The 230,686-nt window shown below is 41.4% G+C and carries 188 protein-coding genes, 2 tRNA genes, 5 pseudogenes, 1 CRISPR repeat array and 2 riboswitches (1 of these 198 cut by a window edge); of the genes and pseudogenes, 98 read left to right on the top strand and 97 right to left on the bottom strand.

What is annotated here, in order from left to right:
* The 14 genes from V7K62_RS16110 to rfbD form a co-directional block, all read left to right on the top strand.
* Positions 1-359, top strand: the final stretch of a protein-coding gene (locus tag V7K62_RS16110) for an acyltransferase family protein (protein ID WP_334865587.1). 850 nt of this gene lie to the left of the window's left edge; only the last 359 of its 1,209 coding nucleotides appear in the window; its start codon lies off the left edge, out of view; it ends in the stop codon at positions 357-359.
* A gap of 137 nt (positions 360-496) precedes the next feature.
* The gene (locus tag V7K62_RS16105; RefSeq protein WP_334865585.1) at positions 497-925 is read left to right on the top strand and encodes a sugar 3,4-ketoisomerase; all 429 of its coding nucleotides are present in this window, start codon (positions 497-499) and stop codon (positions 923-925) included.
* 153 nt (positions 926-1,078) lie between these two features.
* Positions 1,079-5,629 (top strand): glycosyltransferase, encoded by a 4,551-nt coding sequence (locus V7K62_RS16100; RefSeq protein ID WP_334865584.1) that lies wholly within the window; start codon positions 1,079-1,081, stop codon positions 5,627-5,629.
* Positions 5,630-5,636: 7 nt separating this feature from the next.
* The gene (locus V7K62_RS16095) at positions 5,637-5,819 is read left to right on the top strand and encodes a hypothetical protein (protein ID WP_334865582.1); all 183 of its coding nucleotides are present in this window, start codon (positions 5,637-5,639) and stop codon (positions 5,817-5,819) included.
* A gap of 550 nt (positions 5,820-6,369) precedes the next feature.
* Positions 6,370-7,395 (top strand): acyltransferase family protein, encoded by a 1,026-nt coding sequence (locus V7K62_RS16090; protein ID WP_334865580.1) that lies wholly within the window; start codon positions 6,370-6,372, stop codon positions 7,393-7,395.
* A gap of 242 nt (positions 7,396-7,637) precedes the next feature.
* Entirely contained in the window at positions 7,638-8,381 is a 744-nt protein-coding gene (locus tag V7K62_RS16085; RefSeq protein WP_334865578.1) for a hypothetical protein, read from the top strand.
* Positions 8,356-10,203, top strand: a complete 1,848-nt coding sequence (gene asnB / locus V7K62_RS16080; protein WP_334865576.1) for an asparagine synthase (glutamine-hydrolyzing) — start codon at positions 8,356-8,358, stop codon at positions 10,201-10,203. The genes V7K62_RS16085 and asnB overlap by 26 nt, the downstream gene beginning before the upstream one ends.
* Positions 10,204-10,389: 186 nt before the next feature.
* Positions 10,390-10,563 (top strand): glycosyltransferase, encoded by a 174-nt coding sequence (locus V7K62_RS31580; protein ID WP_442937301.1) that lies wholly within the window; start codon positions 10,390-10,392, stop codon positions 10,561-10,563.
* 145 nt (positions 10,564-10,708) lie between these two features.
* A complete protein-coding gene (locus tag V7K62_RS16075) occupies positions 10,709-11,737 on the top strand; it encodes a glycosyltransferase family 2 protein (protein ID WP_334865574.1) in 1,029 nt (342 codons plus the stop codon).
* Positions 11,734-12,651: a glycosyltransferase family 2 protein gene (locus V7K62_RS16070; protein WP_334865572.1), complete on the top strand. Its 918-nt coding sequence runs from the start codon at positions 11,734-11,736 to the stop codon at positions 12,649-12,651. The genes V7K62_RS16075 and V7K62_RS16070 overlap by 4 nt, the downstream gene beginning before the upstream one ends.
* Positions 12,652-12,669: 18 nt before the next feature.
* Entirely contained in the window at positions 12,670-13,740 is a 1,071-nt protein-coding gene (locus V7K62_RS16065) for a glycosyltransferase family 4 protein (RefSeq protein ID WP_334865570.1), read from the top strand.
* Positions 13,741-13,839: 99 nt separating this feature from the next.
* A complete protein-coding gene (locus V7K62_RS16060; RefSeq protein ID WP_334865568.1) occupies positions 13,840-14,916 on the top strand; it encodes a glucose-1-phosphate thymidylyltransferase in 1,077 nt (358 codons plus the stop codon).
* A gap of 118 nt (positions 14,917-15,034) precedes the next feature.
* Complete coding sequence (gene rfbC / locus V7K62_RS16055; protein WP_334865566.1) at positions 15,035-15,580, top strand: dTDP-4-dehydrorhamnose 3,5-epimerase; 546 nt, start codon at positions 15,035-15,037, stop codon at positions 15,578-15,580.
* A gap of 36 nt (positions 15,581-15,616) precedes the next feature.
* Positions 15,617-16,507 carry a dTDP-4-dehydrorhamnose reductase gene (gene rfbD, locus V7K62_RS16050; protein ID WP_334865564.1) on the top strand — a complete coding sequence of 297 codons (891 nt, stop codon included), beginning with the start codon at positions 15,617-15,619 and terminating at the stop codon, positions 16,505-16,507.
* Between the two features lie 95 nt (positions 16,508-16,602).
* Here the strand turns inward: rfbD and V7K62_RS16045 are convergent, their stop codons facing one another.
* Positions 16,603-17,343, bottom strand: a complete 741-nt coding sequence (locus V7K62_RS16045; protein ID WP_334865562.1) for a 2-phosphosulfolactate phosphatase family protein — start codon at positions 17,341-17,343, stop codon at positions 16,603-16,605.
* Positions 17,344-17,853: 510 nt separating this feature from the next.
* Here V7K62_RS16045 and V7K62_RS16040 point away from each other — a divergent pair.
* The 3 genes from V7K62_RS16040 (at position 17,854) to V7K62_RS16030 (ending at position 19,770) form a co-directional block, all read left to right on the top strand.
* On the top strand, positions 17,854-18,273 hold the full coding sequence (locus V7K62_RS16040) for a BlaI/MecI/CopY family transcriptional regulator (RefSeq protein ID WP_099102645.1): 420 nt from the start codon (positions 17,854-17,856) through the stop codon (positions 18,271-18,273).
* The gene (locus V7K62_RS16035) at positions 18,273-19,112 is read left to right on the top strand and encodes a M56 family metallopeptidase (RefSeq protein WP_334866021.1); all 840 of its coding nucleotides are present in this window, start codon (positions 18,273-18,275) and stop codon (positions 19,110-19,112) included. The genes V7K62_RS16040 and V7K62_RS16035 overlap by 1 nt, the downstream gene beginning before the upstream one ends.
* A 499-nt stretch (positions 19,113-19,611) precedes the next feature.
* The gene (locus V7K62_RS16030) at positions 19,612-19,770 is read left to right on the top strand and encodes a hypothetical protein (RefSeq protein WP_334865560.1); all 159 of its coding nucleotides are present in this window, start codon (positions 19,612-19,614) and stop codon (positions 19,768-19,770) included.
* 98 nt (positions 19,771-19,868) lie between these two features.
* Here the strand turns inward: V7K62_RS16030 and V7K62_RS16025 are convergent, their stop codons facing one another.
* From V7K62_RS16025 to V7K62_RS15990, 8 genes are all read right to left on the bottom strand, one after another.
* Complete coding sequence (locus V7K62_RS16025) at positions 19,869-20,903, bottom strand: methyltransferase (RefSeq protein ID WP_334865558.1); 1,035 nt, start codon at positions 20,901-20,903, stop codon at positions 19,869-19,871.
* Positions 20,904-21,109: 206 nt separating this feature from the next.
* Positions 21,110-21,577: an AAA family ATPase gene (locus V7K62_RS16020; RefSeq protein ID WP_334865556.1), complete on the bottom strand. Its 468-nt coding sequence runs from the start codon at positions 21,575-21,577 to the stop codon at positions 21,110-21,112.
* Complete coding sequence (locus V7K62_RS16015; RefSeq protein ID WP_334865554.1) at positions 21,531-21,668, bottom strand: hypothetical protein; 138 nt, start codon at positions 21,666-21,668, stop codon at positions 21,531-21,533. The genes V7K62_RS16020 and V7K62_RS16015 overlap by 47 nt, the downstream gene beginning before the upstream one ends.
* A 256-nt stretch (positions 21,669-21,924) precedes the next feature.
* Positions 21,925-22,089, bottom strand: coding sequence for a hypothetical protein (locus tag V7K62_RS16010; protein WP_334865553.1), 165 nt, complete (start codon positions 22,087-22,089; stop codon positions 21,925-21,927).
* A gap of 24 nt (positions 22,090-22,113) precedes the next feature.
* A tRNA-Asn gene (locus tag V7K62_RS16005) sits at positions 22,114-22,185 on the bottom strand.
* Between the two features lie 144 nt (positions 22,186-22,329).
* Positions 22,330-22,881 (bottom strand): NYN domain-containing protein, encoded by a 552-nt coding sequence (locus tag V7K62_RS16000; protein ID WP_334865551.1) that lies wholly within the window; start codon positions 22,879-22,881, stop codon positions 22,330-22,332.
* A 266-nt stretch (positions 22,882-23,147) separates the two neighbouring features.
* The gene (locus V7K62_RS15995; protein WP_334865549.1) at positions 23,148-23,825 is read right to left on the bottom strand and encodes an ABC transporter ATP-binding protein; all 678 of its coding nucleotides are present in this window, start codon (positions 23,823-23,825) and stop codon (positions 23,148-23,150) included.
* A 13-nt stretch (positions 23,826-23,838) separates the two neighbouring features.
* A complete protein-coding gene (locus V7K62_RS15990; RefSeq protein ID WP_292769630.1) occupies positions 23,839-24,111 on the bottom strand; it encodes a hypothetical protein in 273 nt (90 codons plus the stop codon).
* Positions 24,112-24,466: 355 nt separating this feature from the next.
* Here V7K62_RS15990 and psbD point away from each other — a divergent pair, with 355 nt between their 5' ends.
* The 7 genes from psbD (at position 24,467) to V7K62_RS15955 (ending at position 32,788) form a co-directional block, all read left to right on the top strand.
* On the top strand, positions 24,467-25,522 hold the full coding sequence (gene psbD, locus V7K62_RS15985; RefSeq protein WP_012409998.1) for a photosystem II D2 protein (photosystem q(a) protein): 1,056 nt from the start codon (positions 24,467-24,469) through the stop codon (positions 25,520-25,522).
* Between the two features lie 857 nt (positions 25,523-26,379).
* The gene (locus V7K62_RS15980) at positions 26,380-26,661 is read left to right on the top strand and encodes a 4a-hydroxytetrahydrobiopterin dehydratase (protein ID WP_334865547.1); all 282 of its coding nucleotides are present in this window, start codon (positions 26,380-26,382) and stop codon (positions 26,659-26,661) included.
* A gap of 766 nt (positions 26,662-27,427) precedes the next feature.
* Positions 27,428-29,146, top strand: a complete 1,719-nt coding sequence (locus V7K62_RS15975) for an iron uptake porin (RefSeq protein WP_334865545.1) — start codon at positions 27,428-27,430, stop codon at positions 29,144-29,146.
* Between the two features lie 411 nt (positions 29,147-29,557).
* The gene (locus V7K62_RS15970; protein ID WP_334865543.1) at positions 29,558-29,995 is read left to right on the top strand and encodes an Rrf2 family transcriptional regulator; all 438 of its coding nucleotides are present in this window, start codon (positions 29,558-29,560) and stop codon (positions 29,993-29,995) included.
* A gap of 98 nt (positions 29,996-30,093) precedes the next feature.
* The gene (cysK, locus tag V7K62_RS15965) at positions 30,094-31,056 is read left to right on the top strand and encodes a cysteine synthase A (protein WP_334865541.1); all 963 of its coding nucleotides are present in this window, start codon (positions 30,094-30,096) and stop codon (positions 31,054-31,056) included.
* Between the two features lie 15 nt (positions 31,057-31,071).
* On the top strand, positions 31,072-31,773 hold the full coding sequence (locus V7K62_RS15960) for a J domain-containing protein (RefSeq protein ID WP_334865539.1): 702 nt from the start codon (positions 31,072-31,074) through the stop codon (positions 31,771-31,773).
* Positions 31,774-31,915: 142 nt separating this feature from the next.
* The gene (locus V7K62_RS15955) at positions 31,916-32,788 is read left to right on the top strand and encodes a 6-carboxytetrahydropterin synthase (protein WP_334865537.1); all 873 of its coding nucleotides are present in this window, start codon (positions 31,916-31,918) and stop codon (positions 32,786-32,788) included.
* 72 nt (positions 32,789-32,860) lie between these two features.
* Here the strand turns inward: V7K62_RS15955 and V7K62_RS15950 are convergent, their stop codons facing one another.
* From V7K62_RS15950 to V7K62_RS15935, 4 genes are all read right to left on the bottom strand, one after another.
* Entirely contained in the window at positions 32,861-33,829 is a 969-nt protein-coding gene (locus V7K62_RS15950) for a PrsW family intramembrane metalloprotease (protein WP_334865535.1), read from the bottom strand.
* Positions 33,822-34,742: a class I SAM-dependent methyltransferase gene (locus V7K62_RS15945; RefSeq protein ID WP_334865534.1), complete on the bottom strand. Its 921-nt coding sequence runs from the start codon at positions 34,740-34,742 to the stop codon at positions 33,822-33,824. Before V7K62_RS15945 ends, V7K62_RS15950 begins: the two co-directional genes overlap by 8 nt.
* A 137-nt stretch (positions 34,743-34,879) precedes the next feature.
* The gene (locus tag V7K62_RS15940; protein ID WP_334865531.1) at positions 34,880-36,559 is read right to left on the bottom strand and encodes a DUF3352 domain-containing protein; all 1,680 of its coding nucleotides are present in this window, start codon (positions 36,557-36,559) and stop codon (positions 34,880-34,882) included.
* Positions 36,560-37,252: 693 nt separating this feature from the next.
* On the bottom strand, positions 37,253-37,354 hold the full coding sequence (locus V7K62_RS15935; RefSeq protein ID WP_334866019.1) for a transposase: 102 nt from the start codon (positions 37,352-37,354) through the stop codon (positions 37,253-37,255).
* Positions 37,355-38,224: 870 nt separating this feature from the next.
* Here V7K62_RS15935 and V7K62_RS15930 point away from each other — a divergent pair.
* From V7K62_RS15930 to V7K62_RS15915, 4 genes are all read left to right on the top strand, one after another.
* The gene (locus V7K62_RS15930) at positions 38,225-40,912 is read left to right on the top strand and encodes a M1 family metallopeptidase (RefSeq protein ID WP_334865529.1); all 2,688 of its coding nucleotides are present in this window, start codon (positions 38,225-38,227) and stop codon (positions 40,910-40,912) included.
* Positions 40,913-41,581: 669 nt separating this feature from the next.
* Entirely contained in the window at positions 41,582-43,306 is a 1,725-nt protein-coding gene (locus tag V7K62_RS15925; protein WP_334865527.1) for an ABC1 kinase family protein, read from the top strand.
* A gap of 28 nt (positions 43,307-43,334) precedes the next feature.
* Complete coding sequence (locus V7K62_RS15920; protein ID WP_292822832.1) at positions 43,335-43,709, top strand: hypothetical protein; 375 nt, start codon at positions 43,335-43,337, stop codon at positions 43,707-43,709.
* A gap of 255 nt (positions 43,710-43,964) precedes the next feature.
* Positions 43,965-44,846: a hypothetical protein gene (locus tag V7K62_RS15915; RefSeq protein ID WP_334865523.1), complete on the top strand. Its 882-nt coding sequence runs from the start codon at positions 43,965-43,967 to the stop codon at positions 44,844-44,846.
* 55 nt (positions 44,847-44,901) lie between these two features.
* On the opposite strand, the gene V7K62_RS15910 is transcribed toward V7K62_RS15915, so the two are convergent.
* Genes V7K62_RS15910 through V7K62_RS15885 form a run of 6 tightly spaced genes read right to left on the bottom strand, consistent with a single transcriptional unit; the run spans position 44,902 to position 52,298 of the window.
* A complete protein-coding gene (locus V7K62_RS15910) occupies positions 44,902-45,936 on the bottom strand; it encodes an Npun_R2821/Npun_R2822 family protein (RefSeq protein WP_334865521.1) in 1,035 nt (344 codons plus the stop codon).
* A gap of 16 nt (positions 45,937-45,952) precedes the next feature.
* Positions 45,953-46,843, bottom strand: a complete 891-nt coding sequence (locus V7K62_RS15905; protein ID WP_334865519.1) for an Npun_R2821/Npun_R2822 family protein — start codon at positions 46,841-46,843, stop codon at positions 45,953-45,955.
* A gap of 3 nt (positions 46,844-46,846) precedes the next feature.
* Positions 46,847-47,827 (bottom strand): Npun_R2821/Npun_R2822 family protein, encoded by a 981-nt coding sequence (locus V7K62_RS15900; protein ID WP_334865517.1) that lies wholly within the window; start codon positions 47,825-47,827, stop codon positions 46,847-46,849.
* A gap of 3 nt (positions 47,828-47,830) precedes the next feature.
* A complete protein-coding gene (locus tag V7K62_RS15895) occupies positions 47,831-48,790 on the bottom strand; it encodes a glycosyltransferase family 10 domain-containing protein (RefSeq protein ID WP_334865515.1) in 960 nt (319 codons plus the stop codon).
* A 42-nt stretch (positions 48,791-48,832) separates the two neighbouring features.
* The gene (locus V7K62_RS15890; RefSeq protein ID WP_334865513.1) at positions 48,833-50,044 is read right to left on the bottom strand and encodes a glycosyltransferase; all 1,212 of its coding nucleotides are present in this window, start codon (positions 50,042-50,044) and stop codon (positions 48,833-48,835) included.
* Between the two features lie 4 nt (positions 50,045-50,048).
* The gene (locus tag V7K62_RS15885; protein WP_334865511.1) at positions 50,049-52,298 is read right to left on the bottom strand and encodes an ABC transporter ATP-binding protein; all 2,250 of its coding nucleotides are present in this window, start codon (positions 52,296-52,298) and stop codon (positions 50,049-50,051) included.
* Positions 52,299-52,391: 93 nt separating this feature from the next.
* On the opposite strand from V7K62_RS15885, the gene V7K62_RS15880 reads away from it, so the two are divergent.
* Entirely contained in the window at positions 52,392-52,619 is a 228-nt protein-coding gene (locus V7K62_RS15880) for a hypothetical protein (protein ID WP_334865509.1), read from the top strand.
* A gap of 15 nt (positions 52,620-52,634) precedes the next feature.
* On the opposite strand, the gene V7K62_RS15875 is transcribed toward V7K62_RS15880, so the two are convergent.
* Positions 52,635-53,798 carry a glycosyltransferase family 4 protein gene (locus V7K62_RS15875; protein ID WP_334865507.1) on the bottom strand — a complete coding sequence of 388 codons (1,164 nt, stop codon included), beginning with the start codon at positions 53,796-53,798 and terminating at the stop codon, positions 52,635-52,637.
* 17 nt (positions 53,799-53,815) lie between these two features.
* Positions 53,816-54,658: a putative nucleotide-diphospho-sugar transferase gene (locus tag V7K62_RS15870; RefSeq protein WP_334865505.1), complete on the bottom strand. Its 843-nt coding sequence runs from the start codon at positions 54,656-54,658 to the stop codon at positions 53,816-53,818.
* Positions 54,659-55,069: 411 nt separating this feature from the next.
* Between V7K62_RS15870 and gloB the strand changes: the two genes are divergently transcribed.
* The 4 genes from gloB to V7K62_RS15850 all read left to right on the top strand — a co-directional run bounded on the left by gloB (position 55,070) and on the right by V7K62_RS15850 (position 60,064).
* A complete protein-coding gene (gloB, locus tag V7K62_RS15865; RefSeq protein ID WP_334865503.1) occupies positions 55,070-55,843 on the top strand; it encodes a hydroxyacylglutathione hydrolase in 774 nt (257 codons plus the stop codon).
* A gap of 229 nt (positions 55,844-56,072) precedes the next feature.
* Positions 56,073-56,531: a 50S ribosomal protein L9 gene (rplI, locus tag V7K62_RS15860; RefSeq protein ID WP_334866017.1), complete on the top strand. Its 459-nt coding sequence runs from the start codon at positions 56,073-56,075 to the stop codon at positions 56,529-56,531.
* Positions 56,532-56,671: 140 nt separating this feature from the next.
* The gene (gene dnaB, locus V7K62_RS15855; protein ID WP_334865501.1) at positions 56,672-59,521 is read left to right on the top strand and encodes a replicative DNA helicase; all 2,850 of its coding nucleotides are present in this window, start codon (positions 56,672-56,674) and stop codon (positions 59,519-59,521) included.
* A gap of 24 nt (positions 59,522-59,545) precedes the next feature.
* Positions 59,546-60,064: an alpha-ketoglutarate-dependent dioxygenase AlkB gene (locus V7K62_RS15850; RefSeq protein ID WP_334865499.1), complete on the top strand. Its 519-nt coding sequence runs from the start codon at positions 59,546-59,548 to the stop codon at positions 60,062-60,064.
* 178 nt (positions 60,065-60,242) lie between these two features.
* Here V7K62_RS15850 and V7K62_RS15845 read toward each other — a convergent pair whose 3' ends face one another.
* From V7K62_RS15845 to V7K62_RS15835, 3 genes are all read right to left on the bottom strand, one after another.
* Positions 60,243-60,764, bottom strand: a complete 522-nt coding sequence (locus tag V7K62_RS15845; protein WP_334865497.1) for an FKBP-type peptidyl-prolyl cis-trans isomerase — start codon at positions 60,762-60,764, stop codon at positions 60,243-60,245.
* Between the two features lie 78 nt (positions 60,765-60,842).
* On the bottom strand, positions 60,843-61,169 hold the full coding sequence (locus tag V7K62_RS15840; protein ID WP_190941652.1) for a phasin family protein: 327 nt from the start codon (positions 61,167-61,169) through the stop codon (positions 60,843-60,845).
* A gap of 335 nt (positions 61,170-61,504) precedes the next feature.
* Positions 61,505-61,915, bottom strand: a complete 411-nt coding sequence (locus V7K62_RS15835) for a 2TM domain-containing protein (RefSeq protein WP_334865494.1) — start codon at positions 61,913-61,915, stop codon at positions 61,505-61,507.
* Between the two features lie 532 nt (positions 61,916-62,447).
* Here V7K62_RS15835 and V7K62_RS15830 point away from each other — a divergent pair.
* Together V7K62_RS15830 and V7K62_RS15825 are read left to right on the top strand one after the other, a co-directional pair.
* Entirely contained in the window at positions 62,448-63,332 is an 885-nt protein-coding gene (locus tag V7K62_RS15830) for a ParA family protein (RefSeq protein WP_334865492.1), read from the top strand.
* 595 nt (positions 63,333-63,927) lie between these two features.
* Positions 63,928-67,311: an amino acid permease gene (locus tag V7K62_RS15825; protein ID WP_334865490.1), complete on the top strand. Its 3,384-nt coding sequence runs from the start codon at positions 63,928-63,930 to the stop codon at positions 67,309-67,311.
* 78 nt (positions 67,312-67,389) lie between these two features.
* Here V7K62_RS15825 and V7K62_RS15820 read toward each other — a convergent pair whose 3' ends face one another.
* The 4 genes from V7K62_RS15820 to V7K62_RS15805 all read right to left on the bottom strand — a co-directional run bounded on the left by V7K62_RS15820 (position 67,390) and on the right by V7K62_RS15805 (position 73,232).
* Positions 67,390-68,541 (bottom strand): histidine decarboxylase, encoded by a 1,152-nt coding sequence (locus tag V7K62_RS15820; RefSeq protein ID WP_334865488.1) that lies wholly within the window; start codon positions 68,539-68,541, stop codon positions 67,390-67,392.
* Between the two features lie 366 nt (positions 68,542-68,907).
* Positions 68,908-71,847 (bottom strand): isoleucine--tRNA ligase, encoded by a 2,940-nt coding sequence (gene ileS, locus V7K62_RS15815; protein WP_334866015.1) that lies wholly within the window; start codon positions 71,845-71,847, stop codon positions 68,908-68,910.
* Positions 71,848-72,379: 532 nt separating this feature from the next.
* On the bottom strand, positions 72,380-72,817 hold the full coding sequence (locus V7K62_RS15810; RefSeq protein ID WP_334865486.1) for a hypothetical protein: 438 nt from the start codon (positions 72,815-72,817) through the stop codon (positions 72,380-72,382).
* A gap of 130 nt (positions 72,818-72,947) precedes the next feature.
* Entirely contained in the window at positions 72,948-73,232 is a 285-nt protein-coding gene (locus V7K62_RS15805) for a hypothetical protein (RefSeq protein WP_334865484.1), read from the bottom strand.
* Positions 73,233-74,334: 1,102 nt separating this feature from the next.
* Between V7K62_RS15805 and V7K62_RS15800 the strand changes: the two genes are divergently transcribed.
* The 6 genes from V7K62_RS15800 (at position 74,335) to V7K62_RS15775 (ending at position 77,820) form a co-directional block, all read left to right on the top strand.
* Complete coding sequence (locus tag V7K62_RS15800) at positions 74,335-74,703, top strand: Crp/Fnr family transcriptional regulator (protein ID WP_334865482.1); 369 nt, start codon at positions 74,335-74,337, stop codon at positions 74,701-74,703.
* A gap of 116 nt (positions 74,704-74,819) precedes the next feature.
* Positions 74,820-75,185 (top strand): Lin0512 family protein, encoded by a 366-nt coding sequence (locus V7K62_RS15795; protein WP_334865480.1) that lies wholly within the window; start codon positions 74,820-74,822, stop codon positions 75,183-75,185.
* Between the two features lie 92 nt (positions 75,186-75,277).
* Positions 75,278-75,616 (top strand): hypothetical protein, encoded by a 339-nt coding sequence (locus V7K62_RS15790; protein WP_334865478.1) that lies wholly within the window; start codon positions 75,278-75,280, stop codon positions 75,614-75,616.
* 296 nt (positions 75,617-75,912) lie between these two features.
* Entirely contained in the window at positions 75,913-76,122 is a 210-nt protein-coding gene (locus tag V7K62_RS15785) for a hypothetical protein (RefSeq protein ID WP_334866047.1), read from the top strand.
* Positions 76,123-76,673: 551 nt separating this feature from the next.
* Entirely contained in the window at positions 76,674-77,606 is a 933-nt protein-coding gene (locus tag V7K62_RS15780; RefSeq protein ID WP_334865476.1) for a polysaccharide deacetylase family protein, read from the top strand.
* Position 77,607: 1 nt separating this feature from the next.
* Positions 77,608-77,820: a hypothetical protein gene (locus V7K62_RS15775; protein WP_334865474.1), complete on the top strand. Its 213-nt coding sequence runs from the start codon at positions 77,608-77,610 to the stop codon at positions 77,818-77,820.
* Positions 77,821-78,343: 523 nt separating this feature from the next.
* Here the strand turns inward: V7K62_RS15775 and V7K62_RS15770 are convergent.
* The 3 genes from V7K62_RS15770 to V7K62_RS15760 all read right to left on the bottom strand — a co-directional run bounded on the left by V7K62_RS15770 (position 78,344) and on the right by V7K62_RS15760 (position 84,645).
* A complete protein-coding gene (locus tag V7K62_RS15770; RefSeq protein WP_334865472.1) occupies positions 78,344-83,722 on the bottom strand; it encodes a translocation/assembly module TamB domain-containing protein in 5,379 nt (1,792 codons plus the stop codon).
* Positions 83,723-84,229: 507 nt separating this feature from the next.
* Positions 84,230-84,427 (bottom strand): hypothetical protein, encoded by a 198-nt coding sequence (locus tag V7K62_RS15765; protein ID WP_334865470.1) that lies wholly within the window; start codon positions 84,425-84,427, stop codon positions 84,230-84,232.
* A 74-nt stretch (positions 84,428-84,501) separates the two neighbouring features.
* Positions 84,502-84,645, bottom strand: coding sequence for a hypothetical protein (locus V7K62_RS15760; RefSeq protein ID WP_334865468.1), 144 nt, complete (start codon positions 84,643-84,645; stop codon positions 84,502-84,504).
* Positions 84,646-85,028: 383 nt separating this feature from the next.
* On the opposite strand from V7K62_RS15760, the gene V7K62_RS15755 reads away from it, so the two are divergent.
* The gene (locus V7K62_RS15755) at positions 85,029-86,288 is read left to right on the top strand and encodes a DUF4912 domain-containing protein (RefSeq protein ID WP_334865466.1); all 1,260 of its coding nucleotides are present in this window, start codon (positions 85,029-85,031) and stop codon (positions 86,286-86,288) included.
* An 85-nt stretch (positions 86,289-86,373) separates the two neighbouring features.
* On the top strand, positions 86,374-87,300 hold the full coding sequence (locus tag V7K62_RS15750) for a phosphodiester glycosidase family protein (RefSeq protein ID WP_334865464.1): 927 nt from the start codon (positions 86,374-86,376) through the stop codon (positions 87,298-87,300).
* 351 nt (positions 87,301-87,651) lie between these two features.
* On the opposite strand, the gene V7K62_RS15745 is transcribed toward V7K62_RS15750, so the two are convergent.
* Positions 87,652-87,966 (bottom strand): hypothetical protein, encoded by a 315-nt coding sequence (locus tag V7K62_RS15745; protein ID WP_334865462.1) that lies wholly within the window; start codon positions 87,964-87,966, stop codon positions 87,652-87,654.
* Between the two features lie 404 nt (positions 87,967-88,370).
* Positions 88,371-89,243, bottom strand: a complete 873-nt coding sequence (gene aroF, locus V7K62_RS15740) for a 3-deoxy-7-phosphoheptulonate synthase (protein ID WP_334865460.1) — start codon at positions 89,241-89,243, stop codon at positions 88,371-88,373.
* Positions 89,244-90,011: 768 nt separating this feature from the next.
* Here aroF (V7K62_RS15740) and V7K62_RS15735 point away from each other — a divergent pair.
* From V7K62_RS15735 to nifH, 4 genes are all read left to right on the top strand, one after another.
* On the top strand, positions 90,012-90,506 hold the full coding sequence (locus V7K62_RS15735; RefSeq protein WP_334865458.1) for a hypothetical protein: 495 nt from the start codon (positions 90,012-90,014) through the stop codon (positions 90,504-90,506).
* 198 nt (positions 90,507-90,704) lie between these two features.
* A complete protein-coding gene (locus V7K62_RS15730) occupies positions 90,705-91,352 on the top strand; it encodes a pentapeptide repeat-containing protein (protein WP_292761573.1) in 648 nt (215 codons plus the stop codon).
* A gap of 424 nt (positions 91,353-91,776) precedes the next feature.
* Positions 91,777-92,217, top strand: a complete 441-nt coding sequence (locus V7K62_RS15720) for a hypothetical protein (protein ID WP_334865455.1) — start codon at positions 91,777-91,779, stop codon at positions 92,215-92,217.
* Between the two features lie 1,592 nt (positions 92,218-93,809).
* Positions 93,810-94,700: a nitrogenase iron protein gene (gene nifH, locus V7K62_RS15715; protein WP_334865453.1), complete on the top strand. Its 891-nt coding sequence runs from the start codon at positions 93,810-93,812 to the stop codon at positions 94,698-94,700.
* Positions 94,701-94,921: 221 nt separating this feature from the next.
* Positions 94,922-97,277: direct repeats of the CRISPR family, unit length 37 nt; unit sequence GTTTCAATCCCTAATAGGGATTTTGAGTAATTGCAAT.
* A gap of 268 nt (positions 97,278-97,545) precedes the next feature.
* Here the strand turns inward: nifH and cas2 are convergent.
* The 11 genes from cas2 to cas3 all read right to left on the bottom strand — a co-directional run bounded on the left by cas2 (position 97,546) and on the right by cas3 (position 109,391).
* Positions 97,546-97,833, bottom strand: coding sequence for a CRISPR-associated endonuclease Cas2 (cas2, locus tag V7K62_RS15710; RefSeq protein WP_322713634.1), 288 nt, complete (start codon positions 97,831-97,833; stop codon positions 97,546-97,548).
* 24 nt (positions 97,834-97,857) lie between these two features.
* The gene (cas1d, locus tag V7K62_RS15705) at positions 97,858-98,862 is read right to left on the bottom strand and encodes a type I-D CRISPR-associated endonuclease Cas1d (RefSeq protein ID WP_334865450.1); all 1,005 of its coding nucleotides are present in this window, start codon (positions 98,860-98,862) and stop codon (positions 97,858-97,860) included.
* 149 nt (positions 98,863-99,011) lie between these two features.
* On the bottom strand, positions 99,012-99,605 hold the full coding sequence (gene cas4 / locus V7K62_RS15700; RefSeq protein ID WP_334865448.1) for a CRISPR-associated protein Cas4: 594 nt from the start codon (positions 99,603-99,605) through the stop codon (positions 99,012-99,014).
* 31 nt (positions 99,606-99,636) lie between these two features.
* Positions 99,637-100,482 carry a CRISPR-associated endoribonuclease Cas6 gene (gene cas6 / locus V7K62_RS15695; RefSeq protein WP_334865447.1) on the bottom strand — a complete coding sequence of 282 codons (846 nt, stop codon included), beginning with the start codon at positions 100,480-100,482 and terminating at the stop codon, positions 99,637-99,639.
* Entirely contained in the window at positions 100,472-101,092 is a 621-nt protein-coding gene (locus V7K62_RS15690; protein WP_334865445.1) for a 2OG-Fe(II) oxygenase, read from the bottom strand. The genes cas6 and V7K62_RS15690 overlap by 11 nt, the downstream gene beginning before the upstream one ends.
* 113 nt (positions 101,093-101,205) lie before the next feature.
* Positions 101,206-101,913, bottom strand: coding sequence for a type I-D CRISPR-associated protein Cas5/Csc1 (gene cas5d / locus V7K62_RS15685; protein WP_334865443.1), 708 nt, complete (start codon positions 101,911-101,913; stop codon positions 101,206-101,208).
* 5 nt (positions 101,914-101,918) lie between these two features.
* Complete coding sequence (cas7d, locus tag V7K62_RS15680) at positions 101,919-102,953, bottom strand: type I-D CRISPR-associated protein Cas7/Csc2 (RefSeq protein ID WP_334865441.1); 1,035 nt, start codon at positions 102,951-102,953, stop codon at positions 101,919-101,921.
* A gap of 44 nt (positions 102,954-102,997) precedes the next feature.
* Entirely contained in the window at positions 102,998-106,318 is a 3,321-nt protein-coding gene (cas10d, locus tag V7K62_RS15675) for a type I-D CRISPR-associated protein Cas10d/Csc3 (protein ID WP_334865439.1), read from the bottom strand.
* A complete protein-coding gene (locus tag V7K62_RS15670; RefSeq protein ID WP_334865437.1) occupies positions 106,318-106,701 on the bottom strand; it encodes a DUF5615 family PIN-like protein in 384 nt (127 codons plus the stop codon). Before V7K62_RS15670 ends, cas10d begins: the two co-directional genes overlap by 1 nt.
* Positions 106,698-106,958, bottom strand: a complete 261-nt coding sequence (locus tag V7K62_RS15665; protein ID WP_334865434.1) for a DUF433 domain-containing protein — start codon at positions 106,956-106,958, stop codon at positions 106,698-106,700. The genes V7K62_RS15670 and V7K62_RS15665 overlap by 4 nt, the downstream gene beginning before the upstream one ends.
* Before the next feature lie 318 nt (positions 106,959-107,276).
* Positions 107,277-109,391: a type I-D CRISPR-associated helicase Cas3' gene (gene cas3, locus V7K62_RS15660; protein WP_334865432.1), complete on the bottom strand. Its 2,115-nt coding sequence runs from the start codon at positions 109,389-109,391 to the stop codon at positions 107,277-107,279.
* An 87-nt stretch (positions 109,392-109,478) separates the two neighbouring features.
* Here cas3 and V7K62_RS15655 point away from each other — a divergent pair, with 87 nt between their 5' ends.
* Complete coding sequence (locus tag V7K62_RS15655; protein ID WP_334865430.1) at positions 109,479-110,342, top strand: transcriptional regulator; 864 nt, start codon at positions 109,479-109,481, stop codon at positions 110,340-110,342.
* A 133-nt stretch (positions 110,343-110,475) separates the two neighbouring features.
* Here the strand turns inward: V7K62_RS15655 and V7K62_RS15650 are convergent, their stop codons facing one another.
* The 7 genes from V7K62_RS15650 to V7K62_RS15620 form a co-directional block, all read right to left on the bottom strand.
* Complete coding sequence (locus tag V7K62_RS15650) at positions 110,476-111,114, bottom strand: histidine phosphatase family protein (protein WP_334865428.1); 639 nt, start codon at positions 111,112-111,114, stop codon at positions 110,476-110,478.
* A gap of 434 nt (positions 111,115-111,548) precedes the next feature.
* Positions 111,549-112,430: a fructosamine kinase family protein gene (locus tag V7K62_RS15645; RefSeq protein ID WP_334865426.1), complete on the bottom strand. Its 882-nt coding sequence runs from the start codon at positions 112,428-112,430 to the stop codon at positions 111,549-111,551.
* Between the two features lie 87 nt (positions 112,431-112,517).
* Positions 112,518-113,798 (bottom strand): M16 family metallopeptidase, encoded by a 1,281-nt coding sequence (locus tag V7K62_RS15640; protein WP_334865424.1) that lies wholly within the window; start codon positions 113,796-113,798, stop codon positions 112,518-112,520.
* A gap of 154 nt (positions 113,799-113,952) precedes the next feature.
* The gene (aspS, locus tag V7K62_RS15635) at positions 113,953-115,740 is read right to left on the bottom strand and encodes an aspartate--tRNA ligase (RefSeq protein WP_334865422.1); all 1,788 of its coding nucleotides are present in this window, start codon (positions 115,738-115,740) and stop codon (positions 113,953-113,955) included.
* Positions 115,741-116,119: 379 nt separating this feature from the next.
* Complete coding sequence (locus V7K62_RS15630; RefSeq protein ID WP_334865420.1) at positions 116,120-116,890, bottom strand: hypothetical protein; 771 nt, start codon at positions 116,888-116,890, stop codon at positions 116,120-116,122.
* Between the two features lie 209 nt (positions 116,891-117,099).
* Positions 117,100-117,366 carry a hypothetical protein gene (locus V7K62_RS15625; protein WP_334865418.1) on the bottom strand — a complete coding sequence of 89 codons (267 nt, stop codon included), beginning with the start codon at positions 117,364-117,366 and terminating at the stop codon, positions 117,100-117,102.
* 257 nt (positions 117,367-117,623) lie between these two features.
* The gene (locus V7K62_RS15620) at positions 117,624-117,752 is read right to left on the bottom strand and encodes a hypothetical protein (protein ID WP_334865416.1); all 129 of its coding nucleotides are present in this window, start codon (positions 117,750-117,752) and stop codon (positions 117,624-117,626) included.
* Between the two features lie 93 nt (positions 117,753-117,845).
* Here V7K62_RS15620 and V7K62_RS15615 point away from each other — a divergent pair.
* The 3 genes and pseudogenes from V7K62_RS15615 to V7K62_RS15605 all read left to right on the top strand — a co-directional run bounded on the left by V7K62_RS15615 (position 117,846) and on the right by V7K62_RS15605 (position 121,337).
* Positions 117,846-119,105: pseudogene (locus tag V7K62_RS15615) on the top strand (RNA-guided endonuclease InsQ/TnpB family protein).
* A 40-nt stretch (positions 119,106-119,145) separates the two neighbouring features.
* Positions 119,146-119,829 (top strand): response regulator transcription factor, encoded by a 684-nt coding sequence (locus V7K62_RS15610; RefSeq protein ID WP_334866013.1) that lies wholly within the window; start codon positions 119,146-119,148, stop codon positions 119,827-119,829.
* Positions 119,826-121,337 carry an ATP-binding protein gene (locus V7K62_RS15605; protein WP_334865414.1) on the top strand — a complete coding sequence of 504 codons (1,512 nt, stop codon included), beginning with the start codon at positions 119,826-119,828 and terminating at the stop codon, positions 121,335-121,337. Before V7K62_RS15610 ends, V7K62_RS15605 begins: the two co-directional genes overlap by 4 nt.
* Before the next feature lie 20 nt (positions 121,338-121,357).
* Here V7K62_RS15605 and V7K62_RS15600 read toward each other — a convergent pair whose 3' ends face one another.
* The 3 genes from V7K62_RS15600 to priA form a co-directional block, all read right to left on the bottom strand.
* Positions 121,358-123,676: an Ig-like domain-containing protein gene (locus V7K62_RS15600; RefSeq protein ID WP_334865412.1), complete on the bottom strand. Its 2,319-nt coding sequence runs from the start codon at positions 123,674-123,676 to the stop codon at positions 121,358-121,360.
* A gap of 1,222 nt (positions 123,677-124,898) precedes the next feature.
* On the bottom strand, positions 124,899-125,219 hold the full coding sequence (locus V7K62_RS15595) for a hypothetical protein (protein ID WP_334865410.1): 321 nt from the start codon (positions 125,217-125,219) through the stop codon (positions 124,899-124,901).
* Between the two features lie 1,086 nt (positions 125,220-126,305).
* On the bottom strand, positions 126,306-128,897 hold the full coding sequence (gene priA, locus V7K62_RS15590) for a primosomal protein N' (protein WP_334865408.1): 2,592 nt from the start codon (positions 128,895-128,897) through the stop codon (positions 126,306-126,308).
* Between the two features lie 805 nt (positions 128,898-129,702).
* Between priA and V7K62_RS15585 the strand changes: the two genes are divergently transcribed.
* From V7K62_RS15585 to V7K62_RS15570, 4 genes are all read left to right on the top strand, one after another.
* Positions 129,703-130,875 carry an RpoD/SigA family RNA polymerase sigma factor gene (locus tag V7K62_RS15585; protein ID WP_334865406.1) on the top strand — a complete coding sequence of 391 codons (1,173 nt, stop codon included), beginning with the start codon at positions 129,703-129,705 and terminating at the stop codon, positions 130,873-130,875.
* 163 nt (positions 130,876-131,038) lie between these two features.
* Positions 131,039-131,533: a GNAT family N-acetyltransferase gene (locus tag V7K62_RS15580; RefSeq protein ID WP_334866011.1), complete on the top strand. Its 495-nt coding sequence runs from the start codon at positions 131,039-131,041 to the stop codon at positions 131,531-131,533.
* A 362-nt stretch (positions 131,534-131,895) separates the two neighbouring features.
* On the top strand, positions 131,896-132,231 hold the full coding sequence (petJ, locus tag V7K62_RS15575) for a cytochrome c6 PetJ (protein ID WP_334866009.1): 336 nt from the start codon (positions 131,896-131,898) through the stop codon (positions 132,229-132,231).
* 168 nt (positions 132,232-132,399) lie between these two features.
* Positions 132,400-132,630 (top strand): tetratricopeptide repeat protein, encoded by a 231-nt coding sequence (locus tag V7K62_RS15570; protein ID WP_334865404.1) that lies wholly within the window; start codon positions 132,400-132,402, stop codon positions 132,628-132,630.
* 335 nt (positions 132,631-132,965) lie between these two features.
* Here the strand turns inward: V7K62_RS15570 and glgX are convergent, their stop codons facing one another.
* Together glgX and V7K62_RS15560 are read right to left on the bottom strand one after the other, a co-directional pair.
* The gene (glgX, locus tag V7K62_RS15565; RefSeq protein ID WP_334865402.1) at positions 132,966-135,092 is read right to left on the bottom strand and encodes a glycogen debranching protein GlgX; all 2,127 of its coding nucleotides are present in this window, start codon (positions 135,090-135,092) and stop codon (positions 132,966-132,968) included.
* A gap of 269 nt (positions 135,093-135,361) precedes the next feature.
* Positions 135,362-135,541, bottom strand: a complete 180-nt coding sequence (locus V7K62_RS15560; protein ID WP_334865400.1) for a hypothetical protein — start codon at positions 135,539-135,541, stop codon at positions 135,362-135,364.
* A 62-nt stretch (positions 135,542-135,603) separates the two neighbouring features.
* Here V7K62_RS15560 and V7K62_RS15555 point away from each other — a divergent pair, with 62 nt between their 5' ends.
* The 4 genes and pseudogenes from V7K62_RS15555 (at position 135,604) to V7K62_RS15540 (ending at position 137,982) form a co-directional block, all read left to right on the top strand.
* On the top strand, positions 135,604-135,876 hold the full coding sequence (locus V7K62_RS15555; RefSeq protein WP_334865398.1) for a hypothetical protein: 273 nt from the start codon (positions 135,604-135,606) through the stop codon (positions 135,874-135,876).
* Between the two features lie 7 nt (positions 135,877-135,883).
* Positions 135,884-136,066 (top strand): annotated as a pseudogene (locus V7K62_RS15550) (hypothetical protein); the annotation flags it as partial.
* Between the two features lie 563 nt (positions 136,067-136,629).
* Positions 136,630-136,926, top strand: a complete 297-nt coding sequence (locus V7K62_RS15545; protein ID WP_334865396.1) for a hypothetical protein — start codon at positions 136,630-136,632, stop codon at positions 136,924-136,926.
* Positions 136,927-137,016: 90 nt separating this feature from the next.
* Entirely contained in the window at positions 137,017-137,982 is a 966-nt protein-coding gene (locus V7K62_RS15540) for an acetamidase/formamidase family protein (RefSeq protein ID WP_334865394.1), read from the top strand.
* Positions 137,983-138,179: 197 nt separating this feature from the next.
* Here V7K62_RS15540 and V7K62_RS15535 read toward each other — a convergent pair whose 3' ends face one another.
* The gene (locus V7K62_RS15535; RefSeq protein ID WP_334865392.1) at positions 138,180-138,758 is read right to left on the bottom strand and encodes an NADPH-dependent FMN reductase; all 579 of its coding nucleotides are present in this window, start codon (positions 138,756-138,758) and stop codon (positions 138,180-138,182) included.
* Between the two features lie 105 nt (positions 138,759-138,863).
* Between V7K62_RS15535 and V7K62_RS15530 the strand changes: the two genes are divergently transcribed.
* The gene (locus tag V7K62_RS15530; RefSeq protein ID WP_334865390.1) at positions 138,864-139,352 is read left to right on the top strand and encodes an NUDIX hydrolase; all 489 of its coding nucleotides are present in this window, start codon (positions 138,864-138,866) and stop codon (positions 139,350-139,352) included.
* A gap of 156 nt (positions 139,353-139,508) precedes the next feature.
* On the opposite strand, the gene V7K62_RS15525 is transcribed toward V7K62_RS15530, so the two are convergent.
* From V7K62_RS15525 to V7K62_RS15490, 8 genes are all read right to left on the bottom strand, one after another.
* On the bottom strand, positions 139,509-140,489 hold the full coding sequence (locus V7K62_RS15525; protein WP_334865388.1) for a 2-dehydropantoate 2-reductase: 981 nt from the start codon (positions 140,487-140,489) through the stop codon (positions 139,509-139,511).
* Positions 140,490-140,620: 131 nt separating this feature from the next.
* The gene (locus tag V7K62_RS15520) at positions 140,621-141,499 is read right to left on the bottom strand and encodes an inositol monophosphatase family protein (RefSeq protein ID WP_334865386.1); all 879 of its coding nucleotides are present in this window, start codon (positions 141,497-141,499) and stop codon (positions 140,621-140,623) included.
* A gap of 328 nt (positions 141,500-141,827) precedes the next feature.
* Positions 141,828-142,433, bottom strand: a complete 606-nt coding sequence (locus V7K62_RS15515) for a PEP-CTERM sorting domain-containing protein (RefSeq protein WP_334865384.1) — start codon at positions 142,431-142,433, stop codon at positions 141,828-141,830.
* A 222-nt stretch (positions 142,434-142,655) separates the two neighbouring features.
* The gene (locus V7K62_RS15510; protein ID WP_334866007.1) at positions 142,656-143,393 is read right to left on the bottom strand and encodes a cobalt-precorrin-6A reductase; all 738 of its coding nucleotides are present in this window, start codon (positions 143,391-143,393) and stop codon (positions 142,656-142,658) included.
* Positions 143,393-143,812: a DUF1636 domain-containing protein gene (locus tag V7K62_RS15505; RefSeq protein ID WP_334865382.1), complete on the bottom strand. Its 420-nt coding sequence runs from the start codon at positions 143,810-143,812 to the stop codon at positions 143,393-143,395. The genes V7K62_RS15510 and V7K62_RS15505 overlap by 1 nt, the downstream gene beginning before the upstream one ends.
* 22 nt (positions 143,813-143,834) lie before the next feature.
* Positions 143,835-144,009: riboswitch (cobalamin riboswitch) on the bottom strand.
* Positions 144,010-144,182: 173 nt separating this feature from the next.
* The gene (gene cobA, locus V7K62_RS15500) at positions 144,183-144,962 is read right to left on the bottom strand and encodes a uroporphyrinogen-III C-methyltransferase (protein ID WP_334865380.1); all 780 of its coding nucleotides are present in this window, start codon (positions 144,960-144,962) and stop codon (positions 144,183-144,185) included.
* Positions 144,959-145,705, bottom strand: a complete 747-nt coding sequence (locus V7K62_RS15495) for a sirohydrochlorin chelatase (protein WP_334865378.1) — start codon at positions 145,703-145,705, stop codon at positions 144,959-144,961. The genes cobA and V7K62_RS15495 overlap by 4 nt, the downstream gene beginning before the upstream one ends.
* 264 nt (positions 145,706-145,969) lie before the next feature.
* Entirely contained in the window at positions 145,970-146,362 is a 393-nt protein-coding gene (locus V7K62_RS15490; RefSeq protein WP_334865376.1) for a DUF4359 domain-containing protein, read from the bottom strand.
* A gap of 124 nt (positions 146,363-146,486) precedes the next feature.
* Here V7K62_RS15490 and V7K62_RS15485 point away from each other — a divergent pair.
* The 4 genes from V7K62_RS15485 to V7K62_RS15470 all read left to right on the top strand — a co-directional run bounded on the left by V7K62_RS15485 (position 146,487) and on the right by V7K62_RS15470 (position 152,784).
* Positions 146,487-146,559: transfer RNA gene (locus V7K62_RS15485), tRNA-His, on the top strand.
* 1,653 nt (positions 146,560-148,212) lie between these two features.
* Positions 148,213-150,633 (top strand): sucrose synthase, encoded by a 2,421-nt coding sequence (locus tag V7K62_RS15480; RefSeq protein WP_334865374.1) that lies wholly within the window; start codon positions 148,213-148,215, stop codon positions 150,631-150,633.
* 403 nt (positions 150,634-151,036) lie between these two features.
* Positions 151,037-152,131, top strand: coding sequence for an AAA family ATPase (locus V7K62_RS15475; RefSeq protein ID WP_334865373.1), 1,095 nt, complete (start codon positions 151,037-151,039; stop codon positions 152,129-152,131).
* Positions 152,128-152,784, top strand: a complete 657-nt coding sequence (locus tag V7K62_RS15470; RefSeq protein ID WP_334865371.1) for a DUF4276 family protein — start codon at positions 152,128-152,130, stop codon at positions 152,782-152,784. Before V7K62_RS15475 ends, V7K62_RS15470 begins: the two co-directional genes overlap by 4 nt.
* A gap of 166 nt (positions 152,785-152,950) precedes the next feature.
* Here the strand turns inward: V7K62_RS15470 and V7K62_RS15465 are convergent, their stop codons facing one another.
* Together V7K62_RS15465 and V7K62_RS15460 are read right to left on the bottom strand one after the other, a co-directional pair.
* On the bottom strand, positions 152,951-153,505 hold the full coding sequence (locus tag V7K62_RS15465) for a peptidoglycan-binding domain-containing protein (protein ID WP_334865369.1): 555 nt from the start codon (positions 153,503-153,505) through the stop codon (positions 152,951-152,953).
* An 856-nt stretch (positions 153,506-154,361) separates the two neighbouring features.
* Positions 154,362-155,078 carry an ROK family protein gene (locus V7K62_RS15460; RefSeq protein ID WP_334865367.1) on the bottom strand — a complete coding sequence of 239 codons (717 nt, stop codon included), beginning with the start codon at positions 155,076-155,078 and terminating at the stop codon, positions 154,362-154,364.
* Positions 155,079-155,381: 303 nt separating this feature from the next.
* Between V7K62_RS15460 and V7K62_RS15455 the strand changes: the two genes are divergently transcribed.
* Positions 155,382-155,885, top strand: coding sequence for a 2TM domain-containing protein (locus V7K62_RS15455; RefSeq protein ID WP_334865366.1), 504 nt, complete (start codon positions 155,382-155,384; stop codon positions 155,883-155,885).
* 371 nt (positions 155,886-156,256) lie between these two features.
* Here the strand turns inward: V7K62_RS15455 and V7K62_RS15450 are convergent, their stop codons facing one another.
* Both V7K62_RS15450 and V7K62_RS15445 read right to left on the bottom strand, forming a co-directional pair.
* Positions 156,257-156,823 (bottom strand): phycobiliprotein lyase, encoded by a 567-nt coding sequence (locus V7K62_RS15450; protein WP_334865365.1) that lies wholly within the window; start codon positions 156,821-156,823, stop codon positions 156,257-156,259.
* Positions 156,824-156,898: 75 nt separating this feature from the next.
* Entirely contained in the window at positions 156,899-157,579 is a 681-nt protein-coding gene (locus V7K62_RS15445) for a HEAT repeat domain-containing protein (RefSeq protein ID WP_334865364.1), read from the bottom strand.
* Between the two features lie 819 nt (positions 157,580-158,398).
* On the opposite strand from V7K62_RS15445, the gene V7K62_RS15440 reads away from it, so the two are divergent.
* The 18 genes from V7K62_RS15440 (at position 158,399) to V7K62_RS15355 (ending at position 184,553) form a co-directional block, all read left to right on the top strand.
* Positions 158,399-159,223 carry a DUF3102 domain-containing protein gene (locus V7K62_RS15440; RefSeq protein WP_334865362.1) on the top strand — a complete coding sequence of 275 codons (825 nt, stop codon included), beginning with the start codon at positions 158,399-158,401 and terminating at the stop codon, positions 159,221-159,223.
* 1,337 nt (positions 159,224-160,560) lie between these two features.
* Positions 160,561-161,655, top strand: coding sequence for a 3-deoxy-7-phosphoheptulonate synthase (aroF, locus tag V7K62_RS15435; protein ID WP_334865360.1), 1,095 nt, complete (start codon positions 160,561-160,563; stop codon positions 161,653-161,655).
* A 190-nt stretch (positions 161,656-161,845) separates the two neighbouring features.
* Complete coding sequence (locus V7K62_RS15430; RefSeq protein WP_334865358.1) at positions 161,846-163,552, top strand: HAL/PAL/TAL family ammonia-lyase; 1,707 nt, start codon at positions 161,846-161,848, stop codon at positions 163,550-163,552.
* Between the two features lie 58 nt (positions 163,553-163,610).
* Complete coding sequence (locus tag V7K62_RS15425; RefSeq protein ID WP_334865356.1) at positions 163,611-165,077, top strand: cytochrome P450; 1,467 nt, start codon at positions 163,611-163,613, stop codon at positions 165,075-165,077.
* Positions 165,078-165,140: 63 nt separating this feature from the next.
* Positions 165,141-166,661, top strand: a complete 1,521-nt coding sequence (locus tag V7K62_RS15420) for a class I adenylate-forming enzyme family protein (protein ID WP_334865354.1) — start codon at positions 165,141-165,143, stop codon at positions 166,659-166,661.
* A 67-nt stretch (positions 166,662-166,728) separates the two neighbouring features.
* Positions 166,729-168,582 carry a ScyA-related TPP-binding enzyme gene (locus V7K62_RS15415; protein WP_334865352.1) on the top strand — a complete coding sequence of 618 codons (1,854 nt, stop codon included), beginning with the start codon at positions 166,729-166,731 and terminating at the stop codon, positions 168,580-168,582.
* Positions 168,583-168,788: 206 nt separating this feature from the next.
* Positions 168,789-169,934 (top strand): 3-oxoacyl-ACP synthase III family protein, encoded by a 1,146-nt coding sequence (locus tag V7K62_RS15410; protein WP_334865350.1) that lies wholly within the window; start codon positions 168,789-168,791, stop codon positions 169,932-169,934.
* A 144-nt stretch (positions 169,935-170,078) separates the two neighbouring features.
* Positions 170,079-170,828, top strand: a complete 750-nt coding sequence (locus V7K62_RS15405; RefSeq protein WP_334865348.1) for a Coq4 family protein — start codon at positions 170,079-170,081, stop codon at positions 170,826-170,828.
* Positions 170,829-170,849: 21 nt separating this feature from the next.
* Positions 170,850-171,491, top strand: coding sequence for a PEP-CTERM sorting domain-containing protein (locus V7K62_RS15400; RefSeq protein ID WP_334865346.1), 642 nt, complete (start codon positions 170,850-170,852; stop codon positions 171,489-171,491).
* 398 nt (positions 171,492-171,889) lie between these two features.
* Positions 171,890-173,386, top strand: coding sequence for a DHA2 family efflux MFS transporter permease subunit (locus V7K62_RS15395; protein ID WP_334865344.1), 1,497 nt, complete (start codon positions 171,890-171,892; stop codon positions 173,384-173,386).
* 70 nt (positions 173,387-173,456) lie between these two features.
* A complete protein-coding gene (aroH, locus tag V7K62_RS15390; protein ID WP_334865342.1) occupies positions 173,457-173,894 on the top strand; it encodes a chorismate mutase in 438 nt (145 codons plus the stop codon).
* A 75-nt stretch (positions 173,895-173,969) separates the two neighbouring features.
* Entirely contained in the window at positions 173,970-175,145 is a 1,176-nt protein-coding gene (gene tyrA, locus V7K62_RS15385) for a bifunctional chorismate mutase/prephenate dehydrogenase (protein ID WP_334865340.1), read from the top strand.
* Positions 175,146-175,686: 541 nt separating this feature from the next.
* On the top strand, positions 175,687-177,420 hold the full coding sequence (locus tag V7K62_RS15380; RefSeq protein WP_334865339.1) for a multicopper oxidase family protein: 1,734 nt from the start codon (positions 175,687-175,689) through the stop codon (positions 177,418-177,420).
* 447 nt (positions 177,421-177,867) lie between these two features.
* Positions 177,868-178,446, top strand: coding sequence for a hypothetical protein (locus V7K62_RS15375; protein ID WP_334865337.1), 579 nt, complete (start codon positions 177,868-177,870; stop codon positions 178,444-178,446).
* A 478-nt stretch (positions 178,447-178,924) separates the two neighbouring features.
* Complete coding sequence (locus V7K62_RS15370; protein WP_334865335.1) at positions 178,925-179,938, top strand: zinc-dependent alcohol dehydrogenase family protein; 1,014 nt, start codon at positions 178,925-178,927, stop codon at positions 179,936-179,938.
* Complete coding sequence (locus tag V7K62_RS15365) at positions 179,931-182,189, top strand: pentapeptide repeat-containing protein (protein WP_334865333.1); 2,259 nt, start codon at positions 179,931-179,933, stop codon at positions 182,187-182,189. Before V7K62_RS15370 ends, V7K62_RS15365 begins: the two co-directional genes overlap by 8 nt.
* Before the next feature lie 157 nt (positions 182,190-182,346).
* Entirely contained in the window at positions 182,347-183,702 is a 1,356-nt protein-coding gene (locus V7K62_RS15360) for an AAA family ATPase (RefSeq protein WP_334865331.1), read from the top strand.
* Positions 183,703-183,779: 77 nt separating this feature from the next.
* On the top strand, positions 183,780-184,553 hold the full coding sequence (locus V7K62_RS15355; protein ID WP_334865329.1) for a DUF4435 domain-containing protein: 774 nt from the start codon (positions 183,780-183,782) through the stop codon (positions 184,551-184,553).
* 170 nt (positions 184,554-184,723) lie between these two features.
* Here the strand turns inward: V7K62_RS15355 and V7K62_RS15350 are convergent, their stop codons facing one another.
* The 6 genes from V7K62_RS15350 to V7K62_RS15325 form a co-directional block, all read right to left on the bottom strand.
* The gene (locus V7K62_RS15350; RefSeq protein WP_334865327.1) at positions 184,724-186,589 is read right to left on the bottom strand and encodes an ABC transporter ATP-binding protein; all 1,866 of its coding nucleotides are present in this window, start codon (positions 186,587-186,589) and stop codon (positions 184,724-184,726) included.
* Between the two features lie 361 nt (positions 186,590-186,950).
* Complete coding sequence (locus V7K62_RS15345; RefSeq protein ID WP_334865325.1) at positions 186,951-187,949, bottom strand: aldo/keto reductase; 999 nt, start codon at positions 187,947-187,949, stop codon at positions 186,951-186,953.
* Positions 187,950-188,080: 131 nt separating this feature from the next.
* Positions 188,081-188,338 (bottom strand): GDSL-type esterase/lipase family protein, encoded by a 258-nt coding sequence (locus V7K62_RS15340; RefSeq protein ID WP_334865323.1) that lies wholly within the window; start codon positions 188,336-188,338, stop codon positions 188,081-188,083.
* Positions 188,339-188,406: 68 nt separating this feature from the next.
* Positions 188,407-189,945, bottom strand: coding sequence for an amidohydrolase family protein (locus V7K62_RS15335; RefSeq protein WP_334865321.1), 1,539 nt, complete (start codon positions 189,943-189,945; stop codon positions 188,407-188,409).
* A 246-nt stretch (positions 189,946-190,191) separates the two neighbouring features.
* A complete protein-coding gene (locus V7K62_RS15330; RefSeq protein WP_334865319.1) occupies positions 190,192-191,556 on the bottom strand; it encodes an LLM class flavin-dependent oxidoreductase in 1,365 nt (454 codons plus the stop codon).
* Positions 191,557-192,507: 951 nt separating this feature from the next.
* A complete protein-coding gene (locus tag V7K62_RS15325; RefSeq protein WP_334865317.1) occupies positions 192,508-194,109 on the bottom strand; it encodes a B12-binding domain-containing radical SAM protein in 1,602 nt (533 codons plus the stop codon).
* Positions 194,110-194,786: 677 nt separating this feature from the next.
* Between V7K62_RS15325 and V7K62_RS15320 the strand changes: the two are divergent.
* Positions 194,787-194,975: pseudogene (locus V7K62_RS15320) on the top strand (hypothetical protein); the annotation flags it as partial.
* Positions 194,976-195,004: 29 nt separating this feature from the next.
* On the opposite strand, the gene V7K62_RS15315 reads toward V7K62_RS15320, so the two are convergent.
* Positions 195,005-195,988: a CHAD domain-containing protein gene (locus V7K62_RS15315; RefSeq protein ID WP_334865315.1), complete on the bottom strand. Its 984-nt coding sequence runs from the start codon at positions 195,986-195,988 to the stop codon at positions 195,005-195,007.
* Between the two features lie 281 nt (positions 195,989-196,269).
* Here V7K62_RS15315 and V7K62_RS15310 point away from each other — a divergent pair, with 281 nt between their 5' ends.
* Positions 196,270-197,337 (top strand): DUF3616 domain-containing protein, encoded by a 1,068-nt coding sequence (locus V7K62_RS15310; protein WP_334865313.1) that lies wholly within the window; start codon positions 196,270-196,272, stop codon positions 197,335-197,337.
* A gap of 41 nt (positions 197,338-197,378) precedes the next feature.
* On the opposite strand, the gene V7K62_RS15305 is transcribed toward V7K62_RS15310, so the two are convergent.
* The gene (locus V7K62_RS15305; RefSeq protein WP_104905189.1) at positions 197,379-197,783 is read right to left on the bottom strand and encodes an NIL domain-containing protein; all 405 of its coding nucleotides are present in this window, start codon (positions 197,781-197,783) and stop codon (positions 197,379-197,381) included.
* Between the two features lie 232 nt (positions 197,784-198,015).
* On the opposite strand from V7K62_RS15305, the pseudogene V7K62_RS15300 reads away from it, so the two are divergent.
* The 3 genes and pseudogenes from V7K62_RS15300 to V7K62_RS15295 form a co-directional block, all read left to right on the top strand.
* Positions 198,016-198,231 (top strand): annotated as a pseudogene (locus tag V7K62_RS15300) (hypothetical protein); the annotation flags it as partial.
* Positions 198,171-198,449: an FkbM family methyltransferase gene (locus tag V7K62_RS31575; RefSeq protein ID WP_442937300.1), complete on the top strand. Its 279-nt coding sequence runs from the start codon at positions 198,171-198,173 to the stop codon at positions 198,447-198,449. The pseudogene V7K62_RS15300 and the gene V7K62_RS31575, both read left to right, overlap by 61 nt.
* Positions 198,450-198,979: 530 nt before the next feature.
* On the top strand, positions 198,980-199,588 hold the full coding sequence (locus tag V7K62_RS15295) for a sterol desaturase family protein (protein WP_442937288.1): 609 nt from the start codon (positions 198,980-198,982) through the stop codon (positions 199,586-199,588).
* Between the two features lie 190 nt (positions 199,589-199,778).
* On the opposite strand, the gene crtR is transcribed toward V7K62_RS15295, so the two are convergent.
* Positions 199,779-200,840 (bottom strand): beta-carotene hydroxylase, encoded by a 1,062-nt coding sequence (gene crtR, locus V7K62_RS15290; protein WP_334865309.1) that lies wholly within the window; start codon positions 200,838-200,840, stop codon positions 199,779-199,781.
* Between the two features lie 612 nt (positions 200,841-201,452).
* Between crtR and V7K62_RS15285 the strand changes: the two genes are divergently transcribed.
* Both V7K62_RS15285 and V7K62_RS15280 read left to right on the top strand, forming a co-directional pair.
* The gene (locus tag V7K62_RS15285; protein ID WP_334865307.1) at positions 201,453-201,575 is read left to right on the top strand and encodes a hypothetical protein; all 123 of its coding nucleotides are present in this window, start codon (positions 201,453-201,455) and stop codon (positions 201,573-201,575) included.
* 127 nt (positions 201,576-201,702) lie between these two features.
* Positions 201,703-202,125, top strand: coding sequence for a lysozyme inhibitor LprI family protein (locus V7K62_RS15280; RefSeq protein WP_334865305.1), 423 nt, complete (start codon positions 201,703-201,705; stop codon positions 202,123-202,125).
* A 324-nt stretch (positions 202,126-202,449) separates the two neighbouring features.
* Here V7K62_RS15280 and V7K62_RS15275 read toward each other — a convergent pair whose 3' ends face one another.
* From V7K62_RS15275 to V7K62_RS15240, 8 genes are all read right to left on the bottom strand, one after another.
* Entirely contained in the window at positions 202,450-203,157 is a 708-nt protein-coding gene (locus tag V7K62_RS15275) for an actin-binding WH2 domain-containing protein (protein WP_334865303.1), read from the bottom strand.
* A 42-nt stretch (positions 203,158-203,199) separates the two neighbouring features.
* Entirely contained in the window at positions 203,200-203,904 is a 705-nt protein-coding gene (locus V7K62_RS15270; RefSeq protein ID WP_334866005.1) for an actin-binding WH2 domain-containing protein, read from the bottom strand.
* Positions 203,905-203,937: 33 nt separating this feature from the next.
* Complete coding sequence (locus V7K62_RS15265) at positions 203,938-205,479, bottom strand: FAD-binding oxidoreductase (protein WP_334865302.1); 1,542 nt, start codon at positions 205,477-205,479, stop codon at positions 203,938-203,940.
* Between the two features lie 291 nt (positions 205,480-205,770).
* The gene (locus V7K62_RS15260) at positions 205,771-207,819 is read right to left on the bottom strand and encodes a pentapeptide repeat-containing protein (RefSeq protein WP_334865300.1); all 2,049 of its coding nucleotides are present in this window, start codon (positions 207,817-207,819) and stop codon (positions 205,771-205,773) included.
* Positions 207,820-208,148: 329 nt separating this feature from the next.
* Positions 208,149-208,607, bottom strand: a complete 459-nt coding sequence (locus V7K62_RS15255; RefSeq protein WP_334865298.1) for an HNH endonuclease — start codon at positions 208,605-208,607, stop codon at positions 208,149-208,151.
* A complete protein-coding gene (locus tag V7K62_RS15250) occupies positions 208,604-208,843 on the bottom strand; it encodes a hypothetical protein (protein ID WP_094347747.1) in 240 nt (79 codons plus the stop codon). The genes V7K62_RS15255 and V7K62_RS15250 overlap by 4 nt, the downstream gene beginning before the upstream one ends.
* Before the next feature lie 98 nt (positions 208,844-208,941).
* Positions 208,942-209,148, bottom strand: coding sequence for a hypothetical protein (locus tag V7K62_RS15245; protein WP_334865297.1), 207 nt, complete (start codon positions 209,146-209,148; stop codon positions 208,942-208,944).
* A 35-nt stretch (positions 209,149-209,183) separates the two neighbouring features.
* Positions 209,184-209,399 carry a hypothetical protein gene (locus tag V7K62_RS15240; protein ID WP_334865295.1) on the bottom strand — a complete coding sequence of 72 codons (216 nt, stop codon included), beginning with the start codon at positions 209,397-209,399 and terminating at the stop codon, positions 209,184-209,186.
* 137 nt (positions 209,400-209,536) lie between these two features.
* Between V7K62_RS15240 and V7K62_RS15235 the strand changes: the two genes are divergently transcribed.
* From V7K62_RS15235 to V7K62_RS15215, 5 genes are all read left to right on the top strand, one after another.
* Complete coding sequence (locus V7K62_RS15235; RefSeq protein ID WP_334865294.1) at positions 209,537-209,722, top strand: hypothetical protein; 186 nt, start codon at positions 209,537-209,539, stop codon at positions 209,720-209,722.
* A 350-nt stretch (positions 209,723-210,072) separates the two neighbouring features.
* Positions 210,073-211,950, top strand: a complete 1,878-nt coding sequence (locus V7K62_RS15230) for an NAD(P)H-quinone oxidoreductase subunit F (RefSeq protein WP_334865292.1) — start codon at positions 210,073-210,075, stop codon at positions 211,948-211,950.
* A 51-nt stretch (positions 211,951-212,001) separates the two neighbouring features.
* Positions 212,002-212,715 (top strand): carbonic anhydrase, encoded by a 714-nt coding sequence (locus V7K62_RS15225; protein ID WP_334865290.1) that lies wholly within the window; start codon positions 212,002-212,004, stop codon positions 212,713-212,715.
* A 143-nt stretch (positions 212,716-212,858) separates the two neighbouring features.
* Positions 212,859-214,355 (top strand): NADH-quinone oxidoreductase subunit M, encoded by a 1,497-nt coding sequence (locus V7K62_RS15220; protein ID WP_334865289.1) that lies wholly within the window; start codon positions 212,859-212,861, stop codon positions 214,353-214,355.
* 44 nt (positions 214,356-214,399) lie between these two features.
* Positions 214,400-215,707: a CO2 hydration protein gene (locus V7K62_RS15215; RefSeq protein ID WP_334865287.1), complete on the top strand. Its 1,308-nt coding sequence runs from the start codon at positions 214,400-214,402 to the stop codon at positions 215,705-215,707.
* Positions 215,708-216,011: 304 nt separating this feature from the next.
* Here V7K62_RS15215 and chrA read toward each other — a convergent pair whose 3' ends face one another.
* From chrA to V7K62_RS15195, 4 genes are all read right to left on the bottom strand, one after another.
* Positions 216,012-217,223 (bottom strand): chromate efflux transporter, encoded by a 1,212-nt coding sequence (chrA, locus tag V7K62_RS15210; protein ID WP_334865285.1) that lies wholly within the window; start codon positions 217,221-217,223, stop codon positions 216,012-216,014.
* A 131-nt stretch (positions 217,224-217,354) separates the two neighbouring features.
* On the bottom strand, positions 217,355-217,495 hold the full coding sequence (locus V7K62_RS31570; RefSeq protein ID WP_442937287.1) for a GTP-binding protein: 141 nt from the start codon (positions 217,493-217,495) through the stop codon (positions 217,355-217,357).
* A gap of 149 nt (positions 217,496-217,644) precedes the next feature.
* The gene (locus tag V7K62_RS15200) at positions 217,645-218,646 is read right to left on the bottom strand and encodes a methyltransferase domain-containing protein (RefSeq protein ID WP_334865283.1); all 1,002 of its coding nucleotides are present in this window, start codon (positions 218,644-218,646) and stop codon (positions 217,645-217,647) included.
* A gap of 22 nt (positions 218,647-218,668) precedes the next feature.
* Positions 218,669-218,923, bottom strand: coding sequence for a hypothetical protein (locus V7K62_RS15195; RefSeq protein ID WP_334865281.1), 255 nt, complete (start codon positions 218,921-218,923; stop codon positions 218,669-218,671).
* 85 nt (positions 218,924-219,008) lie between these two features.
* Between V7K62_RS15195 and V7K62_RS15190 the strand changes: the two genes are divergently transcribed.
* The 3 genes and pseudogenes from V7K62_RS15190 to dnaN all read left to right on the top strand — a co-directional run bounded on the left by V7K62_RS15190 (position 219,009) and on the right by dnaN (position 220,919).
* Positions 219,009-219,170: a hypothetical protein gene (locus tag V7K62_RS15190; protein ID WP_334865280.1), complete on the top strand. Its 162-nt coding sequence runs from the start codon at positions 219,009-219,011 to the stop codon at positions 219,168-219,170.
* Between the two features lie 126 nt (positions 219,171-219,296).
* Positions 219,297-219,439, bottom strand: a riboswitch (cobalamin riboswitch).
* A gap of 160 nt (positions 219,440-219,599) precedes the next feature.
* A pseudogene (locus V7K62_RS31565) lies at positions 219,600-219,686 on the top strand (VapC toxin family PIN domain ribonuclease); the annotation flags it as partial.
* A 69-nt stretch (positions 219,687-219,755) separates the two neighbouring features.
* Positions 219,756-220,919 carry a DNA polymerase III subunit beta gene (dnaN, locus tag V7K62_RS15185; RefSeq protein WP_334865278.1) on the top strand — a complete coding sequence of 388 codons (1,164 nt, stop codon included), beginning with the start codon at positions 219,756-219,758 and terminating at the stop codon, positions 220,917-220,919.
* 440 nt (positions 220,920-221,359) lie between these two features.
* Here the strand turns inward: dnaN and V7K62_RS15180 are convergent, their stop codons facing one another.
* The 7 genes from V7K62_RS15180 to V7K62_RS15150 form a co-directional block, all read right to left on the bottom strand.
* Positions 221,360-224,671, bottom strand: coding sequence for a GAF domain-containing protein (locus V7K62_RS15180; RefSeq protein ID WP_334865276.1), 3,312 nt, complete (start codon positions 224,669-224,671; stop codon positions 221,360-221,362).
* Positions 224,672-224,926: 255 nt separating this feature from the next.
* Complete coding sequence (locus V7K62_RS15175; protein WP_334865274.1) at positions 224,927-226,114, bottom strand: TRC40/GET3/ArsA family transport-energizing ATPase; 1,188 nt, start codon at positions 226,112-226,114, stop codon at positions 224,927-224,929.
* Between the two features lie 104 nt (positions 226,115-226,218).
* Positions 226,219-226,500, bottom strand: coding sequence for a hypothetical protein (locus V7K62_RS15170; protein WP_334865272.1), 282 nt, complete (start codon positions 226,498-226,500; stop codon positions 226,219-226,221).
* A 687-nt stretch (positions 226,501-227,187) separates the two neighbouring features.
* Complete coding sequence (locus V7K62_RS15165) at positions 227,188-227,565, bottom strand: DUF2358 domain-containing protein (protein WP_334865270.1); 378 nt, start codon at positions 227,563-227,565, stop codon at positions 227,188-227,190.
* 53 nt (positions 227,566-227,618) lie between these two features.
* On the bottom strand, positions 227,619-228,182 hold the full coding sequence (locus V7K62_RS15160) for a hypothetical protein (RefSeq protein ID WP_334865268.1): 564 nt from the start codon (positions 228,180-228,182) through the stop codon (positions 227,619-227,621).
* A gap of 156 nt (positions 228,183-228,338) precedes the next feature.
* Complete coding sequence (locus V7K62_RS15155; protein ID WP_334865266.1) at positions 228,339-229,034, bottom strand: HupE/UreJ family protein; 696 nt, start codon at positions 229,032-229,034, stop codon at positions 228,339-228,341.
* A 229-nt stretch (positions 229,035-229,263) separates the two neighbouring features.
* Positions 229,264-229,998 carry an SGNH/GDSL hydrolase family protein gene (locus V7K62_RS15150; protein WP_334866003.1) on the bottom strand — a complete coding sequence of 245 codons (735 nt, stop codon included), beginning with the start codon at positions 229,996-229,998 and terminating at the stop codon, positions 229,264-229,266.
* Between the last annotated feature and the right edge of the window lie 688 nt (positions 229,999-230,686).

Here is a 230,686-nt window from a genome sequence, read left to right as displayed (position 1 = left end):
CATTTACAAGCTTTTTTATTTGGCAACCAATAACTGCATTAATCACATCTTTTTTCATATTTGTATTTGAATTTGACATTTATCAACCTTCAATAAAAAATGAAACTTTATCATTTAGCGCTATCTTAAGAAATCCATTAAGAGTTATGGAGTTGTTTGGAAATCTATCATATGGTGTATATATATGGCATCTACCAATTGTCACAAAAATTAGTACTATATTTACATCACAAATCCCTATTGAGGCATTTTATAGAAGGTTAATTGCTACTCTCATTTTATCAACTTTGTTAGCATCTATTACATACTTTATAATAGAAGTTGCATCTAGTAGGTGGAAGACATACCAAAAGATTTAAATTATCAAATATTAGTCAATATCTATAGGGCGAAAGGTAGTAGAAATTAGTAAATTATATTTAGTTGAAATTGATAAAATATTTAAAATTCTTGGATAAAATTATTACGACTTATTTTTTAATCAGAAAAACTATTTATGATTGTTAACTGTAAAATTATTGATTTTCCTAAAATCACCGACCCACGAGGAAACTTAACTTTCATTGAAAGTAAAAGGCACATTCCATTTGAGATTCAGCGAGTTTACTACTTATATGATGTTCCTGGAGGTGCTGAACGAGGCGGACATGCCCATAAAGAGTTACAGCAATTGATTATTGCTATGTCTGGAAGCTTTGATGTAATTTTAGATGATGGTTATGAGCAAAAACGCTACCACCTGAATCGCTCCTATTATGGACTCTACATCTGTCCTATGATCTGGAGAGAAATTGACAACTTTTCCTCTGGTTCTGTCTGTATGGTTTTAGCTTCTACTTTTTATGACGAAGCTGACTATTACAGAGATTACCAGGAATTTATAGCAAATGTACGAGTGGAGAGTAATGAAACTGCTATTTCTTGATTTCAAAACTTGTTATCTCGAACTTAAAAAGGAAGATTAAGATTTACCCAATTAAAATTCGTTATCTAAAACATCAATTCATTCAAGCATTAATAACAACTCTAGGATGAGGATTTATAAATGGGACTAAATTCGCCTTTAATAAGTGTCGTTATGACTACTTATAACCATGAAAAATATATTGCTGAGGCTATTCAAAGTGTTCTAGAGCAGACTTTTACAGATTTTGAGTTGATTGTTGTCAATGATGGCTCCACCGATAGAAATGATGAAGTTATTAGAAGTTTTCAAGATAGTCGGATTGTTTATATTAATCAAGAAAATCAAGGTACGAGTACTGGTCTAAATCAAGGTATTATAGCAGCTAGAGGCAAGTATATTGCTTTAATGTCTGGGGATGACGTCTGTTATCCACAACGGTTAGAAAAACAATATCAATATTTATATACAAAGATTAATCAAGTAATTTTTTCTTCTGTTGATTTCATAGATGATGACAGTCATCCAGTCACAGGAAAGCATTTCGCTAGAAATTATTTTAATAATAGCAACAAAACTAGTGCAGAAATTCTCAACTACTTCTTCATGCAAGGTAACTATTTATGTGCTGTTACCGCTTTTTTAGAAAAAAAGATGTTATTGGAAGCTGGTTTATTCAACTTGGCATCCATTCAGCTACAAGATTTTGATATGTGGATAAAACTGGTTAAAAAATATGATATCTTCATCATGGAAGATAAGTTAGTCAAGTACCGAATCCGCCAAAATGAAGATAACTTAAGTCACCCAAATAACTCGGTTCGTTCTCTATTTGAACAATATCAAATATATCGAAATATTTTTGATGACGTTAATATTGAATTATTCAAAAAAGCTTTTGAAAAGAATATAAGAAAAAGTAATTTCCAAGAAGGTGCAGAGTATGAATTAGAAAAAGCATTTTTATACTTAAGTCATAGTTTGTCTTTAATCCAAAGTATTGGATATGAAAAGCTCTCTTGTCTTTTCCAAAATAAAAATATCTTATCGATAGCGAAGAATGAGTACAGTTTTACCTTACCGGATCTGTATAAAATGACAAATTCTTTCGATATATCAAACAGTAGAAAGATACAACAAATTCAGGCGGAACTAGAGCGATCGCAATCGGAATTGCAACAAACTCAGGCAGAATTGGAGCAGTTGCAATCGGAATTGGAACAAACTCAGACAGAACTGGAGCGGGAACAATCGGAATTGCAACAAACTCAGGCAGAATTCGAGCAGTTACAGATGAAAAAATTAGGTTTATTTATCAAGGCTGCATTCGATAGTCCTGTAGAATGGAAGCAAGAAAACAGTAATATTTGTTTTTCTGGGTGGTGCTTCCATCCCAAGTTGAAGGTTACTAAATTAACACTATCCTGTGGTAAAAGGGTCGTCGATTGTACCTACGGTTCTTCTCGTAAAGACGTAGGGCAAGTTTATTCAGAATCGCCCAACAGCATCAATAGTGGATTTATTGTCAACATTGATGTGCCGCCTGGAAGCTGGAAAATTACTTTAAATGGTTACTTAGAGTCAGGTGAAATAGTAAACTTTCCGGCGTCTGAGGTATTAGTTGTTTACCGTTTTAAGTTTTTGCACAGATGGAAACTTAGATTTCAGGAATCAATCAAATTTGCCAAGTCGATCGGTAAGCGAATATTAGAAAGACGCCAACGACTCGGCCGCTTCCCCACATTGGGAGAGTTACCTTTATTAGCAAGGCGGGCGATCGACCTTTACAGACAACAAAAAAATTTAGATCCAGATTTAACAGCACTTCCTCCTGGTTTCCTGATTCCTCAACCCCTTGATGTTTATGACGCGTGGTTAGAAGTGAATGAGTTAAATGAGCGATCGCTCTCTCATCTAACTTACCGTTTAAAGGCAGCCAAAACCAGCCTCCCGAAGATTTCGGTGGTGATGCCTGTTTTCAATCCCCAAATTCCATTTCTGGAATCAGCTATTGCCAGCGTCATTAATCAGGTTTATGAAAACTGGGAACTTTGTATTGCTGACGATCGCAGCACCGATCCAGTAGTACGTTTAACTTTAAAGCGATGGGCTGCCAGTGATGAACGTATCCGGGTAGTTTTTCGAGAAGAAAACGGCAACATTAGCGCTGCAACCAACAGCGCTGCTAGTTTAGCTGATGCTGATTATTTAGTGTTTTTGGATCATGATGACGAGCTAACCTCTGATGCTCTTGGGGAAGTGGCTTTATATTTAGTAGAGCATCCAGAAACCGACTTTCTTTACTCAGATGACGACAAGATAAATACTAACGGCTGTCGCTTTGCCCCACAATTTAAACCGGATTGGTCGCCAGAGTTGCTATTGTCCTACATGTACCTCAGTCATTTATGCGTAGTTAAACGCAGTATTTTCCAGGAAATTAGGGGATTACGGGTTGGGTTTGAAGGGTCGCAAGACTACGATTTTGCCTTGAGAGCTACGGAAATTTCTCATCACGTTGGGCATCTGCCCTTAGTGTTGTATCACTGGCGAGCAGTTCCAGGCTCAACAGCAACATCGGGTTCTGCCAAACCAGCTAGCTTTACATCTGGACAAAAAGCTCTGCAAGAAGCACTAGAACGTCGAGGCATTTCGGGAACTGTCTATCATCCAGATTGGGCTGCAAAAGCAGGGTGTGGAATATTTGAATACCAATTTCCCGATCGAGGACCAAGCGTAACAATTATTATTCCGACAAAAAATCAGTTGACTTTACTGCAAGCATGTTTAAATTCTTTGAAAAAGACGACATACAAGAATTATCAAATTGTCGTGATTGATAATGAAAGCGACGATCCGAAAACACTGGCTTATCTAGACCAAATTCCTCATCAAGTTTTGCAGATTGGAAATGGCGGTGCTGGGTTTAATTTTGCTGCTATTAATAACCGTGCGGCCGAGCAAGTAGATAGCGATTATCTGCTATTTTTGAATAATGATACTGAGGTGATATCTCCCCATTGGCTAAGTCAAATGATGGGCTTGGCTTTATTTCAAGGGGTAGGAGCTGTAGGCGCTCGCTTGCTTTATCCCAATCAAACCATTCAACATGCTGGGATCATTCATGGTTTATATCACGGCTTGGCAGGGCCAGCTTTTAAAAATGTGCCTAGCTGGGATTCTGGTTATCTTTCATATGCAAAAGTTAACCGGAATTATTCGGCTGTTACGGCTGCGTGTCTGTTCACTTCTCGCCAGTTGTTTTTGGAATTAGGCGGGTTTGATGAGAAGCAGTTTGCGGTCGCTTATAACGATGTGGACTATTGTTATAGGTTACTAGAAAAGGGATACCGTTCGGTCTATTGCCCTACTGCCGAACTGCTTCATAAAGAAGGCGCGTCTAGAGGTTTTAGGGATGATCCCAGAGAACCAGCTGCCTTCAAACGTAAATACAATGACAAAATTGATCCTTGGTATAGCCCTCACTTGTCTTTAAATGACGAGCAGTTCAAAATCCAGCCCCGCAGAGTTGTACTTGGCTCAGTAAAGCCAATTAAGACTCTCGTATTTACTCATAATTTGAATTGGGAAGGTGCCCCTTACAGTCAGTATGAAGTAACTGTCAAACTTAAAGAAATGGGTGCGATCGACCCCATAATTTATTCGCCTCAAGATGGCCCTTTGAAGACAGATTATGAGAGCCAAGGAATTCCTGTATACGTGAAAGAACATCCACTTCAGGATGTAGTCACAAATAATGATTATAACCAAGCAATCTCTGTATTAGCAGTATTCATTGAAGAACTGAAAGTAGAGATAATTTATGGTAATACATTACAGACTTTTTACGCGATCGCCGCGGCCAAAAATTTAGGCATCCCCTCAATTTGGAATGTGCGAGAAAGTGAACCTTGGCAAACTTACTTCAATAATTTTGGGCAGGAAATTGCGGCTCGTGCTTTAGAATGCTTTCGCTTTCCTTACCGGGTAGTTTTTGTAGCTGATGCCACCAAACAAAGATACTTAGCTTTGAATAGCCATCACAATTTTACTGTTATTCACAATGGTCTAAATTTAGAAAGGCTAGAGGAAAAAAGCAAAACTTGGACAAAGGACAAAGCCAGAAAATTGCTGAATGTTAGTGAAGATGAAGTTATCTTACTCTTGCTGGGAACTGTTTGTGAACGCAAGGGACAACACGATCTAGCATTAGCGTTAGCACAACTCCCTCAGGAATGGCATGGTAAAGTCAGAGTTTTTATTGTAGGCGATCGCCCCAGTAGTTACAGTACTGAGTTAAAAAATCTTGTCACCCAACTCCCAGAGGCGATCAGGCGAAAAGTCAGCATCATCCCAGAAACACCTGATATTGCCCAATATTACCAAGCCGCAGATATTTTTATCCTGACCTCTCGGATTGAAAGCTTTCCACGAGTCATTTTAGAAGCAATGGCTTATGGACTACCGATTATCACCACACCTGTATTTGGAGTTCAAGAGCAGGTACAACCAGGAAATAATGCTATTTTTTATGACCCTAGTAACTTAGAACAGTTAGCTGAAGCCATTTTACGTTTATTACAAGATGAAAAGATGCGATCGCGCTTCGCAGATAATTCTCGTCATGTATTAGGCTGTTTAAATAACTTTGAGGATATGGTGCGGAATTATGCCCATATTTTTCGGGAAGCATATTTTAGTTCATGTTCTCCAACTAAAAAGTAAATTTTCTATGCCATTGTTTAATCTGGATACCCAAAATCAGGGAAAACTAAGCTATTTAACTAGATTTTCTGGTTGGTATATACCTCAAAAACCTCAAGATGTACAGTTAAGCTTGTATCTTAATCAAAAGCCTTATGCATCTCTATTTTATGGTAGTCATCGTCCAGATGTAGAAGCTGCTCAAAAGTAAAATTTATGAGCAATTATCAAATATACTACCAATTATTTACATTTTTTTAAAATGACTAAATCTTGATGCCCTAGAAAACTTTGTGTATATTGGTACAATGAAAAGTATTTTGTCCAGTTCTCCATTACATAATCTATAGTGTGAAATGCGGTTCCATAATAGCTTTGATCGTCTATAATTTCCCCAATTTTGTGCTCAGAACAAAAGAAAACAAAACCTTTCTCAAGAATATCTAGACAAAGCGGAGATTGCACTCTCAACAAAGCTTAATAGTAAAATACTTAATATAGGACTAATATTTGATTTCTGAAAAGATACGTAGGGTGTTTTATCGCCGAGATTACTGCACCAAATCCTTACGAATGGTGCGTTACGGAAGCCCTAACACACCCTACGTATATTTAGTGCAGATTCCAAATATTTTGATTTGCTTCCTGTGCCTCTGAATATACTAATTTAGATCGCACAATAATATTTGACAATGGTACACTACATATAGAATTAAAATTTGCTCACTTTCCTACTAAATTTATTAATTAAATAAAATTATATGTATTTTAAATCTCTACAGATACTGAGAGCTATTGCTGCACTATCTGTAATTTTCTATCATATTCATATATATTCAGTTTTGATAGGAAATAATTACGAAAACTGGTTTAAAATTTTTAAGGAAAATTTTGCTTATGGCGCATTATTTTTCTTCGTATTATCCGGTTTTCTTATGGCTTATTTAATAGATATTGATTATAAAGATTTTCTCAGACTTAGGATATTAAGAATATATCCTACATACATAATAGCAGTTATTTTAGTTATTTTTTTTAAAGTTATGATATTCGGCTCTATAGAAAATGAAAAGTTATACTTAGCTATTACTCTTCTACCTTTCGGAGAACTACAGTATCCACTTGGCATAGAATGGACGTTGATTTATGAAGTATTTTTCTACTTGATTTGTTCATTGTTTACCACTCGTATTTTGAAGAGATTATATTTATTTTTCTTAATTACATGGTTTAATATAATTATTGTTGGGGATTTTATATTTCATACACAAACTCTGTTTAAACCATATATTAGTAATATCTTATTTTCTTCATTTAATTTATTATTCATTTGTGGTAGTATTGCATATTTAATTGCTAAAAAAATAGAAAAACCGAATAAAAGTTATGATTATCTTGGCATAATGATTGCATTTTCTTTAGTATTTTTATCCAATATCAGTACAGCTACTTTAGTTAAAAACTTGATGCTGGGTACTGGATTTTCCATGATTATTATGATTGCATATTTAAGAGATAAGTATCCAAACAAAAACAAAAAAATCTTATTCATCGAAACAATTACTTCTTTTGCAGAGACATTTGGTGATTATTCCTATGGTATATACCTGGTTCATGTACCGATAATTACAGTTATTTTTAGTGTTAGCAAAAATATGTTTAATTTTCCAATTAACTCTGAAATTTGCTTGATTAGTTTAGTAATTTCTTTATTTGTAGGATGGCACTATGGAAGGATGGAATTAAATATTTACAAAAAGCTAAAGATGTTAGTAAAATATAAATAATGCTTCTATCATTTTCTTATCTTTGCCTTTGTTAAAAACAAACCTATATATACAGTTAGCTGAAACCATTGTATGCTTATTTAAAAATGAAAAGATGCGATCGCACTTCGCAAATAATTCTCGTCATGTATTAGGATATTTAAATAACTTTGAGGATATGGTGCAGAATTATGCCCATATTTTCCGGGAAGCAGATTTTGGAAATTAGTGTTAACTAATGAATTTATCTAGGATTAATCGAGATGAGCATCATACCAGAGCATATGCTACAAGCAAGGCGAAAAATTAGCAATAAATACCTTATTGGTCAAGGTTTAGAAGTTGGCGCACTTCATTACCCTTTATGGATAGGTGAAAAAGCTAATGTTCGCTATGTAGATAGGTTAAGTGTGGAAGAACTTCGTCTGCAATATCCAGAACTGAATCAGTATAAATTAGTAAATGTTGATATTATCGATAATGGCGAAAAACTTGAAAGAATCACAAATAACTCAGTAGATTTTATTATTGGGAATCATCTGCTTGAACATTGTGAGAACCCTTTGGCAACCATTAGGAATCATTTATCTAAACTACGTAATAGTGGGATACTCTACTATGCAATACCAGATAAAAGACATAGTTTTGACTTAGATAGACCCCTGACAAGCTTTGAACATCTTGTAAGAGACGATCGAGAAGGTAGCGAAGTTTCCCGAATAGAACATTTCCATGAGTGGGTAGTACTTGTAAATAAAGTAAAAGATGATGAGATAGATGCTTCCCTACAGAAACTACTTGAAATCAACTATAGTATCCATTTTCATGTGTGGAATGATTCGACATTTCCAGAATTTTTGCTCAGGGCACAAAAATATTTAAATCATTCTTTTGAAATCGTGCATGTTGAGCAGAACGATACTGAAATTATAGCAATTTTGAGAAAAACAAATCATGGACTGCTGGCAAAGCTAAAATCCTATGTGCGGAATAGTTGGATTAATTGACACCAAATTAAAGCAAATTCCTAATGCTTTGATTCAAAGTATGCAAGATGTGATGCTTGCTCGTGGCCCTGATGGATCTGGAAACTTTATTGAAGGTTCTGTGGCGATGGCAATGCGTCGCCTTTCTATTATTGATTTAGAGCAAGGCTGGCAACCCCTCACCAGTGAAGATGGACAAATTATTGCTTTTCAAAATGGTGAAATTTATAACTACCAAAAGCTAAAAAAAGAACTAGAACAGCAAGGTTTTGTCTTTAAAACTAACAGCGATACAGAAGTTTTGGCTCATGGTTTTGCCCAATGGGGAATTGAAGGACTGCTAGAAAAAATCGACGGGATGTATGCGATCGCCATTCTCGATCGTAGAAGTCGCGAGCTGCATCTTGCTAGAGATCGCTTTGGAGAAAAGCCACTTTTTTACTGCTACGCCCAAGGGCGTTTTGCTTATAGCTCAAATATGTTAGCTTTGGCAGCATTGCCGTGGGTTAATAACGAGATAGATCCTGTGAGTTTAGATCGCTATCTAGCGCTACATTTTGTCCCTGGCGATCGCACGATTCTCAAAGATATTAAGCGAGTATTACCAGGTGAAAGGCTTTGCATTTCGGTAGACAACCCTGTACCACAAAGATTTCGCTACTATCAAATTCCCATTGATAAACAACGCCGCGTATCTGATGAAGAATTAGCTAAACAGCTAGAAAATGCTGTTGTGTCAAGATTAATCGCTGATGTACCTGTTGGTGTTTTTCTCTCAGGAGGACTCGACAGTTCAATTGTGGCAGCGATCGCCGCTCGGCACAATCCCCAAATAGATACCTTTTCTATGGGATTTTGCTCAAAAGACCATGATGAAAGTATTTATGCTCAGCAAGTATCTCAAGCCATTGGCAGTAATCATCATCATTTCATGTTTGATGACAACAGCTTTGCCCAATTGCTCCCACAGGTAGCTGCTGCTTTGGATGAGCCAATTGGCGATCAAGCGATGCTACCGCTTTACTGGCTGTGCAAAGAAGCAAAGCAACACGTCACTGTGGTGCTATCTGGAGAAGGTGCAGATGAAATATTTGCCGGATACAGTTACTATAATCGTTTTGCCTCCAAAAAAAGTTGGAAAAACAGCCTTAAGGCATTACTGGTGCGATCGCCTGACACATCGGAATCATATCAAAGTTTAGTGCATAATCCTTTGCCAATCACACCTTCTGGGTTTCCGTTGTTGTCAGATGCAGCACAGCGCGAACAACTTATGGGGCGATCGCGTTCCGAAATGGATGACTGGGAACGTGACTTGCTATCTTGGCTAGACTCTGCTGCAAACCCTTTGCAAAAAGCCAGTAGTGCAGACATGGCAACTTGGCTACCTGATGATTTGCTGGTGAAATATGACAGAATGGCAATGGCTCATAGTTTAGAAGGACGTGCCCCATTTTTGCAGCCACAACTAGTTGAAATTGGACTAAATCTACCAGAACATGAGAGAATGTCGAACGAAATAAGCAAAATCGCTCTGCGTCGCGTGGCTGGGCGTTGGTTATCTAAGGAAATCATGCAGCGCCGTAAACAAGGGTTTGTACTACCTATGGCAAATTGGCTAAAACAGTGGTTTGAGACTTATGGTGGAGTCGATAATTATTTTGCTGGAATACACTTTCCAGGATTAGATATTAACCAAATATGTCAAATGGTAAAGGTTGATCTTCAGCAAGGTATTATTCGAGAACGCTTTATTTTTGCTTTGATACTTCTAATTGAATGGCAAAGAAAATTTGAGTTAAAATTATCAGTGTTGCGTGATAATTACATGATAAACTCTTAATAAAATAGTCATTAATCAATAATTAATTTAATCTCAATACTCCTTTTCATTACGCTCAATTTGCTCTCAGGAGGCAACCGGGATAGAATGTTAAAATAAATCAAATATTCAGTTGTAATTACCATATTTAATGAAGAAGAAGTTATATAAGAACTATGGCAGCGACTGCACAAAGTTCTCAGATAAATTGATGGTAACAGTGAAGTTATTTTTATCAACGATGGTAGTTATGATGCCTCTCTTGAAATTTTAATAAAATTAAGACTTTCACATCCAGAAATTAAAATTATCAGTTTATCTAGAAATTTTGGACATCGGTACATTTCAGATGTGTTTAGTTCTCACTATCCAACATGGTAATGCAAGTATAATCTTCGACAGATACTAGAGGAGATTTATTATGCTCAACATCTATAAAACAAACTAATCTAAAACTAACTAAATAATCCTTCCAAAATACTAGTTTAGTCAAAATTTTTGTGTCAAACTTATAAATTTAACTCAAATGCAGGATAAAGAAAAAATTGGCATTGTTTTAGCAACCTATAATCCTCAACTTGAATATTTTTATAAACAGATTAAGTCAATTCAAAACCAAACTTGGCAAAACTGGATTTGTCATATTGTTGATGACTGCTCTAAGCCGGAATATCAAACTGAAATCCAGAAAATTATTGAAAATGATTCACGATTTATCTATCATTTTCACAGCCATAATCTTAAACATTATTATAATTTTGAACGGGGTTTGCAATACTGTGTTCAAGACCCTAGCATTACAGCGATCGCCTTTTCAGATCAAGATGATATTTGGCAAACAGAAAAGCTAGAAATATTGATAACAAAACTACGCTCAGAACAAATGCTTCTAGTCCATTCTGACCTGGAACTTATCAACAGTTATGATGAAATAATCCATCCTTCTACCTGGAATTTTGAAGGACGTAATCCTGAAAAAGCTACGATGGAGTTATTACTGCTTCGCAATGTGGTAACGGGATGCTCGTTGTTGTTTTGTACTTCTCTACTCACTTATATTCTACCCTTTCCACAAGGAAATGAGGTTGGTTTGCATCACGATTGGTGGGTAGCATTGGTTGCAATTCAAAAAGGTAAAATTGGCCATATTCGGCAACCTTTAGTCCGCTATAGGCTCCATAGTTCCAATGCAGTAGGAGCAATGCAAAATGCGGGCAATTTTTACACTGAACTTATGCTGTGGTTCAGGAAAAAATATCGAATTACAGGTAAAAGCTATTTAATTCATTGTAACTTGAGTAAAGCATTTCAGGCTAGATTTTACCAACAATTAGACTCAAGCTGGTCTAATCCTTTTGATGATCGGCGATTAGATTTTGGTTGGGCTGTTTTTAAGCTGTGTTACCAAAGTTTAAAAGTAGGATATCGTTCTGAAGGCATAGCACTACGAATTTTAATTTTTAAAATTTTATTCGATATTCAACGAGTTCAAAATTATATCTTCAAGGTGTTGCCCATATTTCAAGCGACCAAGAGCAATATCCAAAACAAATGAACCAGCAGCAACCTATCTCAGTATCCGTTATTTTAGTTAACTATAATGGAGCAGAAATTCTACCAGATTGTTTAAAATCTATACAAAAATTTATTGATGTACCTACCTATGAAATCATTCTTGTGGACAATGCTTCTAGCGATGGTAGTGTTGAATTAGTTGCAGAAAATTACCCCCAAATTCGCCTAGTTAAACAGAAAGAAAATCGCGGCTTTGGAGCAGGAAATAATGCAGGTGCAAAATTTGCTAGTGGAGAATTCTTATTTTTATTAAATACTGATACGGTACTTACTAGTAATATTTTACCGCATCTAATTAAGTTGATGGAAGCAGACCCACAGGTAGGAATTATTGGCCCAAAATTGTTGAATTCAGATGGTAGTTTACAAATTTCTATTTCACCAGCATTAGGAATTCAAGGTGAATATCAAGCTCGTCAGATACACCAAGCTTATCAAAATATCTCTCAGCAAAATTTGATTGAGCAGAAATTCCAAGAAATTCAAGAGGTCGATATTGTTGTAGGGGCTGCTTTTTTTATTCGTTCAAGTTTATTTGATGAATTAGGTGGATTTGATGAAAACTTTTTCATGTATTTTGAAGAGTCAGATTTATGCCAAAGAGCGCATAATCAAGGATATAAAATTATCTACACGCCTCATGTATCTTTGATTCATTTGAAAGGATACTCGATTCAAAAGGCTGCAAATACAATGGCTATAGAATATAGACGTAGCCAGATTTATTATTATCAAAAACATCGCCCTTGCTGGGAACAATTACTATTACGTATATATCTTTTCTATAAATTTTTTTGGGAATTTATAACTACAGCTAATCCTAATAGTCTGAAAGTTATCATCTTGTTATTTACAACTAAAAAATCTGCTATCAAAGCACCTGTATCTAATTAATAATGTAGTAATTTTATTATGCCTATATTAGTCAATTTATCTTTTGCCCCAGCACAGCCTACTGGTTGGTTAAGCTATAGTTTTAATTTATTAAAAGAGCTAAAAAACTTAGACATTAATGTATTAAGTCCAATTGGAATTTCTGGTATTAAATCTCATCATTCGCCACCAGATATGACGACGGATTTTGGGATGAAAGGCCATTTAAAGCGTCTGCTATGGACGCAATTTAAACTGCCAAATTTATATCGACAGATGAAGTCTACATTACTATTTTGTCCTATCCCAGAGGCTCCTTTATTTTCTTCCTGTTCTTATGTCGTTACTGTTCATGATTTAATTCCTTTAAGATTTCCACAATGGTTTTCTATAACGCAGCGACTTTATTGCAGCTATTATATTCGTGCTGTAATAAGACAATCAAAGCACGTTATTTGTGATTCAATGGCAACTGCTGAAGATTTAAGGAAATTTTTGGGAGTTACCGAAGACAAAATAACTGCGATTCCACTAGCATACGACAGCGAAAAGTTTCGTTTTTTGGATTTACCAACGCAAAATTATTTTCTCTATTTAGGACGGCATAATCCTCACAAAAATCCTGAACGCTTAATTACGGCCTTTGCCGCACTGCCTAACCGTCAAGACTATGAACTTTGGTTAGCAGGACCAAGCGATCGCCGTTATACTCCAGTTTTAAAAGCGCAAGTAGAGAAACTAGGTATAACTAATCAGGTAAAGTTCCTTGACTATGTACCGTATGGCGAATTACCAAAAATAATCAATGAAGCGATCGCTCTGGTTTTCCCCAGTCTCTGGGAAGGCTTTGGTTTACCTGTCCTCGAAGCAATGGCTTGTGGTACTCCCGTCATTACCTCCAATCTCTCCTCCTTACCAGAAGTGGCTGGCGATGCAGCGATTCTAATCAATCCCTACAACACCGGAGAAATTACAGAGGCGATGCAGGTTATTGCAACTGATTTGGAATTGCGATCGCGCCTTTCTAGCCAAGGTATCACTCACTCTCAACAATTCAGTTGGGAAAAAACAGGAAAAGCAACCGTCGAAGTTTTATCCCGTTACATATAAAAGATAATCTAACGCCAGAATGTTAGATGCCAGGATTTGGGATTTTGTCCAGATTTCAGATTATCTTGACTAATGACTTGTAATTAATCCTCAATCCTTATGAAAGCACTAATTCTCTCTGGCGGAAAAGGTACACGCCTACGTCCCCTCACCTATAGCGGAGCAAAACAACTCGTCCCAGTTGCGAATAAACCTGTTTTATGGTATGGCATTGAAGAAATGGTCGCTGCTGGTATTACTGATATTGGCATCATCATCAGCCCGGAAACTGGGGCAGAAGTCCAAGCGAAAACTGGAAATGGAGAATACTTTGGAGCGAACATCACCTACATCATACAAGACCAGCCACTTGGACTTGCTCATGCCGTTCAAATCGCCCGTCCGTTTTTAGGAGATTCTCCTTTTGTCATGTACTTGGGCGATAACCTGATTCAATTAGGTGAGTTACGTTACTTTCTGCAACAATTTAGCCAACAACAGCCAGATGCTTTGATTCTCTTACGTTCGGTTGCCAATCCTAGCGCCTTTGGTGTGGCTCAGGTAGATGATACAGGACGGGTATTACAGTTAATTGAAAAACCCAAAGTTCCGCCTTCAAATTTGGCACTGGTAGGGGTTTATTTCTTTTCTCACCTCATCTATGATGCGATCGCAAATATTCAACCTTCCACCAGAGGCGAACTGGAAATCACTGATGCCATTCAATACCTCATTAATCAAGAAAAGCAAGTTTTAGCCTATAATCTCAAAGGTTGGTGGCTAGATACTGGTAAAAAAGATGACTTACTAGAAGCTAATAGATTAATTCTCGATACCTATCTGACAGCATCAGTTGTGGGCGAAATTGATGCCCAAAGTCAGATTATTGGGCGAGTCCAAATCGGTGCAAAATCTAAAGTAATTAACTGCACAATTCGGGGGCCAGTAGTCATTGGTAGCAATTGTCATTTAGAAAACTGCTTTATTGGCCCTTATAGTAGCATTGCTAACAATGTCACACTCATTGATACCGATTTAGAACACAGTGTTATTTTAGAAGGTGCTAAAATCGCCGGAATTCATCAGCGCATTATCGATAGTGTGATTGGGCAAAGGGCACAATTGATTCTTGCACCCCGTCGCCCCAAAGCCTTGCGATTTCTGATTGGCGATGACTGTCAAATTGAACTAACGTGATTTACTTCTTAAAAAGAGGACAAACCATCGTCAAAGTTGGAACACAGTGCCTGTAAAATATAAATGCGAAATTCATTTAACAATCAGAACACTGCGGCACATCCTATAAATAATATTAATGAGCATTGTACATACCAAAATTCCCGAAGTTCTAAAACTTGACCCCCAAGTATTTGCAGACGATCGCGGTTTCTTTTTTGAAGCCTACAACCACCAAAAATTCGCTCAAGAGATAGGGATTGTTACAAACTTCGTCCAAGATAACCACTCTTGCTCTAAACAAAACGTCCTGCGTGGGCTGCACTATCAAATCCAACAACCCCAAGGTAAACTCATTCGTGCGATTGTTGGCAGTATTTTTGACGTAGCCCTAGATATTAGAAAAAGTTCACCCACGTTTGGTAAATGGGTAGGTTATGAACTAAGTGCTAAAAACAAACGCCTACTGTGGATACCACCAGGCTTTGCTCATGGTTTTCTGGCGCTTTCAGAAATAGCCGAAGTTCTCTACAAAGCTACAGATTACTACGCACCTCAAAGCGATCGCACAATTCTATGGAACGATCCGGATTTAGCTATAGATTGGCCTCTGAGTGCGCCACCCATTTTATCAGCTAAAGACCAAGCCGGGAAACCTTTGAAAACTGCTGAAGTATTTGATTAAGCTTAATGATTGCGTTAGGTTCGAGAACTAATTAGGATGAGTAAATCAATTTTGCTGATTGGTAGCAACGGTCAAGTGGGTAAGGAACTGCAACAAATACTCCCATCCTATGGCGATATTATCTCAGTGGCACGCCCAACAATAGACCTTGCCCAGCCTGATACTCTGTGCAGCATTATCAGATCCAACCAACCGCAAATCATCATTAACGCTGCTGCTTACACTGCTGTAGACAAAGCCGAAAGCGAAGCCGAACTTGCTACTGCTATTAATGCTACTGCACCCCTAATTATTGCCCAAGAAAGCCAAAAATTAGGAGCTTTTCTAATTCATATTTCGACCGATTATGTTTTTGATGGTAATGGGTATCGCCCTTACCAGGAAACCGATGCAACTAATCCCTTGAGTGTCTATGGTAAAACGAAACTTGCTGGAGAAGAAGCAATTCGGGCAACTTGCGCCCACCACCTCATCCTCCGTACTGCTTGGGTTTATGGAACCTTTGGCAAAAGTAACTTTGTCAAAACCATGCTGCGACTAGGTGCAGAACGCCAAGAACTTCGTGTTGTCGCCGATCAAATTGGTAGCCCGACTTGGGCGCAAGATATAGCCACAGTCATAGCCCAGATGATTCCTCAGTTAACCCCAAAAATTAGCGGCACTTATCACTACACTAATAGCGGCGTTGCTAGCTGGTATGACTTTGCTGTTGCCATTTTTGAAGAAGCCCAACAGCTGGGCTTCCCTTTAAAAGTTGAACGTATTGTCCCGATTACAACTGCTGAATATCCGACGCCAGCCCGTCGCCCTGCCTATTCCGTCCTTGCTTGTGGAAAAATTTCAGCCATTCTAGGGACTTATCCTCCCCATTGGCGACAAAGACTCCGACAAATGCTCACAGATTTCAAGAGTGGGCATAGGGCATAGGGCAATTCAATTTTGGATTTTGGATTTTAAATTTTGGATTAAATTTCAATCTAAAATCCAAAATCTAAAATTCTTCCTCCCCCAGTCCTCACTCCCTATTTCCTTTGACTTTTTAAAACTCCCGTCTCATGTTGTATTGGCAAGACATCTAAAATATCAGTTTGAGAACAATATTTTAAATCTTCTTGACAGTCAAGACGCAACAATCGTTGACCGTGACTAGCTTGGTGAAGTAATCCCAATAAGTTATCTTGCCACTGAGAGTAAAGAGCGATCGCATTAATTACTTCATCATTACCAGCGAGTTCTTCTGGTGACAACTGGGTTTGCTGCACAAGACTATGAGCGATCGCACCTGCACAAACTGTATCCTCTAAAGAAAAACTGCCTTCCCAACCAGAACCGACAATCCATACTGTCTCTGGTTGCAACTCTCGGAGAAATTGCACCACCGCCGCCCGGTTAATCAAGGCTGCTGCTAATACATTTGGGGAGTCTTGCACCCGTTGTAAAGCACGGGTGCCATTTGTGGTACTGATAAACAAACGCCTCCCCTGCACTAATTCAGGTGTGCAGTCGAGGGGAGAGTTACCCAACTCAAAGCCAGCTACTTTCGCACCGCCGCGTTCTCCAGCCCGCAGACGTTTTTCAAGAGGCCATTTTTCGCTAACTTCAATTAACTGATCTAAATCGCTGAATACTTGTACAGCTTCGCCTCCAGCTGCCAAAACTGTCGCAATTGTGCTAGTGGCTCGCAAGACATCGACTGCGATCGCACATTCTGGCGCTTCATCCGTTGGAGTCAATTCAGGAGTGTGGTATACGAATAGCTTCACGCGCTGGATACACCTGCTTTAATACTACTGCCGCAAATAACATTCTACCTAGTTGATGTCACTAACTATAGTCACAATTGCTCCAGGAAAATTTTTTATCATCAAAATACAAAATGTATCTTATCCAATACATAGATGGGGTGGGTCTGGAGAGCAGCACTTCGGCTCCTTTCGACTTGGCTACCTCAGCTCCGCTCGGCACAAGTCAAGGCAAGTCGCTCAGTGACCGAAGAAGTTGCAGTAAGTTTTTCCCTCTGCCCTCTGCTCCTTTGCACCTCTGCCTCTTTTCAATCCCTAATAAATACTCAAAAAGCGCATTTTATGCTGTTAGACTTTCAGACTTGCTGCACTATCTTGTAATCTAAAACAAGAACAGACTTTCTAAATGGGGAAAAAGTTACAGTTATAAGGCTACAGCCCAAAGGGACAAATATTTACTCATTCCCTACTCCCCAGTACAGAGGCAATTAATCGTGTCTCTCCCACTCCCCACTCCCCATTGAAATTGCTATGGCACCTTTACCCGACTACCGCCCTAAACAACTATCTTTAGGCCCGTTGGAAGCGGAAATTTTAAATATCATCTGGGAACTTGGTTCAGCTACAGTCAAGGATGTACACGATCGCATCCTCGCTGATCCCAACCGCGAATTAGCGTATACTTCTGTAACCACCGTCTTACGTCGCCTCACTGATAAAGGTTGGCTGGCTTGCGACAAGAAAGAGCGGGCATTCTATTGGCGGCCAATGCTGAGTAAGCAACAATCAGATGTCATCAAAGCTCACGAACAGTTACAGCGATTTTTAGCGGTGGGAAACCCCGATGTTGTTGCTGCCTTTGCTGATAGTCTGGATGAAGCAGCTAGTGAGCAAATAGCAGCGATCGCCAAACGTATTCAATCTGCACGCCAAGCCAGGGAGGAACAATGATGCATCTGATGATGATTTTAAATGCTTTGGCAGTCGCCTGGTGGTTAAGATCCGCTTGGAATCAACCCCAAGGAAGTTGGAGTCTGCGGTGGCGGCGATCGCTATTTTTGTTTCTCTTCCCCCCCTTGCTAATTTTCATGACTGCGATCGCTGTGCTGTTCATGGGGCCTCAAGGACAAATGGGCGGGATGTATACAGGCTCAATTAGCTATTTACTAGCATTAATTTATTTAGCATTTTTTGCCATTTCATGCATTAAACTTGCCTTCCAGGGTTGGCAGTCTGTAGAATCTGCCCGTAACTGTCCTTTAGTGAATGTTGGCGATAGACGAGCCAGACTGCTGCAAACGGGCGCGTTATTTGCAGGTCAAATTGGTTTTTGGCAACCAGAACTAGTGGTTAGCCAAGGATTAGTGCAAACTCTCTCACCCGCTCATTTAGAAAGCGTCTTAGCCCATGAGCAAGGGCATCACCATTATAGGGATACGTTCTGGTTTTTCTGGCTGGGTTGGGTACGTTCTTGCACTGCATGGTTGCCGAATACAGAGCCTTTGTGGGAAGAACTGTTAGGTCTGCGCGAACTCCGTGCCGACGGTTATGCAGCATTGCAGGTAGACCCTCTGGTGTTAGCGGAATCACTTTTATTAGTAGTTAGTAGCGGCCCCGTCTTATCAGAAATTTGCTGTGCTGCATTAGGTTCCTCTGGTGCAGATCGTTTAGAACAAAGAGTAGAAGCTTTATTAGCACCACCGCAAGCAACCCCAGAAGCTCAATTGCAATCCTGGCATGGCTTTTTGCTGGCGTTCCTGCCTTTACTGAGTGTGATATTTCATAGTTAAGGTGAATTCCATTAATGAATTTACCCCAGCCGTTGGTTTCGACTACTTCAACTGCGCTCAGTACAAGTTTGCTCAACCAACTTCATAGTCGAGAGTTGAGCGGAGTCGAAACTCGTCAGCATTGGTATTTTCTTCGCTAGAAATCACCTAAGTTGAATTTAAAAAGCTACTACAGTACAAAGTTGTGACGGTAGCAACATACCTCTCAATACGGTTCGGTTAAGGTGCATAGTCCTTAAAGATCCCCCTTAGTCCCCCTTAAAAAGGGGGAAATAGAGCTATTCTTAGCCCCCCCTTTTTAAGGGGGGTTGGGGGGATCAAGTCTTATCCGAACCGTATTGACATACCTCTTCCCTATAGCAACTTCTGCCTTCCCTGTAGCAGCTTCTGCCTTCCCTGTAGCAGTATCGGTTATGTTTGTAGCGATGTTGATCGCGACGATAACGATGAAAACTTTGTTCTTGACTATACCCCAATACGGGTCGGTTAAGGTTTTTTGATGGAAATTCTAGATCGTAAAGATGCGATAAATCATCACAAAGACGCGATAAATTACTGTCAAAACGAAAAACTGATTATTGTAGAGACGGCGATTCATCGCGTCTCTTGCCTTAACCGAACAGTATTGCCCTACACCCATGTTTTTGAAAGTGGGTAAACTCTTTGCTTAGGGAATCTGGATTAGGTAAGTATACTTTGCGGGGTAATCGCCGTGCAGCTTCGATAATTTGTTGAGCTAAATTTTCAGCCAATCCTTTAAATTTTTAGCGCCTCAATAACGCTAATTGGTGACAGGGTTGGAATAACTTGGGTAAGTTGGAAGCCAGCATGAAGCAGTAGCACTTGATATTCCTCCTCTGTGCGTTCGCGTCCACCAGTCATAACTAGCATATTGAGGTCAAACAACTTACTAAAAGAAGATGCATTCCCAGGAGGAACTATTGTCTCAAACAGTAGGAGTGTAGCATCCTGTGACATTGCCTGATGACAGTTTTTGAGAATAGCGATCGCTTTTTCCTCATCCCAGTCATGAATGATGTGCTTGAGAAGGTAAGCATCACCACCTGCTGTTACTGACTCAAAGAAGTCCCCCGACACTACCGTGCAGCGATCTGCAAAACCTTGTGCTTGCAGGTGAGATTTTGCTTCTTCTATCACCGTTGGTATATCAAAGACAATGCCTTTAACAGTCGGATAAGCTTTAAGGATGCTAGTCACCAAACTACCCTGACCTCCTCCGACATCAACAACAGTGTTGAATGCTGAGAAGTCATAACTGCAAATAATTGCTTCCAAAACAAAAGCTGTTAGACTTGTCATGGCGCAGTTAAACAACTTGCCAGCTTCGGAGTTTTTAAGGTAATGATCCCAAACACTCATTCCAGCGATGTGGTCAAACGCAATCTCACCAGTTTTGATGCTATGCAGCAGGTTATCCCAGCCTAAGTAGTGCGCTTGTCCCAGTTCAGAAATGGCAAAAAAACGCATTGAACCAGGAACATCCGTTTGTAACGTCGCAGCCAAGGGTGTTAAGCCAAATCGATGATGGTCATCTTCAGCAAATATACCCACACTAGCAAGCGCACGCAGTAATCTGTACAAAGATGGCATGTGAGTATCAGTGATTGCAGCTAGTTCCTCTACTGTCTTTGGCTGTTCCTTAAGGTAGTCAGCAATACCAAGTTTAGCAGCAGCGTGGATTGCCCGTGACACCCAAAAGCCAGAAATCATCTGGAGCATAACATCAGATGCAGGGACTTCAGTACTTATGCTTGGTTCGAGTGAATTCATATTTCTGCAAATTCTTTTTAAAGTTCTGGATTTGTGGGTGTACACAACTACAACTCAATCATATCCGACCACGGGGACGATAAGCCTCTGGCTTGATGGTGTGCGGATCGCAGACGAAAACACAATACATCTCAATGGATGAAGAAACCACTAATATCAGATGTGTATATACGTACCTAAAAATTAGAAGTTAAATTCAAAACATATTATATTGCACAGAAAGCCACCACTAGCGTCAAGGCGTTGCTATCCATCAGCGATCGCAAATTGTCATAAAATCCATTATCGAATTTATCAGGATATTTCAAAAGGCTTTCAAAATCATCCAGACAGAGAACAGGTAGCTTTCCTTGCTGTTTCCATTCCTTCACCGCATCTGAAAATGCTTGACGATTCAGCAGTTTACTCTTCCAAGGATTTTGTAGTTGTAGTTGCCATCCTGGAACGTGATTCAGTAAACCTTCGGCTACAGCCTCATAGAAACCCGTTTCAGTTTGGCAATCTACACCCCGTAACGGTAAGTAAACAACCACATAACGATTGGTGTTTTGTAATACTCGCTGCTCCCAAGTCCGAAGGAAATAATACAGCAACGAAGATTTACCAATGTGCTTGTCACCAACTATATTAATACTTGTAGGCTGATCGCCCTTCATTCCGAGATGCGATCGCATTTAGTTCATCCTTACGACCGACAAACAGCCTGGGATCTTCAATCATCCCCGCAGCCACAAAAGGATTGGCAGGCAGCGCTCCAGAAGTCATGTAAAGCGTTATCCTAGTTTCAGCAATTTAAGTGCAATCACTTAAAACAATACCACTAGTCCCATAATGTCTTTACAGATCGCAAAGACGCGATAAATCGCCGTACCGATTTGTAGAGACGGCGATTTATCGCGTCTCTTGCCTTAGGCGATTTACCGCGTCTCTTGCCTTAAACGTGGTATTTGAGAAAATATCTATTTGGCAAATGGGCCAATGTTGACTGCTACAAGTGCAAAACAGACCGTTGATGCGATGTCTAACGACAAGCCGCTTCTCTACGAGACGCTTTGCGAATGCGTCTACGCAATCCTTGTTGAAATTCCAGCACTTGTTTCGGACAAGCACCAAAAGACCAATGATTCAGAAAAGTCACAGTCGAGTCAAGCGACCATAAATCTCTGACGGATAATCTAGAATCCAAAATTTAAAATCCAAAATTGATAAACTCCCCAGGCTGGATTCGAACCAGCGACCAATCGATTAACAGTCGATCGCTCTACCACTGAGCTACTGAGGACCACTCACGATTTATAATCTTAGGGCTAAAAATAGTATTTGGCAAGTACTTTCGCCAATATTTTTTTTAGATAGTTAATTTAGAGAATTTTTGCAGCCAAAATCTATTCAGGAACTTAAGCAGAGACTGTTAAATACTAAATATCTACTGTAATCCCATTCGTAATTCAGCTAAACGCTGTCGCGCCTTAGCATCAATGGCATTAGCTAAAAACCTACTCTTCGATTGTTTGCGCGTATGATACTTTTGTCGCATTCGGCAAACGGTGGTTTCCACTTCCATACAGAGTTGTGGTGCCGACAACCATTCAGCCCCATACCCTTGGATCATCAACTGCTGTGCCCGATCTGATGTAGCAACAATCACACGAGAAATCAAAGATTGGGCTATTTGCTGGCGAAAAGAAGCGCAGGATTTTTCAATATAAGTATCTGCTGTTTGCCCAAAATCAGTGTAATAAACAGATAAAAGCTCAGTAATCATTTCTTTATTACTAGAGGTGTTCTGATATTGGGCATCAAAAACTATCTGAGTTGTGTAACCTTGAAACGCACTATAACCAGTCATCGCTTCCACAAGTTCGCCCCGTGCTGCCTCTAATCCAACGCTATCACGCGTTTTTTTAAGGCAAGGCCAAGCGCCTATGATATTGTAGCCGTCCACTAACAAAACGGCTTGGAGTAAGGAACGGGGCATGGTTTTTAATCACAATTTTCTAGAGTTAACAAAATTCATTCATAAGTTTTATAATAATTGATGCATAGTCTGTAACACTATGCTACACAGAATAAAAAATACGGCAGCCTCACAAAACTCCAACCTCAGACAGACGCACCAACTTAAAACGCGCCTTTGTTTAAAAGGCGCGTTGCAGTTCTTTTTTAGTAGTGTTCAGGAGTGCTGTTAGCGGATACGTAGGGTTTAGCCCGTGCAATGAATTTTACTCAGCACTCAGCACTCAATTAGGAGGCTTCGCTGTTTACCTCCATCAGACGCTGTTTGAGGCGTTGGGCTTCACCCCTATCTACCAGAGAGCCTTTTTCTAGCAAGAAAGCGCCGTCACAGTAATTTAACTCATCTAATCGATGTGTCACCCACAGGGCTGTAATACCTCGACTTTTGACAAGGCGACGGACACCAGCAACTAAATCCAACTGACTATCTGGATCTAGTAAGGCAGTGGGTTCATCTAATAATAAGACTTCACAGCGACGGGCGATCGCACCAGCGATCGCGACTCGCTGTTTCTGTCCCCCAGAGAGTGCATAGATAGGCCGTCGTTGGAGGGTAAGCAAATTCACCGCCCCTAGCGCCTCCTCAACTCTTGCTCTGGTAGCAGCAGGTGGTAACTTTTCTTCCACCAATCCAAAAGCCACATCAGCACCAACCGTTGGCATCACCAGTTGATGATCCGGATTTTGGAAGACAAAGCCAACGGGGTGCAAAACCCGAATTTCGCCCGATTCAGGAGCTAATAACCCCGCCAGCAGCCTAAGTAACGTTGATTTCCCACTCCCATTTGTACCCAAGAGCATCCAAAACTCACCCTTGGGTACTTCTAAAGAGCAAGATTCGATAACTTTCTCTCCATTAGGCCAACTGAAATTTAAATCCTTGACCTCAATGCCCACTTGAGCCATTTGTCAACCTTGGTTACTCAGCAGCTACAGCGAAAAAGCCAGGTGGTCTGGCACCGCCAGGGGTTGTACCATCTTTCTGAAAAATCTGCACCCCAGAAATTTCACTAGCGCGGACAGCAATTTTTTTCTCTGTCTTGCCCTCGCACTTGAGTTCTACAATGTCAGGGTTCCCAGAACGGATTGCTGCCAAAATTAGCTGATAGACAGCCTCAGCATCCTCTGCTGACTTACGTTGTACTGAGATCGGGAAAGCAGTGTTTCTGATGCTTAAATCGATGGTAAACATTTAGCAATAATCAAATTTAACTGTAGGACTCATTTTAGCGTCAGCTGACTGATTCTAGGGAAATGGGCATTGGAAGAGGCAGAGGGGCAGGGAGCAGGGGGCAAGGGGGAGAATTAAAATTACCTCTTTCCCCTCTGCTCCCCCTGTCTTATCTACCTCTTCTGGATCAAAAATTAATTTTTATGACAAATCCCCTAGAAAAATTAGCGATTTACACCTAATATTATTAAAGGTGTGTAAAAAATTGTAAACTTGGTTAACAACCCGGTTAACTTTCTGCTTATGGAGGGCTTTTATATAGCCATCTATAATACAGATACAACCTGTACTTATAAACATTTGGAGATTTGCTCTAATGACCATCGCAGTTGGACGTGCCCCCAGTAGAGGGTGGTTTGACGTTCTAGACGACTGGCTCAAGCGCGATCGCTTCGTATTCGTAGGTTGGTCAGGGATACTATTATTTCCCTGCGCCTTCCTAGCACTAGGCGGTTGGCTGACCGGCACAACCTTCGTCACCTCTTGGTACACCCACGGATTAGCCTCCTCCTACCTAGAAGGTGCTAACTTCCTGACAGTGGCAGTATCCACCCCCGCCGACAGCATGGGACATTCCCTATTGCTGTTGTGGGGCCCAGAAGCCCAAGGCGACCTCACCCGTTGGTTCCAATTGGGTGGCTTGTGGCCATTTGTGGCCCTACACGGAGCCTTCGGTTTGATTGGCTTCATGTTGCGGCAATTTGAAATTGCGCGTCTAGTAGGTATCCGTCCTTACAACGCCCTCGCCTTCTCTGCCCCGATTGCAGTATTCGTCAGCGTATTCCTGATGTACCCCTTGGGACAATCAAGCTGGTTCTTTGCACCCAGCTTTGGCGTAGCGGCAATTTTCCGATTCCTGCTATTCCTGCAAGGCTTCCACAACTGGACACTCAACCCCTTCCACATGATGGGTGTTGCGGGTGTATTGGGTGGTGCTTTATTGTGCGCCATTCATGGAGCGACAGTCGAAAATACCTTGTTTGAAGACGGTGATGGTGCTAACACCTTCCGCGCCTTCAATCCCACCCAGTCGGAAGAAACCTACTCAATGGTGACGGCAAACCGTTTCTGGTCACAGATTTTCGGGATTGCTTTCTCTAACAAGCGCTGGTTGCACTTCTTCATGTTGTTCGTGCCAGTCACAGGTTTGTGGATGAGCGCCGTCGGCATCGTCGGTTTAGCACTCAACCTGCGGGCTTATGATTTCGTCTCCCAAGAATTACGGGCGGCGGAAGACCCAGAGTTTGAAACCTTCTATACCAAAAACATTTTGCTGAACGAGGGTATCCGCGCTTGGATGGCTCCTCAAGATCAACCCCACGAACAATTTGTATTCCCTGAGGAAGTTCTACCTCGCGGTAACGCTCTCTAAGAATTAAAAACCGAGCATACCCTGAATTAGGGGTGTGATTGCCGAAAATTTGACACCATCCGGATTAAATAATCTCCTTGTGAGAATCCAATAAAGTGTCTATATTCCCCATTCTCTAGCGATCTCTCACCAAAAGGTGGGAGATTTTTTCTGTATATCGTTAATATCTCTAAATTATGTGTTATCTTAGGTAAAGGTTATTAACCCAGAGTAAATCCTCTGCCCTTTTGAAACTAAGACCGCTTAGGCAATAAGGAGGTGATGCCCATGATAGAAAGTAGTACATCCATGGGTCATCAGGTTGCAGTTAGCCGGCTGTGTGCCGGGGCTGTTCTCTAAAAGTTAGCCTTAGTCATCTTTGAGATACTAAGTTAGCTCAAGTAGCTAGGCAAGCTCGGAGTTCCTTCCGGCAGTCTGGTTGCAACCTGAAGACCCGCTAGACCGCTCTGATTTAGATCATCTGATCTAAATCAGAGCGGATAGTTTTTTAGGGGTGATTTTTATTAGTTACTTTTGAAAATTTAGATGGCGATGGCTGCGGTGGTAACTGAGCTTTGTCGTACTACTTCCCTACGGCACGCTACGCGAACGTGGAAGCAAGCTACGCGCAGCGTCTCGTAGAGAAGTGCGGGCAAAGCCAATGCATTTAAGTTTTTTAAAAAGAAAAATATCTTCCATTAAACCTTGGAGTTTGACTAGATGTGAGCAATAGCGTCTATCTACCAAGTCTCATTTTAAATATACACACACGCATTATGCCTTAGTCTATGCTCCCATACTTTCTCTCTGGAGAACAAAAGGGGTTTGCCTTTGTTAGATGCAAAATGTAACAAATATATAAGTAGGAATTTTTTGATATGGCACAACTACTAACCGAAGCGGAAATTCAAGAGCAGGCAAAGGTTCTGTCAGATTGGACTGTTGAAGACTCCAAGTTGCACATTACCCGCACATTCAAAGATTTTATTCAAGCAATTGAGTTTGTCAATAAGCTGGTGGAGCCGGCTGAATCAGCAGGACATCATCCAGATATAGAGATTTCCTATAACAAAGTGAAGATTATACTTACAACACATGATGCAGGCGGGTTGACGCAGCCAGACTTTGATGTAGCACGGGCGATTTCCGAAATCAACTAAGTAATTTTTTCTAACATCTTGCACCAGACGACTGGAAGTCACCGCGATACGGACTAAGGAGGTAAGCGTGAATTATATTAAAGGATTGTAGTAAGCGGCGCCAGGCTTATTCTCAGGACTGGAGCCGCTTACTACGATCCAATTTAATGAAATTTATATGGCATAACATGGTTTGATTGATTTTTGGTTATACCAATTTGAACAATGATTACGACAGATGGAACACTCAAAGCGATTACCAATAAGTCTTTCGGTACGAGACGTACTCGCGTTCCCAATCCAAAATCCCAAATATGGTATTACTTACCCTGCGGAAAGGCTTTGCCTACGCTTTGTATAGCCGAGCCAGTGTGTTCTAATTGGCGTGAGATTTATACTAGGGCTAAGTGCAAGAAGTGATTTTTTATGACAAACTGCTAAGTGTCTAAAGGTTGTAGCAATTTAGCCAATTAGGGAGCGAATGACCTAAACCATACTCCCTGCTTAGATATTTAGATAAGTATGTGTGACAGTTATTAAGGCGATCGCTTCAATCTTGCCATCTAGATCAGATGTTTTATAATGTTATGATATAAAGATATGTTTTTGCATAAGTTAATCACATAAGTTTTTAACCCCAAGTTAATCGTTTATTAGCTTTGCAAAAACTAAAATTGTAGTAGTGGCTACTATGCTTCATCCAAAGGTTTCAATGAGATGTCGCATTTTTGAGAATTAGGTGCAACGAAGCCAATTATCTAAACAAGGTGTGAGGAGTAAAGGAAAGATGTCTAATCTCTTATGGAAATCCTTAGTGGTTAGCCCAGCAGTTTTGGGAGCAACATTGTTAGTTTCGACAACAGCAATGGCGGCTCCAAGCACAACTACAGTATCACCAGCTAAACAAGCAGGTGTAACTGAAGTTGCCCAACAGCCAGAAATATTGGCTCAAACAACGATAGATCAAGTTAATCGCTACAGCAACGAAGGCAACCAAAATAACTCTCAGTCTCAAGTAACATCGGTTTCTCAGTTTTCCGATGTACAACCCACCGACTGGGCATTCCAAGCATTGCAGTCCTTGGTTGAGCGCTATGGTTGTATTGCAGGTTATCCGAATGCCACTTATCGCGGTAATCGTGCTTTGACCCGTTATGAATTTGCTGCCGGCTTGAATGCCTGTTTGGATCGGGTTAACGAATTGATTGCCACAGCAACAGCTGACTTGGTGACTAAACAAGATTTAGCTACCTTGCAACGGTTGCAAGAAGAATTTTCCGCAGAATTGGCAACCCTACGCGGTCGCGTAGATTCCCTAGAAGCGCGGACTGCTGAATTGGAAGCTAATCAGTTCTCCACTACTACAAAACTAGTCGGTGAAGCCATTTTTGGTGTTACTGATGTGTTTGGCGGTAATACTGGTGATGCTAACAATACCGTCTTCCAAGATCGGGTACGTTTGGACTTGCAAACCAGCTTCACTGGTAGAGACGTTTTGCACACACGTCTTGCTGCTGGTAATGCACAAGCCTTTTCACTAGTGGATAATGGTGGTGCTGCTATCAATACTGCTGAAGGCACACAAACGTTTGAAGTCGGTAGCACTGGTAACAACAGTGTCAAGATAGATCGTTTGACTTATGAAGCTCCTATAGGCCCAGCCCAAGTTTACCTCGCAGCTAGTGGCGGACGACACAGCCATTATGCTGCTGTCAATAACCCCTACTTTTTCGATAACACTGACGGCGGTAACGGCGCTTTATCTACCTTTGCTTCTGAAAGTCCCATCTATCGGATTGGTGGCGGTGCTGGTATAGCACTCAATCTACCCCTTGGTAAAGGTGGCGGTATCCTGGGAAATAGCTCAATCACTGCGGGTTACTTGGCATCGGAAGCCAATAATCCTGCTCTTAGTTCAGGTCTGACCAACGGCGACTATGCTGCTCTCGGACAGTTGAACTTTAGTGTTGGCGATCGCTTGGCTTTAGCTGCTACCTATGTCCACGGATATAGTGCCGCAGGTGGTTTATTATTCAACTCAGGTTCCACGTCAGATAACAGTTTTGGAGAGGTTTTAGTAGGTACTGGACAAGCTAACGCTTTAAGTACCACAAATGCATCTTCAAGTAATTCCTATGGTGTGTCGGCTGCGTTTAGACCTAGCGACAAGCTGTCAGTTAGTGGCTTCGTCTCTTATCACGATGTCACCGGCTTCGGTGCAGGTGATGATTATGAAGCTTGGAGCTATGGTGTTGGGGTAGCCTTACCTGATTTCGGTAAAAAGGGTAACGTTTTAGGTGTATTTGCTGGTGCAGAACCCTATGCCTTTAACCGCCCAGGTTTTGCTGGTAATGATATACCTTATCACTTTGAAGGCTTCTACAAGTATCGTGTGTCAGATAACATCTCTGTTACCCCTGGCGTAATTTGGTTGACCTCTCCTGGTCAAAACAGCAATAACGATGATGCGATTATCGGTACGCTCAGAACAACTTTCACCTTCTAGAGTGTTGACTATCCACTGACAATTTTGAACTCTATTTCTCCCCGCCATCAGGCGGGGCTTTTTGTTTTTAGTAACAGTAATGGATAAACCCCAGTATTTCACCGGAGTATACTAGAAAAGTTAGGAGTTATGAGTTATGGGGGGTTTTATATAAATAGATCAGAGTAGGGTGGTCATTGTAATGCCCACTTTAAAACTGACTTACGCCGTGAGCAACTTTTTCTGAGCGAGCTTTTCTAATAACGGTTGGCTGGATAAAGTTACATATTGCGTAATATTTTAACTCTGCCAATAATTTTAGACTTTCCAAGACGAATTTGGGATTTTAGATTGAAGGAAAAATCTCAAATTCAAATTGAATGACTCTCAACTCCTAACTCCTAATTCCTAATCCCTAACTTATTGCAGCTTGTGGAACTATCCTGTAAATCGGAATACGCAATTCTGGCCTTATTAGAGATGGCCGCTCATTACGAAAGTGGCGAACCGCTGCAAATTCGACAAATTGCAGCCCAACAAAACATACCCGATCGCTATCTGGAACAGCTACTAGCAACCTTGAGGCGTGGCGGTATAGTCAAAAGTCAGCGTGGTTCAAAAGGTGGCTATCTGTTAACGCGAGAACCCCGGAAAATCATCCTTTTTGAGATTTTGGAATGTTTAGAAGGGTTAGAGGCGAGGGCTGGTGAAGAAAACGTTCATTCCAAAACGGTAGACAGTTCAGTTATAGAAGAAATTTGGCAAGAAGCAAGTCGCGCGGCAAATTCAGTGTTACAAAAATATACGCTCCAGGATCTTTGTGAAAAACGAGATTCGCGGCGGCAATTGGATATCATGTACTACATTTAGTCAAGAGTCATTTGTCATTAGTCATTTGTCATTGGTCATTTGTTGATGACTAATGACAAATGACTAATAACTAACAATTAATAACTAAGGACTAAATTATGCGAATAGCTCGTAACATTACAGAACTGGTTGGTCGTACACCCCTAGTGCGGTTGAACCGCATTCCTCAAGCAGAAGGATGTGTTGCGGAAATTGTAGTGAAACTGGAAAGTATGAACCCATCGGCATCAGTTAAAGACCGAATTGGGGTGAGTATGATTAACGCCGCAGAGGAGGAGGGGCTGATTACTCCTCTTAAGACAGTATTGGTAGAACCCACCTCTGGAAACACAGGAATTGCCTTAGCAATGGCAGCAGCAGCTAAGGGTTATCGATTAATTTTGACAATGCCAGAGACGATGAGTGGAGAGCGTCGGGCAATGTTGCGGGCTTATGGGGCAGAACTGGAACTAACACCAGGAATGGAAGGCATGAGTGGGGCAATTGGGCGAGCGCAGCAGATTGTCAATACTACACCAAATACCTATATGTTGCAACAGTTCCGCAATCCAGCCAATGCAAAAGTGCATCGGGAAACTACTGCACTTGAAATCTGGGAAGATACTGATGGACAAGTAGATATAATTGTGGCAGGAGTCGGTACAGGTGGTACGATCACTGGTGTAGCAGAAGTGATTAAAGCACGCAAGCCTAATTCCAAGGCGATCGCTGTTGAACCAGCCAATAGCCCAGTTTTATCTGGAGGACGACCAGGCCCCCACAAAATCCAGGGGATTGGTGCTGGGTTTATTCCCCAAGTATTAAAGATAAAATTAATTGATGAAGTGATTACCGTCACCGATGAAGAAGCGATCGCCTACAGTCGCCGTTTGGCAAAAGAAGAAGGGCTACTATCTGGCATTTCCAGTGGTGCCGCTTTATGTGCAGCAATTCGCGTAGGCCAACGTCAAGAAAACAAAGGACGTTTAATTGTGATGATTCAGCCGAGTTTTGGTGAGAGGTATTTGAGTACACCGTTGTTCCAAGACCTAGAGGCAAGGTTAACCGCTAGCGTTAGTTAACGATACATTGAATTAATGGTCAATTATAACCACGTTTCTAACCATTACGAAACTCTCAAAGTTAGTCCAAGTGCCAGCCTTGCGGAGATTAAGGAAGCTTATCGCCGCTTGGTTAAGTTGTTTCATCCTGACACTAATCAGGAAACAGCCGATCGCGAGCAGATTATCCGCATCAATGCAGCTTATGAGGTCTTAGGCGACAACCAAAATCGCCGCAATTATGACCAAGAACTGCAAGATGACTCCCAAAAATTAAATAGCGATCGCCAACAGCGTACAGCATCAACCCAACAGCATTACCAGAGAAGACGAAAAACCGGACGCGATGTTGACGAGCAAGTTGAAGAATGGCTGCGCCAAGTTTACCAACCAGTTAATCGCTTGCTTTGTACTATTCTTTATTCGTTAGAAGAACAAATGGATCAATTAGCGGCTGATCCCTTTGATGATCAGTTGTTAGATGAATTTCAGGAATACTTACAAACCTGTCGAGATGACCTCAAGCAGGCACAAATTACTTTTCGTTCCCTGCCGAATCCGCCTAGCCTAGCAAGAACAGCCGCTCACCTTTACTACAGCCTCGATCAAGTAGCAGATGGACTCGAAGAGTTGGCTTATTTTCCTTTGAGCTACGATGAGCGTTATTTGCACACAGGTCAAGAACTATTCCGCATAGCTACGGGATTACACTGTGAGGCACAAGCGTCTGTTACATAGTCATTGGGCATTGGGTATGGGGTATGGGTCAATTTTTATGGATGACTAATGACTAAGGACGAATGACACATAACTTAGGAATTAGTTTATGCTGGAAACAGAAAAAGATTAAGAAATTTTAAATTCTGCTCCCAGTGTACTCATGCAATGTATTGTTAATCGCCGCGCCCAGTTTTCAGCAAGTCATCGTTATTGGTTGCCAGAACTGAGTGAAGCCGAGAATATTGAAAAATTTGGTGCTGGATTTAGATTTCCGGGACACGGGCATAACTATGTCTTATTTATCTCCCTAGCCGGGGAATTGGATGAATATGGCATGGTGCTGAACTTGTCTGATGTGAAACACGTAATTAAACGGGAAGTTACCAGTCAATTGGACTTCTCTTATCTCAACGATGTGTGGGCAGAATTTCAACAAACTCTGCCCACCACTGAGAATATTGCACGGATTATCTGGCAGCGGTTAGCACCCCATTTGCCTCTAGCCCGTGTGCAGTTATTTGAACATCCTGAACTTTGGGCAGATTATATGGGAAACGCAATGGAAGCCTACCTCACCATCAGTACTCACTTTAGCGCCGCCCATCGGCTAGCTCATCCTAACCTCAGTAACGAAGAAAACACTGAGATTTATGGTAAATGCGCTCGTCCCAACGGTCACGGACACAATTATCATCTAGAAGTCACTGTCAAAGGTAAAATTGATCCGCGTACTGGCATGATTATTGATTTAGGTGCGCTGAATCAAGTGGTAGAAGATTATGTGGTAGAGCCATTCGATCACACCTTTTTAAACAAAGATATTCCCTACTTTGCCGAAGTTGTTCCCACTGCTGAGAATATCGCACTTTACATTAGTAATTTAGTGCGATCGCCTATTCAGGAATTGGGAGCTAAACTTTACAAAGTGAAGCTGATTGAAAGTCCTAATAACTCCTGTGAAATCTACTGTACTGAGTCAGAATCAAATTCAGCCAGTGCATCTGTGAATCAGCCACTACTAGCACGAGTTTAGCTAATTTAAAATTTCGGCATAGGACATAGGGAATTTATATCATCCCAATGCCCTGTTCACAGGGCGTTTTAGTTAAAAATACCGACGACGGGCGGAATGTCGCAAATAGCGATAAATGCCCCAAGCTAAAACTCCAAAAAAGAGATTTAGTAAAAAGCGACTAAATATAAACCACAAAATATAAGTGTCAAAAAGCTTTGACGGACTCAAAGGACTAACAGTCCTGACTAAGAGAAACAGACCAAAAATAGCATTTCCACCCAGCACGAGGGCAAACAGCACTAAACTCCTCTGCCAGTAACGGCGCTGGGGTTTACGGTCCCAAATCAGGGTAATTACAGGTTTACCTTGCACTTTTCGCAGTAATTGTTCCAGTCGCCAAAACATCCACAACAAAAATGGAAATAAACCATAACTCAGGAAACGTAGGGGTAATGAGTAGCCCCAAGCACTAGATAGGACATTCACTAGGGCATGACAGATTACAGAATTTAGCCAAGCCCTAAAAATAAACTTCTTGTCTTGATTTAAACGATTTTTAGAGGAAATATAGATTCCTAAAGCATATCCCCAAGGCGCAGAGAACATAGCATGGACAGGCGTGCCGATAGTACGTTCAAAAATTGATCCGGTATCGTGGAAAAGGTAAATCCAGTTTTCTTCGGCAGTGAATCCAAGGGCAACGGCTATGGTGAAGAGGAAAACCGTAGAGTGAAGTAATCGATATTTGCGTTGCAGATAGTAGGTTGGGATAAAAACCGCAGCCAACTTGCAGCCTTCTTCAATTGTGCCTACCTCCACAAGCTGCCGCAAGGCTATACCAGGAAGCCAACGTTTGATCTGTTGCCAGTCTACAAAAGAGTTCGCTACAGTTTCAAAAACCCATTCGAGGCTAAGGGCTAAGATCCCAGATATTGCCCCGATGATAAAGAACATCAGTAACTTTAACAGAGGTGGGGCAAATGGCACCCGACAGTAGTAGTAGCCTAGCAGCAGCAAGGGTGGTATTACTGCCCACAACAACAGAGATAAATCAACCACTCACCTGAGCGATTGCTGTACGGTGACGGTGGGTGTTGTTGGTGATAGTGGGAGTTTGGAAACCCGCTTCAACAATAGCTTGCTCAATGTCCAAAGCAAAATATTCATCTAAATACGGTTCAGTACTTTTGAGCAAAGTCAAAATGTAGGCTGGCATTTTCTTGTAAACTTCAGATTTAGGATTCATATCCATGATTGCCAAATAGCCACCTGGACGCAGCACGCGCCGCATTTCAGCTAAAATCTGTCGGGTTGCCGACTGGGGTAATTCGTGGCACATCAGGAAAATGGAAACTAAATCAAAAGAGGCATCGGGTAGCCCGGTAGATTCCGCTTGAGCATGAAGCCAATTAATTTTAGCTTGGCGTTGTTGGGCGCGGTAATTGGCAACGGCTAAGAAGTAGGGAGATAAGTCCAAGCCTGTAATTTTGGCATGGGGATAAATTTCTTGCATGGTAAATGTACTCAAACCCACACCGCAGGCCAAATCTAGGATGTCTTGGGGTTGATTGGGGATTTGCACTTTGAGGATATCGTGGTAACTTTGGCGCAGTTTAGCATCTCCTTGTGCTCCAGCATCCTGCCAAATTCCGGCATGGACAGTACGAGCAGCAACTTCTAGCTCCCAAGCGGCTTTCCAACTGAGGTCTCCACCTTCGTAGGCATGGAATGGCCGCAAATAGTATTCTGGGTAAGAAAGCTGAGGATTTTCTACTTGAGCTAGATCAGCCTTCCAATCACGCGCTTGTAATGTTTCCACTTCTTGCATCCAAGGCACACCAATTCTCTCGGCGCGTTTAATCATCATTTGTCTAGCTTGATGCTTGGCTAGGTTAGCTAAAGGCTGGATTGCCAGTATGCCATTTACCAAACGGGAAGCTAAACCAGGATTAGTTTTTACAGCAGCGGTCATAAATCAGTTTGCATTTAATAGCCTTTTCTACTTATGACATAGTTGCTGGAGGCCAGTCTAGATGCAAATTGAAAAACATTCTGGGGAATGGGGAGTGGGGAGCAGGGGAGAATAACCAATGCCCGATGCCCAATGTCCTACTTTGTAGTCGGCTTGAGAGCTAACAACATCTCTAATTCACTGGTGGATTTATTGGGGCTAGTGGCGGTAAAACCAATACCACGAATGGAATTCAGGATGGTGATGGTATCGGCGTTAGATGATACAAAACTATTGATCAGGGGCACAGTTTTAGTTTTATCCATATCCAGGTATAAATAGCCACCGTTGGGCTTTTGCAAAGAACCAGTCACGGCTTTGAAAGCGTCGCTAGTGTCAAGAGATGGATTCTTGCCATTGCTGATTGCCTCAGCAACTGGGCCACCAACAGCGACAAATAGAGTATCTTGATCTAGCCAACCATGTGCCAATAAAGCTCCTTGTCGGGGAATTTGCCATTCAGTTACGTCTTTACCACCGATATTTCTGTTGGCGACGTTGATGTGTTGAGTTTTGGCAAGGGTGTCCAATTTTGTTAAGGTGGCTTCGGCGGTTTTGCGATCGCTAGTATCAAATACTAAAGCACCTCCAAAACCAACACTCGCTAATATCCCTTGATTTGATGGAATCGCACCAAAGGCGAATTCCCCATTCATCCAGCCAAAAATATCCTTATCTAGGTCTATATTGACAAATTTCAGTTGTCCTCGCGCTTGTTCCAGAGCTTGCTTCATTTCTGGATAATCTTTTGACTGTTCTACTAGTACTTCCCAACCACGGCTGATGCCATTTCCGCTAATCAGAGCAAAGGTATCAGCAGGAAATTGCCCGACTATATTTCCAGGACTTGATTGATACTGAAATTTATTTAATTGCGGATCTAAGTTAGCGATCGCTTTTACCCGCACTCCCGCATCATCAACACCAACACCCGCTACCACAGATTTTATCTGCTTCAGTTGCGTCAGGGTTTGTGGGGGTAACTGCTTTGCCTGCGGACTTCCGGCTGTTAATTGCTGTACCATCCCGGCATAATCTGGTACATAAATTTGGGCGAGGCTGTTTTTGACATCCACTCCTTTCAGAATGCTGCTGGCACCTTCTTTACTGGCAAAAGAAGACTGTCCTTTAAATGTGTCAATTGCTTTTTCTACAGCTTGTTTTTCGGGGGCTAATACCAACTGACTATTATTTAAAACTACGCTATACGTCGGCTTGCCATTTTGTGTAGTTTCGATAATTTTTTGACCTTGATAGTCAGATTCCTGTAATTTCACCCCTTTTTGTGACTTCAATTTGTTAGCAAAATTCAAGGCACTGAGTTTGTCTTTGATTCCCACCACTATCAGTATATTCGGTTTCTGCTGTAAATTTGTTGGTATATTAGGTGCCCCAGAGGGCACGTTTAACTGTGCCTGTTTCACCGGATTTGGTGGCAGTACAGCAATCATGACACCGCCAGCCCAAGGCTTTATGTCTTTTTCATAAGAAACGTTACTGTCACTAAACATTTGCTTATTGAAATCTTCCAGACCTTTTGCCACTAACTTTTGTGCTTCTGGAGTGCCAAACTGCTGTAACTTTGCCCAAGCTTCAGAATCAGTAGTAATATAAGTTGCCATCAATGCTGTTGAAGGTACTACTTTAGCACTGCCTAGAGCATCTGAACTACCTCCTGATGGGCCTTTAAAATACGTATAAGCCGCTATACTTCCTACTACAACAACTACAGCAGCACCAACAGCAGGAATGAGAAATTTTGATTTACTTTCAGGCATTTTGTTATCCTCTTTTGCTCAGATTGTCACCGAGATTTATACAAGTGTCACTGTAGAGTTTTCGGATTTAATTATAATTTCCGCTAATCTATCGCCACTGGATTTTAGACTAACCCATGACAAATGGATTCAGCAGCACGCTCGTTGACAAGCCATACACTTAAAAATATGAAAAAAGGGGGAAGAGGAAAGGAAACATTAGACCTCTTGCAAAAGTCCATAACACCCCACCCCCAACCCCTCCCCGCTCTTCGGGAGGGGAGCGTTTGCTTTACTCAAATGCGGGGTGGGGTTCTTTATTTTTGATTTATGCAAGAGGTCTAATGGTGAGATGTTAAGGCTATAGAGCTTTTGCTAATAAGTAATAGTACTTAAGATTATGCTGAGAGTCGGGCTAATCAACAGAATTTTTGTAAATATTACTTAACTGTCTTAACATCCCTCACTGATAGCGCAGCGGTAGCGAGTCCGTGAGCGTCTTGATTCTGACTTCTGAATTCTTCTTCAATACCAAATCTATCTCCTGCTTGCTGAAAATTGTTGCTTAAGACATGCATCATTTAACGCCGACGCGAAAGTCCCCACCGTCAATGTACTCATCGGGTGGGGATGAATAGTGGGAAATTGCGAAAACCTCTCAACAGATTCTGAACTGTGTTCAGACAGGACAGAGAAGATTTGAGCAATTTCCAATTATTTTATTCGCGCTTCTTGGGATTGAATATACTGTTTCACTTTTTCAATCGGTGCGCCACCAGTTGAGGCAACATAGTAAGAGCTAGACCAGACACAAATATTCTCAGCTAAATGTCATATCCCAATCAGCAAATATCCAACTTAAAGGTGATTGTTCACCAAAAATGGTGTTTGTATAAATGAAAGATATAGCAATCCTATCTGATTTGTGAAAATCACAAGGCTTAGATCCCGGACTTATCTTAAGAAGTAGGGGATATGATTGTTTACAAATGATTTAGGATTGCGATCGCAGTTGGATCTCGCAGTCCATCTATGCAGCAACCAAGCTAGCGATCGCCGATTTGTTAAAGGAGTTAAGAAGATTTAGCAAGTGCAACGTTAATCTACAAGCCTTCCCTCTATCGACCTTTACGGGGACTTGCCAGTACGAGAGTTTTTACGGAGACAGAACCCGGTTATTCTACTCTTAGACAACTGGTATCTTGTATTTAGTCTCAACTTCAGTTGGTATTTACTGATAAAATTAGTAATCCGACAAATTAACGGTCTAAAATTACTCTCAAAAGTACTTCAACCAGATGAGGAGCGAATCTGCAAATGATATTCTGTTCATCTTAAACGAAATAGCGTGTTCAACAGCAGCAAGCTATCCTAAGTTATAAAAATAATTAGGAGTATTTGTACTTAATGAGAATTCATCGAGGTACAAGAGACTCTTGACTTAATGACAAAAAAGTGCAAAACATCAGTAAAAGTAAGTACGGGAGGAATATGGAAAAAAATCCCAGGATCGGCTGCCGACCTTCGGAAGTTCGAGTGAGATTAATTTCAATCCCTCAATCCCAAAGGGGAGTTCTCACCTCCATAATCCCCTGTTGATTTGGGAAATACATCAGATACCGCTATTTTTCTTAACTACATCCAGCCAAGCCAGACTTTTCAGGATTACAAGGTCAGTAAGCATCAATGTTGCAGTCTTATTTTGATACAGATAATAACGGACACAAACCTTTTGAGTTACCGGGAGCAAGACCACACTACAACCCCGATCGCCCCGGACAGGTAGAGCATATTTTTCTCGATCTCAGCTTGGATATTCCCAAGCAAAGCTATCAGGGCAGTTGTAGCATTCGCCTCTTGCCAATCCGTAATGGTATTGCTCGTTTGACTTTGGATGCTATGAACCTAAATATCGAGTCTGTGCAGGTGGACGAAGTGCCACAAAATTTTGACTATGACGGTGAACAGCTTTCCATCCAACTTTCTGAGGTAACTCAGATTGGTAAACGCTTGCTGATTGCGATCGCTTACTCAGTGGCAAAACCGCAACGCGGTATTTACTTTATTCAACCAGATAAGCACTACCCAAACAAGCCTACTCAAGTTTGGACTCAGGGCGAAGATGAAGACTCTCGCTTTTGGTTCCCCTGCTTTGACTATCCAGGACAACTCTCTACTTCGGAAATTCGTGTCCGTGTTTCCAACCCTCTCGTGGCGATTTCCAACGGCGAATTAATTGACACTACAGAAGATGGTGATTATAAAATCTATCATTGGTCACAGCAACAAGTTCATCCTACCTACTTGATGACTTTAGCAGTAGGTGATTTTGCTGAAATTCGGGATGATTGGAGGGGTAAACAAGTCACCTACTATGTAGAAAAGGGACGGGAGAAAGATGCTAAACGCAGCATGGAAAAAACTCCCCGGATGATCGAATTTTTGAGCCAAAAGTATGGTTATCCATACCCTTTTCCGAAATACGCCCAAGTTTGCGTCGATGACTTCATCTTTGGCGGCATGGAAAACACATCCACAACACTGCTAACAGATAGATGTTTGCTGGATGAACGCGCCGCCTTAGATAACCGCAACACCGAAGCTTTAGTCGTTCACGAACTCGCGCACCAGTGGTTTGGTGATTTGGTGGTGATTAAGCATTGGTCTCATGCTTGGATTAAAGAAGGGATGGCTTCTTACTCTGAGGTGATGTGGACAGAACAAGAATATAGTCTCCAAGAAGCAGCTTACTATCGTTTATTGGAAGCTCGTCGTTACTTAAGTGAAGATAGCAGCCGTTATCGCCGGCCGATGGTAACGCACATTTACCGAGAAGCTATTGAACTTTACGATCGCCACATCTACGAAAAAGGATCTTGTGTCTATCACATGATTCGGGGCCAATTGGGAGATGAATTATTTTGGCAAGCTATCCAAACATTTGTCCAAGATAATGCCCATAAAACTGTCGAAACAATAGACTTACTCAGGGCGATTGAAAAAGCTACCGGACGTAATCTTTTGTTCCTGTTTGACCAATACGTTTATCGTGGTGGTCATCCCGATTTTAAAGTAGCTTACTCTTGGGATGGGGATGCTAATTTAGCAAAAATTACGGTAACTCAAACCCAAGCTGCTGAAGGTAAAGATGGCAGTAAAGATTTGTTTGATTTAAAAATACCTATTGGTTTTGGCTATACGCAACAGGAAGAAGTGAGAAGTGAGGAGTTAGGAGTGAGGAGTAATGAAAAACTCAGCACTCCGCACGGGCTAAACCCTAGCTATCCGCTAACAGCACTCAAAACTTTCACTGTCCGGGTGAATGAACGTGAACAAAGCTTCTACTTTCCCCTAGAAAATAAGCCCCAATTTATCAGCTTTGATGTGGGAAATAATTACCTAAAAACAGTAGCTTTGGAGTATCCAATAGCGGAGTTAAAAGCACAGTTAGAATTTGATCCTGACCCGATTTCACGTATTCATGCAGCAACAGCTTTGGCGAAAAAAGGCGGGTTAGAGGCTACCATTGCACTGTCTACGTCGCTAAAAAATGACCCATTGTGGGGTGTGCGTGTGGAAGCGGCGAAAGAACTAGCCCAGATTAATTTAGATCAAGCCTTTGATGGCTTAGTTGCTGGGTTAAAAGATAAAAATGCTTATGTGCGACGATCTGTAGTGGAAGCACTAGCTGAAATCAAAACTGCTGAAAGCTATAAAGTTGTGAGAGGACTGTTGCAAAAAGGCGATCCCAGTTACTACGTGGAAGCAGCAGCTTCTCGTGTGATTGGGGCGATCTCTGCGAGGGGCTTCGCCTACGCATCGGCAAACTTGGAAGAAAAACCCAAAGAAGACAAGGTATTAAAGCTGCTGAAATCCGTCTTAGAAGAGAAGGCGGGTTGGAATGAAGTCGTGCGGAGTGGAGCAGTTGCCGGTTTAGCTGAATTCAAAACTTCGGAAACAGCTTTAAATCTACTGATCGAATACACTAAACTCGGTGTACCACAACCCTTACGTTTATCCACAATTCGCGCTTTAGGAAAGATTTCTGTCGGTCAAAGTCCGGCTAATTTAGAACGGATTTTAGAAAAATTAACAGAACTCGCCAAAGAAACCTTCTTTTTAACGCAAGTAGCCGTAGCCGCAGCATTAGGACAAATGGAAACACCCAAAGCCGTGGGGATTTTGCGATCGCTAGCTGAACAAACAGCTGATGGGCGTGTGCGTCGCTCTGCTGAAGAAGAAATTTCCAAGGTGCAAAAGAACATTGGTTCCGAAAAAAACCTGCGTCAATTGCGTGAAGATTTTGACCAACTCAAACAAGAAAACCAGAAATTGAGAAGCCGTTTAGAAAACTTGGAGGCTAAATCTAAATAGCACTACACGATCATTAAAAGTAGCTAATTGGTAATTGGTAATTGTGGCAAAACCACTACCAATTACCAAATTTATAGCAGTCATAAATAATCATTCTGTTATGAGTCGTAGGTTGATTCTTCCACCTAACGATACAATTCTTCCTGCAACAAACTGAACAGATAGATGGGCAGTTTATAGATTGCTGAGTTTTATCAACTTCATTATAGACGAGTGTTTTAGAAGACGATCATCGCCAAAGTATTCAGGCAAAGCTAAATAAGTGGCTAAGACAGTCTGAATTTTAAAATGATTAAAACTAAGACAGTAATAGTACTACTGTTTCATATAACTCTTGGTAAATAAATTTACTTAAATATCGGATTTAATTCAAATTTTCATACATCAGACACAGGTAAATATTTATATTTTTATAAATAATGGTTAAGAAAAGATAAAATCATCTAAAAGTTGGATAAGTAGTTGTAGTTTTATAAAGTATAATTAAGAAAAAGATAAACAAATCTAGGCAGTAACAGACGCTAAAATCGCCTCGAACACTACCCCCAAAAGGTAGAGTTCTAGTTGTTTTAGATAAAAGACTACCGCTATCCTGAACTTACAACTAACTTGTGAGTCAGAAGAAAAACAATCACTGTAAATTTTTCAGTTGAAGAGGCAAAAAAAGGCGTGGGTCAGTATCAACCTACTCAGCTACAACTCTATAATCCAGATGCGATCGCTCGCTACTATAGTTACCGTCCCTGGCTAGCCTGGGGGCGACTCCTGAGAATTATCTCCTCTTTTGCAGGATTTATACTCAATCTCAAGTGGGACGAATGGCAAGATAAAATTGAGCAGAACAAGGGTAAACGAGCTATCCAGTTGCGAGAACTGCTCACCTGCCTCGGCCCGACTTTTATTAAAGTTGGTCAAGCCCTCTCTACTAGGCCAGACCTGATACGCAAAGATTTCTTAGAAGAACTAATAAAGTTACAAGACCAGTTACCACCTTTCGATAATGCGATCGCTTACCAGATTATCGAAACTGAACTAGACCGCCCAATTCACGAAAGTTTTAGCGAACTCTCACCTAACCCAGTAGCTGCTGCTAGCTTGGGTCAAGTATACCGGGGTCGTTTGATCAGCGGTGAAGAAGTCGCCGTGAAGGTGCAACGCCCCAACTTACACCCGGTAATTACACGCGACTTATATCTGATGCGTTGGGCAGCAGGTTGGCTAGCTCCTTGGTTGCCTTTAAATCTTGGTCATGACCTAACTTTAATTGTGGACGAGTTTGGCACAAAGTTATTTGAAGAAATTGACTATATTAATGAAGGCCGCAACGCCGAAAAATTTGCCAGCAACTTCCGCAACCACCCGCAAGTAAAAGTTCCAGGTATTTACTGGCGCTACACCAATACCCACGTTTTAACCCTGGAATGGATTGACGGCTTCAAGCTGACGGATACTCAACGCATCCGCGAAGCAGGTGTAGACCCAGAAGCGATCATCGAAATTGGCGTTACATCAGGATTGCAACAGCTTTTAGAATATGGCTTCTTCCATGCTGACCCTCATCCCGGCAATTTGTTTGCTGTGCCCGATGGTCGTATGGCTTATATTGACTTTGGCATGATGGATCAGTTGGAAGAAAGCACCAAAGAAACGCTGGTAGATGCGCTAGTGCATTTGGTGAATAAAGACTATACCGACTTAGCCGAAGACTTTGTAAAATTAGGGTTTCTGACTCCAGATACGAATATTTGTCCGATAGTGCCAGCATTAGAAGCGGTGCTAGGAAACGCGATTGGCAAAAATGTCAAGGATTTTAACTTTAAAACTATTACCGATGAATTTTCGGAACTGATGTATGAATATCCTTTCCGAGTCCCGGCAAAGTTTGCTTTGATTATTCGTTCCTTGGTGACTCAGGAAGGTATTGCCCTTAGCCTTAACCCCGATTTCAAAATTGTGGAAGTGGGTTATCCCTATATAGCACGGCGGTTGCTGACAGGGGAATCGCCGGAATTACGGCGACGATTATTGAATGTGTTGTTCAAAGATGGTAAATTTCAGTGGCAGCGGTTAGAGAATTTAATTGCGATCGCTCGTAGCGATGGCAACTTTGATGTATTGCCCACAGCCCAGATGGGGTTCCAATACTTAATGTCAGAAGAAGGCAAGTTTCTGCGCCGACAGCTGGTACTTGCTCTCACTGAAGATGACCGCCTCCACACCGAAGATGTCCAACGGGTGTGGAACCTGGTTAAAGATGACTTAAAACCGGATCGTTTATTAAATGTAGCGATCGGCATTTTAACAGATTTATCCAGAGAAGGCGCCGCTGCTATCCTCCCAAAAGCTATATCACTTGGGTCTTTTGCTGGGAACCAGTCAACAAATAAAAAGTAAAAAATCTTTAATATAAATTGGAGTTTTCATGTACTATTTTCCTCTGCAACCGCCTTATTTTCTCTTACTTGTTGGCTTTTTGACAGCATTAACATCTGGTTTGGCATTATCTGGTACTTTGAAAGTAATTGTCCAGAAATGGCCAAGCGAACGTACAGAGAATACTAAACCGCGTTCCTCACTGAAACAATTACTTGTACCATTTATCGGCATAACTGGCGGTACTTGTCTATTTCTCTCTTCAGGCTTAGAGATATTTGGCTTTCCCTCCTCTTTAGCTTTAGGAGTCGGTTTACCAATTAGTCTGTTTACTTGTTTATTGGTTTGGTTACAGTTGGGAAGTATGATGACCTTTATAGAACGCGAAGGTATGCAATCTTTAGATTTAGATTCTTTTTCTTAAAAGAAAGTCGGGAATTCAAAAGTCACCGCCGGCAATGATGTTCTACTAAAAATGAGAGCATTAGCTAGTGGTGAATGCTTATTTATTGTAAGTCCCTAAATCCCAGATTTAATTGCGTTAAGATTACATCCAAATACTGAAAGTTGCATCCGCAGTATATCTGCTAAAGAGGTAACAACTATGACTCTAGGTAGAATCGACTTGGTTAGGATTTTTATAAAGATTTTTATTTAATTAGAAGGAGCGTAAAAAGCTATGACTCAAGACGAAAAAGAATTTTGTTTTTGTACTTTAGCGTGTGGTGAGAACTATCGCGATTTGGCATTGTTATTAGCAAAAGATATCGAAAAATATTCGCCTAACAGTTCTTTTGTTATTTTAACTGATTCTCCTAGCGACTTTAGCCAACAGCCTAACGTTTTAGCATTTAAGCATAGGCAACAAAGTGTTAAGTTTTATCATGACAAAAGGTTTGCCATAGCCAAGGGTTTATCTCTATTTAATTCATGCATATTCATTGATGCAGATATGCGAATATTGGCGCCAGTTCCACAAGTTCTGAAATGGATTTCAAAACCAGGAATAACGGCAAGGGGTTGCGAAAACATGCCTAAAAAGTATGCTAAGGTTCTAGCTGGCAATCCTGATGCCAAACTTTTAAAAGAGTTTAAAGTGGCTAAAAAGGCTGCTTCAAAGTTAAATCTAGAACTAGAAAATGAACATATTAACTTTGTTTATGAATATTTATTTGCAGTTACAAAAGACTCTGGCAAGGAAATAGAATTTCTTAAACAGTGGGAAATTATCGCATCTTATTGTGAGTTAAATGGACTGTATGACTCTGAAGGAAATGCAATAGGTTTAGCCGCTGCTAAAGCAGGTTTACCTGTTAGATGGAGTGCAATGGAGGGTATCTCTTTCTTTAAGAATAGAATCGAGTTTGTCAGAATCAAAAAGGGAGAATCGAAAATGGAGGATATGGCAATATATTTTGAGCAACAAACAAAGCTAGAATACCCCAAACGTTTCATTTGGCAGAGAACTATACTTAAACTTAATAAAATTATTAAGTATTTATATAATTTCCTGCGTTTAAGAATTGTAACTTTGAAAGACTTTGATTTTTATTACCGATAAGTGGGCAATATATAAGCTACAAACTAAACAACTTTCAAGTCGAAATTCTACTTCATTATTTAGTAGTTCTATCCTTGAAATTACGATAGTTAAGCTTAATATTGTTGACTTTTTGATTTAAAAAACTTGTAGTAGTCTTTTGCAGGCGTATTAGTGGACTCTGACGCTTAAAGCTTTTCGGTCTTTGTTCTGGTGACTTTAAATACCTATAATGTAAAAACACATCTCGATATGGAATATTAACATCTTCACCAGCGCAAAGTTGAGTAAAGTTTGATGAACTTATACTCATATAGTGCAGATATGTCAGCCGCCGTCCTTGGTCGTAGATGATATTATCTACTACATCAAATTGAGAACTCCAGTGATTACCAGTTGCCTGTTCGCAGTCATAAAAAGCAAAGTTATAATAGGAAATTCCACTTCTCAACACCATGTAGTTAAATAAAGATTGGTCAGGTGCTAAGAAAGCCATGACATCAGCTTCGCCCGCTGCTAATTTGTCAAGCATATCGGCTCTCATAGCTGGAGAAAAAATATTTTTCTTAGTTGCAAACCAACCAGCACAAAATACTTGAGATTGCAAGTTATCTAAGTTGAAAACTTGCTGTATCAGTTCTGGTGAGCCATCAAAAATAAATTTTAAGTCAGACTTATACTGAAAATCATTGACTACCCAATCGTAGTTATCTAATTTTTCATATACATAATCTATGGGCCCCATTAACAAGGTATCTGCATCAAAATAAATAAATCTATCAAAGGGGCCATCGATAGCACAAAATTTGCGGTGCATTGGTAACTCATAGAGTTCTGGAAAACCCCACTCTCGCCAAGTTTTTTGGGATCTCGGGTAATTTTTCCATATCTGGGTAGCAAAGTTATCCCAGTAAGCTATGGAATCAGAATCTTCAAATAAGCTGACATTATTTCTAGATACAATCTCTGCTTTTACCTTGTCTAACCGATCATTGTATGGAAGTATACAAATAGGAATTTTCCTACCAGCATTAGCTTCTATACTGTTGAGCAACGCAACTAATTGGTCATAGACAACATCATTGGCTAGGATATAAATACCATCAATCATTGGGATACTCCTAATATTAAGTACGGGCAGAAACAAAGGGAAATAAACGGCGAGTCAGTTTTGGAATGAAGGCAAATTTACCTTCATGGAGATAGCGATAATGTTCCCACAATTGCCAATAGGGACTACCAGTTTTCATCCGCGTACCAGCCCAGTGGAGATATTTTAGTCGTTGTCCTCGGTCGTAGAGGGCGTAGTCTTGCTGTTGGAAATTTTGCGAACCTGCCCAACTACCAGGCCCTCCCCCAGGAATTTTGACGAGATTTCCACGTTTAGAAATTAGCTTGAGAACAAGATAATTTAAAATTGGTTGGTCTGTAACTCCTTCCGAAAAATCGAAATATTCCCGATGGATTGCACACTCGCGCAAAGCTTCATCCATTTGTTGTTCGGTAATAACTCCTTTTCTCGAAGCCCAAAAGCCACTGTTGAAAACATCTTGAAGTTGGGCATCGGAAAAAATTTGCTGCTCTTTCACAAATGGGGAAAAGATATTTCGCAGCTTGTCATTAGCATGATGGTAATCACAACAGAAGAAATCGACTTCTGAAAGTTTGTCTAAATTGTCGGCAATTTTTTCAAAAACGACAATATCCGTATCAATATAAATAAATTCATCTAAAGGCCCAAACCACGCCACCAGTTTACGCATTTTGTTGGGTAAGGCGAGGAAATCTCGATCAAAAATTTCTCCGATGCGTTTGGTAAATGTATCAATAAGTTCTAAATCTGGGAAAATTTGGACGTTGTGTAAGGTAGCAAGCTGTTCTGCTACCTTGTGATAATTTTCATTAAAAGGTATGAGATAAACGGTAACTTCTGGGTCATAGTAACGAATGCTATTGAGTAAAGCAATAGCATTATCGATAACGTGGTCATTGGCAACTATATAAATACCCCTACTCATAAATTATCCTTGGTTAATTAACTTAAGTTTTTGCAAAGCTCTTGTAAGTAAATTTGCGACTGGAGCGTCATTATAACTCTTAGGAGGATTTTTAAAGACTGGACGCTTTTCTGGTTCATGTAAGTAACGATAATAGAGAAACAAATCTCGATAGGGAAACTCAATATTTTCTCCGGCACAGACTGCTTGATTGATATTAGGAGGAATCCCAATGTAATGGAGATAAGTTAGTCGATTACCTTTATCATAAAGAAGATGTTCTCGTTCCTCGAAGTGTTTAGAGTTAGCAGAACATCCTGTTTTTTCATTATCTGGCAGTTGGCGAGCAAAGTTATAAATAGAAAGATTAGACCTCATGACCATATAGTTGATCAGTGGTTGTTCGCCAGCACCGCCATACAAAATTTCTGACTCACCATTTTGTAAATGTGATATTAGCCAATCTCTTTTTTCTGAGTTAAATATACCCCGTTTAGCGCCATAAAAGCCTGAACAAAATATTTCGGAATCAATGCGTTTTTGCTCAAAAACTTTTAGTAATTTGGGAGAATTAACATTATATATTTTGCTAACGTCTTTAAATTGGAAATCGTAGACAGCAAAATCATAACTATCTAGCTTGTCAAACACTGCTGCGAGTGAGTTCATCACCAAGGTGTCTGCATCTAAATAGATAAACTTATCGAATGGCCCATCAAAAGCGCAAAAACGACGGTGAGCGCCATAAAGACGGGATTTACTCCGATTCAATCGTTCTGGTGCTGCTGTGAGCATAAATTGATCCCAGCGGTTGATTGATTCTTGCTCATCGTAAATAAATACATTAGGGCGTTTAGCTATTTCATCAGCAATTCGTTGTGTCCGATCGTCGAAAGGATAGATACAAACAGGAGTTTCTGGCCCTAAGATAACATCAATACTGTTGAGCAAAGCCACCAGTTGATCGAAGACATAATCATTGCCAAGGGTACAAATACCATTCATAATTTATGAGTGTTGATCAACAAAGTTTGACAACCAGTTAAGCAGGTTTAATTTGTGTAAGATGATTTGACGTGCTTCTGCGATCGCATCTTTGGCAGCATACCAAGCATCAGGTGTAGCTGTCACTTCTTGGATGTAGGCAATGCCTTTTTCATCTAAACTAGGCAACCGCAAAAAACTACCCGGTGGCAATAATTTATCAGCAGCCGGCCCACCATAGTAAATTGGCAGACACCAAGCAAGCAAACTATCCCAAAGTTTTTCACTGACGTACCAATTATTCTCAGCATAGTTTTCAATTGCCAGATTGTAATAGTATGGTGCCATCCCGTACCACTTATTACCTAGTTCTCCCGACTTATTGGCCCATTGTGGTAAGTTCCGCCCATATAAATCAAACTTAATACCGCTAGATTGTAGTGACTGCAAAAAGTCTAAACGCTGGCGATGGTTGACTGTGCGGCTAATTCCTGAAGTAATCCAACTACATGGGGCAACCTTTTGAGGCGGTGGCATTTCATTTAAATCTTGAAATGAATTTGAGTGATACCAAATAGCAGGCATATAGTCAGGAGTGGGAGCAAAATCATCGGGCCCAGAAACGTAGCCGCAATACTTCTGGGCTTGTTGATAATTATGATTAGTTGTTTCGACAACTTCATCTAAAGGTGGTTCTCTTAACAAATAAATAATCCGCTCCTGGTTGACATCACGCAGTAGAGATTCAACATTTACTACTGATTTTTCCTGCCGTTTGCGAAAAATATCTAACCAAGATTTTTGCAGCGATGCTTGGGGAAAATCAAATTGATACATTAGTAGAAAGTCTGGTTTTGCTGCTAATGTCTGCATTTGTATATTGCCCCAAGTTCCAAATTGATTCGGGGTTTGTTGCCATAGCCAATCAGCCCTGGTTTCTAAACCTCGATAGCTGCTAATCATACCTACAGTTTTCATAGTCATTTTAGTTATTAGTCAGTTATTATTTGTCATGAGTTATTTTATTTAGACAATAAGTTGGGGCAGCAGAGAGTTATCAACATAACTAAGGATTTTTGCCGCTCGATTTTCCCAAGAAAACTGCTTGACAAACTCGATACTATCTGGATAACCCTCTATTTTTCTGGGATGAGTTTCCAAAACCCGCTTCAAACTTTCGGCAAATTTGCTGGGGTTATCCGGCTCACACCAAGCAGCGATCGCTTGAGTATCTTGAAACTCAACTAATGATGGAATCTCCGTCGAGACAATGGGAGTTCCAGAGGCGAAGTAGTCAAACAGCTTTAAAGGAGATGTGAAAGTTGCCGCTTTCCCTGAACAATGAGGGTGAGCTAAAACATCGGCTGCTTGTAGCAAAGATGCTAACTCATTATGCAAAACATAGCCCAAAAATTTAATATTATGAATCTGTTTTTCTTGGACGAATTGCTGATAGGATTCGACTTCTGTTGACTTACCACCAGCACAGGCAAATTGCACATTAGGCATTTCTTTAGCCACATCAATTAGTACATTGATACCTTTAAATTCTTGTAGCGCTCCCGCATAAACTACCAATTTTTGGCTTTCGTCTTGCAATAGTTTTTTACGCCATTCTGCGGCTTTTTCGGGTTGTCTCTCCATAAATAAGCGATTAAAACCATTGTGCAGCTTAATTACTTTTTCTGGTGGCATCCCATTTTTAATCATGCTTTCGCGGATGGTGTCTACAACGGTGACAGCAATTTGTAACAGCGGATTATTAACAATTTCTGGCTCAAATGGCTTGTCTTCATGGTGGTGATGTTCGTAAATTGCCGGGATGCCATTTTTGATGGCAGCTTTTACAAAATTCCAGTTGCGACTGTGGACAAGTTTCGTAGTCGGAAGTATGTGAAATGGTAAATAATATTTGCTGGCAATTGTGTTAGAGTCAGTAAATTTGCTCCGAAAATGGTCAATCGGCCAAGGCATCGGCAAGGGAGCAACTTTTAATTTGTCATGGAGGTTGTAATACTTAATAAGTTCTACTGGTGTTTTTCTCGGTTGAAAAGGACGAGCTAGATTAACTGGGTTAATCAATTTTGCTCCTTTGTCTGGGTATACCAAAACTGTTGAGTATCCTAAGTTTGCAGCGCCATTAGCTGCATTGGTAGACTGTACAAGGTGAGCCTCTGGCTGCGGCAACTCTTCACCGATGAAAAAAATGTAGTGTTTTTTTAAAGTAGAATTTTTCATAATTTTAGACATTAATCCTATTCTCAAATTTTTCTAAATTATCAAGCAGATATATAGCAGATTCATAACTTTCAGTAATTAATCCATTTTGTTCTTCTGCGGTGTATGTCAAATTATCAGCTAGAGAGCGGAGAGAGCTAAGGATGAGATTAAGAGAAGTCCGAAACTCAACGGAGAGATGATTAAAAATTTGAGAATGGTTACTGATAACATTTTGATTGTGGTCAGAAATTGAGAGGATCTGTCCTTTGATTTGTAAGTTAATAACATCCTCAAAAACATCAATGGTGTTGAGAATTCTCCAAGCTGATTTATAAGAGTCTTCAATTAATTCGTGCCGTTCTTGGGAATTGTCTACCAAATCATCAAGTAATAAGCGCAGTAACCCAATCATCGAGTTCATCTGTGTCCGAATTTCGTGAGAGATGCGGAGTAAACTTTGATTGTGTTTGGCAGCAGTTTCCGGACGAGGAGCAAATTGCATTGAGTACAAACGTGAGTAGTAACCACCCTTTTGTAAAAGTTCTTCATGGGTTCCTGTCTCTACTACTTGTCCTTGTTCTAACACGGCTATTTGATTGGCTTTTTGGACTGTGGAAAGGCGGTGAGCAATTACAAGGGTGGTGCGATCGCGACTCAAGTCATCAAGTGCAGACTGTACTAAGCGTTCAGAAACGGTATCCAAAGCGCTAGTAGCTTCATCTAAAATCAGAATTTCGGGATTTTGGAGGAGGGCGCGGGCGATCGCTAATCTTTGCCTTTGTCCACCAGATAACATGACGCCGCGATCGCCAATCAAGGTGTCAAATCCTTGAGGTAATTTGCTAATAAATTCATAAGCATTTGCCCGCTTGGCCGCTGTCATAATTTCATCCTCAGTAGCCTCTGTTCGCCCATAAGCGATGTTATTCTGCACCGAGTCATTAAAAAGAAAGGTATCTTGACTGACAATTCCCATCCGCTTTCGCAGGGATATGACATCAAACTCCCGCAAATCGATACCGTCAATGCTAATACTGCCAGCGATCGGGTCATAGAATCTGGGTAAAAGGTCTGCCAATGTAGATTTACCAGCACCAGAACCGCCTACTAATGCCAAGGTAGTGCCATGTGGTAAATATAAATTCACATCTTTGAGTACCAACTTCTCATGACCAGGGTAGGCAAAGCAAAGAGAATTAAAAGATACGCCCTCTTCTAATTTTGTATAGGGAAGCTTACCTTTGTCCATGAACGGCTTATCGTGCAGGCTTAAAAACTCATTAGTAACATCCACACTGGCGGCGGTACTGGCAAAGTTGCTGCGAATAGTATTTAACTGAGAAATCAATGGCAACACTCGCAGCAATACTAATAAATATGTCAAAAGTACAGTAGAAAGAGAAGAAACCTGGTTAGCAAAGAAGGTTTTGCTCAAAAGTACAATTAGCAGTAAAGCTGTAATACCCATCACCTCACTCAGAGGTGTAATTGCTTCCGAATTAACCTGAGATTGGAAATCTGCTAACTCGCGATCGCGAATTAATTTTTTAATCCGTTGATATTCTTTTTCTTCATTTCCCGTTGCTTTTACCAGCCGAATTCCATTCAGGGTTTCTAGTACAGAAATGGAGTATGCTTTAGACATCTCACTAAGCTGCTTCCCAAAATTTTTAGAGCGGGAAATAGTATACTGATTTACTAACGTCACCAACGACAGCAAAAGCGTAGCAGCAATTGTCAACGGCCAAGAAATTGACAGCAATAAACCGACAAAAACTAAAACTGTGATTCCCAAGATAACTATCTTGACTGTACTACCTATAGCACTTGCAGCTCGGCTAATTTCTCCACCAAGACGGTTGATTAAATCACCAACCTTCGTCTTGGCATAATAATCTATATCAATTTCTAGTAATAGCCTTAACCCGGTTTCGCGCATATCTGATGTCAGCTTTCGGGTTAAAGAACTCGATGCTAAGGAGCTAGCATAAGTAGCTAAGTTCTTTAAAAGAATGGTGAAGATAATCGCTCCAGCCATTACTCCTATTCGGTAAGGTTCTGGAGTATTATCAAAAGGAGATATCAACCTTTTCAGGATGGGAGGGGCCGTACTTAAATCTACTTCTTGCCCCACAATTTTTAAAACCACTGGCACAATTAAAGCTGTGCTGATCCCATTAAATAAAGCTCCAGAAAATCCTAACAATATTGTCAGCAGAATCAAACCTGGATAGGGTTTAGCGAATCTTAGTAGTAGTTTTCTGGTAGACATTGGGTATTCTTATGCCACGTTCACTTATTAATATAATTCACAAATTACTTGCAAAATTCCTAATTATTAAATAAATCAAACTAAATAATCTTCATGTCTCAACTCCGTTTAAATATAGTTATACGGCTACAACATCAGCTTTTAGATATTTTGCCAGATAGAATACCAGAATCAGTTTGGCATAATCAGGGAATGAAAATCTCTTTTTCAATGCCCAATCACGCCACTTGCTTCTCCTGTTCAAAGACGCCTCTCCATTTAGGAGAAGGGGAGACGCCAAAGGCGAACGAGCGTCGGGAAGCTCCACAAGGCACTAGCTAGCTGTCCAATCAAGATTCACAACCGAGCAATTACTGACTTGAGGGTGGAAGCCATAGCCTCTATGCTATAGTGTTCCACACATCTTTCTCTTGCCTTGATACCTTGCTGGTTTGCTGACTCTAAATTCTGAAAAATCAATTGAATTTGTTCAGCAATCTGTTCAGGACAAGCAGGCTCGACTAAATAACCAGTATTACCTAAAATTTTGGGAATATCTCCAACGCGTGTTGATAATACAGGTTTAGCCATTGCCATTCCATCTGTCAACTTCAGGGGAAATTGAGCACGAGTTTCTGGGGTATCTCGCTGGGGAACAACTACAATGTGAGCCGCTGCTACCAAATCAGGCATAACATCAGCGGGATACTTTGGTAATTTGATAATCCAGCGTCCCCACTTTTGTTGAAGTTGCTGATCGTAATCATCATAAGGACTGCCACCTACAATCACTAGTCTTAAGTCTGGCTGATTAATTTTATCGAGCGCTATCAGGACATCTTCTAGACCTTTGTAGGGTCTTGGCGCACCAGGAAACATTAAAATCCGATATTCAGATAAACCATAACGATTTCTGCTGGACTCAGCATCATATCGAGTCGGATCAAATAAAGAAGTATCCTTACCATTAGGAACAAATGTACCGCCAAAACGCTGCTGCAAAAATTCCGTATGCACTGTCACCGCATCAGCACGACTCACCAAACCTTCCATCCATTTCACATACAAAGGATGATGAGGATTTCTGAGTGCGCCGTCTGATTTCAACAATTCCCTAGCTAATTGTTTAGGTGTAGGATGATAATGCCAGTCATCGCCACCGTACCAACTGAGTTCCCAATCATCTATGTCTAAAATTAATGGTTTTTGGCTAAATATTTTCTTGATTAGGGCAACTCCAAAACTAGCTATTTGTGGTTTTATAGCATAAATTATATCTCCATTAATTTTTGGTAAAAATTTGCGGATTTCTCCAAAAAACTCTGGGAAGTTTTTGCCTGGTAAATTATAAACCTTTAATTCTGATGGTAAATTTCGATATAAGTTATTTCCAAATAAAAACCCCATAATTTCAACTTCATATTCTAAAGTTTTTAGGGCTGTTGCTATCAAATATGCACGCAAAATAGCTGCACTTGATAAATCTGAAACCAACAGCGATATCTTGGAAAAATTTTTCACTATTTTTATACTTATTTTTATTTAGTGCGCCAAGGATTTGTAACTTGATTTGGTAAAAATACTTGGGCAAATCTGTCGAAAATCCTTGTATATAAGGAACGACTAATATTTTTAGCATATTGAGGTCGATAAGGATAGGTACAGTGAAGAACTTTAATTTGATCCTGAATATTATAAGCATCCTGCCACTTACTGAGATAATTATAGGTAGGTGGTAGGATTTTCATCTGAGGGCGTACAGATGCGATCGCAGATGCAAAAGCCCCTTGATCTTTTAAAAGTAATTTATCTTGGTTGTTTTTGACAATCTCAAAATAAAATTTAAATTTTTCAAAAAATACCTTGGTTACTTCTGTTTTACGAAAAGCCATAAAACCGCCATTGTATTGCACACTATCTGCTTGCAATGGTAAACCTACAGATTGGAGAATTGGCAAAACATTTGGCAAAAGTTCTTCTTGCTTTCCACGCAGTAAATTCGTAGCTTTCAAAATAGAAGGTTGCACATCTTCAGTTAACAGAAAATCATATTCATCCAAATATTCAAATACATCGTTGATATCGGAAAGTAAGCAAATATCTGAATCTAGGTAAATAGTTTTATCAAATTCCGAGGCTGCATATAAAGCCAGTTTTGCTTCCCGTGATGCTAAAACAGTATTTTTATTTGCAGGAGCAGGCTTTAAAATTACATTTTTGAAGACTTTCAGAAAAGGATAGAGTGCTGTTGGAACTTGGTCAATTAAAATAATGATTGGCTCTTGATGAAACTTTCTAATTGCCGCTAAAAAGTGAACACAATCTTGAAAAGAGTAAAGACCAGTTAGAATAGTAATAAATCCTCTAGTTTCTGTTGGCATAAATTAAATTAACAATTGTTGTTTACTTGGGGAATTAGATATGTATTTATTTTCCGAAAATCTTACTCTATTTTTAGTTATAACCAAATCCGATAGAGTCGAGTCAGCAAAATAGGAACTTGACGATTTCTTCTTTTTAATAAAAAAATAATAAAATAAATCTAACTTTGTATTTGTGGCTATTCCTAGAGGAATTTCACTGATAAATTCATCTGAAGTTGACTTTGCTTAAGTATAATTACCGGGTAATCGCGGTTGTACAATATCATAGTTAATATTGCATATAGCTATAATAAGCAAAGAGCAAAGTATAAATACTTGACATAGCTTGTGCAGGTAGCACTATTATTCCCTGGAATGTAGGATCGCTACTCAATACCAAACATTTATGTTGTAAGGGAGGCAAAGGTAATGCAGGTAATCCGTCTAGAAGCACTCTCAGACAACTACATATTCTTGTTACACGACTACAAACAAAATATCGCTGCTGTTGTCGATCCAGCGGAATCTCAACCAGTATTAAAGAAACTGGCAGAATTAAAAGCTGAGTTGGTAGCAATTTTCAACACCCACCATCATAGCGATCATGTGGGTGGTAATAAGCAGTTAATAGAAGAATTTCCCCAATTGATAGTTTACGGGGGAACCGAGGATCGTGGGAGAATTCCCGGACAGCAAGTGTTTTTGCAACAAGGCGATCGCGTCCAGTTTGCAGATCGCATAGCTGAAGTTATTTTTGTTCCCGGACATACCCGCGCTCACATCGCTTACTACTTTCCCCCCGAAAAAGCTGATGAGACAGGCGATTTATTTTGCGGCGATACCTTATTTTCTGGCGGTTGCGGTCGCTTATTTGAAGGAACACCAACCCAAATGGTGGACTCTTTAAGTAAACTGCGCTCTTTACCAGATGATACGCGTATCTGGTGTGCCCACGAATACACTTTAGGAAATCTGCAATTTGCCTTAACTGTGGATGGCGACAATGCCGACTTACAAAGACGCTTCAATGAAGTGAAAGCTTACCGTAGTCGAGGAGAAGCTACCATACCCTCACTGCTGGGAATGGAGAAGCAAACCAATCCCTTTTTACGTTGGGATCAGCCATCATTACAATCAACCGTTAAGAGTAGCGATGGAGTGCAAACCTTTACGCGTATACGGGAAATGAAAAATAACTTTTAGGTATTGGGTATGGGGCATGAGGCATTGGGCATTGGGCATTGATTATGCTCCCCCAATCCCCGCATTCCTTGAATTTTCTAGCGCTAATAGTTGCGATCGCACCCTTCCTTTCGCTAGGATCTGTAAGCTTTAGGGTATTAGGCCAAGAAGCTTGGAATACAGCAGTGACATTGTGAGCTATGCTGCCCAAAACCAAATTAATCAGATTTTACAGGAAAAACGAAAAACGATGGCGAAACGTGTGCAGTTAGTTTTAAATCAGGATATCAGCAAGCTGGGAAAATCTGGCGACTTAGTGGAAGTAGCTCCTGGCTACGCTCGTAACTATCTAATTCCTCAGAAATTGGCAACCAATGCCACTCCTGGTATTCTCAAGCAAGTAGAACGGCGACGCGAACAAGAGCGTCAACGGCAATTAGAACTCAGACAACAAGCTGAAGAACAACAAAAATCTTTAGAAAAAGTTGGCAGCTTAACAATTGCCAAGCCAGTTGGTGAAAACGAAGCAATTTTCGGTACTATCACCACCCAAGATGTTGCAGATGCAATTAAGGCAGCTACCGGTCAAGAAATCGATCGGCGCGGTATTACTATCCCCGATATTAACCACCTTGGTACTTATAAAGCTGAAATTAAGCTGCATTCTGAAGTAGCGGCGCAAGTCGATATTCAAGTAGTCGCTAGTTAAGTTACGCGGGAGGAGATGAGGGGGATGAGGCAGATGAGGGAGCAAAGTAAGTAAGGGTGACTCATAACTCCTGCCCTCACCACTCCCCACTCCCTACTCCCCACTCTCAACTAGCTTTCATTTCAAAACTAAAATCGTTTATGGCTGAAGAACGGAGTTTTCAAGGCGATGGTAGCGATGCCTACGGCGGTAAACTACGCCTACCACCCCAAAATATAGAAGCGGAAGAAGCGATATTGGGGGGTATTTTGCTAGATCCAGAAGCGATTAGTCGAGTTAGCGATCGCCTCCTCAGTGAAGCTTTTTACATTAGCGCTCACAAAGATATTTATCAAGCAGCTGTGAGGCTCCATACTCAAGGTAAAGCTACAGACTTGCTCTCAGTTACAAGTTGGCTGACAGACCATGAAATGCTAGCCCGCATTGGTGGCAGAAATAAGTTAGCAACTCTGGTAGACCGCACAGTTTCAGCCGTGAACATCGACGCCTTAGCAGGGTTAGTGATGGACAAATACCTGCGGCGACAGTTAATTAAAGCTGGCAATGAAATTGTACATCTTGGTTACGAAACAGAAACTGAGTTACCACAGGTTTTAGATCAAGCAGAACAGAAAGTTTTCGGCGTTACTCAAGAGCGTCCCCAATCGGGTCTAGTTCACATTTCTGATACTCTAATTAATAATTTCCAGGATATTGAGGATCGAAATCAAGGTATCGCCTTACCTGGAATTCCCTGCGGATTTTACGATTTAGATGCCATGACCAGTGGCTTTCAACGTTCTGATTTAATTATTGTCGCGGGCCGCCCATCAATGGGGAAATGCCTAACCTTTGATTCAGAAATTGTCCTTGGAGATGGACAGATTGCCACAATCGAAGAATTGTATAACCAACGTCATGGCTCATTATTGACGTTAAACAACGACTGGAAGTTGATCCTTACCCAACCGTCTGCATTTGTAGACGATGGTATCAAGCCAGTTTTTCGTGTCACTACTCGCTTGGGTCGTTCGATTGAAACCACAATCACTCATCCCTATTTAACTATTAGAGGCTGGCAAAGATTAGAACATTTGAAAGTTGGTGATAAAATTGCTGTCCCGCGAAAAATAGATGTATTTGGTACAAAAACTATCCGTGAGTGCGAAGTCAAGTTATTAGCTTATTTAATTGGCGATGGCGGATTAACTAACTGCAATCCCCGATTTACAAATGGTAATCCATTACTGCAAGCCGACTTTTCGCAAGCAGTTGCGGATTTGGATGGTTTAACAGTGCGTTGGGAAACTTCTCAAGGAAAACGCACACCATCACTTTGTGTTCGAGGAGATTTAGAATTTATTGCTATTCAAAGACAGATTTTTGCTAAAAGTTTTAACCTAGCAATTCAATCGCAGTCATTGACAGGAAAAGAAATAAGTCAATTAGTTGGAGTCAGCCCTACTTTACTTTGCGCTTGGAAGCAACGAGAGTGTGTACCAAATTTAGAGACTTTTGATCTATTATGCGAAATTTTGCAATTAGAGTCAGAAGAGTTTGGATCTCATGGACTTGCTTGTATGAGCAAATCTCGGAAAAATTCACTGACACTTTGGTTAGAAGAATTAGGTTTGTGGGGCAAAAATGCTCATGGTAAGACTATCCCACCAATTGTTTTTCAATTAGAGCGATCGCAAATATCTTTACTTCTGAATCGTCTCTTTGCTACAGATGGATGGGCTACACTACTTACTAGCGGTCAAGCACAGTTAGGATATGGAACAGTCAGCGAGAAATTAGCAAGACAAATCCAACATCTTTTATTAAGATTTGGCATCATCGCCTCTCTGAGAAAGCGGTCTATCAAGTATAACAACACCCGCAGAACGGCGTGGCAATTAGATATAACTGATGCCTTATCTATCAAAGCTTTTATCGCCGAAATAGGTATCTTTAGTAAAGAAGAAGCAATAGCAAAAGTTACAGCAGCAATATCTCAAAAGAGATATCAAACTAATCGTGACTTGATACCTGTAGAGATTTGGTCACAAATAGCAGCAGCAAAAGGTAATGAAACTTGGAGTAGTTTAGCTAGACGTGCAGGAATTCAAGGTTATACAAATATGCATGTTGGGAAACGTGCCTTAAAGCGGGAAAGACTTTGGATACTAGCCACAGCTTTAGATAATTTACCACTTCAACAGTTAGCAACCAGTGATGTTTATTGGGATGAAATAGTTACGATTGAGTCGGTGGGTAACAAGCAAGTTTATGACTTAACAATTCCAGAAACACACAATTTTGTTGCCAATGATATTTGTGTTCACAATACAGCATTTTGCTTGAACCTTGCTCATAATATTGCCGCTTCTTATAAATTACCAGTTGCTTTTTTCAGCTTGGAAATGTCAAAAGAGCAACTGACGCAACGGTTATTAGCTAGTGAAGCGCAAATTGAAAGTAGTTATTTGCGAACTGGCCGCCTGAGTCAAACGCAGTGGGAACCTTTAAGCCGTGCTATTGGTATCCTTTCCGAGATGCCAATTTATATTGATGACACACCGAATATTACAGTTACACAAATGCGTAGTCAGTCAAGAAGACTACAAGCTGAAATTGGAACTGAATTAGGATTAATTGTAATAGATTACCTGCAATTGATGGAAGGAGCAGGTGATAATCGCGTACAAGAATTATCAAAAATTACGCGTCAACTCAAAGGTTTAGCGCGGGAATTATCTGTACCAGTAATTGCTTTATCTCAGTTGAGTCGAGGAGTGGAAGCGCGTACTAACAAACGCCCGATGTTATCTGATTTGAGAGAATCCGGTTCGATTGAACAAGACGCGGATTTAGTAATCATGTTGTACCGCGATGAATATTACTCTCCCGATACTCCCGATCGCGGCATTGCAGAAGTTATTATAGCTAAACACCGCAACGGCCCTACAGGTACTGCGAAACTTTTGTTCAATCCACAGTTTACAAAGTTTCAAAATTTAAAAATTTAGCCAGACCAAATAATTATTTTAGCAATGAATGAGCCTGATTTACTCATTAATGATGTATTTTTGCCAAATAGTCATTCTCTATTTGATAGTCTTATATCCATAATTAACTGGGATGAGCGTATACGGGCACGAAAAACAGCTAGCTTTGGTTCACCATATAACTACTCAAACATTTCTTACGACTCATGCCCGATGCTGAATGAGTTACTTCCTATTATTGATAGGCTTGAAAAAAACTTTGGGTTTCGACCAAACAATTGTTTAGTGAATTACTACACAAATGGTAACTCAACAATGGGATTTCACTCTGACTCAATTGATGAACTAATGGACGATACTGGTATCTCTATTATTTCGTTAGGGGCTGAAAGAATAATTACATTTCAGAATAAACAAGACAAAAGCATTGAACATAGTTACTTACTCAAAAGTGGTTCTCTACTTTTTATGCCTCAGAAGACACAGCAATACTGGAAGCATGGAATTCTTAAGCAACCACAAACATTCGGACGTATCAGTTTGACCTTTAGATTGTTGGTATAGTCGCGGGAATCTGATCAAAGTTACAGATACTTTATCTCATGTTTTCTAGCTGTACTTCTGTCCCGTCTGTACTCTGAAATACCTAATTTATTTGATTGGGCATTGGGCATTGAGAACACAGAGAAGAGAAACTTCTTTTAATAATTCCCCCTTGTCCCCAGTACCCAATCCCCAGTCCCTACTTAACTCCCAACAATTCCACTTCAAAAATTAGAGTTGCATTAGGTGGAATCACGCCACCAGCACCACGAGCGCCGTAGCCTAACTCAGATGGGATGATTAACTTACGAAGACCGCCTATTTTCATGGTGATAACTCCTTCGTCCCAACCTTTAATTACCTGTCCAGCACCGATTTTAAAGCTGAAGGGTTGACCGCGATCGCGTGAACTATCAAACTGAGTACCATCTTCTAGAGTGCCGACATAGTGAACTTCAACCGTTTGTCCAGGTTTAGGAGTCGCCCCAGTCCCCTCTTTTAACTCGACATACTTTAATCCAGAGGGGGTAGTTACGGCATTAGCATCAGACATAGAATTACTCGCAATTAAGATATTGTTTTCAGTTACAGCTGTGGACACTGGCGGCGTTTGGGTTAACTCGGCAGCAATGGCAGTATTCTGTTTACTGCCTATTTGCCCCACAACCAAAAGCACAACACACACCAGCATGAACGCCACGCTGAGGAAAATTGGTTTCAAAATCAGTTCTCCTTACTTAAGTATCCTGGCAAAAAGATTACCAACAGGACACATTTAGTTTAAATCAGAAAGGGCATTCTAACGCCAAAGCTTATTTTCCAAATCGCGCAATTGACGCTCTAAACGGTCAATTCTACCCCTCAGTTCGTCCACTTCTGACTGGCGAGCCACCCCCAAATCCTGCATCATATTTCGCATTTGCCGTTGCATTTGGACATCGAAGTTTCCCTGTTCCGACTTTAACTGCTGGGCAATATCATCTATTACCGCCTTGGCTTGCTCAGGATTGAGCTTACCGTCTTTAACTAAATCATCGCTGACTTGCCGCAGTTTTTCTGCGACTATCGACGTTGTGCCAAGACCCACCATCATTAGCTGTTGCAACCAGTTGTTGTTGTTGTCCATACTCTCTTCCTCTTATCTTATTAACCAGCCGACCCTTGCTCCTGAGTGTAGGCAATCAAGCTTCTTAAAGCGTAGTTATTCTAGCCTACAGCTCTATTTTGGCAAATTGGCAAGCACAAAGATCAAAGAAAGTGGTTATAGAACCCCTCAAGTTTAAGGTTGCCCAAATTTACCTATTTCCGCGATGTCAGAGGCGGTTTCCGATAAATTATAAAGCTCACACTCACCGCTTGCGGTGAGTGTGAGGAGTTCACGGGAAGATTTTATCTAGAAGGAGGCACAAATTTGAACAACAGCGCTGGCTGAACATCCGGGATTTATTGGTAAAGGAGAAGTTAAATTTGTGTACGCCATTTCTGAAAAGCTATCTCGTAATCCTCTGATTTACTCTGATAAACACTCCACCAATGAAAAAATAGTCCTAACCCCCATCCTAATACTGGGAAAATAGCCCAAAAATAACTAGGACTAGTGATTAAATTTAAGAGAATGAGGAATAAATTCACCGCCAGGAAAGAAACAAAGTGTGTCCAAAAGGCTCTGCGTCGGAAAGTATTAAATGTGTGTCGTAAACGTTCCTCTTCTTGTTGAGCTAACCACTTTTTTTCAACTGTTTCCAACATATTAGAAGAAATACCTAACTCAGATGCCATTTCTAAAAGCTGTTCTCGTGAAAATTCACCTTTGTGTTTACGAGTGAGTGCTTTTTGCAGGATTTGTTGCACATCTTCTGAATCGTAAGTCATTTTAATTACCTTATAAGTTTGTGTGTAAATGCGCCTTTTATTTCACGAAATTATCGATCGGCTTCGTTCAATTCAGTTAGCAAATGCATCCACATTTTGCACCCAATACTTAGTGATATTCACAACACTATTATTTTCTCACAATTAATTTAGGGCTACTGTATTTGTCAATACCTCTATAATTGCTTTGATGAGAGCGATCGCTGTTACGGCATTAAGCCAAACATTATTAGCAAAGAGATGCATTATGGGCTACAGGAGTCTGGTAGCTCGATTCCAGGTAAAGATCCCACTACATATTGCTGCCTCAATCGAGTAAACATCGCTGAAATCACTCTTTGAATTTCCGAAAATATTAAATTTAATGGAAGATTTAAGATATCAGCAGGGGTGTACGCTACCTAGTAGTCTGTCAAGTTTAATTTGATCGGTTCGTAGTTAGCGCTAAAGTACAAACTACAAACAATCCGCACCCCTCAATTATTTCTTGACAGACCAGTAGATGGGAATGCGTCAATAGAGGACTCAATCAATGGGATATGTAATTGCTACTGCCAATATGAAAGGTGGCGTTGGTAAAACCACCCTCACCGTCAACTTAGCTACCTGTTTAGCTAAAAATCATGGCAAGCGGGTGCTTGTCCTTGATTTAGACAGCCAAATTAGCGCCACACTAAGTTTGATGTCGCCTTTAGATTTTGCCAAACGTCGTAAACAAAGTAAGACATTTAGGTATCTGATAGACGAAGTTATCAATCCAGACCCACAAGCAAAACTTACAATTCAGGATATTGTTCAATCCCAGGTTTGTAATCTTCCCGGACTAGATTTATTACCGGGAGATATTGATTTGTATGATGAATTTGTTGTTTCAGAAATGCTGCATAAACAAGCAACTGCTTTGGGCGAACAGGACTTTGAAGCGATTTGGAATCGCTTTGAAAGAGTTTTGATTAACAACATTTTAAAACCAGTACGTCAAGAATATGATTTTATCCTTCTCGATTGTGCCCCTGGCTATAATTTATTGACTCGTAGTGCTTTAGCTGCCAGCGATTTCTACATACTTCCTGCTAAACCAGAACCATTATCTGTAGTCGGTATTCAACTGTTAGAAAGACGGATTGCCCAATTAAAAGACAGTCACGGACATGAAACCAAGATAAATATAAAAATGCTGGGAATTGTATTTAGTATGTCCAGCGCTAACCTTCTCACTGGCAGATACTATAAACAAGTAATGCACCGCGTTGTAGAAGATTTCGGTGTCGAAAAAATTTGTAAAGTACAAATCCCCGTTGATGTCAATGTTGCTAAGGCTGTTGATAGTTTTATGCCAGCTGTTTTAATTTCTCCCCAATCAGCAGGTTCAAAAGCGTTCTTTCAGTTAACTCAGGAGTTGTTGCAAAAGCTATAGCCCTACTTAATCATTGATGAACAACATGATTTCTGAGTTATTAAATTAGAGATATGAATGTAAAGACGTAGCAGTGCTACGTCTTTACAAGAGTTTCAGACAATGAATAATTAATTTCACCAGATGTCTATGAAGTAGGTCGTAAATCTGAACATTTCAATTTTTATAAAGGTCTGAAGGAAGATAATCTATACTTACTCGCTGAGAAACAAGTTACGTGGAATAAATATCAAATCTCAAATTTAAAATTCTCTATTTAAGATGATGTTTTAAAAGTTCTCTGGTCGGTAGCAAAACGTTTTAGATCCTCCTAAATCCCCCTTTTTAAGGGGTACCTTGATTCCGGTTCCCCCCTTAAAAAGGGGGGTTAGGGGGGATCTAGAAGTGCCTAAAATTACAGCCGAACACTTTTAAAACATCCTCTAAGAAAAACTCTTTAGGTATGGGGTCAATGTAAAATCTAAAATCCAAAATTCAGTAACAACTAAGTTGTTTTTTCCTAAAGTTCAGCAGTTATACGGAGGCTAGAATCAGTGAGATTCAGCTATTGAGTGAAAAGGTCAGTAAATCTCACTAAGAAACTCACTAGGAAACAATGGTTAGTAACGATTCTGCGCGGGCAGAGAACAATCAGCACTTGCTAATGCGCCTACCACGGACTCTGAGTTATCTCGAAACCTGGGGCTTTGGATTAACAGGTCATGTTGGATGGATTGGTACTGCCCCCATCATTCATGCAGCGTTAGGGCCGAAAGCTATCTTAGTTTGGTTTTTTGGCACAATTATTTCCTTTTTACTTAACTTGCAGGTACAAAGTCTAGGTAGACATTGGCCAGATGTCGCTGGAGGAACACCAAACTATACCACAAGGCTATTAAAAAACTTTCCTGGCTTAGGTCGTTACGTTGCCTTAGGATATTTTTTTAGCTGGGCAGCAGCACCAGCACTGTATGCGATTATTCTCACCAACCTAATTAAAGTCAATTTTGAAACACTAGGTATTTCTTGTCCAGAAACTTTCTTAAAAGTTTTATTTACAGCGATTCCTTTTATTTTAGCGTTCAGTGGCACCCGTGCTTTAGCGCTCCTGCATTTATTTTTTGTATTCCCAGCGATTTTATTACTGTTATTGTTTTGTGTTCAAGGCGTAGTATGGTTAGCCTTCTCATCTGCTAGTTTGAAATTTCTCCCAACTAGTACACATAGCCTGAGCTTTGAAGAATGGGCAAAGTGGTTTTTTCTAGCTAGCTATTCAATTTATGCTTGTGAAACCACTTCTTCTTTTGTTGCTGATAGTCGCCACCCATATAAAACTTTAAAGTTCTTAACCGTAGCTGCTTGGTTAATTCCTCCGGTGTTTTTAGGTGGTTCTTGGGTATTAATGTGTTCTGCTCCAAATCCCACAATAGGTGATGATACATTCTTAAATCTGGTAGCGGCTTCTAAGCCTTTTTGGGGTGAATCTGCCTCTTTTCTAGTAACACTTCTGATTACTATATCTTGCATTCTAAGTTCTGCTACGGCAGTTTCTAACTCTCCTCGGATATTATACCAACTTGCCTTAGATAGACAGATTTCTCCCATATTTTCATTAGTTTCCCCTCAAGGTGTTCTTGTCCCTGCTATTTTAGTTACCTTTCTACTCAGTTTGCTTTGTCTGAATTTGGGAAATGTATCTCAACTTGTGACAGTAGCAGGTACCTGTTATCTCATGTCCATTATGGGGCTACATCTCGGATTATGGATGTGTCGTGGCAAACCACAGGTGTTATGGCCTTGGTGGTCTCTTGGTTTTTTCTTGATAGAAGCGCTAGTTCTAATAGTGGGAGGTTTAGCTTGGAATTGGAGAGATTTCTTAGTGGGATTATTATTACCCATTATTCTGATAACAGGAGATATAGCGCTACGTGGCTTAAGATTTGCGCCATTACACCCGAACTGGTGGACACAGCGTTACGACACTAGGTCTAGTCGAAATAACCCAGACTTTGTAGTACTACAAGTAACTGTTTTAGTATCATTAATTTGTATTACTGCTACAATCAGTTGGGTTGTTCGCGATTTTTTAGATAGACTTTCTAATAATCCTCAAAATTCTTTACTAGCGATTCTACTAGTGACGCTTTCTTTTACAGGGGTTACGATCGCTTGCTGGACAACTTTACCACAAATCATTGCTATTGATGAAGCCCGCAAACAAGCAAGAAACCTATTTATCACTACTCTCGATACCGTTCCAGATACTGTTTTAGTATTAGATGAAGATGGTATAATTTCTCAGACAAATGTTGCTGCTGAAGAATTATTTCAAACAAGTGTTCAGGAGTTGCTTGGGCAAAACTTGAATCAACTTCTAATATGCTATCGTGGCAAACCGCAGCAATGGTCTATTAGGAGTGAGCAAACCCTGAAAATTAACCAAGGTTTACGAATTGTGGAATCGACGATTTCACAGCCTTTTAATTCTTTGTTACGGGAGTATGTCGTTATTGTACGTGACATCACTAAGCGGAAGCTAGCAGAGGAAGAATTAGTCCAGTACCGTTATCAGCTTGAGCAGTTGGTGCTAGAACGCACTATTGAACTTATTAGAGTTAATCAACAACTTCAACAAGACATTATCAAGCGTGAAGAAGCACAAGAACAACTGCTGCATAATAGCCTTCATGATGGGCTAACTGGATTACCTAACCAACGATTGTTTATGGAGCGGGTGCAGCAGGCAATAGAACAGACTAAACAGCAAAATAATTATTTATTTGCTGTACTCTTCTTAGACGTAGACCGCTTTAAAGTTGTTAATGACAGCCTTGGACATCTACTAGGAAATCAACTTTTGATTGCAATTTCTCATCGGCTAAAGTCAGTTCTGCGAGTTGGAGACATAGTTGCCCGTTTTGGCGGAGACGAGTTCACAATCTTAATTGAAGAAATTGAGGATATCAGCAGCGCTATACAGGTAGCCGAGCGAATTAAAAAGGTGCTAGCTTCGCCATTTCAATTAAATGAGCATCGGGTGTTTACTAATGTTAGTATTGGCATCGCTTTAAGTAGAGCAGATTATGAGCAAGCAGCGCAGATTCTACGCGATGCTGATGTGGCAATGTATTGTGCCAAATCACTTGGCAAGGCACGTTATGAGGTTTTTGATCCAAAGATGCACGAGGGTGCAGCTTTGCTCTTGGAGTTAGAAACTGCTTTACGTCATGCGTTGCTCAAGCAAGAAGAATTTCGCCTTGATTACCAGCCAATTGTTTCACTGACAACTGGCAAAATTGTTGGATTTGAGGCACTGTTACGTTGGTATCATCCAGAACGAGGACTTATTTCCCCTCAAGATTTTATTCCCCTGGCCGAGGAAACTGGAATGATTGTTAGTATCGGGCAATGGGTGCTTTATGAAGCCTGTTACCAAATGCAGGCATGGCATAAACAATTTCCTACCTCAATACCTCTGACAATTAGCGTAAATTTTTCTGGTAGACAAATCACGCAACCTGATGTGTTTAAAGAGGTTAAACATATTTTGCAGCAAACTGGATTGGAGCCATGCTATTTGAAATTGGAGATTACTGAAACCTTGTTGATGGATAATTTTGAATTGGCTACCACTGTGCTTTCTCAATTAACAGCGCTGAATGTCGAGATGCACATGGATGATTTTGGTACTGGTTATTCATCCTTGAGTTATCTGCATCGCCTACCAATTAAAACACTTAAGATTGACCGCTCTTTTGTCACCAGTATAGGTAGTCGAGGAGAAAATTTAGAAATTATTCGAGCGATCGTGACATTAGCCCATAATTTAAATATGGCTGTAACAGCAGAAGGCATAGAAACTGTAGAGCAATTAGCACAATTAAAGGCTTTACAATGTGATTATGGACAAGGATATTTTTTCTTACCACCTATGGAAGGTGCAGAAGTAGAAATATTACTTGCTGCTAACTTGTACGGCAAAAACTTTTTAAAGAGATAAAATCTTGGGAGAAAATTCTGTTTAGAGAAACACCTTGTTAAACTGGGTGATTAATTTTACTTGAAAATCTATTTATTATTAGTGTAGTGCTGGCTGTCGCTGGAAATTCTCTAGGTTATTAATTAACCCTTCTTCTAACAAAAGTTCGTTAACAAAAGTATCGATTTTCTGCCGATCAATATTTTGCATAACTACAATATGTACCCAATTTTCAAAAATCGCTAACTGCCACTTTTTAATTAATTTTTGAGAAGGTTTTTGAAACACTACGGTATTGGAAAATTTATTGAGCATACATGGATATTCTCTGATTTTAAGCTGTTGGAAAAGATATTGGGCATTATCAATACAGGTTTTTGCTTCTCTAGCTAATCCATCATAACCTCTCGTTTGTATTGCATACCAGAGAATCAGAGGGGTGTGACCGTTTCTAGATCCCAGAATTGTTGTATCTGATGAACCAATATATTCAATTGCTGTTTCAACTTTTTCTACCCATTTTTTCTTAGTTAAAACAACACCACAAGGCAAGGGAGAACCAATGAATTTAGCAGAAATAGCTATACTATCTATGGGTTTTTGAAAGTTAACTTGTGGAGCGCCATCTAAAAACGGTAATATTAATCCTGAAAGCGCAGCATCACAATGAATGTAGTAATCTTTTATCTGATTGCGATCTAAAATTTCTAGAACTTTGTCTAAATTATCAATCGCACCTTTGACAGTAGTGCCAATATTTAAATTTATGATCGCTGGAGAATTGCGATTTTCGCTAATTAGTTGTTCAAAATGCTCATAATTCATCTCTCCATTCATTTGGGAATTAACAATATTATGTTGGATGCGGAATAATTTTGCTGCTTTGGGTATGGAGTAATGAGAGTCTTCTGATGAGTAAATAATCCCATTAGGGTAGATTTCTCTTGCTAAGAATATTCCATATAAATTACCTTCAGTTCCGCCAGCAGTAACATAACCCCAAAACTGATTTTCTGGAATCTTATAGAGGTGAGCAAAAAAAGATAATACTTCCTGCTCAAATTTACGAGAATGAAGACCAAAATCTGGCTCAATATAAGGATCTCCAGCATTGTTTAACATCCAATTGAAAAATTTTGCGATCGCACTGTAATCACAACTTAAATTATATGGATAACCTGCATGAAACTGCGATCGCTGTTCTATTTGCAGCAAAAAATCTGCCAATTCTTTAGCAACTGTATCTGACATATCTTTTTCTCTCTTGAATTTTGAGTTAATGGATGTTTTAGTCTAAAATCTACGTATTAATCCATACTTTTATGTTTTCTTAACAATCTAGCAGTTCCCCTTTCCTTAAAGAAGATACAGTTAAAATACGTAGCTATCTTCAGTAAAAATACTAGATTTTTTTGTTCAAAATTATATTAATCTAGGACTTACGCACTGTACAAAATAACTATAATGTGTATTACGTAAAATATCTATTTCAAGCGCTGACTCAAAAGACCTCTTCCTGGTTTTACTACGTAAAAATTTCCCTCTCCGATTTGGAGAGGGAAAGACTTGAAATTTAGTTAAAAATAGGGAGAAGTTCGTCGAATTAACGTATATTTACTAGAATTCTCCAGCTAAGGCTGCAACACAGCGATCGCAAATTAAGGGATGTTCTGCTGATTCTCCCATACGAGTGGAGTAGTTCCAACAGCGATCGCATTTTTGCCCTTCTGCATTCACTACACCAATTCCCCAGTCTTCCGTCTGCGCCGTATATTTTAATCCTTGCAACCCTTGAGCAGAATCTAATAATTCCACCTGGGAAGTCAGCAATAAATACCGCAGTTCGTCAATCCCATTACCTTTAACAGGGTTAAAGGCTTTGATAGCATCGCCTAACTTTTTGTCAGGGATATGAATCAAAGCTTTCGCTTCCAGGGAAGAACCAATGAGTTTTTCTATCCTGGCTTGTTCCAACACTTTATTAACATCAGTGCGGAGTTGTCGCAGCGCTGACCAAAATTCCGCTAACTCAGGATTACGCCATTTTTCCTCAACCTGCACCCAACCAGCCTCAAACACTGATTTGTAAGGTGTTTTGTAAGGGAGATATTGCCAGATATCTTCGGCGGTGTGGCATAACACTGGTGCGATCGCTCGTGCTAAATTATCTAAAGCTATCTTCAGCACCGTTTGACAACTGCGACGGCGGAAAGCATCCTTTGCACTGATGTACAGCCTATCTTTGGCCACATCTAAATAAAAGTTGGATAAATCCACCACGCAGAAATTCTGCACTGTTTGAAAAAAGCGGAAGAATTGGAAACTCTCAAAGGCTGCGGTGACTTCCTCAAATACTTCGGTGATGCGGTGCAGCATATAACGGTCAAGTTCTGGCAATTCCTCAAAGGGGACTGCATCTTTTTCCGGGTCAAAATCATCCAAGCTACCCAACAAAAACCGCGCCGTATTGCGAATCTTACCTCTAACATCATTCATCTGCTTAATGATGTTTTTCCCAATGCGGACATCGCCGGAGTAGTCTACCGATGATACCCACAATCGCAATACATCAGCACCGTAAGCCGGTTCTACCTTTTGATTTTTCCCGCCTTCAATGATTGTATTTGGATCGACCACATTTCCTTCTGACTTACTCATCTTCCGCCCTTGTTCGTCCAAAGCGAAGCCGTGAGTTAGTACAGTTTTGTATGGCGCAATGTCATTTACCGCTACGCTGGTGAGCAAGCTGGATTGAAACCAACCGCGATGTTGGTCGGAACCTTCCAAATATATATCAGCAGGGTAGCGTAACTCTGGACGCTGTAGGACGACAGCTGCCCAAGATGAGCCAGAATCAAACCATACATCCATTGTGTCTGTACCTCTGCGGTAAGACTTACCGTTTTGGCGATAGGATTCGGGTAATAATTCCTCAACTGAAAGTTCCCACCAAGCATCAGAACCTTTTTCAGCGATAATTGCTTGAGCGTGGTTGATAACTTCCTCATTCAGCAGTGGTTCCCCCGTGGCTTCGTCGTAGAAAACGGGAATTGGTACACCCCAAGCCCGTTGACGAGAGATACACCAATCGGAACGTTCCGCTACCATTGGCGTAATCCGATTTTCACCTTGGGCTGGAATCCATTTTACCGTGGCGATCGCCTTTAGCGCTTCTTCTCTAAATCCTTCCACGGAAGCAAACCATTGTTCAGTCGCGCGGAAAATTGTCGGTTTTTTCGTCCGCCAATCATAAGGATACTTATGGGGGTATGCTTCTTCTTTCAACAAAGAACCAGCCGCACTTAAGGCATCAATTACCGCCTGATTCCCATCACCCAGCACATTTAACCCCGCAAATTGTCCCGCTTCTTCGGTAAAATTGCCATTGTCATCCACTGGTGCAAGGATGGGCAAACCGTAACGCTGACCAACAATGTAATCTTCTTGACCATGACCGGGGGCTGTGTGTACCAACCCCGTACCCGATTCAGTAGTAATGTAATCACCACCCACAACAATCGGACTTTCGCGGTCAAATAGAGGATGACGGTAAGTAGTATGTTCTAAATCATTCCCCTTGAAAGTGGCTTTGAGAGTTAACTCAACACCCAACGTTGAAGATAAACGTTCTACTAAATCAGCAGCAACAATGAGATAGCGAAACCTCACCCCCTCAGTTAACGGAGAATGAGAAGCCACTTCCTCACTCCCCCTAAGAGCTTGCGGGGAGGGGGTTGGGGGGTGGGGTTCCACTTCCACCACGGCATAATTTAAATCTGCATTTACCGCCACAGCCAAATTCGCCGGAATTGTCCAAGGTGTAGTCGTCCAGATAGCCACACCTAAATCTGACAAATATTCTGCCAACAGTGGTTTTACAGCTTCGGATAAACCTGTGATTGCAAAAGCTGCATAGATACTGCGGGAAACGTGACCTTCAGGATATTCCAACTCAGCTTCAGCCAAAGCGGTTTTAGAACTGGGACTCCAGTGAACCGGCTTCAAACCGCGATAAATGTAGCCTTTTAAGAACATCTGACCAAACACGCCAATTTGAGCCGCTTCATATTCCGGCTTCAGAGTTAAATAAGGGTTTTCCCAATCACCCCAAATACCATAGCGTTTAAAATTATTGCGCTGGTCGTTTACCGTAGCTAGTCCAAATTCTTTCGCTTTTTGGCGCAGTTGCAAAGGCGTTAAATTTTGCCGTTCTGCTGATTTCATGTTCTGCAAAACTTTTAACTCAATCGGTAATCCGTGACAATCCCAACCCGGAACGTAGCGAACTTTACGACCTTTTAGGAGTTGGTAGCGATTAATAATATCTTTGAGAATTTTGTTTAAGGCATGACCAATATGGAGTGAGCCATTAGCGTAGGGAGGCCCATCGTGCAGTATAAATAATTCGCCGGGGTTATTTTCAAAGAGGCGATCGTAAATTTTATTTTCTTCCCAAAATTTTTGGATTTCCGGCTCACGCTTGATGGCGTTTGCCCGCATATCAAAGTTAGTCTTGGGTAGGTTTACAGTATCTTTGTAACTTCCTGATTCGGTCACAGTCTCATGCCTAGAATTAGGTGTGTAGGTTTTATTAATTATAGAAGATGGCATGAAAACCGAAATTTGCTATTGTACTCACCTCTTTCGATAAACCTCTCCCTGCCTTGAATTTTCGTTAATAAAGTTGCAAATAAAAGATAGAATTCCACAACCTCTTAGGCGTAGCCCGTCGTAGACATCGCCACTATAAAATTCAGATGGATTAAACGTAGGTTGGGTTGACGTAAGGACTTACGCACTTTAAAAATTGAGCATCATCTGCATATCCAGCTTATTAAGATAAAAGTCTTGCCCTGCCTCGTTCCAAGGCAGAGCCTGGGAATGTGATCACAGGGAGGCTCTGCCTCCTGTGTTTGACAGGAGGCAGAGCCTCCCACAAGAGCATTACAAGGCTCTGCCTTGTAACGATAGGTAACTCACATTTGGTTATGTCTGTCAATGCGTAAGTCCTAGACGTAAGGAAACCCAACTTACATTTAATGCACAAATTTAGCCTTGACACCGGCACTAGATTTATGCAGTCAGTGGATTATTGCAGCAAAGGAGTTGTACCGTTACCGTTAATTGACGCATTCGCAATTGCAGCTTGAGCCGGTTGACTGGCAAGAACCGCTACAACTGGAGCAGCTTTGGAACTAGATTGTTTATTTCTTTTTCCATTAGAGCCGCCAGCTTTGGAATACTGTATACTGTTTCTGCCGTAGACAGTTGCAACTCCACTTAGCATTCGTTCAGACATTTCCGAGAGGGCTTTATCCATCTGGATTATTGTTTTACGCGATTCTTCAAGATTAGACACAAGCGTGTTATGAGCTTCTAACGTCGCACGGGTAGTGTTGACGAAGTGGTTGTAAGCTTCAATGGTTAATCCATGTCCTAAATCCAGATTTTCATCAACGGATTTAAGCAAGGCGAGACGAAGTTGGGCTTTGTCAACAGCAGCAGAACCACGAGTTCTTAAAGACATGAGATATCCTTTTTTTTAAGAATTCCTTTTTCAACATAGTGGAGTATCCTTTTGCCTGAGATGGGTAGTTTTGGGGATTTATTTCATTAAAAGTTAAACGAAATAATTCCGAGTTTGTCTGTATTTTTACTCATTTTTCATATCGATTTGTTGTTTGAGAATAAGTGCAATCAGCAAATGCGAACGCTAAATCAACAAATGCGATCGCCGAATCAACAAATGCGATCGCCAAATCAGCAAATGCGAACGCTAAATCAACAAATGCGATCGCCAAATCAGCAAATGCGAACGCTAAATCAACAAATGCGATCGCTAAATCAGCAAATGCGATCGCTAAATCAACAAATGCGATCGCCGAATCAGCAAATGCGATCGCTAAATCAGCAAATGCGTTGGCGTAGCCCGCCGCAGGCATCGCTAAATCAACATTATAAAGGGGAAACTAGAACATCTAATTCGCTCCCCTTTATAAGCTAAGGTGTACACACAAGTCGAATTACCCCCCTTAATCCCCCCTTGTAAAGGGGGGAAACAAGAGAAGAGATTCTGGTTCCCTCCCCAATACATACGGGGAGGGTTAGGGTGGGGTAATTCGAGGACTGGTAGTGATTCGATAACTTGTGTGTACGCCGTAGCCAATGCATCGGGGAGGGTTAGGGAGGGGTAATTCAATAACTTGCGTGTACACCGTAGCCTTTTTAAGGAGGATCTAAAACTTTTTACCCCTCATTTTCAGAAATTGAGGATAATACAGAATATTAGGAGAAAGAGCCGAGAATATTGAAAGTGCGATCGCTGCTTTTTCTTCTGCATTAGAAGTGAAGAGATAGGACTAGTATTTGATTTTTGAAATGCACGTAGTGGACTGTCTAGGCTTTAATAGTGCATTAGACGTAGACTTTTGTTGGGTGGAGGCTTTGCGTAACCCAACATATATCAGGATGTTGGGTTGCGCTCCGCTCCACCCAACCTACAGCCATGACAGTTGACTACAAGACTACCGAGATTTTTTCAGAAATCAAATATGATTCCTATAGTAGGTTGGGTGGAGGCTTTGCGTAACCCAACATATATCAGGATGTTGGGTTGCGCTTCGCTTAACCCAACCTACAACTCCCCTTTACAAGTATCCATTAATCTGATGATGCTCATGCTGTTGTCGGGAAACAAGAGATTCTGGTTCCCTCCCCAATACATACGGGGAGGGTTAGGGTGGGGTAATTCAGTGATTCGATAACTTGTGTGTACACCGTAGCCTTGATCAGGTTCCGGTTAGGGTGGGATAAAACCTTGGTGTAATCAGCTATTTCCGACTTGTGTATACACCGTAGCTCTGACTCAAAGAGGGACGGTTTTGCCTAGTAAAACCTTCTTAGAGGTTTCTAGGGGATTAGGAGACTAATCAGAAATTTTGCGGAGATTGAGAGTTAATCAACAGAAAGTAGTATACTTTTTTGGGTTCGCCTAAAGCTATCAAAAAGTTTCGTTGAAAAACAAATAATTTTGGGGTTGCTCTAATGTTAAGTCCTGTAGTAACAGTCAGTATCTTTCAAAAACAATCCGACCCTAAAGTATTTTCAGCAGGTCAAGTCATCTTTGAAGAAGGACAGTCTGGTGATGAAATGTACGGCATTCTGGAAGGAGAGGTAGATTTATTAGTCAATGGCAAAGTTGTAGAAACCATTGAGACGGGCGAAGTTTTTGGTATTGGGGTACTTGTAGGAGTCAAAAATAGAACTTACACAGCTATTGCCAAGGTAGATAGCAAACTGGGTTTCCTTGATGAGGAAGGGTTTCTCTTTGCCGTTCAGGAAACACCTATGTTTGCTCTACAGGTGATGAAAAGTTACTCAGAGCGTCTGAGTCGCTTGCAGCATATAGTTTAAAGCACCTCAGAAGACAGGGGGCAGGAGGGTGCAATAGATAGCACGGTTTTTTTCCAAGTGGCTTCTCTGGCTTCTGCCTTTTTTAGTGAAAGATGCAAGATTTACCGGAGATAGTAATGGCGCGTAAACGGTTGATTATCGAGATGGGGATGGGAATAGATCAGCATGGACAAGAACCAACAGTAGCAGCATCTAGGGCAGTACGGAATGCGATCGCTCACAATGCTTTACCTGGTGTTTGGGAAGTTGCAGGTTTAAATCATCCCAATGAAATGATTATAGAGGTTCAGGTAGCAGTGCCATATCCAGAACAAGTTAGGGAAGAAGAGGTACTCGCTGTACTACCATTTGGTCGAAAAACTCTCATAGTAGAATCTGGGGGGATGATAGTTCAAGGGCGGGCGATTCCCGAACTCAACGATAAAAATGACGAAATGTTGATTGCGATCGCTGCTGTTACAGTTCTGATCGAAAATGATTAGCTGATTAGCTCTGCGCTAAACTAAAAAATATTGGGATAAAAATCTCTGGCAGTAAGTTCAATACACCACTAATCTTTACCACTGCGGCGATCATGTCTCAAGAGCATAACGAATCACTCCAAATTCAGGAGATCACCAAGCTAAAACCGAAACACTTTGCTGATTTAGTCAGATCGGCACAATTGGTTTTCGACCCCACAGCCGGAGTTTCGGGAAGAAGTATCACAGTTGACTGGGAACAATTTGGAATTCCCCATGATGTGGCGGACAATCTCAAATCACTTGGTCAGCAGTACCAGTATGCATCTCCTCACATCCCTGTTGAAGACATTTGGAGTAAATTAACTCCAGAAACTCGTATTTGGTTCGTTGAAAATAAAGATCGGTTGTGGCAGCTTGAAGAAGCTTTCCCAGCCCTTGACGAAGATTAAACGGCTGAACCATTGAAAGGAATACAAATTATTCGTCGGGGTACAGCATTGCTTATTGGTGTCAACTTAAGCAACAACCTCTAAGATGTATCTCTAAGAACAACTTGATTGATGTTCTTAGAGGATGTTTTAAAAGTAGTTGGTTGTGATTTTAGGCACTTTGATCCCCCCTAACCCCCCTTAAAAAGGGGGGCAACCTCTCTCAAAGTCCCCCTTCTTTAAGGGGGATTTAGGGGGATCTAAAACGTTTTGTTACCGACAAGAGGACTTTTAAAACATCCTCTTAGAGATACGTCATGGCGACAAACCGTCCAGCTAGACTAGGAAACCCAGACCTGCGGCAGCAAAAACATATACCAGTACCGTCAATAGAAGAAATTGAGAAACAACTTATTTATTGCTATGACCAAGAAGCTTTAACGGTATTGTGGAAGTCCCTACCCTCAAATCTTAGTAGAGTCGAGATGAAAAGATCAGAAAAAACTGCGATCGCGATTAAATATTGACACGCCCTAGTTGCAAAGCCCTCGACTCTATTGGTCAACTACTCCCTAACATTTCTTCGGGTTACGGTTATACTGCTATCATTGCTGCCTCTATTGGTCGGCTAAATCCACTGAGTATTATTTTATAAAGCTTGCTAATTGGCACTTTTGTACGTAGACGGCGAATTAGTGCAGATTAAATGGGAACATCTTTTAGCTTTAGCTGAAATGTTTCCAGGTATTTTATTCTTTTTTCTTTTAGCAGCAGATATATTAATTTACAACCGACTACGAATAAGGTAATAGGAAAATCAGGGAGAAACCAATACCCAATGCCCGAATAGCACTAAGAAAAACCCAAAGGCTTGTGTAGTCTCGTTCCCAGTCTTAAGACTGGGAATGTATTCCGAGAGGGCTGCTGCCTCTTGTCAAGAAAGAGGAGGCGGCAGCCCTCCCAGGATGGGAACCAGTTAGGGCAAGGGCTGTATCTTAACTTAGTGCCATTCACCCAATGCCCAATGCCCAATGCCCAATGCCCAATGCCCAATAACTAATATTTGAGGAGATTTAATGTGTCCAGTCGTAAATTATCTTGGTTGCTGAAACTAATAATCATTACATTGGTTACTGGTACTAGTAGTTTAGGTATCAGTTTGCTTTTAACTACAAGCGGATTTGAGCATCTATTGGGAATTATAAAGCCAAAAAGCGAGAGTGCGAAAGCGAGTCAGAACAAGCTGATGAGTGCAGATGCACAGAATATTAGCCTAGCAACAGACCAGATGAATGAAGTGCCAAAGGCATTTCAAGGAACAATTGTTTATCAAGCAAAACTGAAAGCAAATGAGAAAGTCATCGCCCTAACTTTTGATGATGGCCCCAGCCCTAAAAATACGGAACAGATTTTAGAAATTTTGAAGAAAAATAATATCAAGGCGACATTCTTCATGGTTGGAGAAATGGTGAAATATTTTCCCAAAGTTGCCAAGCAAGTGGCTGCTGATGGTCACGTAATTGGCAACCATACATGGCACCATTGGTATTTTCAAATGGATGGGGCGACTGCGGCTAGTGAAATTGATCGTACAGCAGAGATCATCTACAAGACTACAGGAGAGAAAACTACTCTGTTTCGCCCTCCTGGTGGCTTTCTGAATAATGGACTAGCCCAATATGCCAAAAACGAGAAGTACGCTGTCATGATGTGGTCTGAACAGTCGGGAGATGCTGAACGTCGTTCGCCTCAAGTTCCAGGGTTGGTTAAAAATGTGCTGAAATATGCAAAACCCGGTGCAATTGTATTGATGCACGATGGGGGCGGCAACCGTTCCAAATCTGTCAAGGCTTTACCAGAAATGATCGCAGGTTTAAAGGCCCAAGGCTATACATTTGTGACGATTCCCCAACTACTGGAAATACAAGCCCAAGAAAAAAGTGTAGAGACAGCAGTACCACCTGTAGTAACAAATCAAGAACATCCAAACCAACAGCTTAATCATCAGTGATATGCCACGGGCAGCTACACCTCTAATTTTGGCGGCACTAGGTGAATTAGTGACTGAAAAATCGGGGGTGTTAAACCTGGGCGTTGAGAGAATAATACTAGTTGGGGCTGTGGCTGGTTTTATTACTGATTCCGTTACAGGTAATATGTTCATTGGTAAGCGATCGCCATTCTTATACAGATATAAGATATTGTCAGGCGATCGCAATATCTAAATCCGAAGCGACACCGAATAGCCTAATTGATGAATATATACAAGTTTCTTGACTAACAATGCGATTGCAGTCATCTAAAATGCAATAGGCTTAACTTAAGCCTTAACTCTTTAGACTTCTTGCATAAATCAAAAAAAGAACCCCACCCCGCCTTTGACTTACGTCAAAGTCTCCCCTCCCCGCAAGCGGGGAGGGGTGTTAGGGGACTTTTGCAAGAGGTCTTTTGTCAAAGTAAATTTTTTTAACGTCGTAGACACATACTCCTACGGAGAAGCAAGAGAAGAAAGAAACGCTTAGAGGATGTTTTAAAAGTCCTCTTGTCGGTATCAAAACATTTTAGATCCCCCTAAATCCCCCGATAAATTGGGGGACTTTGAGAGAGGTTGCCCCCCTTTTTAAGGGGAGCCAGCGCGGTCTTGGGGTCTCCCCAAGTGGAGCGACTGGCGTGGGTTAGGGGGGATCAAAGTGCCTAAAATCACAGCCAAATACTTTTAAAACATCCTCTTAACTGAACTGTATTGATTTAAAATCGGCTTTCATACTCAACTTGGAATTGATTTTCATCCCCCAAATCAGTTGAGCCTCGCATCAGAATTTCGTCATTGAGTCGGTAGAGGACATTGTAACGGAAAGAGTCATTGCTAGAAAGAGCGCGTGATAAAGAAGCAGAGAAATTTCTATTGATGTCAAACACACCTTCCGCTGATAAATTAAGAATTGAAGCTCTCGATGCTTCATTGGTAGATGGAGTAGGAAATATCCGAAATTCACTGAAACCAACAGCTTGTCCGATCGCAGTGATAGTTCCTTGTAAACTACCTAAAATGGTAGAACTAGCGAAATTAGTCAGCCCTTGGCCTGCATCTGTTTGACCGAAAGAACCCAGAATTGAGCCACCCAGCAAAGCAACTATTTCTCCTTTACTACGGCTAGGTTCACTCGTCAGTTCTAGATTGTCGCCCAATTTACTAGCTGGCCCGCTCACTCTAGCTTGAACGTTAACGCTACGTAAAGTCCCAAAGTTGTTTACAGAAACATCGCTGACTTCAGAAGACAAGGGTGATTCCAAAGTTTGAGTGTTTTTTGCTGATGCTTCCGGTACAATTGCAGTCAGTCGGACATCCAAAGTAGGGTCAAGTCCAAGACTTGGAGTAAACCGCGCAGTTTGTTCATAGCCCCGCGCCAAGGTAAACTCAGTCGAAAATAAGCTTAGTCGTCCTCCTGTCAAACGAATGACTCCTTCAGGAAGTGGTTTGGCTAATGTACCATTAATGGTCAAGTCGCCTTTGGCGTCAAAGCTCAATAAAGGCTGACTTAATGCTGCTCCTCCTGGTACAAAGCTTAGTAGGGACTGAGTTGTAACACGAATATCTTTGTCTAAAATCAACTTTAAATCTGCAAGCTCTACAGGTAAATTGGGTGGAGTTGCGGCGCTAGTGCTTGCGTCTGCTGTAGCTACTGAGTTAGCGCTATTTTCTGCTGTGACGTTAGGGTTAACCTCTTCTCTATTTAGATTTATGACGTTAGTATTAGCCTCTGCTGTAGCTGCTGATTTTTTAGTAGTAGTCGAGTTGCCAATAATTACCTGACCATCACTCAGTTTAATCTCTCCACCAATTACAGGTTTTAACGCTGTGCCGCGAATTACGATATCGCCGCCGACACCGCCTTCATACAGTCCTGCAAGCTTAAAATTGAGTTTGTCTGCTATTGATACTGTCAGGGGATTCGCTGCGGCTTGCTGAGGATCAAAAATCGGCAGGATACCTGATGCAATAACTTGCCCTTTATTGTACGTGCCTTGGATACCTTGGACATTTACGGTATTACCATTAAATTGTGCTGTCCCTGTGACATTCGTTAGCGGATTAGATAAAGCTTGAGCGCTAAAAGTTGCATTATTAAGTGTGGCATTTCCGTTGATAATTGGTTCCTTTAAAGTACCTTGAACGTTTAAATCTACTTTTCCTTGACCGTCTACCCAAGCGACTTGATTGTTGGTAAACAGGTTTAACAGTGCCAATCCTTCATTTTGGACATTGGCATTGATGCTGATTTGATTGCTATCCGGTTGCACTTTGGCAAAAGGCAAAGGAGCAGGTACGCTACCTGTAATGGCCACTGGCTGCGTTCCTGTCACTAGCAAGGTGCTATCAAAATTCAAGCGAGCTTTGTTGTAATCAAAGTTCACCTGTCCTGTTTGCACAGGTTGTTTGTTGAGAGTCGCATCCGCCAGCGCCACTGCTCCTTTCACACTAGGGTCTTGTAAACTACCTGCTAATGTGGCATCAGCATTCACTTTCCCAGTGATATCTATGGGGTATTTTTCGATAAAAGGCTCTAAAAGTGATAAAGGTAAACTTGCTACATTCAATTTTCCAGATAGTTGCTCAGTTCCTAACTGTCCTGAAAACGCCACCAATCCTTGATTTATCCCAACACTCAAGGGCGAAAGTGTGACGATTCCATCGGCGAAAGTGCCTTGAGCAACGACTTGATTTATGGAATATTCACCCCATTGCCAATTAGCACCTTGAAAATTAAAGCCAACATTCAACCCAGATTTTAACGAGCCATTGGCTGTAATTGCTCCGCTCAAAGCACCCGTTAATTCTGCAAGGCTGGGCAAAGATGGGGTTTTTTTTGTTTCTACTTGTTGTTCTTTGGCGTTGGCGTAGCCCGCCGTAGGCATCGCTGCTGTAATATTCGAGAAATATGCTAACTGTGTTTTCAAATCTGCATTCGGCAAGCTGATAGATTCAGTTGGAAGTGCTTCTGCACCAGCTAAAGTCGGAGGCTGCAACCCGGTACTAAGGTCTTGAAAGTCGAAGATATTAAACGCTTGTAAAAGTCTCTGGATTTTGGCTTGGGCAAAATTAGCTTGGAATTGAAATTGTGGGTCATTTCCTGTTTGCACATTGCCACTGAGGGCGATGTTGCTATCGCCAATCCGCAATTGACCATTAGCCAAGCTAGCAGTACCATCAGCATAATTGATCGTAGCGCGAAATTCATCTGCTGCAACTCTGGCAACACGAGGCCCTGCGATCGCAATATCTCCCGCAATGGCATAATTATTCAGATTGACAACTAAATTACCCGATAATTGCCCCCCCAGAGGTTTCAATTGATTGTTAGGTAAAAAGCCGCCAATCAGAGCGATGGGAAACTGTTGGGCGTTGATGAGCAAGTTCTCTCCCTCAGTTCTACCTGTGGTAACTGCCTCATCGCGCTTAACTAAAAATGAAGTTGGACGATAATCTGCACCTAAATTAAGCGCAATCCGATCTTGCTTCCCAGCTAATCGCAGACTTGCCCCTTGTCCCCCTTGAAAATTCACGTTTCCGGTTAAAAGTGGGTCAAATGCCAAGTTACTCACATTGAAATTTCGCAGCCGGATATTGCCATTAGCTTGCGGAACATCTGGAGTGCCTGTAACTTGACCCTTAAAATCTACTAACCCTGCTATTGCTACGTCACCAGGAACTTTAAAGCCAGTATTTTGTAAGTTGAAATTCTGCGCCAGTACATTTAAATTAAATCCGGCAATTTGGGGTGCTACATTTGGTGGAGACTGAATAGCGATCGCACCATTAGCACTCAATCCTGGGGTACTTGCGTTTTCAACTATAATCTGCTGTCCATCCCACTTAAATTCAGCCGTGAGCGGTTTTGCCAGTATCGCTACCCCTTGGGAAAGGCGGATTTGTCCTCTGGCGCGAATATCCGCAAGCTGGAAAGATTGTGTTGTCCCTGCTAACTGAATATTGCTATTCAGCCGTCCTCGCAGTTGTGGTGAAAAACGGTTGAGTTGAATTTGAGAAGTTTTGACAACTCCTTGCCAGCGTTGTTGTGCAAGTTGACCTTGAGCTGTGATTGTCCCACCTGCGACATTCAAAACCGCATCGGGAAAGATGATATTCTCTCCCTGTTTGGCAACAACAACTCGTCCGGTAGTGGGATAGGTAGCTGTAGGTGCTTGCACCCGCGCGACTGTTTGCAGATTACTCAGAGTGCCGGAAATATCCGCATTTGCTGAAACATTCCCAATGGTGATCGAGGGTGAGGAATTGTAGGCTCGGGCGATCGCATCCCCTGGTAAATTTTGTGCTTGCACATTCAACGCTACCCTACCTTGGGGTGCAAGCTGAACTTGACCGCTAGCTGTAACTTGCCCTCCCACCTCTGGATTTGCTTGAACGCGAACAATATTGACGTTTAACGGTGTACCCAGAGAACCAGAAACTTTAGCGTTCGCAGATATACCACCAACATTAATTGGAGTTGAAATACCGTAACCTAGAGCGATCGCATTTCCTGGGATACCTTGAGCTTGAATATTTACGCCTACCTGACCTTGGGGAGCCAGTTGAATTTGACCATTAGCTGTGATTTTTCCCCCGGCGGGCGGCGTTACTTGAACATTGGAAACATCAAGTTTCAAGGGCTGTTTGCTGAGTGAGCCAGAAATTTGGGCTTTTGCTGAAATATTACCCACTGCGATCGGTAGAGTAACGCCATAACTTCGTGCTAGTATATCTCCTGATATCCCATCGGCTTGAGCATTAAATATTACCCCATCTTTGGTTCCTAGATTAGCTTCACCACCGCCTGTAATTTGACCACCAGCTGCGGGGACTATTTTCAGATTGGAGACAGTAAGTTGAGACGCAGTTTGAGATGCATTCAAGCGGAAATCAGTGTTGATGGTTTTAAATTGAACGCGGTCAATTTGAATCGGTTTGGTGTTGCTTACCGTACCGCTGACGACTGGTTGCCGAAGTGCGCCTAGTATTTTAATATTTGCTTGAATTTCGCCACTAGCTGGGACTGACGAATTTACTTTTAGGGTATCTAAGATATTTTTCGCACTAACTGGTTTGATCTGAGCAGAGACATTAAAACCTGTTTGGGTATTAATTGTTCCATTCGCCAGAATGGGAACTTTGCCAAAGTTCGTACTCAGATTATCTAAAGTAACTGTCTGACCCTGAAATATAAATTTCCCATTAAAATTAGAAATCGGCTGAGGAATATTTGGAATTTTAGCAGTGACTTGATTAGCTGTAGCTGTTCCCGTAATCGCGATCTCTGACAGTTTGGCTGGAATCTGAACCCCTAAGTCAGCATTTAAATACCCTGCTTGCAGAGCGATCGGTAACTGAATTAATCGAGTGATATCAGATGCTTGTAAATTTTCTGCTTGCAGTTGGAGGTTAGTTTGTTGAGCTTTTAGTTGGGTTTCGCCAACGATTTTAACAGCGCCTCCCCTAGTAAGTTGAGCATTGATGTCATAACCGATCCTTTGATTTTGATCGGAAAATCGGGCAACACCACCAACTTGATTTAATATTACTGAGCCTTTCGGTTTAGTTGGTGCAGCGAATGGCATCAACTCGACATCGCCATCTTGAATTTGAAGCGTCTGCAACTCAGTTTGAATAAAGCCTTGCCCCTCGCCAGCCTTAACTTGGGCTGTCACCCAACGAGCATCTTTATCCTCTTGAATGTAGACATTGGGCTGAACTAATGTGACATTTAATACCAATTTTCGGCTCAGGAGGAGTTGCAACGGCGAGAACTGCACCTCTAAAGCTTTTGCTACCACCTGATCTCGATCATTGGGAGTTGCTGGTATCGATAGAGAGCTAAATCTCAGACTAGAAAGCGAAAAACGTTCAACTTTCCCAACTTTTACTGGACGCCCCAGCAATTGCTCAAGATTTTGCTGTACTAACGGTGCTAAATCTTTGTATACATAGCTTCTAGCCCACCAAGCACCAACTATAATCCCAACCAGCAAAACCCCACCTAGAGCCAAACTGGTACGTCCTAAAAGCAGGAGCCACAGACGACGATTAGATGGTTCCTGATTGTTTCCTGAATTTGGCGATCGCGTCATGATTGTTACTAATACCAGTACTTTTTTCTGGAGTGAGGCGAGAGACAGGTTAGTTGCAGTTGTATCAGTGAGTCACAAGCTATGGTTTCACAATATCAGGACTTACGCAAGAACTTTGCGGCAAGTTGCTTCTATTCTCTAAGAGACGCCGCGCCAATAAGACGCACCGCCAATGCGTCTATGTTATTTTATAATTTTGCGTAATTCCTGAAACTGGATTTATATCCCCGATTAACAACATGCGAATCTCTACGACACACTACGTGAACGCACGTACAAAAGATCGGTGAATCAAGCTTAAGTTTACCCCAAATTATCAAATAATTTTATTCAGTAATTCATCAAGTTAAATTTGAGACTCCGGCTGTGCTATTAAACATCAACACGCCGAAAATATATCAAGAAGAACTACATAATCTTGAATAGCAACAGATTATTAATAAGATTCCCGACTTCTCTAAAAAGTCGAGAATCTGAAGCTTTTCGATTCCTCTTTTGCAAACCCAATCAATCATCAGTTGGATCATCAATCATTTCTGGTACTAAAGCTGGGTTACTTTTACGTTCTTCTGGTGATTGCTCTCGAATCACATCGTCTATTCTCGCAGGGTGTTTGATTTTGTCCAGTACCTCTGGACTTAATTGTGATGGATCACCTTCTGGATTAGACTTTTCAGCTTGACTAGGAACTGTTTCCTTATTCATAACTATTTCCCTAAACTTATACGCCAAGCTTAAGTTCTTCTCTGGTGGGGTACACACTATCTTGGGACTTAATTTCACCTAGCTGTGGGTAAGAAAGGCGATCGCTCAACCAGCCCGCAAGTAAAATCTAATACTTGCTTAACTAAGTTTGCCCCACGTTTAGCCTTTGCGATCATTTGTGGATTATGGTTTTTGACTAACCCAGAATCTAATGTCATCAAAAACTGATATTGTGACCATTACTCAATGATCTAAATAGCTCGTAATGTTATGAAAACCTGACAATTAGATCCCAGAAGGGCTGATAAATTCGTCAAATAGCCAAAAAACCTACCTCTTACCCCTTGATCCCTAGATATGCTTAGTGGTTAATATTGACTTAAGAAATAGAAATCCTCCGATCCCAAAGAAATGCTGATTTTGGCATTACAAGGAATTCACAGGATGTTACTTGAAATTAAAAACAGATTAAAAAACTTAAAAACTGGGCAAAACCAGGAGTCAGGATAAGAAATTCATCTGGAATGGATGACATTTTACATATTTGCATTCTTTAACCAGGGGAAATCATTTACCGCTTAAACTACTGGAGGCCAAATTAATGGCAAAAGAACGCCCGCCACTAGAGGAGATGACCTTACGCCAACTACGCAAAGTTGCTAGCGAATATAGCATCTCTCGCTATAGCCGAATGCGTAAATCACAACTGCTCGCATCAATACAAGAAGTTCATCGGAGCAAAAACTTACTCAGTCCATCTCGTTCATTGGAGGCACAAGAAACCGTGGAAGCTGCAAAGTTTGAATTAGGTCAGGAAGATCGGACTGGCGGATCTTTGGCTGATGTTGATGAAGGACTGGCAGATTTGCCCTCTGGCTATGGTGATAGCCGGATTGTACTTTTACCGCGCGATCCTCAGTGGGCTTACACTTACTGGGATGTTCCCAATGAACACAAAGAAGAACTGCGTCGGCAAGGGGGACAACAACTCGCACTACGGATTTATGATGTCACCAACATCGATATCGAATACCAAAGCCCCCATAGTATTCAAGAATATCCTGCTGATGAACTAGCTAGAGAATGGTATCTACCAGTTCCAGTTAGCGATCGCGATTATGTGATCGATATCGGCTATCGTGCTAGTGATGGTCGCTGGTTAGTACTAGCTCGTTCTACTAAAGTACACATTCCTCCCGTCTATCCTTCAGACTGGATTGAGGATGTCTTCATCACAGTCAACTTTGAAGAAGATTTGCGTGGACAGACACAGTACGAATTAGTTCCCCCTGCCAAGAAGGTTGCGGCTACCGCCAATGGTAATACTGTTAATGCCGTAAATGGCAACAGCAACCCCATCTACGACGAAATATTTGGTTTAGCAGAATCTGCCGAAGTACTACGGGTTGCTGGTTCTATCTTTGGCTCTCAACAAGCTTCAGCGCGTCCTGAACAAGCCATTAGCTCTTACATTTTCCCCTCTGGTGTGGGTCTGTGGGCAGTTCCCACCGTATCGGGCTTAACCGCTTCCGGTGCAGGAATGTCAGGTGTTGGCTTCTCGGCTTCCGCCGTACCAGTGCGTCCGCGCCAGTTCTGGTTAATTGCCGATGCTGAGTTGATAGTCTACGGTGCAACCGAACCCGATGCTACCGTAACCATTGGCGGCCGCCCAATTCAGCTAAATCCAGATGGAACATTCCGCTTCCAGATGTCCTTCCAGGATGGTTTAATTGACTATCCGATTTTGGCTGTAGCTGCTGATGGTGAGCAAACCCGGTCAATTCAGATGAAATTTAATCGTGAGACACCATCTCGGAATACTAACACCAAAGAAGAAGCTGTTGTAGAATGGTTCCCTTAAGTTTTGGCTCTGAGATTAACTCCAGACTGAAATTTTAAATTATTCCCCGCTATAGTAATTCTGTAGCGGTTTTTTTTGTATTATTATGTCTACAAGAAAATTATTTTTGTTATTTATCCTGATAATTAGTGCAAGCTTATTATCAGGTTGTCAAAAGATTGAAGCAAATTTAGTCCCAAAAGCATCTAAAAGTTGCCCTGGCAAAGATGCCAAGTTCAGTATTGATTTTTTTAAAACCAATAATCAAGGTAAAAAAAATCCCAAAGGTATTAACAATGTGATTATTTTTAATCCCAAATCAGCAGAATTAGATTTCAAAGTTAATGTTGGTCTATCTCATAAACTCTACGCCAAAGATAGTAGAGGAAAACTGCGTAAAGAATATGTAGCAAAACAGTTTCATGAACTCATCGCTGATGAGAATGCCAAATTAAATGGACAGCTACCCATTGCTGCAATTAATGCCGACTATATAGATACTGATGATAAGCCACAAGGCTTAAATATTTCTCGTGGCGTAGAGTATTCAGGAGCATTTAAAAATAAACGTTCTTCCTTTGGGATATCAGGAGGTACACCCCAACAGCGACAGGCTACTATCCAAGCTGGCAGAAGAAAAAACGATATTCTCAATTACAATTTAGTGGGCGGTAATGGCAGATTTTATCGTCAGGGTAACTTTAAAGATATTTGTCAAGATTTGGGAGAATTTGCCTGTAAAAATGCGACTAATCGCTCTCTGGCAGCTATCACTAATCAAGGCTATGTAATCTTATTAGTTAATGACTTGAAAGCTAATTCAAATATTGAATTATCTCAACTTAATCAAGAGTTACTGCCAGATATGTTTGATAATGTCCTAGAAGGTATTGCTAGCAATAACTGTTTAGGTAATATTCAAGAAGGGATTTTATTTGATGGAGGTATGTCTCCAGGATTGTATTACAACCAGAAAACTTATGTAGAAAACCTTGGGCCCATTGGTTCAGTTTTTTTGATTTATAAAAAATAAAATAGTTATGATTCCATAGTCATTAGACATCTCCCCGATGGATTGGGGAGGGAAGTAAATTTCCTGTTTCTCGTTCCCATGCTCTGCATGGGAATGGCTGATTAGAGGCTCTGCCTCCAGTTATAGATTGAGTCAGAGACTCAATGAATGCATTCCCAGTCGGAGACTGGGAACGAGTCAAATAGTTATGATTCCATAGTCATTGTACCCCTCCCCGATGCTTTGGGGAGGGAAGACAAAGCCCAGCTTTGGCGGGGTGGGGTTTTTTGGGTTTAATAAGTAATCAACCGAACATGATATAAATAGTTTTGTACTTAGCTAGGACTAGATTTAATTCCATCTGGCGAAATTCTAGAGTACTGACTTTTTAACTTTTGGCGAATTCTCAAGCTTGTTTGGATTCACCCAACGATTGACAAATTCGTTGTTATGTTTGGACACCTTGATTTGCACTTGCTTGGAACTTAACTTGACTATTTCGGCGGGAATTCTTTGGACATCGCTAGAATCCGCGCGGGACTTGTAAAGCCAAATGACTTTTTGCCCAACTTCAAAGTAGCTAGGATTGCTAGTTAAAGAAAGCGTACTTTCTCCCCAAGAGGGGAAAGCAACTGCTAAGTTGATCAAAAGTACTAAGACGACTAGAGTGATTTGAAAAAGTTTCATGATCATTGCACTTGTCTTAGGTCTGATGGGGCAATCAATCTGCTGCTCTAGCATTTAGCTATTGTCCTTCTTTGGGTTCTCAAAGTTGAAAGATTCGGTATACTAAAACTTCATTTGGGCAATTTAGCAAAAGTTAAAATCTCTACTGATTTCAGGATAAAACGACTTGTGGAATAAAATCAAATAGTCTTGTTTGTTAAAACGATAATTTAGATTTATATATAGAAGATTGTGTTGCAAAAATTGTTTGAGAACAAATGGAATAGCTTAAGCAACAAATTTATTTTACGAAAGCGTAGTTTACCGCCGTAGGCATCGCAATTTGCCCTGAAGCCAAAATAAATCTTTTGACTGAGACATTCAAGCGATCGCCTATGGCGGTAAACTACGCCCTTTGCTGAAATTTAAGCAGCCCAAAAAATCGGGGCAGGTGACAAACCCGCCCCGATCGCTTCTGATATACTGCGCCCAACGGCTGTTGCTACAGGTTTTAAACTATTAACTAAATGCACCATATCTTCTAAAGAAAGTGCTTGACGGGCATCAGAAACGGATTTTTCTGGTTCTGGGTGACATTCAATAATTAATCCATCTGCACCGCAAGCGATCGCAGCCCTAGCCACAGGTGCCACCAACTCCCGTTTACCGACAGCATGAGAAGGATCTACAATCACAGGCAAGTGAGTTATTTGCTTAAGTGCTGCCACTGCCCCTAAATCTAGGACGTTACGGGTGTAATCATCGAAACTGCGGATACCTCTTTCGCACAACACGACATCAGGATTCCCGTGGCTGAGAATATATTCAGCAGCCATGACAAATTCTTCAATAGTCGCTGCTAAACCACGTTTGAGTAGTATTGGTTTACCAGCTTGTCCCAAAGCTTTGAGCAAATCAAAGTTTTGCATATTGCGGCTACCAACCTGAAGCATATCAGCGTGGGCAGCGACTACTTCGATTTGGGAAATTGACATCACCTCCGTGACAACTGGCATATTGTAATGCGATCGCACCCTTGCTAAAATCTCTAATCCTGACTCTCCCATACCCTGGAAAGCGTAGGGAGATGTGCGGGGTTTGTAGACACCGCCACGCAACCCCTGTACTGATGCAGTAGATAGCTTTTGGGCGACTATCTCCATTTGTTCTAAGCTTTCAACGGTGCAGGGCCCGCCGATAATTACCAGTTCTTCACCGCCGAAAGCGACTTTTTCTGAAAGTTTAACGATTGTTTGGTGGTTAGGATGAGATTGTGCGGCAAGTTTGGCATTAATCATGCTTATATTCTCCTGAAAAAATTAAGTGTTGGGGATTGGGGATTAGGTATTGGGGATTAAGATAAGAGTTGTTTTCTAGTCCCCAATAACAACAAAAAAGCCCGAAACCTTTAAGAGTTCCGGGCGCGTTCTGATTCATTGGCATGACGCTATTTACCCGGAATTTATTCTGGGCCAAAAGTAAAAACCATAAAACCAGCTACTTAAATAAGTCATGACGATGAAATTATCCTGAAAAAAACAAAAACCGCAGAGTTTGCTCTGCGGTTCACCGGGCGGTTTCCATTAGGAAACTCAATTCACCCCCGGTGAACCACCCTAAACCAAAAATAAAAGTAGGAATTTGTGTTAAGCATTTGCAGGGCTTTTGCTGGAAAACTTAAGAAACATACATATATAGGGTAACATAGCAGGAAGATTAGGCGGTGTCAAGACCTCCACAAACTATAAAAAAGCGATAGACTCAGTAAAACTGTGGGGATTAAGACTAGTAACGCTTTGCACAATTCAAAATCACACCCTGTTCTGTCTGATTGTACTAGTTGCTTGTTTGGGTAGCCGAAGAAAGCGGCTTGTGATTAGATATCACAATAGTTCTATACCCTCAGAAGTTTAAAAAGCCAGGATTGAGAAGTTAAAATATATAATTCTTCTGACTTATGACCTCATCTTGCGAGAGCTTATTGCAGAGAATTGATAATCGCCATACATTATTCTTACCCAAGTCCTCATTGACCAGATCAACTTTTTAGGATCATCAGTCTCATTATGCCCAGTTCCAAAATCTTAACCCAATCTTTCGACTATTATGGAGCTTACCCCTGCCCAGTCTGTCGAATAGGTAAGATTTCTCACATGCCATTGATGGAAGCTATGGCTTGTGACTTTTGCCAAGAGATTTTTACAGTCAACTTAGAACTACAGCAAATCAAGATGCCTTCTAGACAACCACCCTTAACTTGGCGTTGGAATGGGTTTAGTTGGACAGAAGGCCAGTTGGAAGGTGTGGAATTAGGTTGGGGTTATGGACTAGCAGCAGCAGTTTTTGTAATTCTTCCCACTACTCTAATTGGCATAGTAGCTTACTATTTTCCTGCTAATCTCAAGGAACCCATTACCTGGATGCCATATATTTGGACAATATTAACCTTGTTATCACATTTATCAATTATTGTTTGGATTTTTATTGAAGTCTATCAGATTCCAGTTGCAGCATATTTGAGAGCGATCGCACGATGGAGAAATGGAGAGATGGGGAGATGAGGGACTGGAGGCTAGGGACTGGGGGCTGGGGACTAGGGACTAGGGACTAGGGAATGGAAAACAACTCTTACTTTACTTAATACCCAGTCCCTAATACCCAGTCCCCAATACCCAATACCCCATAATCAATAACAAATCATGCAGCGGATACATGACTCCATCACTGATAATTAAGTTGATTGTCCACCAAAATATCGTATGAGCGATCTGGAGCAGTACTATAGAGTTTTGGAATTAGAGCCTGGGGCAACACTTGAAGAAGTGAACCAGGCTTACAAAGATTTAGTCTTTGTTTGGCATCCCGATCGCATTCCTAAAGACAATCTCCGTTTACAGCAGAAAGCACAAGACAAGCTGAAAGCCATAAATGAAGCTCGTGAAAAGTTGCGCTCTCTAAAAACCAAACATCAAACCACACATAACTCACCGTCACCTCAAAAAGAAAAACCATCTCAAACAACCCAGAAACCACCAAAGCAAAACTCAGACTTGAGTGGCAAAGACTACAGTCGGGCAAATTTGAGCAATAAAGACTTATCTGGCAGAAATCTGAGTTATGCCAATTTGAGTGGTGCTAATCTCAGTGATACTTTTATGCACAAAGTCAACCTCAGAGGTGCAAATTTATCTGAAGCAAATTTATTTCGGGCAAATCTACTTTTAGCCGATCTCAGGGAGGCGAATTTACGCGCTGCTAATTTGATTGGAGCGGATCTCAGTGGGGCCGACTTGCGAGGAGCCGACTTGACGGGAGCGCGGATTCGTTCTGGTGAACGTCTTCTGGTTAAACTAGTTGGTACTAACTTAGCAGGGGCAATTATGCCTGATGGTTCAATTTATCAATAATTGAGGTTGTGCTATGACACAGAGTGGATAAATTACTCAAATAAAAAAGCAAACAGGCATATTGAGAAAGCAATATGGCAGTTCTCGTTTGGATGCAAGGGTACAGCAATGCTGCCCCTACGAGTAGTCTGTATTTCATGCAATTGAAAACTGCTATACAGCATTTTGCATCTAAATGAAGTACATCCTTACCCCCCTCTCGAAGAGCGGGGAGGGGGTTGGGGGTGGGGTTCTTGTATCTGCACAGCCCCCAACAGCTATTGGAACAGAGTGGTACACCAATTCCACCCCTACCTTGGAATAACCTTGAGCATCCCCCCAATCAACTCAGTTTATGGTGATCGTATTTAGTAGATAATTGGTGTTGTAAGATTTTTCTGTTAAAGCGAATTTTTTAAGAGCAGTTCCACCAAAGGAGGTTGAGATGAGTCGTCTTCTTTATGAAAGTTCAGTCTCATATAAAGGATATCTCATTATTCCATTTGTTTTTGGCAAGGCGGATAATTACGAGATTTGTTCGTATAAATTGCTATCTGAAAGTGGTAACAGAAGCCAATTTCATAAAGCAGAAAATCCAGCAGGAATCTATGGAAGTGGCGTTAGTAACATCATTGATATTGCTAAAGAGCATATCGATCAAAATTCCGAGTTTGTTCATCGGGGGGATAGTTTTAAGTCTCGCTACATTTATCGGAACAATTTGATTATCATCTTTCAAGAAGGAGACAAATATTTTTATGACCATTACCCACCAGAGTTATTGAATAATATTGCAGCGCCAAAGTTATTCAAATCCGAATATGAATGTCTGAGTTGGATTAAGCAAGGGTTTGATGGGCGACATCTGCGGCAAAGAGCTATTTGAAGAAAGTAGGAGTTATTATATAGCGTTTCCTAATAGACATCTCCGGAAAAGATTTAGAGACCACAAATTTGGACGCAGACCTAAGAGGATGTTTGAAAAGTCCTATTGTAGGTATCAAAACGTTCTAGATCCCCCTAAATCCCCCGATAAATTGGGGGACTTTAATTCCGGTACCCCCCTTAAAAAGGGGGGTTAGGGGGGATCGCTAAGTGTCTAAAATCACGGGGAAATACTTTTCAAACATCCTCTAACCCCCCTTCCCCCCTTCCCTACATTCGCGCAGCGGCACGAAGTGCGGGAAGGGGGGTTTTAAAGCCTCTCTACTTATTACTGTGTGAAATTTTGTGAGTTATTTAATCTACTTTCTTGACTGCAAAAATCAGAAATTCTGTTTTTGTCGCAAAACATTAGTTTTAAATACTTTTATCAAATACCCAAAAGTATCTAACTGCACATATTGGCTATGATAAATAATTTTACTAACTAGCAATTTGTGAGTGTGTAACTTATGACTATTAAAGGTTCTAAGGATAATGTTCTATTAAATAAATAAATAATTTGAGATTCGGCAAATTAATTAGTGAGATGTATGTTATGGTTTTTATAGGAATCAAACAAGTAAAAACACAAAAAGACTTCAAGACAAGTTTGAGGCAAGCTCAATAAAGTTTTTTTGCTCTGGTAAGTCTACTTCAATTAGCTACATCTTTTTTTAACGAAAATCTAAAACTAGATTGAGTAGGATAGTAGCCTTTGTAACAACTTGAAGTCAATCAAAATTTATCTGGGTATGAGCCAATAAGAGTTGGCTAACCTAGCTAGAGCATTACCCGCTAAAGGCAATTACTCTTGGAGTCTGGGAATAAAGACTCTTAGTACAGCCTGACAAATCAATAGGAATACAGAATATTTACTAACTTAGTATTGCGGGAGTAAACATTTTCAACCGCGAACTAAGTTGAAGCAGTTACTGACTTTTGGAACGAAAACTTCAAGCAGAATGGTATCGTTCCATAATTTCCAGGAATTTAACCATACTGTCAAAAGTCACCAAGATATTGTCTAAGCCAGAGTATCAGGGGTTGCCTGTGCAAGTATTATATTACTGGACTTGTAGCTACCACTTTTAGGCTGGAATTTATCTTGCTGCATCAATCACGAAACGAGAAGCGCTATAGATGTTCTTGGTGACTTGACATTAGCAAAATCAGAAAAGTTGTAGCGACCATTTAAGAGTGGATTGCAAGTTGGTTGGTTGTGTGGTTCAAGGAACAAATCTGCGTTCATTTGAATTCCTGCTGCAACCACTCTTGAGGCTTGAGCAACCATTTGGGATTCGTTACAACAGCTGATAATGCTGAAGTCATAGTTTCAAAGGGTTTGTGATTAGGAAATAGAGATTTCTCTATCTCTTAAGCCATCACTTCGTGGGTAAATATCTGCTGATTTTAACTGTTTTGTCAGGGTGCGATGCCTAGCGATAAGTTGCTACGCATATACGCCAACAGGCTCTACTTCCCTACAGCGCCAAGGGTGAATATTTCACATCAAGCTTCTGACTCATCAATTAAATTATTGTAGGAAACACAACCATGACTGACCCAAAGATTAGACAAATAGCTTTCTATGGTAAAGGCGGTATTGGTAAATCTACCACTTCTCAAAACACCCTAGCAGCTATGGCTGAAATGGGTCAACGCATTCTGATTGTTGGTTGCGACCCTAAAGCTGACTCTACCCGTTTGATGCTACACAGTAAAGCTCAAACAAGTGTTCTGCAATTGGCTGCTGAACGCGGTGCTGTAGAAGATATTGAACTCGAAGAAGTAATGCTGACCGGTTTCCGGGATGTACGTTGTGTGGAGTCTGGTGGCCCTGAACCTGGTGTGGGTTGCGCTGGTCGTGGTATTATCACCGCTATCAACTTCTTAGAAGAAAACGGTGCTTACAAAGATGTTGATTTTGTAAGTTACGACGTTTTGGGTGACGTTGTGTGTGGTGGTTTCGCTATGCCTATCCGTGAAGGTAAGGCACAAGAAATCTACATCGTTACCTCTGGTGAAATGATGGCAATGTATGCAGCTAACAACATTGCTCGTGGTGTCCTCAAATATGCTCACACAGGCGGCGTGCGTTTGGGTGGTTTGATTTGTAACAGCCGTAACGTTGACCGGGAAATCGATTTAATCGAAACCTTGGCAAAACGTTTGAACACCCAAATGATTCACTATGTACCTCGTGACAACATTGTTCAACACGCAGAATTGCGCCGGATGACTGTTAATGAGTACGCACCTGACAGCACTCAAAGTAACGAATATCGGACATTGGCTCAAAAGATTATTGACAACAAGAATCTTACTATCCCCACCCCGATTGAGATGGAAGAGTTAGAAGATTTGTTGATTGAATTTGGTATTCTTGAAAGCGAGGAAAATGCTGCGATGCTGATTGGCAAAACTGCTACTCAAGCACCTGTTTAAAGTATTGCTAAGTAAATAATGGTTTAGGGTGGGCAAGCAGCTCACCCTTTCCCTAATTTTTGCATTTCTTTGTTTGAATCCTTAATAGGAATATATAGCGATGTCTTACGACAAGCCGCTCTGCGTCTACGCTCGTTTGTATGCAATAGATTTTGACCTCACTCCAAACCTCTCTCCTAAAAGGAGAGAGGCTTTGAGGGTTACTTGCTTTTTCTAGAATTGTTTCAATCCCTAATAGGGATTTTGAGTAATTGCAATGCTATTCAGATATTTGGCAAGATGGGGAGTAACAAGTTTCAATCCCTAATAGGGATTTTGAGTAATTGCAATAGAAGAAATCAAGGGTGCGATCGTCGTATTCCCCGTTTCAATCCCTAATAGGGATTTTGAGTAATTGCAATCATACCACCGTCCCCACAGGGAGGGGAGCATTGCGGTTTCAATCCCTAATAGGGATTTTGAGTAATTGCAATTGGTAACACGGGGTCTAAATGCCAAAATACCGATTCGTTTCAATCCCTAATAGGGATTTTGAGTAATTGCAATTTTGGGTGCATCTGCGATTGTTGGCGTTAGCTTGATTGCCCGTTTCAATCCCTAATAGGGATTTTGAGTAATTGCAATAGTTGCGGCTGGTTTAAGTGATATTGTAGTTGCTGTACACAAGTTTCAATCCCTAATAGGGATTTTGAGTAATTGCAATTTCACTGCCTTAGTGTTACTTTCATCCAGGTTAATGTTTCAATCCCTAATAGGGATTTTGAGTAATTGCAATGGGGGATGAGGGGGGGTAGGGGGGGGTGGCAACAGTTTCAATCCCTAATAGGGATTTTGAGTAATTGCAATGAGAAAGAATAACACCACCAACAAGAGTTGATAAAGTTTCAATCCCTAATAGGGATTTTGAGTAATTGCAATTTTTAGGACAACCAATAGTAGGCTGACCAATTGGTTTCAATCCCTAATAGGGATTTTGAGTAATTGCAATTTTTTAATGATGGCAGTGAACTGTGGGATGGTGCAGTTTCAATCCCTAATAGGGATTTTGAGTAATTGCAATTTCATCAAATTCTATAAACTCATCCCTGGCAAAATGTTTCAATCCCTAATAGGGATTTTGAGTAATTGCAATACAAAAGTTAACTACGAACAAGTACTAATTTTAAAGTTTCAATCCCTAATAGGGATTTTGAGTAATTGCAATTTAAAGCTTTATCATCAACCCTGGGTATAATAGGGTTACGTTTCAATCCCTAATAGGGATTTTGAGTAATTGCAATTTTCATAAACACGTCGCATCTGTTGCAACCATACGTTTCAATCCCTAATAGGGATTTTGAGTAATTGCAATTATTGCTGGTAGTCCCTAAACATGATAGGAAACGTATGTTTCAATCCCTAATAGGGATTTTGAGTAATTGCAATGCTAACGGTGAAACGCCACTTCCTAATGTCGTTGTTGTTTCAATCCCTAATAGGGATTTTGAGTAATTGCAATTTTTTCAAATTTGTTTTTGTCGTTCCAGCGAAAGGTTTCAATCCCTAATAGGGATTTTGAGTAATTGCAATAATGCCCCTCATGCTGCCGTTCATGATTTTGTCAATGTTTCAATCCCTAATAGGGATTTTGAGTAATTGCAATTAATTTCGCATTCGCTCCAGTGCCAATATCCCTGAGGGTTTCAATCCCTAATAGGGATTTTGAGTAATTGCAATGTTAGTCTTTACGAGAAAGATTCACGGCTTTGGTTTCAATCCCTAATAGGGATTTTGAGTAATTGCAATCCTCTTGTTGTTTCAAATGCTAAAAAAATAATGAGGGGTTTCAATCCCTAATAGGGATTTTGAGTAATTGCAATTCGGAAAAATAGATGGGCGGGGTAGACAACTAGAGTTTCAATCCCTAATAGGGATTTTGAGTAATTGCAATAGTTCCAGTTGAAATTCCAGATGAACTGCTTTGCAGCGTTTCAATCCCTAATAGGGATTTTGAGTAATTGCAATTTGGCAACCTTGGTACTCGTATCGGTGATGCGTTCGTTTCAATCCCTAATAGGGATTTTGAGTAATTGCAATTCGATATCCAGACAGATCACCTGATCACCTTTGCCGAGGTTTCAATCCCTAATAGGGATTTTGAGTAATTGCAATGCTCACCTATATAGATGAGCTTTTTGATTAAGGTGTTTCAATCCCTAATAGGGATTTTGAGTAATTGCAATAAGAGGTAGACCCAGGAGGTGGAAAATGCCTATGTTTCAATCCCTAATAGGGATTTTGAGTAATTGCAATATAATAATCATGGGGTGAGTTTTGGCTAAATTAGTTTCAATCCCTAATAGGGATTTTGAGTAATTGCAATGATTCTTATGCTTCATATTTTCATGGAAATATTGTTTCAATCCCTAATAGGGATTTTGAGTAATTGCAATATTTTTTAGGTCTACCATTTTTGTTCTCGATGCACAGTTTCAATCCCTAATAGGGATTTTGAGTAATTGCAATACTAGAAAAGGATTCTTTTGTTTAGGTTCAGGGATGTTTCAATCCCTAATAGGGATTTTGAGTAATTGCAATGGCGGGAGCCGGAAAGCCAAGCTATATTTAGTTTTCAAGGTGCAGTTACGCGAGTCAAGGGTAATCATAGCATTAGAGAATTCGTTTGGAAAGAGTGCGAGGAAAGTTTAAACGCTAAAACCCAATTTTTGTAAGCATTTCAGAGATTGCGCGGATGAGGATTAGGCGACTAATGGGTTGAAAGCCTTACTGGAGTTGGGATAGAAGCACTTTTTTCGGGCTGTCGAATTTGTACACCTACCCCTCCGCGCATTTGAGATGCAGAAACCTAGCTAGAAGGGGACTCAGCAAAGAAAATTGTTTCGTCTCGTGGCTGTTCTCCGCCAATACGTTCGACTTTTCGCTGACAACAGCCACAGAGAAAATAAAAGCGAACGCTGTCAGTGTCGGGTTTAATCAATTTAGCTAAACGCGATCGCAGTTTAGCATACTGAGTGGAAGTGATATCGCACTCAAATACACTCAGTTGCATCCATTGGCCGTAAGACTTGAGAACCGAATGGATTTTAGTACGACGCTTATCTTCTGGAATGTCGTAGCTGACAACAATATACATGGGGGGAGTGGGAGAAATGACAAGTTATTTGAGAATTAAGGGGGGATATTTATCGATTTGGTTCATGAGGTACTTACTCAATAACCTCGCTTGAATTTCAAAGGATTCTTGGTAGGTGCATTTGTTTCCCATGACTGGATGTTTGAAACTCGATAGTTTCTTTTGTTGGTAGGCGCGAAGAAATGTATGTAATCCTTCTTTGGTTAAAGACACAGCACCACTGAGCGGTTCGGTGGTAAAGTCAGTTAGGGTTAGCGATCGCTTGTTAATCAGCGACAATACTAGAGCATCCACTATTAAAGGGCGAAATTCTTCCATCAAGTCTAAGGCTAGGGAAGGTCTACCATAACGCTCGACGTGTAAGTATCCTAGATAGGGATCGAAGCCAACAATATTTAAAGCACTTTGCACATCATGGCGTAGCAATGAATACCCAAAACTCAGTAGGGCATTAACTGGATCGGTTGGTGGGCGGCGGCGTCTGGCTTCAAATTTAAATTCTGAGGTTCTAATTAGCTGTTGAAAGCAACCGAAGTAGGCTGCACTACCGGCACCTTCTAAGCCTCTGAGAGAATCAATATTGTTAGTGTTTTCGATTGGTGCGATCGCGTGTTCCAATCGAGTGATGTTATTATTCAGGTCAACATCAGGATGTTCTCGCTGGGTGCGAAGTAAGCTATGGCGGTAATTTTTTAATTTACCCCGTACAAATCCTTTGACTAAATGTATTGCTGGTTGTGATTCTCCCACAGCTTGCCATTGGGCTTTACGAACAAAGATATTTTTGGTAACTTCTGGTTCTAAACGTCCTAAATATCGTCCGTTTTGGGTGAGAAATGTTAGACAAATGTGACGTTCTAAAAGTTCACTTACAGCTGAGGGGGAAACGGTAGCCCTACCTATTACTACAATTCCTTCTATCTTAATTAAAGGGATATCCAAGATTATTTTTTGTTCCGCTTTGACGGTGAGACGTTCGTCAACTTTGCCGATAAAAGCGTCGGCTTGTGTTACGTAAACTGTTCCCATGTTTGATGATTCCTAGTAATAATTGGTGCTGAAGTGAATATAGGGGTTCTCGGTTGAGTGAGGTATAAGAACCCCACCCCCAACCCCCTCCCCGCAAGCGAGGAGGGGACTATGATTAGGAAACGCTATAGAATTGGCCAGAGTATGATTTAATTGACTTCTTGATAAGTTTTGACTTTATCAGTTGCTTTAGGTAAACATTGCGAATAAAGACTGCATCCTTTGCAGCGTTTGCTGTAGACTGGTTTTGGCATCATTCCTGTTTCTAGGAGATTTGTAACGTATTCAATAGTCGCGATCGCACTTTGCCGTAACTCTTGATTAATCTCTACTAATTGCCGTTGATGGGAGTGGGCATAATAGATATATCCAGTGTTAACTGCTTGTCCTGTCATTTCTTCTAAACATAAGGCTTGGGCACAGACTTGCAATTCATCGTTATCCCATTCGCCTTTGCGTCCGCGTTTATATTCCACTGGGTAAACTTGACCTGATTCTGCTTCAATCAAGTCAGATTTTCCGATGAGTTTGTATTGCTCAGACTTCAGCCAAATTGCTCGAATCTGCCAAGTTTCTCCTCGCTGTACATCGCTTGTGGTATGGACGCGATCGTGTAAAGTTGTACCTTCAATTGTGTATTGGTTATCGGTAAATTCGCCTGTACAAAACATCCGCCAGCAACGATGCGGACAATAAGCGTATTGATTCAATGCCGCAATGGAAATATATTCGATGTTATTCATAACTTAGGTATTTTTTAAATGATTATTGAAATCATGGAGAATACAGCCGCCTTGACATACCCATACCCATTGTTGTTTTTCGTCCAATTCCTGCATACAAAGCAAAGTCAGCTAAAGCGTTAATTTGCTTAATTTGTATCGGTTGAATTTCTCCCAAAATCTTGTAGTTAACTTCACCAAGAATGCCGATAAATTTGCTGCGGGAGTCAGCTAATATTTCTGTGTGAATGTTGACAAATGAGGGGAAGATGGATTCGATCGCAATGTGAGTAAATTCTATGCCACTGTACTTATTCCACCGCGAAAGTAGGGAATTAAAAACAGATTCTCTGGTAGGAAGGGTAGTGTCATACTGTCCTTGACGGAAGGCGGTAGGCGTGGAGAAGCTAAGGTTAATGGAAGAATTGCAATCGCTAGCTTCTTCGTATAATTGAGCATAAGTACTGGCATTTGCCCAAGGTTGAATAGATTGGGGTGTGCCTTGAATGCTGGTAATATACAAGTCAGCCGGGCCAAGATGCCAAGGGCGATTGGGATTAAGATTTAGCCAGAGTTGGGTAAGTTTGCTAAATAGAGTGTCATCTAATAAAGAGATGCGCCACCAACAAGGTGTTCCGGTGGGAATGGGTTGTTGATGTGAGTATTGCAATTTAGATCCCTCTTTACCACCCTTCAAAACGGGGGAGTTTGTATTACTAATTTGTAGAGGGGAGAGGGTGAAAGCTTTGTCTGCGGTGGAATCATGCAAGCGATCGCCCAATGTGGTATCTACAGAACTAACGAGGGTGAGAAATAAGGCGTGGAGATGTCTACCTGTGAGATATTGGGGTGGAATGGGCGATTGAGGTAGCAAATTCAACACTAAGCTATGAGGCATATTTTCTTTTTTTGGTTGTAGACTGAGTGCTTCTTGACTCTACAGTAAACTCTGGAATTTCCTGGAGTTCAGCATCACTCAAACTATACTGTTCACAAACGAGACTCAGACGATTTCCTGGGGTTTTGACAGCGTTAACCGAATGGGTTAAGTCACCTTGAAAATGAACTAAAGTATTGATTTGGGGCTTAATTTGCCCAAGTTGGCGTTTGTGCGATCGCAATACCAGTTCTCCCCCTTCCATATCTGCTGGTAGTCGCACATAGAGGACGCTGACAACCGCAGGTGGTTCAATCGTTTTGCTGTAGGAACGTAAGGAGCGATCGATATGCGGATCGACGCGGGAGCCTTCTTTGAGTTGTAAAGGATTGAGGTAAAAAGCATTACAATTCGCCTGGAGAGCCAAATCTAGGTAAGGTTTGAAGTAGGGAAACTGCTGTTCTACTTTTGCTAATCCAGAACGCTGAAATACTACAGAAAATCCTTTGGTGGCGACAAAATCGCGGTTGAGGTTGTTGATAGCAAAGTAAGGACAAGCTTGGATTTCTCCCCACAAGTTGTTTAAGTAATCGCTGGGGAAGGCTTTGGTTTGTTGTTGATAGTGTTTCACGATGGATGTGGGGAGCGTACAGAACTAGCAGGGTTAAAAATTGTAACGTAATTTGTGACTGGACGCTAGAACCTGCGAAAAATAAAAAACGTAGTAAAGGTTTTAGGAATTAATTAACTCCGAAAACGATATTCTATCTTAACTGGAACTTTTAAGTTTTGAATGCCATCAAATTGATAGTATTGACCTCGCATTTGGACATTCTGAATTAAGCTAACTGGAGGCATATTCACAACATCATAGCTCATGACTTGATTAGTGAACATGACATCTAACGGATTTAATGGATGTGTACAAGTGAATATACCTTCAGAAATTTTATGTTTCGGTAATTGTTGAACCGTTACTTCAGCCTTGCTCATCCATTTACCCAAGCGAATCCACTTTGGTAGTTTGAGTTCTTTTTGGGAGATGACAATAAACTCAAATTTACTTTCTGCTGCTATTTCCTTTGCTCTACCAAAACTGGGGATATTTTTCTGTGTCTTCTCCATTTCAACGTGGTAGTTGTTGTTAGCATACTTCCAGGTATTGAGGATAGAAGAATGATTGAGCGATCGCCCTGGAGTTACGTAAATTCCCTGTTGATTGAGTGGCGTTAAATGCTCCTCATATTTTGGCACTTGTTCAGGACAAAAGTAGCGATAAGAATGTTCTTCAGTAACAGTAGTAGAGTATATTTTGCTATCAACTAAACCCAATGCATAACAGAGAGCGTAATTGTGAATTATTGGCTCTGTTTCATACAATCGCCCAATTTCACGAGTAGCAAAATAGAGGCTGTCATGAAGTTCTATTTGACAACGGTAAATTGACACCATATCGCTTACTCCGTTGCAGCAACAGCTTTCTTATTATTCTTGCTATCTTTCGTAGGGTCTTTCTTGCCTGATTTAAGAACCCATGTTTGAGCATAAATAGATGATTCAGCATTTGCTTGACTCAACATTTCTTGCAATCGAGTTTCATCACTGGTGATAGACTTGACTTCACTCAAAAGTTGTGTCAAGGATGCACCAACAAAATCAGTATGAGAAATACACTCTTGAGACATTAGAGCAGTAATTGCTTGTGTAGCAGCCTCTAAAACCTCGTCTTCATTAAGCGGATCAGGAGGATTAATTTGCTTTGGAGTTGCATTGCTCATTACGTCATATATTTTTTGAGTCCAGAGAAGATTACTAACAATCTCACCATCAGCGAAAATGACTCCAACTAACTCATTACGCACTCTACCAGTGCGGGTAGTCTGCGCTCCGTAATGGCGTGTTCTGAGAATATTATTGAAAACGTAGAGAAATCCAGCTTCAGTGGCATCTTTCAGCGTGACAATACTGGGGAAAAAGACTTGAGGTAAGATATGGTCTTGACTATTAATACGGCTGGTTACTTCCCCTTGACGGCTCATCGTCCCATTCTCAAAAGGTGCATTAAGGGTAAAGTTAAGGTGAGAATCATCAAATGGTGTGATGGAATAAGCTGTATCTACAACTACTTTCGACTTTTCAGAACCAGAATCACCAATAGCAAAACCGTAGAGAATACAATCAGGAGTAGTTTTACTAAAATCTACGTTGTAGTCGCATTTTTCCCAGTCACCAATTTTGTAGTTACGTAGTAATTCTCTACCTGTTAAACGTTCTGGTGTAGACTGCTTGCGCTTAAACATTGCCAAGCGACTAATAGGTTCTTTGTTTTCAATTCCAGCACGTACTCTTGCTTTATTGAGTTCACCATCTGTCTGGAATAAAGGATAAGATTCTGTAACGCGAATAGTGATGAAATGAACATATTTCCCCATTGGTTTAGCAGGGATTATGTCATGGAAAAATTTAGAATCGAGTGTTTTGAGAAATTTCATGGTTTGATTACTCCGAATTTAGTTAGTTGGAAAAAAAGAATAAATTAGACTGATGCTTCAAGTTCTAATTCAGGAATATCATCAGGTTCATCTTGGGGACGTGCTTTACGTTCTTCATCATCGGCTAGGCGATAAAGATATTCACAGGTATCTCTAATTAAATTGAGTTGAGTACCTGCTAAACGGGCGCGATCGCCTTTAAAACTTTCCTCAAAAATGTCTTTCACAAAATACTTGGCAAAGTCATATACGGCTTGACGTTCTTCTGCATCATTTAAAGCACGTTTCCATTTACCATCTACCAAAATAAAAGTACGTCTCCCTTCCGCAGCACCGCGTTCAACCTTATTCATTAATTTTGATAAACGCGCAGCTACTGCATCTGTTAATGATTCAGCGTCACCAGCTACAGCTTTATCAATTTTCAAAATCACATCAGCAGCCTCATCAATGGGTTTAAGGATAGCATTTGCTTTTGGTGATTTACCTTTAGTTTGTGCGCGGTAAAATTGACGATAGAGTGATGTTAATTCACGTAATTGATTCACAGCTTTTCCTTCTGGTTCAAAGTAGTGGTAAAAATCCAAGTATAGGCGAACTTTAGCAAGAGGTACAGACTCAATTTTGTCTTGCTTCCTTAACCATTTATTCAGGTAATGAAAGACATAAAGAGGACTGGTTTCTAAATCTCGTGCCAAATCTGCTAATTTTCCCCAATCTGGATCGCCATCCTTTTTACGGTTAACTTCCAAGTGGATGGAGTAAGCCGCAGTTAGAGCATTAAGCGGGGAAAATTTACGCTTTTCTGAACTACGAGGTAGAATACTATCTAAACGATAGTTATCTTTTTTAATCAAAGAACGAATTGCTTGATGTTCCCCATCAATTAAAACTGTCTCTTCAAAATCAGCGCCACTAATGAAAGGTGGTACAGGTGATTCTGATGCAACAACTTTTACATCAAGAACAAGCGGTAACACTAACGCTAACCAAGCCGGTGTTACCCAAGATTCTGTATCTGTAGCATCTCTTCCAGGAGGTAAACCTAAAAAGAAAAATGTCAGTGTTTCTTTATCTGAAAAGCTAATTTTAAAAGTGCGATCGTCTTCTGGTTTTAGATTTTCTTTAATCAGGAGAGAATCAACTTTTTGGTAGTCTTCAATTTTAAACTTTGCAACTTGATTTTCGCCAATAAAATGCTTACGCATTTCAGCATCAAACCGGGTTCGAGAAAATTGATTGTAAGCTAGTTGCAAAAATTTATTGGTTTCTGGGGTAAAGAAGTAAGTAGGATAAAGATAGAGATAGCGATATTTACGTCCTTCAAAGTCTGCTCCTACAGCATTTGTTTGGTTCATCAAAATTTGTCTCAACATGATTTCAATTGACCAAATTGAGCAAATTTGCCGTTTAGCAGCTTGAGCATTAAATAAAATCTGACGATTACTGTAGACTTGAGGCGCGAATAAAGTCGCTGATTCCATTTGTTCAGTCACAGTATACGAAGAACTAGAAATTGCACAAACATTTTCTCGTCCTCTACCTGTAATTTTGGCGGCATTATAGCGTTTTAGTTCAACTAAAAATGAGTCTGGCTCTGGTTCTATAACTGCGCCTGTTGGTAATGAAATAACTCGGTTAACATAAGTTTCTAAATCATCCCAGCCATCAGGCACATCCTGAAACTCTGCTAAAATTGGTCTAATAAAAACAGCAGCATGATTTACCATCCCTTTCATTACTTCCAGGATTTGAGCAAAGTCTAATCCTGAATGATTGCGAAAGTATTGTGATGCTAGATAATACCAATCAAGAGGTACACCACCTGTCTTTTTCAAAGATTGAATTTGTCTGATAGCTGGAATCTCTGCTGATAATTCTAAGTATTCAGCTAGCTTTTGTGTCAAATCTAAATCAGGAATAGTTTTCCTCTCATTTTTTGGCTGTTGTTTCTGCCAATCATTAACTTTTTCGCACCAACTACCCCAAATTCCTCGACATAAAATATCACCAAACTCTGCCAATCTATCAATACGAACTTCATCAGCAAATTGCAAGTTTAAATGTGCTGCTAATTCGCCTTGTGCTTGGAAATTCTGTAAACTTTCGCCTCGCTTACCAGCAGAAGCAGTTTTTGAGTCTGGAAGTAGTCGAGAAGCAGCATTAATGCTAACTTCCATTAATTCAACTACATCAAAAAATAACCAGTAATAATCTGCAAACTTAAAACCTTTACCATCACGATTAAAACCTGTTTGTCTTTCTTTTAGCTTCTCTGAACACAGGTACTTAATTTTGGCAATAACTTGTTCGGGAATCTTATCAGTTATAATCGGAGGAGCATCAACGGTAGCTAAATAGACAACACCATCAGGTAAATACAGTAATGGTGTATAAAACTCTTCAGGATGTGCTGCTATTAAAGCGTTATTGAAAATATTTGTGAGAATACCACGATTCTCTGAAAGGGAGTGATAAGTAAGTTTTAGCTGATGATTACTTAATTTTGTAAGTAATGTCTGTAAGCCTCCAGATTCTACATCTCGCGGATGTTTTACAACTGAAGCAAATAAATCAGATAATCTAATTAAGTCAATTAAAACTTGTCTAATTCTACTATCTAATCTTTCATCATCTAAAGGTTTGAGTCCACGAGTAGTTAAGCCGAAATCAGAATCATTTTTAACACCTGCATTACTGCTAATCTCGATAATGTCATCAATAAGTTCTTCCCATGTTTCACCAAGTAAGTGATATAAACCAAAATCTAAAATCTTTTTGGCAATGTATCCACGTCCTAGATTTGGAGCATCTGATTTTTTTGCTGGTTCTTCTTCCCAATTACGATTGATCGAGTTTTGTTCTAACCAATCTGGATAATCAGGGAATTTTTCATAGTCGTGCAATAAGTAAGAAACAATAAATACAGAGGTCTGCAAGTCTTCACAACTACGTTTAACTGGGTTTGTACCTATTTCTTCTGCTTGTAATCTTTTCAAAATATGATAGCTGGGAAATAGACCATTAAGTAAGTGAGCAAGTATAGATTGGTCGCCAGCATTATCTCTGCGAACCGGATTTTTACCTGCGGCGGCTCTTTTGGCATTAATGATTTCTATCGTGATTTCAAAGAATTTACCACCTTTAGCGGTTGCTCCTGCTAGCTGTTGAATTAAATTAGGTAAGACATAATCTGCAAACTTTTCGAGGATGCGATCGCCTTCATTTCCTTTTGCCTTTTTTACAGCTTCTTTGAATAACTTAATCGTGAGAAATTCGCGTTTTATAGGTGATTCATCATCCTCATATTCTGTCGTGTCAAAATCTGGTACTTCTTCCGGTAAGTCATCATCATATTCGCTCATTAATTTTTATCCTCTGGCTCAATTGGTTGATATTCTTGAATATTTCCGTTACGAATTATCCACAACTTACCCGTCACATCTGCGGCTTCTAAACCAGTAATTAATGTCTCAATAGCTTCACGCCAATCAGCAAATTTAGAACGAGCAGGTAAACGTAGTACTACTATTCCTGAATAGTCTGATGGATTATATTTCAGACGATTTTCAAATCCTCTGTCTGAAGTAACTAATATCCTGCCTTCACTGTGACAAATATCAATTAATTCTTCATCTGGAGTAGAAGTAAGACCTTGTTCTCTAACTGTTGCAACATCATGTCCTGCTAAACGCAACCATGTAGCCACCCGCAAGCTACCAAGATTTTCATCTAGTTTGATATTCACTTTTTTGTTTCCTTGTGAGTTCCTAGAGGAATCTCGACAAAACAATCCCTTGTCATCTCAGCACCGTAAGCGATACAAGCAAGAATATCTTCTTTCTCTAAGCCAGGATATTCTTCTAAAATTGTCTCTATTGTTTCTCCTGCGGCTAGAAGGTCAAGAATTAGAGAAACCCAAATACGATGTCCGCGAATGCACGGTTTACCGAAGCAGATATTGGGGTCGATAGAAATGCGAGAAAGCAGATGATCTTTAGTCATTGGTTTTTCTCCAGATTTTGCATAACACATCTAAACAAACTCGTTGGTCATTTACCTGAGTCGTGTAACACTCCATCCGCTTAAGTTCCATCGTTCACACTTTGCTCCGGCGGAAACAACATCGTGTAATCTATATATAAGGAGAAAGAAACGCAGTGCAGTACTGCATAAGCATAAATGCTTAAAATACCTATTAGGGATTGAAACACTGTTGCTTTCTGATTTCGGGCAAAACTCTTTCTCCTCAAGCTTTTAAGCCAATTCATCTTTCATCTTCCTGTAGCTTATATTGGCGACTGTGAGCGTTTACAGCAAGTTCTAACATATCCATCCTTCATCGTCCTTTGGCTTCCAATGCCAAGTTAAGGTTTCTAATAACAGCGCATCTTGTCCAAAAGTAATGGTGTAGCGAGGACTTCTATCTTCTGGCTCGTTGGTGAGGGGGTAAGCTTGAAAGTGCATAGGTAGTCCGAGGGTGGCGCGTAAAAAGTTGCGATCGCGGTCTGAAATGAAGCACACTAGTTTACGTCTACTCACAGCATCACTAATTTGGTTGATACCGTAACCGTGTCGTTGGCAAATCTCTAAGTCATTGAGAAGCTGCACCTTACCAGATTTAGCCACTTCTCTGAGATTCCCTGGATAATAAAAGTGCCAATCTTCCCGCACCTCTCGATAATCTTTGAACTTCAAATAACACAAAGCTTTATCAAAGCGAGTAGTAATTACTCCTGCTTTCTCAGCTTTTTCTATAAAGCTATTTTTATCCCATAACTCAAAAATAAAGTTATTGAGAATGCCAGGAAGATTATACATTTTAAATCTTTCAGCTTCTGGCTCATCTGGATTAGTTAAGTCATAAATTGCACAATCTAACTGGCTACTTCCCCGAAAACTCCTAGCCTCATCAATAATTTTTGTTTTCCCTTCGTTTTGACAGCGATAAAACTGTGCATTCATTTGTTTAAGACTAATTCCAAAAGCATTTTGAATACTAGTACCAAATTTCTTAGCGACTTCTGGATATTTTTCTTTCATGTGATGGTTTCCTTGCAGCTTTGAATAGATATAAGCTGATTGAATCCCACCCCATCGCTGAGGATATCGCTCGAACTGATTTTTAAATGTCCAAAATCCATTAATTGCATTGTTAAAATTAACGCGATCGTAAGTTTCACTATCTTCTAAAGGATGGAATTTATCTGCAAATAGTCTTGCAACAAGAAAGTTAGGTATTAAAGCATAAGCTTGATAAGTTTCAAAACCTTTATGTCTACCAAGCCTACCAAAGCGTTGAATAAAATTTCCGGCATCAGCAGCTTCAAAAACTAGGAAATTAATCCGAAAGTCTACGCCAACGTCAATTGTAGATGTACCCAGAAGTAAATCAGCTTCAGCAACCGACTGAGATTTTTCAGTTTCTCCTGTTAAACCAGTATTTTCTCTAACTTTCCATCGCGGTTCAAAGATAGCTTTTAATTTAGGTAATAGTTTCTTAACTGCTGCAATTGAATTGAGAATAATTGCCCCTTTGCTGTTTGGATTATCTTGGAAAAACTTTAAAATTACTGTTTCGGCATTTTCTTCTATCCATTTGTAACTAGAACTCAAATTAGGCTCTATCTCTTGAGGAAAGCATAAGTTAATGGGCTGATTAATTTGTCGCCAGCCATCGTTTGAGTTATCTGAAGAAAATTTATAAGCTCCAACATCAACCGGAGCAATTTCTTTATATCTAAGTTGAGCTTTTTCTAAAAAAGTCTTTAAGACTTCATTAGGCGTAGCAGAAAGAAAGAGGAATTTTTTATTAGCATCACCAGTGTGCTTCATTAAAAGTATGGTATTGATGACACTAGCTATTTGTGGAGATGAAAAAATATGAAATTCATCATAGATAAATAATTTATAATTTTCATCTATACGTCTAAATAACCTGTCAGGGTTATCTATTTTTCCTCTTAAGTAGTAAAAATTATGGATGTAATGAAAAATGTCAGGGTTCGTCAGCAGAATTTCATAATTAGTAGAAAAGTCTTCTATCCCATCTCGTTTGGAAGATATCTGATTACTAGTTATATATTTCTCTAAAATAGCTGCGGTTAATCGTCTGATTTGCGGATCTTTCTTAGGTTTAAATATATCTTTGTATCCTTGCACCTGTTTTTCTTGATCTCTTGCAAGTTCATTTGTCGGATACATTGCTAAAGTGTACGTGCAATTTGTGATCGCTGACAAATAAGCAGCCAAACTTTTACCATCGCCTGTCATGGCTCTATTAAAGACAACATCAATATTTTGGTCTTGTAATGCTTTATAGGTTTCTGCTTGATGCCATGAGAGTGAAGAAATCTCCCCAGGTAGGGTTAATCCTTGAGGTAGTGACTCAGCCAGACGTGAGTAAACAGGTTTCAGGCTAATTCTGTAATTTTTCATGTTAGATGCCTGTAGTTCGAGGTAATCTGTATTTAGACTAAATCTAAGATGACATAGTTTTTCGAAAAGTGCAAGTATATTTAAAAGATGAATCGAAAAAAAGAAGCACTTACGCTTTCAGTTGTTCCAGGTACAAAAGTTCAATTAGAGGAGATAGCTCGCCGCCTCAATATCAATTGGGGTAAAGAACCAAGTGTTTCGGGCTTAATAGTAGCGATCGCCCAACAATCTGTAGAGGTTGGAAAGCCCTTTACGCTTGACTCAAACCAAGTTAATGCCTTACAGCAAGCGATTAAAGCCTTAAATGATGCGGGTCATATAGGAGAAGCGCAAACTGTACTTGCACTTTTGCTAGAGCGTGGCAATCTCGAAGCGCCTCTTCGTCAATTGCTGATGAAACAACTTAGTCAACCTATCCAAGAGTGGCGAAATACGATAGAAGAACTAAGTAAAGCAAAACACCCTTTCTACCTTCTCTATTCCAACTCTCAAGGTCACGAACTAGATTACAAAGTCCGTCATGCTGAGGTACGCTTTTTTGAGAAACGCTTTTATCTCATGATTTGGTGCGAAGAGACAGCAGACGTAGAAAACGATATTCCAGAATTACCCCAACTTTGGCACAATCGTTGCTTAAGCTTTGAGCGAATTAAGTCTGTTGTACCTACAAGTGGTGATTGGCGAGGTGAACTTGATTATGTAAAAGTGCAATTACACTTTCGAGGTTGGCTAGCCAAAGCCTATCAAGCCAAAGAAGATGATATTGAGGATGACATGATTAATGATGTGCGTCAGGTGGTGCGCCGAGTAGCTAACCCCTTCTGGTTGATTCGAGAAGTATCGCCTTATTGGGAAGATTGCGTGATTGTATCACCTGAGAGTCTGCGCGATCGCCTCAAACAAAAACTCCTCACGCTATGCCAGTTATACGATATCGAAATCAGGAGTTAAGTCTTGACGAGGAGAGGGAAGCGGAAAAACTTTTGATTGCTGGAAGGGGAGTAAAATTCAAAGCCTCTCTCCTCTTAGGAGAGAGGTTTGGAGAGAGGTCTGACTGTATTGCATCGAAACGAGAACCGCTATATTATGTTCCCGGACGAGAGCGAATACGATCGGGTATATGATGGCGATCGCCTAATATTTCTAACAAAGGGCCATTAACGTCAAATTTAACCATACTTACTGACGCGACCAAAATATTCACCCGATAGCGATAGCGTCCCAAATCAATTCCCAGTAAACTGCAAAGCATAATCCGAATCGTGGCTTTATGAGAAACTACTAAAACATTACCTTGGGGATGTTTTTCTTGAATTTCAGCAATTACAGGCATAGAACGGTTAGCAATTTCTACCGCAGTTTCTCCACCTAGTGGTGCATTCCAAGCGGGTTCTGTCACCCATTTTACATAGTTTTCTGCGTAATTCTCTTGGGCAAACGATTTACTCTTAGTTTCCCATTCGCCATAACTACCTTCTCTAAGTCCGTCACGCAACTGCATATCCATACCGATAGCATTACAAAATGGCTTGGCAGTTGCAATTGCACGCTTCATCGGGCTAACATAAACCCCTTTCCACTTCAATTGTTGATAAATATCGGCAAAAGCGGATGCCATCTGCATCCCTTCAGAAGTTAACTCCGCATCAGTTTCACCGCAGAAATTACCACTTTGACTAAAGGTAGTTTCTCCATGTCGCAGTAAATATAAATTGAGTGTCATAGCTTGTATGCGATTGGGATAAAGGAGTTTGTGCAAAAATAAAATACCATCAATCTCGCAATCGAGTCTGTGACACCAGGACAAAGTAATCAACCAAAAAAGTCAATCAACCATAAACTTTTGTCAACGAGATCAAAAGTAGCGGTAAGAGCTAGTACTCTAGTTTGAGCCGGGATACGGATACCGTTGGCGAATTCCCCAAACAGCTAAACTGTGACAGTTAAGGTGCCGAAGGTGGGTTATATATCGGATACCCCCGTAACCAAGCTTTTTCGGTTCAATCGCCGCATATCACCGTCGGTCTTTCTCCGACAAAGATTTATAGGTAAGATTGCATCTGTTTTTCTATCATTGGAGACTAGATTTTCATCACGATACTGCACTCTTGAAACCCACAAATTCAATCTACTATGCTCTGTCACTAGTTTTGCACTTTATTTAATCCGCATCCCTGATCGTAAAATCTGGTCAATCATCCTATTGGTTTGCGAATCATAACCGCCCCCAAATAAATTGAAGTGATTCAAAATGTGATAGAGGTTATAGAGCGTTTTTCGGCGTTCATAGCCTCGATCTAAGGGAAATACCTCGTTGTAACCTTTATAAAACGCCGCAGGGAACCCACCAAACAATTCTGTCATGGCGATATCAACTTCTCTATCTGCAAAATAAGTTGCTGGATCAAATATCACGGGTTCTCCTGAGGCTGTACACCCAGCATTTCCGCCCCATAAATCGCCATGTACTAAGGAAGGTTGCACGTGATGATCTGCCAATAGTTCCGGGATAGCTGCTAGTAACTTCTCTTGCTGGGGAAAATTACCTCCTCGCCGCCTTGCCAACTGAAATTGATAACCCAGACGATGTTTAATATAAAATTCCGTCCAGTCTGCTGTCCAAGTATTGATTTGGGGTGTAGAACCAATAGTATTGTTAATTTTCCAACCAAAACCTTGACTGCTGCTAGCTTTATGCATTGCCGCCAATTTGCGCCCCATCTCTTCCCACAAATTGCTGTTACCGCCGCCAAGTTCCAACCATTCCAGGACGATGTAGCTGGAATTATCAGCAGTACCCCAGCAAATTGGTTTGGGGATGCGAATACTAGCTGTTGCTAGCATTTCCTTTAAACCCAATGCCTCAGCCTCAAACATCGCAACTTGGGATGCAAGGTTTTGCTTGACGAAGTAGGTTATCTCACCATTGGAAACAGCATAACCTTGGTTGATGCACCCGCCACCAACCGATCGCCTTTGCTGGCTCTGAAATTTTTCGCCAGTCACCTGGCTAATATGCGCGTCGATTTGAGTCCACATGATTAAATTGGGGAGTGGGGATGAGGGGGACAAGGGGGACAAGGGAGACAAGGGGAATAACCAATGCCCAATGCCCCATTTCCTAATTTACGGCTTGACAAAAACTACACCATAAGCATCTGGGGAAAGATACTCTTTGGCTGCTTGCATCAAGTCTGTTGCATCTTGGCTGTGAATTATCGCTGGGTAGTTAAAGGCAGGTTCCAAATCTCCCACCAAAGATTGATAATAACCATACAACCCAGAGCGATCGCTTGGTGTTTCATTGCCAAAAACAAATCTGTTAGCTACTCGTCGCCGCACACGGGCAATTTCTGATTCTGTTACCAATTCTGTTTGTATTTTGCGAATGTGTTGAGCGATCGCATCCTCTACAACTGGTAAATTTTCCACTGCACATTTAGCTGAAATATAAAATGTCCCTTGCAAATTATTGCTCATATTGCTCACAGAAATTGAAGAAACCAATCCCCGTTCTTCTCGTAAATCCCTCACCAGTCTTGATGTCCGCCCGTGTCCTAAAATTCCTGCTAAAACATCCAATCCATAGGTGCGATCTAAGTGAGTCATTCCTGGAACCCGCCAAAGCATCACTAGTCTTGCTTGTTGCAGACTTTCATCGATAAATTCTCGACGGACAATTTCTGTAAATGGTGACTCAGGGTTGAGTGGAAAGTCGGGAGTAGGGAGTGAGGAGTAGGGAGTTTTATTAGCTTTTGTAAATCCTTCCGCAATAGTTGCAATTAATTCTTCCACAGGCAAATTGCCCACAGCCACAGCAGTAATTGACTGGGGTTGATACCAGTTAGCATGAAAATCTCGCATCTGCTGGGGTTTAAGTTCGGCAATTACTGATTCTGGCCCCAATACTGGACGGCGATAGGGTAGACGATCAAAGGCTGTCTCCATCGCCCGCCGATATATACGCCGTTGGGGATTATCCTCGGAACGCCTAATTTCTTCTAAAACTACCAATCGCTCACGTTCAAAGGGATCATCAGGAATACTCGCATTCGATACTACATCTATTTGTAGTGGCGCAAGCTCGGCAAAATCTTTGGGGGCAGTAGTTATATAGTAATGAGTATAGTCTTGGCTAGTAGCGGCATTGGTAACAGCACCCCGTTCTTCAATTCGACGTTCAAATTCGCCACTAGCCAGTCGTTCTGTTCCTTTAAAAATCATGTGTTCTAAAAAGTGAGCCATGCCATTAATGGCATCAGGTTCTACAGCAGAGCCAACTTTAATCCATAAGTTGAGGTTTACGGCTTCAACTGGCATTTGCTCGGCAATGATTGTCAAACCATTAGGCAAGTGGTGCAGCGTCGGGGCATTGAGACGGGGAAATTTTCGCAGGGTTGAGGTCATTGCTACTTGTGTGTGAGGAGCATGTTACTCTTTTATCTTATCTGCGACTTAAAATAAGCACTGCGATCGCATCAGCAAGAGACGCCAAGAAAAATTTCCCCGTATCCCCGCGCCTCCGTATGCTGACTACTTTCTCTAGTAATCCACCAAGTTCCTAAGACTTTGGTTTATAAGTCGAAGCAACGTGTAATTCTTTCAACTGTTTAGCATCTACACTCGAAGGCGCATCTGTTAACAAACAACGTGCTTGTTGTGTCTTGGGAAAAGCAATGACATCCCGAATGGATTCTTCTCCAGCTAGCAACATTACCAAACGATCTAAACCGTAGGCAATGCCACCATGCGGCGGTGTACCATATTCAAATGCTTCTAAGAGAAAGCCAAATTTACTTTGTGCTTCTTCAGGAGATAAACCGATCGCTTCAAACACCTGCTGTTGAATTTCTCGCTGATAAATCCGCAGACTTCCGCCGCCAACTTCTACGCCGTTGAGTATTAAGTCGTAAGCTTGGGCGCGTGCAGTCTTTAAGTCGCTCAAATCATCAGGATGCGGTGCTGTAAATGGGTGGTGTAGTGCTTCTAGGCGCTTTTCGTCAGCATTCCACTCAAACATCGGGAAATCTGTAATCCAGAGCAAGTTAATTTTTTCTGGATCAATTAAGCCAAATTCTTTAGCGATCACTTGTCGTAATCTATCTAAAGTTTTATTAACTGTAGCAGCTTCCCCTGCCCCAAACAACAGCAAATGTCCAGCTTTTGCACCTGTACGGCGCAAAATTTCTTGTTTTTGTTCAATGCTGAGGTTGTCTTTAATCGCCCCAATGGTGTCAATTTCGCCATCATCCCTGACGCGGATAAAAGCTAAACCTTTAGCACCGGCTTCGCTGGCTTCTTTAAATAAATCGCCACCTGGTTTAATCCGGACATTAGAAATTACATCGTTACCGTTGGGAATGGGCAAAATTTTGACGATACCACCATTGGTAACAGTGTCCCGAAAGACTTTGAAACTAGAATCTTTGACAATATCTGAGACATCAACTAATTCCAAACCATAGCGTGTATCTGGTTTATCACTACCGTAGCGTTCCATCCCCTCAGCATAAGTGAGACGGGGGAAAGGGCGCTGTAACTCAATGCCTTTAACTGTTTTGTAGATATGGCAAACTAAGTTCTCGTTCAGTTCGATAATTTCTTCTTGAGACATGAAGCTCATTTCCATGTCCAACTGAGTGAATTCTGGTTGTCTGTCGGCACGTAAGTCTTCATCACGAAAGCAACGGGCAATCTGATAATATCTATCTAAGCCGGATACCATCAGCAATTGTTTAAATAGCTGGGGTGATTGCGGCAAAGCATACCACTCACCAGGATTGACGCGACTGGGTAGAACATAATCCCGCGCCCCTTCTGGGGTAGAACGGGTAAGAATTGGGGTTTCGACTTCGATAAAACCTTCCAAATCTTCTAAATAACGACGCATAGCTTTGACAATTTGATGACGCAGTTGCAAATTTTGCGCCATGCGATCGCGTCGCAAATCCAAATAACGATATTTCAGCCGTAAGTCTTCCCGTACTGTTTCGGTGTCAGCTAGAGAAACTTGGAAAGGCAACTGTTTGCGAACAGCATTCAGGAGTTCAATTTTATCAGCGTAAATTTCTACTTCGCCTGTGGGGATGCGGGTATTCAACGATTCTTCGGGACGTTGTGTTACCCTACCAGTGATTTCGACAACATATTCATTTCGCAGGGCGTTCGCATGTTCGTAAGAATCTGGGGTGCGTTGCGGATCGCTGACGATTTGGACAATTCCAGAGCGATCGCGTAAATCTAAAAATATCACACCACCATGATCGCGGCGACGGTCTATCCATCCGTAAAAGGTAACAGTTTCTCCAATATGTTCTTTTCGGAGTTCGCCGCAATAGTGAGTTCGCATAAGTGTTAGTTATTGTTTCCGGGGCTAGATTGGCAAGAAAATGTCAAAGCCTTCCCATTATCTAGCATCAATAGTAATTGTAGTAGTTCTGGTGAAAGAAAAAATCAAATAATCTCACCCTTAATCCCCTCCTCGCTCTTCGGGAGGGGAGCCAAAGCGTAGCTTTGGCGGGGTGGGGTTCTTCGGGTTTAAGCAGACATGATATTACTCAATACAGTTCAGTTAAGGATAATTGTAGGTTGGGTTGAACGAAGTGAAACCCAACAAACCCTGCAAAATGTTGGGTTTCGTTTCTCAACGCAACCTACGCTGGTTTTGGTTTTTGGCTCTAACCCAAGCGTATTGTGATATTACTAGCGATCGCCGGATTTTACGATCGCTATTTTGGTTGATTAGGAAGATTTTCTTGGGGAGAGGCTCCGCCATGGCCATGAGCATCAGGTGGAACACCTAGTGCGTCGATCAACTGTTGTTCTGTAACACCTAACTTTGTCGCCGCAGCAGCAAAATCAGGTTTGGGTGGGCGTTGATTGCGATCGCCTGAATTTGTCGGATTGGCAGGAACTCCCAACGCCGCCTTTAACTGTGCTTCTGTAACGCCTAACTTTGTCGCCGCAGCAGCAAAATCAGGTTTGGGTGGGCGTTGATTGCGATCGCCTGAATTTGTCGGATTGGCAGGAACTCCCAACGCCGCCTTTAACTGTGCTTCTGTAACGCCTAACTTGGCGGCCGCAGCAGCAAAATCAGGTCGGGGTGGGCGTTGATTGCGATCGCCTGAATTTGTCGGATTGGCAGGAACTCCCAACGCGGCCTTTAACTGTGCTTCTGTAACGCCTAACTTGGCGGCCGCAGCAGCAAAATCAGGTTTGGGTGGGCGTTGATTGCGATCGCCTTGATTTGTCGGATTGGCAGGAACTCCCAACGCCGCCTTTAACTGTGCTTCTGTAACGCCTAACTTGGCGGCCGCAGCAGCAAAATCAGGTCTGGGTGGGCGCGGCTGTTCGTTTGATGGTTGCTTGGGCGGTTGTTGTGCCTGTGCAATTTGATCGAATTGATTAGCGGCATTTGCTTGATTGAGTGAAATAAAACCAAATGTGCCAACCAGAACAGGAATCGCTGTCACCACTAGTATTCGACGAATATTCATCATTAAATCTCCAAAGGTTTATATTTCTAATTAAGTCTTCTTAAAATGACAACCTGCCCGGACGAGATCGCGGTTGAGGGCCAGGCGAAATGCAGGGGTGCTTCAATAATAATTACTAATTCGTAATTCGTAATTCGTAATTCGTAATTCGTAATTCGTAATGACGCTCCTGCGTCGCTAACGTAATCCATAACGTAATTACGAATTGTTAATTAACGATTATTGTGTTCTACCCGGTTTTGAACCTGAACCGCGCCCTGATTATGAGGTTGGGGAGTATGCTTTTTCTGATGTGGACGGGGTTTAGAATGTCTGACTTGTGGTTTTTTATCAGATACTTGCGGTTTGTTGGGTTGTTGTGAAATCTCTGCGTTCCGATGAGACGGATTAGCGGCATTTGCCTGATTGGGTGCAACAAATCCGAATGTACCAATCAAAAAAGGAATTGCGGCTACGGCTAAAACTCGACGAATATTCATAAAAATCAACCTTCAAAAGCTAGGGTGTTCATATTTCTAATTGAGCCACCTCCAAATTACAGCTTGCCTATTTTCTAAATTACAGTTTTGTAATTTGAACAAAAAATAATGAATTTAGCTAAAACAAAAAGAAGCCTCTCACCTACCCGTAGGGAGGTGATGAGATGAATTTTTGGGCGATAACGAGTCGCCCCCTAACAAAATCAAACTGTAGGTTTGAGAGGGCAAGGGGTCGAGGATAGCGCAGCGTTAGCGAGTCATCGAGCGTCGGAATCGCCATTTTCTATATTTGGCAAAGAGTCAATAAGTTCGTCAATTACTTGAGTCATGGTTTTGTCGGTGTAAACTGCGTATTTCTGAAGCTTATTAAAACGGCGTTCAGACATTCTCAGTCTTAATTGTTTGTTTTTCATTCTGGTTACACAATGGATACACATCATGTTATAGTATCTGTAGGTCGAAAAACACTGCGTAAACAAATGAAAACTTCCTATCAGTACAAAATCAAACCAACTGCATTGCAGTCAGAAAAAATTGATAAAACGCTAGAAATGTTGCGTTATCAATATAATTATTTGCTTGCCCAAAGATTTGACTGGGATGAAATGAATCGTTGTCCTATTGATAGATGCCCATTAATTTGTCATTTACCAGAGTTAAAAAACAGGCCCAATTATTACAGTCAGAAAGCATCATTAACACAACTAAAAATAGATAGACCTTGGTACAAAGAGATTCACTCTCAAGTATTACAGGAAGTTCCTAAAAAAGTTGAGATAACTTTCGAGAGATGGTTAAAAGGTGATGTCAATGGTAAGAAGTCTGGTAGACCTAGATTTAAAGGTAAAGGTCAATACAAAACATTCACTTATCCTCAATTTAATCGTCATCATTTTGTCAAAAATAAGGTAACACTATCAAAAATAGGTGATATTAAAGTAATTGTTCATCGTCAAATACCAGAAGGATTTGATATTAAAACTGTTTCTGTCACTAAAAAAGCAGATGGTTATTATGTCACTCTAAGTCTTGATGATCAGACAGTACCAACAATTAAACCTGATTTTAATCCTGATAATATTGTTGGCATTGATGTCGGGTTGATAGATTTTTATGTTGCTTCTGACTATACCAGAATTGCAGCACCAAAATATTTGCGGAAAGCTGAACGTAAATTAAAGTCTGCACAGCGAAAGGTATCAAGACGTAAAAAAGGGTCTAACCGACGTAAAAAAGCTATTCAAAAATTGGGTAAGCAGTACAAGAAAGTTGCCGATACTAGGAAAGATTTCCACTTTAAAACAGCTAACTTATTACTCAAAAAGTATGACGTTGTTGCAATCGAAAAACTAAATATTAAAGGACTCGCTAAAACAAGACTAGCTAAAAGTATTAATGATGCTGGTTGGGGGCAATTCGTAACCATACTTTCAAACAAAGCCGCGAAATGCGCCACAGGGATACTCCCCGTGGACACTTTCGCGAAAACGCTGGTTTAAAAGTAATAGCTGTAAACCCAAAGGATACAAGTCAAGAATGTTCTAGCTGTGGTAACAAAGTTAAAAAACCATTATCTCAAAGAATGCACAACTGCCCTGTGTGTCATATCAGTTTGTGCCGAGATTTGAATGCTTCGATTATTATAAAGGCGCGTGGGACGCACGCCCTCAAAGCTCAACCAATGTCTTCATAGAAGAGTCGTTGAGAAGCCTACACTTACCTGTACTCAGGAAGTGTAGGTACGTCACAATAGAAGAATATATGAATTGATAAATGCTTGTGAACGTTCTGTTTGTCGAAGATGAAGCGAAAATTGCTAACTTTGTCCGGGCTGGGCTAAAGGAGCAGGGATTTGTTGTAGACTACTGCGATAACGGTGATGACGGATATCTGCGGGCATTAGACAACGAATATGATGTGATTATACTCGACATTATGATGCCGGGAAAGGATGGATTATCGATTCTAAAACTATTGCGGCGGCAAGGTCGGAATGCTCCGGTGATTTTGTTGACGGCTCGGAATGAACTAGACGATCGCTTGCAAGGGCTAAATTTGGGGGCGGATGACTATATCGCTAAACCGTTTTTTGTGGAAGAGTTAGCGGCTAGAATTCATGCGGTTGTGCGTCGGAGTGTGAGCGAGCGCCAAAATCTGCTTGGCGTTGGGCCGATCAAACTCGATCGCATCACTAGGGAAGTCACTTGCAATCACCAGGCGATAGAACTCACCAGCCGCGAGTTTAATCTTCTGGAATATCTCATGCGCTCTCCCGGACGGGTTTTCACTCGTACTCAAATCCTGGAACACGTTTGGGGCTACGACTTTAACCCCAACACCAACGTCGTGGATGTTTGTATCCAGCGAATTCGTAAAAAGATTGACCCCATTGATGAAGCAGTCTGGATTGAAAGCATTCGAGGAGTTGGATATCGATTTCGCAAGCCAGATTCTTCCTTATGAAACTCCCTTCGTTTCGACTCCGCCTTGCTCTGTTGTCTGCGGCTCTAGCTGGCAGCACATTAGTCGGATTTGGTGCGGTTTCCTGGTTTCAGATTTACAATGCTAAGATTAGCCGCCTGGATGCAGAACTATTAAATCACTTGATGCGGGCAACTCCGAACTTCCCGCCGCGAGAGGAACCTCCCGTTGGCGCAGCGTCTCCCAGAAGAGAAAGCTCGCGATGGCAGTTTTACGAAGATTCATTATCTTATGCCTTCGGAACCAATACAAAAACCCCCGTCGCCCTGCTAGTGCTGGACGCAAATAACAACATACTTTATCAATCAAACTCCCTACCTGCCGACGTTGAGGTGAATCGTCTGTTACTGGCGCGTCTCCAGTTGACACCTCTAGCACCGTCCCCAAAAAGAGAACCACCACCTTTAACCTCCAATAGAAATCCATCCTTCGAGCCGCCGCCCCTGATTCGTCCACGCCCACCTCAATTTGTGACTGAGCAGACAGCAACAGCAGTCTGGCGAATTGGGGCAGCTAAATTTCCCAATGCTCAGATTGCCATTGCCGTTAGCTTGCAAGCCGTAGATCAAGAAATGGCTACTATTCGCAATATCTTCCTGGTTTCAATTCCGGGAGCGCTGCTACTGGTTGCGGTGGGGGCATGGTTGGTTTCTGGTGGTGCATTACGTCCCATCCGGCAATTAACAGGCGTAATTCAACAGGTAACTGTCAAAGGGCTAGATCAGCGGATTCCGATTGGGACAACTGATGTGGAATTTGTCGAACTGATTCAGGTGTTTAACCTGATGTTGTCACGCTTGGAACGCAGTTTTACCCAAGCTTCCCGCTTTAGTGGTGACGCGGCCCATGAACTGAAAACCCCACTGACTATTTTGCAAGGTGAACTAGAACGAACACTACAACAGGTTGAACCCGGTAGTGAAGTACAACAGCGCTTAAGCAACTTGTTAGATGAGGTGCGCCGCCTGAGTGGAATTATGCGGAAACTCTTGTTGCTATCTCTGGCAGATGCGGGAAAAATGAGCTTGTATCTGGTTGAGGTGGATATGTCTGAGTTGCTGATGGAGATGCTAGAAGATGTGGAAATGCTAGCTCCCCAGTTGACTGTGCAAACTGACTTCACTGATGGGCTGAGAGTAAAAGGCGATCGCGATCTTTTAATTCAAGTTTTGCAAAACCTGTTCAGTAATGCCATCAAATACAATCTCGCCAACGGCTGGATACAGATTCGCACTGATCAAACTCCAACAAATTTCCACGTTACCATTATCAATGCATCAAAAGATATTCCACTAAGCGAACGCGATCGCCTATTTGACCGCTTCTATCGCGGCGATCCCTCACGTAACCGCAAAATAGAAGGAATCGGACTAGGACTGAGCCTAGCCCGAGAAATTGCCAGGGCACATCGTGGCGACCTCACTCTTGACTTAACATCTTCTGGTCAAACAGCATTCACCCTCACCTTACCGGTGAAGTTGCAGAATTGAGCGATCGCTCGGTATCGATATTATTTTACTGGACGCAGAAGTGTAATTTTGCCTATGCTTGTCTCTTGAGAGAGTTGCGCCACGTAGAGATATCCATTCGTGGGATTCTCAACCAAATCCAATGGACTTGGGTTAAAACCAGTGAAGCCAGTAATACCCGTTTGGAAATTTACAATATCCAAGTTTGGGCCACCTGGTGTTAGCACAATGATGTCTTTACCAACGCTGTAGCGTGTCACCAGCAGTTTGCCTTGCAGCTGACCACCCAAAACATTACTACGATATTCAATAATGCCATTCGGTGAAAAATGCTCTCCGAAATCGAAGGCAATACCCTTCCAATTCCGGTCAGGTTGGGTACCAATGGGATATTCATTTATCTGAACTGAGTCTGTACCAGCTGTGGGATTTCCTCCACTCAACACCCACTCACAACGCTGAGGATTGGGATGACCATAATAACCATTTTTAACAACGCGAAATAGAAAGTCTCGCTGCGTGCCTAGACTGCTAAGACCAGGCACAGATGGACTAATATAAGCCCCATTAGTAGCTTTATCAATACGGTTTTGGCAGGCGAGAGGTAGGTGCATAGGTGTATTTGGCGTATTGCCACCAGCCGCCGAACCATTCGTTGGCGCATATAACTGACCATTAGTGTGCCAAACCAGATCGTAGGCATTACGTATACCGCTAGCAAAGATAGTTACAGGCGCTCCCTCATTAAAGGGGTTATAAGTACCTCCATCCTCCGTCTTAACGCTTAAAGGAAGTGAGGTGATTTTGGACAGGTCAACTCGTAATACCGCAGCAGTTAACAATTTCTCAGGACGATTACTCCAGGCACTGTTTGGTGCGCCTGTACTACTATTACTACCCTGCAACACATACAGCACATTTGGCTCATTGGGCTTAAACTCAATGCTGTTGGTTAGATGATCCCGGCTCGAACGTGGTAAATCAACCACATAGTCTTTTACTGTCTCTAAATTGGTACCGCTCAACCGAGTAATTTTACCACTCCACTCTGGAGCATCAACAGTTCCATTCCAATAGTAGTTGTTTGTTACCCAGAGAATTAGGTTGCTAGCATTTGTTGATGAGGGATCAAAGTGCATACCAATGATCGTTCGATTCCCACCATTTGCAGTCTGCAATGAGGAAATTGTTTGTGGCGTACCCAGGGTGCCATTAGCATTGATCGGGAAACGCAAAATCTCACCTAGTAAGGTGGCAGCATAGAGTTTATGATCAGGCCCAATCAATACTGTGGTGTAAGGTTTGACAGGTACACTCGCTAATGAAATTTGCTCAAAAGTAATATTGCTTACTGGGTTCACAAAGATGCCTGTTGTGAAACTAATGCTATAGGGTAAGAATGCAGCACCATTGCTATCTTTAATCCCGTCGGTGATTTGTAACAAATATTTGGTATTATTCTTGAGATGATTTATCGGGGATACTACAATCACATCTGTGCCACCGGAAGTGTTATAATTGGTATTGACTTGCGTATTAGTACTGCAATCGATCAGCTTGATGGTTGAGGTGGAAATACTATTAACCGCAATCCCACTGTTGGGGAGATTTAAGTCTGCTGTAATCGAGATATCTGGCGACACATTTGTCTGACTATCATTCGGATTGGTCGTTCTGATCGAGGGCCGATTACCTGGTGCGATCGCAATATAGTTGAGCTTGGTATTCTTACCACCTTTAGCATCAATTGTCAGCTTGCCATCAGCAACATCAACAATTCGGGTAACTGCGGTAAACTTTTTGGTTGCCGTGGGTACAAAGCCAGAAATAGCAGCCGTACCTTCTATATTAATCTGGTGCTTACTATCTATAGTATTACTAGCATCACCGACGCTAACAGTCACATTGTAGGAACCATTAGATACAGCATATTGCCAAGCGGCAGGTATCTTCACTGCTATTCCCGAAATGTTAGCCGGATATTGCAGATGAATCAGTCTATTTAGTCGCTGATCAATGCCACTTTGGTAGCGATCGCGTGTATTGAGTTGGATATCAAGGGGAGTGGGTGTAGTATTGCCTAAGCTATCTTCACGCACCCAACCAAAGCCTCTAGTATCACTGTAGGCTTGACCAATATCTTTAATATATCCAGATGGTACAGGAGCGTTATTTGGTTGAAAAGTAATCCCTTGAACAATTGCTAATAGCAGTATTTGGGGTTTGATCTTGTACATCATATATACCTTGCCGTTGTGGTTGTAGTTAATACGTGAGTAGTCCATTGACATTGACCAAGTATCTGCAATGATTATTCCTGGCGATCCTTGACTAGCTAGAAACGAACGTAATGACTGCAAGTCCCAGAGAACCCAATACTGCGTAGGTTTTGAATATTCGTAAGTTTGGTTGAGCTTGAGCGTTACCCAACAAACCCCGTTCTTAGGTTGGGTTGAGGAACGAAACCCAGCCTACACATTTTTATTTTTTAGCCAAAACCTACGCAGTATTGCCAGGGAACCCATTTCTCCAGACTGTGTAAAAATTATTTAGTCAATACTTGAAATTACATAAATACTGAACTTCTTTTTTAAGAGAACTTTCTAATTCCTCAACTTGGCACAGTATGATTACGTAAAAACTAATAAATCTTCACAATTATCACCGTATTATTACCGTAAAGCTTTAATTGCTGCTGGCAGAGTTCATTTTTGTCTGTGCTGTCAATATGCAAGTAACGAATAGCACTAAGAAAAGCCCAAAGGCTTGTGTCGCCTCGTTCCCAGTCTTAAGACTGGGAATGTATTCCGAGAGGGCTGCTGCCTCTCCTCAAGAAAGAGGAGGCGGCAGCCCTCCCAGGATGGGTTAAGAGCCTAGAGGCTGGGAACCAGTTAGGGCAAGGGCTGTATCTTAACTTAGTGCCATTCATGCAAGTAACTTTGGCAGCAAATCATGAAAAACTTTTTCAATATGTATGCTTTAACTTTGTCAGAACATGATAATGCGATTCACTTCATCTATCTGATACCATTTCTATATGAAGAGGCATAGAAAGAACCCCACCCCGCATTTGAGTAAAGCAAACGCTCCCCTCCCCAAAGCATCGGCTACGGTGTACACACAAGTCCTAAAAACCTTGCGTGATTTGGCTTGACTCGTTAAGAGTCTCCAACTGAGAATGCATTCATTGAGTCAGAGACTCAATGTATAACTGGAGGCAGAGCCTCTAATCAGCCATTCCCATGCAGAGCATGGGAACGAGAAAATAGAGGGAATAGTGGGATTGCCGTTTATCCCTGTAGTTTTAAACCTTTGGTCTAAGATTGCGAACTTGACACTCCCTCCTTTAGAAAAGGGGGGAGTGTCAAGAACGGTGTAAGAATTTAGGGAAGAAACAAGCGCCCACTGATATCATGTTCGGATAATTAGTTATGATTTCTACTGTCATTGCACCCACCCCTTAATCCCCTCCTCGCTTGCGGGGAGGGGAGACGAAGCGTAGCTTTGGCGGGGTGGGGTTCTTCTCTTCGGATTTAAGTAAGTAATCAGGCGAACATGATATGACTCGCCTGCTTCTTGACTTCAAATATGTGGAATATGGTGACTCAGCCAATCAGCGTTTTCGCGCAGGATATGCAGAATACTTCCATGAACGACCGTTTCCAGATGTAGCCGCTCCTTTAAAGGGGAAGAGTAGTAAACTTTAGGGTGACTAGATGATTCCTGCACCTCTTCGACTACATAGCGATTAGGGACATGACTTAAAATGTGGGCAATTAGCTTTTGCCGCAATTCATGAATTGAAAAGGCTAATTGATAAGGATTTTCAGGGTACTCATCCAAGACATTCTCAATTTCTTGAATGACGATTGGCAATGTTAAATTAATTAATGTGTGCGACATTTTTTAGCAACCTAATTGAAAAGAAAAAATTTTTAGGATCTACTTCTGCTTCTTCCAGTCTTGTTTAAGTATCTAGGCATAAATAAATTTCAAGTTTGTAGTAAGGACTTTAGTCCTGATAATCCTTGCTCTGAGCGATAAATCGCTCACTACAAACTAAGAGTTTATTTTATATTTAATTATGTCTACCTACTTATAAAACAGAATTCAGAAGTGAGAATAAATAACTGGGTTTAAGACCCCCACAAAACAAGAAAATTTGGTGGTCTTCTCGACGTTCGCGAACAGCGTATCGTAGACAGACGCACTAACATTGACCCAAGCGCGAAACAATCATTGCTGGGTCTGTAATCCCTCGCTGATAGCGCAGGGGTAGCGAATCCGTGAGCATCTTGATTCGGAATTCTGCATTCCTCTTCAAAAAACTGGCATCTCCTGATGGCATGAGCTACAACGCCAATAAAGCCCTCCCAAGCGTATATGGCGGAGTAAAACAGTTGAACAGCTAGGACAACTATGCCTGCTATTCATGAAGTGCTTGATTGTTGTTATGAAAATAAGCTGTTGGCTGCAATCTGGTTTTAGATGTCTTGAGTGCAGCATTAAATTGCTTAATAAAGTATTCACTTAAAAACCTGGATTGATTTGATAATTGTGTAACTTCTTGCCAAAAAGCTTTTATAGCTTGCCGTAATTGGTCTTACAACAGTTTGCAAGTAAGTAAGGTAAGGTACAAAATGCAGGACTCACGCATTAGATATAAAGAATTTCTACCTTCTGCTTTGTCTGCGACACGCTCCGCGAACTGCTTCCTGCCTCAAAACTCCTAGTTTTGTACTTCATACAAATGAAAACTGCTATATAAATAACAGCATAACAACCAGATGTTTGAAATCGAGTATTTACAAGCGTTTGATTTCTGGTTGAGTTGTATAAATTAAGCGATAAGTTCAGCTTTTTTTGTTGATAGATGATGCTGCAATTAACTTCATCTATCTGAGGGTGGATTATGCATAGATAGACTCAATTACTAAGCAAATCAGCTTTATTTGTGAGTGCGCTAGTGGGTGGGGTAGTAGTTTACGATTACATAATATTGATGGGGTCTACATCAATAGTTAAACTTACAGAGGAAGGACAAAGCGATCGCACTTCTTCCCAATCTGGCAATTGTGGTAAGGCATCGGGGGCAAATTTAATCAATATCTGCCAACGATAACGATTAGCTACCCGTAAAATACTCGCTGGTGCTGGGCCTAATATCTCGAATTCTTCTTCTGTACTCAAGGCTGTAGCAATAACTTGCGCCGTATTTTGCACTTGAATCGGGTCGAGACTACTTAAACGCAACAAAATTAACCGCCCATAAGGAGGATAATTGAGTGCTTGGCGTTGTTCTAACTCAGCTTGAGAGAAAGACTGATAATCGTGCGATCGCACTGCTGCAATTACCTGATGCTCTGTAGTATAAGTCTGCACAATCACTCTACCCGGATCTTCGCCTCTACCAGCACGTCCAGCGACTTGAGTCAAGGTTTGAAATGCCCGTTCACTGGCGCGATAATCTGATAAATTTAGCAATCCATCGGCGGCGACAACACCCACAAGTGTCACCTGTGGTAAATCCAAACCTTTGGTGAGCATTTGCGTACCGACTAATAAATCTGCTTCGCCGTTGGCAAACTGCGTAAGTAGGGTACGATGTGAGCCTTTGTTGCGGGTGGTATCGCTATCAAAACGAATCAAGCGCAACTCTGGGAACTGTCGCGCGAGTTCCTGAGTTACCCGTTGAGTACCGCTACCGAAAAATTTTAGGTAAGGGGAACTACAATCAGGGCAAAATTTGGGGTGCGATCGCCCATAGTTACAGTAATGACACCGCAATAATTCCGGCGCTTTTTCTTCGGTGTGGTGATACGCCAGCGAAACATCACAATATGGACATTCTAACACATATCCACAACTGCGGCAAGATACAAAAGTACTATGTCCCCGGCGATGGATAAATAAAATTCCCTGTTGTCTTCTTTCTTGCAGCTCTTGCAAAGCTGTTTGCAACGATCTACTAAATATAGAACGATTTCCTTGCTGCAACTCTTGCCGCATATCGACGATTTCCACCGGCGGCAAAGGGCGGGAATTGATGCGCTCAGGCAAACTTAAATAATAACTCCTACCTCCTGACTTCTGATTCAGGAGTGAAGAGTTAAGACTTCCTTCTTGTCCCCCCTCTCTGCTTGCGGAGAGGGGGCTAGGGGGTGAGGTGACGACGCTTACCCAAGTTTCCAATGAAGGCGTAGCGGAACCCAACACCAAGGGGCAATTTTCTAATTCGGCTCGCCACTGGGCAACGGTGCGGGCGTGGTAGGTGGGTATAGGGGAGTCTTGTTTAAAGCTGCTATCGTGTTCTTCATCTAAAATAATTAAACCCAAGTTGGGCAAAGGAGCAAAAACGGCGCTACGGGTACCAATGACAACTTGGGGTTCTCCGGTGAGCATTTGTCGCCAAGTGTCGTAACGTTCACCGTCTGAGAGGGCGCTGTGATAGACGCTGACTTTATTACCAAAACGGGCGCGAAAACGATCGGTTAGCTGGGGTGTGAGTCCAATTTCTGGGACTAAAACCAGGGCAGATTTACCTTGGTTGAGGAGAGGTGCGATCGCTTGCAAATATACTTCGGTTTTTCCCGAACCTGTCACCCCATGCAATAAAACTTCAGCAAATCCATCTAGTGTCTGGATTGTCGCTAAGGCGCTAGCTTGGGCAGCAGTTAAAGATTTAGCGCCATCGCCTACTATTGCTGGGCCTTGTTCAGTTCGTAATACTTCCCGTTCTTCAACAACGATGTAACCCTTTTGTGCCAACGTTTTGAGAATAGAGGAACTAGCATTGCAAATTTGCAACAATTCATTTTGCCATAACTCCCCACCATGTCGTCGTAGCACTTCTAAAATCTCTCGTTGACGAGTAGTTAACTCATGGTCAATTGTACCTGTGAGCGTGACTGCTTTTTGCAACTTGGGTCGAGTTAGTCGTGGCGGTTCTAAGTAGCTTTCTACTAAACCAAATCGCAATAATTCCCGAATTCCCCGATAAGCAGATTTGACTTTTTGTTGAAGATAGACAAAACTGTAGTCCCCCACTGGCTGCCCTTGCAAAAGTTCCCAAACTTGCCGCGCAGTTGGAGTCAAAAAAGCTAAAGGATCGGCAGATGCCAGCAAATAACTACTTCCCCTTGCCCCCTCGCCTCTAACCAGGCGGATACGACGCTGCGATCGCCCCAGCAACCCTGGTGGCAGGGCAACCCGGATCACTTGAATCAGCGGCGTATAGTAATATGCAGCAACTCGGTTGAGTAATTCCCAATAAGCACTTGGGAAAAATCCAACGCTGACTATATCATCTACTTCCCGGATTTTTTCTGGTGGTAAATCGATATTTGGTTGTGCCAGTAACCGAATTGCGATCGCTCCTAATTGTTGTGCCCCAAATGGCACGCTCAAAATATCCCCTGGTTTTATTTCTAACTGGGCTGGCAATCGATAAGTAAATAGTCCTGTACTTCCTGGACAGTCTACCAATACTTCAACCCACCGATTAACAGTTACACCTGACTTGTATGATTCACTCGCTTCTGCCACCACTAAAGGAGATAATTTTATGTCATTAATATACATACTTGCTGACTTTATAGTTAGATATTTTCCTCACATAGCTGGCCAAAATCAACCTAGCTAACTAAACTCTAATTTTTCGCTTTCTTAAATTTAAATGGTATTTCTCAATACTGTTATTCTTCATAATACTTGATAATTTTCCTCTTATGTAATCTACTAGACAAATTCGTATCAACTATACATGCAATAAATATTTGGTACCCACTATACAAATCAAAGCATGTCGGCTCTTGCTGCAACAGTTGCTCTATCTACTAAATATGGAGTAGCCTTTTTCCGCCTATCGGTAGATATTCAACTCTTTCTGCTTATGAGATGCTTTTATACAAAGTAAGATCATCCCAAAATTAAGCTGCCACTCTTGTAATTTGTATCATGTAGGGAACTTTAAATCAAATCGGGAGTGCGTAAAGCCAGTAGTAGGTTTTCTTTTAATCCAGTAACCTCCAACGCCTAAGACATTAAAAATATTTAGAAAAATATATGAAAGTTTAAGAAATTTGGATATTTAACTGAGATTTTTATATTTGTTAAGGTTGAGAAAGTTTGAGGGGGTTTGACATATTTGATAATTCCGAAAAAAATGAAGAATATATCTGTTGGGAATCTGAGAAGAAAGTTTTGTTGGGTGCTAAGGTAAGTTTCGTTATAGGTTGTATATCACTGTAACCTATAGGTGCTAGGTAGATGCCGATTTTTATTTATGTAGATAAATTAGCATCAGCCTGTATTTCGCTATTCTTTACGGGTGCATCGTCCATTAGGGAAAACTACCAAGCCTCAAACGAGTAGGTGTAAATAAATTATGTACCAAACAAAGCAACAATCCCTAAAGGAAACTATGAATATTGTTGAATTGGGAAAAATGGAAATACTGGAGAATGCTGCTGATATTGAAGAACCATCACTCGATAGTTTAAATGCAGTAGCAGAAGAAGAATCTCCAATTGTAGTCGAACATCTGGAATCAGACGAACGCGATGGAGATGATATGGCGGCGGCTCGTCCTTCGGGATACAACAAAACCGAACATGATGATGCTGTCGGCGCATTTTTTAAGGAAATGGCGCGTTATCCGCTCTTAAAAGCTGATGAAGAAGTAGAGTTAGCGCGGCGAGTCAGGTTTCTAGAGGAAGTTAGAGGAATAGAAGCTGCTTTACAGTTAAAACTGGAACATGAACCCAGCAAACTAGAAGTAGCTTCCGAGCTAGAAATGACGGAAAAGCAACTAGAAAGTCGCTTGTATCAAGGGAGAGTAGCTAAACGCAAAATGATTCGCTCGAACTTGAGATTGGTAGTATCTATTGCCAAGCGATATCTGAATCGGGGGGTGCCTTTTCTGGATTTAATTCAGGAAGGAGCAATGGGTTTAAATCGCGCTTCCGAAAAGTTTGATCCTGATAAAGGATATAAGTTTTCTACTTACGCTTATTGGTGGATTAGACAAGCCATTACCAGAGCTATAGCTAACGATGCGCGAACAATTCGGCTTCCTATACATATTGTTGAAAAGCTTAACAAGCTGAAAAAAGCCCAACGGGAACTCAAACAAAAACTCTGTCGCAATCCTACGGAAGGCGAAATGGCAGAATCTTTGGAAATTAGTGTGCAACAACTACGCCAGCTACAACAGCTACGGCGACAAGCACTTTCTCTCAACCACCGTGTCGGTAAAGAAGAAGACACAGAGTTGATGGATTTGCTAGAAGATGAAGACAACTTGTCTCCAGAAGCAAAAATGAATGAAAACATGATGCGTCAGGAGATTTGGGAAGTCTTGGGTGACGTGTTAACTCCACGAGAGAAAGATGTGATTTCTCTGCGTTATGGTTTGACAACCAGCGAACCCTGTACCTTAGAAGAAGTTGGCAATATGTTTAATCTTTCTCGTGAGCGAGTGCGTCAAATTCAAAGCAAAGCGATGCGGAAATTACGCCGTCCTCACATAGCCAAACGCTTAAAAGGTTGGTTGATTTAATTACATTGCTTAAGAGAGAGATGCAATCCCTTGCCTAATTAGCTTTGCAATTCGCAAAAATCAGGCGTTTTGTAGCTTTTTTCGCCTCTTATTTAGTCAATACTCAAAAAAAATTGCCCAGTTGCCTATAGACTATGGACTATAAACTATGGACTATAGACTAATGACTTCGGGTAGCAATTTGATTGTGCGTTTTGCCCAAGCAGACGATTGCAGCGTACTGTTTAAATTAATTGAGGGACTTGCAGAATATGAAAAATTATCTCACGCGATCGCTGGCAATGCTCTGGCACTTCAGGAGCATTTATTTGGTTCGCGGAGGTATATAGAGGCAATCTTAGCGGAATCTGCGGGTCAAGCTGTTGGTTTTGCGCTGTTTTTTCATAATTATTCTACATTTCTGACTAAGCCAGGAATTTATCTGGAAGATTTATTTGTTTTACCAGAATATCGCAGACAAGGTATTGGTAAGGCTCTCCTAACTAAAGTAGCTCAGATAGCTGTAGAACGCGATTGTGGACGATTAGAGTGGAGTGTCTTAGATTGGAACGAGTCAGCCCAAGCATTCTACCGTAGTATGGGAGCATCTATATTAGATGATTGGCGAATTTGTCGCGTTACAGAAGATGTACTTACTCAATTAGGCTCGGTCAAATAAAAAACAAAGGATGAAGTATAAAGGATGAAAGAGGACGATTTTCATCTTTAATATTTCATCCTTAAATTTTAATTATTTTTTGATAAAATATTCAAAAATAGATAAATTTGTATTTTACTCATCAGCGTAAATGTACATTCTTGCAAATAAGCAAGCTCAGGTATTTCGTAAAGAAGCACCTTCTCGTTAGATATCGCTCTGTGCTAACAACCCTAAATCTAAAACCCCGAAGATTCAAAATCGAAAAACTTTATTTAATAAAGCGAAGTTTGACAGCTTGTCGTTTGACTATGGTAGCGGCTCAACTGACAATTATGGAGGATATTGCACCGAATAAGCCGTTATTGCAGAGAGAACACGAAATGAAAAAAATGATTACAGTCATACTGTTAGGCATAGCAATCTTCACCTTTGCCTTCAGTAGACCAGCATTGGCAGCAGATGCTGCTAGTGGAGCTAAAGTATTTAGTGCCAATTGTGCCTCTTGTCACGCGGGAGGTAAGAATCTGGTTCAAGCTGCGAAGAACCTGAAAAAGGACGCTTTAGAAAAGTATGGTATGTACTCAGCGGAGGCGATTATCGCCCAAGTTACAAAAGGTAAAAATGCCATGCCTGCTTTCGGCAGTCGTTTAAAATCTAACCAGATTGAAGATGTGACTGCTTATGTGCTTTCACAAGCAGATAAGGACTGGAAGTAGACTAAAATCTAACTTCAAAAATTAACAATTTGCGGGGCTTTTTGTCCCGCTAATTTTGTTGATGCCGAAATTATCAAATAGGATGCTTATACCAATTTTGGATTAGAGTCTTGACAAAAAGATTGTTCCAAGAATATCAAACAATACTACATATACTAATTTGGTATTATGAGTGATTTCTGGCAATTATTTCTCAGTATAATTATTGTTTTACGTCTGACTTTTTTGACTTTACCTGCACATTCTTCACCCATTTTAATTACTCAAATTACAGCGGGTAATTTCTTAGAGTTGGGTGTAGATAAGATGCGGCGCGGTGATTACCAGGAAGCAATAGAGAATTTCAACCAGGCGATTGAACTTAAGAAAGATTTTGCTGTAGCTTATAGCGATCGCTGATCTGCAAAAAGCATCTGAGTACTATGAACATCAAGGAAAGAGAGTTGCCTACGAAAAAACTTTAGATTTATTGAAGAATCTGCGACAACAAATTTCGTCTGTAACAGAAATCGCTCTTTTGTAGGACTGTCAGCGCTATGCAGGTATTGAAAAATTGACAGTTTTTTTAGAACCTGATGTTGCAGAAATGTTTCCTAATTCGGAAGCAGTAAATGAAGCTCTGCGTTTTCTAATTAGAGTTACGAGTAAAAATTATTGAGGCATTTTAGCAACTTTATAGAAATAAAAATGTATTTTTCTTTCTATAAAGTTGAGTATTTTTTCTCCTCATACTGCTAACTGATAAGGCGTAACACCATCAGAGAGCGATCTGTAACTGGTACACTTTGAGAGCCGGAAACTAATTTTCCTCGATCTAAAAAGCGAGGTTCATTAGTGTCAACAACTATCTCCCATACCTTTTCTTTAAATTCAGTGGGTAAAGCAAATTCAAGTAACTCGTAGTGAGCGTTAAAAAATATCAGAAAACTTTCATCAATAATCCGCTCACCACGATCCCCTGGAGTAGCAATTCCCTGCCCATTCAAAAAAATCTCCATTACTTTGGCATAACTAACTAGCCACTGCTTCTCAGTCATTTCACTGCCATCAGAATTAAACCAAGCAATATCATTAATGCCGAAACCGTGGATGGGGCGACCTTGAAACCACTTACGTCGTCGGAATACTGGATGCTGATGGCGAAAGTTAATTAGTTCACGTGTAAAGTCTAGTAAATCCGAGTTCGCTTTATGCAAATCCCAATGCCGCCAGGAAATTTCATTGTCTTGGCAGTAGACATTATTATTTCCCTTTTGACTACAGCCAATTTCATCTCCCTCTAATAGCATTGGGACACCTTGAGATAGCATTAGGGTTGCTAAAAAGTTTCGTCGTTGCCGTTCGCGCAAACGCATTACTTCTGTATCGTCGGTTTCGCCTTCTACACCACAATTCCACGATCTATTATGGCTTTCACCATCTCTACTGTCTTCCCCGTTTGCCTCGTTATGCTTTTCGTTGTAGCTGACCAAATCATTTAACGTGAAACCATCATGAGCAGTCACGAAATTAACACTTGCATTTGGGTTGCGCCCGTTTGTTTGATATAGGTCAGGGCTACCGGTAAAACAGTAAGCAAATTGTCCTAAACTATCATCTACACCACGCCAAAAATCTCTGACTGTATCCCGATATCTACCATTCCACTCAGACCAACGCAGTGGAAAGTTCCCAACTTGATAGCCGCCTTCTCCTAAGTCCCAAGGTTCAGCAATCAGCTTCACATCTGCCAAGATTGGGTCTTGATGAATAATATCAAAGAAAGCTGATAGGTTATCTACCTCATATAATTCCCGCGCTAGCGCCGAGGCCAAATCAAAGCGGAAGCCATCTACATGCATTTCTATTACCCAATAGCGCAGGCTATCCATGATTAACTTCAGAACTTGAGCATGACGCACATTCAGAGAATTACCGCAGCCTGTAAAGTCCATGTAGTAGCGAGGGTCATCCTTTATCAAACGGTAATATACAGAATTATCAATACCTCGCAAAGATAGCGTTGGCCCAAAATGATTTCCTTCGCCAGTGTGGTTGTAGACTACATCTAAGATCACTTCAATTCCGGCAAAATGTAGTGCCTTGACCATTTGCTTGAATTCAGTGACTTGTTGTCCCGCAGTCCCACTAGCACTGTAACTAGAATAGGGAGCAAAATAGTTGATGGAATCGTAGCCCCAGTAATTGCTTAATCCTTTTCCTTCTAAATGTCCCGGATGAGATAGAAAGTGATGTACTGGCATCAACTCAACTGCTGTAATTCCTAATTGCAGTAAGTGTTGAATTGCAGCAGGATGCGCTAACCCGGCATAGGTGCCACGCAACTCTTCTGGAATAGCTGGATGTAGTTTAGTAAAACCTTTGACGTGAGTTTCATAAATAACAGTTGTATACCAAGGTGTAGCAAGCAGTTTATCGCCTTCCCAATCAAAAGATTGATCGACCACAACACACTTGGGCATTATTTTGGCATCATCTAGTTCAGAAAAAACTAAGTCTTTTTCCTCAGCGTCTAGAGAGTAGCCAAAGAGAGAGGGATCATTACTAAATTCACCGTCAATTGCCTTAGCGTAGGGGTCAATTAATAGTTTGTTTGGATTAAATCGATGACCTACCTCCGGTGCCCACATCCCATGCACTCTAAACCCATACTTTTGACCTGGGCCAACTCCTGGTAAGTAACCATGCCATACAAAATTGTTTTTTTCTGTCAAAGGTATGCGAATCTCTTCGCCATCGTTATCAAATAAACAAAGCTCTACCCCTGTTGCATTTTCCGAAAATAAAGCAAAGTTCGTTCCTTTCCCATCCCAAGTTGCACCTAAAGGATATACATTCCCCGGCCATAAAGCTACATACATAAGTAAATCTTGAATAATTAGTTTTTCGGCAAATAATTGACTTCGATTTTTTTGAATAATTAGTTAAAATCACTAACATTACAATCTAACTTCTAAATAATGTTCTTTGCTCTATCATTAGTAATATAAATCTCTATTCCTTAAGTGTTAAAAATTAAGGCAGAGGGCAACAGGCTGGAGGAAAACTGCCCTGTCTGCGACACGCTGCGCGATCTGTTTCAGTAAAGCGATGCCTACGACGGGCTGCGCCAACCCTAAAAAGCAAGGGTTTAATTAACCCTCACTGTTGCGTCAGCTTGGCACAGGGTAAGGCTCTGTAGCACCAAATTATCAATCATTTGTCCCATCCTGCCTTCTTCAATTGCGATCGCTCTAGGGTTTAACTCTATAGTGAATTGATCGACAGTCTCATCTGAACTGTAGAAATATGACAGCGTGTCTTTTGACACGATTTTACTATTACAGCAACAATACTACGTAGTGACTGTTTTTACTTAGTGTGAAAGAGAAAGTGAAAAAGGATTTTTTGTTGCTAACAGTTGCTTTACCGAGTTTACTGATAGCATTTCCTAGCTATGCGGTTGAGAGTGAAATTGAGCAGAGAAATACTAATAAATCAACGGAAGTCATTTCAGATATTCCGAGTTTGAGTGACATTGAGCTACCCGCCACTAATGCCGAATTATTAACTCAACAATCTGTACCGATTCAAGTTAATCCAGAAGAAACTCAGCCAGAAACAGAGCAAACTCCGAGCGATGATGCAGACATTTCTATAGAATAACTCTACTGACAAGCCTACAGATTTTGCACCGTCTTTTGTGAATTTAGATTTGAGCGGGCGCATACCTCTAACTAGCAATTTAGGACTAACAGTTTACTTAGAAAATTTACTAGGTGAGCAATATGAACGAGTTAATCGCATATATAGCCCTGGATTTACTTTTCGTGTAGGTTTAAGTGCCAATTTTTAGGTATTAAATGTAGAGTGCAAAGTCTCTACATTAGACCTCTTGCATAAATCTAAAATAAAAACTCCACCCCGCCAAAGCATTGGGGTGTTAGGGACTTTTGCAAGAGGTGTATTGTTATGTCTTTTCAGATGATTTGGAAAACCTCACTTTCCTATAAGGGTAGGGTGTTAGGTTTCGCAACATTTTTGTGGTAAAAACGACGCACCGCCGTATAATATGGTGGTTCTCGGTTGAGTCAGGTACAAGAACCCCACCCCCAACCCCCTAAGAGCAAGCGAGGAGGTGGCTCTGATCTACTTCATGGGATTGGGAAACGCTATATGGTGGGTTATGGCTAAAGCCATAAGAGGATGTCTGAAAAGTTTTTTTGTATACATCTAACCCTTGGAGATCCCCCTAAATCCCCCGATAAATTGGGGGACTTTAAGACTCTTATTCCCCCCTTAAAAAAGGGGGGTTAGGGGGGATCAATAAATATTTGATGCTTCTCAGATATCCTCTAACACACCCTACTTAAAATTTACTTTTAATCTAAAATTTAAAATCTAAAATCTAAAATTGTTATGAGAGCCAAAATTGAAAATAAAATACTTTTTATCCACCACGAAGATTTACCAGAGTTTAAGAAGGGTGGTTCGGTGGTGAGAAACTCTTATTTCTGGGCGCTACGTTCAATTGCTGGTCAAGCTTCACGTTATCGTGATTGGGAATACGAACCGGAGGTTTGGCTAGCGCTTTCGCGAATGCTTTTGTCGTTTGCTGAATCTGGGTATTTGGGTCTTAGAGAAACCTTGCTAGAGTTTCCCTTATCTCAAGGAGAAATTCCTAGTTTACTGCGAGATGTGTCCACTTGGGAATAGGGATGCATAGCTATTATTGGTGTTAACTTAAGGCAAAAACCCTTTACCAGCTTCTAGCTGAAAATGCTCCTAACTAAAAATAAAACTGCGATGACTCATTACATTTTAAAAGCCTTAAAAGAAACCGTGCATTTAGGTGGTTTCTCGCATCTGCTAGAACCAGCACTCATTATTGATTCTGGCGACACCGTTGAGGTAGAAACTTATACTGGTTACTACGTTTATGACAAAGCACCACCAGAGTTTCTCACACCAGAATTTCTCGATATCTGCCAAAATCTTCTACCAGAACGTAAAATTGCTGGGGGGCCGCATTTACTCACAGGGCCAATTTATGTACGGGATGCGGAACCAGGGGATGTTTTAGAAGTACAATTAGATGCGATCGCACCTAGTTTACCTGTCGGCTTCAATGCCATTCGTATAGGTTGGGGAGCTTTACCACATCAGTTTCCTCAACCCGCGTTGAGATTCATTCCTTTAGATTTAGCAAACAATATCGCGGAATTTCCGGCGGGTACTGGCATAAAAATTCCTCTCAAACCCTTTTTTGGAATTCTTGGTGTAGCTACCCCAGAAACCTCTCGAACTTCTGTCCCACCAGGTTCTTACGGCGGTAATATCGACAATCGGGAATTACTTGCTGGTTCTCGTTTATTTTTGCCGATTTTCGTACCAGGTGCATTATTTTCGATTGGTGATGGGCATTCGGCACAGGGAGACGGCGAGGTAAATGTCACCGCCATTGAAACTTCCATGAACGGTAGAATTACCCTCAAACTTCGCAAAGATTTACAACTAACAACACCAATCGCCGAAACTCCAACTGATATCATTACAATGGGTTTTGCTCAAACCTTAGATGAAGCCTTAGAACTGGCTTTAAAAAACATGATTGATTTTCTGGAACGCTTTGCAAATTTGTCGCCAGAAGATGCTTATGTATTGTGTAGTTTAGCTGTGAATTTTCATATCACTCAAGTTGTGAACAGTCCTCAAAAAGGTGTGCATGGAATGCTACCCAAATCAATTTTGTCCAAGAATATTAATTTATAATTTGCGAGAATTCAAATGCTCAGATTGCTGATTGATTTAAGAAGTCGAGAATCTTATCACTCAGCAAGGTTGTAAAATAGAAACTGCTACTATCACCAGATCGAGGCTGAAAGTAACGGGAGGTAGTAGCCACGCTTTCATGCGCCAAAATCTTTGTTTAATGATAGGTGTTCGTTATTTCCTGAACACCTAAGATATTAGTTGAGCTTCAGCAATATCTTTGTTAAGCCATCGCCTAGCTTTTCAATAGATTCTTGCTGTTTAGGATCTTTTAATGTGCCATCAGGATTGAAGGCTTCGTAAGCTTTGGGTAAGGCTATCTGGTCGGGAAGTACCAAAACTTTGATGTTTCCTAAAATAGACCGCAGGTGAACCAACCCCCGCAAACCACCAAGAGCGCCAGGGGAAGCGCTCAGAATGCCAGCAACCTTACCTGCAAAAGCAGCTAACGGTGCTTCATTTGGGGCTGGACGGGATGCCCAATCAATGGCATTCTTTAGAACTGCTGTGAGTGAACTGTTATATTCCGGCGAAGCAATCAGCAATCCTTGATGAGAAATCATCAAATCTTTAAAAGTGCGGGCGTTGGCAGGTAGTCCTTCTTGAGCTTCCAAATCTTCATCAAACAGAGGTAGGGGCAAATCGCGGAGGTCTATATAAGTCACTTCTGCGCCTGCTGCCTTAGCGCCCGCCGCCGCGATTTTTACCAGTTTTTTGTTGTAAGAATCAATCCGGGTGCTGCCAGCAAAGGCGAGGATTTTAGGTGTAGATGCCATAGTTTAGAGGTTGAATGGGAAGGATTAACCTGTTCAGCTGCATTATCCTGTTTCCAGGCGATCGCTATTTGCTACCTTTAGATTTTCTTTACAAACTTTCTCGTTATGGCGAATTGGTCAGACTCTTATCTCGGCAAGTTACGACAAGTTGTCGGTGAGCGCCTACTTCTATTATTTGGCGCACGTGTGATTATCGAGGATAGCTTGGGGCGCGTTTTGTTGCAAAAGCGGAGTGATTTCAAAGTTTGGGGGCTACCTGGCGGCTGTCCAGAGATAGGTGAATCTGCCGAAGAATGTTCAGCACGAGAGGTTTTTGAGGAAACTGGTTTAACGGTTAAGCGTTTTGCAGCCGTGGGCTTTTCTTCCAACCCAGCCTTTGAAACTGTAACCTATCCCAATGGCGATCGCGTGCAAAACTTCATTTTGATTTTGCGAGCCGTTGAATGGTCAGGCAGCCTCGCTTGTTTAGATGGAGAATCGCTAGCACTGGAATTTTTTGATTTGGCGGACTTACCTACATTAATGCCAAATGACCACCCTGTTTTAGAAAAGTTTCAGGAATACAAGAAAAGCGGCGAATTTCTGTTGTTTTAAAAATCTGGCGATCAGATTTCAAGCAACACGCTGTCGAGGCACATAAAGGACTTCCAAATAACAAAATACCCGACAAGATTGGATAATTTATTTGTTGGAAATCCCTAAAAATGGTGTAATATATTGGGTGGCCCTGTGTTGCATACTCAGGGAGCGTCAAATATTGACTTTAGTTGTCTCCAGCAGCTTGACGCTGGCATAAATAGCATCAATATAAGGTGTGGGAATTTGAGTGAGTTTTCCCAATTCTGCCACCGCGCCAACGATCGCGTCTATCTCCGTAGCGCGTCCGGCTTCAATATCTTGTAGCATTGAAGTTTTATGGGCACCAACATTTTCTGCCCCATTAATTCGCTGATCCATTGTGATGCCAAACTTTATACCCAAATTTTCTGCGATCGCTTGGGTTTCTGTCATCATTTGCCGCGCTAGTTCACGGGTGAGGGGATAGCGACAAATATCCTCTAAGGTAGCACCAGTCAAGGCACTGATGGGATTAAATGCCACATTACCCCACAACTTGATCCAAATTTCCGTGCGAATTTGATTGCGGATTGGTGCTTTGAATCCTGCCTGTTTTAAAGTCTGTGCTAATAATTGGATGCGTTCTGTTTTAGTGCCGTCGATTTCACCGAGAGTAAAGCGATCGCCTTCAATATGTTTAATTACACCTGGTTCAATTATCTCAGTTGCCGGGTAAACAACACAACCAATGGCGCGTTGGGCACCGATACTAGCTTCAATAATCCCATCTGGGTCAACAGATTGAATCTGCGTACCTTCATACTCACCACCATGCTGACGAAAGTACCACCAAGGAACGCCATTTTGGGCTGTCACCACCATCGTGTGAGAATTGTAGAGTGCAGAAAGAGAAGGTGCGATCGCAGGTACACTGTGAGCCTTGACAGTTAAAATTACTACATCTTGTTTACCCGCTGACTGAATATCACTAGTTGCCAAAGTCGGAGTAACAATTTGGCTGGAACCGTCTGCCATGAGCAACTTCAGCCCGTTTTTTTGAATTGCTTCCAAATGAGAACCACGAGCGATCAGCGTCACTCCTTCACCAGCCAGTGCCAGTTTTGCCCCTAAATATCCACCAATCGCACCCGCGCCAACAATACAGATTTTCATTTTCTCAAAAAAAAGGGAACGGGGAACTCTTAACAGGGAAGAAGGAATAAAGATATACTGAGTTTTTTTCAAAAATCAAATCGGAGTCCTATAGATTCTCCAGAGATTAATCCAGTTAACCGAAAGCGTACTCAGCACTCACTAGCAGCTATACTTTGCATCGCTGACAATAGGTCTTGATGAACAGATTTTGAGGCAGCTATTATCAATCCAGGCAGACTATAGTTTTGACAAGTATGCAGTGGCGGTAAAGTCGAACCGTCCAGAGTAGTTACAATCCACCCAGCCTCTTTTGCAATAAAAGCGAGTGCAGCACTATCAATAAATTTGCCCGATTTGATCACTGCTGCACTCAAGTCGCCACTGAGAATACCATTGAGATTCGGAATTTGAATATCACTAGAGTAATCAGTTGCTATATCGATTACTTTATATTGATCTTTTAGTAAATGTGCGATGGAATTCATTCCCCATCCCAACAAAATAGAAGGTTTAGCGGATGTTATATGTAACGGGGCACAGGCTTCTAAGCTCATCTCCAGTGTCCCTTTAAAAGCACCTTGGCCTCGAAGGGCGTAAAAATAAACGTTTTGGGCAGGAGAAATGGCAATTACTGCTTCAAAGTCATCCGCATTTAGAATACTGAGAATAATTTGGTAATTAGAATGTCCATCCATGTAAAACTTCGTGCCATCGATGGGGTCGAGTGTGACTAAGTAATCTCCTTCTGAACCGAGTTCGGTAGCGCGAAAATACTTGGTGTTGTTAGAACTTTCATATTCTTCACCATAAAAGCGAATCTCTGGGAAAGTGCCTAGTAATACTACTTCTACCAGATTTTGAATAGCCACATCTGCATCAGTAAGGGCGGCAGCAAAAAAGTTTTTTGCTTGTTCTTTCGCGGGAAGTGCAGCAATTTTTGGTTGTAGAAAATTGGCATAAGCTGCTGCTACTTTCAGATGGGGAAGTAAAGTCTCTAAAATTAATCGAGTCGTTGGTGTTGTGGACATTGCAGCAAACTCCTTTTAGAAATAATCTCCCGTTGGCAAGGCGATAGAATTCTATGTCTAGACAAAATTACGGGATCATTTTGATGCAATGATACCACCGTTGCTATATTACTTTAATCTGTGTGTCTCAAAGAGCCTATAGAGAGATCGCAATTTTTATCGTAAAATTAAGGGTCTAAGACTGAACGTCAACACGCAGCTAAAGTTACCCTGGGGGATCTTGCGACAGTCAGGTTTTAAATCCCCATCTGAAACTCTCTTATCTACGAGATACTACGTATAGCTTGCTTGCCTGTAAGGGTAAAATTTTGAATTGTTATTGATGGTTTTAGGAAACTTTTTCGAGCTTATTCTGAGTGAATTTGGATAGCTTATGACGTTTGAGTACTGAAGGTACGCCAAGAGTACCAAGAATGAGTAAGCTAAGGATAGAAGTGGGTTCAGGGACGGTGATTATGGTTGCAGAAAAACTAATGGGTAACTCACTATCTTCCAATCCCAAATTTTCAAAACCTGGTATGATTGGCGGTGCAGAAAAAACCTCTAAATAACCTGGTGTTGGCAAAAAACTCGCGAAAAATGGACTAGAATAATTTCCTCCCGAAGTGGAATACCCAAAACCATCACCTGTTAATTGCTGAGTATTAAGACTAATTAAATTATCAACATTAAAAGGTTCGTTTCCTGGTATTGGAGTCCCAGCGGGTTGTAGACCAGTAATTGTTTCACTATTTCGTGTACCAGTAATTCCAGAAATCAGGTAAAAACCCAAATCGTTAGGGGTGTCATTAGTGGTAAAAGTACCGTTCGCCGCTATGCCAGTACCAGAATAATTCCAGTTCCAACTTAAAGCAGAAGCGGCTGGCATTTTCCCGAAAACTAATCCAGATGTGGTAGCGAGGGCTATGGCAGATAGTAGAGCTAGATTTTTCATGGAACTCGTTAGCGCGATCGCGGATATTCTAGAAGTTTCCCATGTATTATATGGAAATTGGGCAATAATAATTCAACAAGCATAAAAGGTTTGCAGCCAGGGCTGAAAGCCTTACTAAGAGCAAATTTGATGAATGTTACATTGCATAGGATAGTTTGATTACAGCGCTTTTCAAGTAATTGAACTACACCATTCCCCATTCCCTCCCCACTCCCTACTTACTTAGCAACGATCAAATAGCCATGCCAAAGCAGCATCAACATTACTAACCTGTTCCCCTGGCGGTATGGCTGGACGATTTACCATCACAACCTTCATGCCCAGTTCTCGCGCTGCAATAATCTTGGGCTTTGTGGCGTCGCCACCACTATTTTTACTCACGATGGTATCAATGTTGTTGTGAATCAGGATTTGTCTCTCATTATTCAGGGTAAAGGGGCCGCGATCGCACAATACCATTCCCGGTGGCACTAAAGCATCATCGCCAGGAGGGTCAATCATCCGCATCAAAAACCAAATTTTCTCTAAGTGAGCAAAGGCGGCGAGTTCTTGCCTACCAACTGTCAAAAATACGCGCTGTGCCTGGTTTTGCAGGGCTGTTGCTGCCGCTTTAACACTATCAACTTCAATCCAGCGATCGCCACTTACTTTTTCCCAAGGCGGACGAATTAACATCAGACGGGGTACTCCAACTTCGGTTGCCGCATCTGCCGCATTCAAGGAAATCTGAGTTGCAAAAGGATGGGTTGCATCAATTAATAAGTCGATTTGCTCCCCTCGCAGATAGCTAGCCAATCCAGCCACACCACCGAAGCCTCCAACCCGCAAATCGCCCAATGGTATTGACGGTTCACGGGTGCGGCCAGCTAGAGAGGTGATTACTTCTAACCCTTGGATAGTCGTAACTTTGGCAGCTACTTCTGCTGCATCACCCGTTCCACCCAAAATCAAAACGCGCATCATTGAGATAAAGGTGGAATCTTTGCTAAAATGCCCTTCTTCATTGCTTCTGGACGCTCTGACCAAGGTAGTAAACCATCTGCTTTGCCATAGTATTGACTAGCACATTGCAGTACCGCAGAGGCACTACCATCAACGCCTAAATCACCAAATAAATATGTTAATTTCCCTTTGGCAGCAAAGGCGACTACACAAGAACGATTACAAGCACTCATGCATTCAACTTCCTGAATCGGAAACTCATCTCGTAAGTCCCAATCTTGTGCCAGCTGCTGAAGTTGGTGTAGAAGTTTTTCACCACCACTTTCACCTAAGCGTTTTCCATCTTGCCAAACACTGGCACAGGTTTTGCAAACAAATAAAGTATGTTCAGCAACACCCAAAGGACTGGTTGGGGAAATATTTACAGTCGTAGTCATCTGTACCTCGCAGAGATGTGGAAATGATAAATCTATTTCGGTGGGCATCCTGACTTACTCAATTTGGGATTTTCGATTATTTAGTTCCTTAATCTCAAATTGGTTCACAGTTGCGGGACAGCGCCGGATTTGCACCGAACTTTCCCCGTTACCTCTGGTAGCTGACTCCTACCAGAACCGAATAACCTTATCGATCATACACTAGGGTGATCTGAGAATACCAAACAACAAGAGACCTCTTGCAAAAGTCCCTAACACCCCACCCCCAACCCCTCCCCGCTTGCGGGGAGGGGAGACTTTGACGTAAGTTAAAGGCGGGGTGGGGTTCTTTTTTTGATTTATGCAAGAGGTCTAAGCTTTGCGCCAAGGATCAAACTGGACGACAACCAGATAAAATACTGTGCATATTCACTACTTGTCCAATGACTGCGATCGCAGGCGCACTAAATCCAGTTTGCTCTACCTGCTCTACAATTGTTTCCAATGTCCCAATCAATTCTTCTTGTTCTGGCCGCGTACCCCAGCGCACCAAAGCAATGGACGTTTTTAAATTCAACCCAGCTGCAATTAATTCGTCCACAATATAAGGTAGATTGTGAATTCCCATATAAATTACAATGGTTTCGGAACCGTGAGCGATCGCACTCCAATTCACGATCGGTCTATACTTACCCGCCGCTTCATGACCAGTTACAAATGTCACTGATGAACTATACAGCCGATGAGTCAAAGGAATACCGGCATAAGCCGCCGCTGCAATTCCCGATGTGATACCCGGCACAACTTCCGCTGATATCCCCGCCTGGACTAATTCTGCCATCTCTTCGCCACCGCGACCAAAAATAAACGGATCGCCACCCTTTAGCCGCACCACAATTGCATGATCCTGCGCTTTATCAATCAGCAATTGAGTGGTTTCTGACTGCAACAACGAATGTCTCCCCGCACGCTTACCAGCATTAATTTGCTCGGCTTGGGGATTAATCATTGCCAGAATTGCCGGACTGACTAAGGCATCATAGATCACTACATCTGCACATTCCAACAAACCTTTCGCCTTCAGAGTTATTAGTCCTGGATCACCTGGGCCCGCACCTACTAAATAAACCTTTCCCAAATACTTGTTCTCCTGTTTTTCTCTGCGGTTCATTTATCTATTAAATCCCAAATTAGCTCGGCTAATTCTGCACTTGCTCCCAAGGGCTGCGCCAATTGGAAATTCACCACAGAAAATTGTAATTTTAGCTCCTCTATTGAGGCGGCGATCGCATCGGTTATGCCACCAGCGAATAAAAAGTATGGTAAAATTGCAATTTCTCGATAACCAGCACTTACCAAATCTTTCACCCGTGATTCTAAACTAGGAGGCCCAGCCCAATAAGCAGCCATTGCTCCCAAACTCGCCGCCATTGCTTCCACAGTTTCTTGTGAACCTGGGCGACGGCTACCATGAGCTAATAGAATCCATGCTTCTGCTTTTATAGCAGCTATTTGCTTTGCCAGCAATTTCTCTAAATTGGGGTGAGAGCCTAAATATGGTTGCAACTCGATGATCGTATCTTCACCAGCAGCCTGTTGTGCGAGTGCTACTTCGGCGGGAATATCTGTCATGACATGCACTCCCGGCAGCAGAAATAGCGGTACAATTTTGAGGCGGTTTTCGTTTTGAGACAGTGTGCAATCCCCAAAGGCGCTCTTAGCAAATTGTTGAATCTGCTTGTGTAAAGGTTGAGGATTCATTTCTAAAGCAGCGATGCCAACCAAATGTTCGCTATTTACTGAGTTGTGGTTTTTTGGCAATTTGTGACATACCAGTTTTGCTAGTTGCTGCATAGCAATTTCTGGGCGCGGGTCGCGACTTCCGTGAGATAATAGTAGATAGGCAGATGACATTGGTAAAGTTTGAACTCTCAGTTACTATTCTTATTTAAGATATAGCGTTTCCTAATCATACAAGGTACATTATAGTCCCCTCATCGCTTGCGGGGAGGGGGTTGGGGGTGGGGTTCTTGTATCTCACTCAAGCGAGAACCGCTATATCAGTTACTATTCTTATTTAAGATAAAGGTGGGAATAATTAATTACTCTGGTAATTATTTAAATTATTATCAATTACTAAATAGAAGTATTCTTAATCACTTTTATATTCTCCCCCTACTACTTACCTGATTGTTCTTCGGCAGTGTAAGTATAAAATTGATCAAAAGCTCCTACCGTTTCAAATTTGTAAGAAGGTATCCAAGAATTTATTTTTAAATCTGTACGGTAAACACTAAAAATAACGAAATCTTGCCTTTGTGTAGTCCTGGCAATAATTTCTTGGATTTGCGGGTTAGCCGAGTCAACCAACTTATCACAATTAAAATGGATTAAATTTTCAATAATATTCGTAGTTTTTTTACATACATCGGTTTTTAAGTATTTTGTCAGCCGTTGAACTGCATATTCTTCATATTCAACCTGACTGGGATTGGTTTTCGCCATTGTCACACCCAAGGCGGCGAGTCCTACTGCTGCTACAGTATACGCGATGATGGTCAATGGTTTCATATTTGCCAAGTAAAATTCATTGTAATCGTTAGATTCCAGAGACTCTAAATCAACTAAATCCGTTCCTTGAACAAAAACTCTTGATCGCTTGCCAATTTCTTGCTATAATTCAAATTGTTGAATGGCGAGCGTAGCCAAGTGGTTAAGGCAGTGGTTTGTGGTACCACCATTCGTGGGTTCAATTCCCATCGTTCGCCCTACATAATTTTATATTGATGCCTATACTCCTGTAGAAGGTGGGTTAGATGGTGTGAACACTCATAACCATCACTTTAACAAGGATCTGTAATCTATAGCTTTATAGACTTGGAAGGATTACAAGCTGACTCTAATTCATTAGCTTATCCTATTAGGACTTACACGAAAATCACTCTTAAGTTTAATTTATCGAACCGCCAACGCGGGGCCGATAACTCGATCAACAGCAAGCGATCGCCGCCGGATTTCAACGTCACGTTGCCAAACCCATTGATCCAGAAGTTTTGGTAGCGATCGTCATCGAAATGTGGACTTGTATGCTGTTCCCTTAGTTCAGCATTGGTGGATAAAACTATGGGCAGATAAACAAATTGCTGATGCTTACAACCAAACCAGGAGTGCGGGCGCTAATTTGCTAATGTTGCACACTATTTAATGAAGATTGGTCACACAATTTTGGATTTTAGATTTTAGATTGACCCCAGCAATCAAGTCAGGGGCAAGTCATTTAATTTCAGATTTGAGATTAAAAAATTATTCTCGCGTTTAAATTCGCTTGCTCTAGACCTTTTTAAATTTGGGATGAGAGAATCTTCTCTTCTTAGGCTCCGCCAACAATTCCATTATCCAAAATTTAAAATCTAAAATTAGGTAAGCGACTTCGGGACTACGTAACGCTGACAATATACAAAGTTTGAGCGCTAAAAACTTAGTCGAGAAAAGCTCTAATGTGCTTTTTTTATTTGTGACTCTACATGAAACTCTTTCATATTAAGATTATCGGCTTTTTAGAGAAGCCGGTAATCTTAGCCTCAGAACTTTTTGAACCCACATTTAACTGTTAGAAAATGCCTAGAAGAATGATAAAAGTCAGCCCACAGAAGGCAAGCATAGATATAATCAGAATGTTGCTTATACTGTGGTCAGAAGATGTTAACTTATCTGTATTGTTAGCCATATAAATCGACCAGATTTGAAACAATTCTTGCTTAAATTATAAGTAGGGTAAATCAAGATTGTTCTATCTCTGTATAAAAATTTACTTTTATACATTTAAGTTTAGCTGAATAGTTAAGCTTTAAATTAAACCATTAAGTTTTGTTTCTTACTTAGCAAAATAGATAATGGTAAGAAAATTATTTGTTTCCAAAATTACTACAATATTAGCAATTATTAGATTTACATAATAAATTATCTACATCTACTATGAACAGGAATATTAACAATCTATAATAATTAAAAAAAAGTATTGATTTACAAGCTTTACCGAGCTTTACAGGTAAATATTGACCTGCTCGGTGTGCTAATAATCAGATACACACAGATAAATGATACAGTAAAGATTAAATAAGGCATTTGAGGGCATGAGAAATTGTGCGCCTAATAGTATTATGCAGTTATTTTCTAACATCTATCAAAAGAAATAAAAATTGTATTCCTTTAGTTAGAGTCAAAAATACTGAGTCATAGATACTTTAAGTAAAGTAGAACATGAGTGTAAGTGCCATCTGAAAAGTTGATACTTGTAGTACACAGATAAATATAATTTATCTGTGTTATTTCGTGTTTATATGTGTCTAACAAAAGGTGGAGGCTTATTTGTCTTGCCTAGAAAGTTAACAATGCAAACATCGTCATTTAGTGGAGTTGCTATGTCTGAATTGCTTCAAGCAGTCTTAGATAGTGAAGAAAGAAGTGATTTGCGTTCCTTTCTTAGTGAATTACGCCAACAAGAAAAGAAGTACTTGCTGCGGAACGACATACTCAATGTATATAGCGAGTATTGCTCAAAGTCCCAGAAACCTGAGACTTTTTACACTTCCTCTGAGTTAGGAAAACTCATTTACTATACTCAGGAAATAATTCAGGAGGACTCAAACTTCTGTTTCATCATCCGTTCTAAGATTGCCAGCCAAGAAGTTTATTGGTTGACATCAGACTTAAGCATTGAGCCGATGACGGTGCAGGATTTGTTGGATCTGCGCGATCGCTTGGTGGACAAATTTCATCCTAACGACGGCGGCTTGCTAGAATTGGATTTCGGCCCGTTTTATGACTACACCCCAGTCATCCGCGACCCCAAAAATATTGGTAAAGGGGTGCAATTCCTCAACCGCTATCTATCCAGCAAAATATTTCAAGACTCCAAACAATTGCTGGACAGCTTGTTGAATTTCTTGCGCCTGCACCACTACAATGGTGTGCAACTGCTAGTCAACGATCGCATTCAATCACAGCAGCAACTTTCTGAGCAAGTTAAGAAAGCTATCAGTTTTGTTAATAATCGCCCCGCAGATGAACCCTATGAACAATTCCGGTTCCAATTGCAGTCAATGGGTTTTGAGCCGGGTTGGGGTAACACCGCAGCGCGAGTGCAGGAAACCCTAAATATTCTCGATGAATTGATTGATTCTGCCGATCCTCAAACCCTAGAAGCATTCATTTCTCGCATCCCGATGATTTTTAGAATTGTCTTGGTGTCAGCTCACGGTTGGTTTGGGCAAGAGGGAGTTTTAGGGCGTCCCGATACCGGTGGTCAGGTAGTTTACGTCCTTGACCAGGCAAAGAGCCTAGAAAAGCAGCTACAAGAAGATGTTCTGCTTGCGGGTTTAGAGAAATTGAATGTCGAGCCAAAGGTAATTATTCTCACCCGCTTGATTCCCAATAGTGATGGTACCCTTTGTAATCAACGGCTAGAAAAAGTCCACGGTACTGAAAATGCCTGGATTTTGCGAGTGCCTTTACGGGAATTTAACCCTAACATGACTCAAAACTGGATTTCTCGGTTTGAGTTTTGGCCTTATCTAGAAACTTTTGCCATTGATTCCGAAAGAGAACTACGGGCAGAATTTCACGGCACACCTGACTTAATAGTTGGAAACTATACTGATGGGAATTTAATAGCATTCTTGTTGGCGCGACGGCTGAAAGTTACTCAATGCAATGTTGCCCATGCTTTGGAAAAATCTAAATACTTGTTCAGTAACCTCTACTGGCAAGAATTAGAGGATAAATATCATTTTTCCTTGCAATTCACAGCTGATTTGATTGCCATGAATGCTGCCAATTTTGTGATTAGTAGCACCTACCAAGAAATTGTCGGAACACCAGATAGTGTGGGACAGTACGAATCTTATAAATGCTTCACTATGCCGGAGTTGTACCATGTTACCAATGGCATTGAATTATTTAGCCCTAAATTTAATGTCGTACCGCCTGGAGTAAACGAAAATAATTACTTCCCCTACACCCGAACTAAAGATCGAGTAGAGAGCGATCGCCAACGCCTTGCAGAAACCCTCTTTACTCTGGAAGATCCCACACAAATCTTTGGCAAACTCGACGATCCTAACAAGCGCCCTCTCTTCTCAATGGCGCGTCTTGACCACATCAAAAACCTCACAGGTTTAGCTGAATGTTATGGTCAAAGTAAAGAATTACAAGAGCATTGCAACTTAATTTTGGTCGCAGGTAAATTACGCGTCGAAGAATCAGGCGACAACGAAGAACGCGACGAAATTATCAAACTCTACCAAATAATTGACCAGTACAATCTCCACGGTAAAATTCGTTGGCTGGGTGTGCGCCTGACTAAAACTGATTCTGGTGAAATTTACCGAGTCATTGCCGATCATCAAGGAATTTTTGTACAACCAGCTTTATTTGAAGCTTTTGGTTTGACAATTTTAGAGTCGATGGTTTCAGGATTACCAACTTTTGCTACACAATTTGGTGGACCACTGGAGATTATTCAAGATAAGGTGAATGGCTTTTTGATTAACCCGACAAATTTAGAAGAGACAGCCACAAAAATTGTGGAATTTATCACTAAATGCGAACAAAATCCTAACTATTGGAGTGAAATTTCCCAGCGAGGAATTGACCGAGTTTACAGCACCTATACTTGGAAAATTCACACTAGCAAGCTGCTATCATTAGCACGGATTTATGGCTTCTGGAACTTTACTTCCAAGGAAAATCGAGAAGATTTATTGCGCTATATCGAGGCTTTGTTCTATTTAATTTACAAGCCAAGAGCGCAACAGCTATTAGAGCAGCACAAGTACCGATAATAAGTTAGAAGGGATAAGCTGTTCCATATTTAACTCAATACGCTTGGGTTAAGAATTATTGATATGTAGTAGACGTTGCAATGCAACACATCTACAAAGGATTTCGGGCTTAACCCAAGCGTATGTAAGGGCATCTAAATTACTCTGGACAAAAAGCTTTATTTATGTATTAACGCAAAAATAAGGATTTACCTTTTGATTAATGTTCCAGATCCGAAACCTATGCCTACGACCGGCTACACCTACGTATAAAATATTATCAACAAGCAAGATTTAATGCGAATTTACCACAAATTATTGATAAAATGTGCTGACCCTGGCTAAATCAGCTAAATCACAATTAATATTAAGGTCTATTTGTGAAACGAGCAGCCCAAAAGCTTAAAAATCAGGAAACCATTCTATGAGGGATCTGACCAGTGACAGCCAACTATCAAGGATTGTTTTGAAGGGTTTTAAGTCTATTGCTGAATGTGACCTTAAACTTTTGAAACTAAACGTACTTATTGGATGTAATGGTGCAGGTAAATCTAACTTCATAGGCTTCTTTCGCATGGTTCAGCAGATGCTTGAGAGGAATCTGCAAGTTTTGGTAAGCCGCCAGGGTGGCCCCGATGCGATCTTGCATTTTGGCCGTAAAACAACTGAGCAACTAAAGATTAAGCTTTATTTTGGAAACAACGGGTACTTCGCTACGCTTGAACCAACTCAAGACAACCGTCTGATGTTTTCCAAAGAGTCTTTTTGGTGGAACAAGATCGGTGAGCGTGAAATCGGTAGTGGTCATTTTGAGACTAATGCTTTACAAGGCAGTGGGACAGGAATTGACAAGTACATATTGCCCACCATGCGGCAGTGGCGGGTTTATCATTTCCATGACACAAGCGACAGCGCTTATGTGAAGCAACCACACAGAATTAATGATAATGTTTACTTGCGTTCTGACGCACGCAATCTTGCAGCTTTCCTATATTTGTTAAGTGAAAATTATTCGGAATCTTATCGGCGAATTGTCAAAACAATTCGACTTGTTGCTCCTTTCTTTGGTGATTTCTATCTACGACCTTCTCCACAAAACAATGAGGTTATCGAGTTGGAATGGGTCGAGCAAGGTCAAGATATTCCGTTTAAAGCTCATCTTCTTTCGGATGGAACACTTCGTTTTATCTGCCTGGTTACAGTCTTTTTGCAACCTACTTCCCTTCAACCCGAAACCATTTTGGTTGATGAACCTGAGCTAGGTCTTCACCCGTATGCAATTACTGTTCTTGCATCGTTAATGCGCTCTGTCGCCAGAGAAAAACAAGTTATTGTTTCAACTCAGTCGGTTGAACTGCTCAATGAATTTAGGGCGGAAGATGTAATTGTTGTGGATCGTGATGATGGTAAATCATCACTCCGAAGATTGAATGAGGATGATTTACATGAGTGGCTTGAAGACTACAGCTTAGGAGAACTGTGGAAAAAGAACATCCTTGGCGGGAGACCTTCACGATGATCCGAATACACGTTTTTGTAGAAGGACAGACGGAAGAAACTTTTGTAAAAGAAGTACTCTGCGAACATCTTCAGCGAAAAGATATATACCTCAACCCCATTCTTGTGCGAACTAGCTCAACAAATAAGGGTGGTGTAGTGAGTTATGCAAAGATCAAGCCGCAATTGAATCGTAAATGCCTTGAAGATGATTCGGCGTTCGTCACTACGATGTTTGATTTATATCGATTGCCAAATGATTTTCCAGGAAGCAGTTCTCTGCCTAGTACGAATAACCCATTTCAGAAAGCTGAATATCTTGAACAGCAAATGAGCGCAGACATTAAACACCAAAATTTTCTCCCCAATCTACTGGTTCATGAGTTTGAGGGACTCCTGTACAGCAATCCACAAGCTTTTCTCGCATGGTTTGACCAAAGTATAGTAGATAGTCTACAGGCAGACCGTAACTTATTTATTTCACCTGAACATATTAATGAAGGCCCGACAACAGCCCCATCCAAACGAATTATCAGATGTTGCCTTGGATATGAAAAGCCATTACATGGCTCCTTGATTGCAATGGATATTGGGTTGGATATAATACGTCAGCAGTGCCAGCATTTCAATCAATGGTTAACGCGTCTTGAAAAGATTAGCGGCAGTAACGGTTGAAGAGAATATATTGCCCTCAAAAGACAGTAAAATGTTAGTTTTTTACTCCATATTTTAGAAAGTTTTCAGCATTATTACTAATTTACAAAAGTGATTTTTGCTTAGATTTCCATAAATGAATCAGGAATTATGAATAATACGAAGTTTCATAACTCCTAACTTCTAACTAAATTGTCAACGCACTCCAAGTTCGTTGACCAACTACTCCATCTACTCCTAAATTTCGCTGGTTTTGAAAGGCTTTGACAGCAGTCTCTGTTAGTGCGCCAAAAATCCCATCTACTCTCACAGCATAACCGTTAGACACTAATAGCTGTTGTAAGGCTCTGACAGCAATACCAGAACTACCGAAATCAAGAGTCGGTAGAGGTTGGCTACTAAACTTCTGGAACCGTCCTGTAGCCTTTGTACGGACTTTACCTCCAGACTCAGAATATTTCTTAGGCTGACCTAATTTAAAAGAAGCTAGCCCCAGATTATTTTTGCTGATTTTCTGAAGTATGTGTTCTTTTTCTAGTTTCAGCGCTGAGGGAGAAGCCTGGGAAATCCCATCTGTCTGTATGAATTCAGGTGGTGTGACTTTAGCAGTTATCTCTAACTGACTCTGTTTTGACTGGTTTACGTCATTTTCCATTTGAAATAATTGCTGCTGTGGCAAATTGGCCCCAGATGCTTGTCTTATTGTTAACACGCCCGTCATCATCAGGCCAATTTCAGTCATTTTAGTTTATTTTACTTCAATCAATATTTCTTTTAACTAACAACATTGTTGCTGTCCGGGATAGTGCATACTGACCAAATAAAAAAGTCATGCACTAATTTTTTCAGATAATCTTGTCATGTTCATTAGCTTTGTACTTTTTTTATCTTTAACCAAGCGATCAAGTTGTCAGATATACTATCTAAATCAACGGTTTAGACAATAACATACTATCAGATCATCTGGGAATGCCATCAAACAAATTTACCTAGTTATATTTGGAGCGTGCTTGGTATGCTGATGCTGTTTTTATCATATTTATACTGCAAGTAAAAATACTACTGGATTCATAGAGTCAGTTTTTTAAGTATTGATTAATCCAATATTTGACCACAATCATCAATTCTTAATTTCAAACAATTTGTCCTACTTTACAGGGGGTTATAAACTTTTTATCAATTAAAACTTATGTCGCTCTTTCAACCTATTCTCGGAAAGCTCACACTTTGACATCAAGATAATGAAACCGCACAACCTTGTTGCACGGTATTGAATTTGAACTAAAGTTTAGACATTAGACCTCTTGCAAAAGTCCCCTAACACCCCAGCCCCAACCCCTCCCCGCTCTTCGGGAGGGGAGAGTTTGACGTAAGTCAAAGGCGGGGTGGGGTTCTTTTTTTGATTTATACAAGAAGTCTATTACATGACAAAATTACACAGGGGCACTGAACATAATGTTTGTGCAATTCTCTTGTCTAATCTGTGTTAATTTTTATATCATTTGGAAATTTTGAGAAAGGATGCACCTTAAAAGCGCGTAGGCGTAGCCCTCAGAGACATCGCTTAGTACGCCCAGTTGTGGATACTGAAAAACTTTTTATCTTTTTTCATCTCGCCACAAAGCAATACCGCCTAATAAACCAGTGATATTGGGGATGAGTTTGACATTTAACGGTAGCTGGAAATTGACTCTTACAGCTTCACCACCGCCAATGTAAAGGTAATCATAATTGAACAGATGTTGCAAAGATGCGATCGCTTTTTCTAAACGCCTATTCCATCTTTTATCACCAATTTTTTCTAACTCTGCACGCCCCAACTGCTGCTCAAAAGTCTCTCCTTTGCGAAACGGATGATGCCCCATTTCCATATTCGGCACCAGCTTACCATCCATAAATAAAGCCGAACCAAACCCTGTACCCAGAGTAATCACCAATTCAACACCTTTACCTGCGATCGCTCCAAACCCCTGCATATCTGCATCATTAATCACCCGTACAGGTTTGTTTAAGTGTTTTAATAATGCTGTTTCCAAATCAAACCCGATCCAATCTGGATGTAAGTTTACTGCTGTTTCTGTGACTCCACACCGCACCACACCGGGAAAACCGACTGAAACGCGATGAAATTCACCTTGAGCCGCTGCTAACACAACAATTGCATTCATTACAACCTCCGGTGTCGCAGGTTGGGGTGTATCTAAACGCGCTCTTTCGGTTACAGGATGACCCGTAATATCTAAAACCATAGCTTTAACCCCACTACCGCCAATATCAACCGATAGGGTACGAATCGATCCATTTTCTTCAACCATTGAGTTACATCCTTGTTAATGCTTGTTATTTCGTTATTATGCTCTGCTGCATTTGATAATATCTTGGATGTTTGGAGAGTCTTTATATTGCTGGGGAGTGAAGAAGGGAATAGGGTACAGATTATTCCTGTCACCTGTCACCTCTGGCCTAATCGCAATACCCAAAGTTAAAAATCCCATACATTCGATGCCGGACAGCATCCAGATTTGTTAATCTAAGAATAATGGAGATAGTACTGGCGTAGCTGCTTAAACTCTATCGGGCAGCAAATTTATATTAAAAGTAATCTAAGAGAAAGAATTATGACGGCGTTTGAACCTCAAAGCATCCGCTCATATAGCCAAGAAGATGTCCAACAAATTCTGCACTTAGCGATCGCTCGTCAAGCTGATGACAAAGATACAGAATTTTCTTATGAGCATATATTAGAAATTGCTGCTGAGTTAGAAATTTCACCTGAGTCTTTAAAATTAGCAGAAAGCGATTGGGTATTACAACAGGGTCAAGTTCAACAGCGAAAAGCTTTTGACGCCTACCGCATCAGAAGATTTCAGAAGCGCCTAAGCAAATATGCAATTTTCAATGGCTTTTTGATACTGGTTGATTTAATCGCTGGTGGCGGAATTTCTTGGTCGCTGTATATTTTGCTATTCTGCGGATTACCCGTAGGGCTTGATGTCTGGAATACCTTTCAAATCAAAGGCGAAGAGTATGAAATGGCATTCCAAAAATGGAGTCGTAACCATCAGATTAAGAAAACCATCAGCACAGTTTTGAATAAGTGGTTTAAGGTTTTACAGACTTAATCAAAACTTTCCTTAACCCGTCTCTACTTAATTCCCCCCAGAAGCGGTTACGGTGTACACACAAGTCCTTCTGACCCCCTCTAACTCCCCCGATGCCTTGGGGGAGAACTGGATATTTCCCCCCTTATTACCCCCCTTAGTCCCCCCTTAGAAAGGGGGGAAACAGGAATCTAGTTCCCTCCCCAATCCATCGGGGAGGGTTAGGGTGGGGTAATGGGGTAAAACTGACGCGAAAAACCAGGTGAGTAAACTATTTCAGACTTGTGTATGCACGGTAGCTTGCCGAGGGGGGTAAATCCAGGGTTTGGGCTTCATTACCAAGATGTGTGTACACCGTAGCCAGAAACGGAGGGAATATTTTGCGATCGAACTTAACTAGATACTGAATTAGCCGCCTCAGAAGCCTTCTCAGCGGGTGGAAAGCCACCCATGCGAATCTCAGAAGTGAAGGAACTGATACTAAATCCACCAAAACTCTTGAGGACATTTACCCGCATTCGCAAATTGGGGCTAGCAAACCACAGGCGTTCTTCTGAGAAGATGGTTTCATCCTCTGTAGTTAGGATCAAAGCACCATCACTATCAAATTTATAGCGTCCGGCAATTGGAGTTTTATTAGCATCAACTATTTCTCGCAGTAATTTGCCTTGGGCCGGATTATCCGCATCAGGTACCGAAACTAACACAGTTGAACCACTGTGTTTTGCTTGATCCTTGTCCATTGTGGCGTTCCAGGTAATTTTGGTAGCACAGGAAGCAGCACTAGGATTAATGTTGTAATTTTGACACAACTTGATTGCTTCTGGATGATCTACTGGCAGCGCCTCAATGATGATATCTGACTTGCTATGTTCCGATTGGTTAAAAGCCAAATGTTGACTAGTACGATGAGAAAACCATTTACCAGCACTTAACTGAAAAAACTCTTCAATATTCATGAATGAAATTACCCTGCATCAAAATGCTAAAATTCCCACTTAATTATTATTAAAAGGTAACAGGAGGCCTTAATATTAAGCTTGATTCCCTATTTCCTCAAGCTTCTTGAGGCCAATTCTGGCTGCCTCAGCAACGTTGAAATGATTGTCTTTTTCCAGGTATTTTAAAGCTGAGACACTCTTGGGAGTGGGAAGATTTCCCAAGGCTTCTGCCAAACGCTGCCTGACTAACCAATCATCTGATTGGGCGAAGCGCAGGATCTTATCTACAGACTCGATGTCTTGAATTTCTCCCAGTGCAGAGATTGCAGCTTGTTGCAACACTACTTCTTTGCTATCCAATGCCTGAAGAAGAATTTGACGGGCACGGGGGTCTTTAATATTACCTAGAGAAACAGCTGCACTAAAGCGTACTAGCCAATCAGTATCTTCATAAAATGCCCGTGAAAGCACCTCAAAGGCTCTGGCATCACCCAAATATCCTAAAGCACCGGCGGCATCAGCCCTTATACCATAATCGGGGTCATTTTCGAGAATTTTTACCAAAATTGAATAACATTCTGGCGTCGGCTTGATTCCGAGGGCAAATATTGCCATCGATCGCAGTTGCAAAGATTCGTCGTCTAGTACCTTTTTAATCAAAGGGACTGCATCCTCAGCCGGAACATGACGCAGATTAGCAAGGGCTACCATGCGATCGCGTAGATTCGGACTTTCTAACTGAGTAGAAATTTCTTGTAAGCTTAGAGCTGCCATTTAGTTCAAAGCGTTTTCTTTACTTATCTTAATTTACCCGATCTGTTGATCGCGCTGTCGCCATAGTGAAGTAGGAGTTTGGCGACTTTACAAAATGGCTCAATTGTGAATAAAAATGCGATCGCGCTGTACCGGCTGCAAAAGTAGGCGTAAAGCGTCTCTCATATTACGTCCGCCTAATTAGTTATAATTCCCGAATCTATGCAGAAAGCCCAAAAACCCCTCCCCTCTGCCCCTCTGCGGTCTTATTGATGCTGGGTGTCTCTAGTATTCTTTACGAGTTTTAAAATATCTTTTCAGATTTGTAATAGGATATCGCTAATTTGTTGCACACAACTCATTAAATGATAATACAGTTTCATGCAATATTAGATGCATTATGATGCATCTAATATTGCATGAAAGGTGAACATATAAAATTAACTTTATCCTGTAGTCTGAGGTGAGGTTGTTTGGAATCTCAAACCCTTATACTGCGGTCAATACGTTAAAAAAACCTTGGGAGAAACCTTAAATACATTTTTATGACTTATTGTTTTTACCAAGCCTCAGAGAAAAGGGACTTAATAGTTCAAGCACCATCAACTCACTCTCCTAAATTGGCGAAGGTATTGGTATTAATCATAGATTTAGGCATATCTAAACTAATTTGCTTGATTGTATACTTTTGTAAAGATATAACAATAAGTTGCGTAAAGCTATTAACTTGACCTGAGTTATTTAATACAAGTTCCCTTAAACATAAAATTTACAAGCCTAAAAGACTGCTTGGCAAAAACATCTCTGGGAAAAATACAAATGCTAGCAGGAATATACTCTATGAATATTAGTAAGCATGAGTCAACAGCTTTGCCTATAGAAATCAAAGTAATACCTACCCAGTCAGAAAAAATTATTGACCAGCCTTCAGTACCTAAGAGCAACTCAGACTTTGAGAGTGAAGAAGAAAAGCAACAACGTTTAGCTATTTTAGCAGAAGACACACGACGTAGGCTGAAACGAAGTGCTATGGACATTTATTGCATTGGTGTCAACTTGCTAGAAGCTCAAAAAATTACCGAACATGGCGAGTTTCTACCTTGGTTACGGCAGGAGTTTGGAATGGGAAAAACTTCAGCCTATGAGTTTATTCACGTTGCTAGAGCATTTGAGTCCAAAATTCCGATTATCGGAAATTTGATTAATGGTATTACTCCTACTGCTCTCTATAAACTGGCTGCTCCTAGTACATCCGAAGCTGCTAGAGATGAAGCAATAAATATTTTGAAGGCAGGCGAAGTAGTTGATCCAGATGTTGCTAAAAATCTCATCAAAAAATATAGAAATCCTAAAACAGTAAAAGAACAGCAACAAAAAGCTTCTTCAGTTAGTCAGCAGACTGATACAAATCAAGTAGAGACATTAGTCTTACCCAAGGCTGAGGTTGGTAACATTGAACAAACAACCACTAATCATCTGCCACTTTCTTCTCCACTTCAACAGGATGAACTGCAAAAATTGGTAGTGGAGCGTGATACTTATAAAGCGCAATTAGAAGCACTACAGATAATGAATCAGAAACTTAAGCTAGATGTTGCAAAACTTCGTTCAGAATTAACTTTATTAGAAACTAGTAAAAATCGGAGTAGGGAGGGGAGCATCTGATAGCTTACTTAAGAGGATGTTTTAAAAGTGTTCGGCTGTAATTTTAGGCACTTCTAGATTCCCCCTAACCCCCCAATTTATCGGGGGAACCGGAATCAAAGTCCCCCTTAAAAAGGGGGATTTAGGGGGATCTAAAACGTTTTGCTACCGACCAGAGAACTTTTAAAACATCCTCTAAGCACTGAATTAGTTAGCTAAGTTTCATCTCGTAGAATCAATAGATATATTCAGAAATTAAATATGCGTTATCCATAACCCTTGTAGAGACGTAGTACTGATACGTCTCTACATTTATTTTCACTCATATTTCTAATATCATCTCTTCAAGCTTGTTTGCGATTCTGAGCTTTTGCCATCAATCGATAAGTGAGTTTATAATTTACACGCTCTATAATTATTTTGATATTGAAACGTCTTAAAAAGCCTCATTTACTACTTCATAATCACTTTCAGCTAGCCTCTAATTACTAACTTAATTAAGGGAAAGAGGATATTTATATCATTCATATAGCAAAGCATATATTTATTTGAATTTAGCTCCTACCGTCATCTATGAAGTATGTTAATATCAGTTTGATTACTGTTTTTTGGATCTATGTCCTTACCTATAGCAAACTAGATTTTACATAAATTGCTGCTACAGAAAATGGACTTAAAAATTTAAAAAAATCCAAATTTTTCATACACTAATACTCTCTATTATTCATTCATCTGTGCCCTGTGCATCTCTATATTAGCCGGGTATAAGCTTCTGCCTGTATAGGTTTGCTGTAAAAACTTATTTCTTGTAAATCCCTAAGCTGGAAAACAATTATCCAGGTTTAATTTTGGATGAACAGAAGATGAATAGGCTTAAAATACGAATAGAATAGAAATAGTTAATAGTCAAATATAAAGATTTAGAAAATTAAGGCAGTCTACTGAAAATCATAAAAATTTAAACTAAAAATTAGGGCTTGTATTTTTTTAAAAAGAATGTTAAATATAAAGTTAAGCAGCACCTAATAGAAAGGTTAGTATTTTTAGATGTAGGACTGTTGGTAATTTATTTATTAGGCGCTCTGCGAAAAATAAGACAAAACAAATTTCCAAAATCAGCCGTCGCCCCGATAAGTTTCTTCGGAGGAAAGCTTTGAGACTTAACAGGCAAAGTCAGAGATACTATAAGATAATTATTTCGATAAACTGTAAATAAAAAACTTATAGGATCTTGCATAAAACTCAAAGAATAGGCTGATTGTTATTTGAGGATTAAACAAGCAACAAACAAAATTCTCAAATCTAGGCAATACCACTACTCAATAAATAGTTGCAATACTTTTAGGAGATTCAAAGCAATGATTATCGTTATGAAAATAGGGACACCATCAGTAGAAGTTGAGCGGATTGTTGAAGAAGTTCGTAGTCAAGAAATCACGCCAGAAGTGTGTCGGGGTCAACATAAAGTAGTAATTGGCTTAGTTGGGGAAACGGCGGAAACTGACACTAGACAAATTCAAAACATCAGCCCCTATATTGAGCAAGTTATCCGAATAAAAAAACCGTTTAAACGCGCTTCTTTAGAATTCCGCTATGGAGAACATAGTGAAGTGGTTGTATCCACACCTAATGGAGCCGTTACCTTTGGACAAACCCATCCTTTAGTTGTAGTTGCTGGGCCATGTTCTGTTGAAAACGAGGAAATGATTGTTGAAACAGCACAGATAGTAAAAGCAGCAGGGGCACAGTTTCTCCGAGGTGGGGCATACAAACCTCGGAGTTCACCTTATGCATTCCAAGGACATGGCGAGAGTGCATTAGGTTTGTTAGCAAAAGCTCGCGAAGCTACTGGTTTGGGTATTATCACAGAACTGATGGATGCAGCTGAGTTGGACAAGGTTGCAGAAGTAGCAGATGTGATCCAAATTGGCGCCCGAAATATGCAGAATTTCTCACTGCTAAAGAAAGTTGGTGCTACTGGTAAGCCAGTGTTATTGAAGCGGGGTCTAGCTGCCACAATTGAAGATTGGTTGATGTCAGCTGAATATATTTTGGCAGCGGGCAATCCCAATGTAATTTTGTGTGAGCGGGGAATTCGCACCTTTGACCGACAGTATACACGGAATACCCTTGATATATCTGCAATCCCTGTCTTGCGGACTTTGACTCACTTACCAATTATGATTGATCCTAGCCACGCCACCGGCAAATCAGAGTTTGTTTCAACTATGTCTATGGCCTCTATTGCCGCTGGTGCAGATTCTCTGATGATTGAGGTACACCCCAACCCAGCCAAAGCACTTTCTGATGGGCCGCAGTCTTTGACATTAGAAGCGTTTGAAGAATTAATGCAAGAATTAGCTAGCATCAGCAAGTTCTTTGGTCGTTGGTCTAAAAGCAATAGCACAGTTGCAATGCCAAAGCTCACTACACGAGTTTCTAGCTTCGTCTAAATCTAAATCAGTGGCGTTGCTGACTTTACACAATATCCTTGCATAAAACCCTACCTTACCTCTGATAAGTATACAAATGTTTCAGTTAGGGTAAGGCAAGTAAATCCAGTCTCCGACAGCAACGCCTAATCACACTGATACAACAAGATATTTCTACGAATAGCTGCAATTTTAGGGTCAAAGAACTCCGATGAATACAGTATCCTTAAGCACAGACAAAACTTTTAAGTATTCACCTTCTTTCTCAGGAAATATAGACAAAACAATTATTGTTGGTGAAAAAAACCTCACAATTGATGAAGTCGTTAGCGTCGCACGTCATCATGCTTTGGTACGCGTGACCGATAATCAGAAGGTATTACAGGGAATCCAAGCTTCTTGTGACTATATTTCTCATGCGGTTGAAACTGGTGAGGCAATTTATGGTGTGACTACTGGCTTTGGGGGTATGGCAAATGTTGTTATCTCTCCTGAATGTGCCTCTTTATTGCAGAACAACCTCGTTTGGTTTCTCAAATCAGGTGCAGGGCAGAGATTACCACTAGCTGATGTCCGCGCTGCCATGTTGTTGCGGATAAACTCACATTTGTATGGTGCATCTGGCATCCGTCTAAAACTCATTCAGCGTTTAGAAACGTTTTTGAATGCTGGTGTTACACCCCATGTCTATGAATTTGGTTCCATCGGTGCAAGTGGTGATTTAGTGCCGCTCTCTTACATTACTGGGGCAATGATTGGTCTAGATCCTAGCTACTCCGTTGATTTTAACGGTACAGAAATGGATGCTCCCACAGCTTTGAAAAAGCTCGATTTAGAACCCTTGCAACTACTTCCTAAAGAAGGGTTAGCAATGATGAATGGTACTTCTGTGATGAGTGCGATCGCTGCTAATTGCGTTTATGATACTAAAACTTTATTAACACTGGCAATGGGGGCCCATGCCTTAGTTGTTCAGGCTTTGAATGGAACTAATCAATCCTTCCACCCATTTATTCATCAGTTAAAACCGCACCCAGGGCAAGAATGGGCTGCTTCTCAAATGCTTAACTTGCTTGCAGGTTCTTGCTTAGTCCGTGAAGAGTTAGATGGTTCCCACGATTATCGAGGTAAGCATTTAATTCAAGACCGTTATTCGCTGCGCTGTCTACCCCAATATTTAGGGCCAATTGTCGATGGTATCCAGCAGATTAGTAAACAAATTGAAGTAGAGATTAACTCAGCAACAGATAATCCACTGATTGATGTAGAAAACCAAGCTAGTTATCACGGAGGTAACTTCTTAGGACAGTACGTAAGCATCGGCATGGATCAGCTACGTTACTACATTGGGTTGTTAGCTAAACATTTAGATGTACAAATAGCCTGCCTCGTAGCGCCAGAATTTAATAACGGATTGCCAGCATCTTTAGTAGGGAACAGTGAACGTAATGTGAATATGGGGCTAAAGGGTCTACAAATAGCCGGAAACTCTATTATGCCGTTATTAACCTTCTACGGCAATTCCATAGCCGATAGATTTCCTACCCATGCCGAACAATTTAATCAAAATATCAACAGTCAAGGTTTTGCTTCCGCAAATTTAGCCCGACGCTCTGTAGAAATTTTCCAACAATATATGGCGATCGCCTTGATGTTTGGAGTACAAGCAGTTGATTTACGCACATACACAACTGTTGGACATTATGATGCCCGTGTCACCCTTTCGCCTGCAACTAGAGATTTATATCTAGCAATCCGCGATCTAGTCGGACAACCGCCTTCGGCCGACCGACCTTACATCTGGAACGACCACGAACAAGCCCTAGACCAACACATTGCCAAAATTGCAACTGATATCGCCAAGGGTGGGCAAATTGTGCAAGCAGTTAACGAGCTTTTGTTGACCTTGCACTCTTAAATCTCAATCTGTTATGAACAGTCATAATTTTTTCTAATTAAATTGGAGAGAGAATACAATGGTTAAACAGAGCATCTACCAAAATGCAGGTAAAAAGGCTCCTGGCCCACCCAGTTTTCCGATTATTGGCTGCTTTCCACAAATGTCAACAAATCCGTTGCAATTCCTCACCAATGCAGCGCGTGAGTATGGTGGCGTTGTCCATCTGGGGGCAATCGGCCCGCAACAACTTTACTTGATTGCTGATCCAGATTGTGTGAAATATGTCCTGCAAGAAAATACTCAGAACTACACAAAAGGTGAAAATTTCCAGGACATAAAACTGGTAATTGGCGAAGGCTTGGTAATTAGCGAGGGTGACTCATGGCGTTACCAGCGTCGCCTAATGCAACCATCTTTTCACCGCCAGCAAATCGCCGCGATGGTCAATGACATGACCGAGCTTACCGCCCAGATGCTAGAACGCTGGCAAAAAATTGCAGTTGGTGCAACCCTCGATGTTTCTCAGGAGATGCTCGTTCTGACACAGCAGATTCTCCTGAAGACGACTTTGAGTATCGACGCTGATAAGGACACCACTGAATTAATTCAGGCTTGGAATATTATCTACAAGTTCCTGAGCGATCGCGTGTGGGCTGTCATCAAGCCGCCTATTAGCTTTCCCACGCCAAAAAACCGCCAGTTTAAACAAGCAATTAACACTCTCCGCACAGTTGCCAACAGCATCATCCAACAACGCAAACAAGGCAATCATCCTGCTCATGACATACTTTCAATGTTCATGAGTACTCAGGATGAGTCTGGCAGGGGATTTAGTGACCAGCAATTACATGACCAGATAGTTGGACTCTTCTCGGCTGGATTTGAGACTTCAGCTGCAACACTTGGCTGGATCTGGTACTTGCTTTCTAAGTATCCCACTGTGGAACGCCAGCTACAGACAGAACTGGCTACGGTATTGGCTGGAAGAACCCCGACCTTCGAGGATCTGCCGCACCTAAAATATACCAAAATGGTTGTCCAGGAAGCAATGCGACTTTATCCCGGTGCTTGGGTCTATGCCCGCAACAACTTGGGCGATGATTTAATCGGCGACTATCATATCCCAGCTGGCTCCATGCTTTTGCTCAGTCCGTTTGTCACGCATCGCCTCCCTGCTTTCTGGGATAATCCTGAAGGTTTTGATCCTGAGCGATTCACACCAGAACGCTCTGTTGATCGTCCGCGTTATGCATACTTTCCTTTCGGCGGCGGCCAACGTCAGTGCTTAGGTGACATCTTTGCGTTAACGGAAATTCAGTTGATTGTGGCAATGGTGTGTCAACGTTTCCGCCTCAATCTACTGCCTGAACACCCAGTTGAGTGGCTGCCATTACTAACTCTGCAAACACGTAAAGGCATCCTGATGACATTAGAGCCACAAACTGAACTTGATAACGTCAGTCAACTAAATACTCAAAAGACATTATTAACACTGAATTCTGACCAGAGGCAGAGCGTCTCCGGCTCCGCTCCTGAGTTCTGAATTCTTCTTATCAATGACTGTCGAAGTAGACAATGTAATGAACTTGAGTGAGTCTTTTTAGCCATGAATATTGCCCATCACATCGAGCGGGGTTGTCAACTATATCCTGATAAAAACGCTCTGATATTTGAAGAGAAAATTTTTACCTATAAACAGCTTAACCAACTAGTAAATCGTCTAGCTAACAGTTTACGTGGATTAGGAATTAAAAAAGGCGATCGCGTAGTTTTATTTTTGCCAAACATTCCAGAATTTATCATTTCTTATCTTGGTATTCTCAAAATCGGTGCAGTTGTCGTCTCAGTCAATGTCATGCTCAAAAGCAATGAAGTTAGCTACATTCTCAACGATTGTGCTGCTAAGGTAATAATTACCACAGAGTCACTCGTTGAAAATGTAGCAGAGGCAGATTTACCCGAACTGCAACACATTTTGATTGCAGAAGGTAGCCCCAAGAAGGGAATTGCTTTAGCAAAACTGATGGAAAGTACTTCTGGCAATGCATACGCTATTGAAATAGATCGCGATGTTCCTGCTAGCATCATCTATACATCAGGAACAACGGGTTTTCCTAAAGGAGCAACCCTTTCTCACGGCAATATAATTTCTAATATGTATTCCCAAAACCGTTGTTGTGGAATGCAACCAGATGACCGATTACTGCTTTACTTACCGCTATTTCATTGCTTTGGTCAAAATGCTATTCTCAACGCAGCGTTAAACGTCTGCGCCACAATTATCCTAAAACGTCGATTTGACCTTGAACAAGTACTTAATGCGATCGCTACTCATCAAGTAACAATGTTCTTTGGAGTACCAACGGTATTCATCAATCTTCTAAATAGTGATTTATCTGGCTACAACCTTAATAGCGTGCGTTATTACTTTTCAGCGGCGGCACCGATGCCAATTGAAGTTGCACAAACTTGGCAGGATAAGTATGGAAAAGTCATTAATGAAGGATATGGTTTAACTGAAACCTCACCATTTGCATCTTATAATCACGATTTGAAATACAAACTCGGTTCCATTGGCGCTCCAATTGAGAATGTGGAAATGAAAGTTATTGACGATAATGGTAATCAGGTACAGCCTGGTGAATTGGGTCAGATAGTAATTCGAGGGCCTAACGTCATGCTTGGTTATTGGAATCGCCCATTTGAAACTGCTGAAGTAATTAAAAATGGCTGGTTCCATACTGGCGATATTGGTCGGGTAGATGAAGATGGTTTTTTCTACATCGTTGACCGCTTGAAAGACATGATTAATGTGTCTGGATTTAAGGTATATCCGACTGAAGTTGAAAATGTGATTTATCAACATTCATCTGTTGCCGAAGTAGCTGTATATGGCATTAAGGATGCTTTCAAAGGTGAGATAGTTCAGGCAAATATTATCCTGAAACAGGGCCACATAATTAGTGAAGAACAAATCATCAAATTTTGTTCTGAAAGGATGGCAAAATACAAACTTCCTTGTGGCATTAATTTTGTAGATTCCCTGCCAAAAAACCCAAGTGGTAAAGTTCTAAAACGAGTTTTGCGCCAGCAATCAAGCTCGGAATTAGCTGTTCTTAACAACTGAATGCTAAGTTGAGCTAAGTACTAAAGAAAGGTAAAAAAGCAACAAATAAAAATCAAGGTTGGCAATTGTGAATACTAAATCTATCAACAAAAACACTAATTCTTCTCAAGCTTTGGGGACAAAAATTAACCTCCCATCTAATCAAATTTCACTAGAAACTTCAACTGGATCTTCCATTTTCTCCCCGGCATCGCTGAATGAAAAATCTCCAGAGTCAGAATTCACTCAACCTACGGTTGCAGAGGCTTTAGTTGAGATCCTGGAAAATTTCGGAGTTAACTATGCATTTGGTGTTTCAGGAGGCGGTATTGGGCCATTATGGGCAACATTAAACCGTAGCAGCATCCAATTGCTTCACTTTCGCCATGAATCAGGAGCAGCTTTTGCCGCTACCGAGGCTTATTTTGCCAGCGATCGCCCTGTCGTGGTATTCACTACTACAGGCCCTGGGATCACTAACGCTCTGACTGGGCTTTTTGCTGCTCGCGGGGAAGGAGCAAAGGTAATTTTCTTGTCAGCTGCAACCTCAACTGGAAATCGCGGCCGCGGAGCTTGTCAAGAAACCAGCGCCCACACAATGCCCTTCTCAGGAATTTTTACCTCAGGCCCACTATTCAATTACGCAACCATATTAGAATCTGGGGATCAACTGCCAGAAATTTCTCGCAGACTTGCCCAAGGTTTAGCACAACCAGGGAGTTTTGTAGCCCATATTAGTGTTCCCACCCCAATCCAGACGACACCATTAAAAGTACAGTTACCTCAGCCAGTGTTTTCTCAATCTGTAGCAACTGCTAGTGAAGAAGCGATCGCTGAATGTGTAAAGTTGTTATCAGAAGAATCCTTTGCCATCTGGGTTGGCTTCGGTGCGCGACACGCCGCAGAGGAAATCCGCCAGTTGGCAGAAAAAACTGGGGCGGCGGTGATGACATCACCTCGTGCTAAAGGCATTTTTCCAGAACATCATCCGCAGTTTATCGGTGTCACAGGCTTTAGTGGGCATTTATCTGTCCTGAAATATATGCAGGAACAACGACCGCAGCGCATACTAGTGTTGGGAACGCGCCTTGGTGAGCCGACTTCATTCTGGAGTCCGGCGATGATTCCTGCTAATGGGTTCGTGCATGTTGATATTGATCCGCAAGTTCCAGGAGTGGCTTATCCATCTGTAGAGACTCTCGCTGTCCACTCGGAAGTCAAAGCATTTCTCAGAGCTATATTAAAACACTTTCCAGAGCGTCTTAATTGGTTTCCCACTTCTTCACTACCGCGTCCTGAAGCCTATACCAATACTCAGCGCCCAAATGGCTTAGTGCGACCTGAAGCACTAATGGATGCAATTCAACGGCTGATTATTGAGGGCAGCGATGCCTCAATCTTAGCTGAGGCAGGTAACTCCTTTGCTTGGGCAACTCATTTGCTGCGATTTAACCAACCAGGTCGTTACCGGATTAGTACTGGTTTTGGGTCTATGGGTCATGCTGCCACTGGGGTAGTTGGTACAGCATTAGGGCGAAAAGGTAAAGCTGTTGCTATTGTTGGCGACGGAGCAATGCTGATGAACAACGAAGTTAGCACAGCAGTGAAATTCGAGATTCCATCTGTCTGGATTGTACTCAACGATGGACGCTACAATATGTGCGCTCAAGGAATGGCGTTGCAGGGGTTAAGTGGCAACGTTCCCATAGATACGGAGATACCGAGTACTGATTTTGCCGCGATCGCTAGAGCTATGGGAGCTGATGGTATCTGTGTTAATACGGAGTCTGACTTGGAATCTGCTTTAGAAAAAGCACTTACCTCTACTGTTCCATTCATTGTTGATGTGAAAATTGACCCAACCCGACCCGCACCTATTGGAGGTCGCATTCAGAGTCTGATTAAGCAAGGAGCCATAGAATCCAAAACAGGGCGTTCCTAAATCAGGGAATAATCTCTTGTGCATCTACGTAAATCCTCAATCTGTTGCCCAGAACTTAATCAGAAAGTCATACCAATTTTAAAAATGATTGCGACAGATGGAAATCTGAAACGCTTATCCAATAGATGTTTCAGAATCTCAAATTGCATCAGTATTTTCCAGTTCCATTGTGTAACCCCAAAAACAAAATCAAAAGGAGAATTGTCATGACAAGATTTGAATCAGTAGGTATTCGCGCAGTCTCAGTTAACTTTCCTAGCATCATCCGCACAAACGATTATTACAGAGAGAATTTCCCCAAGATGGTTGCTGAGGCTGAACAAAAAACCCTGGCTAAACTGTTTGTACCTGATAAAGCCACAATCAATAGTGATGACGATATCTGGTCACAAGAGGTAGCACCGTATATGTCAGACCCCTTCCGTGGTACTGTCGAGCGAAGGGTGTTAGCTCCTGATGAGACTTCGCTTTCACTAGAATATCGCGCCGCTCTTGATGCTCTCGAAGCCGCAAAGCTATCTCCTGAAGACATCGATCTTATGCTCGTTACTTCACTGTTTCCAGAGCAAATCACACCTGGTAATGCTGCCTTTCTCGCTGGGAAACTGGGACTACATGGTGCGGCGTGGAATGTAGAATCAACTTGCACTTCAGCGTTAGTTTCGCTTCAGACAGCCTGTTCTCTGGTGCAAACGGGACAGTATCGCAATGTGTTAGTGGTCATCTCCACTACGTATTCGCGCTATACCGACGAAAATGATACTCTGGCGTTTTTATCGGGTGATGGTGCTGGAGCCTTTGTAGTTGGTAAGCTGAAACCAAACCAAGGTATTCTTGGTACGAAAATTGCCAATACTGCTGATACCTGTGGTGCTTTCTATAATGAATTCACTACCGATGAGCATGGCAACATGAAAATGTTCATCCGAGGCGGCAAAGGTGCCAGCAAGATGTTTAATGAGACGACGGTGAAGTTTATTCGTCTATGTTGCCACGGTGCGATCGCTGATGCTGGACTCACTTTAGATCAAATCAACTTTTTTGTTTTTAATACACCCAGCGCCTGGTATTCACGAGTTTGCATTCGCGCTCTAGGTATTGAACCAGAGCGTACAATCAACATCAATCCCCTATATGCCAACATTGGGCCGACCTTTCCCGTTGCTAATCTCTATCACGCAGCCCACACAGGTAAAATTCGTGAAAACGATCTAGTTCTCGTCTACACAATGGGTTCGTCATCTAATGCTGGTGGCTGTGTGATGCGCTGGGGCGATGTCGCATTAGGCCCTGCTCCTGCTGCCTCAGTCAGCCTTTCTCAACAAGAGGATAGAATTCTGATTCGTCACTAGGATTCTTGACAATTTAGAACTTATTTGATTCATGAAATTACTTGTGTAGAGAGGAAACTATTAGCTCTTCTTCTCACAATACAAGAATTATCTGCATACACGTAGACAGCAAAATACATTTTTTGAAATGAAAGGAGTTTTTTGATGAAGATTACAGAGGCAATGGCACAAGTACTGCCCAATTCCAAATCCCTGCTCAACGATCCAGCTTTTGTCCAGGCTTTTTTATCAGTAGCAGCATTTCCTAACGATCCTGAGCTTGCATGGTATTTTAAGTTAGAAGAGGTAGTGAGGCATCTGGATGACATTCAAGCTTCCGACTACGTTGAACAGTTGCGGCTTAACCCTGGCATGGCAGAGATGATTTCGCAGCGCTATTTGGGGCCTCAATATAAATTAGAAGACCTCGAAAAAGACTGCGCTCCAGGAACTCTAGGTTATGCCTACTATCATCACATGACTGAAAATGGTATTCTTGCCTATGACTATAGTGCTTATGATTCACCTGATGACTTAACCTATGTCAAAATACGCAAAATGCAGACTCATGACATCTGGCACGTTGTAACTGGCTATAAAGCAGAGCTTTTTGGAGAATTAGCACTCCAGGGTTTTTGTCATGGTCAAGGACCAACAGTCTATCAAACCTTATTGATGACAGCGCTAGTTCTGCACTTTGCAACCATTCAAACCAAGAGTCTGGGTTTAGCTCTGGAAGCACTGTTTGAAGGCTGGCAACGGGGTCGTGCTGCTCATCCCCTCTGGGCTGTGCGCTGGGAAGAGATGTGGCACAGACCGCTGGACAGTATTCAAGCAGAGTATAATATTTTACCTGGTCACGTTTTGAAACGCGATCGCTTGTCAAACGAGCAAATTCCCAGTCTCAGAGTATAGCTATATTGCGGGATAACTAAAATGGCTTTGTTGAACAAATTTTCGATCGCTTCTGCTATCAGCGTCGCAGCATTTTTAGGTTTAGGAACGGTAGGTATAAATCCAGCTCAAGCCGCCCTATTTAAATTTACTTTCGAGGGTGAGGGAGCAAACGGTTACTTTATCTATGATGACTCCACCGTAAGTAATACTACTAGTACTCCTAATCTTGGGGAGTATTACGGTGCAGTTAAAGATTACAAAGTTGATTTGGGGGAAAAAGGTGTTTTCCAGGGATCTGTAGCTGACACCCTTGTATTTTTGAATCGTGTTGGCAGTGGTCTTCCAGATCCTGAACAAGATGAATTTATTCTTTTTGTTAAGGAAAGCGATCGCGTGCCTAAGTCTGAGTTCTCTATCTCCACAAGATTTATTTACCCCAAGAATGCACTAGGCTCTTACGATCTAGTAACTACTGTCCCTGGCACGGCTGAATTAAAAGCCTTTCCATTTGTGGACTTTATCAATCGAAACTTTGGCGATTCCGTGTTTGAAGGAACTGTCCAAACCCGAATCGAGAAGGTTCCTGAACCTGCATTGTTGCCTGCATTGTTGGGAGTAGGCGCTTGGTTTATCTTCCGTCGTCGTCCGCGCCAAGGAGAAATACTTGATACAAGTATGTAGAAAAGATGCTGGTTTGGTTAACTTTTAACCATATCTAGATTCCCCCTCTTTTATCACCTTTGGTCAAACATGAAATCGTCGAACAATTGTTAATTTAACTGAAAGTGATAAAAGAGGGTTACTGATACTTTTCTAGTTTTTTAAGCCTTGAATTTAAATAGTACATCTATATTTTATAAAAAAAATATCATCTATAGCTGATTAATATATCTGGTATATATCACATAAAGACCACACGAGGCGATCGCATCCTCAAAAGCACGATTTAGCTATTGGTATTTAGAGATATCAAACAACAATATCACTCTCATAATCTATTTATGGAATTGAGTTGTAGCCTAACTATTTTTTAGCCACAATCTCTAGTAGTTTCTGCTGCAAATTAAAAATTTAAACCCATGAAACCGAAATACCATCTTGGCTCTCAAAAAGAGCAATCTGCTATTACACCACCTGCTACAAATAAATGGTTGATCACAACAACTCTGATGATAGGTACAATAATTGCTATTATTGACACTAGTATTGTTAATATTGCAATTCCTCAAATTCAAGGCAATTTAGGTGGGTCGATTGATGAAATTAGTTCAGTCGTAACATTCTATATTATTAGTAATGTGATTGTAATGCCCTTAACTGGCTATCTGAGTGCCTTATGGGGTCGTAAAAAGTTTTATGCTGGGGCAATCATATTATTTACAGTTTCCTCATTGTTATGTGGACTATCCTGGAATTTGTCAGCGCTTGTGTTCTTTCGTATTCTTCAAGGATTAGGTGGAGGAATTCTTTTTCCAACGGCTCAGGCTATTTTGTTGGATACCTTTCCTAGAGAAGAACATGGCAAAGCAATGAGCATTTTTGGTCTGGGGATGCTTGTGGCTCCGGCTTTTGGCCCTGTATTAGGAGGATATTTAACAGATACATTTAGCTGGCGTTCAATCTTTCTAATCAATGTTCCAATTGGATTGATTGCTGCGGTAATGGTGTTTCTATTTATTCACGATTCACCTTACTTAAAGAAACCACAGGGTAAATTTGATTGGTCAGGTCTGATAGCTTTAGTAATTGGTTTATCTAGCTTGCAATACGCTCTAGAAAATGGGCAGCGATTGAATTGGTTTGAGTCTGGGTTAATTATTGTTCTATTGATAGTTGGGGTGAGTGCGATCGCATATCTGATTTGGTGGGAGTTAGTGACTCGCTTTCCCATTATCGATTTATCATTATTTAGAAATAGAACTTTTGCCGCAGGCAACATCATCACATTTTTGGTTGGCTTTAGCCTTTTTGGTGGACTATTTATAACCCCAATATTTATGAGTCAAGTTCTGAATTACGACTCATTGACAATAGGAATGCTGCTCATGCCAGGGCCAGTAGCAACTGCTTTAATTATACCCTTAACAGGTGCGTTGGCAGGCCGCCTAGATGCTCGTATTCTTTTGGCACTAGGAATTACTTTTTCTGCTGTTGGTACTTGGCAATTAAGCGATTTAAATCTGCAATCAGATTACTGGAATATATTTTGGCCGCAGATTTGGCGAGGCATTGGTTTGGGATTATTATTTGTGCCTCTGTCTTTAACAACTATAGGCTATGTTAGCAAAGCTAAAAGAACTTCTGCTTCCGGTATCTACAACCTGATTAACCAGTTAGGAGGTAGTATTGGCATTGCTGGGCTAACCGTTATGCTTGGGCGTTTAGAAACATTTCATTCTACGAATCTCGCTCACGTTATCAAACAATCAAACTTGGTGCAGCAGCAAGCAGCAACTTTAGCTTACAATGACTTGTTTCGCTACAGTACCTTCATCATTCTTGCTAGTTATGTACCTTTACTGTTTTTGAGAGTTAGACTAACATCTCGAAAAAAAGCTCCAATTCTCTTGGGTTGAAACACTAAGTGATTCTGTAGCTAAAGCTTTGCGTTGAGACAAAAATTAAGTACTTAAGGGTCAAATCAATATGGATCAGCTCACATTTCTTACACAGACATACCAACAAAATAACATATCAGCAACACTCGGAGAATGGCGGGTGCGGGGACTCCGGGGTGCAACTACAGTTAGTCACAACTGTGCAGAAGCGATCTCTGAAGCTGTAGATGAGTTATTGAATGCCTTAGAAGTAAACAATCCGTTAGATCCTGCCGAAATCGTTAGTGTCACTTTTTCCGCCACTCCTGACTTAGATGCAATATTTCCAGCTGCGGTAGCGCGTCGTCGTCCAAACTGGGATCAAGTCCCTCTCTTGGATGTACAGCAAATGCAGGTAAACAGTAGCCTTAAATGCTGTATTCGGGTGCTAATTCATTTCAATACTCCTCTGCCTCAGAATGCATTACGCCCGATCTATTTGCGCGGTGCTGCACAGTTACGCCCAGATTTAGCGATATTCAGTTAGGCGACGCCGAATAGCCCGTCGCAGACATCGCTCTTCGATGCAGTAAAAAAATTCATCATACATTTGAGAGGTCTTATGCTTCCAGAAAAGCTGAAGAAAATTGACCAACAACTCATTGATTTATTAGGTAAAAGAATTGCAGTTTTGGCTGAATCACAATCCATTTGTTTAGAGGAACAAATTACTAATTTTGCATTTTCCTTGGTGCAAGCTGGTGTTCCAGAGTCGATGTGGAAAAACCTGGTTATAGGTACCTCTGCTGGTGCTAGTGCATTTTCGCCTCCAGCTAAGACCAAGCCACAACGGGTTACTCTAGTTGGCGGACGCGGAATGATGGGGCACTTTTTCGAGCAGAAGTTATCAGCCGCAGGTCACTACGTCAGTATTCTCGACCAGGGGGACTGGGAACAAGCAGAATCGCTACTAGAAAAAGTAGATTTAGTTTTAGTCTGCGTTCCAATTGAATATACAATAGAGGTGATCCATAAACTTGCTAAATATCTTTCTCCAACTACTGCTTTAGCTGACATTGCTAGTATTAAGACTCCAATATTACTGACTATGCTTGAGCAGCATAGTGGGCCTGTCATGGGCTTACATCCGATGTTTGGGCCAGGAATCAGATCGTTCTTGTCTCAAAAAGTTGTGGTCTGTTCTGGCCGTGGAGACGATGCGTTTCAATGGCTTTTAGATTTGATTGAAAATGACGGTGGTAAACTGATTATGTCTACACCAGAAGAACACGACCAAATGATGATGGCTGTTCAAGCAATCCGTAACTTTAAGACCTTTAGCCTTGGTGTTTTCCTGGCAGAAGAAGATATTGACATCCGTCGTAGCTTAGATTTTTCTAGCCCAATTTTCCGTCTGGAAATTGACATCGTTGGTCGCTTATTCACTCAGTCTGCACCTCTAATAGTAGATATTATGCTTGCTACATCAGAGCGTCGTGAAGCTATTAAGCGACTAGCGATCACTTATAATCGGTTGGCGCAATTAGTTATTCAGAATGATCGAGATACCCTGATTGGGGAATTCAAAGCAGCCCATAGCTTTTTAGGAGAAGAAATGAACTCTGCTGTAGAGGAAAGTACTCATGTGATTGACACCCTGAGTACACTATTAGCAGCTAGGGATGTCGGACAAAAACAACGATGTTTTGTCAGTAAGCAAAGTGCGATCGCTAATCAACCTATAGGATCACGATCTGATATCTCTGTGAGTAGGAGAACTATTGAACCCGAAAGGTAGAAATAAGATTTTCAAAGATTTTTTGCACAAGTCCAAGTCCTTATATATGATTACTATTTGATTTTTGAAAAAATCTCGGTAGTCTTGTAGTGAACTGTCATGGCTTTAATGTTGCAAAAAATTGTAGGTTGGGTGGAGCGGAGCGCAACCCAACATCCTGATATATGTTGGGTTACGCAAAGCCTCCACCCAACAAAAGTCTACGTCTAATGCACTATTAAAACCTAGACAGTCCACTACGTGCATTTCAAAAATCAAATACTAGTCCTATATATGATTACTATTTGATTTTTGAACAAAATTAGATCCTGTAGTGGCGTGTCAAGGCTAAAATGTTGCAAAAAAATTGCTTTGTTGGCTGGAGGCTTTGCGTAACCCAACATCCTGATAATCAGTTGGGTTGCGCTCCGCTCCACCCAACAAAAGTCTACGTCTAATGCACTATTTTAAGCTTGCCACCCCACTACATATACTTAGATTTTTTCAGGAATCAAATCGGATTCCAATAGACTCAACACTAATTTTTACAAAATAATTACAAATGTTAACCAGAAAGCAATTTCTAATGATGAGCGCAGGTTTAGGAGCAGGAATCCTCCTCCCTGAAGTATTTAAAGCAAAGAGAACCTATGCAGCCTCGCCCTCACTTTCAAAATTTACCGAGTCTCTACCCATTTCATACCCTATTTCACCGCCTAGTACCTTAGATATTGCCCCAGGTAAACACTCGTTCCACAGCAGCTTAGGGTCTTTTACCACCTGGGGTTACGGTGGATTGCCTTATCTTGGCCCCACTTTCGAGGTAACAAGGGGAACACCCGTTAGGATTCGGGCATTCAATAAACTCGGTACTCATCCATTAGCTAGGTCAGTCGATACGGGCTTACATGGTGTCAATGCGTCCGACATAACTAACCCACGCACAGTCATACACTTACACGGCAGCAATACCGAACCTGACAGCGACGGTTATCCAGAAGACACATACCTGCCCGGACAGAGTAATGTGTACAACTACAACAACAATCAAGAAGCAGGGACACTCTGGTATCACGATCATTCCCTTGGCATGACTGCCTTGAACCTCCAAGCTGGGCTGGCTGGGATGTATCTGATTAGGGATGACGACGATCCCATCGGTGGCAATGGCCCCCTTGGCATCCCTGCCGGAGCCCCCTATGAAGTGCCGTTAGTGCTGCAAGATCATTCGTTCAATTCTGATGGTTCGATGTTCTTCCCACCTAAATGGTATCATGAGTTTTACGGTGATGTTGCTGTCGTCAACGGCAAGGCTTGGCCAAACCTTGATGTTGACCGAACTTTGTACCGTTTCCGTATCGTCAACGCCTCAAACTCCCGATTCTTCAGACTAAAGCTGTCGTCAAATCAGCAACTAATTCAAATTGGCTGTGACGGAGGATTCCTGAACGCTCCAGTATATTTGTCTAAGCTACTGCTGGGGCCTGGTGAACGAGCCGACGTGCTAATCGACTTTTCTGGAAGCCTGCCAGGAGATAAGATAGTATTGCAAAATGACGCTGCTGCACCGTATCCCAAGGGTTTGGCTACGCTTATTAACCAGGGTTACTTTAAAATGCCAGAAATCATGCAGTTTAAAGTGAATCAGGGCGCAGCCGTTCGTAAAGCTATTCCCATACGGCTGCGAGTAAACAATCCACTAATAACAAAGATTGCTACCAAACCAGTGAAACAGCGCAATCTGGTTCTAACAGATATTTTGAACTCTAACTTTCAGGTGTTAGCGATGATGCTGAACATGGTTTACTGGCATGAAGCAGTCAACCACCCAGAATTGAGAGAACGACCACAGGTAGACACAGTAGAGCAGTGGAACTTCATTAATCTACAGCCATTTGCCCACACAATGCACCTGCATCTAGTACCATTTCAAATCCTCAACCGCCAATCAATCAATGATAGCGCGTACTCCGCAGCATACAGAGCTACTGGCCCGCGTAAAGTACTTATGCACAACGCACCTGGTGGGGATACAGTGCCATTCGATTATCCACCACTCGACCCTACCCCCTATTTAAAAGGTTTAGCAAAACCGCCAGCAGCGAACGAGGCTGGTTGGAAGGATACTGTGGTAGTCAATCCGTTTGAGGTTGTTCGTCTCATAGTGCCCTTCGGTGCTAAAGCTTCAGCGAACTTACCTTTCGGCAATTCATTCACTGGACGCTTCGTGTGGCACTGCCACATGCTTAATCACGAGGATAACGATATGATGCTACCCTTCGATGTGGTAGCATAGCCCTACCTCTTACCAGCAGCTATTAGTTACACAAATAAGTTGTCATGAAAAATTAAAATAATTCCTAATTCGTAATGACACTCTAATACTCGCTAAGGTAATTCGAAATTAAGTTTTGCAATGGGGATTTAGCGCAAAGTCGGAGCATCGGTTTCCGGCGCTCTCAGCATCACTTTACAATAGAAACCGCGCTACAAAAGTTGCCGCTTGTTAGTTAGTTGCTCTTTACTTAAACCCGCAGAATTAGTTAATTACATATTCAGTACCAAATTATCAAAGCATTTTTTCAACATATTTTACAAAACTTCTTCTTCCATTTTGTGTAATTAATTTTGCCTAATTACTTATAGCAATCGTAAATCGATTGTGAAAGTTTCTCTTCTTTTCTTCTGTGTATGTACGGTTTATTACTTGTTAATAGTGGTTTGAAATAAAAGGAAAAATGTAATGAATTTTGACAAAAAGTTCGCAGTTACCATCAGTGGTACGATCTGTCTTTTAACAACTATGATGGCTCCTGTTTCGGCCGCCATTTTTGATTTTTCCTACTATGGTAGAACTGTACTTGATCCAAATGACATTGTTACAGCCAGCGGAAGATTAACAACTAACCCATACGATTCAGCCACAAATAGTTACGAGATTATAGATATTACTGGCACAAGAAATGGCAACCCAATAAAGTCTTTGTTATCTCCAGGATTATTTCTTGACAATGACAATCTCTTATTTACTGAAACTCCGGCATTGGATGAATTTGGATTTGCTTACACCGTAGGAGGAGTGTCATATAATTTGTTTTACACTTATGACTACATAGAATTAGGCGAGCAAGGTTACTACACAGGTTATCCCTTGACTTCTTTTTCCATAACATCTATCCCTGAGTCTTCCTTAATGTTAGGCATACTAAGTATAACGGTTTTAGTGACTATCAACAAAATAAACGGTAGGTTCGCTCATTTGAAAAACTCAATAATCCCAATTTGGGCGTTGCTGATTAACGCTCTTTTATTACTCTTATGAGAGTATAATCAACTACTGTCCGCTTAATAGGTGTTTGTGTGACTTATGCTAAGTAGGTAGGCACAAATAAACCTAACTATGTAACGAAAAGTAAAAGCAGTGAAAACCTTGCGATTGCTTCACTCCACTCCGTTGCGTTCGCAATGACATAGTTATAAATTTTCCCGCCCACCTACTTATATTAGTCCTATTTGATTCGTGAAAAATATAGACAAGGAAACGAACCGCCATCCCTACGAGATGGACGCAAAGGGAAGAAACAAGAAAGAGATATATAATTTTCAGAAATGATTTAGGACTGCTATAGCTCTGTATCTACCCTCTTGCGCTAAAGTTGCATATAGCGGTTCTCGCTTAAGTGAGGTACAAGAACCCCACCCCCAACCCCCTAAGAGCAAGCAAGGAGGGGACTATGATGTACCTTGTATGATCAGGAAACGCTATAAGAACGTGCATCTAAAGCCAGGAGGAAAGAATTGTGAAAGCAGTCTTGATGAAAGCAGCTGGCAGTCCCGAAGTTCTGCAACTACAGGACGTACCAAACCTTGCTGTTCCTGTAGGGAATACTGAACTTTTAGTGCGTTTGGTGGCGGCTGGCATTAACCCCATTGACACTAAACTTCGTAGCCGAGGCACTTTCTACCCCGATCGCACACCAACAATTTTAGGATGCGATGGTGCAGGTATCGTGGAAGCGGTGGGTGCTGGTGTTCAGCGTTTTCGCACAGGTGATGAAGTATATTTTTGCTATGGTGGCTTGGGCGCACACCAAGGAAATTACGCTGAATATACCGTTGTAGATGAGCGGTTTGTGGCACGTAAACCCGCCTCTGTCTCTTTTGCCGAAGCAGCAGCAGCGCCTTTGGTGTTAATCACCGCTTGGGAAGCTTTATATGAACGGGGACGATTAGAACCTGGGGAACAGGTTTTGATTCATGCGGGTGCTGGTGGTGTCGGCCATGTAGCAATTCAATTGGCAAAAATCAAAGGTGCTACTGTTTTTACCACAGTGGGTTCTGAGGAAAAGGCTAACTTCGTCAAACAACTCGGTGCAGATCATGTAATTTTTTACAAACAAACAGACTTTGTGCAAGCGGTATTAGATTCGACCAGCGGCGAAGGCGTAGACTTGGCTTTTGATACCGTAGGCGGCGAAACCTTTCACAAAACCTTCCCCGCAGTGCGAGTCTATGGCGATATTGTGACGATTCTCGAACCAGATGCCAATACTGTTTGGAAAACTGCTAGAACTCGCAACCTCCGCATTGGTTTAGAATTCATGTTGGCACCAGCGTTGCTAGGATTAGAAGAGAGTCTCCAGCATCATGCAGAAATTCTCGAACAATCTGCCACCTGGATCGATGAAGGCAAATTAAAAATCCATGTGAGTCACAAATTTCCCTTAAAAGAAGCAGCTAAAGCCCACCAATTGATTGAAAGCGGGTCTGTGGCGGGTAAAATTGTTCTGCTAATTAGCGACGAATTTGCATAATTTATCTTTTAAACACAGATGCACCCAGAGGTTAAACGCAAAGATACCCAGAAAGCTCTCTCTGCGTGCCTCTGCGTACCTCTGCGCTTCCCTTTGCGTTTTACTTCTCCTCTTCCTCCCCCTACCTGCTTGGGCAGCACAACCAGAACGCACATCCTTAACTCTGGAATTATTGCAAGAACGACTACGCACACCCACACTCCGCGAAGGCAATTTGACTGTAGATTTGCAGAAGATGGTGATTGATTTGCGCCCAGAAAACACCAAATTTCGTGATGCTTTTTACCAATTGCTGCGAAAAGAACTCGGTACAAAACCTCTAGGTTTAGACCTCAGCTATGCTTTGATTCTGGGTGATTTTGTAGGCAGTGATTTAGGTTTAAGAACACCCTTGTATGCTAAAGCGATCGCTCCCATTTTCACCGCTACCGAACAAGAAAAACTAGAACGTTTACGCTTCGTTTGTCTAGAGTCACTCGCAATCGGTTTACCCAACTCCAAAGATTGTCGATCGCTTCTGGGAACAGAGTCAACCCCATCCAGTGAAATCACCGTCTTTCGTGGTGTCTTAACACTGGTGCAAACCCGCTTCAATGGCGAAGTGAAGTTCTCCAATACATTTTTTCTTCAGTCTGTGGATGCCCAAGGTGCAACTTTTCTCCAACCTACTAACTGGACTGAAACAAGATTCGCTCGTCCCGTTAGTTTCACCAGTGCTAACTTCCAGCAAGCAACCAGTTTTCAGAGCAGTATTTTTTTTGAAAAAGCTAATTTTAAAAAAATCAAATTTCAGCAACTCGCTGATTTTCAAGGCAGTATCTTTGAAAAAACTGCCAACTTCAACCAAGCAACTTTTAAACTAGTGGCTAAATTCAGTAGTGTGCAATGGCAAGGGAATGCCGATTTTTCTGATGTCTACTTTGCCAATCAAGCCCAGTTTACTAAAGCAGATTTTAATCAGTTCCTGCTTTTAACAGAAGTGACTTTTGAGCAAGCTGTAAGCTTCCGAGAAGCGGAGTTTAACCAATTGGTAAATCTGCAAGGTGCGAACATTCTTAACCAAGCAGATTTTAGTGATGCCAGATTTGCTACAGAAGCTTGTTTAAGCGTACCTGGTTTAACTTTTAACTCCAACCAAGCAAAAATTTTAGGTAATCCCGGTCAGATTGGTAAGATGTTCTGCATCCCAACATTGCAAGGTAATCAAAACATCTTGCGGAATTTGGGGCAAAATTTCCGTCAGCAACAGCAAATTGCCGATGCTAATGAACTGGAATACACAAAACAACGACTGCGATTAATAGAGTTAGGCCATCGTCTGACAGCTACAAATATTAATACTGCAACTGTTGCAACTTTAATTAAACTGGGTTTTTCTGCAACTCAAGCTGAAGCGATCGCCCAGCGTCGTCTGGTAAAATCCTTTCGCAACAGTAGTGAGTTACTCACGATCGCAGACATCGATTTAGAAAAATATACCCAACTAAACGTAGACGCGCAGGGGCTTGTTGTTAGACATCGCTTAATTGTTGGCGAAACCCTTTCTATCGGTGGGTGGTTACTGCAAGCTTGGAGTTGGTTGGCGTTGAGTATACTGTTGCTGTTGAGTGGTTATGGTACGAGTTTTTGGTTAGTCTTTGGCGTGGGAGGATTAGCGATCGCTTATTTTGGCTTACTATTTTGGCTAGTGGATCGCTATCGTCGGCTGCATCCCGTACCAATTATTCCCACATCCTACGAAACCATTTCGATATTAGTTAGTTTTAGCGTTTTAGAATTCTTCAGCTTACTAGCGATCTTTCGCAATGCTGAACAACCTTGGCTGACATTAGGGTGTCTGTTAATAATTATTGTCCCCATCCCAATGACTTTATTGATCCGGCTTTATCAACAAGGACGCTATCACGATTTAATGGACGTTTCTTACTTTACAGAAGACGGTACATTTCGCCAGTTACGATTATTGATTGGACGTTTGCCAGTGATACCAAGGAATGAGACATTTCGGGAACGATATATGCCCTTGTTGTGCGATCGCCGTTGGAACTGGCTCAACTACTATGATTTTAGTCTCAACAACCTAGTTAAATTAGGATTTAATGATATTCGTCTGCGAGATCAACACTTACCAGGTATTATCTCTGCACTTGCTTGGTATCAATGGAGTTTGGGTGTAATTTATATCACGTTGGTTTTGTGGACACTTTCGCGTACAATTCCGGGATTGAATTTGTTGATTTATCTGAAGTAGCTGACTAGGTGATTAAATTAGTGTCTGAACCTTGACTAACATAACTAAGTATACTAAGGCGCTCGATAATCGAAACTCTTTATCTCCTGTGCTTTCCAGAGAAAGATAGAAGTTACAATTAAAGCCATGAAGCCAATGGCTATAGGACTCGATAACTATGCGAATTAAGCAAATTTCCGTCAGGGGCTTATTTGGAATTTTTGACCATGTGATTCCATTGAATATAGATGAACACATCACCATCATTCATGGCCCAAATGGTTTTGGAAAAACAGCGATTTTAAGAATTTTGAATAGTTTTTTTAACTCCCGATATGCACACTTGAGAGCTATCCCGTTTAGAATTTTTAGAGTTGAATTTGATGATAATACTAGTGTTCAAATAATCAAAAATGCCGAGAATGCAGAAGACTCAGAAACGAATAATATTGTTTTCAACTTTTATAAACACGATTCAAAATCAGCTTCTTTTGCTTTTAAGGGAGTAAATACTCGTTCTGACAGAGAAATTTTCCTTAGTTTTGCATCAGATGATCTTATACCAATAAGAGAACAAATATATCCTCTATTAAGGAGTTTATCTACTGAAAGAAGTCTTTCTTTAGAAAACTCTATAGAGGTTTTTGATAATTTCTATTCCTCAAAATTGAAGTCACAAGAAGAGCCTGATTGGCTAGAGGAATTGAAAAGCAATATTCATATTCGCCTCATTGAATCACAAAGGTTGCTTAATTTTGTTCCTAACCGCTCTTCCAGACGGTCTGCTGAAACACCTTCAATATTATCAACTGTCTCTGCCTATTCTGATGAACTTGCTAAACTAATGCAAGATAAATTTAAAGAATACGGTACAATATCCCAATCTCTTGATCGGACTTTTCCAGTTAGGGTAGTTAAGCAACAGCCATCCACAGATTTAACAGATGAACAACTTCGTCATCAACTAAACGAACTTGAAGCGACTCGCTCTCGCCTCATAGAAGTAGGTCTTTTGGATAAAGATGAAGATACAGAATTTCAAATCCAGCCTCAAGATATAGATGAAAGCACCAAAAATGCTTTGTCGGTATATATTCAAGATGTGGAAAAGAAGCTGAGTGTTTTTGCTGAAATAGCAAGCAAAATTGATTTATTGAGGAAAATCATTAATAATAAATTTGCCTATTCCTACAAAGAGATAAACTTTAGTAAAGAGAAGGGATTCGTTGTCACAACAAGTTATGATTCACCATTATCTAATTCAAAAACTCTTTTGCCGACAGATTTATCTTCCGGTGAGCAACATGAGTTAGTTCTTCTATATGAACTACTATTTAAAGTTCAACCTAATTCTTTAGTTTTAATTGATGAGCCGGAATTATCTCTTCATGTAGGATGGCAGGTTCAGTTTTTAAAGGACTTACAAGACATTACAAAGCTTGCAGATTTAAATATACTAATGGCTACCCATTCTCCAGATATCATTCAAGACCGTTGGGATTTAACGGTTGAACTGAAAGGGCCACAACAGTGAGAGATTTTCTGACAGTTGATCGTGTTGCTAACCAAATACGATTACGACGAAGCATATATACTGGAACTTTCTTATTAGTGGAAGGAAGTTCTGATAAAACTTTCTATAAGCGATTTGTTGACCAATTAGTTTGTGAGTTAGTTGAAACATCAGGAAAACAGCGTGCTATTGACATTTTAAAAATTTTGGAACAATCAAATTTTTCGGGAGTTTTAGCGATTGTTGATACAGATTTTGATCGCCTTGAAACTTTGTTATACAGCAGCCCTAATCTGCTCTGCACCGACAGCCATGACCTTGAAACCATGCTAATTAACTCACCAGCATTTAACAAAGTACTCGCTGAGTTTGGTTCGGAAGAGAAAATTGCCCAGTTTAATCGAGACATAAGATTAGTATTACTTGAAAATGGGATGTCAGTAGGTTATTTGCTTTGGGTTTCTAAGTGTGAAGGATTAAACTTAACCTTTGATGGTATTAAATTTAGCAAGTTCATTGATGAGCAAACTCTACAAATTGATGAACTCAAGCTGATTCAGGAGGTTAAGAATAAATCCCAAGCCTACTCTTTGAAAGATGAAGATTTGGGACAAAAGCTAAAGAGTCAGAAAAGCAATAATCACGATCTTTGGCAAATCTGCTGTGGTCATGATTTGGTGGAAATCCTATCTATTGGCTTACGCAAAATGCTTGGTTCTAACAAAGCTGCTGATGTTGAACCGAACAGTCTTGAGCGTAGTTTGCGGCTTGCTTACGAAGAAATCTACTTTCGCCAGACACAACTCTACTTGGACATTCGGACATGGGAAAGCAATAATCAGCCATTTAGGGTTTTGCAGAATGACACATAATACCAAATTCGTAACTTATGTATAGTATTGTTATTTTTGACATGCCAGTGGTTGAAGAGTGTTGGCGTTGGTAGAAAATCAGGCGATCGCTATTCGTGAAAATCTGACAATTCAAGGTGCGTTAGCCTCTGGTATAACACACCGTTGTATCTTAAAAGAAGCGGAAAATATCAAGCGATCATTCCCTTTTCGATGTTATCTGTGCCAGTGCGAACCTCGTCGAGATTTTCCGGTAGAAATCCACCTGCTTGCATTTTCCATAATCTATAATAAGCGCCACCGAGTGCCAGTAGTTTAGCGTGGGAACCATCTTCGATAATGCGACCTTTGTCGAACACCAGAATTCTATCTAGATGGACGATGGTAGATAATCGATGAGCTACCACGATGACGGTTTTCCCATTCATTGCTAAGTCGAGGGTATCCTGGATCGCTTTTTCGGTGATTGAATCGAGGCTAGAGGTGGCTTCATCTAAAATCAGGATTGGTGCATCTTTGAGGATTACCCGCGCGATCACAATCCGTTGTCTCTGTCCTCCAGACAACTTGACACCACGTTCGCCCACCAGAGAATCGTAACCATCCTGACTTTGGACGATGAAATCGTGAGCATGAGCCTTTCGCGAAGCCTCGATCACTTCCTCATCGGTTGCATCCAAGCGTCCGTAACGAATATTTTCCAGCAAAGTGCGATGGAACAGAGACGGATCTTGGGGAATTAAGCTGATCTGAGCGTGTAAGGCATCCTGAGTCATGTCTCGAATATCAACCCCATCAATGATAATCTGTCCAGATTGTGGGTCGAATAAACGCAGAATTAGATTGACAAAGCTTGATTTTCCTGAACCAGACAAGCCCACCAATCCTACACGCTGTCCCGGTTGGATGGTGACAGAAAGGTTGCTGAAAACTTTCTTCTCATCTGTATAGTTGAAATTCACCCGCCGAAACTCAATTTTACCTTGGGTGATTGAGTGTGCGATCGCGCGATCGCCATCGATCAACTCGTGCGGTTGAATGATGATAAAAACACCATTGGCAACATTACCAATATGTTCAAAAAATTCTAGAAAGCGGCGGCTCAAATTACGAGCTTCACTGATGATCAACAGCGACAGGCTCGTTGCTACAACAAAGTCAGCAGTTGCGATCTTTCCTTGACTCCAGAGAGAGAGCGAGTAATACAGGGTGCTGATTTTTAGAATGGCTGCTGAGATGAACTGAAACCAACGAATGCGCTCCGAATACCAGTTGGACTCTCTCACGTGTTTGATTTCGCGCTTTAATTGGTCATTCAAATAGCGTCGTTCAAAACCAAAGCGAGCAAATAGTCGGCTACTAGTGAGATTTGTTACCGCATCTACGATGATGCCAGTTGTCTCACTTCTTGCTTCTGCGGCTTTCCGGGAATAAATTCGGCAGCGAGTTGCCAGCCAGAACGAAATACTGATAAAGAGAACTGCCCAGATCCCCACGAGTGCAGCCAGCGGAGGATAGGCGCGATACAGTATCGTCGTGGCGACGCCATACACAACGATTACTGGCATAAATTCAGTAATCATCATTTGCATCGTCTGGGTAACACCCAGAGAAGTTTCGCTAATCCGATGTGCCAATGCCCCGGAAAAACTGCTACTCAGGTAGCGATGCGAATGGTGCTGCAAGTAGGCATATAGCGATCGCACGATGTGCTGTCGGTGGATTGGATGGAGGATGGTTTGCAAGAGTCCAGCCGATCGCCCAAATATCACTTCACCCACACTCAAGCCGATGAACAGCATCAGGGGTTGCCTCATGGCATCAAAAATGGGCTTGCTGTCGCCCGTCGATCGCGTTACGCCCCGAATGATCTCACCAATAGCATAGGGCAACATAATGCCACAGGTTGCGTGTATTATCTCCAGGATCACCATTAACACATACCACCAGCGAAACTGGTTAACGAAATAGCAAATGAACCTGAATGGAGTTGATGGCAGGTTTGGTGCATCAGCAGCACGTTGAAAGGATTTGGATTGTCTGGCCTTTTTCGTCATGAAAGTCGATCTCTTCGGATCATTTTAGATTTTCTGTAAGATAAAAATGGAGGACTGGGTAATTTGTAATTCAGAGTTTCTGGATTTATATCTGTTGGTTGATTTTGGAGTACTGGTATAAGTTTTTTTCTGGCGTCAAATAAAATCATTTGTAATTAATATTCGTTCCAATTACTAATGCCTAAACCTAATTGATCAACTCTGCCAAGATTCTTCACCTTGCCGATCACTATTAATACATTAAACATCTCCAAAAATTAAATATCTGTTATGCATAAACCTTGAAGAGACGTAGCACTGCTACGTCTCTTTTTCAGCAAATGTCTAAGTAATTATGAAAATCATTTTTCATAATTAGAAACTAACGAAGAGAATCTCCTCTCCGATATTCGGCGGTTATGTCGTCTAACTTTTGTTTCAAATTGTCATCAAGTTTTAGTTCTACTGCTTTGAGGTTGTCAGTAAGTTGTTCTGGACGGCTAGCGCCAATGATGGGGGCAGTGATAATGGGATTAGATAAAACCCAAGCCACCGCTAGGGTGGTGAGGGAAAATCCGGCGAGATCCGCTACTGTGCGTAATTCCTCGACAGTATTGAACTCGCGATCGTGCCAGTAACGATCTTGATAACGTTCTGCGGCAGCACCTAGCGTAAAACGGGTGCCTGATGTGGGGCCTTGAGCAAGAATGTGTTTGCCAGTAAGTAGACCACCCGCCAAGGGATTGTAGGAAATTACACCCAGTCCTTCTTCTTTCGCCAGGGGCAATAATTCTCGCTCAATTTCGCGGAATAATAGGTTGTAGCGGGGTTGAATTGAGATGAACCTGGTTAGATTGCGCGTCTCGGCGCGGCCCAAGGCGCGGGCGAGTCGGTAGGCTAAGAAGTTGGAAACCCCGATGTAGCGCACCTTGCCAGCACGAACCACTGTATCCAGTGCTTCCAGAGTCTCATCGAGGGGGGTTGAAGCATCGTCAGAGTGTAACTGGTACAGGTCGATATAATCGGTTCCTAGCCGCCGTAGGGAAGCATCGATCGCATCTAGAATATGTTTGCGCGAAGCCCCCTGATCCCAAGGTGCAGGGCCAACCCGACCGACGCACTTGGTAGCCAAGATAAAATGTTCGCGTTTGCCTTTCAGCCAGCGCCCAATGATTTCTTCAGTACGTCCAGCAGTGGCAAGCCCACCGCCGAGGGGATAAACGTCGGCTGTATCCAAAAAGTTGATGCCGCCATCAGCAGCAGTGTCAAGGATGTCTCTGGAAGTTTCTTCGTCGGTCTGCAATCCAAAGGTCATGGTGCCGAGACAGAGGCGCGAAACAGTCAATCCAGTTTTACCGAGATTGGTAGTTGGTAAGGTCATAGAGATGTCGTTGATTGAGAAAGTGTTGAAATTTTTAAATAGAATGCGACGTGCGTTCCGCCCCGCTTCTCTACGAGACGCTAACGCAAAACTAAAACCCTATGCGATATATCAATTCAGCGTCGATATTTTTAAGGTGTGAACCAATTTAACCAACCTTCCCAGTTTTGTACGATCGCGGCAAATTCTGCATAACCATCAGCTTTTGGGTGAGCGCCGTCATTGGCTTTTGCTTCTGCTAGCCAGATTGGTGACTTCAGCAAACTAGAAAACACATCAAGATACGGAACATCTAGTTGATCGCAAACCAATGCGAATTCCTCTGAAAGATTTGCGATAATTTGATTTCTTTTTTCTTGATCGACATCACCGCAGGGTGCAGGGTGCAAGGGAATGAGTAATTAATTTACCTCTTTCCCCTTCTCCTCCCTGCCCCCTTGCTTATTGATCTCGCCTTTTACGCCACCACTAAACTCTTGTCCACTTGTTTAGATTCGGTGTTACCTACTTTGGATTCGATCGCTGTACCCTTGAAGAATTCGGGGTTAGCTTGGGTATAAAACTTGTAGGGATTAGCGAATACATAGGATTTGAAGTCGGCTTCGGAAATAACCCCTTCTTGTACGAGATCCCAGCTTTCAGCTAAGGGGGAAGTCAAGTCTGGCACATCCCAGTGACCAACATCGGAGGAATAGATGGCGTTGATCTTGACTCCCAAGGGATTGGCTTTGTCATTGAATGCTGTAGCGATCGTGCGATCGTCAGACTCGGAACCAAAGAAGAAACTATTCACCCAGCGATCGCGGATGTCTTCAATTGTTTCAATACCTGCGGCGGCAAAATCATCCAATTCGCTACCAATGGGCGCACGGCTATGACGGCTGAATGAAGCTCCTAGTACAGTCTTGGTCAATTCCTCTTTATCGAGGGAATACCCTTGAGTAATTTCTGCACCGTAGCGCTCAAATATTTCAAACAACTCATCGGCATTTGTCAATGCTGGATTGTAGTTTTGCAGTGCCTTTAAATTGCGCTTGGAGAAGCGATCTACCAAATGAATGTAGACACGCGCACCCCAATCTGCGCCACCTTCCAGCATCGCTACGCGCAACTGCGGAAAACGCTTGGTAACACCACCGAAGAACAACGCCTTGGCAAATGCTTCCGAACCATCGGCGAAGTGACCGATATGGTTGTTCATGTAGTTACTAATGGAGGAGCGGCCAGTCCAACCCTGACTGCCGTAATGGGTGGTGACGGGTACTCCCAGTTCCACGACTTTGGCCCAGAAGGGATCGTAATCGTATTCACTATCTAGTCCGTAGAAGTCGATATAAGAAGCATACTTGGCAATTTCAGGGAATTTATCAGCTGGATATTTATCAGCGATCGCTTTAACTGGCCGTTTCACACCACCAGTAATATTAATCACCTTTAACCCCAGCGTTTTCACCGCAAACTCTAGCTCCTCAATGCCTTCTTGGGGATTGGTCAAGGGAATGCCAGCTACCGGTGTCAAGCGATCGCTATATTTCCGGTAAATATCAGCATGATAGTGATTGACCGCGCGTTGCAGTGCTTGACGATTCTCTGGACTAGCTCCAGCCGGTGCTAGGACATTGTTGGGAAATAGCACCGAATAGTCTGACCCTTGCTCCGCCTGACGCTCATAGAGTAATTTGGGGAGGGTGTAAGTAGCGAGATCCAGTGTGTTTTTGGTAACTCTAGCCCACCAAGGCGATCGGATTGTGCGATTGTATTGACGTTCTTCAGGGGTTTGTTGATACCAGTCTTTACCGTTGCTCTTGGAGTTGAGACGGGAGGCTTCAGTTTTACGTAACTCATCTACGAGTTTCACGCCGCCGTACTTAGCGATGTAATCCTCAAAAGCTGGGGTGAAATCATTAGTATGAACATCGGTGTCAATTACTGGATAATCAAGGGTTGCTCTGATTGCGGCGGAGCGTGAGGTCTTCAATCGGCTATATTCAGTCATGTTTTTTCCTTGCCTATGGCACGTTATGCGAACAAAAAATTACAGGTTTTTCCTAGCATCCAATGTTGCTATTGACGAATAGATTTTCTGTAGAGACGGCGATTTATCGAGTCTCTAACTACGATTTTCGGGTTCTGTAGGGCGGCGATCTACAGAAGGTACGGTTTAAAAGGTATGGCTTAAGCATCTGTGAAAAATTCATTTACGCTACAGCACTATAAGCACAGTGCAGACATGAAAAGTCATTTACGCCAACACCAATCTTTCATCTAGTTGTTTAGCGGCAAAACGATTGGCCGGACGACGCAATCCCAGGTTTTCACGCAAGGTACTGCCTTCGTATTCGGTACGGAACAGTCCGCGTTTCTGGAGGACGGGAACGACTAGGTTAACGAAGTCATCTAATCCTGTGGGAAGGATTGGCGGCATGATATTAAAGCCATCTGCGGCACCGTTGTTGAACCATTCTTCTAGCTGGTCGGCAATGGTTTCGGGAGTACCAAGTATGGTGCGATGACCTCGCGCGGTAGCAAGAGAGAGATACAACTGGCGCAGTGTGAGAGTCCCACGAGTAGCCAAATCTCTAACTAGTTTGAGACGACTTTTGTTAGTGTTGGTGTCGCTGGGTAGTTCGGGAGCCTGATCGTCTAAAGAATATTTCGACAGATCCACACCCTTATAATAGTTCTTTAAAATCCCCCAGGCGACATCAGGATGGATTAACGATTGCAAAAATTCGTACTTCTCTTGAGCTTCTGATTCGGTACGGCCAATGATTGGGAAAGCACCAGGCATAATTTTTAGATCGTCTGGCGATCGCCCATATTCTGCTAGCCTACTTTTTAGATCAGCATAAAATTCCTGGGCATCAGCTAGGGTTTGATTGGCGGTGAAAATTACCTCGGCAGTACGTGCAGCCAAGTCCCGCCCTGATTCTGAGGCTCCAGCCTGAACAATCACCGGGTAGCCTTGGGGTGGACGACCAACGTTTAAAGGGCCTTTTACAGAGAAATATTTGCCTTTGTGGTTAAGTGTATGCAGTTTATCTGGATCGAAATAGACACCAGATTCTTTGTCACGGATGAAAGCATCGTCTTCCCAACTATCCCATAGACCTTTCACCACTTCTACAAACTCTTGGGCGCGTTCATAACGCTGGCTGTGTTCCGGGTGATGCTCAAGTCCGAAATTACGTGCAGCATTCTCATTGCCTGTAGTGACTACATTCCACCCGGCCCGACCTTTACTCAAGTAGTCTAGGGAAGCAAACTTACGTGCCAGGGTGTAAGGTTCTTCATAAGTGGTTGAGGCGGTGGAAATGAAGCCGATATTTTGGGTTACAGAAGATAAGGCCGAGAAGAGGGTGACAGGCTCAAAATGGGCGATTTTACCGTTGCGATGCTGAGTTTCTGGAGCGTTGCCCCAGACTCCTGGACTATCTGCCAAGAAAACTGCATCAAATAAGCCGCGTTCGGCGGTTTGGGTAATTTCCTTGTAATGCTCGAAATTCAGTCCAGCATCTGCTTGTGAATCGGGGTGTCGCCAAGCAGAGATATGGTGTCCGGTAGCTTGAATGAATGCACCTAAACGAATCTTGCGTGTTGTACTCATGCTTTTTTCTTTTCTTAAAATTGCGTTACCAGTAGCTCTATGGTTGGTATCGGTGATTTGTATATAGTTACGTCAGTTATGATTTGACTGCTGCTTGGCGCTCGAATTACCATAAATTTATCGAGTAATTTTACTCAGCAGATATGAGCCTATACGATCAATACAAAAAAAGATGTGCTGGCAATCACAATCTCATGAAATACTAATAATTAGTTTATCGAACATTAAGTATTGCAAACTATTTGTGGGCCGAATATATAGTTATGTATGCTCCCCAAAGGTTGTTAGACAATACTCTAGGACTTAGGCACTGTACAAATGCCTCGTGATGTGAATGAACGATGCTCCCGGTTGTTTCAGGCTTTTCTTAATTATCCTGCGATCGTCAATAGACCAAAATGTAGGGGCACAGCAATGCTCATGCGTGTCAACTTAAGCCAAAACCCTTTTAAAATCTCGTTTCCAGCCCAGAGGCTGGAAATGCTGCTCCTAGAGGCTCCGCCTCCCTTGCTGGCGGAGCCTCTAGGACAGCATTCCCAGTCGGAGACTCTTAACCAGACAAACGAGACAATCTTTAAAAGCTTGTTCTAGACTTGCTTTGACGTTAAGTTGACACCAATGAGCAATGCTGTGCCCTTACAAAAGATGTGGTTTTTAAACTTATGCATATTTTGTATTTATTGTCAATGCCTAAGTCCTATACTTCAAGTTTCTCAATGTCATCTTCTCGAAAAGCATTTGGGATGTACATGATGCTTTAACCTCATTCTCATTCCTCTGGACATGATAACGAGAGGTGTTGTAGTTTTTTGAGGTATGAATATAACTTTTGATTATTCAACCACACTTAGAGATAATAATAGTCTATAAGTGTGATTGGTCAGGCGATCGCATTTGTTGTAAAAGACGGAGTTCAGTAGAAGTCTTAAATCTTCCTCTCAGTACTATGAGTTATTTTTTTAAGCTTCCTAAAACTTCCATCACTACTGCTTCCGGTTTTACCCTAGCTTCTGCTTCCAGAAATTCAGCCACTTGAGCCTCAATTTCATCCCGAACAATCTGGCGATATTCCAAAAAATGCTCAATTTGGGCACAAACAGCTAAGTAGCTACTCACCCCACCCGGATTATGCTGATACATATTCCACAAGTTGCGCCAGAATTGCCAGCGCGTCTGACGACGTACACCTTGACGCCAACAAATAATCAGAAACGCTCGAAGTACTTTCCAGTTCAATGGTTTCTTCGCAGCTTTCCCCTTTTTGGGATAGGTTGCTTCGCCCAAAAGCCGGAAGTGTTTGTATGTACGCTCCAAAAACCGCTCTGGCTCATACAAATCACAGAAGGCCTGCACATATTCACGAGCGATGTCTTCTAACGGTCGAGTTGGTACAAAATTCATCAACGTGGTTTGGTTGATGTTGGCAGATTTATTCCGGAGTCGTCCTTCCTTTTCTAATCGATGCCAGAGGGCTGTATCTGGAAGTGCTTGCAGCATACTAAATAAAGCGGTGGGGATTGCTGTTTGCTCCACAAACTTGACAATTCGTGCGCCGGCTCCTACTTTCTCGCCATCAAACCCAATGATAAAGCCTGCCATGACTCGCAGCCCTGAGCGGGTAATTTTATTCACCGCTTCACTGAGTGAGTCTCGCGTATTCTGATATTTCTGCGTGAAAGTGAGACTTTCTTCATCGGGGGTTTCAATTCCCAGAAAAACGGCTCCAAAATTACACGCTACCATCAAATCCATCAGTTCTTGATCTTGAGCTAAATCAACTGAAGCCTCTGTCGCAAAGGAAAAGGGATAATTATGTTCCACCATCCAGGGCAGAAGAGACTTCAGAAATAATTTCACATTCCGCTTATTGCCGATGAAGTTGTCATCCACCATAAAAATGCTGCGCCGCCAACCCAGTTTGTAGAGATAATCAAGTTCTGCTAATAATTGGTCTGGGTTTTTGGTGCGGGGTTTGCGACCGTATAGCACAATAATGTCGCAAAATTCACACTGAAACGGACATCCACGCGAAAATTGCACTGACATTTCTGCATAAGCTTCAAACTCTAGCAAGTCAAAGCGAGGAGTTGGAGTGTTGGTGACATCTGGTTTTTCACCGCCAGAGCGAAAGATACCTGTGCGATCGCCCCGTGCGATCGCTGCTACAAATAAAGGTAGGGTAATTTCCCCTTCGTCTAATATCAAATAATCTGCTCCGGCCGATGTCATTTCATTCGGTAGCGCTGTCGGGAAGGGCCCACCCACAGCGACTAGTTTACCTCTCTGTTTTGCTTCTAATATCTGAGAGACCAAATCCTCTTTTTGCACAATCATCGCCGACATAATAACCAAATCTGCCCAAGCCCATTCGGCCTCTGTACAGACGCGAACATTTCGATCTACTAGCTTGAAATTCCATTCTTGCGGTAAAATCGCCGCTACAGTTACCAAGCCTAAAGGCGGTAGCATTGCTTTACGGTCTAATAAAGCCAGTGTCTTTTCAAAAGACCAAAAACTTTTTGGAAAGCGGGGGTATAGAAGTAAAATGTTCATATTTGACGTTTATAAACCTTGATTTTTGCTGCTGATTGAGTTCATGTCAAACTTAACCAGTCGTAATAACACATTAGAGCAGCTTCTGTATTTCAGTAGCTGTAACCTCTACTATGACTGATTTAGATAAAGCAATATCTTCTTTAGGCCGATTATTACTCTTTTCAGACCAGAGAATTGCTGAAAATTGCTCATGAGTGTGAGGAGTGCGATGTCTACGACGGGCAACTCTAGGACTTACGCACTTTACATATTGACCATAATATGGATGGTTAGCTTGTTAAGCTAAAAGTCTTACCCTGCCTCGTTCCCAGGCTCTGCCTGGGAATGCGATCATCGGGCTGCTGCCTCCCGTCAAACCAGGAGGCAGCAGCCCTCCCACAAGAGCATTACAAGGCTCTGCCTTGTAACTAGAGGTAATGCACATTTGGTTATGTCTGTCAATGCGTAAGTCCTAATAGATATGAGTGAAAAAATTTAGAGGCGTAGCACTGCTACGTCTCTACAAGGGTTCTGGATAACGCATATTTAATTTCACCAGATGTCTTTTTTAGGAATTGGCAAATTGGCAACTCTGAGAAAACTAAATGTGTTATTTTCAATCCTATACAAGGTGTATTTGCACTTTCAAGCTATTTAGACGGGCTGCAACCCGTCTTTATTTTTTGGGGCAGGAGATTGGTAGAAGCACCTGGGGCTTCAGCCAAGGCAATCGCGAACAGTTTGACCAGGGAGTCATGCTAGGAAGCGCTGCTGGATTAATTTCAGGTTTGGGTTCCGCCGAAAATACCTGTATTGTACAAATTCCCCAAAGCAGCGTTTATGTTTTGTCCTTAGAAGCTCCTATTCAATTGTCTGTTCGTTAGTCCAATCCTTGTCCAACAAAGAGTAACTTTTAACTGATAACTCCTGAAAGCGGGTGCAGTATTGTTAAATGAAAACTATGTCTGGTTTCAGTTTTCAGATACCGTTCTTGCAAAGGTTGCCACTGCTGCCACGACTGGTAACGATTTTCAGTTAACAAATTAGCAAGGGTGGGCAACTGAGTCTGAATTTCTGACTTGTAAACATCTGTAAGCCAGTCAGTTAAAATGGCACTATCTTGCATCGTACCCAAAATTTCTTGGATATTTTTCACTTCTGTAATATAAGCTGCGTAAGACTCGCCATATAAGTCAGTAAATAACTCCATCAGGTAGCGTATACGTTTAGCTTCTTTTCGCAAACTATGAAGATTTTCACCTTCTGTTGTCAATTGTTTTTCGATCTTTTTTGGTTTCCAGTTTTTCTGGATCTTCACTTCTGATTTCACAAATTGAGTACCAACTAGCCAACCCGGATGCAGAAAGAAGTTACTCACTTCTGGTAAAAGTAAGTCTGGTAGCACTTGCTGAATGGAAATAGATGCCAAAGGTAGATAACTGGGTTTCTCTAACCACTTATCTAATTCATCTTTTAGAGACTTGTAAGATTCGTCATTTAATGTTTTCTGCACACTCGATTGTACATCTTCACGTTGTTTAGCCAAAGCTGTAAAAGCTGTTTGCAGAGATTCCTGTTCTTTGTGGGGTAAGTTTGGTTTGTAATTGTTTTCCAAGCTTTCTTTGAGTACGTCTAAATCTCGCAGATTACCAAGACGGCGGGCTATTTTACCAATATTTTTATCACTGACTGGTTTCGACACATCCACCGCTAGCCCAAACCGAGTTACCGCTGTCCGTAGGCGGCGCATTCCCACTCGCATTTGGTGCAACGCTTCTGGATCTTCATCTTTCTTCACTGATTTTTCCCACTTCAAGGTTTTCTTAAAGTGTTTTTCAATCGCTTCGTAGGCGTAGTCACCGAGAGTCTTTACTGTAGGTTGTGTGGCTAATTTCATAATTGGTCTGAATGATAACCTCATGAGGTTATTGCATAATAACAACATTAGTTAAAAATTTGCATCTACTTTTGATATTTTTTTAGGCCATGAGGATTGTTAAATATGCTTATGACTATTGATAGTTGCATACTCTTCTATAAATATGCAATATTGGTCAAAGTTAGATCACACCATCAAGTTGATATGATCTATAGTTTTGAGATAAATATTTTTAGGAAGTTGAATCACATCTTATAATAGCATCTTTAACGTTTTTGTAACTCTCAATATGATTTAAAATGCCAAAATTACATTTGCTAAATCAAGTTTTATTGACTTTTGTAGATTCTTTTAAAGAACATAGAGAAGACTTATCAGCAGTGCTGCTAACACATCAGAAGTATTTATGGTTGGGGTCAGATGAAACCTCAACTATTGAGCGTCTCTCTTTGGTTGATACTGATAAATTTACAGATCATCAACAATTTCGTGTAGCAGAATTTATCAATTTACCTGCACCAGAAGAGGAAGAAATTGATATAGAAGGACTGGCTTACACTGACTATTACTTATGGTTTGTTGGTTCTCACAGCTACAAACGCAAAAAACCCCAACCTGAAAATACAGATGCCAAAAACTTTAAAAGGCTAGCAAAAATTGAATCGGAACCTAACCGTTACATCTTAGGAAGGATTCCTCTGATAGACGGTAAGCTATTCTCATCTTGCCCACACCCCCAAAAGCCAGATGTGGAATTGAATGCCGCTAAATTAGAGGTGACGAATCAGGGTAACTTGCTAATGACAGCTTTAGCAAATGATGACCATTTAGGCTTGTTTATTCAAGCAGCAATTCCCGGAAAGGACAATGGCTTTGATATTGAAGGAATAGGCATTTATCAAAACCGTGTCTTTCTGGGTTTGCGCGGCCCTGTATTGCGGGGTTGGGCTGTGGTGCTGGAAATAGAGTTAGAAGATTCTACCCCTGGACTGATGAAACTAAAGCAAATTGGGGAATTGCAGGAGTTATATAAAAAGCATTTTATCTGGTTGAATGGTTTGGGAATCCGGGATTTGTATGTAGATGGTAAAGATTTGTTGATTTTAGCTGGGCCAACGATGGATTTAGATGGGCCCGTGCAAGTTTATCGCTGGGTAAATGGTGTGAATTTGCGAGAAAATGTCTTCAGCAATCCCGATTTTGTGCAAGATATCCCTTATGGAAATCGGGAAGATCACGCTGAGGGAATGACGCTGTTTGAGGATGTAGCTGGCATACCTTCGCTATTGGTAGTTTATGACTCTCCAGCAAAAAGTAGGCTGGTGGGTGATGGTGGTGTAATCGCGGATGTGTTTAAGTTGGGCTAAACTCAATTTTGGATTTTGGATTTTGGATTGATCAGAAAGTCTTAAATGTTAGTAGAAATTGCTTGTACGGGACAGGTGGGAATACACTGTTCGCAGACGATACAGCGCGATCGCGTGAATGTCAACTTGTAGGTCTCTGGATGGAGGGTGAGGGCTTCGGTAGGACAAACCCCAGTACACAAGCCACAGTGGACACACACATCCTCGTCGATCGCAATTTCGCCTAATGTCGAAGAAACGTTAACATTACGCGATCGCATCCACTCGATCGCCGCATCTAATTGATCGATGTCTCCCGATAGTTCTACTACCAGTTTGCCAATTTGATTTGGGGCAACTTGGGCGCGGATAATATTGGCGGCGACGTTGAACTCTTTGGCCAGTACGTAAGTGACTGGCATTTGCACGGCGCGTTTCGGGAAGGTCAGGGTGACTCGTTTTTTCACAGGTTTAGCAGAGGGTTTTTCTGTTGTAGTGTATTGAGAGTTTGATCAGTCCTTCCCGACGCTAAGTTGCACGAACCAGCAAGGCAAGAGAAGGACGCTGCACTGCCTCCTACCTCAACATATAGCAAAGTGCTGTTAGCGGATAGTTAGGGTTTAGCCCGTGCTGAGTATAAACCCAGTTCTTTCAAGGCTTTGAGCAATCAACACTGTCCTAACATATCTGACTACAGCTATACAAGCCAATCCATTAACCAAAGCGATTCCGGTAATTTTGTTAACTGCTAATATCTAGGCTTCCGATCGCCGTCGCTATGCCCAGATGGGAATGATTAGTGCGATCGCTAAACCATTCAATCCTCTAGAATTAGCTGCTGAAGTAGCCGTAGCATTGGGCTGGAGTCTGGAAAAGTCGAACAAAATCTACAGCAAATTAATTTATCAAAAATAGACGTAGAGAAAAGTGAGTTAGAGGTTTTTTTAGGTGTTAAAGAACACAATTGGTTAAAAATCAAGCCAATTGTTGTTAAAGTACATAATATAAACGAACGACTTAAAGAAATTGGAACTTGGTTGCAAAATCAGCTATTTAATAAAATTTTAGTTGACCAAGAACCTTTGTTTATAAACAGCAATAACTTATATTTCTATATACGCAATAAAATTTAAACTAATTTTATTAATAAAATTTAACATAGATTAGCTGAACTACTTTTGGATTTACGCATTGACAATAAATATCAAATATGCATAAGTTTAAAAACCACATCTTTCGTAAGGGCACAGCATTGCTGTGCCCCGACATTATCGTCTATTTACAATCGCAGGATAATTAAGAAAAGCCTGAAACAACCGGAAGCATCGTTAATTCAGATCACGAGGCATTTGTACAGTGCGTAAGTCCTATACTTGATGTTGTAAAATAAGCAGTGGATTTTGTCGATTAACAAATTAAATCGTAATTTGGTTATTTTTGGTAATACAGACCAAAAGAATTGGACATAATCAGCATTTTCATTTCACCAAATTAATATTACGGATGGGTCTAATTGACGAACCACTCATTTTGGTATTATTGCTTTTTATTCTTCGGTATCACTCTTGCCCGATACTTTCTGATTGCTGGGGGAGCATACTTGCTCTTTTATTTAGTTCTGGGGAAGTCTCTCGCCAACAAGAGTTTGCGTTTGAAACCTTTGATGAGTTGTTCCATTAAAAAGGATATTGAATTATCGGTACTCTCCACAGTGGTTTTTGCTATTTGTGGAGCATTTATCATCTCAGAGTATAATTTGGGAGCAACGCTGTTATACGCTGACCTCTGGAAATACGGTCTGTGGTATTTAATAGTTAGCTTTATTGCGGTGCTGGTTCTTCAGGATACTTACTTTTATTTTATCCATCGGATCTTTCACCAGCCTCTAATTTTTAGATGGATGCATTATGGACACCACCGTTCAGGAGAGCCAACGCCCTGGAGTTCTTCTGCTTTCGACTTACCAGAAGCGATCGTACAAGGACTTTTCTTTGTCGGTGTAAGCTTCATAATTCCGCTGCATTTCATCACCTTAGTTGCTGCACTTATAACTATGACAGTATGGGCAGTATTTACCCATCTCGGATTTGAGTTATTTCCCTCCTCATCTAAAAGTTACTGGATTGGAAGGTGGCTTATCGGTTCTATGCATCATTCAATACATCATCGCAAATATAAAGTACACTACGGTTTGTATTTTACGTTCTGGGACAAACTGCTCGGTACTGAAGATCCTAATTATGAAAACGAAACCCACACAAGGGAGTTTTAATTTTGGATAAGTCATTAGTCATTAGTTTTTAGTCATTGGTTATTTCCAAATGACAAAAGACTAATGACTAATTCAGGAGTTATAGCGTTTCCTAATCATACAAGGTATGTCATAGCCCCCTCTCGAAGAGCGGGGAGGGGGTTGGGGGTGGGGTTCTTGTATCTCACTCAACTGAGAACCGCTATAATGCTTATTCACGACTTTGTGATTCATCTTGATTGTTAGTTTTTTGATGAGTAAAGCGAATTCCGACAAAGATATCGTAAATAAACTCTAAAAAGTCTTTCTTTTGTCGTAACCCTGAAGTTTGGTAACAGCCTTTTTCATCTAACAAAGGCTTCATCAGATAGTATGTAGACTGATATTTGTACCAGGGGATACAAGTCCATAAATGATGAATTAAATGGTAGTTCTGGCCTAAAATCAGGATGTTAAGAATTGGGCTGGGGTATACACGAGCATTTTTCCAGCGATCGCGTTCAATAAAGGGACGATGGGGCAAATAATCAAAAAATAAGCCCAGTATTAATCCCACTATACCAGAAGGTACAACCCAAAAATTGAGAACGTACATTAAAAAATGATATTGAACTGAGATATAAACAATTGCAACAACAATCAGACGGCTAATGAACCATTCCCATAGCTCATATTTGCGCCACAGTCGCCGTCGAAAGAAAAACACCTCGTGGGACAAGAATCGAAATGCAATTAGCCACAGCGGCCCACCTGTAGAAACAAAATGATCGGGGTCATCTTTGGGATGGTTGACATGAGCATGATGCTGCAAATGTACTCGTGTAAACACTGGGAAAACAAACCCCAGCATCAGGGCGCTACCATGCCCTAGCATGGCATTAATTGCTCGATTGCGGTGGGCAGATTGGTGACAAGCATCATGAATTACTGTTCCAGCACAATGCAAGGCAATAGTGTTAGAAACAAAACACAGCCAGTCTGGCCATTGCCAAAGCCAGTAACCACAATTAGATGACACCAGCACTGTCACAGATGCAAAAAACAGTAGTAGTGTAGGATTGAAATCACCAGGAGGCGCTAACAATTCCTTCGGTGGAACTTTCAGCAGTTTATGTGCTTCTGAAGTTACCGTTCTTACTTCTGTATCTACTATGTCTTCAAAGATGACTTCCAAGTTGTTGCCATTTAGCTTTTTATAGTCATCAACGGCTGGGTCGATGATGATTAGGCTTTTGTCCGGGATGTCAAAAAAATTAGGATCTAAAGAGGTCATAATTTTCCTGTTCGTGATTCGTTGATAAAATGGGCTTGAAATCCCAAACTCAGCCAGCACAGAATAGATTTCTTACCCCGATTAGAGAGATGAAAAGATTGAAAATTTAGCCAATACTCTTCTCTGTTCAAATTAGGTATGGACTGTAAGAGATAGGGAATAGGAAAAATTTTGAATTCCTTGCTACACTACACACATAAACAAAATATTTTATTTTTCATTCCGGGAGTTACTCCTGTTACTCATAATGCCAGCGCCAACGGCATACATAGATTTTGGTTTGATATCGACATTTATCGATTTGCCTAGTCAATGTTTTTTCCGATGTGCTGAAATTATGCTTTGTTATTGATTTTGTGAAAAACAATTTTCAACAATATAAAGAATACAGTTATTTGAATGATAAACGCAAGAGTTTTGTCGGAATTTGACGTATAATAAAAATATTTTAGACACCGATATCATACTTCTAACAAAAATGGATATTTTATTTGCTTAAATAAAAAAGTCGTCCCTTTTCATGGCTGATGCAATAAGTATATAGCGGTTCTCGGTTCAGTGAGGTACAAGAACCCCACCCCCAACCCCCTCCCCGCAAGCGATGAGGGGGCTATGATGTACCTCATCTGGTTAGGAAACGCTATATATACTAGCGATCGCTTACCCCCTTTCGATTCTGTGCAGTTGCTGGCTTCTTCTTTTAACCAAAACTCCATCGCGGGAGTATACTGGTAGCCAAAATAGGGAAAACTTCGCGCGAACTATAACACTTATTTGTGGAGGATACCACTTCCTACTCTGATTATGAGTTCGATGCCACCTAAAATATCAAATTTATATACTTAACAAAAAAGGTTTTGCTATGCGTCAATTATTACTAGTTTTGTCCAGTATACTAACTCTCAGCAGTTTAGATACCTCTGCCATAACAATAGCAAGCACAACGCCTGATTTATCTGAGATGCGCTTAGTTCAAAAGCTAAACTGCAACAATCCTCAAACTCAAAGAGCAATTAATGAATGTACGAAGTTATCTTATCAGAATGCAGATAAAAAACTGAATCAAGTTTATCAACAATTGGTATCTACATTAGAAAGGTCTAGAAAACAGAAGTTGGTTGCTGCACAGCTAGCATGGGTCAAGTTTCGAGATACCAATTGTGAGTTTGAGAGAAGCAAATATGAGGGCGGAAGTATTGCCTCTAGCATTTATTCTGGTTGTTTGGAAAATACCACAAAACTGCGTACCCAACAATTACAAGAATATCTGAAAACCGACCCTTAAGCTGAAGCTAAAAGTCAGTCTAGAAGAAGCTTTTAGAGATTAGACTTCTTGTATGAATCTGCAAGAGGTGTATTGAGTCAGAGACTCAATGAATGCATTCCCAGGCGGCAGCCTGGGAACGAGGAAAGTTTTATCAAGCTAGGTTTTATTAGGGACTGACAAGAAATAAATTATCCATCTTGTGGGGTGGGCAGGAAAGCCCGCCCTGAATATAGGACGGGTGCGGACACCCATCCCACAAGAGAATTTGGGATGTTTTTTTATTTGTCAGTCCCTTAACTACTAGTTGTCACTGGGAACTAGACTAATTATCTTTTTCTGAGATTAACGTAAACCTAAGATTTCGGAAATCGCCGCGACAATATCCAAATAAAAGTTGCCTTTCACTGCCCGAAACAACTCAAATTTCGAGTCAGGGGCACCAAAAAATGGTCTGAGAAACCATCCTAACTGCATACCAACAAAGGCATAAAGCAATAACCAGGATCTTAAAATAGTGGTGCGGGTTTTTTTGCCAACTTCATCTTGTTGAGAAAGTAATTGCATTCCCTCATAAAGGAATTTAACGCCAAATATGCCTGTAATGCCAAAAATAAACACGTTCAACAGTTTAAAAAATTGATAAGAATCGGGTGTAGTGATTAGAAAAAATAGCGTAACTGGTGCCAAGCTAAATAAAAGTACGCTAATCACTGACACAGATGTGAGCAATACCACGAAATGCTGTTGAATACTGCTTCGCGAACCAAACAAAACATTAAAAAAGAATAACGTGGGAAAACAAATTATCAGTGTTATTAAATAGAATGCTGGAAGTTTAATAGCACCAGATAATGCCTGTGCCCAACTGTGGGATGCACCGATAATTGCACCATAAATGGCAAAGAATATAGAACTAGATACGAACAGAGAACTGATTTTATTTTGTAATCGCACTCCCTGACGAATTTCTTCTAAGAATGACTGGCGATCGCGCAGTAAATTAACCAAAACACCAAATTGTTGAATTCCGCGATTTTGCTTTTTCAGCATAATTTTATAGTTTGTATATTTGGTGGAATTACTAATGAATATTTAACGGAATCCAAAGAGATAGCTAAGAGATTTAATCACGCTTAAATAAAAATTACCTTCTCTTTCGCGGAATAGTTCAAAGACAGAACCAGGTGTGCCAAAAAACGGTCTGAGAGTCCATCCTAACTGACTGCCTACGAAAGCGTAAAGAAATAGCCAAAATTGTAAAATTTTCTGGCGTGTTTTACTACCTTCATCATCTTGTTCTAAAACTAAACTCGTGGCTTGATATAAAGACGAAATACCAATAAATCCAGTGATGGCAAAGATCAAGACATTTAACAGGATTAAAAATTGGTAATTATTGGTGGTAATTAAGAAAAAGAGTGTGATTGGGGCAAAGCTAAATAAAAGTACGCTCGTGACTGAAACCGCAGTTAAGACTAATGCTAAATGCTGGGCAAAAGTCCGTTTTGAACCAAAAATAATGTTAGCAAAGAATAACGTCGGGATACAAATCAAAAGTGTGATTAAATAAAGGGCTGGGAGTTTAATGGCGGAAGATATAGCTTGCATCCAGCTATGGTATGCACCAATGATTCCGCCATAAGCAGCGATAAATAAGGAACTGCAAACCAGCAGCGAAATGATTTTATTTGGTAATCTCGTACCTTGGCGAACTTCTTCTAGAAAACCTTGGCGATCGCGCAGGAATCCAATCAGCACTGCAAAGTATTTGATTCCTGATGATTTCCGTTCCATAATATTATCCTCACACCGATAAAATTCTAAGTTTATTTAATCTGAGTAATCACCGCCAGAACCATACTTCCAAGCATCAATCAAACGATGCCAATAATATTGTTGTTCTTTTGGTTGATTCTTAATCCATGTTTCTAGCATTGGACTTAGCGAAAACAAGGCAGTGTATACACCTAAATTACTGTAATGTAACATCCAATCTAACAAACTTGCCAAACCTACTTGCGGAATTATCTTGGCAACTAATACAGGATGATATAAACCAGTTTTTAACAGTGTTTGCGTTAGTGCCGAAAACTGCACTATATCTTGTAAAAATGGTTTTAGCACTGGTGTACCTAACTGTTGCATTTCCTGAAATACCGCTGAGAGTAATTGGTTAATTTGATCTGGGGCAATTTTCTGATTTACACCAACACTCATCGCCCTTTGAAACAACCAGGTGACAGTCAAACTTGGCTGATAGGGTTGCAGCAGTGTTAACGCATTTGCAGATAATTGTTCCGTTTCCAGCGCTTCGGAAATGCCAGAAGTTAAACGCTTCAGGTGACGCACCATTGCCCCAAAACCACCAAAACTCAAGGGAGATTGACTACCACTGCTGTCCCCGGCTGGTAGAATGCGACTCCAAGGGGTTTTTAGCGGACTTTGGCGATAGGTGGGAAAGAAACCAAATAGCGATCGCTGAAATTTCAGTTTGCTCAATTCCACTCCCTGATATTCTGGTAAAAGACGCAGATATTCCTCAAATAGAGCTTCTAAACTCAAGCGTTGGGGATATGCATCCATGTAGGTAAACAAGTAAGTGGTTCTGCCATCCCTGGCTGGGAAGGCTTCCCAGAAATATTGGCATTGATTTTGCAACTCAGTGAATGATAATAACAAGTCGCCTGAGTTATTTTCTGGAAAACCTTGGGCGCAACTTCCTACAACTAAGCACAAAGCGTCTGGTTTTTTGCCTTGGCGTGCTTGTTGGCTGATGGGTGAAAAATGTCCCATCGCGTCGATTAATAACCGAGTTTTAAATTGGTTATTTACCATCACCCCGTCGGGATGAACCACGGCTTCGCTAAAGGGTGTGTTTTCTAACAACTTTCCCCCAGTGGCGAGAAATCGGGTTTTTAAGGTAGCGAGTAAATAAACTGGATCTACGCCGATATTCAAGACATCCTCTACCCAAACTTCTGTACCGCCAGCAAAACTAACTCGTGCTGGGTTATATTGAGTAGCGATCGCACTCTCTAATTCTTCCTCAGTCAGCAAGTTTAATTCCACAAACACATCTAATTCTTTGCGAGAAATATTCCATTCTTGTTCCCTCCCCCGCAAAATTCCCCGTTCCAGCAACGCCACCCGCAACCCCTTCACTGCCAAGGCGCAACCAATTAAAATGCCCAAAGTGCCACCGCAGATAATTACATCGAAGTCGGCATCGCTTAAAGGCTGTTGACTTTCTTTAACTAACGTTGGCACTGGTGCGGTGTTTTCGCGCAGAGATGTGAGGATGCGATCGCCTTGACGCAATCCTTTTAAAACATCGCCAGGTAATTGGGAAAGAATTTCTTCAGTTAAAGACATTTTGGAAAAACTAAACTCTACATTCCAAAACTACCTGAGAATGAAGAAAGTAGATATGATCCTGTCCAGGTAAATCGTAATTGGAACAGGACTTGTGCAAGAGAGATCCCCCCTAACCCCCCTTTTTAAGGGGGGAACCGAAATCAAAGTCCCCCTTAAAAAGGGGGGAACCGAAATCAAAGTCCCCCTTAAAAAGGGGGATTTAGGGGGATCTAAAACGTTTTGCTACCGACCAAAGAACTTTTAAAATATCCTCTTAAGGATTTTTTATTTAAAAGACCTCACGTTTAATTATCCCAAACCGAATAGTTTAGAAATGGCAGGCAATAATTTATTAGTCGCTTCAACTAGAGAAGCAACAGCAGGTAAGCCTGTAAATATCCCTTTCAACATGGTGATTGCTGTTTTCGCCGTCTTTTGCTTAGTGGATTCTTGAGGATTTTTACCCGCTTCTGCCAAAGTCTTCACCTGTTCTAGCGCTTCGGTTTTGTCTTCTTCTGACAAATATGTGGATTGGATGATTGCATCTTGCAACTGCGACAATAATTCTTTGATTCCTGGTTTCTCGGCATCGGTTGCATCAGGTAACTCATTGAGGGCAATACTCACGTTACCGCTAATGGTTCCCAAATTAGCAATAGAATTATTGCCAGCGATACCGCTAACATTACTGCTGCCTTGAATATTGATGCCGCTGATATCTGACATATTTGTATCTCCTTGAGTATAAAATTTCGGCTGCTTGAGAGCAGTATCTACCATATTTTCTAAACTAATAATGCGCTGATCTTTTTCTACAAGCAATAATTGCTGACTCTGGGATAAAGTTTTGAGTTGATTATAATCATCAAAATATTCTGCACTGAGTTGAGATTTATCGCTACCTGCGGCGGTTTTGGCTCTGAGTAAGATTTTATCATCGCCGCGTTTCTCCATTGCCACGATTTCTAACTCAGCTTCGGGATGGTTTTCGGCCAGGTTTTTGAAAGCGATCGCCACAGCGCGGGGGTCAACGCCTTGATTATGATAAAGGTCGAGGGTGTCAAAAATTGGCTTGATAAAGTCGGCAAAATCCCCGTCTGCAAATTCCTCTTGTTTATTATCAGGTTTGCGGAGGGGATCGGGGTCTTCTTTGGTGGGTAAGCGCATGTAGACATATTCACACCTCACCCCATGCAATTTAGTTGTATTTGTAATGCCCCAATCTTCAATGAAGGCTCCGGTGAGGGTTGCACCTGTTAAATCTGTGCCGTCTAGTTGCGTTTGCTTCAGCTTTGCTCTTGACAAATCGGCATCTTGCAAATTAGCTTCACTGAGATCGGTGCCAATAAAGCTGGCATCTGCTAAGTTAGCTTTTTGTAAGTTGATACCTCGTAGGTTTTGACGGCGGTCAAAGTTTGTGTCCTGTCCCTGTCCTGTAACCAGCAGTTGACGTACTTGTGAGTTTTGAAGATAAGTTGAACCAGGACGAACACGGTCAAGCATTTTGGCTTGATGCCAACGGCTACAGATAAGGATAGTGTTTCGGAAATCTGTACTTTTCAGCGTCGCAGCGGTGAAATCAGCACCTGTTAAGTCAGCGCCACGAAAACTTGTACCTCCTGTTGCAGCAAAGGCGATCGCGATATTACGAATTAAGGTGTGTTTTTGATCTCCTTTCATGGCTCGCCAGCTGATGTAGATACTAAATAACGTTCCGGCGACGGCTCCGGTGACGGCGACGGCGAAGGCTCCAGCAACGGCGAAGGCTCCAGCGACAGCGAAGGCGACGGCGACAGCGACGGCGAAGGCGACAGCGACGGCGAAGGCTCCGGCGACAGCGAAGGCGACGGCGATGGCGAAGGCTCCAGCGACGGCTGCGGCGACAGCGACGGCTCCGGCTCCGGCGACGGCTGCGGCTGCGGCTCCCACGATGGCTCCGGCTCCGGCGACGGCTACAGCGACGGCGAAGGCAACGGCGAAGGCGACAGCGAAGGCTCCTAAACCAGCTATTATTCCTTGGCGAATTGTGATGAAGAAAAAGGCAATCAATGTGATTAAAGCAACCCAGCCCGCAATCTGCTTTTCACTGGATGAGTCAAATATCTGCGACACCAAGTAACCATTGATAGCCCAGAAAAATCCTGACAGTACCGACAATAAGAATGAGACAATAACTAAACCAATTGCCCAACGTCGTTGCAGTCCAGCTTTGGCATGGCTGAAGTTTGCCCCTGTCAGGTTAGCATGGCTGAAGTTTGCCCCTCGGATATCGGCATAGCTAAAGTTTGCACCCGCAAGGTCTTGTCTACCTTTGAAGTTGCGTCCTCGGAGATTTTGACCGGAGAAGTCTAAAGCCATGTTCCACTTGACAGATGTGAGCAAATTTTACTACACGCTCACCCCTGTAAATTCAGGAATGTTTAGATATATTTGTTAGTTTAGGATCAAAGGTGCAACTTCGAGGATAAAAGCCGCAACTTCGAGGCTCAGAAGGTCATTGTTGAGCTTCAGAAGGTCAACTTCGAGGATAAAAGCCGCAACTTCGAGGCTCAGAAGGTCATTGTTGAGCCTCAGAAGGTCAACGTCGAGGATAAAAGGCGCAACTTCGAGGATAAAAGCCGCAACTTCGAGGCTCAGAAGGTCATCGTTGAGGCTCAGAAGGTCAACATTGAACCTTTGAAGGAAGGTCAGCTCTTTTTTACTTGTTGCGGGTCTTCATCAGGTGGGTGCCAACCACCTTTGATCCAAAGACGACGAGCTTTGACAATAGAGCCTTCATTATGACGTTCATCATTGAGGTCTAAACGATTACTTGTAGCTCGTCCTACAGAAGTAATGCCAATAATTGTTAGACCATCTGCTGACCAAATAAAGTGGTCAGACCACTTTTGCTGGCGTGGATTAAATAGAGGTAGCATCTGTCCTGTATCTGGATCAATTCCAGTGGTGAAATTGTAGCGATATCCATTGCAACGCTGACAGGCTAATGCCAAGTTATCAGGGTCATCCGAACCTTTAAGAGACTGCGGTATAATATGGTCAATAGAAAATAGAGCAGCACTTGCTTCTTCTGAAGAATGACAGTATTCACAAAGAAATTTCGCTCTTTGTCTGAGTAATTTTTTGGTGGAATCATTAACTGTCATGATTGAGAAATGATTTTGGCATTAAGCAAGGTAAAAATTCTATCAAGTTCCAATATGCCTGCCAATTCAGCATCTTCCTCGCTTGTTAGCAATCCAGCTTTCTTTTTCTCAGACAATTCTTCGAGTCGAGACTGTAATTCTTCAGTAAATTTAAACAAATATATGTCCCTAACTTTACTGAGTTTGATTCCAGAATCTACCCAGAATGAAGGTTGAACCATCATTTGAGTAATCATAAGCTGTATGTCTCGTTTAATTTAGCGGACTGGTGGTATTTTAACAGCTATTTTCGGGTAAATAAACCACGCGGTAGGGGCACAGCATTGCTGTGCCCTTACGACAGATGTGGTTCAAATACATGAAAATTGCTGTAACAGCGAGAAAGTAATCGTTTCGTCAAGAACATAATCTGTTGTATAAATTTGCCCATTTTCAGCGATGTCTGACGACAAGCCGCTTCTCTACGAGACGCGGCGCGAATGCGTCTACGCATATTGGTAAGCTTCTGTGGCTTGTTGGTGATAGCGTTCGCTTTTGTCATGGAGCGTGAGCCAGCCCCATGTATCAATAAAAAGCTTATCCGCCATAGAGTTCGTCGTCTAAGTTGGCAGCTAGAGAACCGTGAGATACTGCACCGATGAAATCTGCAAGGCGATCGCTGCTTTGGGTGGGTGGGTTGGATGCTGGTGATTTTTGGGTACGTGCAAGTTGTTGAACATACTGCAACACGTCTTTTAGGTGTTGCTCTGGCAGTTGTTCAATAGCGTCAAAGATAGCTTGTTTGGTTGTCATGGCAATAGCTCAATGTCGCTTTCAGGTTGTTAATATTTTATCTGCTAAACTGCGGTTCGCTCATGCCCAGAAACTATAGCCGAGTCTATTATGTGGATATAGACACTGTACAATAACTTGCATTACAGGAAATACTGATGGAACGCTCGAAAATAATTGCTATTCTTACAGGTGCGATTTCGATCATTTTAGCGATCGCCTACCTCATCGTAGTCCAACTCCTAGACTACCGGGACATGAAACCTGCCCCCATCAGCCAGATTGACTCACCACCTGCCATTACTATCTCTCACTGGCAGGTTGACAAAATTACCAAAATATAGATTACATTTAGTCGATTTATAGAGACGCAATCCATAGCGTCTCTTGTCATTTATATCAATTGAAAAAACTAATGATAACTATTGATTCATCTCTTACTCAATACATAGATAAGAATAAATACTTATTATTCATTGCTTGAATAGTTCACTATATATATAAGAAATAATTAGAGTTGTTATCTCAAATTTATTTAACAAAATAATTCCTTTTTGCTTGATATAACGGTAAGCTGTTTCTAACAAAATTAAACAAAGATAAATTTGCCTTATCTACAATCGCTGGGTAACAGGGATCAACGGCAGTTGATTTAAAACCCATAGTTTTTGATGACAATAATAGAGGTAAGTTGATGGCTCAGTTTCTACTTGAGACTGTTTGGCTAGTTCCGTGCTATGCCTTAATAGGTGGCTTATTAGCCGTGCCTTGGTCGCCAGGGATCATTCGTCGCACAGGGCCAAGACCGGCGGGTTATGTAAACTTGGTGATGACATTTTTGGCGTTTGTGCATTGTGCGATCGCCTTACAAGCAACTTGGAATTATCCAGCCCAAGAAGTATTTATTCCGTGGTTATCTACAGCTGGTTTAGACTTGACTATTGCTTTGGAAATATCCTCAGTCAGTGTCGGCGCTTTGGTTGTGATTACTGGCTTGAATTTGCTGGCGCAGATTTATGCAATTGGCTACATGGAGATGGATTGGGGTTGGGGACGCTTCTATTCTTTATTGGGATTATTTGAAGCGGGATTATGTGCCCTTGCTTTGTGTAATAACTTGTTCTTCAGCTATGTAATTTTGGAAGTCCTCACGCTGGGAACCTATCTACTAGTTGGCTTATGGTTTAGCCAGCCATTGGTAGTCTCAGGTGCGAGAGACGCTTTCTTAACCAAGCGGGTGGGAGACTTATTCTTGCTGATGGGCGTGTTGGCATTATGGCCTTTAGCTGGAACTTGGAATTATCCAGAATTAGCTGAGTGGGCGGCTACTGCTAACGTCAACCCGACAACTATGGCATTGGTAAGTTTAGCTTTAATTGCTGGGCCGATGGGCAAATGTGCCCAATTTCCCCTGCATCTGTGGCTAGATGAAGCGATGGAAGGCCCTGTTCCTAGTACGATTTTGCGGAACTCGGTAGTAGTAGCTAGTGGTGCATGGGTGCTGATTAAATTGCAACCTGTGTTAAGCATCTCACCCATAGCTTCCTCAGCGATGGTTGCGATTGGTGCGGTGACAGCCGTGGGTGCTTCTTTAATTGCGATCGCGCAAATCGATCTTAAACGCTGCCAATCCTATTCTGTCAGTGCATACATGGGTTTAGTATTCATCGCCGTGGGAGTGCAACAATACGAAGCGGCGCTATTGTTAGTACTCACCCATGCCATATCCGCAGCTTTGTTGGTGATGAGTACTGGCGGAATTATCTGGAATAGCATCACCCAAGATGTCACCCAATTAGGCGGATTATGGACACGTCGCCCGATTTCTGCGATCGCTTTTATCGTCGGCACATTGGGATTAATTGGTTTTCCACCGTTGGGTAGCTTTTGGGCGCTGATGGAACTAGCAGATGGGTTGTGGGAAACGCAACCTTGGTTAGTGGGAGTAGTGATAGCGGTGAATACTTTAACAGCCGTGAGCTTAACTAGAGAATTCGGTTTAATTTTTGGTGGTAAACCGACACAAATGAGTCAGCGATCGCCTGAAGCCCACTGGCCGATGATTCTGCCAACAATGATTTTACTTGGTGTCAGTCTACATCTTCCTTTAGTGTTGCAAAGCTTATCACTTTTACCCGATTGGGCAAGCCTAAATAAAGATGTCGCACTACTTTTAATTGGGTCGAGTATTTTCGGTTGCAGTATCACTGGCGTGATTTATTTAGGCAATATTCCTAAACCGATTCGCCTCCCTTGGCAAGGATTACAAGATTTATTTGCATACGACTTTTACACCCCTAAACTCTATCGGATTACCATAATTTTTGGAGTTGTAAAAATTTCCCAAATTGCCGATATGATTGACCGCTTTGTAGTCGATGGCATCGTTAATCTCGTTGGTTTATTTTCGCTATTAGGTGGCGAAGGTCTTAAATATAGCACCTCTGGACAAACCCAGTTTTATGCCTTCACTGTTCTTCTAGGTGTGAGTCTTTTAGGAATGTGGGTAACTTGGCCATTTTGGGGAATGCAGTTTTTAAATGTGATTTTTCAAATCTCGACAGTTGGGTAGCAGTAACTATGCTACTAAAAGTTAACAGTTTAATATTGTGAGAATAATTCCATGAGCATACAACATCCGCAGATAAATCTTTCCAGAAGAAGTTTATTTAAGTTTGGTGCAGGTGCGATCGGTACGGGTGTATTGACAGCCGGACTTAGCTCAAACTTACTTGCAGCCGAAAAAGCCCCAGCAGAAGATGAGATTACCCCCGATAAAGCATTGCAAGAATTACTAGATGGAAATGAAAGATTTGCCCAAAGAAAACGTCGTAATCCACACCAAACCTATTCACGTTTAGCCGAAGTTGCCAAAGGTCAAAAGCCCTTTGCTTCAATTCTCAGTTGTGCAGATTCACGGGTACCTTCAGAGATTGTCTTTGACCAAGGACTTGGAGATTTATTTGTCTGCCGTGTAGCTGGTAATATTGCCACACGAGAAGAAATTGGTAGCCTAGAATTTGGCAGTTTAGTATTAGGTTCCAAAGTCATTATGGTAGTGGGACATGAAAGATGTGGTGCGGTAGATGCCGCAATCAAAGGTGCTGAAGTGCCAGGGCAAATCGGAAGTTTGCTTGAGGCAATTAAACCGAGTGTAGAAAGCTCAAAAGGAAAATCAGGAGATAAGTTAGAAAACGCTTGTAAAGCAAATGTTTTGGCACAAATGAAAAAATTGAATTCATCGCCAGTTTTATCTGAGTTAATCAAGGGAGAAAAGCTGAAAATAGTCGGAGCTTATTACGATTTAGATACTGGCAAAATCAGTATAGTAGGCTAGCTTTTTTGTACTTAAATCTTGTTCCCAGTCTCCGGCTGGGAATGCAAATTCATACTGCCTCATGAATTCGCGGCAGAGCCGTAATGAAGTGCGTTTCCAGTCGGAGACTGGGAACGAGGAAAAGGACAAAGGATAAAATTACCATGTTAAGTGTTTTGATTTGGCTGCCAATTTTAACGGCTATTTTTATAGCAATATTACCTGTAAGTATCCCTAAACATCGCATTCGTTTAATAGCATTAATTTTTTCGGGGCTAGTTCTCTTTTGGAACCTGTTTATCCTGCTAAAATTTGATATTAGCAATCCAGGAATGCAATTTAAAGAGTATTTACCCTGGAATGAAACCCTTGGCTTGAACTATCAATTAGGTGTTGATGGGCTTTCTATCTTGATGTTGGTGTTAAATAGCCTACTCACCTGGATTGCTATTTACAGCAGTAGTAAAGAAACTGAACGCCCCCGGCTGTTCTACTCGATGATTTTATTAGTTAGTGGAGGAGTCGCAGGTGCTTTTGTCGCGGAGAATTTACTGCTATTCTTCCTATTCTATGAACTAGAATTAATCCCTTTCTACTTACTAATTTCCATTTGGGGTGGAGCAAAACGGGGTTACGCTGGGATTAAATTCCTGATTTATACTGCTGTTTCCGGAGCCTTAATTCTGGCAACATTTTTGGGTATGGTGTGGCTGAGTGGTTCTACCAATTTTGCTTTTGATGCAGTCTCTACAGAAAACCTGTCAACAGCCAAACAAATCCTTTTACTAGCAGGAATAGTGTTAGGTTTTGGGATTAAAATTCCCTTAGTTCCCTTCCATACTTGGCTACCCGATGCTTACGTTGAGGCTTCAGCACCAATTGCCATTCTTCTCGGTGGCGTGTTGGCAAAGCTGGGAACTTATGGACTGCTGCGATTTGGGTTGGGTATGTTTCCCCATGCTTGGAGCATTATTGCACCAACTTTAGCAATTTGGGGAGCAGTCAGCGCCATCTATGGGGCAGTAATTGCGATCGCTCAAACAGATATCAAGCGCATGGTAGCATACAGTTCCGTCGGTCACATGGGCTATATTTTGTTAGCTGGTGCTGCTAGTACTCCCTTAGCACTCGTTGGTGCAGTCGCCCAAATGTTTAGCCACGGTATCATCTTGGCGATTCTCTTCCACTTGGTGGGAGTCGTAGAAGCCAAAGTTGGCACCCGCGAGTTAGATAAACTCAATGGTTTAATGAGTCCTATACGCGGCTTACCTCTAATTAGCGCCTTACTAGTTTTAAGTGGGATGGCTAGTGCTGGTATTCCCGGTTTAACAGGATTCATCGCGGAATTTATCGTCTTTCAAGGTAGCTTCTCTGCCTTTCCCATCCCAACTATTTTGTGTGTAGTTGCTAGTGGATTAACCGCAGTTTATTTTCTCATCCTCCTCAACCGTACTTGTTTTGGCAGACTGGATAACATCGCCTACTATCCCAAAGTTCTTTGGTCTGAGAAAATACCAGCTTTAATTTTGGCAGCTTTCATCATCTTTTTGGGAGTACAACCCACTTGGTTAGTGCGTTGGAGTGAATCCACAACTACAACAATGGTGGCTGCAATTCCCTCTTTAGAAAAAACCGTAATCTCTGAAGTAGCGCTGAAATAGGTTACAAATTACAGTTTCTTCCTCTATCCCCATTCCCCATTACCATGACAGCAATTAAAACAGCAATTAAATTACCTCCTTCTAATCACGAATTTGCCGAAGTAATTCATCGCCTAGAAGCGGGCGGTGCAATGTTACCCGATACCCCAGAAAATTTGATGCAAATCATCGGTTTATATAAAGCTTATGCTGTGCCGATGGATTTCTACTGGCGTGACCTACTTTATATTGCCGAACGCGAATTTTTAAACCCGTTACCGTTCTTTAAATACTTCTTGCCGAAAGAGTATTTAGAACTGCATAATCATTACGCTGGCGATGATGCCGATTTACGAATTTGGCGCGGCGAAGCTACTGCACATCCAGAACTTTTGGCATTTATTGAGAAAGGTGAAACTTTCAAAATGCCGAAGTTATTGCATCACTTGTTCCACGATCGCATTAACATGGAATTTGCAGAAGCTTGTATGCGGGCGATGTTGTGGCACAGAGGCATGGGTGGACAATTTGACCCTTACCTCGATTCAGACGAATACAAAGCCAACGCTGACCGAGCAATTAAAGCTTACTTCCAAGGAAACCCAGTCATGCTGGGACTTTATAAGCTGTTCCCCGATCTGTTTTTGGAACAGTGCCGCCAGATGTCATACTACGCTAATCTGGGCTTATTCTGGGAAGTCATGGCCCCGGTATTTTTTGAAATGTCCGACCGCTACGACGAAGGTACGATTAGCAGCGTCCCAGAGGCAATGAGCTTCTTAGTTAATGGTATATTTGCGATCGCAGGTCGTCCCATTTACCATCACGTTTATATTCGTGGTGAATGCTACGAAATTGTCCCCAAATCCCAGGGTTTCATGTGGCTATATGAAGCCGCATTACCTTATGTCGAAGCAGTTTTCTACCGCACTGCACCCTTCCGAGGAACAAAATCTTATAATGCTCAAGCGCGTCAAGTGCCAGAAGACCAGAAAGACTTTCACTATGGTATTCTTTATGCTGATGTATTTCCAGTGGGTACTGCTGGCATTCCCCCGACATTATTAATGCAAGATATGTTGCATTTTTTGCCACCATATCTTGTTGATTACTACAGCCAACATTGCCGGGGTGAAGAAGATATGTTGATTCAGTTAGGAGTTAGTTTTCAACGCTCAATGTACTGTGTCACTTCTGCGGTAATTCAAGCTTTGCGAACTGCACTTTTGTATCCTTTAGATGACGAAAATCCCAAGCATTTACAAGCCAATCGAGATTTTTTTGAAATGCAGCTAAATCGCTTTACCCGTGCTGACTACAATATTCGTGATGCTGCTCGTTTAGGGAGCATTCAAAGTCAAGATTATCGATAAGATATCTCCATCTAAAACCTTTGTAGAGACGTATCACTACTACGTCTCTACATTCTTTTATACCAGATTGAACTGGACATCACTGCCTCCTGCGGCTCGACTGAGCGCTCGCCGAACGTCCTCCTGCCTCAAAACCTGTAGCTTTGTACTTCATGCAAAAGAAAACTGCTGTAATTAAGAACAGTCCTTTCCCTACTAGCGTTGAGGAGTAAGATTTAAAGCCTCTCTCATTCTAGGAGAGAGGAATGGAAGTGAGGTCTAAAGTCAAGCTAATAGCTGCTAGTAATCTACAATACTTGTAATTTTATGGAGTGTAGCCCCAGAATGAAGCACCCCATCCCATGAAAGCGCTACCAAAGACTAGCCATGCAGCATTGATGCGAAAGTGAATAGCTAAAATGGCTGAGACGATCGCGATCGCCAAGCCGAGAAAATCTACAAATGGCGCTTGTGGTAATGTTAAAGTTGCTGTCCCCAGTTGCACAGTAGTAACAACCATTAGCGCTACAGCACTAACATTCACAGCATCCAAAAATGCTCTAGTCCAAGAAGAGGCTCGTAAGCGTGGGATTAGGGGATTTAGGGCAGCAACGAAAACAAAAGAAGGTAGAAAAATTCCGATTGTGGCAACAATTGCGCCAGGTATGCCAGCGATGACATAACCAATAAACGTAGCAGTGGAAAGTACTGGCCCAGGGGTAAATTGACCAATTGCGATCGCATCTAATAACTGCTGTTGTGTCAGCCAGCCGTATTCTTGAACTAATCCCCCTTGCAGAAAAGCCACCAAAAGGTAGCCACCACCAAACAAGACACTACCGACTTTCAAAAAAAACCAGCCCAACTGCCATAAAGAAACCTTAGCTACAGTAGATGCAGCCGCTACCGATGCAGCAACTACAGCTGATGCTTTCAAAGTCGTGAGACTAGCAATCAGAAAGTTGGCTTTATCTCTTGGTTTGTCGTTTTTCTCGCCAGAATGTAACCAAACCATACCCAGCAATCCCCCAATTAATAGGGCAATTACTTCATTTAATTTGAATAACAATGTCAGCAATGCCACAGCGAAAGCAATCACTAGTAATTGGCGAGTTTTCACAGCCTTTTTTGCCAAGCCCCAGAGTGCATTGATGATGATTGCTAAAACAGCCGGTTTAATGCCATAAAGTAAGGGAGCGATTTGGGGTAGAGTACCGTAGGCAACATAAACCCAAGCAAACCCACCAGTAATTAGAACCGCAGGTAAGACAAAACAGACGCCTGACACAATCAGCCCCAGCCATCCTGCATAGATGTATCCTATGTGGATAGCCATTTCTGTGGAATTTGGCCCAGGAATTAGGTTAGTTGCGCCCAGCAAATCTAGAAAATGCTCCCTTGTCAACCACTGACGCCGCTTAACCACTTCATCTTCAATCATGGCAATATGGGCAACCGGGCCCCCAAAGCCGATGACGCCCAGTTTAAAAAATAGGTTGGCGAGTTCACCCAAACGACTTGCTGCTGAGTTAGTCATTTTTGCTTGGCAATATACTTTTCAACTAGGAATTGCTTAAGGTGCGGTTGTTCTCAGTTTAAACTCAAGTCGTCACTAACTACAGAAATAGGACTAGCGCTCTTTTATTACTCTCATGAGAGTATAATTAATTAAATTGACTCAATGCGAACCTGCTCAAGCTCTCGTCCAATCAATACTAATCGTGTTTGACGGGGTTCGTGGGGTTGCCAAGGACGATCATAAAAGTAGTCAAATCGATTACACCAGGTGACAAGTTCTGTTTCAGCCAATCCTGCACCCTAACTTGGGTCGGGAAATCAACGCGATCGCTCTTAGTCAGCAATACTAGATCAGCACAAGCCAGCTGATCTTCAAACAGTTCCTCAATTCCCCACGATTTTACACAAAGCAGTACTTGGTTAAAGTTATGTCAGATTAGCTACCTAACCCAACTTGAGGGATTTTGGTTGGCAAAGTTTCTATCGATCAATTCTGTACTCCCGTTCCCCCGCACAGCGCGGAACATTCCAAATCGGCACAGCCCTGCACCAAACGCCAAACGCATCAGCAAAAACGTCGGCATCTCACGCAGAGATTTAATGAAACCAGATAGACCAAAACACACCAATCCCTTTGGTCGAGCCACTCCTTGCCAGATGGAATCTAACCAAGAAGGAAGGGTTTGTTCCGTCCAGTCTGCCGTAATTACCTCCCCTTCCACTAAGGAAGTCTCTGCTAAAAGCTCAGAAAAGCCCTCAATGCTGGAAAAAGCTGGATGAGACCACTGATCGAGAAGTTGCCGCATTACTGGTTTCTCCCAAAAATTTAGCGGCTTTTGGCGGTCATCCCTCTGATTCCAGTCAGCTACAACCAACACCCCACCAGGCTTTAGCACCCGCATTAGTTCTCTAGCAAAAACGGTTTTATCTGGCATGTGGGGGCCTGCTTCGATTGACCAGACTACATCAAAACTGGCATCTGGAAACGACAATGCCATCGCATCATCGACCGCAAACTGGGCATTTAGCCCTTGGGGTGTCAACTCCTGGGCACGCTTTACCTGCTGTGGGCTGATGGTAATCCCTGTGACAGCAAACCCATAATCTCGCGCTAAAATCCGGCTGCTGCCGCCAATACCACAGCCAACATCTAAGACAGTAGTACCAGGAGGTAATTTTTCTATTCCACCCCATTTAACCATTTCATGTACAAAGTCAGATTTAGCAGCCAAAAAATCCTTTCGTCGCGGTGGCGAACCGTAGTGACCAAGGTGAATGTGTTCCCCCCAATAAAACTCTACGATGCCGTCAAGTGTCCATTGATCGTAGGAATTGGCGACTGTGGCTGAGGATTGATACTTACGGGCAGTTAGCAAATAAGCCGCAATTCCAATTACTAAAAGCAGAAGAAAACCAATTATAGAATATAATAAAGTTGACATTTTTTTGAACGCTCCTGTACGCCTATTTCAGTCGAGCTAACAGTTTACTCATTGCTGCTCGTCCCGAATCAGACGAGCGATGTCGTAACCGCCCGACGGAGGCGATTGCAATATAAATCATCCGATACATCGACATTGCCATGTTTTGAACATCTTGAATAATTTTTCCTTGAAGTAGACTGGGCTTGTGTTTATCTTGGAGGAGAGCCGTTTGTTTGACAAAGGGATGAATAGCAGTAGGAATCTGACCAGTTCGGTGAAGATAGAATTTCGGCATGATGATTAACCGAAGTATTAATCTAGTAAATTAGCAATTTATATGGGTAATTGGGAAAGTATTTGTTCAGTAATAGAACCTGACTATGTACGTCATACACGCCATTTATTACCTGTTTTTTAACAACTTCCACCTGTTAGGTAATACAGCATTTCGTTGTTGCTGTGACTATTTGCAAGCGATACTCTCATCTGGAGTGGCGATCGCGATCGCTGCATCTAAAGACACAACTTGTACCGGAAATTAATCGCTTACCCTCTCATAGAAAGTCGTAATCTGTAGCGTCTTGATATGTGGGGCTATGAGAACGTAAAGCTGAGTAGTTGTAGAAATCTTCATAAAAATACTTATCTGTGCCTCGCAGATGTACAAAATTTACAAGTTAACTTCGGCGGGCATTCTGACTCACAAGGCAAGCCTTGATTACAGCTGCGGGACAGCGCCGGATTTACACCGGACTTTCCCCCTTGCGTCTGATGGCTGACTCCCACCAGAACCGAGTTGATATTGGTCTAATAATAGCATGATTATGAATTTAATCATACTTAAACTGACTGGTTGCAATAGCTACCATTTGTTAGTGGGACTTAGACAAAAAACAACCAAAAAAGAACCTAAAATCTATATACAGAAAGACTTTAACATCGTTTTGCTTAGTTTATTAATATATCTGAGGTTCGCTGCGATCGCCACACTGGATAAAGATTTTAATATTTATCGGCGCTATCGTAACCAACCGTTTAAACGAGTTTTTTACCCTTAAGCAACTTTGTCAGCGATCGCCTATAAACATAAGGATGTTAGGATATCTTTCACCTGCTGCATCTGACTTATGAAATTAGTTTGCTCCCAAAGCGATCTCAGTACAAACCTCTCACTCGTTAGTCGTGCAGTACCTTCACGACCAACTCATCCGGTACTTGCCAATGTGCTGTTACAAGCGGATGCTGAAACTAACCAAGTAAGCTTAACAGCCTTCGATCTCAGCTTGGGAATCCGCACCAGTTTTAACGCAGAGGTATGGCAAAGTGGCGCGATCGCACTTCCTGCTAAATTACTTGTAGACATCACCTCTCGTCTTCCAGAGGGCGAAATCACTTTAGACGATGAATCAGCCCTTACAGGTGCAACATCCGGTGGAGAAGGTTTAATTGTTACACTCACACCCAAGAGTGGACATTACCAAGTCCGAGCAATGGGGCCGGAAGAATTTCCTGAACTCCCTGTAATTGAAAATACAGAAGTAATCTATCTCACCACCACCGCATTAATTGAGGGATTACGCGGTTCATTGTTTGCTACCAGTGCTGATGAAACCAAGCAAGTACTCACTGGTGTGCATTTAACAGTTAAACAAGACACCCTAGAATTTGCAGCTACCGACGGACATCGCCTAGCAGTAGTAGAAACTAGCAACGAGCGCCCTTTAGGTGGAACTACCCAACTAGAAGTGACAGTACCAGCTAGAGCATTACGCGAACTCCAACGAATGCTAGCTCATAGCGCCTCATCAGATGAACCTGTCGCTTTATATTTCGATCAAGGTCAAGTTGTGTTTGCATGGCAAAATCAACGCTTGACTAGTCGCACATTAGAAGGGCAATATCCTGCTTATCGACAATTAATTCCGCGCCAATTTGAGCGACAAGTGACAATTGAACGGCGACAATTTGTCAGCACTTTGGAGCGGATTGCTGTGTTAGCCGATCAAAAAAATAATATTGTCAAGGTTAGTATTGACAGTGAAGCTCAAGAAATTACCTTATCATGTGAAGCTCAAGATGTGGGCAGTGGTAGAGAGTCAATGCCAGCACAAATTTCTGGGGAGAATATAGAGATTGCCTTTAACATTAAATATTTGATGGAAGGCTTGAAAGAGTTACCATCTTCCGAAATTCAAATGCATTTAAATCAAAGCCTGACTCCAGTAATTTTTACACCATTGGGCGGTTTGAAAATGACCTATTTAGCGATGCCTGTGCAACTTAGAAGTTAAAAAAATGTAGCGACTTTTAAGAGGTTGTTTGAAAAGTGATATGTTGTGATTTTAATCGAATTGTTACCCCCCTTAATCTCCCCTTAGAGGATGTTTGAAAAGTGTTTTGGTGTGACTTGAGGCACTTTTAGATCCCCCCTAACCCACGCCAGTCGCTCCACTTGGGGAGACCCCAAGACCGCGCTGGCTCCCCTTAAAAAGGGGGAAACCGGAATCAAAGTCCCCCAATTTATCGGGGGATTTAGAGGGATCTAGAACTTTTGATACCAACAAGAGGACTTTTCAAACGTCCTCTTATAAAGGGTGGAAACAAGAAAAATTCGGTTCCCTCCCCTTTATAAGGGGAGGGTTAGGGTGGGGTAAAAAAATATTTGATACATCAATCATGACTTTTCAAACATCCTCTAAAACAGTTGCTACACGAGTTTATTTTTTCGTTTTTATGATTTGGTGATTTGTTTAATCGGAATTTCAATCCAAAATTCTGTACCTAACCCCGGCTGAGAATCACATCTCAACACACCACCGTGTTTATCTACGACAATCTGGTAACTAATTGACAACCCCAAGCCAGTGCCTTTTCCCACTGGCTTAGTTGTGAAAAATGGATCGCAGATTCTTTCTTTCAGGGATTCGGGTATTCCTGGGCCATTGTCTCTTATGCGAATTACTACGCTCTTGATATTGCCTTCAAGTTCTCCAAGAGCAGTACGAATAGTAATTTGACTGCTATGAGGTTTTGATTGAGATTCTGTGTAATCTTCTAAAGCATCGATCGCATTGCTTAAAACATTCATAAATACCTGATTTAGTGGCCCGGCATAGCACTCTACTAAAGGAAGGTTACTATATTCTTTGACTAATTTAATCGCCGGACTTTCTGGTTTTGCTTTCAAGCGATGCTGCAAAATTAGCAAAGTGCTATCAATGCCCTCATGAATATCAACTGGCTTTTTTTCTGCCTCGTCAAGGCGAGAGAAATTCCGTAAACCCAAGACAATCTGCCGGATGCGATCAACCCCAATTTTCATGGAAGATAAAGTTTTGGGCAAATCCTCTATGATAAATTCTAAGTCTATCTCGAATGCGCGATCGCGAATCTCAGGGCTAGGGTTGGGGGTATTTTGCAAATACAGGTCTAGTATACTGAGTAAATCTTCGGCGTAATCGTTGACATGATTGATGTTGCCATAAATGAAGTTTACCGGGTTATTAATTTCGTGGGCAACACCAGCTACGAGTTGACCTAGTGAGGACATTTTCTCAGTTTGGATCAGTTGGCTTTGAGTTTGCTGTAAATCATGCAAAGCTAGAGCCAATTTTTCTGTCTGCTCTTTGGTTTGATTATGTAATTGGGCTTGTTGGAGTGCAACCCCAAGCTGATTAGCAATTTGAGTGATGAACTTAATTTCCGAAGTTTCCCAATGGCGGGGTGCAGAATTCTGATAAGCTGCTAGTAAGCCCCATAGCTGTTGCCCGATAAATATAGGTGCGATCGCATAACCCCTTGCCTGAATTTGCTCTAGAGCCATAACATGGCATTGAGAGTGACCAGCTTGATAGATGTCATCGACTACAAAGGTTTCATTGTGACGATATCGCCCACCTTGGGTTTGCTGCAAATAGCTATCTTCCCAAACCGTCTTGATATCTGAACCTACTACTTTTACCCAGCCATCACCTACAAATTCGGCGATATATTCACCACTCCAATCAGCCTGGAACTGGTAGACTGCAACTCGATCCATTTCTAGTGATTTGCAGATTTCTTGGGTGGTTGTCTGAAAAATCGCGTCTAGGTTCAGAGATTCCCTAACTTTGGCAACAACTTCAAACAATACCCGTTGTTGTTCTGCTGCTTGTTGCAAATCTAACGCCTGTTCTCGTGTCTGAGTGAGTAAATCAGCTTGCTGGAGCGCTACCCCCATTTGAGCCGCAATCTGACTGAGAAAGTTAACTTCAGAAACTTTCCATTGCCGAGGGCCAGTGTGTTGATAAGTTGCTAGTAAACCCCAAAGTTTTTGCCCAACAAAAATCGGAGCAAGCACAAAAGCATAAATTTGAAACTGCTCTAGATTGTCGATATGACACTGAGCAAACCCCATCTTGTAGATGTCATCGACTGCAAAGGTTTCATTGTTGCGGTAACGTCCTCCCTCTGTATCTTGTAAATAGGTGTCATTCCAAATTGTATTAATACCTAGCTCGGACTCATTCGACCAGTATGGACTAGCAGCCTCGAAATCCCCGACAAATTCACCACCCCAATTAGAATCGAAACGATAAACAGAAACGCGATCGGCTTTGATTAATTGACAAACTTCTTTAGTTGTGGTCTGAAAAATCGTATCTGTGTCCAGAGATTCCCGAATCTCAGCAATAACTTTAAACACAGCCTGTTCTTGTTCAGATGTCCGTTGTAACTCAACGGTGCGTCTTTTAACTTGTTTTTCTAAATTTTCATTGAAGACTTGTACTTGTTGGTACAATTCATACTGCTGAATTGCTGAAGCAAAGTGTTTACCGAGATTTCTAGCCAGTTCAATCTCTTCAACCGTCCATTTTTGAGCTTGTGCTTGTTTAGATTCGCGCCAAACCTCAAAGGATCGCCGGGGGTACAGTTGTCTTTGATCGCTGTCATGCTGTCCCGCCCATAGAGTTTCTGTATTTACCTCATTGCGGAAAATACTTAAGTAGCCCAGCAACTGCTGACGATACTGGAGTGGGATCATCAATATGCTGCGAATTTTAGTTGGTTGAAAAGCAACTTGCAAACTTCGCAAGCCAGGAGTGTTATATATATCTGAAATCGCCCAAACATCGTAGTTACTAGACTTGTAGTGTTCTTGCCAGATACTATACTGCTCTATGAGTGGATATATAGTTTGTTTTGGCATCACAGGTTGCTGTCCACAGATATAAAGCTTAATACAAGTATTTCCTGGTATTAAGCATTCTGTTAAGCTGGTCACGTTGCCATTGTGCAAATCAAAAGCTTCATTTCTAATGCAAAGCCTACCACCAACACCATCAAAGGCAGTAACAGCCGCTTCTAGGGCTGGCTGTAATATAATCGTGGGTAGTGAATGTAGTAAGGTAGCAATGCGGTTAACGATCGCTTCCCGTTCGGCTGTTTTGCGAACTTGAGTCAGAAGGATACTTTGAGCGATCGCCATTGACAGCTGCTCGACTACTATTTGTATTGCTTCTAGTTCATATTCTGAAATTAAACGCGCTTCCGAATTATGAGAGACTAGCAGCCCCCAGAGTTCATCTTGATAGAGAATAGGCGCTACTACAGAGGACTTTACCCCCATTGCTGTCAAATATTCAATATGACAGGGGTCTACAGGGCGGTAACGGATCTCTTCTGAGATAGTTTCTCCATTATCCAAGTCACGCAGGTGAATTTGACCAATCTCTTTAGTATCAAGATTCACAACAGAACGCACCCGTGATTTGATAAATAGTTCACGGGCGGTGAGTGGAATGTCATCGCAGGGAAAATTTAGCCCCAGTAGCGACGGTAAACGATTGTTGTAAATTGACTCAGCAATCACTTGACCACTACCATCGGGATGAAATTTGTAAATCATCACTCGGTCAGTTTTTAGTAGCGATCGCACCTCTGCCGTTGTCACTGTGATAATTTCTTCCAACTCTAAGCTTCGTCGAATACGGTTTGTAATGCGGCGTAGTAAACTTTCTTCATGGCGACATAAGGGCAAATCTTGTTCAGGATTGGAGGTCATTGCTTATAGCAAAATAAATTAATAATTTGAAAACTGACATAGTAAATCTAAAGACATTTTGAGGTTTTTTTTATCAATTTGTCTTCAGTAAAACTACGGTCAAATTACTAGTAAAAATATTTATTTAGCTTTTATAAAAATTCACCAAAAAATCATAAAAACAGACGCTAAAATAATTGCGTCTGTACTAGCTACAAGAGAAAATTCTTGCTTTTTAGTTTTAACTTTTTGTTGACAGAGGAAGGTTCAACCAAATTAAACTATTGTATTGTCAGCAAAGCGGATTTTCAGATAGTCATCTTCCATTTTTGCCCCTGCTGGTTGTAGTGCTGCTAAGGCTTGTGGCAAAACTAAGTTACGACGATGGTTGCCAATAGTAATGTTTAATTCGTCTCCAGTTTTACTTAGTTGAACTTGGTCTTTAGGAATACCAGGTAAGTAAAGTTCTAAACTGTATTGGTTTTCCTCTTGCACTACTCTCAGAGTTGTTTCTTTGTAATAAACCTGAGTTGGATCTTCATCTTTATAAAGAGTTTCCTTCAGGCGTTCTAATGAAGCTAATCCACACATTTCTTCAGAAAATAGGGGAACTTCTTTCACAGGTAGAGGGTGAAAATTATCATGAATTTCTTGGCGATATTGCTCCTGACTTTCCTTCCAACGTTGGAAAAATGGGTCTTGGACAACGCTAGGAATAATCCGATTCGCCACGACTAAATCTGTTGCAACATTATACAAACTTAGATAAGCATGGGCACGGAGAGACTCCTTAATCACCATCTTTTCGGGATTTGTTACCAGACGCACTGAGGTTTGAGTATTGTCTGTTAATACTTTTTCCAGAGCTTCAATTTGTTCATAAAACTCATAAGGTGCATCCATCACCTCTTTATCAGGGAGCGAAAAACCAGCAATTGGTCTAAAAAAAGGTTCAACCAGGGGTCGAAGTGCCACCGAGATGTTTTGAAATGGTTTGTAAAAACGGCGCATATACCAGCCACCGACTTCAGGTAAACTCAGCAAGCGGAGTGCTGTGCCAGTGGGGGCTGAGTCGATAATTAAGACATCAAACTCACCTTCATCGTAATGGCGTTTCATCCTTACCAAGCCAAAAATCTCATCCATGCCTGGTAAAATTGCCAATTCTTCCGCCTGTATCCCGTCTAAACCCCTTGCCTGTAAAACTTGGGTAATATAACGTTTCACAGCACCCCAGTTTCCCTCCAGTTCTTGCAGCGCATCCAGTTCAGCACCCCACAAATTTGGGCGAATTTTTTGGGGTGCATGTCCCAGTTCCATGTCAAAACTGTCTGCCAGAGAGTGGGCGGGATCTGTACTTAAAACCAATGTTTGATAGCCTAGTTCCGCACAACGGAGTCCAGTTGCAGCAGCGACGGAAGTTTTACCCACGCCGCCTTTACCGGTCATTAAAATTACACGCATAGATGTTTCTGTCCTGCTTGAGGATTTTTTACATTTATTTACATTATCGACTGTTTAAGGAAAATAAATGTCGTTTCAACACGTCTAGGCACTATTATGAGTATTTAAACTAACTCATCTGTTGAGTTTTGCTGCAATAACCGATCGAGCTTAGTTTCTAGTGCTGAGAGTTTTTTGAGAATTGTGGGGCGATCGCCATCAAGAGAAATGAGTAAACTGGTTATTCTCTCTTGGATATTTGCTAATTGTGCTACTGCATTCTGGATTTGGAGCATTCCTTCTCGGAGTTCTTGGCGTTCCTGACGTGCTTCCGCCATTTCATCTAACATAGCTTGGACTGTTTTAGCGTTACTCTCAATTAGATGTTTGAGTTCTTTATCAGTCATTGCGATCGCGCTTTGGAGTTGAGTTTATATTCACTCTAAAGTATTGAGGGATTTTGTTTCAATCCCCCGTAGGGCAGCACAGTTGTGCTACCCTGCATTATGGTTTAATTACCTGAAAATTGCGATCGGGGCTGTTTACTGGCTCAACATGGCAAAAGCTTGCTCAACAAGCATCTTAGCTTTGTGCAAGTTCAACAGCTTTTCTTGTTCAAATCTATCGGGGTAAGTAGGTAGGTGAGAAAATTTATAACTATGTCATTGCGTTCGCCCTTCGCGTTCCCGCAGGGTACGTAACGAAGTGGAGTGTTCGCGTAGCGTGTCGTAGACAAGCAATCGCAAGGTTTTCACCGCTTTTACTTTTCGTTACATAGTTAGGTTTATTTGTGCCTACCTACTTAACTCATTTTCCTACCTTCCAGCGTTAGCCGAATCAGTGCTATTTGCTCATCTGTAGGTGAACTCATCTCATCTATAGCTGCGCCAATATAGCGTTTCCCATTCATATGCGGTACATCATAGTCCCCTCTCGAAGAGCGGGGAGGGGGTTGGGGGTGGGGTTCTTGTACCTCACTCAACTGAGAACCGCTATATACTGAAAAGTAGTGAAGGTGGGAGCCTTTAACCAAGTCCTCACTACAAACTATGAAGATTTTGACGGTAATTATATTATTTTAATCATCGACTTTTTCAAGAGAAAAAATGCTGCTTCACCACATCTAGGCGTGAACAGTTCCAATAATCGACATGGGAGACAATCAAACCATCAGAGTTAAGACCTAATTCACTCCAACCGGGAATAGAGATCCGTGGTTTCCAGGGGAGAGGAGTATTCCAACTGAGTGTCCAATCAGTTTTTATTGTGTCTCCTAAACGTTGAATATTATGTAAGTCCATCTTGGGATTTAAAAACCAAGTTTGGATAAAATTAATCATTTCTTTGTAACGTTTAACACCCCGAAATTTATTCAGCGGATCTTGAAAATAAACCTCTGGGGCATAAATGCTGTAAGTTTGATTGACTGGGAATCTTTGATAGTCTTCTTTGAGGATTTCAATGATATCCATGATAGATAAATATATCTGTAAATTGGTTTAATATGAAAACTGAAAAATTGAAATTAACCCTCATTCCATAAACGTTCTAACTGACGCCGCCAAGCAGTTAGGACTTCTTCTCGCCCTTGGGAAGTTTGATTTATTTCGCCCATCATGCCTTCGGCGTAAAAGCGTTCTAAGCTTTGCATCGTAGCTTGCAGAGATTGTCCTTGCTGTTTTGCTGCCTGAATAATTTGCCGGATGCGGCTTTCAATTAGTCGATTAAAGACATTATCTAATCCCGACTGATGGAGAGATACAAGTCGGTTGATTGCATTGGACAAATCTGCACTCACTAAAGTACCACTGTGATGTTGAAAGACTCCCCAAATTACCCCTTCATACAAAGCGTAACGTACTTCTTGAGTGTCATCGAAGTTGGCTTCTAGAAACTGTTCTAAAAATGGTTGGGCTTGTTGGATGGGGAGAATAGGCAGTAAAACTCGCAGCCAAATATTATCTTCGGAAAGCAGGACTAACAGTCTAAAAGTAGAAGTGTCTACTTGCCACGATCCAGGAGCGATTGCACCAACAACCGATGTGCCAAATAATTCTGTGAGCGTACCCGCAATTTCTTCAGGTGTCATAACCCTTTATTTATATATAGTCTCTAGATTAGCGCAGAGGTGCATCAACTTATTCACTAGAGCGCTTGCTTGTCTAGTGTGAACACGTAATGGGGGCGCACAGCTAGGTGTACGCCCCCACGAATGAATGTATTCCACTAAATTGAAATATCTGATTTAAATAAGCGAATTGCTCAAAAACACGATACCGATCGCACACAAAGCGAAACCAGCAAGGCTCATTTTCCAGGGTAAAGTCCGGTTGATCTCTCCCATACCGATTGCAACACCAATTTCTCTGGCACTCATGGCAACTGCAAACAGAGTTAAGGTAATACCTAGTATATAGGCAGCTACTGATATCATTCCTGCCCCAATAATAGATTCAGCATTCGCGTAACCCTGAAATAAACCGGCACTGATGCCCACCAGAGCAAGCACCAGAAAGTTTAGTTGATTTGGCATCATCAGCATAGTACCAAAAACAATGGTAGAAATGGCGATGGCTGCGCCCGCCGAAGGCATCGCTATTTCTGTGCCTGGTAAATTTAGCTGCAATAAATGAATTGTAATGCCCAAAACTGTTGCGAAGATAAAACATCCAGCGATCGCAGCGCCACGAATAAACACAGATGAGAGTAAGCCAATTGCAACAATACCAACTAAACAATTCAAGCTAATTACTGGATCTGCCAATCCCCAAACAAAGGCTGACCAGGCGTTAGAGATGCTATGGTCAAATGGTGTACCACTCAATGAACTCAGTAAGCTAATTAAAATTAAAGCTGCGATCGCCCCAATATGGCGAGCCATGAACTTTGAGGTATTAAGTTCCCCCCAAGCACGCGATTCTGATAATTTAGTCTTGAACATCGCTATATGCCAAATTAGTTTTTTAGGTAATTTATACTACCCACCTACCCCAAAAAACTAACGTAGTAATGATGCCAGATTACACTAGCTTCATTAAGTTATGTAAAGCCAAGTTGATTTCAAAGTTAAAGGTGCGACTAAAGATTCTCAACAAAATACAGCCAAAAGTCTGAATGCAGTTAAGGCTAAAAACTTTCTCTTATCTTTTGAACCACACAACAGGCTATTCCTATATCTTTTTGACGATGTACTCAACTAATTGTTGAATCATTTGGGCATCTGTTTCACTTAAACTTTCCAACTCAATTCTGTTACTTTCTTCTGGCTTACTAGAATCGCTACTATATATCCGACGACTCAAGCCTACGGGACTATTCTGGTAAAATGTTGTATAGAATACACATGCTGCTACATACGATCCAATCGGACTCGGATGGCTTTGATCGGAACTGTAAAGGTTTAATTTCAGATTCGCTTCCGGAATTTTTTGCCAAGCAGTTCCCACAGGTGCAATTTTAGCTTTTAGTTCTTTAGCAATGCTCATGTAAGAATCAGTCAATATCTGTTGCGTTTCTGGTTGATTTTGCTTTGCCCAAGTCAAGTAGAACACTGTTTGGGAATTAACTCGCTTAATCTCGGCATCAAACAGACTAGCGTACTTGTACATTTCCTGGGGATTGGTAATTGGTAAAGTACTTTGCTCTTGCAATACTACGTAATCCCAGCGTTTCGCTTTCAAAAGCTTCAGTGCTTCACCACGTTTCCAGTGGCTTTTAAGTGTAGCTCCACCAATCACAACCATTTCAGTTTCCAACGTTTTAGATTCTTTCGCCGAGGCAGCCAACTGTTGTGTCAACCAAGGAAGATCGTTGAAATATGTATAGCTGTTGCCAATAAATAAAACTCTGATTACCTGCTGTTCAGCTAAGGAGAATGAATTTGTTTGAATCTGCCTTCCTAACATCTTGAACAAGACAATTATCAGAAAGAGGAATAAACATACATATACTATCTTGGTATTGCTCATCATCCCGGAAATGTTTGTAGTATAACTTATTATTGGACGAGCTTTTTTCGGAAATAGTTCAGAGGTTGTTTGAAAAGTCCTCTTGTCGGTATCAAAACATTTTAGATCCCCCTAAATCCCCCTTTTTAAGGGGGACTTTGATTCCGGTTCCCCCCTTTTTAAGGGGAGCCAGCGCGGTCTTCTCCCAAGGGGAGACGCTAAAAGCGATAGCGCAGCGGTAGCGAGCCATCGAGCGTCTGGGGTCTCCCCAAGTGGAGCGACTGGCGTGGGTTAGGGGGGATCAAAGTGCCTAAGATCACAGCCAAATACTTTTCAAACATCCTCTCAGACTCTTGATTAGTATATGAAAGTTTTTCCCAAGAGATTGCAAATTTTACCCAACCTAAAACTTTTCTTAACTGAACTGTATTAAGAAAAAGACTACTAAATCCCCCGATAAATTGGGGGACTTTGATCCCCCCTTTTTAAGGGGGGAAAGGGGGGATCAAAGTGCCTAAAATCACAGCCAAATACTTTTCAAACATCCTCTGAGACTCTTGATTAGTATATGAAAGTTTTTCCCAAGAGATTGCAAATTTTACCCAACCTAAAACTTTTCTTAACTGAACTGTATTAAGAAAAAGAC

The organism is Nostoc sp. (genome assembly GCF_036917935.1).
Lineage (GTDB): Bacteria > Cyanobacteriota > Cyanobacteriia > Cyanobacteriales > Nostocaceae > Nostoc.
This window is presented reverse-complemented; position numbering and strand designations above follow the sequence as displayed.

What these genes read in the sequence shown, in the direction of transcription:
- V7K62_RS16105 (WP_334865585.1), top strand. Translation starts at nt 497, where the DNA reads ATGATTGTTAACTGTAAAATTATTGATTTTCCTAAAATCACCGACCCA.
- V7K62_RS16100 (WP_334865584.1), top strand. Translation starts at nt 1,079, where the DNA reads ATGACTACTTATAACCATGAAAAATATATTGCTGAGGCTATTCAAAGT.
- V7K62_RS16095 (WP_334865582.1), top strand. Translation starts at nt 5,637, where the DNA reads ATGCCATTGTTTAATCTGGATACCCAAAATCAGGGAAAACTAAGCTAT.
- V7K62_RS16090 (WP_334865580.1), top strand. Translation starts at nt 6,370, where the DNA reads ATGTATTTTAAATCTCTACAGATACTGAGAGCTATTGCTGCACTATCT.
- V7K62_RS16085 (WP_334865578.1), top strand. Translation starts at nt 7,638, where the DNA reads ATGAGCATCATACCAGAGCATATGCTACAAGCAAGGCGAAAAATTAGC.
- asnB (WP_334865576.1), top strand. Translation starts at nt 8,356, where the DNA reads ATGTGCGGAATAGTTGGATTAATTGACACCAAATTAAAGCAAATTCCT.
- V7K62_RS16075 (WP_334865574.1), top strand. Translation starts at nt 10,709, where the DNA reads ATGCAGGATAAAGAAAAAATTGGCATTGTTTTAGCAACCTATAATCCT.
- V7K62_RS16070 (WP_334865572.1), top strand. Translation starts at nt 11,734, where the DNA reads ATGAACCAGCAGCAACCTATCTCAGTATCCGTTATTTTAGTTAACTAT.
- V7K62_RS16065 (WP_334865570.1), top strand. Translation starts at nt 12,670, where the DNA reads ATGCCTATATTAGTCAATTTATCTTTTGCCCCAGCACAGCCTACTGGT.
- V7K62_RS16060 (WP_334865568.1), top strand. Translation starts at nt 13,840, where the DNA reads ATGAAAGCACTAATTCTCTCTGGCGGAAAAGGTACACGCCTACGTCCC.
- rfbC (WP_334865566.1), top strand. Translation starts at nt 15,035, where the DNA reads ATGAGCATTGTACATACCAAAATTCCCGAAGTTCTAAAACTTGACCCC.
- rfbD (WP_334865564.1), top strand. Translation starts at nt 15,617, where the DNA reads ATGAGTAAATCAATTTTGCTGATTGGTAGCAACGGTCAAGTGGGTAAG.
- V7K62_RS16040 (WP_099102645.1), top strand. Translation starts at nt 17,854, where the DNA reads ATGGCACCTTTACCCGACTACCGCCCTAAACAACTATCTTTAGGCCCG.
- V7K62_RS16035 (WP_334866021.1), top strand. Translation starts at nt 18,273, where the DNA reads ATGCATCTGATGATGATTTTAAATGCTTTGGCAGTCGCCTGGTGGTTA.
- V7K62_RS16030 (WP_334865560.1), top strand. Translation starts at nt 19,612, where the DNA reads ATGGAAATTCTAGATCGTAAAGATGCGATAAATCATCACAAAGACGCG.
- V7K62_RS16025 (WP_334865558.1), bottom strand. Translation starts at nt 20,903, where the DNA reads ATGAATTCACTCGAACCAAGCATAAGTACTGAAGTCCCTGCATCTGAT.
- V7K62_RS16020 (WP_334865556.1), bottom strand. Translation starts at nt 21,577, where the DNA reads ATGCGATCGCATCTCGGAATGAAGGGCGATCAGCCTACAAGTATTAAT.
- V7K62_RS16015 (WP_334865554.1), bottom strand. Translation starts at nt 21,668, where the DNA reads ATGACTTCTGGAGCGCTGCCTGCCAATCCTTTTGTGGCTGCGGGGATG.
- V7K62_RS16000 (WP_334865551.1), bottom strand. Translation starts at nt 22,881, where the DNA reads ATGCCCCGTTCCTTACTCCAAGCCGTTTTGTTAGTGGACGGCTACAAT.
- V7K62_RS15995 (WP_334865549.1), bottom strand. Translation starts at nt 23,825, where the DNA reads ATGGCTCAAGTGGGCATTGAGGTCAAGGATTTAAATTTCAGTTGGCCT.
- V7K62_RS15990 (WP_292769630.1), bottom strand. Translation starts at nt 24,111, where the DNA reads ATGTTTACCATCGATTTAAGCATCAGAAACACTGCTTTCCCGATCTCA.
- psbD (WP_012409998.1), top strand. Translation starts at nt 24,467, where the DNA reads ATGACCATCGCAGTTGGACGTGCCCCCAGTAGAGGGTGGTTTGACGTT.
- V7K62_RS15980 (WP_334865547.1), top strand. Translation starts at nt 26,380, where the DNA reads ATGGCACAACTACTAACCGAAGCGGAAATTCAAGAGCAGGCAAAGGTT.
- V7K62_RS15975 (WP_334865545.1), top strand. Translation starts at nt 27,428, where the DNA reads ATGTCTAATCTCTTATGGAAATCCTTAGTGGTTAGCCCAGCAGTTTTG.
- cysK (WP_334865541.1), top strand. Translation starts at nt 30,094, where the DNA reads ATGCGAATAGCTCGTAACATTACAGAACTGGTTGGTCGTACACCCCTA.
- V7K62_RS15960 (WP_334865539.1), top strand. Translation starts at nt 31,072, where the DNA reads ATGGTCAATTATAACCACGTTTCTAACCATTACGAAACTCTCAAAGTT.
- V7K62_RS15955 (WP_334865537.1), top strand. Translation starts at nt 31,916, where the DNA reads ATGCAATGTATTGTTAATCGCCGCGCCCAGTTTTCAGCAAGTCATCGT.
- V7K62_RS15945 (WP_334865534.1), bottom strand. Translation starts at nt 34,742, where the DNA reads ATGACCGCTGCTGTAAAAACTAATCCTGGTTTAGCTTCCCGTTTGGTA.
- V7K62_RS15940 (WP_334865531.1), bottom strand. Translation starts at nt 36,559, where the DNA reads ATGCCTGAAAGTAAATCAAAATTTCTCATTCCTGCTGTTGGTGCTGCT.
- V7K62_RS15930 (WP_334865529.1), top strand. Translation starts at nt 38,225, where the DNA reads ATGTTGCAGTCTTATTTTGATACAGATAATAACGGACACAAACCTTTT.
- V7K62_RS15920 (WP_292822832.1), top strand. Translation starts at nt 43,335, where the DNA reads ATGTACTATTTTCCTCTGCAACCGCCTTATTTTCTCTTACTTGTTGGC.
- V7K62_RS15915 (WP_334865523.1), top strand. Translation starts at nt 43,965, where the DNA reads ATGACTCAAGACGAAAAAGAATTTTGTTTTTGTACTTTAGCGTGTGGT.
- V7K62_RS15910 (WP_334865521.1), bottom strand. Translation starts at nt 45,936, where the DNA reads ATGATTGATGGTATTTATATCCTAGCCAATGATGTTGTCTATGACCAA.
- V7K62_RS15905 (WP_334865519.1), bottom strand. Translation starts at nt 46,843, where the DNA reads ATGAGTAGGGGTATTTATATAGTTGCCAATGACCACGTTATCGATAAT.
- V7K62_RS15900 (WP_334865517.1), bottom strand. Translation starts at nt 47,827, where the DNA reads ATGAATGGTATTTGTACCCTTGGCAATGATTATGTCTTCGATCAACTG.
- V7K62_RS15895 (WP_334865515.1), bottom strand. Translation starts at nt 48,790, where the DNA reads ATGACTATGAAAACTGTAGGTATGATTAGCAGCTATCGAGGTTTAGAA.
- V7K62_RS15890 (WP_334865513.1), bottom strand. Translation starts at nt 50,044, where the DNA reads ATGAAAAATTCTACTTTAAAAAAACACTACATTTTTTTCATCGGTGAA.
- V7K62_RS15885 (WP_334865511.1), bottom strand. Translation starts at nt 52,298, where the DNA reads ATGTCTACCAGAAAACTACTACTAAGATTCGCTAAACCCTATCCAGGT.
- V7K62_RS15880 (WP_334865509.1), top strand. Translation starts at nt 52,392, where the DNA reads ATGTCTCAACTCCGTTTAAATATAGTTATACGGCTACAACATCAGCTT.
- V7K62_RS15870 (WP_334865505.1), bottom strand. Translation starts at nt 54,658, where the DNA reads ATGCCAACAGAAACTAGAGGATTTATTACTATTCTAACTGGTCTTTAC.
- gloB (WP_334865503.1), top strand. Translation starts at nt 55,070, where the DNA reads ATGCAGGTAATCCGTCTAGAAGCACTCTCAGACAACTACATATTCTTG.
- rplI (WP_334866017.1), top strand. Translation starts at nt 56,073, where the DNA reads ATGGCGAAACGTGTGCAGTTAGTTTTAAATCAGGATATCAGCAAGCTG.
- dnaB (WP_334865501.1), top strand. Translation starts at nt 56,672, where the DNA reads ATGGCTGAAGAACGGAGTTTTCAAGGCGATGGTAGCGATGCCTACGGC.
- V7K62_RS15850 (WP_334865499.1), top strand. Translation starts at nt 59,546, where the DNA reads ATGAATGAGCCTGATTTACTCATTAATGATGTATTTTTGCCAAATAGT.
- V7K62_RS15840 (WP_190941652.1), bottom strand. Translation starts at nt 61,169, where the DNA reads ATGGACAACAACAACAACTGGTTGCAACAGCTAATGATGGTGGGTCTT.
- V7K62_RS15835 (WP_334865494.1), bottom strand. Translation starts at nt 61,915, where the DNA reads ATGACTTACGATTCAGAAGATGTGCAACAAATCCTGCAAAAAGCACTC.
- V7K62_RS15830 (WP_334865492.1), top strand. Translation starts at nt 62,448, where the DNA reads ATGGGATATGTAATTGCTACTGCCAATATGAAAGGTGGCGTTGGTAAA.
- V7K62_RS15825 (WP_334865490.1), top strand. Translation starts at nt 63,928, where the DNA reads ATGGTTAGTAACGATTCTGCGCGGGCAGAGAACAATCAGCACTTGCTA.
- V7K62_RS15820 (WP_334865488.1), bottom strand. Translation starts at nt 68,541, where the DNA reads ATGTCAGATACAGTTGCTAAAGAATTGGCAGATTTTTTGCTGCAAATA.
- V7K62_RS15810 (WP_334865486.1), bottom strand. Translation starts at nt 72,817, where the DNA reads ATGTCTTTAAGAACTCGTGGTTCTGCTGCTGTTGACAAAGCCCAACTT.
- V7K62_RS15805 (WP_334865484.1), bottom strand. Translation starts at nt 73,232, where the DNA reads ATGCCTGCGGCGGGCTACGCCAACGCATTTGCTGATTTAGCGATCGCA.
- V7K62_RS15800 (WP_334865482.1), top strand. Translation starts at nt 74,335, where the DNA reads ATGTTAAGTCCTGTAGTAACAGTCAGTATCTTTCAAAAACAATCCGAC.
- V7K62_RS15795 (WP_334865480.1), top strand. Translation starts at nt 74,820, where the DNA reads ATGGCGCGTAAACGGTTGATTATCGAGATGGGGATGGGAATAGATCAG.
- V7K62_RS15790 (WP_334865478.1), top strand. Translation starts at nt 75,278, where the DNA reads ATGTCTCAAGAGCATAACGAATCACTCCAAATTCAGGAGATCACCAAG.
- V7K62_RS15785 (WP_334866047.1), top strand. Translation starts at nt 75,913, where the DNA reads ATGGCGACAAACCGTCCAGCTAGACTAGGAAACCCAGACCTGCGGCAG.
- V7K62_RS15775 (WP_334865474.1), top strand. Translation starts at nt 77,608, where the DNA reads ATGCCACGGGCAGCTACACCTCTAATTTTGGCGGCACTAGGTGAATTA.
- V7K62_RS15770 (WP_334865472.1), bottom strand. Translation starts at nt 83,722, where the DNA reads ATGACGCGATCGCCAAATTCAGGAAACAATCAGGAACCATCTAATCGT.
- V7K62_RS15765 (WP_334865470.1), bottom strand. Translation starts at nt 84,427, where the DNA reads ATGAATAAGGAAACAGTTCCTAGTCAAGCTGAAAAGTCTAATCCAGAA.
- V7K62_RS15760 (WP_334865468.1), bottom strand. Translation starts at nt 84,645, where the DNA reads ATGACATTAGATTCTGGGTTAGTCAAAAACCATAATCCACAAATGATC.
- V7K62_RS15755 (WP_334865466.1), top strand. Translation starts at nt 85,029, where the DNA reads ATGGCAAAAGAACGCCCGCCACTAGAGGAGATGACCTTACGCCAACTA.
- V7K62_RS15750 (WP_334865464.1), top strand. Translation starts at nt 86,374, where the DNA reads ATGTCTACAAGAAAATTATTTTTGTTATTTATCCTGATAATTAGTGCA.
- V7K62_RS15745 (WP_334865462.1), bottom strand. Translation starts at nt 87,966, where the DNA reads ATGAAACTTTTTCAAATCACTCTAGTCGTCTTAGTACTTTTGATCAAC.
- aroF (WP_334865460.1), bottom strand. Translation starts at nt 89,243, where the DNA reads ATGATTAATGCCAAACTTGCCGCACAATCTCATCCTAACCACCAAACA.
- V7K62_RS15735 (WP_334865458.1), top strand. Translation starts at nt 90,012, where the DNA reads ATGCCCAGTTCCAAAATCTTAACCCAATCTTTCGACTATTATGGAGCT.
- V7K62_RS15730 (WP_292761573.1), top strand. Translation starts at nt 90,705, where the DNA reads ATGAGCGATCTGGAGCAGTACTATAGAGTTTTGGAATTAGAGCCTGGG.
- V7K62_RS15720 (WP_334865455.1), top strand. Translation starts at nt 91,777, where the DNA reads ATGAGTCGTCTTCTTTATGAAAGTTCAGTCTCATATAAAGGATATCTC.
- nifH (WP_334865453.1), top strand. Translation starts at nt 93,810, where the DNA reads ATGACTGACCCAAAGATTAGACAAATAGCTTTCTATGGTAAAGGCGGT.
- cas2 (WP_322713634.1), bottom strand. Translation starts at nt 97,833, where the DNA reads ATGTATATTGTTGTCAGCTACGACATTCCAGAAGATAAGCGTCGTACT.
- cas1d (WP_334865450.1), bottom strand. Translation starts at nt 98,862, where the DNA reads ATGGGAACAGTTTACGTAACACAAGCCGACGCTTTTATCGGCAAAGTT.
- cas4 (WP_334865448.1), bottom strand. Translation starts at nt 99,605, where the DNA reads ATGAATAACATCGAATATATTTCCATTGCGGCATTGAATCAATACGCT.
- cas6 (WP_334865447.1), bottom strand. Translation starts at nt 100,482, where the DNA reads ATGCCTCATAGCTTAGTGTTGAATTTGCTACCTCAATCGCCCATTCCA.
- cas5d (WP_334865443.1), bottom strand. Translation starts at nt 101,913, where the DNA reads ATGGTGTCAATTTACCGTTGTCAAATAGAACTTCATGACAGCCTCTAT.
- cas7d (WP_334865441.1), bottom strand. Translation starts at nt 102,953, where the DNA reads ATGAAATTTCTCAAAACACTCGATTCTAAATTTTTCCATGACATAATC.
- cas10d (WP_334865439.1), bottom strand. Translation starts at nt 106,318, where the DNA reads ATGAGCGAATATGATGATGACTTACCGGAAGAAGTACCAGATTTTGAC.
- V7K62_RS15665 (WP_334865434.1), bottom strand. Translation starts at nt 106,958, where the DNA reads ATGACTAAAGATCATCTGCTTTCTCGCATTTCTATCGACCCCAATATC.
- cas3 (WP_334865432.1), bottom strand. Translation starts at nt 109,391, where the DNA reads ATGAAAAATTACAGAATTAGCCTGAAACCTGTTTACTCACGTCTGGCT.
- V7K62_RS15655 (WP_334865430.1), top strand. Translation starts at nt 109,479, where the DNA reads ATGAATCGAAAAAAAGAAGCACTTACGCTTTCAGTTGTTCCAGGTACA.
- V7K62_RS15650 (WP_334865428.1), bottom strand. Translation starts at nt 111,114, where the DNA reads ATGACACTCAATTTATATTTACTGCGACATGGAGAAACTACCTTTAGT.
- V7K62_RS15645 (WP_334865426.1), bottom strand. Translation starts at nt 112,430, where the DNA reads ATGTGGACTCAAATCGACGCGCATATTAGCCAGGTGACTGGCGAAAAA.
- V7K62_RS15640 (WP_334865424.1), bottom strand. Translation starts at nt 113,798, where the DNA reads ATGACCTCAACCCTGCGAAAATTTCCCCGTCTCAATGCCCCGACGCTG.
- aspS (WP_334865422.1), bottom strand. Translation starts at nt 115,740, where the DNA reads ATGCGAACTCACTATTGCGGCGAACTCCGAAAAGAACATATTGGAGAA.
- V7K62_RS15630 (WP_334865420.1), bottom strand. Translation starts at nt 116,890, where the DNA reads ATGATGAATATTCGTCGAATACTAGTGGTGACAGCGATTCCTGTTCTG.
- V7K62_RS15625 (WP_334865418.1), bottom strand. Translation starts at nt 117,366, where the DNA reads ATGAATATTCGTCGAGTTTTAGCCGTAGCCGCAATTCCTTTTTTGATT.
- V7K62_RS15620 (WP_334865416.1), bottom strand. Translation starts at nt 117,752, where the DNA reads ATGTCTGAACGCCGTTTTAATAAGCTTCAGAAATACGCAGTTTACACC.
- V7K62_RS15605 (WP_334865414.1), top strand. Translation starts at nt 119,826, where the DNA reads ATGAAACTCCCTTCGTTTCGACTCCGCCTTGCTCTGTTGTCTGCGGCT.
- V7K62_RS15595 (WP_334865410.1), bottom strand. Translation starts at nt 125,219, where the DNA reads ATGTCGCACACATTAATTAATTTAACATTGCCAATCGTCATTCAAGAA.
- priA (WP_334865408.1), bottom strand. Translation starts at nt 128,897, where the DNA reads ATGTATATTAATGACATAAAATTATCTCCTTTAGTGGTGGCAGAAGCG.
- V7K62_RS15585 (WP_334865406.1), top strand. Translation starts at nt 129,703, where the DNA reads ATGTACCAAACAAAGCAACAATCCCTAAAGGAAACTATGAATATTGTT.
- V7K62_RS15580 (WP_334866011.1), top strand. Translation starts at nt 131,039, where the DNA reads ATGACTTCGGGTAGCAATTTGATTGTGCGTTTTGCCCAAGCAGACGAT.
- petJ (WP_334866009.1), top strand. Translation starts at nt 131,896, where the DNA reads ATGAAAAAAATGATTACAGTCATACTGTTAGGCATAGCAATCTTCACC.
- V7K62_RS15570 (WP_334865404.1), top strand. Translation starts at nt 132,400, where the DNA reads ATGAGTGATTTCTGGCAATTATTTCTCAGTATAATTATTGTTTTACGT.
- glgX (WP_334865402.1), bottom strand. Translation starts at nt 135,092, where the DNA reads ATGTATGTAGCTTTATGGCCGGGGAATGTATATCCTTTAGGTGCAACT.
- V7K62_RS15545 (WP_334865396.1), top strand. Translation starts at nt 136,630, where the DNA reads ATGAGAGCCAAAATTGAAAATAAAATACTTTTTATCCACCACGAAGAT.
- V7K62_RS15540 (WP_334865394.1), top strand. Translation starts at nt 137,017, where the DNA reads ATGACTCATTACATTTTAAAAGCCTTAAAAGAAACCGTGCATTTAGGT.
- V7K62_RS15535 (WP_334865392.1), bottom strand. Translation starts at nt 138,758, where the DNA reads ATGGCATCTACACCTAAAATCCTCGCCTTTGCTGGCAGCACCCGGATT.
- V7K62_RS15530 (WP_334865390.1), top strand. Translation starts at nt 138,864, where the DNA reads ATGGCGAATTGGTCAGACTCTTATCTCGGCAAGTTACGACAAGTTGTC.
- V7K62_RS15525 (WP_334865388.1), bottom strand. Translation starts at nt 140,489, where the DNA reads ATGAAAATCTGTATTGTTGGCGCGGGTGCGATTGGTGGATATTTAGGG.
- V7K62_RS15520 (WP_334865386.1), bottom strand. Translation starts at nt 141,499, where the DNA reads ATGTCCACAACACCAACGACTCGATTAATTTTAGAGACTTTACTTCCC.
- V7K62_RS15515 (WP_334865384.1), bottom strand. Translation starts at nt 142,433, where the DNA reads ATGAAAAATCTAGCTCTACTATCTGCCATAGCCCTCGCTACCACATCT.
- V7K62_RS15510 (WP_334866007.1), bottom strand. Translation starts at nt 143,393, where the DNA reads ATGCGCGTTTTGATTTTGGGTGGAACGGGTGATGCAGCAGAAGTAGCT.
- V7K62_RS15505 (WP_334865382.1), bottom strand. Translation starts at nt 143,812, where the DNA reads ATGACTACGACTGTAAATATTTCCCCAACCAGTCCTTTGGGTGTTGCT.
- cobA (WP_334865380.1), bottom strand. Translation starts at nt 144,962, where the DNA reads ATGAACCGCAGAGAAAAACAGGAGAACAAGTATTTGGGAAAGGTTTAT.
- V7K62_RS15495 (WP_334865378.1), bottom strand. Translation starts at nt 145,705, where the DNA reads ATGTCATCTGCCTATCTACTATTATCTCACGGAAGTCGCGACCCGCGC.
- V7K62_RS15490 (WP_334865376.1), bottom strand. Translation starts at nt 146,362, where the DNA reads ATGAAACCATTGACCATCATCGCGTATACTGTAGCAGCAGTAGGACTC.
- V7K62_RS15480 (WP_334865374.1), top strand. Translation starts at nt 148,213, where the DNA reads ATGTCTGAATTGCTTCAAGCAGTCTTAGATAGTGAAGAAAGAAGTGAT.
- V7K62_RS15475 (WP_334865373.1), top strand. Translation starts at nt 151,037, where the DNA reads ATGAGGGATCTGACCAGTGACAGCCAACTATCAAGGATTGTTTTGAAG.
- V7K62_RS15470 (WP_334865371.1), top strand. Translation starts at nt 152,128, where the DNA reads ATGATCCGAATACACGTTTTTGTAGAAGGACAGACGGAAGAAACTTTT.
- V7K62_RS15465 (WP_334865369.1), bottom strand. Translation starts at nt 153,505, where the DNA reads ATGACTGAAATTGGCCTGATGATGACGGGCGTGTTAACAATAAGACAA.
- V7K62_RS15460 (WP_334865367.1), bottom strand. Translation starts at nt 155,078, where the DNA reads ATGGTTGAAGAAAATGGATCGATTCGTACCCTATCGGTTGATATTGGC.
- V7K62_RS15455 (WP_334865366.1), top strand. Translation starts at nt 155,382, where the DNA reads ATGACGGCGTTTGAACCTCAAAGCATCCGCTCATATAGCCAAGAAGAT.
- V7K62_RS15450 (WP_334865365.1), bottom strand. Translation starts at nt 156,823, where the DNA reads ATGAATATTGAAGAGTTTTTTCAGTTAAGTGCTGGTAAATGGTTTTCT.
- V7K62_RS15445 (WP_334865364.1), bottom strand. Translation starts at nt 157,579, where the DNA reads ATGGCAGCTCTAAGCTTACAAGAAATTTCTACTCAGTTAGAAAGTCCG.
- V7K62_RS15440 (WP_334865362.1), top strand. Translation starts at nt 158,399, where the DNA reads ATGAATATTAGTAAGCATGAGTCAACAGCTTTGCCTATAGAAATCAAA.
- aroF (WP_334865360.1), top strand. Translation starts at nt 160,561, where the DNA reads ATGATTATCGTTATGAAAATAGGGACACCATCAGTAGAAGTTGAGCGG.
- V7K62_RS15430 (WP_334865358.1), top strand. Translation starts at nt 161,846, where the DNA reads ATGAATACAGTATCCTTAAGCACAGACAAAACTTTTAAGTATTCACCT.
- V7K62_RS15425 (WP_334865356.1), top strand. Translation starts at nt 163,611, where the DNA reads ATGGTTAAACAGAGCATCTACCAAAATGCAGGTAAAAAGGCTCCTGGC.
- V7K62_RS15420 (WP_334865354.1), top strand. Translation starts at nt 165,141, where the DNA reads ATGAATATTGCCCATCACATCGAGCGGGGTTGTCAACTATATCCTGAT.
- V7K62_RS15410 (WP_334865350.1), top strand. Translation starts at nt 168,789, where the DNA reads ATGACAAGATTTGAATCAGTAGGTATTCGCGCAGTCTCAGTTAACTTT.
- V7K62_RS15405 (WP_334865348.1), top strand. Translation starts at nt 170,079, where the DNA reads ATGAAGATTACAGAGGCAATGGCACAAGTACTGCCCAATTCCAAATCC.
- V7K62_RS15400 (WP_334865346.1), top strand. Translation starts at nt 170,850, where the DNA reads ATGGCTTTGTTGAACAAATTTTCGATCGCTTCTGCTATCAGCGTCGCA.
- V7K62_RS15395 (WP_334865344.1), top strand. Translation starts at nt 171,890, where the DNA reads ATGAAACCGAAATACCATCTTGGCTCTCAAAAAGAGCAATCTGCTATT.
- aroH (WP_334865342.1), top strand. Translation starts at nt 173,457, where the DNA reads ATGGATCAGCTCACATTTCTTACACAGACATACCAACAAAATAACATA.
- tyrA (WP_334865340.1), top strand. Translation starts at nt 173,970, where the DNA reads ATGCTTCCAGAAAAGCTGAAGAAAATTGACCAACAACTCATTGATTTA.
- V7K62_RS15380 (WP_334865339.1), top strand. Translation starts at nt 175,687, where the DNA reads ATGTTAACCAGAAAGCAATTTCTAATGATGAGCGCAGGTTTAGGAGCA.
- V7K62_RS15375 (WP_334865337.1), top strand. Translation starts at nt 177,868, where the DNA reads ATGAATTTTGACAAAAAGTTCGCAGTTACCATCAGTGGTACGATCTGT.
- V7K62_RS15360 (WP_334865331.1), top strand. Translation starts at nt 182,347, where the DNA reads ATGCGAATTAAGCAAATTTCCGTCAGGGGCTTATTTGGAATTTTTGAC.
- V7K62_RS15350 (WP_334865327.1), bottom strand. Translation starts at nt 186,589, where the DNA reads ATGACGAAAAAGGCCAGACAATCCAAATCCTTTCAACGTGCTGCTGAT.
- V7K62_RS15345 (WP_334865325.1), bottom strand. Translation starts at nt 187,949, where the DNA reads ATGACCTTACCAACTACCAATCTCGGTAAAACTGGATTGACTGTTTCG.
- V7K62_RS15335 (WP_334865321.1), bottom strand. Translation starts at nt 189,945, where the DNA reads ATGACTGAATATAGCCGATTGAAGACCTCACGCTCCGCCGCAATCAGA.
- V7K62_RS15330 (WP_334865319.1), bottom strand. Translation starts at nt 191,556, where the DNA reads ATGAGTACAACACGCAAGATTCGTTTAGGTGCATTCATTCAAGCTACC.
- V7K62_RS15325 (WP_334865317.1), bottom strand. Translation starts at nt 194,109, where the DNA reads ATGAACATTTTACTTCTATACCCCCGCTTTCCAAAAAGTTTTTGGTCT.
- V7K62_RS15315 (WP_334865315.1), bottom strand. Translation starts at nt 195,988, where the DNA reads ATGAAATTAGCCACACAACCTACAGTAAAGACTCTCGGTGACTACGCC.
- V7K62_RS15310 (WP_334865313.1), top strand. Translation starts at nt 196,270, where the DNA reads ATGCCAAAATTACATTTGCTAAATCAAGTTTTATTGACTTTTGTAGAT.
- V7K62_RS15295 (WP_442937288.1), top strand. Translation starts at nt 198,980, where the DNA reads ATGAGTTGTTCCATTAAAAAGGATATTGAATTATCGGTACTCTCCACA.
- crtR (WP_334865309.1), bottom strand. Translation starts at nt 200,840, where the DNA reads ATGACCTCTTTAGATCCTAATTTTTTTGACATCCCGGACAAAAGCCTA.
- V7K62_RS15285 (WP_334865307.1), top strand. Translation starts at nt 201,453, where the DNA reads ATGATGTACCTCATCTGGTTAGGAAACGCTATATATACTAGCGATCGC.
- V7K62_RS15280 (WP_334865305.1), top strand. Translation starts at nt 201,703, where the DNA reads ATGCGTCAATTATTACTAGTTTTGTCCAGTATACTAACTCTCAGCAGT.
- V7K62_RS15275 (WP_334865303.1), bottom strand. Translation starts at nt 203,157, where the DNA reads ATGCTGAAAAAGCAAAATCGCGGAATTCAACAATTTGGTGTTTTGGTT.
- V7K62_RS15265 (WP_334865302.1), bottom strand. Translation starts at nt 205,479, where the DNA reads ATGTCTTTAACTGAAGAAATTCTTTCCCAATTACCTGGCGATGTTTTA.
- V7K62_RS15260 (WP_334865300.1), bottom strand. Translation starts at nt 207,819, where the DNA reads ATGGCTTTAGACTTCTCCGGTCAAAATCTCCGAGGACGCAACTTCAAA.
- V7K62_RS15255 (WP_334865298.1), bottom strand. Translation starts at nt 208,607, where the DNA reads ATGACAGTTAATGATTCCACCAAAAAATTACTCAGACAAAGAGCGAAA.
- V7K62_RS15250 (WP_094347747.1), bottom strand. Translation starts at nt 208,843, where the DNA reads ATGATTACTCAAATGATGGTTCAACCTTCATTCTGGGTAGATTCTGGA.
- V7K62_RS15245 (WP_334865297.1), bottom strand. Translation starts at nt 209,148, where the DNA reads ATGACAAAAGCGAACGCTATCACCAACAAGCCACAGAAGCTTACCAAT.
- V7K62_RS15240 (WP_334865295.1), bottom strand. Translation starts at nt 209,399, where the DNA reads ATGACAACCAAACAAGCTATCTTTGACGCTATTGAACAACTGCCAGAG.
- V7K62_RS15235 (WP_334865294.1), top strand. Translation starts at nt 209,537, where the DNA reads ATGGAACGCTCGAAAATAATTGCTATTCTTACAGGTGCGATTTCGATC.
- V7K62_RS15230 (WP_334865292.1), top strand. Translation starts at nt 210,073, where the DNA reads ATGGCTCAGTTTCTACTTGAGACTGTTTGGCTAGTTCCGTGCTATGCC.
- V7K62_RS15225 (WP_334865290.1), top strand. Translation starts at nt 212,002, where the DNA reads ATGAGCATACAACATCCGCAGATAAATCTTTCCAGAAGAAGTTTATTT.
- V7K62_RS15220 (WP_334865289.1), top strand. Translation starts at nt 212,859, where the DNA reads ATGTTAAGTGTTTTGATTTGGCTGCCAATTTTAACGGCTATTTTTATA.
- V7K62_RS15215 (WP_334865287.1), top strand. Translation starts at nt 214,400, where the DNA reads ATGACAGCAATTAAAACAGCAATTAAATTACCTCCTTCTAATCACGAA.
- chrA (WP_334865285.1), bottom strand. Translation starts at nt 217,223, where the DNA reads ATGACTAACTCAGCAGCAAGTCGTTTGGGTGAACTCGCCAACCTATTT.
- V7K62_RS15200 (WP_334865283.1), bottom strand. Translation starts at nt 218,646, where the DNA reads ATGTCAACTTTATTATATTCTATAATTGGTTTTCTTCTGCTTTTAGTA.
- V7K62_RS15195 (WP_334865281.1), bottom strand. Translation starts at nt 218,923, where the DNA reads ATGCCGAAATTCTATCTTCACCGAACTGGTCAGATTCCTACTGCTATT.
- V7K62_RS15190 (WP_334865280.1), top strand. Translation starts at nt 219,009, where the DNA reads ATGTACGTCATACACGCCATTTATTACCTGTTTTTTAACAACTTCCAC.
- dnaN (WP_334865278.1), top strand. Translation starts at nt 219,756, where the DNA reads ATGAAATTAGTTTGCTCCCAAAGCGATCTCAGTACAAACCTCTCACTC.
- V7K62_RS15180 (WP_334865276.1), bottom strand. Translation starts at nt 224,671, where the DNA reads ATGACCTCCAATCCTGAACAAGATTTGCCCTTATGTCGCCATGAAGAA.
- V7K62_RS15175 (WP_334865274.1), bottom strand. Translation starts at nt 226,114, where the DNA reads ATGCGTGTAATTTTAATGACCGGTAAAGGCGGCGTGGGTAAAACTTCC.
- V7K62_RS15170 (WP_334865272.1), bottom strand. Translation starts at nt 226,500, where the DNA reads ATGACTGATAAAGAACTCAAACATCTAATTGAGAGTAACGCTAAAACA.
- V7K62_RS15165 (WP_334865270.1), bottom strand. Translation starts at nt 227,565, where the DNA reads ATGGATATCATTGAAATCCTCAAAGAAGACTATCAAAGATTCCCAGTC.
- V7K62_RS15160 (WP_334865268.1), bottom strand. Translation starts at nt 228,182, where the DNA reads ATGACACCTGAAGAAATTGCGGGTACGCTCACAGAATTATTTGGCACA.
- V7K62_RS15155 (WP_334865266.1), bottom strand. Translation starts at nt 229,034, where the DNA reads ATGTTCAAGACTAAATTATCAGAATCGCGTGCTTGGGGGGAACTTAAT.
- V7K62_RS15150 (WP_334866003.1), bottom strand. Translation starts at nt 229,998, where the DNA reads ATGTTAGGAAGGCAGATTCAAACAAATTCATTCTCCTTAGCTGAACAG.